General features: G+C 57.1%; 205 protein-coding genes, 3 tRNA genes and 6 pseudogenes (2 of these 214 only partly in view). 114 read left to right on the top strand and 100 right to left on the bottom strand.

Annotated elements, in window-relative coordinates:
- On the bottom strand, positions 1-352 hold the start of the coding sequence (locus tag HDF12_RS07010) for a PIN domain-containing protein (RefSeq protein ID WP_179581834.1). Its footprint begins 659 nt before the window's first position; 352 of the gene's 1,011 nt are visible here — the first part of the coding sequence; the start codon lies at positions 350-352; the stop codon falls past the left edge of the window.
- Positions 353-1,293: 941 nt separating this feature from the next.
- On the opposite strand from HDF12_RS07010, the gene HDF12_RS07015 reads away from it, so the two are divergent.
- On the top strand, positions 1,294-1,938 hold the full coding sequence (locus tag HDF12_RS07015) for a hypothetical protein (protein WP_218892318.1): 645 nt from the start codon (positions 1,294-1,296) through the stop codon (positions 1,936-1,938).
- 239 nt (positions 1,939-2,177) lie between these two features.
- Here HDF12_RS07015 and HDF12_RS07020 read toward each other — a convergent pair whose 3' ends face one another.
- The 4 genes from HDF12_RS07020 to HDF12_RS07035 all read right to left on the bottom strand — a co-directional run bounded on the left by HDF12_RS07020 (position 2,178) and on the right by HDF12_RS07035 (position 8,170).
- Positions 2,178-5,411 carry a DNA polymerase III subunit alpha gene (locus HDF12_RS07020; RefSeq protein ID WP_179581836.1) on the bottom strand — a complete coding sequence of 1,078 codons (3,234 nt, stop codon included), beginning with the start codon at positions 5,409-5,411 and terminating at the stop codon, positions 2,178-2,180.
- The gene (locus HDF12_RS07025) at positions 5,404-6,891 is read right to left on the bottom strand and encodes a DNA polymerase Y family protein (protein ID WP_179581837.1); all 1,488 of its coding nucleotides are present in this window, start codon (positions 6,889-6,891) and stop codon (positions 5,404-5,406) included. Before HDF12_RS07025 ends, HDF12_RS07020 begins: the two co-directional genes overlap by 8 nt.
- The gene (locus HDF12_RS07030; protein WP_179581838.1) at positions 6,891-7,664 is read right to left on the bottom strand and encodes a P-loop NTPase family protein; all 774 of its coding nucleotides are present in this window, start codon (positions 7,662-7,664) and stop codon (positions 6,891-6,893) included. Before HDF12_RS07030 ends, HDF12_RS07025 begins: the two co-directional genes overlap by 1 nt.
- A 221-nt stretch (positions 7,665-7,885) precedes the next feature.
- A complete protein-coding gene (locus tag HDF12_RS07035) occupies positions 7,886-8,170 on the bottom strand; it encodes a helix-turn-helix domain-containing protein (RefSeq protein WP_373563857.1) in 285 nt (94 codons plus the stop codon).
- A gap of 195 nt (positions 8,171-8,365) precedes the next feature.
- On the opposite strand from HDF12_RS07035, the gene HDF12_RS07040 reads away from it, so the two are divergent.
- Positions 8,366-8,584, top strand: coding sequence for a hypothetical protein (locus tag HDF12_RS07040; RefSeq protein WP_179581840.1), 219 nt, complete (start codon positions 8,366-8,368; stop codon positions 8,582-8,584).
- A gap of 367 nt (positions 8,585-8,951) precedes the next feature.
- Positions 8,952-9,713, top strand: coding sequence for an ArdC family protein (locus tag HDF12_RS07045; RefSeq protein WP_257025395.1), 762 nt, complete (start codon positions 8,952-8,954; stop codon positions 9,711-9,713).
- 25 nt (positions 9,714-9,738) lie between these two features.
- Here HDF12_RS07045 and HDF12_RS07050 read toward each other — a convergent pair.
- From HDF12_RS07050 to HDF12_RS07060, 3 genes and pseudogenes are all read right to left on the bottom strand, one after another.
- Positions 9,739-10,458 (bottom strand): annotated as a pseudogene (locus HDF12_RS07050) (LLM class flavin-dependent oxidoreductase); the annotation flags it as partial.
- Between the two features lie 24 nt (positions 10,459-10,482).
- Positions 10,483-10,965, bottom strand: a complete 483-nt coding sequence (locus HDF12_RS07055; RefSeq protein ID WP_179581841.1) for a MarR family winged helix-turn-helix transcriptional regulator — start codon at positions 10,963-10,965, stop codon at positions 10,483-10,485.
- 106 nt (positions 10,966-11,071) lie between these two features.
- Positions 11,072-11,695 carry an NAD(P)-dependent oxidoreductase gene (locus HDF12_RS07060; RefSeq protein ID WP_179581842.1) on the bottom strand — a complete coding sequence of 208 codons (624 nt, stop codon included), beginning with the start codon at positions 11,693-11,695 and terminating at the stop codon, positions 11,072-11,074.
- A 175-nt stretch (positions 11,696-11,870) separates the two neighbouring features.
- Here HDF12_RS07060 and HDF12_RS07065 point away from each other — a divergent pair, with 175 nt between their 5' ends.
- From HDF12_RS07065 to HDF12_RS07085, 5 genes are all read left to right on the top strand, one after another.
- Positions 11,871-12,320 (top strand): Rrf2 family transcriptional regulator, encoded by a 450-nt coding sequence (locus HDF12_RS07065; RefSeq protein ID WP_179581843.1) that lies wholly within the window; start codon positions 11,871-11,873, stop codon positions 12,318-12,320.
- Positions 12,321-12,385: 65 nt separating this feature from the next.
- Positions 12,386-13,003: an FMN-dependent NADH-azoreductase gene (locus tag HDF12_RS07070; protein WP_179581844.1), complete on the top strand. Its 618-nt coding sequence runs from the start codon at positions 12,386-12,388 to the stop codon at positions 13,001-13,003.
- Positions 13,004-13,316: 313 nt separating this feature from the next.
- Positions 13,317-14,162 carry a helix-turn-helix domain-containing protein gene (locus tag HDF12_RS07075; protein ID WP_179581845.1) on the top strand — a complete coding sequence of 282 codons (846 nt, stop codon included), beginning with the start codon at positions 13,317-13,319 and terminating at the stop codon, positions 14,160-14,162.
- 443 nt (positions 14,163-14,605) lie between these two features.
- Entirely contained in the window at positions 14,606-14,893 is a 288-nt protein-coding gene (locus HDF12_RS07080; protein ID WP_179581846.1) for a hypothetical protein, read from the top strand.
- Entirely contained in the window at positions 14,893-16,146 is a 1,254-nt protein-coding gene (locus HDF12_RS07085; RefSeq protein ID WP_179581847.1) for a hypothetical protein, read from the top strand. The genes HDF12_RS07080 and HDF12_RS07085 overlap by 1 nt, the downstream gene beginning before the upstream one ends.
- A gap of 140 nt (positions 16,147-16,286) precedes the next feature.
- Here the strand turns inward: HDF12_RS07085 and HDF12_RS07090 are convergent, their stop codons facing one another.
- The 10 genes and pseudogenes from HDF12_RS07090 to HDF12_RS07130 all read right to left on the bottom strand — a co-directional run bounded on the left by HDF12_RS07090 (position 16,287) and on the right by HDF12_RS07130 (position 27,278).
- Positions 16,287-17,915 (bottom strand): hypothetical protein, encoded by a 1,629-nt coding sequence (locus tag HDF12_RS07090; protein ID WP_179581848.1) that lies wholly within the window; start codon positions 17,913-17,915, stop codon positions 16,287-16,289.
- 333 nt (positions 17,916-18,248) lie between these two features.
- Entirely contained in the window at positions 18,249-19,307 is a 1,059-nt protein-coding gene (locus HDF12_RS07095) for a cellulase family glycosylhydrolase (protein ID WP_179581849.1), read from the bottom strand.
- Between the two features lie 11 nt (positions 19,308-19,318).
- A complete protein-coding gene (locus HDF12_RS07100; protein WP_179581850.1) occupies positions 19,319-20,404 on the bottom strand; it encodes a cellulase family glycosylhydrolase in 1,086 nt (361 codons plus the stop codon).
- Positions 20,405-20,961: 557 nt separating this feature from the next.
- Positions 20,962-22,434: a hypothetical protein gene (locus tag HDF12_RS07105; protein WP_179581851.1), complete on the bottom strand. Its 1,473-nt coding sequence runs from the start codon at positions 22,432-22,434 to the stop codon at positions 20,962-20,964.
- A 213-nt stretch (positions 22,435-22,647) separates the two neighbouring features.
- Positions 22,648-23,220: a DUF1016 domain-containing protein gene (locus HDF12_RS23045; RefSeq protein WP_257025592.1), complete on the bottom strand. Its 573-nt coding sequence runs from the start codon at positions 23,218-23,220 to the stop codon at positions 22,648-22,650.
- A gap of 39 nt (positions 23,221-23,259) precedes the next feature.
- Positions 23,260-23,730, bottom strand: a pseudogene (locus HDF12_RS23050) (DUF1016 N-terminal domain-containing protein); the annotation flags it as partial.
- A gap of 342 nt (positions 23,731-24,072) precedes the next feature.
- Positions 24,073-24,657 carry a tyrosine-type recombinase/integrase gene (locus HDF12_RS07115; RefSeq protein ID WP_373563858.1) on the bottom strand — a complete coding sequence of 195 codons (585 nt, stop codon included), beginning with the start codon at positions 24,655-24,657 and terminating at the stop codon, positions 24,073-24,075.
- 22 nt (positions 24,658-24,679) lie between these two features.
- Positions 24,680-25,291, bottom strand: a complete 612-nt coding sequence (locus HDF12_RS07120; protein ID WP_179580181.1) for a hypothetical protein — start codon at positions 25,289-25,291, stop codon at positions 24,680-24,682.
- A gap of 449 nt (positions 25,292-25,740) precedes the next feature.
- The gene (gene arsB / locus HDF12_RS07125) at positions 25,741-26,859 is read right to left on the bottom strand and encodes an ACR3 family arsenite efflux transporter (protein WP_179581853.1); all 1,119 of its coding nucleotides are present in this window, start codon (positions 26,857-26,859) and stop codon (positions 25,741-25,743) included.
- Positions 26,860-26,861: 2 nt separating this feature from the next.
- Entirely contained in the window at positions 26,862-27,278 is a 417-nt protein-coding gene (locus tag HDF12_RS07130) for an ArsR/SmtB family transcription factor (protein ID WP_179581854.1), read from the bottom strand.
- Between the two features lie 78 nt (positions 27,279-27,356).
- On the opposite strand from HDF12_RS07130, the gene arsM reads away from it, so the two are divergent.
- The 4 genes from arsM to HDF12_RS07150 are packed head-to-tail and all read left to right on the top strand — an operon-like array spanning position 27,357 to position 29,857.
- The gene (arsM, locus tag HDF12_RS07135; protein ID WP_179581855.1) at positions 27,357-28,253 is read left to right on the top strand and encodes an arsenite methyltransferase; all 897 of its coding nucleotides are present in this window, start codon (positions 27,357-27,359) and stop codon (positions 28,251-28,253) included.
- 6 nt (positions 28,254-28,259) lie between these two features.
- The gene (locus HDF12_RS07140; RefSeq protein ID WP_179581856.1) at positions 28,260-28,751 is read left to right on the top strand and encodes an arsenate reductase ArsC; all 492 of its coding nucleotides are present in this window, start codon (positions 28,260-28,262) and stop codon (positions 28,749-28,751) included.
- Between the two features lie 30 nt (positions 28,752-28,781).
- A complete protein-coding gene (locus tag HDF12_RS07145; protein WP_179581857.1) occupies positions 28,782-29,192 on the top strand; it encodes an arsenate-mycothiol transferase ArsC in 411 nt (136 codons plus the stop codon).
- 2 nt (positions 29,193-29,194) lie between these two features.
- Positions 29,195-29,857: a cation diffusion facilitator family transporter gene (locus tag HDF12_RS07150; RefSeq protein ID WP_257025396.1), complete on the top strand. Its 663-nt coding sequence runs from the start codon at positions 29,195-29,197 to the stop codon at positions 29,855-29,857.
- Positions 29,858-29,880: 23 nt separating this feature from the next.
- On the opposite strand, the gene HDF12_RS07155 is transcribed toward HDF12_RS07150, so the two are convergent.
- The 5 genes from HDF12_RS07155 to HDF12_RS07175 form a co-directional block, all read right to left on the bottom strand.
- Entirely contained in the window at positions 29,881-33,048 is a 3,168-nt protein-coding gene (locus HDF12_RS07155; RefSeq protein ID WP_179581858.1) for an efflux RND transporter permease subunit, read from the bottom strand.
- The gene (locus HDF12_RS07160) at positions 33,048-34,370 is read right to left on the bottom strand and encodes an efflux RND transporter periplasmic adaptor subunit (RefSeq protein ID WP_257025397.1); all 1,323 of its coding nucleotides are present in this window, start codon (positions 34,368-34,370) and stop codon (positions 33,048-33,050) included. Before HDF12_RS07160 ends, HDF12_RS07155 begins: the two co-directional genes overlap by 1 nt.
- Positions 34,371-34,642: 272 nt before the next feature.
- Positions 34,643-35,902: a TolC family protein gene (locus HDF12_RS07165; RefSeq protein ID WP_179581860.1), complete on the bottom strand. Its 1,260-nt coding sequence runs from the start codon at positions 35,900-35,902 to the stop codon at positions 34,643-34,645.
- A gap of 99 nt (positions 35,903-36,001) precedes the next feature.
- Entirely contained in the window at positions 36,002-36,382 is a 381-nt protein-coding gene (locus tag HDF12_RS07170; RefSeq protein ID WP_179581861.1) for a hypothetical protein, read from the bottom strand.
- Positions 36,383-36,721: 339 nt separating this feature from the next.
- On the bottom strand, positions 36,722-37,402 hold the full coding sequence (locus HDF12_RS07175) for a TetR family transcriptional regulator (protein ID WP_179581862.1): 681 nt from the start codon (positions 37,400-37,402) through the stop codon (positions 36,722-36,724).
- A 165-nt stretch (positions 37,403-37,567) separates the two neighbouring features.
- Between HDF12_RS07175 and HDF12_RS07180 the strand changes: the two genes are divergently transcribed.
- The 6 genes from HDF12_RS07180 to HDF12_RS07200 all read left to right on the top strand — a co-directional run bounded on the left by HDF12_RS07180 (position 37,568) and on the right by HDF12_RS07200 (position 40,481).
- Positions 37,568-37,966, top strand: a complete 399-nt coding sequence (locus tag HDF12_RS07180; protein ID WP_179581863.1) for an NAD(P)H-binding protein — start codon at positions 37,568-37,570, stop codon at positions 37,964-37,966.
- An 11-nt stretch (positions 37,967-37,977) separates the two neighbouring features.
- Complete coding sequence (locus tag HDF12_RS07185; RefSeq protein ID WP_179580183.1) at positions 37,978-38,175, top strand: NAD(P)-dependent oxidoreductase; 198 nt, start codon at positions 37,978-37,980, stop codon at positions 38,173-38,175.
- Between the two features lie 198 nt (positions 38,176-38,373).
- Entirely contained in the window at positions 38,374-38,895 is a 522-nt protein-coding gene (locus HDF12_RS07190) for a cupin domain-containing protein (protein ID WP_179581864.1), read from the top strand.
- 112 nt (positions 38,896-39,007) lie between these two features.
- Entirely contained in the window at positions 39,008-39,319 is a 312-nt protein-coding gene (locus HDF12_RS21970) for an NmrA family NAD(P)-binding protein (RefSeq protein ID WP_218892319.1), read from the top strand.
- 206 nt (positions 39,320-39,525) lie between these two features.
- The gene (locus HDF12_RS21975) at positions 39,526-39,879 is read left to right on the top strand and encodes a Rossmann-fold NAD(P)-binding domain-containing protein (RefSeq protein WP_218892320.1); all 354 of its coding nucleotides are present in this window, start codon (positions 39,526-39,528) and stop codon (positions 39,877-39,879) included.
- 182 nt (positions 39,880-40,061) lie between these two features.
- The gene (locus HDF12_RS07200; RefSeq protein ID WP_179581865.1) at positions 40,062-40,481 is read left to right on the top strand and encodes a DoxX family protein; all 420 of its coding nucleotides are present in this window, start codon (positions 40,062-40,064) and stop codon (positions 40,479-40,481) included.
- Positions 40,482-40,662: 181 nt separating this feature from the next.
- On the opposite strand, the gene HDF12_RS07205 is transcribed toward HDF12_RS07200, so the two are convergent.
- On the bottom strand, positions 40,663-42,051 hold the full coding sequence (locus HDF12_RS07205) for an MFS transporter (RefSeq protein ID WP_218892321.1): 1,389 nt from the start codon (positions 42,049-42,051) through the stop codon (positions 40,663-40,665).
- A gap of 522 nt (positions 42,052-42,573) precedes the next feature.
- Here HDF12_RS07205 and HDF12_RS22255 point away from each other — a divergent pair.
- The gene (locus HDF12_RS22255; RefSeq protein ID WP_257025398.1) at positions 42,574-42,702 is read left to right on the top strand and encodes a hypothetical protein; all 129 of its coding nucleotides are present in this window, start codon (positions 42,574-42,576) and stop codon (positions 42,700-42,702) included.
- A gap of 239 nt (positions 42,703-42,941) precedes the next feature.
- Here HDF12_RS22255 and HDF12_RS07210 read toward each other — a convergent pair whose 3' ends face one another.
- The 4 genes and pseudogenes from HDF12_RS07210 to HDF12_RS07225 all read right to left on the bottom strand — a co-directional run bounded on the left by HDF12_RS07210 (position 42,942) and on the right by HDF12_RS07225 (position 45,817).
- Complete coding sequence (locus HDF12_RS07210; protein WP_179581866.1) at positions 42,942-43,343, bottom strand: nuclear transport factor 2 family protein; 402 nt, start codon at positions 43,341-43,343, stop codon at positions 42,942-42,944.
- Positions 43,344-43,439: 96 nt separating this feature from the next.
- Positions 43,440-44,042 carry an NADPH-dependent F420 reductase gene (locus tag HDF12_RS07215; protein WP_179581867.1) on the bottom strand — a complete coding sequence of 201 codons (603 nt, stop codon included), beginning with the start codon at positions 44,040-44,042 and terminating at the stop codon, positions 43,440-43,442.
- 149 nt (positions 44,043-44,191) lie between these two features.
- Positions 44,192-44,925: pseudogene (locus tag HDF12_RS07220) on the bottom strand (SDR family NAD(P)-dependent oxidoreductase).
- 160 nt (positions 44,926-45,085) lie between these two features.
- A complete protein-coding gene (locus HDF12_RS07225; RefSeq protein WP_179581868.1) occupies positions 45,086-45,817 on the bottom strand; it encodes an SDR family NAD(P)-dependent oxidoreductase in 732 nt (243 codons plus the stop codon).
- A 325-nt stretch (positions 45,818-46,142) separates the two neighbouring features.
- Between HDF12_RS07225 and HDF12_RS07230 the strand changes: the two genes are divergently transcribed.
- Positions 46,143-47,138 carry an AraC family transcriptional regulator gene (locus HDF12_RS07230; protein ID WP_218892411.1) on the top strand — a complete coding sequence of 332 codons (996 nt, stop codon included), beginning with the start codon at positions 46,143-46,145 and terminating at the stop codon, positions 47,136-47,138.
- Between the two features lie 391 nt (positions 47,139-47,529).
- Here the strand turns inward: HDF12_RS07230 and HDF12_RS07235 are convergent, their stop codons facing one another.
- A complete protein-coding gene (locus HDF12_RS07235; RefSeq protein ID WP_179581869.1) occupies positions 47,530-47,829 on the bottom strand; it encodes a hypothetical protein in 300 nt (99 codons plus the stop codon).
- A 335-nt stretch (positions 47,830-48,164) separates the two neighbouring features.
- Between HDF12_RS07235 and HDF12_RS07240 the strand changes: the two genes are divergently transcribed.
- The 3 genes from HDF12_RS07240 to HDF12_RS07250 all read left to right on the top strand — a co-directional run bounded on the left by HDF12_RS07240 (position 48,165) and on the right by HDF12_RS07250 (position 50,819).
- The gene (locus HDF12_RS07240) at positions 48,165-48,518 is read left to right on the top strand and encodes a helix-turn-helix domain-containing protein (RefSeq protein WP_218892322.1); all 354 of its coding nucleotides are present in this window, start codon (positions 48,165-48,167) and stop codon (positions 48,516-48,518) included.
- Positions 48,515-49,768, top strand: coding sequence for a type II toxin-antitoxin system HipA family toxin (locus HDF12_RS07245; protein ID WP_179581871.1), 1,254 nt, complete (start codon positions 48,515-48,517; stop codon positions 49,766-49,768). The genes HDF12_RS07240 and HDF12_RS07245 overlap by 4 nt, the downstream gene beginning before the upstream one ends.
- Before the next feature lie 448 nt (positions 49,769-50,216).
- Positions 50,217-50,819 (top strand): hypothetical protein, encoded by a 603-nt coding sequence (locus HDF12_RS07250; protein WP_179581872.1) that lies wholly within the window; start codon positions 50,217-50,219, stop codon positions 50,817-50,819.
- A gap of 941 nt (positions 50,820-51,760) precedes the next feature.
- Here the strand turns inward: HDF12_RS07250 and HDF12_RS07255 are convergent.
- The 6 genes from HDF12_RS07255 to HDF12_RS07275 are packed head-to-tail and all read right to left on the bottom strand — an operon-like array spanning position 51,761 to position 55,337.
- A complete protein-coding gene (locus tag HDF12_RS07255; protein WP_179581873.1) occupies positions 51,761-52,759 on the bottom strand; it encodes an aldo/keto reductase in 999 nt (332 codons plus the stop codon).
- Complete coding sequence (locus tag HDF12_RS07260) at positions 52,741-53,133, bottom strand: DUF2255 family protein (RefSeq protein WP_179581874.1); 393 nt, start codon at positions 53,131-53,133, stop codon at positions 52,741-52,743. Before HDF12_RS07260 ends, HDF12_RS07255 begins: the two co-directional genes overlap by 19 nt.
- Before the next feature lie 51 nt (positions 53,134-53,184).
- Complete coding sequence (locus HDF12_RS21980; protein ID WP_373563859.1) at positions 53,185-53,493, bottom strand: carboxymuconolactone decarboxylase family protein; 309 nt, start codon at positions 53,491-53,493, stop codon at positions 53,185-53,187.
- Positions 53,393-54,052 (bottom strand): carboxymuconolactone decarboxylase family protein, encoded by a 660-nt coding sequence (locus tag HDF12_RS07265; RefSeq protein WP_218892324.1) that lies wholly within the window; start codon positions 54,050-54,052, stop codon positions 53,393-53,395. The genes HDF12_RS21980 and HDF12_RS07265 overlap by 101 nt, the downstream gene beginning before the upstream one ends.
- An 8-nt stretch (positions 54,053-54,060) precedes the next feature.
- The gene (locus HDF12_RS07270; RefSeq protein ID WP_179581875.1) at positions 54,061-54,828 is read right to left on the bottom strand and encodes an SDR family NAD(P)-dependent oxidoreductase; all 768 of its coding nucleotides are present in this window, start codon (positions 54,826-54,828) and stop codon (positions 54,061-54,063) included.
- 23 nt (positions 54,829-54,851) lie between these two features.
- A complete protein-coding gene (locus HDF12_RS07275; protein ID WP_179581876.1) occupies positions 54,852-55,337 on the bottom strand; it encodes a (R)-mandelonitrile lyase in 486 nt (161 codons plus the stop codon).
- 151 nt (positions 55,338-55,488) lie between these two features.
- Between HDF12_RS07275 and HDF12_RS07280 the strand changes: the two genes are divergently transcribed.
- Positions 55,489-56,439 carry an AraC family transcriptional regulator gene (locus HDF12_RS07280; protein ID WP_179581877.1) on the top strand — a complete coding sequence of 317 codons (951 nt, stop codon included), beginning with the start codon at positions 55,489-55,491 and terminating at the stop codon, positions 56,437-56,439.
- A gap of 92 nt (positions 56,440-56,531) precedes the next feature.
- The gene (locus HDF12_RS07285; RefSeq protein WP_179581878.1) at positions 56,532-56,936 is read left to right on the top strand and encodes a putative quinol monooxygenase; all 405 of its coding nucleotides are present in this window, start codon (positions 56,532-56,534) and stop codon (positions 56,934-56,936) included.
- A gap of 480 nt (positions 56,937-57,416) precedes the next feature.
- Here the strand turns inward: HDF12_RS07285 and HDF12_RS07290 are convergent, their stop codons facing one another.
- The gene (locus HDF12_RS07290) at positions 57,417-57,971 is read right to left on the bottom strand and encodes a TetR/AcrR family transcriptional regulator (RefSeq protein WP_179581879.1); all 555 of its coding nucleotides are present in this window, start codon (positions 57,969-57,971) and stop codon (positions 57,417-57,419) included.
- A gap of 169 nt (positions 57,972-58,140) precedes the next feature.
- Between HDF12_RS07290 and HDF12_RS07295 the strand changes: the two genes are divergently transcribed.
- The 6 genes and pseudogenes from HDF12_RS07295 (at position 58,141) to HDF12_RS07320 (ending at position 62,151) form a co-directional block, all read left to right on the top strand.
- Positions 58,141-58,881, top strand: a complete 741-nt coding sequence (locus HDF12_RS07295; protein WP_179581880.1) for an SDR family NAD(P)-dependent oxidoreductase — start codon at positions 58,141-58,143, stop codon at positions 58,879-58,881.
- A 136-nt stretch (positions 58,882-59,017) separates the two neighbouring features.
- A pseudogene (locus tag HDF12_RS07300) lies at positions 59,018-59,625 on the top strand (SDR family NAD(P)-dependent oxidoreductase).
- A 349-nt stretch (positions 59,626-59,974) separates the two neighbouring features.
- Entirely contained in the window at positions 59,975-60,640 is a 666-nt protein-coding gene (locus HDF12_RS07305; RefSeq protein WP_179581881.1) for an NmrA family NAD(P)-binding protein, read from the top strand.
- On the top strand, positions 60,637-60,903 hold the full coding sequence (locus HDF12_RS07310; RefSeq protein WP_179581882.1) for a hypothetical protein: 267 nt from the start codon (positions 60,637-60,639) through the stop codon (positions 60,901-60,903). The genes HDF12_RS07305 and HDF12_RS07310 overlap by 4 nt, the downstream gene beginning before the upstream one ends.
- Positions 60,904-60,915: 12 nt before the next feature.
- Positions 60,916-61,653, top strand: a complete 738-nt coding sequence (locus tag HDF12_RS07315) for an SDR family oxidoreductase (RefSeq protein WP_179581883.1) — start codon at positions 60,916-60,918, stop codon at positions 61,651-61,653.
- A 96-nt stretch (positions 61,654-61,749) separates the two neighbouring features.
- The gene (locus tag HDF12_RS07320) at positions 61,750-62,151 is read left to right on the top strand and encodes a nuclear transport factor 2 family protein (RefSeq protein ID WP_179581884.1); all 402 of its coding nucleotides are present in this window, start codon (positions 61,750-61,752) and stop codon (positions 62,149-62,151) included.
- A gap of 473 nt (positions 62,152-62,624) precedes the next feature.
- Here the strand turns inward: HDF12_RS07320 and HDF12_RS07325 are convergent, their stop codons facing one another.
- Both HDF12_RS07325 and HDF12_RS07330 read right to left on the bottom strand, forming a co-directional pair.
- Complete coding sequence (locus HDF12_RS07325; RefSeq protein WP_348641578.1) at positions 62,625-63,818, bottom strand: hypothetical protein; 1,194 nt, start codon at positions 63,816-63,818, stop codon at positions 62,625-62,627.
- Between the two features lie 558 nt (positions 63,819-64,376).
- A complete protein-coding gene (locus tag HDF12_RS07330; protein WP_179581886.1) occupies positions 64,377-64,784 on the bottom strand; it encodes an MFS transporter in 408 nt (135 codons plus the stop codon).
- A gap of 181 nt (positions 64,785-64,965) precedes the next feature.
- On the opposite strand from HDF12_RS07330, the gene HDF12_RS22830 reads away from it, so the two are divergent.
- Complete coding sequence (locus HDF12_RS22830) at positions 64,966-65,286, top strand: PDDEXK nuclease domain-containing protein (RefSeq protein WP_218892326.1); 321 nt, start codon at positions 64,966-64,968, stop codon at positions 65,284-65,286.
- Here HDF12_RS22830 and HDF12_RS07340 read toward each other — a convergent pair.
- The 3 genes from HDF12_RS07340 to HDF12_RS22265 all read right to left on the bottom strand — a co-directional run bounded on the left by HDF12_RS07340 (position 65,214) and on the right by HDF12_RS22265 (position 69,260).
- Complete coding sequence (locus HDF12_RS07340; RefSeq protein ID WP_257025400.1) at positions 65,214-68,024, bottom strand: MGH1-like glycoside hydrolase domain-containing protein; 2,811 nt, start codon at positions 68,022-68,024, stop codon at positions 65,214-65,216. The genes HDF12_RS22830 and HDF12_RS07340 overlap by 73 nt on opposite strands.
- A 391-nt stretch (positions 68,025-68,415) precedes the next feature.
- On the bottom strand, positions 68,416-68,868 hold the full coding sequence (locus HDF12_RS22260; protein ID WP_257025401.1) for an MFS transporter: 453 nt from the start codon (positions 68,866-68,868) through the stop codon (positions 68,416-68,418).
- A 44-nt stretch (positions 68,869-68,912) separates the two neighbouring features.
- The gene (locus HDF12_RS22265) at positions 68,913-69,260 is read right to left on the bottom strand and encodes an MFS transporter (RefSeq protein WP_257025402.1); all 348 of its coding nucleotides are present in this window, start codon (positions 69,258-69,260) and stop codon (positions 68,913-68,915) included.
- Here HDF12_RS22265 and HDF12_RS07350 point away from each other — a divergent pair.
- From HDF12_RS07350 to HDF12_RS23060, 3 genes and pseudogenes are all read left to right on the top strand, one after another.
- A complete protein-coding gene (locus HDF12_RS07350; RefSeq protein WP_179581887.1) occupies positions 69,253-69,741 on the top strand; it encodes a transporter in 489 nt (162 codons plus the stop codon). The two genes, HDF12_RS22265 and HDF12_RS07350, sit on opposite strands and share 8 nt — an antisense overlap.
- Before the next feature lie 404 nt (positions 69,742-70,145).
- Positions 70,146-70,358 (top strand): annotated as a pseudogene (locus HDF12_RS23055) (uroporphyrinogen-III synthase); the annotation flags it as partial.
- 29 nt (positions 70,359-70,387) lie between these two features.
- Positions 70,388-70,750 (top strand): outer membrane beta-barrel protein, encoded by a 363-nt coding sequence (locus HDF12_RS23060; RefSeq protein ID WP_479729375.1) that lies wholly within the window; start codon positions 70,388-70,390, stop codon positions 70,748-70,750.
- Positions 70,751-70,873: 123 nt separating this feature from the next.
- On the opposite strand, the gene HDF12_RS07360 is transcribed toward HDF12_RS23060, so the two are convergent.
- Positions 70,874-70,949, bottom strand: a tRNA-Cys gene (locus HDF12_RS07360).
- A gap of 47 nt (positions 70,950-70,996) precedes the next feature.
- On the bottom strand, positions 70,997-71,653 hold the full coding sequence (locus HDF12_RS07365) for a peroxiredoxin (RefSeq protein ID WP_179583452.1): 657 nt from the start codon (positions 71,651-71,653) through the stop codon (positions 70,997-70,999).
- A 326-nt stretch (positions 71,654-71,979) separates the two neighbouring features.
- On the opposite strand from HDF12_RS07365, the gene HDF12_RS07370 reads away from it, so the two are divergent.
- Positions 71,980-72,954, top strand: coding sequence for a PhzF family phenazine biosynthesis protein (locus tag HDF12_RS07370; protein WP_179581888.1), 975 nt, complete (start codon positions 71,980-71,982; stop codon positions 72,952-72,954).
- Positions 72,955-73,614: 660 nt separating this feature from the next.
- Entirely contained in the window at positions 73,615-74,064 is a 450-nt protein-coding gene (locus HDF12_RS07375) for a response regulator (protein ID WP_179581889.1), read from the top strand.
- A 51-nt stretch (positions 74,065-74,115) separates the two neighbouring features.
- Here the strand turns inward: HDF12_RS07375 and recG are convergent, their stop codons facing one another.
- Positions 74,116-76,521 carry an ATP-dependent DNA helicase RecG gene (recG, locus tag HDF12_RS07380; RefSeq protein ID WP_179581890.1) on the bottom strand — a complete coding sequence of 802 codons (2,406 nt, stop codon included), beginning with the start codon at positions 76,519-76,521 and terminating at the stop codon, positions 74,116-74,118.
- A 91-nt stretch (positions 76,522-76,612) separates the two neighbouring features.
- Between recG and HDF12_RS07385 the strand changes: the two genes are divergently transcribed.
- The 3 genes from HDF12_RS07385 (at position 76,613) to HDF12_RS07395 (ending at position 80,076) form a co-directional block, all read left to right on the top strand.
- Positions 76,613-77,845 (top strand): MFS transporter, encoded by a 1,233-nt coding sequence (locus HDF12_RS07385; RefSeq protein ID WP_257025404.1) that lies wholly within the window; start codon positions 76,613-76,615, stop codon positions 77,843-77,845.
- A gap of 61 nt (positions 77,846-77,906) precedes the next feature.
- Positions 77,907-78,839 carry an ABC transporter ATP-binding protein gene (locus HDF12_RS07390; RefSeq protein WP_179581891.1) on the top strand — a complete coding sequence of 311 codons (933 nt, stop codon included), beginning with the start codon at positions 77,907-77,909 and terminating at the stop codon, positions 78,837-78,839.
- Complete coding sequence (locus HDF12_RS07395) at positions 78,832-80,076, top strand: ABC transporter permease (protein WP_179581892.1); 1,245 nt, start codon at positions 78,832-78,834, stop codon at positions 80,074-80,076. The genes HDF12_RS07390 and HDF12_RS07395 overlap by 8 nt, the downstream gene beginning before the upstream one ends.
- A gap of 8 nt (positions 80,077-80,084) precedes the next feature.
- Here the strand turns inward: HDF12_RS07395 and HDF12_RS07400 are convergent, their stop codons facing one another.
- Positions 80,085-80,450: a VOC family protein gene (locus HDF12_RS07400; RefSeq protein ID WP_179581893.1), complete on the bottom strand. Its 366-nt coding sequence runs from the start codon at positions 80,448-80,450 to the stop codon at positions 80,085-80,087.
- 87 nt (positions 80,451-80,537) lie between these two features.
- Here HDF12_RS07400 and HDF12_RS07405 point away from each other — a divergent pair, with 87 nt between their 5' ends.
- Entirely contained in the window at positions 80,538-80,837 is a 300-nt protein-coding gene (locus HDF12_RS07405; RefSeq protein WP_179583456.1) for a helix-turn-helix domain-containing protein, read from the top strand.
- A 23-nt stretch (positions 80,838-80,860) separates the two neighbouring features.
- Here HDF12_RS07405 and HDF12_RS07410 read toward each other — a convergent pair whose 3' ends face one another.
- Positions 80,861-82,276, bottom strand: coding sequence for an outer membrane beta-barrel protein (locus HDF12_RS07410; RefSeq protein ID WP_179581894.1), 1,416 nt, complete (start codon positions 82,274-82,276; stop codon positions 80,861-80,863).
- Positions 82,277-82,670: 394 nt separating this feature from the next.
- On the opposite strand from HDF12_RS07410, the gene HDF12_RS07415 reads away from it, so the two are divergent.
- From HDF12_RS07415 to polA, 3 genes are all read left to right on the top strand, one after another.
- Positions 82,671-83,321, top strand: coding sequence for a lysophospholipid acyltransferase family protein (locus HDF12_RS07415; RefSeq protein ID WP_373563860.1), 651 nt, complete (start codon positions 82,671-82,673; stop codon positions 83,319-83,321).
- Between the two features lie 108 nt (positions 83,322-83,429).
- Positions 83,430-84,524, top strand: coding sequence for a tRNA preQ1(34) S-adenosylmethionine ribosyltransferase-isomerase QueA (queA, locus tag HDF12_RS07420; RefSeq protein WP_179581895.1), 1,095 nt, complete (start codon positions 83,430-83,432; stop codon positions 84,522-84,524).
- Positions 84,525-84,600: 76 nt separating this feature from the next.
- Entirely contained in the window at positions 84,601-87,447 is a 2,847-nt protein-coding gene (gene polA / locus HDF12_RS07425; protein ID WP_179581896.1) for a DNA polymerase I, read from the top strand.
- 61 nt (positions 87,448-87,508) lie between these two features.
- Here polA and HDF12_RS07430 read toward each other — a convergent pair whose 3' ends face one another.
- Positions 87,509-88,591 carry an AI-2E family transporter gene (locus HDF12_RS07430; protein WP_179581897.1) on the bottom strand — a complete coding sequence of 361 codons (1,083 nt, stop codon included), beginning with the start codon at positions 88,589-88,591 and terminating at the stop codon, positions 87,509-87,511.
- 108 nt (positions 88,592-88,699) lie between these two features.
- Here HDF12_RS07430 and HDF12_RS07435 point away from each other — a divergent pair, with 108 nt between their 5' ends.
- On the top strand, positions 88,700-88,987 hold the full coding sequence (locus HDF12_RS07435; protein WP_179581898.1) for a hypothetical protein: 288 nt from the start codon (positions 88,700-88,702) through the stop codon (positions 88,985-88,987).
- A gap of 78 nt (positions 88,988-89,065) precedes the next feature.
- Here the strand turns inward: HDF12_RS07435 and HDF12_RS07440 are convergent, their stop codons facing one another.
- Positions 89,066-89,965 (bottom strand): Fpg/Nei family DNA glycosylase, encoded by a 900-nt coding sequence (locus tag HDF12_RS07440; protein ID WP_179581899.1) that lies wholly within the window; start codon positions 89,963-89,965, stop codon positions 89,066-89,068.
- Positions 89,966-89,979: 14 nt separating this feature from the next.
- Positions 89,980-90,819 carry a 3-mercaptopyruvate sulfurtransferase gene (sseA, locus tag HDF12_RS07445; RefSeq protein ID WP_179581900.1) on the bottom strand — a complete coding sequence of 280 codons (840 nt, stop codon included), beginning with the start codon at positions 90,817-90,819 and terminating at the stop codon, positions 89,980-89,982.
- Between the two features lie 155 nt (positions 90,820-90,974).
- Here sseA and HDF12_RS07450 point away from each other — a divergent pair, with 155 nt between their 5' ends.
- The gene (locus tag HDF12_RS07450; RefSeq protein WP_179581901.1) at positions 90,975-91,433 is read left to right on the top strand and encodes a DsrE family protein; all 459 of its coding nucleotides are present in this window, start codon (positions 90,975-90,977) and stop codon (positions 91,431-91,433) included.
- Between the two features lie 90 nt (positions 91,434-91,523).
- On the opposite strand, the gene holA is transcribed toward HDF12_RS07450, so the two are convergent.
- The 5 genes from holA to tilS all read right to left on the bottom strand — a co-directional run bounded on the left by holA (position 91,524) and on the right by tilS (position 97,926).
- Positions 91,524-92,780, bottom strand: a complete 1,257-nt coding sequence (gene holA / locus HDF12_RS07455) for a DNA polymerase III subunit delta (protein ID WP_179581902.1) — start codon at positions 92,778-92,780, stop codon at positions 91,524-91,526.
- Positions 92,780-93,289: an LPS assembly lipoprotein LptE gene (lptE, locus tag HDF12_RS07460; RefSeq protein WP_179581903.1), complete on the bottom strand. Its 510-nt coding sequence runs from the start codon at positions 93,287-93,289 to the stop codon at positions 92,780-92,782. Before lptE ends, holA begins: the two co-directional genes overlap by 1 nt.
- Before the next feature lie 221 nt (positions 93,290-93,510).
- Positions 93,511-93,870 (bottom strand): DUF4260 domain-containing protein, encoded by a 360-nt coding sequence (locus tag HDF12_RS07465; protein WP_179581904.1) that lies wholly within the window; start codon positions 93,868-93,870, stop codon positions 93,511-93,513.
- A gap of 455 nt (positions 93,871-94,325) precedes the next feature.
- Positions 94,326-96,245 (bottom strand): ATP-dependent zinc metalloprotease FtsH, encoded by a 1,920-nt coding sequence (ftsH, locus tag HDF12_RS07470; RefSeq protein ID WP_179581905.1) that lies wholly within the window; start codon positions 96,243-96,245, stop codon positions 94,326-94,328.
- A gap of 607 nt (positions 96,246-96,852) precedes the next feature.
- The gene (gene tilS, locus HDF12_RS07475; RefSeq protein ID WP_179581906.1) at positions 96,853-97,926 is read right to left on the bottom strand and encodes a tRNA lysidine(34) synthetase TilS; all 1,074 of its coding nucleotides are present in this window, start codon (positions 97,924-97,926) and stop codon (positions 96,853-96,855) included.
- A gap of 223 nt (positions 97,927-98,149) precedes the next feature.
- On the opposite strand from tilS, the gene HDF12_RS07480 reads away from it, so the two are divergent.
- From HDF12_RS07480 to ispF, 3 genes are all read left to right on the top strand, one after another.
- Positions 98,150-98,593, top strand: coding sequence for a GNAT family N-acetyltransferase (locus HDF12_RS07480; protein ID WP_257025407.1), 444 nt, complete (start codon positions 98,150-98,152; stop codon positions 98,591-98,593).
- Positions 98,594-98,622: 29 nt separating this feature from the next.
- Positions 98,623-99,339 carry a 2-C-methyl-D-erythritol 4-phosphate cytidylyltransferase gene (gene ispD / locus HDF12_RS07485; RefSeq protein ID WP_179583475.1) on the top strand — a complete coding sequence of 239 codons (717 nt, stop codon included), beginning with the start codon at positions 98,623-98,625 and terminating at the stop codon, positions 99,337-99,339.
- Positions 99,340-99,400: 61 nt separating this feature from the next.
- Entirely contained in the window at positions 99,401-100,018 is a 618-nt protein-coding gene (ispF, locus tag HDF12_RS07490) for a 2-C-methyl-D-erythritol 2,4-cyclodiphosphate synthase (RefSeq protein ID WP_179581908.1), read from the top strand.
- Between the two features lie 150 nt (positions 100,019-100,168).
- Here the strand turns inward: ispF and HDF12_RS07495 are convergent, their stop codons facing one another.
- The gene (locus HDF12_RS07495; RefSeq protein ID WP_179581909.1) at positions 100,169-100,837 is read right to left on the bottom strand and encodes an O-methyltransferase; all 669 of its coding nucleotides are present in this window, start codon (positions 100,835-100,837) and stop codon (positions 100,169-100,171) included.
- Between the two features lie 114 nt (positions 100,838-100,951).
- On the opposite strand from HDF12_RS07495, the gene HDF12_RS07500 reads away from it, so the two are divergent.
- From HDF12_RS07500 to HDF12_RS07510, 3 genes are all read left to right on the top strand, one after another.
- The gene (locus HDF12_RS07500) at positions 100,952-102,850 is read left to right on the top strand and encodes a M14 family metallopeptidase (RefSeq protein WP_179581910.1); all 1,899 of its coding nucleotides are present in this window, start codon (positions 100,952-100,954) and stop codon (positions 102,848-102,850) included.
- Between the two features lie 45 nt (positions 102,851-102,895).
- Positions 102,896-103,327 (top strand): hypothetical protein, encoded by a 432-nt coding sequence (locus HDF12_RS07505; protein ID WP_179581911.1) that lies wholly within the window; start codon positions 102,896-102,898, stop codon positions 103,325-103,327.
- A 126-nt stretch (positions 103,328-103,453) separates the two neighbouring features.
- A complete protein-coding gene (locus HDF12_RS07510) occupies positions 103,454-105,367 on the top strand; it encodes a CocE/NonD family hydrolase (protein WP_179581912.1) in 1,914 nt (637 codons plus the stop codon).
- Positions 105,368-105,428: 61 nt separating this feature from the next.
- On the opposite strand, the gene HDF12_RS07515 is transcribed toward HDF12_RS07510, so the two are convergent.
- The gene (locus HDF12_RS07515) at positions 105,429-106,202 is read right to left on the bottom strand and encodes an SDR family NAD(P)-dependent oxidoreductase (protein WP_179581913.1); all 774 of its coding nucleotides are present in this window, start codon (positions 106,200-106,202) and stop codon (positions 105,429-105,431) included.
- A 154-nt stretch (positions 106,203-106,356) separates the two neighbouring features.
- On the opposite strand from HDF12_RS07515, the gene HDF12_RS07520 reads away from it, so the two are divergent.
- On the top strand, positions 106,357-106,911 hold the full coding sequence (locus tag HDF12_RS07520) for a TetR/AcrR family transcriptional regulator (protein WP_179581914.1): 555 nt from the start codon (positions 106,357-106,359) through the stop codon (positions 106,909-106,911).
- A 200-nt stretch (positions 106,912-107,111) separates the two neighbouring features.
- On the opposite strand, the gene HDF12_RS07525 is transcribed toward HDF12_RS07520, so the two are convergent.
- Positions 107,112-108,440, bottom strand: coding sequence for a M24 family metallopeptidase (locus tag HDF12_RS07525; RefSeq protein WP_179581915.1), 1,329 nt, complete (start codon positions 108,438-108,440; stop codon positions 107,112-107,114).
- Between the two features lie 132 nt (positions 108,441-108,572).
- A complete protein-coding gene (locus tag HDF12_RS07530) occupies positions 108,573-110,183 on the bottom strand; it encodes a hypothetical protein (protein ID WP_179581916.1) in 1,611 nt (536 codons plus the stop codon).
- 254 nt (positions 110,184-110,437) lie between these two features.
- Here HDF12_RS07530 and fbp point away from each other — a divergent pair, with 254 nt between their 5' ends.
- The 4 genes from fbp to HDF12_RS07550 all read left to right on the top strand — a co-directional run bounded on the left by fbp (position 110,438) and on the right by HDF12_RS07550 (position 113,258).
- Positions 110,438-111,466: a class 1 fructose-bisphosphatase gene (gene fbp / locus HDF12_RS07535; RefSeq protein ID WP_179581917.1), complete on the top strand. Its 1,029-nt coding sequence runs from the start codon at positions 110,438-110,440 to the stop codon at positions 111,464-111,466.
- Positions 111,463-111,723 carry an alanyl-tRNA editing protein gene (locus HDF12_RS07540; RefSeq protein WP_179581918.1) on the top strand — a complete coding sequence of 87 codons (261 nt, stop codon included), beginning with the start codon at positions 111,463-111,465 and terminating at the stop codon, positions 111,721-111,723. Before fbp ends, HDF12_RS07540 begins: the two co-directional genes overlap by 4 nt.
- Positions 111,724-112,234: 511 nt before the next feature.
- Positions 112,235-112,471: a hypothetical protein gene (locus HDF12_RS07545; RefSeq protein WP_179581919.1), complete on the top strand. Its 237-nt coding sequence runs from the start codon at positions 112,235-112,237 to the stop codon at positions 112,469-112,471.
- Between the two features lie 4 nt (positions 112,472-112,475).
- The gene (locus tag HDF12_RS07550; RefSeq protein ID WP_179581920.1) at positions 112,476-113,258 is read left to right on the top strand and encodes a hypothetical protein; all 783 of its coding nucleotides are present in this window, start codon (positions 112,476-112,478) and stop codon (positions 113,256-113,258) included.
- Positions 113,259-114,036: 778 nt separating this feature from the next.
- Here HDF12_RS07550 and HDF12_RS07555 read toward each other — a convergent pair.
- From HDF12_RS07555 to HDF12_RS07570, 4 genes are all read right to left on the bottom strand, one after another.
- On the bottom strand, positions 114,037-115,029 hold the full coding sequence (locus HDF12_RS07555; protein WP_179581921.1) for a hypothetical protein: 993 nt from the start codon (positions 115,027-115,029) through the stop codon (positions 114,037-114,039).
- Positions 115,030-115,041: 12 nt separating this feature from the next.
- Complete coding sequence (locus tag HDF12_RS07560; protein ID WP_179581922.1) at positions 115,042-115,782, bottom strand: hypothetical protein; 741 nt, start codon at positions 115,780-115,782, stop codon at positions 115,042-115,044.
- A 157-nt stretch (positions 115,783-115,939) separates the two neighbouring features.
- Positions 115,940-117,517 (bottom strand): CRISPR-associated endonuclease Cas1, encoded by a 1,578-nt coding sequence (gene cas1 / locus HDF12_RS07565; protein ID WP_179581923.1) that lies wholly within the window; start codon positions 117,515-117,517, stop codon positions 115,940-115,942.
- Between the two features lie 80 nt (positions 117,518-117,597).
- Positions 117,598-118,164 (bottom strand): hypothetical protein, encoded by a 567-nt coding sequence (locus tag HDF12_RS07570; protein WP_179581924.1) that lies wholly within the window; start codon positions 118,162-118,164, stop codon positions 117,598-117,600.
- A gap of 219 nt (positions 118,165-118,383) precedes the next feature.
- On the opposite strand from HDF12_RS07570, the gene HDF12_RS07575 reads away from it, so the two are divergent.
- The 7 genes from HDF12_RS07575 to HDF12_RS07605 all read left to right on the top strand — a co-directional run bounded on the left by HDF12_RS07575 (position 118,384) and on the right by HDF12_RS07605 (position 128,595).
- Complete coding sequence (locus HDF12_RS07575) at positions 118,384-118,992, top strand: hypothetical protein (RefSeq protein ID WP_179581925.1); 609 nt, start codon at positions 118,384-118,386, stop codon at positions 118,990-118,992.
- 617 nt (positions 118,993-119,609) lie between these two features.
- Entirely contained in the window at positions 119,610-122,543 is a 2,934-nt protein-coding gene (locus HDF12_RS07580) for a DNA polymerase type-B family protein (RefSeq protein ID WP_179581926.1), read from the top strand.
- Positions 122,544-122,716: 173 nt separating this feature from the next.
- Positions 122,717-124,975, top strand: coding sequence for a sensor histidine kinase (locus HDF12_RS07585; protein ID WP_179581927.1), 2,259 nt, complete (start codon positions 122,717-122,719; stop codon positions 124,973-124,975).
- A 4-nt stretch (positions 124,976-124,979) separates the two neighbouring features.
- Entirely contained in the window at positions 124,980-126,122 is a 1,143-nt protein-coding gene (locus HDF12_RS07590; protein WP_179581928.1) for a response regulator, read from the top strand.
- On the top strand, positions 126,115-126,864 hold the full coding sequence (locus HDF12_RS07595; protein ID WP_179581929.1) for a hypothetical protein: 750 nt from the start codon (positions 126,115-126,117) through the stop codon (positions 126,862-126,864). Before HDF12_RS07590 ends, HDF12_RS07595 begins: the two co-directional genes overlap by 8 nt.
- Positions 126,865-126,914: 50 nt before the next feature.
- Entirely contained in the window at positions 126,915-128,318 is a 1,404-nt protein-coding gene (locus tag HDF12_RS07600) for an Eco57I restriction-modification methylase domain-containing protein (RefSeq protein ID WP_179581930.1), read from the top strand.
- Positions 128,319-128,519: 201 nt separating this feature from the next.
- Positions 128,520-128,595: transfer RNA gene (locus HDF12_RS07605), tRNA-Ala, on the top strand.
- A gap of 154 nt (positions 128,596-128,749) precedes the next feature.
- Here the strand turns inward: HDF12_RS07605 and HDF12_RS07610 are convergent.
- The 9 genes and pseudogenes from HDF12_RS07610 to dinB form a co-directional block, all read right to left on the bottom strand.
- A complete protein-coding gene (locus tag HDF12_RS07610; RefSeq protein WP_179581931.1) occupies positions 128,750-129,580 on the bottom strand; it encodes a cytochrome c oxidase assembly protein in 831 nt (276 codons plus the stop codon).
- A 305-nt stretch (positions 129,581-129,885) separates the two neighbouring features.
- A complete protein-coding gene (locus tag HDF12_RS07615) occupies positions 129,886-131,382 on the bottom strand; it encodes a cytochrome b N-terminal domain-containing protein (RefSeq protein WP_179581932.1) in 1,497 nt (498 codons plus the stop codon).
- Positions 131,370-132,071 (bottom strand): QcrA and Rieske domain-containing protein, encoded by a 702-nt coding sequence (locus HDF12_RS07620; protein ID WP_179581933.1) that lies wholly within the window; start codon positions 132,069-132,071, stop codon positions 131,370-131,372. Before HDF12_RS07620 ends, HDF12_RS07615 begins: the two co-directional genes overlap by 13 nt.
- 64 nt (positions 132,072-132,135) lie before the next feature.
- A complete protein-coding gene (locus tag HDF12_RS07625; protein WP_179581934.1) occupies positions 132,136-132,900 on the bottom strand; it encodes a c-type cytochrome in 765 nt (254 codons plus the stop codon).
- Positions 132,901-132,925: 25 nt separating this feature from the next.
- A pseudogene (locus HDF12_RS07630) lies at positions 132,926-133,789 on the bottom strand (hypothetical protein); the annotation flags it as partial.
- An 18-nt stretch (positions 133,790-133,807) separates the two neighbouring features.
- The gene (locus HDF12_RS07635; protein ID WP_179581936.1) at positions 133,808-134,422 is read right to left on the bottom strand and encodes a cytochrome c oxidase subunit 3; all 615 of its coding nucleotides are present in this window, start codon (positions 134,420-134,422) and stop codon (positions 133,808-133,810) included.
- The gene (gene ctaD / locus HDF12_RS07640; RefSeq protein WP_179581937.1) at positions 134,419-136,101 is read right to left on the bottom strand and encodes a cytochrome c oxidase subunit I; all 1,683 of its coding nucleotides are present in this window, start codon (positions 136,099-136,101) and stop codon (positions 134,419-134,421) included. The genes HDF12_RS07635 and ctaD overlap by 4 nt, the downstream gene beginning before the upstream one ends.
- A 24-nt stretch (positions 136,102-136,125) precedes the next feature.
- Complete coding sequence (gene coxB, locus HDF12_RS07645) at positions 136,126-137,118, bottom strand: cytochrome c oxidase subunit II (protein ID WP_373563862.1); 993 nt, start codon at positions 137,116-137,118, stop codon at positions 136,126-136,128.
- A 374-nt stretch (positions 137,119-137,492) separates the two neighbouring features.
- Positions 137,493-138,551, bottom strand: a complete 1,059-nt coding sequence (gene dinB / locus HDF12_RS07650; protein ID WP_179581939.1) for a DNA polymerase IV — start codon at positions 138,549-138,551, stop codon at positions 137,493-137,495.
- A gap of 144 nt (positions 138,552-138,695) precedes the next feature.
- On the opposite strand from dinB, the gene HDF12_RS07655 reads away from it, so the two are divergent.
- Positions 138,696-138,770: transfer RNA gene (locus tag HDF12_RS07655), tRNA-Gly, on the top strand.
- A 75-nt stretch (positions 138,771-138,845) separates the two neighbouring features.
- Here the strand turns inward: HDF12_RS07655 and HDF12_RS07660 are convergent.
- On the bottom strand, positions 138,846-140,459 hold the full coding sequence (locus HDF12_RS07660) for a S41 family peptidase (protein WP_179581940.1): 1,614 nt from the start codon (positions 140,457-140,459) through the stop codon (positions 138,846-138,848).
- Positions 140,460-140,735: 276 nt separating this feature from the next.
- Between HDF12_RS07660 and HDF12_RS07665 the strand changes: the two genes are divergently transcribed.
- Both HDF12_RS07665 and HDF12_RS07670 read left to right on the top strand, forming a co-directional pair.
- Positions 140,736-142,703: a peptidylprolyl isomerase gene (locus HDF12_RS07665; protein ID WP_257025413.1), complete on the top strand. Its 1,968-nt coding sequence runs from the start codon at positions 140,736-140,738 to the stop codon at positions 142,701-142,703.
- Positions 142,704-142,767: 64 nt separating this feature from the next.
- The gene (locus HDF12_RS07670; protein ID WP_373563863.1) at positions 142,768-143,772 is read left to right on the top strand and encodes a 3'-5' exoribonuclease YhaM family protein; all 1,005 of its coding nucleotides are present in this window, start codon (positions 142,768-142,770) and stop codon (positions 143,770-143,772) included.
- 511 nt (positions 143,773-144,283) lie between these two features.
- Here HDF12_RS07670 and HDF12_RS07675 read toward each other — a convergent pair.
- Entirely contained in the window at positions 144,284-145,624 is a 1,341-nt protein-coding gene (locus HDF12_RS07675; RefSeq protein WP_179581942.1) for an amidohydrolase family protein, read from the bottom strand.
- Between the two features lie 79 nt (positions 145,625-145,703).
- Here HDF12_RS07675 and HDF12_RS07680 point away from each other — a divergent pair, with 79 nt between their 5' ends.
- Positions 145,704-146,438, top strand: coding sequence for a HEAT repeat domain-containing protein (locus HDF12_RS07680; RefSeq protein ID WP_218892327.1), 735 nt, complete (start codon positions 145,704-145,706; stop codon positions 146,436-146,438).
- 31 nt (positions 146,439-146,469) lie between these two features.
- On the opposite strand, the gene HDF12_RS07685 is transcribed toward HDF12_RS07680, so the two are convergent.
- Together HDF12_RS07685 and HDF12_RS07690 are read right to left on the bottom strand one after the other, a co-directional pair.
- Positions 146,470-147,402 (bottom strand): hypothetical protein, encoded by a 933-nt coding sequence (locus HDF12_RS07685; protein ID WP_179581944.1) that lies wholly within the window; start codon positions 147,400-147,402, stop codon positions 146,470-146,472.
- A gap of 173 nt (positions 147,403-147,575) precedes the next feature.
- On the bottom strand, positions 147,576-148,049 hold the full coding sequence (locus tag HDF12_RS07690) for a hypothetical protein (RefSeq protein ID WP_179581945.1): 474 nt from the start codon (positions 148,047-148,049) through the stop codon (positions 147,576-147,578).
- Positions 148,050-148,266: 217 nt separating this feature from the next.
- Here HDF12_RS07690 and aroC point away from each other — a divergent pair, with 217 nt between their 5' ends.
- From aroC to HDF12_RS07715, 5 genes are all read left to right on the top strand, one after another.
- Positions 148,267-149,451, top strand: coding sequence for a chorismate synthase (gene aroC / locus HDF12_RS07695; protein ID WP_179581946.1), 1,185 nt, complete (start codon positions 148,267-148,269; stop codon positions 149,449-149,451).
- Positions 149,452-149,991, top strand: a complete 540-nt coding sequence (def, locus tag HDF12_RS07700) for a peptide deformylase (RefSeq protein ID WP_373563865.1) — start codon at positions 149,452-149,454, stop codon at positions 149,989-149,991. It begins immediately after the preceding gene.
- A gap of 214 nt (positions 149,992-150,205) precedes the next feature.
- A complete protein-coding gene (gene fmt, locus HDF12_RS07705) occupies positions 150,206-151,138 on the top strand; it encodes a methionyl-tRNA formyltransferase (RefSeq protein ID WP_179581947.1) in 933 nt (310 codons plus the stop codon).
- The gene (locus HDF12_RS07710; protein ID WP_179581948.1) at positions 151,135-152,520 is read left to right on the top strand and encodes a transcription antitermination factor NusB; all 1,386 of its coding nucleotides are present in this window, start codon (positions 151,135-151,137) and stop codon (positions 152,518-152,520) included. The genes fmt and HDF12_RS07710 overlap by 4 nt, the downstream gene beginning before the upstream one ends.
- Before the next feature lie 366 nt (positions 152,521-152,886).
- Positions 152,887-153,234 (top strand): hypothetical protein, encoded by a 348-nt coding sequence (locus tag HDF12_RS07715; RefSeq protein WP_179581949.1) that lies wholly within the window; start codon positions 152,887-152,889, stop codon positions 153,232-153,234.
- Here HDF12_RS07715 and HDF12_RS07720 read toward each other — a convergent pair.
- The 6 genes from HDF12_RS07720 to HDF12_RS07745 all read right to left on the bottom strand — a co-directional run bounded on the left by HDF12_RS07720 (position 153,145) and on the right by HDF12_RS07745 (position 161,808).
- On the bottom strand, positions 153,145-153,981 hold the full coding sequence (locus HDF12_RS07720; protein ID WP_179581950.1) for a PASTA domain-containing protein: 837 nt from the start codon (positions 153,979-153,981) through the stop codon (positions 153,145-153,147). The genes HDF12_RS07715 and HDF12_RS07720 overlap by 90 nt on opposite strands.
- 210 nt (positions 153,982-154,191) lie before the next feature.
- Positions 154,192-156,513 (bottom strand): TonB-dependent receptor, encoded by a 2,322-nt coding sequence (locus tag HDF12_RS07725; RefSeq protein ID WP_179581951.1) that lies wholly within the window; start codon positions 156,511-156,513, stop codon positions 154,192-154,194.
- Positions 156,514-156,629: 116 nt separating this feature from the next.
- A complete protein-coding gene (locus HDF12_RS07730; RefSeq protein ID WP_179581952.1) occupies positions 156,630-157,019 on the bottom strand; it encodes a hypothetical protein in 390 nt (129 codons plus the stop codon).
- Positions 157,020-157,192: 173 nt separating this feature from the next.
- A complete protein-coding gene (locus HDF12_RS07735; RefSeq protein WP_179581953.1) occupies positions 157,193-158,806 on the bottom strand; it encodes a Na+/H+ antiporter in 1,614 nt (537 codons plus the stop codon).
- A gap of 165 nt (positions 158,807-158,971) precedes the next feature.
- Complete coding sequence (locus HDF12_RS07740; RefSeq protein WP_179581954.1) at positions 158,972-160,426, bottom strand: cation diffusion facilitator family transporter; 1,455 nt, start codon at positions 160,424-160,426, stop codon at positions 158,972-158,974.
- Positions 160,426-161,808, bottom strand: coding sequence for an MFS transporter (locus HDF12_RS07745; protein WP_179581955.1), 1,383 nt, complete (start codon positions 161,806-161,808; stop codon positions 160,426-160,428). Before HDF12_RS07745 ends, HDF12_RS07740 begins: the two co-directional genes overlap by 1 nt.
- Before the next feature lie 226 nt (positions 161,809-162,034).
- On the opposite strand from HDF12_RS07745, the gene HDF12_RS07750 reads away from it, so the two are divergent.
- The gene (locus HDF12_RS07750) at positions 162,035-162,319 is read left to right on the top strand and encodes a hypothetical protein (protein WP_179581956.1); all 285 of its coding nucleotides are present in this window, start codon (positions 162,035-162,037) and stop codon (positions 162,317-162,319) included.
- Here HDF12_RS07750 and ubiE read toward each other — a convergent pair.
- Entirely contained in the window at positions 162,298-163,077 is a 780-nt protein-coding gene (gene ubiE / locus HDF12_RS07755) for a bifunctional demethylmenaquinone methyltransferase/2-methoxy-6-polyprenyl-1,4-benzoquinol methylase UbiE (protein WP_373563866.1), read from the bottom strand. The genes HDF12_RS07750 and ubiE overlap by 22 nt on opposite strands.
- Positions 163,078-163,139: 62 nt before the next feature.
- On the opposite strand from ubiE, the gene HDF12_RS07760 reads away from it, so the two are divergent.
- Positions 163,140-163,676 carry a barstar family protein gene (locus HDF12_RS07760; protein WP_179581957.1) on the top strand — a complete coding sequence of 179 codons (537 nt, stop codon included), beginning with the start codon at positions 163,140-163,142 and terminating at the stop codon, positions 163,674-163,676.
- Here HDF12_RS07760 and aroB read toward each other — a convergent pair.
- Positions 163,673-164,821, bottom strand: coding sequence for a 3-dehydroquinate synthase (gene aroB / locus HDF12_RS07765; RefSeq protein ID WP_179581958.1), 1,149 nt, complete (start codon positions 164,819-164,821; stop codon positions 163,673-163,675). The two genes, HDF12_RS07760 and aroB, sit on opposite strands and share 4 nt — an antisense overlap.
- A gap of 207 nt (positions 164,822-165,028) precedes the next feature.
- Between aroB and nadB the strand changes: the two genes are divergently transcribed.
- A complete protein-coding gene (nadB, locus tag HDF12_RS07770) occupies positions 165,029-166,615 on the top strand; it encodes an L-aspartate oxidase (RefSeq protein WP_179581959.1) in 1,587 nt (528 codons plus the stop codon).
- A 346-nt stretch (positions 166,616-166,961) separates the two neighbouring features.
- Here nadB and HDF12_RS07775 read toward each other — a convergent pair whose 3' ends face one another.
- From HDF12_RS07775 to HDF12_RS07785, 3 genes are all read right to left on the bottom strand, one after another.
- The gene (locus tag HDF12_RS07775) at positions 166,962-167,498 is read right to left on the bottom strand and encodes a PepSY domain-containing protein (RefSeq protein ID WP_179581960.1); all 537 of its coding nucleotides are present in this window, start codon (positions 167,496-167,498) and stop codon (positions 166,962-166,964) included.
- A gap of 338 nt (positions 167,499-167,836) precedes the next feature.
- Positions 167,837-168,760 (bottom strand): TerC/Alx family metal homeostasis membrane protein, encoded by a 924-nt coding sequence (locus HDF12_RS07780; protein ID WP_179581961.1) that lies wholly within the window; start codon positions 168,758-168,760, stop codon positions 167,837-167,839.
- 125 nt (positions 168,761-168,885) lie between these two features.
- The gene (locus HDF12_RS07785) at positions 168,886-169,089 is read right to left on the bottom strand and encodes a hypothetical protein (protein ID WP_179581962.1); all 204 of its coding nucleotides are present in this window, start codon (positions 169,087-169,089) and stop codon (positions 168,886-168,888) included.
- 206 nt (positions 169,090-169,295) lie between these two features.
- Between HDF12_RS07785 and HDF12_RS07790 the strand changes: the two genes are divergently transcribed.
- The gene (locus HDF12_RS07790; RefSeq protein ID WP_179581963.1) at positions 169,296-169,832 is read left to right on the top strand and encodes a DUF3761 domain-containing protein; all 537 of its coding nucleotides are present in this window, start codon (positions 169,296-169,298) and stop codon (positions 169,830-169,832) included.
- Between the two features lie 224 nt (positions 169,833-170,056).
- Here HDF12_RS07790 and HDF12_RS07795 read toward each other — a convergent pair whose 3' ends face one another.
- The 3 genes from HDF12_RS07795 to HDF12_RS07805 form a co-directional block, all read right to left on the bottom strand.
- Positions 170,057-170,965: a M28 family peptidase gene (locus HDF12_RS07795; RefSeq protein ID WP_218892328.1), complete on the bottom strand. Its 909-nt coding sequence runs from the start codon at positions 170,963-170,965 to the stop codon at positions 170,057-170,059.
- Between the two features lie 119 nt (positions 170,966-171,084).
- The gene (gene tatC / locus HDF12_RS07800; RefSeq protein ID WP_179581964.1) at positions 171,085-171,873 is read right to left on the bottom strand and encodes a twin-arginine translocase subunit TatC; all 789 of its coding nucleotides are present in this window, start codon (positions 171,871-171,873) and stop codon (positions 171,085-171,087) included.
- Entirely contained in the window at positions 171,866-172,396 is a 531-nt protein-coding gene (locus tag HDF12_RS07805) for a twin-arginine translocase TatA/TatE family subunit (RefSeq protein WP_179581965.1), read from the bottom strand. The genes tatC and HDF12_RS07805 overlap by 8 nt, the downstream gene beginning before the upstream one ends.
- A gap of 347 nt (positions 172,397-172,743) precedes the next feature.
- Here HDF12_RS07805 and nadA point away from each other — a divergent pair, with 347 nt between their 5' ends.
- From nadA to HDF12_RS07825, 4 genes are all read left to right on the top strand, one after another.
- Positions 172,744-173,898 carry a quinolinate synthase NadA gene (gene nadA / locus HDF12_RS07810; protein ID WP_257025414.1) on the top strand — a complete coding sequence of 385 codons (1,155 nt, stop codon included), beginning with the start codon at positions 172,744-172,746 and terminating at the stop codon, positions 173,896-173,898.
- Entirely contained in the window at positions 173,895-174,326 is a 432-nt protein-coding gene (locus HDF12_RS07815) for a DUF2203 domain-containing protein (RefSeq protein ID WP_179581966.1), read from the top strand. Before nadA ends, HDF12_RS07815 begins: the two co-directional genes overlap by 4 nt.
- A 73-nt stretch (positions 174,327-174,399) precedes the next feature.
- On the top strand, positions 174,400-174,828 hold the full coding sequence (locus HDF12_RS07820; protein WP_179581967.1) for a Fur family transcriptional regulator: 429 nt from the start codon (positions 174,400-174,402) through the stop codon (positions 174,826-174,828).
- A gap of 32 nt (positions 174,829-174,860) precedes the next feature.
- On the top strand, positions 174,861-176,354 hold the full coding sequence (locus HDF12_RS07825; protein WP_179581968.1) for a catalase: 1,494 nt from the start codon (positions 174,861-174,863) through the stop codon (positions 176,352-176,354).
- Positions 176,355-176,631: 277 nt separating this feature from the next.
- Here the strand turns inward: HDF12_RS07825 and HDF12_RS07830 are convergent, their stop codons facing one another.
- A complete protein-coding gene (locus HDF12_RS07830) occupies positions 176,632-177,546 on the bottom strand; it encodes a M28 family peptidase (RefSeq protein WP_179581969.1) in 915 nt (304 codons plus the stop codon).
- Positions 177,547-177,791: 245 nt separating this feature from the next.
- Between HDF12_RS07830 and HDF12_RS07835 the strand changes: the two genes are divergently transcribed.
- Both HDF12_RS07835 and HDF12_RS07840 read left to right on the top strand, forming a co-directional pair.
- The gene (locus HDF12_RS07835; RefSeq protein WP_179581970.1) at positions 177,792-178,952 is read left to right on the top strand and encodes a lactonase family protein; all 1,161 of its coding nucleotides are present in this window, start codon (positions 177,792-177,794) and stop codon (positions 178,950-178,952) included.
- A 174-nt stretch (positions 178,953-179,126) separates the two neighbouring features.
- Positions 179,127-180,311 (top strand): SH3 domain-containing protein, encoded by a 1,185-nt coding sequence (locus tag HDF12_RS07840; RefSeq protein WP_353073727.1) that lies wholly within the window; start codon positions 179,127-179,129, stop codon positions 180,309-180,311.
- A gap of 422 nt (positions 180,312-180,733) precedes the next feature.
- Here HDF12_RS07840 and HDF12_RS07845 read toward each other — a convergent pair whose 3' ends face one another.
- Positions 180,734-181,900, bottom strand: coding sequence for a DegT/DnrJ/EryC1/StrS family aminotransferase (locus tag HDF12_RS07845; RefSeq protein ID WP_257025415.1), 1,167 nt, complete (start codon positions 181,898-181,900; stop codon positions 180,734-180,736).
- Positions 181,901-182,149: 249 nt separating this feature from the next.
- Here HDF12_RS07845 and hfq point away from each other — a divergent pair, with 249 nt between their 5' ends.
- The 9 genes from hfq (at position 182,150) to atpC (ending at position 190,655) form a co-directional block, all read left to right on the top strand.
- Complete coding sequence (hfq, locus tag HDF12_RS07850) at positions 182,150-182,473, top strand: RNA chaperone Hfq (RefSeq protein ID WP_179581971.1); 324 nt, start codon at positions 182,150-182,152, stop codon at positions 182,471-182,473.
- Positions 182,474-182,551: 78 nt separating this feature from the next.
- Positions 182,552-183,931, top strand: a complete 1,380-nt coding sequence (gene hflX / locus HDF12_RS07855; protein ID WP_179583506.1) for a GTPase HflX — start codon at positions 182,552-182,554, stop codon at positions 183,929-183,931.
- Positions 183,932-184,300: 369 nt separating this feature from the next.
- Positions 184,301-184,768, top strand: coding sequence for a F0F1 ATP synthase subunit B family protein (locus tag HDF12_RS07860; RefSeq protein WP_179581972.1), 468 nt, complete (start codon positions 184,301-184,303; stop codon positions 184,766-184,768).
- Positions 184,765-185,487 carry a F0F1 ATP synthase subunit B family protein gene (locus HDF12_RS07865; RefSeq protein ID WP_179581973.1) on the top strand — a complete coding sequence of 241 codons (723 nt, stop codon included), beginning with the start codon at positions 184,765-184,767 and terminating at the stop codon, positions 185,485-185,487. The genes HDF12_RS07860 and HDF12_RS07865 overlap by 4 nt, the downstream gene beginning before the upstream one ends.
- Positions 185,487-186,026, top strand: coding sequence for an ATP synthase F1 subunit delta (gene atpH, locus HDF12_RS07870; RefSeq protein ID WP_179581974.1), 540 nt, complete (start codon positions 185,487-185,489; stop codon positions 186,024-186,026). The genes HDF12_RS07865 and atpH overlap by 1 nt, the downstream gene beginning before the upstream one ends.
- Positions 186,027-186,089: 63 nt before the next feature.
- Entirely contained in the window at positions 186,090-187,649 is a 1,560-nt protein-coding gene (gene atpA / locus HDF12_RS07875) for a F0F1 ATP synthase subunit alpha (RefSeq protein WP_179581975.1), read from the top strand.
- Positions 187,650-187,652: 3 nt separating this feature from the next.
- A complete protein-coding gene (locus HDF12_RS07880) occupies positions 187,653-188,744 on the top strand; it encodes a F0F1 ATP synthase subunit gamma (protein ID WP_179581976.1) in 1,092 nt (363 codons plus the stop codon).
- A gap of 30 nt (positions 188,745-188,774) precedes the next feature.
- The gene (gene atpD / locus HDF12_RS07885) at positions 188,775-190,217 is read left to right on the top strand and encodes a F0F1 ATP synthase subunit beta (protein ID WP_179581977.1); all 1,443 of its coding nucleotides are present in this window, start codon (positions 188,775-188,777) and stop codon (positions 190,215-190,217) included.
- A gap of 3 nt (positions 190,218-190,220) precedes the next feature.
- Positions 190,221-190,655, top strand: a complete 435-nt coding sequence (gene atpC, locus HDF12_RS07890) for an ATP synthase F1 subunit epsilon (RefSeq protein WP_179581978.1) — start codon at positions 190,221-190,223, stop codon at positions 190,653-190,655.
- A 535-nt stretch (positions 190,656-191,190) separates the two neighbouring features.
- Here atpC and aroE read toward each other — a convergent pair.
- Positions 191,191-192,771: a shikimate dehydrogenase gene (gene aroE, locus HDF12_RS07895; RefSeq protein ID WP_373563868.1), complete on the bottom strand. Its 1,581-nt coding sequence runs from the start codon at positions 192,769-192,771 to the stop codon at positions 191,191-191,193.
- 318 nt (positions 192,772-193,089) lie between these two features.
- On the opposite strand from aroE, the gene pgeF reads away from it, so the two are divergent.
- Complete coding sequence (gene pgeF, locus HDF12_RS07900; RefSeq protein ID WP_373563869.1) at positions 193,090-193,941, top strand: peptidoglycan editing factor PgeF; 852 nt, start codon at positions 193,090-193,092, stop codon at positions 193,939-193,941.
- A gap of 25 nt (positions 193,942-193,966) precedes the next feature.
- On the opposite strand, the gene HDF12_RS22275 is transcribed toward pgeF, so the two are convergent.
- The 4 genes from HDF12_RS22275 to HDF12_RS07915 form a co-directional block, all read right to left on the bottom strand.
- Complete coding sequence (locus HDF12_RS22275; RefSeq protein ID WP_257025416.1) at positions 193,967-194,095, bottom strand: hypothetical protein; 129 nt, start codon at positions 194,093-194,095, stop codon at positions 193,967-193,969.
- 139 nt (positions 194,096-194,234) lie between these two features.
- Complete coding sequence (locus HDF12_RS07905; protein WP_179581980.1) at positions 194,235-196,364, bottom strand: prolyl oligopeptidase family serine peptidase; 2,130 nt, start codon at positions 196,362-196,364, stop codon at positions 194,235-194,237.
- Between the two features lie 355 nt (positions 196,365-196,719).
- On the bottom strand, positions 196,720-198,435 hold the full coding sequence (locus HDF12_RS07910; RefSeq protein WP_179581981.1) for a hypothetical protein: 1,716 nt from the start codon (positions 198,433-198,435) through the stop codon (positions 196,720-196,722).
- Positions 198,423-199,226: an ABC transporter ATP-binding protein gene (locus HDF12_RS07915; protein ID WP_179581982.1), complete on the bottom strand. Its 804-nt coding sequence runs from the start codon at positions 199,224-199,226 to the stop codon at positions 198,423-198,425. The genes HDF12_RS07910 and HDF12_RS07915 overlap by 13 nt, the downstream gene beginning before the upstream one ends.
- A gap of 269 nt (positions 199,227-199,495) precedes the next feature.
- Between HDF12_RS07915 and dxs the strand changes: the two genes are divergently transcribed.
- The gene (gene dxs, locus HDF12_RS07920; RefSeq protein ID WP_179581983.1) at positions 199,496-201,385 is read left to right on the top strand and encodes a 1-deoxy-D-xylulose-5-phosphate synthase; all 1,890 of its coding nucleotides are present in this window, start codon (positions 199,496-199,498) and stop codon (positions 201,383-201,385) included.
- Positions 201,386-201,394: 9 nt separating this feature from the next.
- Here dxs and HDF12_RS07925 read toward each other — a convergent pair whose 3' ends face one another.
- Together HDF12_RS07925 and HDF12_RS07930 are read right to left on the bottom strand one after the other, a co-directional pair.
- A complete protein-coding gene (locus tag HDF12_RS07925) occupies positions 201,395-201,937 on the bottom strand; it encodes an SRPBCC family protein (RefSeq protein WP_179581984.1) in 543 nt (180 codons plus the stop codon).
- 135 nt (positions 201,938-202,072) lie between these two features.
- Positions 202,073-202,627, bottom strand: a complete 555-nt coding sequence (locus tag HDF12_RS07930) for a fasciclin domain-containing protein (RefSeq protein WP_179581985.1) — start codon at positions 202,625-202,627, stop codon at positions 202,073-202,075.
- Positions 202,628-202,884: 257 nt separating this feature from the next.
- Here HDF12_RS07930 and HDF12_RS07935 point away from each other — a divergent pair, with 257 nt between their 5' ends.
- From HDF12_RS07935 to murG, 13 genes are all read left to right on the top strand, one after another.
- Positions 202,885-203,415, top strand: a complete 531-nt coding sequence (locus HDF12_RS07935; RefSeq protein WP_257025417.1) for a DUF2127 domain-containing protein — start codon at positions 202,885-202,887, stop codon at positions 203,413-203,415.
- A 257-nt stretch (positions 203,416-203,672) separates the two neighbouring features.
- A complete protein-coding gene (locus HDF12_RS07940; RefSeq protein ID WP_179581986.1) occupies positions 203,673-204,224 on the top strand; it encodes a hypothetical protein in 552 nt (183 codons plus the stop codon).
- Positions 204,225-204,562: 338 nt separating this feature from the next.
- Entirely contained in the window at positions 204,563-205,024 is a 462-nt protein-coding gene (locus HDF12_RS07945; protein ID WP_179581987.1) for a division/cell wall cluster transcriptional repressor MraZ, read from the top strand.
- A gap of 46 nt (positions 205,025-205,070) precedes the next feature.
- Entirely contained in the window at positions 205,071-205,964 is an 894-nt protein-coding gene (rsmH, locus tag HDF12_RS07950) for a 16S rRNA (cytosine(1402)-N(4))-methyltransferase RsmH (protein WP_179581988.1), read from the top strand.
- Between the two features lie 214 nt (positions 205,965-206,178).
- On the top strand, positions 206,179-206,703 hold the full coding sequence (ftsL, locus tag HDF12_RS07955; protein ID WP_179581989.1) for a cell division protein FtsL: 525 nt from the start codon (positions 206,179-206,181) through the stop codon (positions 206,701-206,703).
- An 84-nt stretch (positions 206,704-206,787) separates the two neighbouring features.
- On the top strand, positions 206,788-209,130 hold the full coding sequence (locus HDF12_RS07960; protein ID WP_179581990.1) for a penicillin-binding protein: 2,343 nt from the start codon (positions 206,788-206,790) through the stop codon (positions 209,128-209,130).
- Between the two features lie 46 nt (positions 209,131-209,176).
- Positions 209,177-210,670, top strand: a complete 1,494-nt coding sequence (locus HDF12_RS07965) for a UDP-N-acetylmuramoyl-L-alanyl-D-glutamate--2,6-diaminopimelate ligase (RefSeq protein WP_179581991.1) — start codon at positions 209,177-209,179, stop codon at positions 210,668-210,670.
- Entirely contained in the window at positions 210,667-212,079 is a 1,413-nt protein-coding gene (locus HDF12_RS07970) for a UDP-N-acetylmuramoyl-tripeptide--D-alanyl-D-alanine ligase (RefSeq protein ID WP_179581992.1), read from the top strand. Before HDF12_RS07965 ends, HDF12_RS07970 begins: the two co-directional genes overlap by 4 nt.
- 44 nt (positions 212,080-212,123) lie before the next feature.
- Complete coding sequence (locus HDF12_RS07975) at positions 212,124-212,786, top strand: hypothetical protein (RefSeq protein WP_179581993.1); 663 nt, start codon at positions 212,124-212,126, stop codon at positions 212,784-212,786.
- A gap of 140 nt (positions 212,787-212,926) precedes the next feature.
- Positions 212,927-214,063 carry a phospho-N-acetylmuramoyl-pentapeptide-transferase gene (gene mraY / locus HDF12_RS07980; RefSeq protein ID WP_179581994.1) on the top strand — a complete coding sequence of 379 codons (1,137 nt, stop codon included), beginning with the start codon at positions 212,927-212,929 and terminating at the stop codon, positions 214,061-214,063.
- 15 nt (positions 214,064-214,078) lie between these two features.
- Entirely contained in the window at positions 214,079-215,434 is a 1,356-nt protein-coding gene (gene murD, locus HDF12_RS07985; RefSeq protein WP_179583512.1) for a UDP-N-acetylmuramoyl-L-alanine--D-glutamate ligase, read from the top strand.
- A gap of 20 nt (positions 215,435-215,454) precedes the next feature.
- On the top strand, positions 215,455-216,549 hold the full coding sequence (gene ftsW / locus HDF12_RS07990) for a putative lipid II flippase FtsW (RefSeq protein WP_179581995.1): 1,095 nt from the start codon (positions 215,455-215,457) through the stop codon (positions 216,547-216,549).
- Between the two features lie 183 nt (positions 216,550-216,732).
- Positions 216,733-217,875 (top strand): undecaprenyldiphospho-muramoylpentapeptide beta-N-acetylglucosaminyltransferase, encoded by a 1,143-nt coding sequence (gene murG, locus HDF12_RS07995; protein ID WP_257025603.1) that lies wholly within the window; start codon positions 216,733-216,735, stop codon positions 217,873-217,875.
- A gap of 693 nt (positions 217,876-218,568) precedes the next feature.
- On the opposite strand, the gene HDF12_RS22650 is transcribed toward murG, so the two are convergent.
- Together HDF12_RS22650 and HDF12_RS08005 are read right to left on the bottom strand one after the other, a co-directional pair.
- Positions 218,569-219,834, bottom strand: coding sequence for a YXWGXW repeat-containing protein (locus HDF12_RS22650; protein ID WP_306457999.1), 1,266 nt, complete (start codon positions 219,832-219,834; stop codon positions 218,569-218,571).
- Positions 219,835-220,051: 217 nt separating this feature from the next.
- Entirely contained in the window at positions 220,052-221,122 is a 1,071-nt protein-coding gene (locus tag HDF12_RS08005) for an acetamidase/formamidase family protein (RefSeq protein WP_179581996.1), read from the bottom strand.
- Between the two features lie 263 nt (positions 221,123-221,385).
- On the opposite strand from HDF12_RS08005, the gene murC reads away from it, so the two are divergent.
- From murC to HDF12_RS08040, 7 genes are all read left to right on the top strand, one after another.
- Entirely contained in the window at positions 221,386-222,798 is a 1,413-nt protein-coding gene (murC, locus tag HDF12_RS08010) for a UDP-N-acetylmuramate--L-alanine ligase (RefSeq protein WP_179581997.1), read from the top strand.
- 132 nt (positions 222,799-222,930) lie between these two features.
- Positions 222,931-224,220 (top strand): cell division protein FtsQ/DivIB, encoded by a 1,290-nt coding sequence (locus HDF12_RS08015; protein WP_373563870.1) that lies wholly within the window; start codon positions 222,931-222,933, stop codon positions 224,218-224,220.
- Positions 224,217-225,446, top strand: coding sequence for a cell division protein FtsA (gene ftsA, locus HDF12_RS08020; RefSeq protein WP_179581998.1), 1,230 nt, complete (start codon positions 224,217-224,219; stop codon positions 225,444-225,446). Before HDF12_RS08015 ends, ftsA begins: the two co-directional genes overlap by 4 nt.
- Before the next feature lie 927 nt (positions 225,447-226,373).
- Positions 226,374-227,429 (top strand): hypothetical protein, encoded by a 1,056-nt coding sequence (locus HDF12_RS08025; protein ID WP_179581999.1) that lies wholly within the window; start codon positions 226,374-226,376, stop codon positions 227,427-227,429.
- A gap of 132 nt (positions 227,430-227,561) precedes the next feature.
- Positions 227,562-227,933, top strand: coding sequence for an ArsR/SmtB family transcription factor (locus HDF12_RS08030; protein ID WP_179582000.1), 372 nt, complete (start codon positions 227,562-227,564; stop codon positions 227,931-227,933).
- Positions 227,893-228,402 (top strand): SRPBCC family protein, encoded by a 510-nt coding sequence (locus HDF12_RS08035; protein ID WP_179582001.1) that lies wholly within the window; start codon positions 227,893-227,895, stop codon positions 228,400-228,402. Before HDF12_RS08030 ends, HDF12_RS08035 begins: the two co-directional genes overlap by 41 nt.
- A gap of 32 nt (positions 228,403-228,434) precedes the next feature.
- Positions 228,435-228,653 carry the 5' portion of an SRPBCC domain-containing protein gene (locus tag HDF12_RS08040; protein ID WP_179582002.1) on the top strand. The gene runs 291 nt beyond the window's last position, so the window shows 219 of its 510 coding nt (coding positions 1-219); the start codon lies at positions 228,435-228,437; the stop codon falls past the right edge of the window.

The following is a 228,653-nucleotide window of genomic DNA, read 5'->3' on the forward strand; positions in this document are numbered from 1 at the left end:
GAACAAGTTCCTTCAAGTCTGCCGGCTGATTCTCGACCGTGGATACCTTGTCAGTCAGAGTCTTTAGATCAGCTTCGAGTGCGTCAGCGGCAGTTTCGGGATCGATGCGGTTCAGGTGTTTCACTACGGGCCGATAACCAGGAACGGATGCCGCCAACTCTTTGTCGGCTTCCAGACCTTTTCGGACTGACTTGCTGACAGCCGATCTGCGCTGTGCACGGAGTTCCTCCAGCACAACCTCAGGCAGCAAGAGGCGCGATTTCGTCTTCCGGAGATAGTCACGGAGAGAGCCAAACGCCGGGTTTGTGAGCCCAAGCGAGACTATAGCGTTGGTGTCTAGAACGACATTCATGAATGTAAGAGTAGCGGGTTAGCCAACTGCATAATGATCTAAAATTTACACATTTTCTTACACAGAGCTTCGTTGCTTCTCGGTAACTATCAGAATATAAATGGCTTGCTGTTTTACCCGAAGGACTCAAAATCCGCCGACCGCAAGGTCATGGGGGTTCGATTCCCCCTCCCGGCACCATAAATACAACAACTTACATAATCGTCGGTTCCAAGCCTGGATCCGACTTTGTCCATTCTTTGTCCAAACGTTAGAAACAAACCGAACGACCGGCAGAGCCGCACATCGTTCGCCCCTTCTCCCTCTCAAGAAAATCCATCATCTTCGCCCTCGCTCCCATTGGGAGAAAGAGAGCCGACTGAGAACCCTGCAAACTCAGCAGCTCAGCGTCTCCTGAGGGGACGAGTCGACGACTGCCTAGACATCGGCGGAGCGGGGCCTTCCTCCGGCTCACGCGGAGTGGTCCTGCGCACTCCCTCGCCCCAAGGGCAGGATCCCTACGCCAGACATTTGACCGAAATCCGGAACAGCCCCATGATCCCCACTCGACCGGCTTGCTGGTCGAGGCTGACATGTGGGTGCGGAACTGCCCGCATGCGAGAGGACCCCGCTATGACCGTTATTCCCATGGTGACCAGACGGCTCTTGCGCACCAAGCAGGCCGCTGGCCAACTTCATATGCACAGCGCCGAGATCGGAAACAGCATCGATCTGAGCGGCGCGACGCTGACCGAGGCGGTGAGCGCCATTTTCTCCAGGAAGCCACGATCCGTGGGACGGTTTCCATCTGCGACAGGTTCTCGAGCTTCGGACGAGTGGAAGTGCAGAGCGCGCAGTTCGAAGGCAATCTCGTTTGCGATAGTTGCAAGTTGGCCGCGCTGTATTGCGCAAACCTGAACCTCAAGGGTGACCTTCAGTGGACTGGTATTCAGGATGCGAAGTTGACCTCGCTTTGGTTGAACGGCGCGACGATCAAGAACCTGCGCGATGAGCGTGAAAGCTGGCCGAGTGCGGGTGGATTGCATCTGGACGGCCTCCAGTACGAAGAGTTAACCCTGCATTCTGTCCGAACCGATGCGGATCGGGGGAATAACAGTCTAGGTCGGGAACATCCCTTGAAGATTGAGGACCGGGTCGAGTGGCTCCAGCTTCAGCCGTCTTCTGATCAAGTCGAGCCGCAACCATGGATGCAGCTTGCCGCTCTGTTGAGAGCGAAGGGAGATGAGGATGGCGCAAAACGCATCCTCTTCGAACTTCGACGTGCCCAAGCAAAATCCGCCAACCAGACTGTGCGCGTTTGGAAGATCGGCTTTGCCCGGCTACAACAACAGCCGTTGTGGGTATTGCTTCCCATTGCTCTGACCACGCTGCTAGCAAGCTGCCTTTTCTGGTGTGCGAGCGCCCGAGGCGCGATGGCTCCCACGAACAAAGAAGCCTACTTGGCGTGGTCGACCGGCGCTCCGCTAAACACCGTCTATCCGCGATTCAACCCCTTTTTCTACTCTCTCGAAAACGATCTGCCTCTCGTGAAGTTTGGCCTCGACGACAAGTGGGCACCTGACCAGACATACAAACCCAAAGATTGAGTCGTGTCCTATACCACCCTTCGGTGGGCGAGGGTGTTTCTCATCCTCTTCGGCTGGTTGCAGGCTACCGTACTTGCCGCTGCTATCGGCAGTCGGTTCAAGAACTGACCTGCTCACATGAAAGCGCGTGGCGCGGCACAGCGCTTGAGTTGGAGCCGTTGCCCCAAGAATCCTCCTGCGCAGAAGTAGGAGGGCTGAGTCCAAATGGTTAGATTACTGCCTGTGTAAGGCGATCAGCTTCAATGGAAGTCATGCGACTGCATGTCCACATTGCTAAGAGACAGTACATGCACGGCTGACGCCCTGACGTTGATAACACCGTCTTGATTTTGGAGCGTTCCATCGACACGTAGAAACTTTCCCCGCGTCACTGTGATGCGGTTCCGTTCGTAGAGCTGCGGGTTGATGATTGCGTTCGAAATGCCCGTTTCATCTTCGAGGCTAAGGAAGATAAAGCCTTCGGCTGTGCCCGGACGTTGCCGAGCAATCACCGCTCCTGCGATGCGGGCATATGTTCCATCCTGCATCCCGCGCAGACTTGCGGCCGGCAACACACCAGCGGCATTCATCTCTGCCCGGTGATACGCCATCGGGTGAGGGCCTAGGCTCACTCCCGTACTGTCAAAATCAGCAACCAACCGCTCTTCCGTTGTCATTGGCCTTAGCGGAGCGGCAACTTGCAGTTCATATTCGTCCCGAACATGCTCGAAGAGAGGTCCTGCCGATTGTCCAGCACGCTCCGCAATCCATAAAGCGGTGCGCCGATGATGCTTCTCTCCCGTCCAGTTGAAGGCTCCGGCTTTTGCCAAAAGCGTTAGCTCAGGCTTCTTGATCGACCAAACACGGCGTCGCAAATCGTACTCAGAGGCGTATGGTCCGTCTAACAATCGGCTCTCAGTGATGGCGTCCGCGACTCTCTGTCGTAGCCCCTTCACATACTTCATCCCCATGCGAACTGCGTAGCGACCGGCATATCTGACGCGATCATCCTCGCTCAGTTGTTCGAGTGTGCAGAACCAATCAGACCGTTGTACGTCGATAGGTACGATCTTGATGCCATGCCGCTTTGCATCGTTCGCTATCGTAGCTGGCGAGTAGAAACCCATTGGCTGATTGTTGAAGAGGGCACAGGTATACGCCGCTGGGTAGTAAAGGCGCGTGTAGGCGCTGGAGTATGCGATGGAGGCGAAGCTGTGCGCGTGGGATTCGGGAAACATAAACTCCTTCACGGTCGCGAGTACGCGCATCACCTCCTCCTGCGCAGCAGCATCAAATCCGTTTGCCGTCATGCCCTCATGCAGCCGTGTCTTCAGCCCGGCAATGATGGACTCCGAGCGTTTACCACCCATCGCCTTGCGCAGCTCCTCGGCTTCACCGCCTGTGAGATTCGCTGCGACCATACCAATCTTCATCACCTGTTCCTGAAACAGAGGCACGCCAAGCGTCCGTTCCAGAAACGGCTTGAACGATGGATGGAGATAGCTAACTGGCTCTCTGCCGAGCCTGCGCGCGATGTAGGGATTGACGAACTTTCCTGTCACCGGGCCAGGGCGGATGATGGCAACCTGCATGGATAGATCAGCAAAGCACTTTGGCTTGGTGCGGGGCAGCGCAGACATCTGAGCCCGGCTCTCAATCTGAAACAAGCCAACGGTATCGGCCTGCTGAATACTGTCGTATACAGCGTCATCCTGCGGAAGCTGCGCGTAGTCGAGTTGTTCGCCGTAATACTGCGGGACGAGGTAAGCCGCATCCTTGAGTACGGCGAGCATCCCAAGCCCGAGAAGATCGACCTTGATGATGCCCATGTCCGAGCAGTCGTCCTTATCCCACTGCACCACCGTCCGGCCAGGCATCGTAGCGCGTTCGATCGGCACGACCGAATCGAGATGCCCCTGGCAGATGACCATTCCCCCGGAATGCTGACCGAGGTTGCGGGGCAGACGCAGTACATCGCCGCACTTCTGGAGGTAGTGAGCGATTCGCCGGTGCTTCATATCGAGACCAGCTGCTTTGAAGCTATTTGCGAGCGTATCGCTTGGAGCCTTCCACTCCCATGCGCTCATAAGGCCGGCGAGCTTCGCCGCCGTCTCCTGATCGAAGCCAAAAGCTTTGCCGACTTCCCGCGAAGCGGACCGACTGCGGAAGGTGATGACGTTCGCGGTCATCGCGGCTCCCAACTCGCCGTAACGCTGGTACACATACTGAATCGCACGCTCACGGTCGGTATCGCTGGGTAGGTCGAGGTCAATATCCGGCCACTCGCCACGCTCTTCCGAAAGGAACCGCTCAAAGAGTAGGTCCAGTCCGACCGAATCGACGATGGTGATTTCGAGCGCGTAGCAGACAACACTATTCGCCGCCGAACCACGACCTTGAATGAGAATCCCGTTGTCCTTGCAGAAGCAGACCACGTCCCACACGATGAGAAAGTACCCAGCCAACCCCAGCTTTTCGACAAGCCGCAACTCGCGTTCCGCTTGCAGCTTGGCTTTCTCGTAAAGTGCCGGATCGTTCTTGGGAAGATAACGGCGGCGCACCCCTTCATCCACGCGCTTGCGGAGAAACGAATCCATCGTCTCTCCGTCAGGCACGGGATACGCTGGGAACTCGTATCCGAGTCCCGTCATCTGAAATTGCAGGCGGTCCGACAGTTCGCGGGTATTGGCAACAGCCTCGGGATAGTCGTAGAAAAGCCGGTGCATCTCGCCTGCTGTGTGTAAGTGCCGCTCTGCGTTGCGGCTCAGAAGACGCCCAGCCGTATCGAGAGTCTTGCGATGGCGGATGCAAGTGAAGATGTCGAGCACTTCGCGTTCATACGGAGTGCCATAACTGACGCCGCCCGTCGCCAGCAGCGGCAGGTTTAGCGAACGCGCAATACGGATCGCCGCACGGTTACGGTGCTCTTCTTCGCGGTCGAAATGGCGCTGCAACTCGACATAGACATTACCAGAACCGAAAAGATGTTCCAATTTCTCTACGGCCTTGTATGCGGCGTCGTAACCGCCGCGAGTCAATGCCGCAGCCAGCGGGCCTTCGATACCACCCGTCAGGCAGACCAGACCCTTGCTGTACTCTTCCACGTCCGCAACCGCCGCCGCGCCTTCGGCCTTAGTTGTCTCGCGTAGTTTGAACTGCGTAAGCAGTCGCGAAAGATTCTGGTACCCAAGGCGTGACTCAGCCAACAGCGGCAAGCGTACAGGCTCAGCAGGAAGCTGATGGGGCAGATACGCAGCAGGTTGAAGGCGTTGGCCCAGATCGCTCACCGCAATCTCAGCACCGATATGCGCGCGCACCCCGCGACGTTGCCCTTCCATGTGAAAGCGCGCTGCGCCATAGAGACCGTTGCGGTCAAGGAGCGCCATCGCCGGCATCTCCAGATGCGCGGCCTGCTGCATCAGGAACTCCGGCATAGTGGCACCTTCGAGGAAACTGAAAGCCGACCGCGCATGCAGTTCCACGTAGTCAGTCATAGGTTCCCTGCACATACCAACAGCGGGAGCGTGGATCGAAGGCAATGCGACAGAGCCGTTCCACCGTCCCATTCTCCAACCGGACATCCCACTCTTCGCGGCACCAGTTGGCCTCGGACCACCACTGCCCGCTCACGCGGACCGGCCCAGCCGCATCGCGGACGGCATAGGCCGCTCCGTCCCATAAGACCCGCACAGGTGCATGGTTCGCAAGTGAAACGCCGACCATGTGCAGTGGACGCGAGACGCGCAGAGCTAAAGGCGTCGGGAGCGACTGCCTCTCTCTCTGACATGGCGGCGGCGGCTCGAATGAGACCATGCGAAAAGCGTTCGGTCGATGATCGTCGGTCAACTCCGGTGAGCCGACACGTTGCTCTCCCAAGAGCTTCCGCATTCGAGCCAACATCACTTCGAGCTGTCCCGACTCTGGCGCTTGCGGGAGGAAGAGACCATGCTGCGCTCGATACGGCGCGGCTGACTGCGCGTGAAGTTCTAAACCTACAATCCCCGTACTCGGAGGATGCGTCTCCAGATCGAGTTGAATGAGCTTGAGCAGTGTCGCCGTATCCTGCAACGGCAGCGCAGGACGAACGGTGCGCTCATGCTGAGCGCCGCCGTCGAGCCGGAGCACAACCCGGAGCGCGGCGATGGCCCGTGCTTTCCCGCGAACCCGCTCCAGCAACATCGTTGTCATGCGGGAGAGCAGAAACAGCAGACGCTCCAGCTCCTCTACTGGAAAGTCCAGCTCCATGCGCTCCACTAGACCGGCCTCAAAGCTCGGTTCTATCGGGAACATCAGGTGAGGCCACGCGCCACGCGCGAGCGAATGCAGCTTCTTTCCGACCTGTCCGAGACGTGCAATGACATCGGTCTCAGCCAAGGCGGCCAGTTCCGCACAGGTGCGAATACCCCAGGCTGCAAAGGTCGCCTCATACTCCGGCGCAAGATGCAACGCCGTGACCGGAAGCTGACCGATCGCGTGCGCCTCGCAACCGAACGGCACAACAGAGACGCCAGTCCTGCCACACGCAAGCGATACCGCAGCGTGGAAATTTTCGGCGACGGCGATGTTGGCGAGGAAGCCCGCCGCCATCACACTCCGTCGTAATTTGTTCGCGAGTTGTCCGGCGTCGCCGTACAGAAGATCCATGCCGCGAATGTCCAGAGCATATGTGCCGGGCCGTTCTTCCACCGACTCGATACGGGGTGAGAACATGCACGCGACATCGTGAAGTGTGGCATGGGCTGTACGCTCATGCTCGACAACACGACAGAGCGCGACGACGTTCGAGAATGTTTCGACCTGTAGCCGAGTCATGCCAATTTCGACGCCCTGAGAATGAGCTGCATGGTTCGCCGCAAAAACCATCTCGGTTGGCGGCTCTCCATCCAGCACTACAAACGGTCTCTTCCGCAACTCCGGGCGCTGATGCGCCGCGGCCTGTGCGAAGAAGTTCGATGGATGGAGAACGGCGTACATTACCGCACCCTCGACCAAAGCGTCTCCGCCGACCAGCTCACGCGTTGCGCCGGCTTGCGTTGCAGGAACGGAGAGCCTTCGTTGCGATTGCGTTCCCGCGCGAACTGGTACTGCTGTCGCTCGAACAACGGAGTCTCACCCTGGCTACTGAATGGCACAATCGAGGCCGGGTCACAGCGCAGAGACAGCGTCGCGCAACTGCTGGCGCAGGGCGATTGCGTGAGGAAGACCAACGCGGTGCGTGCATGTTCAGCCGCCAATCGAAAGCGATACCACGTCCCCAGCGGGATGCGTTGCGTGTGTTGCGGCAATACATCGCTCATATCGAGCACGACCGCTGCAAAGCCTCCGGTCTGCAAGATGAGGTCGGTCGCCTTCAGAGCTTGTTCCAGTCGTGACCACGGCTTATCCGCCAGCTTCGTCCGGCGTTCCGCAGACATGCGAAGCCATAGAAGCCGCCGCAGCTCCACACCGGAAGCCGCGGCTGTCTCCGGCGACAGGGCATCGCTCACATCGACCCAGGCGCACGCATTGCCAAGCTGTGTGATCGAGGCGAGAGTACAAAGAGCAAACGAGGTCTTGCCCGTGGAGGACGGGCCGCTGACTTCAGTGATGGTTCCGCGAGGGATACCACCGCCAAGCATGGCGTCCACCTCCGCCATGCCACTCGCAAAAACCTCCGGCGCCTGTTTGATCTTGAGCGTAAGCGCGGCAGGCACACGCTGCGCTAACTTAGTTTCGATCTGGACCCGGATTGCGGAGGCGGAAGGCATAAGCGTATTCGTCTTATCTTCGCCTGTCCAGCAGCTGGTCCGCTAACCATCTTTGCTCCACAAAGAGTGCATTTGCTTGTAAGTCATTGGAGAATAAGGGAAGAATAATTACGGCGACACTGGTTGTGCAGGCGTTTTGCGATGTGTGGACGCTTCAAACGCAAGTCGGACAAGCCAAAAGTGGCACGCGTCTAGGGGCAAGGGTGCTGCGAAACGCAGGATTATGCTGGCAGCTCAAAATTGGCCAGTTTCTCTACTTGACGGAGAAAGACTGATGGACGGATATCCAGAGCCGTACAGATATCGAAGATAGAGCGCAGGGAGGGGTTGGTCTTGCCGCGTTCGATCAGGCTGATGAAAGCTCTTTCATATCCAGCCTTCGCCGCGAGCGCATCTTGACTCATCTTCAGTCGCGTCCGTCGCGTGCGCAACAGCTCACCAAAGGCGACAGAAGGATCAGTCCTCGAATTGGTTGTCCTTGAAGCCGCCACACCCCACTGTGGCACCGCAAGTATATTACGCGCTGCGTATAATACTCTCGGAGACCGATGAGGGATAACGCTCGGTTTTCACCACATGCCAAAATCCGGGCAGTAGGTTGGCAAGGGACAGTCCGAAACTAGCCGATTGCATTGAGAATCACGGCTATTGATTTCGATAGTCCAGTGACTGCGGCCTACATCCCGTTGAGAGGATGTCCCATGATCGAATGCAACGAACTCGTTGGGAAAGTCATTCGCGCCTGCAATCTCTTTGAAGATGGTAGTGGTGGACCTGAATTGCAGATCGATTTCACCGATGGCACCAGTTTCGTTGCTGGTCTAAAGGTTGAGATTTCTCTCGAAGCGAAGTATCTGCGAAGCGACGGCGGAGGGTCGAGAATCCTCAAGGAATATACGCCGCCCGTACTCCCCCGTTAGCTGTTCCAAAAGGCTTGATGGCTAAGGGATGAAGTTTCCTCCCTGGCTTTGGACGCTCTGCGTCCTGCGCCACCCACCTCAGCGGGGAGGTCCACGCTCCCCGCAACGCCCCTCCGCGAAAAACAAAGACGACCGCAAAAGCCGCTAAGGGGAGCTCCGCCCCTCGCGCCCGCAAGCCACTCCCCAATCTTCCGCGCTTCGCTTGTGCAGACCTCCGCTGCGCTCCACCCTTCCACTGCGTTTCAGGGTGGGGATACCCCTCGGCTTGCAGTTGCTACCCCCCGCCTTCGCCAGGAGGCGTTCGGCATGTAGGTACATGCCACGCATGGCATGAAAAGCAACGGCCAAGGCCAAGGAGGAAGCACCCATGAACAGCGCAGCCACCACCAACACCGTCACCACCATCGACAGCAAGAAGCCCAACACGAAACAAGAACTCATTGCCGCCAATATCAAACTCCTCATCGAGCAGTTGGAGGCGGGACACTCTGACACCCTTACCAACTACCTCACGGCCATGAGCCGTTTTCACAACTACAGCTTTGGGAATGTGCTGGAGATTGCGCGGCAGATGCCAACGGCAACCCGCGTTGCCGGGTTCTGGACGTGGAAGAACCTTGGCCGCTCCGTCAATGCGGGAGCCAAGGGAATCCGCATCCTTGCCCCGATTGTGGGAGTGAAGCGCAAGAAGGACAGCGAAGCCGAGAAGGACATCACTAAACAGAACACCCGCGTCCTTCTGGGCTTCCGAAATGCTTATGTCTTCGATATTTCACAGACGAACGGAGTAGACCTTCCCGAGATGCGCGAGATTTCCGGCGACCCCGGCGAGAGCATCGACCGTCTAGCCGCCTTCCTCAAAGGGCAGGGCATCCAGCTTGTTTACAACCCCAGGATTGCCCCCGCGCTTGGCATGAGCTACGGAGGACGCATCGCCATCCTGCCCGGACAGTCCAAGGCTGAGGAGTTTTCAACGCTCGTCCATGAGACGGCGAATGAACTCCTGCACAAAGCCGAACGCCGCACGGCAACCACCAAGACGGTACGCGAGACAGAGGCCGAGGCCGTGGCCTTCGTGGTCGGCAAGGCCGTTGGTCTGCGTCTACGAGAGCAAAGATGCTGCGGCTGACGGAGACGCGCGGAGTCCGAGTGTGACCGGCCTCTTTCCAGGCTGCGCTAAAAGCGCGGATCTGATTGGCTTGCTGAACGTGAAACGGCTCACCGGTCTCGTCGAATTTGAGTGTTGACGATTGAAGGTTCATTCCGAGCTTCGCGGCCCAGACAGCCGTCGCATTTGTCCCCGCACCCCACCAGATGCGGTCCCGCAGGCCTTCAGAGTACGGTTCAAGCCGCAGCAGACCCGGCGGGTTCGAAAACATCGGGCGAGGGTTAGGTTGAGCGAAGCCTTTGCCGCTGAGCAGTTCGAGAAAAGTCTCAGCATGACGCCGAGCCAAGTCTGCGTCGGTCTCGCCTTCGGCCGGGTGGTGGCCAAAATGACGCCATCCCTCGATCACCTGCTCAGGTGAGCCGCGGCTGATTCCCAGCTGCAGGCGTCCACCCGCAATGAGATCTGCGGAGCCTGCGTCCTCCGCCATGTAATGAGGGTTCTCATACCGCATATCGATCACGCCGGTGCCAATCTCAATCTTTTTCGTTCTAGCACCGACCGCCGCAAGTAATGGAAACGGTGACGCAAGTTGCCGAGCGAAGTGGTGAACGCGAAAATATGCTCCGTCCACCCCTAAACGCTCGGCCTCCACAGCCAGATCAATCGACTGCAACAGCACGTCGGCCGCAGACTGCGCCTGTGACTGTGACTGTGACTGTGGTGAAGGTGTCCAGTGGCCAAATGAAAGGAAGCCGATCTTTTTCATACGAGATAAAGCCTTTCGCTGCTCTTAAGATAGTTTTGTTCTGATTTGATCGTTGACCTTGAGAACAGTCTTTAGGTCGCTGATCGTAGCTCCAGTAAAGAGCGGCGTCACAAAATCGCGTGTCGGCGTTTCCAGTCTTGCCAATAATTCCATACCAGACTTCGTAATGTGAGTGGACACCTGGCGTCGATCTTCTTCCGCCCGTTCTCGCGTCACCCATCCTGCCTTCTCCATGCGATCCAGCAAGCGCGTCATATCGGGAGTCGCCGTCACCATTCGTTCTGATATTTCATTTCGGCAAAGTCCGTCCGCCCCAGCTCCCCGGAGTATCCGCAAGACGTTGTACTGTGACGGTGTGATGTCGAAGGGGCGAAAGAATTGATCGACGGCATAGGACAGCTCAGAGGCCGTGCGAAGAATACTCAAGTACACTTCCTGCTCTAACGATACAAACGGTCGATTTTGCTTCAGAGTCGTCGCTAGAGAAGATTTCTGCGTGCGCGCCATGGTCTATTCCTTTATTTCCGCTCAAGCGGCCAATTAAGGCTGGCAATCCACCAGAACTTCATCCGGGGACGGGCCAGCCTCTTTCAGCTTACGGGTGAGAGTCGGATTAGTAGCCGATGGACAACTGACCGCGCTCGTGAGCAGGCTTTTCGATCTCGTCGGCCAAGGCAAGAGCATAATCTTCAAACGAAATCCGGCTATCGCCCTTCTCATTGGCAATCAGGTTCGTCGTTCCGAGACGGTACTTGCCGGTCCGCTCACCAGGCTCGAAGAATCCGGCTGGACTGAAGTAGGTCCAGTTGATATCCGATCCCTTGAGAATGCCCAGCGCTTTTTCGTGCGACGTGGCAATCGGAAGGAATGCTTCGGGCAGATAGCCGGAGGCGATCAGAGTCACGCCCGGTGCGACTTCGAGGAGCCCAGCGCCGCCCACCACGATCAGACGGGACACGCCCGTCTTCTTGACTGCTGCAATCTGGCGCTCTGTTACTCCGACGAGTGCATCGGTGTTGTCCTGCGGAGGAGCGTAGGCGCTTACGACGACGTCTGCGCCGGAAATGACCGATGCGATCGCATCGACGTTGCTCAGGTCATCCTTTACCGCCTTTACCGCCGAGGGCACCTTTGACGTGTTGCGGGCTACCGCCGTCACTTCGTGGCCGCGATTGGTGAGTTCCTGCAGAATCCGTTGACCCGAGTTTCCTGTTGCTCCATACAGTACGACTTTCATTTTGATTCTCCCTTTTCCTTTTGGCTTGCATCCCGTAGGCCGGAGGCAATGCGTGTGACAACACGTATATGAGTGTTGCAACATGCATCTGGATTCAGAAAGAAATATCTCGAACGTTTTTTTGAATCGCAATCTTTTCGTGTGTATCATATACATGTACACACCGGGAGGGCACATGGCTACGAGTACGCGATTCGTTTTAGCGATTCATGTGCTCACCTCACTTGCAATTACTGACGGCAAACCAATGAGATCAGAAGATCTGGCTTTTAGCGTTCAAACGAATGCGACATTTATCCGGTCTCTCCTGTCACGATTGCAGGAAGCAGGCCTGACGACCTCGCAACTTGGGACTGGGGGCGGTGCGCTGCTGGCGAAACCTTCCGCGAAAATTCGCCTTCTTGATGTTTATCGTGCAGTGGAGGATCGCGAGGTCTTTGCATATCATCGTCAAGGTCCGAACGAGTCCTGTGTCGTCGGGAAGAACATTCAGCAGGCGATTCGCCCTTCGCTCGATCAGGCGACGCAGGCACTCGAACGCAAGCTGGGTGGAGTGACGATCGCAGACATCGCTCAGGAAGTAGCCCGTCTCGGGAAGTTCACAATTCCATGGAGCGGATGCTAAATATTTTTCAAGTTTAATGTACTTCTGTACCACACACACAAACACTAACTAAAAGGAGAATTACCATGCCAACTCTGCTCGCTATTGAAGTAAGCCCACGTTTCGACTATTCGGTCTCGCGCAAACTTACAAGTAAGTTTATTGAGGACTGGAAGACTGTTCATCCGGATGGCAAAGTCATCGTGCGCGATTTGATGAAGACGGAGCTTCCCTGGGTCGATCTACCGTGGATTGGCGGCTCCTTTACTCCTGTTGAGCAACATTCGGAGGAGATGAAAAAGGCGATTCGGGTTTCGGATGACCTGATCGCGGAACTTAAGGCGGCAGATGACATCGTTATTGGCACGCCGATGTACAACTTTCTAATCCCCGCGATCTTGAAGGCTTACATCGACCACGTCGTCCGCGTCGGCATCACGTTCACAATGAACTATGAAGGATTGCTAACTGGCAAAAAGGCCACCGTCATCATCGCATCTGGCAGCGATTTTGGACCTGGAACGAAATACGAATCCGCGAATGTGGCTAGCAGTTACATGCGGCAAATTCTCGGCTTCATCGGCATCGTGGACGTGAAAATTGTGCTTGCTGGCGGCACACTGGCTGTTGATATGGGACAGAAGTCGTTGGACGACTTCATCGCTCCTATCGAATCAGGACTATCGGCCAGCGCGAGAGCCTAGTCAACGTCTAACTGTGGTTTCACGGGAATTGCAGCCCAGATCTGCGTTCCCTCTCAAATCGTCGCGGACGACATGGATTCCGCGCCCGCGACGATTTTTCTTCTCGCTGGAGATATGTGATCGAAGAGAGGTTTGAAGTGCCGCTGAGGATAGAGTATGAAATCGCGAACCTTGGGTTTGGATTGCTAGAGCCGATGCAGCACCTCGTGAATTGGATTGGGGGCCACTGGCCTTCGATCAAAAGGGCGCGAGAAAAATTCGACGCTGGTACGGCACATGAGGCTGCTGCGCGCAAAATCAAGCGAGTTGCGCTATGAAATCATCAGAAAACTCTCCTAAGCACGCTAGTGCAAAATTGGATTCGGCGGGACAGGTTCCCAAGGCAAAAGTCTGGATCGTGCTTCGACGTGCTTATCACTCGCTCGTAGGCTTCCTTGAAAGCGGAATCACTTCAAGAGGGGTTGCCCTCAGCGACTTTGTTGTTCTTGAAGTCCTTTTGCACAAGGGTGAATTGACTGCTGCGGAGATCGCGAAAAAGACTCATTTGGCCGCCGCTTCAGTCGAAATCACAATTGTCAGTCTTAGAGAGCAGAAACTGATCAGGCTTCGATCTCACGCGGGAAAACAGCAGAGCAAACCTTCTTTCAGACTAACCGAGCGGGGACGTGAGTTGATCGAGTGGTTGTATGAAGGACATGAAAAGGACATTGCGAGCCTGTTCGATGTTCTCTCCAACCAGCAACAATTCGATCTGTATCAGTCGTTACGGAGGGTGGGCCATCACGCTGCAGGGCGCCGGGCGGTGCCCACAACGAGTCAGAAGGGTGGTCTGACGCCATGGCAATTAAGCCGGGCGGTCGAGTACATCCGAAGACAAGCCGCCCGTCCAATAACGATCAGCGAGGTCGCTGCTTCCATCGATTTGTCGGACTCTCATTTCCGGAGAGCATTCAAGATTGCCACGGGCCTCCCTCCACACAGATGGTTGCCGAGCGTGCGCATCTGCGAAGCACAGAGACTCCTTAAAGAGGGCGTCACGTCACTGTCGGAGATTGCCATTGAGACCGGGTTTGTCGATCAAAGCCATTTTTCGAGGGCATTTCAAAAGATTGTCGGCGTTTCCCCACGAGTGTGGCAGCGGGATCACAATCTGCAATAGATTGTGATCTCGCAGGGCCCGACTGCCGCTCAACTGAACGCGAAAGTTGGACCGGACAGCGATACGATTGTCGCGATCACATTGGCGCCGGCGATTTCTACATCCTCGATTCAGGGTTGGGCACCGCGAGTAGCTTCAGTACATCCGTTAACACCCCGTCTCCCTATCTCACGGAACCATCCACCCTGCACATGACGCAGAGTCTTTTGCTGCACCCGAACAAATGGTTCGGGTTTTCATCTTTGGACACCTATCAACGTCGGCAGGATGAGAGTTCTGGGGGATGGAGTTGATCAGTGGTTATCGTTCGCAGCGAAGCCGACCTTCTTTCACTAAACATTCATATCTCTTGCGCTGGAAGACGATCAGTTCTCACCGAAGAAAGCGGCTTTGTACAAGACGCTTTCTCGAAGGCCGTTGATCCTTGGAGTGCGGAGCCGACGTTGAACACCCTCAGCTATGGGGAGAACATCAATGACTCCCTGGTCAATCCGCTGGAGGCCGGCAAAAGCGAAGAGGACCTCACGCGCCAGGTCTCAGGCATCCTGCATGCAGTCAGGATGGATGGCGGTAGTACCGTTCGCTGGTTCGTAACGGCAGCGTGGCCGCAATACCGTTGTAGCCGGGATCCGGAAGACCAGGCGACCGGAGAACTGGATCCTGCATGGTATCTCATCAGCAAGACGTTATTGGAGCAGGCTCAGCGAGAGGCATATCCGTTGTTGTCGTGATGGCCGATACCGCCAACGATACGTTCGCTGGCCTGCCCGCAGACGAGAAGAAGCGCGAGGCCACGATCTCCCAGTGGTATAGCTACGAGAAGACCCAGCAGGGCCGCGACCGCTATCCGGCATCGGGGACCCCGTGCGACCGGAGTTTCCAGAATGGCTACCTCGGTCGCCTCTACGCGAACGAGATCTTCGAGGACACGGCATTGGTGCCGCATTTCACCAATCGTTTTCTGAAGATGGCGCAATACCTCAAGTCGTTTCCCGCGCTCGGCGCGCTTGAGATGTTCAATGAGCCAAACTTCGTGGAAACTCACAAGCCGGGGTTTGCCCGAACCATCGCGCAGATCCGCAAATCTCTCTATGAACGTGATCCCTCCCTGCGCGCGATACCGTTGTATTCCGGGGTGGCAGCTTGGGACGAAGCGATTGCAAAGAATCTCGAAGCCGTTGGCGATCTGGCCTTGGAACCCTACATCAATGTCCACAGTTACGCCAAAGCTGAAGCCGACCCGCAGGTAGTCCAGCAAGGTATCGAGAAGACTGTTGCGTATCTCCGGCGGGTCGCTCCGAACAAGCAAGTTGTCATCGCTGAGGCCGGCGTGTCAGACGCCATTTACGATCTAAACAGACATGAGGAGTTTTTCAATGCGTTCCTCAATGGCAAAGTAGCAGCGCATGCCGGCATTTGGATGTGGGGAACCTTTGCAGACGATGCGATACCGCAGCCCAATTTCAAGTGGGAGTACAACTCCACAGCGTTATCGGGGGGAGCGTATCGCAATCTGCTGATCGCCACGCAGGTCGAAGATACTTACCGTCGCGGCAAGCCAGCCGAATTTACGGGCGCGGTGTTGCACAAGGCACACACCGAACCTGTAACCATCAACCAAATTGGGGAGCAGGACGCCAATCCTCTGTGGCGCTTGCGCTGGCAGATTACTGTAGGCCCTGAACACTTCGTCAGTATCTCTCGCGCGGGCATCCTGACACGAGTCGCTGCGGCCATGCGAGGCGTGCTGAGCGATCCAGGCTCGATCGTCGCAATCGATGCGGCCGCAAACAAAAGTGCATGGGCAGAGATAGTCGCGCACGGCAATGGTTGGGAGATGAACATCTACCAGTGCGCGACCGCAGGATCGAACGCCCCTACTGCACCCACTCCACCGTATGTGATCGAGTACGCCGGCAGGCTCGGACGCGCAGATTTCAAGACTTGCAGTCAGTCGTCCTTGGTAGATCGCGGCCTGCTGTGAACCTACTACGGCGCGGCCAAGGCGTTCCGAAAGCTGGCGTGGACTATGACGCGGCAATGTGTGGAGACCTGCTAACTATCCTTCAAGCACTGGAGCCTCAGCAAGGTACCGACGTTTCTCGGAACGGACAGAGAATTCGTTCATCGGCCTTGTCTCTTCATTAACCAGTTCAACTTAATCTTTTGCCGAAACAAAACACGTTGGTAGGGACCGTGGTTGACGTCACTTCGGACGTAATAAAGGTAAGGAGTGTCCGTGATCGTCATAAAGTTCGAATCTGTCGATCTCGGATCAATCAGAGAAAAGTACGCATAAGACCAATTGCCTTCAGGCTCCCGCCGGAGCATCTGGTTCATAGTCAGAGCGAGTGCGGGCTTGCTCCAGTGCACAAAGTCCGGCGATGTCGTGAAGTACACCCCCGGGGGACCATACGCGGTCTCTACTGGCGTGAACTGTGTCCCAATAAACAGATGCGTTGCCGGGTAGTAGTTGAATCCTGTTAAGAACTCGATATTCGGCGCTTGGGGGCAGAGATGCGCTGAGGAATTCGCTATCGGGCCGCGATACGGATCTGCGAAGGCTACATTGAATCCTTTGCCATCCCAACCCCGCCACGAGGATGGATCGAGAATATTCGCCGTGCGAACCGGGCAGGTGCCTCCGGGATTCAGACACGGCTTCTGCCCTTTTCCGCTACCGCAGTTGGGCGGCCACGGCCAGCCACTCATCGCGGTATAGTACCAGTTGCCAACCTTGACGATGTTGGCGTCGACGCTGACACCTTCCGGCCCCTGGTTGACCTGGTACTTGTAGGGAAGGCTCAGGAAATAGTTCTCCGGCGGCTTGGGACGAGTAAAGTGATAGCCGCCGTCTTCCGACAGATTGAATGTCTGCACGTTATACCAGCAGGTAATGGTGTCGGTCTTACCGGCGCACTGACCATGCTCCCAGCCGTGGTATTCCATATGCCCCAGTGCCACAATCTGCTTACCATCCACGTTGTAGAAAGAATTCAACCATGTGTAATCGTTGAAGTCTGCGATATTTCCGTCCTTCGGGGATTGATAGACAATCTGACAGTTGTGCTTCACGGTCTCAAGCGTTGGCCCAAGCCCCGCTCGCGTCACATAGTGTGACGCGATCAGATGGATCGTTCCTCTGTAGTCGCGGAAGGCTCTGGCCGCGGCATCCGGAATATCGATTTGCTCGCAAGAGTCCTTCCTGGTGTCGAAAGCCGCGACGGAAGGGCCATCGAGAAAGTCTGGCGTAGGCGGATCGGGTGGCCATCTGGGAGCAGGTAGCTTGAAATTTCCCGACCCGGCAAGCAGGGTGTTCTCCACGTTGCCCGCGATAGCGATTCCATGTGCAAAGAGCGCTTTGCTCTGAAAGCTCCTAAGGAGTTGGTTGGGCAACGCGATTCGAAACCTGTGTCGGCCCCCATCTGCGTCGTGGCACTCATGGTCTACGGCCGGTTCGTTTGGCAGGTTTGCTGCGTCTGCGGTGACAAATGTTCCCGGTGGCTTGTCGTTTGCGCCGTGTTCAGCATAGATATGAACCTCGATGGAGTTCCGCTGTCCCTCTTGGCACGCCCATCCGTGAACGTAATACTGGTCTCCCTCAAACCCAACCCCATCGATAACTCCAATCACGGGGCCTGCATGGGCGTTCTGAGCCTGCATCGCGGGAGAGTTGAACGCAAAATGAATCCCTACGATCGCAACAGCAATAAACAGCCGATACAGCTTCAACTTGCGTGCAGCAACATGCATAGCAGCGCCTCGGTTTCTACGAACGGCATGAATCGAAATCGGCCCATCGCACCCTTCAATCATCACAGGCTTGCGAAAAGCTCAGTAATGAAGACCCTAAAAGCACACCAGAGTTTCCAGCCAAATGCTGCAACTCGGGCAGAGTGTGCTCGAACGGCTTCTTGGCGTCGCAATCCTCACCTGACGATAGATCGCCGATCCACTCATCAAAGTAGGCTTCATCTTTGCGAGCATGTTGATGGAATTGAGGAAGACCGCTGCTCGTGCACGGCATAGGTTCTGTCTGAGAATCACTGCTATCTTTCAAGATAGTGAGGCAGAAGGCTGATCCTTTTAGTCGTTTGGGAACCTGGCCAACAGGCTGCCACCGCCGGATTCCGATCCGTCCTTGCAATCCTGGAAGGATGTATAGTCTGTCGGCTGATAACTGGTATGGTCTTTGACCAGCTTTGCGGATGTATCGATGGACCAGCCAAGCACGCTCACATGCAGCGATGCCAGCAACCGCATGAGCGCAAGCGATAGCTCTGGTGTGCTGGGGCCAGCGCAGCCGCCGTTGGGCGTTGCGTTCCACTCCGTCGTGATCATGGGAACCTGCGCGGCGCTCAGGCTGAAGTGTTTGCGCCAGTATTCCTGCGGGTCGAGATGAGCTTCGTTGCGCATGGGGTCGAGGTAGGGATGGACGGCCATTGCCATGCGATTGGGCAGGCGATCATGGACCAGAGGAAAGAGATCGTTGGTCCACTGCGCATAGCCCAGGCCATCCAGAAGCAGGATGTTCGTCGCGCCCAGCGAACGCACTTCATCGATGAGCGCTTGCATATCCTGCGCCCAGATCTGGTGGCTGCCTGCCTTGTTCCAATCCAGCTTAGGCTCGTTGAATAGCTCGAACATAACTCCCGGATCATGGACAAATCCAGGCGCCAGCGACTGCCACGCGCGCGTTGTGCCATCGTCCGGCATGCCCGCCATGTTCTGCAGTCCGCCACTATCTCCCCAACTCATCGAGCAGATGACGACAAAACCGGCTGCGCGCGCCTGCTTGATGGCTCCAGTCAGCTCGGTCAAATATGCGCGGTCGTAGATGGAGGAGTGGGGATCAAGCGCGGCCTGACTGATCTGGAAGCGAATCACGCTGCCTCCCAGAACGCTCTTGATCGCGGCAAACTCAGCAGGGCCCCACCATTCCCGCCCCGGATTGTTGCTCTCATCATTCATCCACTTGGGGGCGGACGGAATAAACTTCGGCCGAACAAAAGCGGCGACGTTAACACCCTTGGGCAGCCAGGGCTTGCCATCCAGATAGAAGTCCTTGCCTTTGATCGTGACGTCTTGGACAGCCACGGCAGGAAGAGAAAATAGTAAGGACACAAGGAGCGCAACATATCTCATCACGTTTTTCCTCAGTTGTTTGGGAAGTTGGCGAGCAGCTTGCCGGCACCGGAGAAGACCGGAGGCGTCGGCTGACCTTTGGGCGTGTGCGGGCACCCATGCCAGTTCTGGTAATCGGTTGGCTCAAAGTGCAAATGATCCTTCACCAGCTTTCCATGATCGGAATCGATGGCCCAGCCAACCAGTCCGATATGTAGCCGTTGCAGATAGCGCACTAACGCTAGAGCAATCTCCGGCGTTCGATCATCCACGCAACCATTGGTGTCGGTGGCGTTCCACTCGGTGGCGAGGATCGGATACCTGCCAGCATCCTTGCCAAAATGATTTTCAAAGTACGTCTCGGGTGGCGTGGATGGCTCCTTGCTCAAGCCGTTGAAATAGGGATGGACGGCCATCGCAAGACGGTTGGGGATGGAATCGTGCAAGAGAGGAAACAGCCCGTTGGTCGATTGACTGAAACTCAGGCCGTCCGCCAACAGGATATTCCTGGCTCCCATACTCCGGAACATGTCGATCAGGGTCTGCATCTCGCCTGCCCACTCCTTGCGTCCCTGATCCCAGTTGTCCCGGCAGGGCTCGTTGAACAGTTCGAAGATCACCCCCGGATCGTTGATGAGCGAAGGTGCAAGCGCCTTCCAGGCCCGCGCCGTACTGTCGCTCGGCATGCAAGGCAGATTGGGGATGCCGTTCTCGGCCTGCGCGTCCATAGACACAACGAGGACGAAACCGGCATCTCTCGCCTCCTTGAACCCCGCAAGCACTTCGTCACGGTAGGCCGCCGAATAGATCGGCGATTGCGGATCCAGCCCCGGCTGACTGACAGTAAAACGGATCATCTTGCTGCCAAAGACCGTCTTGATTGCACTCATTTCGGCAGGTCCCCAATCACTGCGCACTTGCTTCGCCAGCTGTTGCAACGAGGCAGACTCATAATTTCCAATGGGGCGATTGAACGCCTCAACGTCGATGCCCTTCGGCAACCACGGCTTGCCGTCCAGATAAAACTCTCTGCCCTTAAGAGTGACATCCTCGGATGCAAGGACGGTTGGCGGAACCAGAAATGCTAGGACTGCAACCAAGCGTCTGCGCTTCTTCATGAACCCAAAATCTCCTCTGAACTTCGATGAGCCGAAGATTGCCTTTTACAACCCTTATAGCAAAGAAGAAGTTGCGGTCATCTCGTCCATGCCATCAGGGAGTGTACCCGACGCACAATCTCCCTGAATCATCTCCAGAAGCGTTTACGCACCTCATCGACTACTACTTTCAAGGGCTGTACGGTATCCACTAGGCGGGTTCTCTACACTGAAGTGAACTTAAATCAGTGTCAAGTCGCCGATGCTTGGTTCCAAGCTGTTCGGTCATGGAAACGTGGTGCGCCCTGTTTGCGGCATTGTAGAATCGACTCAGTATTCGCCGCCCCGGGACGTTCATCATACACAGTGAGCATTATGGAGTTCCGTAACGGCAAGGTCGTGCATGAGGCACAGTATTTCGCGGATAGATCTCTTCAAGGCGCCGCCTTGGCGGAGCCAATGGGTTCAGAGGATCGTGTGACGAGGAATTCAGGCGGGTCTGCCTCAGTTGGTGATAAACCACCAGCAACGAGTGTGCAAAGCCGTTTGCGCGGGGAAGTGTCACATCGCAATGCCAGTCACTGTTTGAGGTCGTAGCCGAGGAGTGCCTCGCGTTTGCCCATGCCGTTGCAGTTCTCGTCATTTGCTGCAAAGTGGGCGTGCTCGGCGTCGGAGTAGCAGCGATAAAGCGGCTGCGTGTCGGGCTGAGCTGTGGAATAGACGAATCCTGCGCTGCGCAGTCGCTGGTAGTCCTGCGTTTCGCAAACGCCCTTTTGAATGAGAATGCGGTCGGGATGACCGAGCGACCTACTGAGACATTCTTCGAGCTCAACGGTGGGTTTGGCAGGATCTGCCGCAGTCATCATGTAGCCAAGCTGGGCGACAAGGCGGTAAGAAGTGTAGTTGCCAGGCACGGGAGCAATGGTGGTCCAATGGTCATGGTGGGTCGCGTCGTACCAGTGCGTGAGCATTTCAGCCACTACGGGTTCGCTCGGTGAGCGGGACCAGGAGATATCGACCGGACGGAAAATCAGATAGCGCTTGTCGAAGCCCTCGCCAGGGTTAAGGTACATGTAAGCGAGTAGCCAATGGTCACCGAGCTGATTAAGACCAGTTTGTGCGTCGATGACAACAGGATAAGAGACAAGTTCCAGGCCGTCTTTGCGCCCCCAGTCGCCACCCGCAGTTAACATGAGAGGTTGAGAAAAAGCTGGCTTGAAGTGCAGGCGATCCGCGGACACCTGAAGCCCCATGCCTCCGTGGGCCCAGTTGAGACTGATGGTCTGATGCGTTGTGGTCCAATAAGCGACGCCCAGCCCATCGACGGGGCTTGATTTGCCACCAACTCCCGGCTCGGACCAGGCGCCGTTGAAAAACTTCTTCCACTGGCCGGGGCCGGGGTTGGTGGAAGGCGCACGCGCAATGAACGTGTAACCGCCATTCCAGGATTGCCCGCCGTTGCGAAGGCAATACGCATAGTCATAACCGTCCTGCCCCTTCACTGTGGCAGGACAACTATCACCTGTACTTTTACCGGCGGCGGGCGGGTCAGTACCAGCGATGACCGGTCCTTCAATCTTCCAGGTAAGCCCATAGTCGGCGGAGGTAGCAATGGTCATGGAGGAATGTGTCTGGCCCTTTGCGTAGTTGCAGGCGGTTTCATTGTGAACCCAGCCGTACAGTGTCTTGCCTTCGAGTTCGACGTGCTGGATCCATTGACCGCAAGAGGATGGGCTGCCCGGTAGCCCCGGTTTCAGGACTTTGACCCCTGGGCTGCTCATTTCGTAGGGATGATGGCCGTCAACCGCCCATGTATCTCCAGTTCCTGTAAAGCCGCGAAAGCGCCCATCGGGAAGTCGGGTTTCCGTAAACCAATTGTCAGCGACATCGCCAGAGGGCCCACGAGCAACCAGAGGCGTTCCCACGCGGACCCGAATCTTGTCATTCACACCTGCGACAATCTCCTGCGCGCGCACCGGTACGGGCAGGAGTGCGAGAACCGCCAAGGTTCCAAGAAGAGCGTGAATCGCATTTTGCTCTTTCTTCTTCATGAGCTTGCTTAGACCCGATGGAGTGAAGTAAGTTTTTGCGCCGTATGTAAAGCCTAGGTGAAAGGAGATGTGATGTATACGCAGGCCGACCGGCGCAACTTGGATGTAAGCGGGCCGTCACTCTCAAATGACGCATCATCGCCAATGCACTCACCAAAGAGCTGAATGGTACCAAGATGTCGTAAACATCGGTTAGGATAGTGCCCACAATTCTCAGGTGCTATCAGATTGGATACGACTCATACGCCGCTCTTCCAACTGCACCCGAGATTTCTTCAATTCGTTGGCAATCACCTTTTCATCAGGGAGCACCATCTGGTATTCGGCGGCGAGAACTTTATTGGGTAGACTGTCGAGAGCATAATGAGCCTCCGCTGTGCCCTTTTCTGCACAAAGAATCAATCCCACCGGAGGGTTCTCTCCCTCTTTCATCCAGTGCTCGCGTGCGTAGTTCAAGTAGAGGTGCATCTGTCCGGCATCCGCGTAGCTGAACCTGCCCACTTTGAGATCGATGACAACCAAGCAACGGAGCCGACGATGGAAGAAAAGGAGATCTATTCGGAACCAGGTGTCGTCAATGCGAAGCCTCTTCTGCCTGCCCAGAAACGCGAAGTCGTCTCCTAGTTCTAGCAGGAAATCGGTGAGGTGTTGGATGAGCGCCGCTTCAAGGTCCGTCTCAGAATACTCGTCCTTGAGGCCAAGGAATTCGAGCACGAACGGATCTTTGATGGCTTGCTCAGGTGTAACGGTATCGCCGGATTCGGCGGTCTCCGCCTTTTGAAGCATGGCGGCCTTGTTTTTAGAAAGTGCGATGCGTTCGTAAAACTGGCTGCCAATCTGCCGGTCGAGCTGACGAATTGACCAGCCGGAACGAAGAGCTTCGGTCTCGTAGAACGCACGAGTCTCCAGATTCCGCACCGAGAGCAGCCGGACGTATGCCGACCAGGGTAAAGGGAACTTTTGAGCCAGTTCAGGAAGAGGGACAGATTTTGCAGACGGTGTCTGCAAAATCTTCGAGGCGGGTCAAGCGAGGAAGAACGCCCGCATTTGTGTGAGGTTGCGCCACCCAAAGCCCCGCCCGAAACGTGGCTCCAGATCTTCGGCGAGTTGCTTGATAAGGGCCTCGCCGTATTCCGCCCGCTCCTGCCCCTGTTGTTCGGATTCCACGATGCGGCGTCCGATCTCCCAATAGGCGGCAGTCATCAGTGCATTCACGCTTCGAGCGGAAGCGGTTCTGGCAGCCTGGAGCAGTGCGACAATATCGTTACGGATTTCGCCGTATTGGAGGGTGTCCATGTCGTCTCTAAGGTTACGTTCTGTCCATCGGTGAATGGAAATGATGGTGAGCTGCTCCCGCCACAAGCGCAGCCCACGGCCCGAAAAGTTTGTGTCAAAGTTTGTGTCAAAGGCCGCCCAGAAGGCCGGTTTTGCCGGTTTATAACTGCTTTACCGTCAATAACTTATGGTTTTGCCATTTCCATGGCATGGAAGAGGAACCAAGCAAAACCAGTTGGGAAAATCAATGATTTAGCGGCCGTTCCCTTTCGCACTTGCAACCAATGCAACCAGTGCTGGGCGACTAAAGAAGGTTGCCCTCCGTGTGTGGAAGAGGTCAAACGACACGATTTCCTACCCTCGTTACATATTCATTGCCACCTCAAATTCTAGAGAAGACTCTATGGGTTGGCAGCAGCTTCCATTTGGCTCCAAACTGGATGAAGAGGGAATTGCCCTCAGTTCATTGCTGATGGATAACAAAGTCATCTGCACACGCTCGGAAATTTCCTGCATGTAGACATCTGCAGTTGTTGACGCAGACGAGTGCCGAAGTATGCCCTGGATGTCTCTAACCGAGCCCATCGTTTGAGCGAGTGTTGCAATCGAACGACGAATGACCTGGAACGTCAGCTTAGGCAATTTCAATTCGGCAGCCAGTTTGTGTAATACCTGTTTGCGGAATCTGTCTGCATCAATAAAGTTTTCCCTGCTATTCGAGAAAATAAACGTATCAGGAGTAGGTGTTGGACATTGCTGTTTCCAAAACAGTAGTGCCTTGGCTAACTCCTGAGTGATATGGATCACTCCCATGCTCTTTGGCGTTTTACCCCATGGACGAATTTTCCCTTTATATACTGTCTCACTCAACGTTATGGTCAGCTTTTCATAGTTGAAACTTTGCCACTTGAGAGCAAACATTTCACTGGGCCGCAATGCATTCGTCATACCAAGCTCTAATAGCAGACGATCACGGGGACCCAAGCGAGAGAGAACTTCTCTGAGCTGTTCCCAGGTCAAAAGTTGTTTTATCAACCCCGCGTAGCTGTGTCGGAACTCGGAGCCTTCGCGCTGGATCCTTCGCAAGAAATCCCTGCTCCTCTGCCTCTGCAAAAATATCGCGCAGATATGCGTGAATTTGAAGGACACGATCTCTGGATCTTTCTTTGGCCAAATTATGCAGATGAATCTGCAGGCGAAATTTATCGAAGCTCTTCAACGAGATAGCGTCAAAGCTATCGATTAGGTCACGCTCGATGAGAAGTTTCTTGACCTTGGCGGTCTCAACCCTCCACATTCCTTCTTTCAGAGGAAGAAAGCGATTGCGAACAAACCATCCGAAAGTTACCGAACTGTCGATCCAAACTCCTTCCTCATAGCGTGCTCCTGTTTGTTTGAAGAGGTGGAAATCCAGGATCTCTCGTGCTTCTGCCTTGTTCATGTGAGCCTGGAATCCCAGGATCACCGTGGCGGTCATGCGTCTTTGTTCGTTTGTTGTCGGATCAATCACTGTCTTGCGGAAATATCCATACCACTTCTTCCCGCGGAGCTCGATCCAGCCTCTTTGGCGTGACTTTCTCATTTGTCCCTCGATTGTTTAGTGGGGGGACGCTGATTGGGTCAGCAATCATTCTATTGAGCGGCGAGCCTCTGACTCTGACCTCTGCTGTGACAGTTACGCTAACTGGTTGTATCTAAATAATTTAATGGGCGTTGATGGCTAACTACGGCACCCAAAGACATTCAAAAACACGGGGAAAAACGCGAATCCCAAATTTCAGCACCCTCGCCAGCACCCTCGCAAATTGAACGTGCCGAGATTCAGACCTCTGCCGTGCAGCGACAGAGCTCTGGACTACGGCAGAGGTCCAGTCCAAATCGATCTTTTTCAAATTTTTAGGGTGCGGAAGGGTGCTCAAGCACCCTCGCGACGTTCCAAGTTTCAGCGAATCTGATGCCTACGGCGTCTGTTCCTGCCTATCGAGCCTATCTCGCACCGCTGGCAAATCGTCTCAGCGTTGCCGAGACATTTTATTGGGCGTCTTCGACCGGGCGTGCATGAAAGCCTGTGGCCCCCTGCCCAAAATACCGGTGTCTAAGCCAGAAGGCCACGTTGACCAAGCCGATCAACGCTGGCACCTCTATGAGTGGGCCCACGACACCGACGAACGCCTCTCCAGAGTTCAACCCAAAGACTGCCACCGCTACCGCAATAGCCAGCTCAAAGTTGTTACCGGCAGCCGTGAAGGAGAGGGTAGCCGATTGTGCATAATCCGCGCCAAGCCGCTTGCCCATCCAAAAGCTGACCAGAAACATAATGAGGAAATAGACGACCAGAGGAACAGCAATCTTCACTACATCAAGAGGCAGTCTCACAATGAGATCGCCTTTCAGCGAGAACATGACCAGAATTGTGAAGAGCAGCGCGACTAGCGTGAGCGGAGTCACCCGAGGAAGGAAGCGCGCCCGATACCATTCCTCCCCTTTGAGGCGAATGAGAAAGAACCGTGTCAGGAATCCGGCGACAAATGGAACACCGAGATAAAGGCCGACGCTCTTCGCAATCTGGTCGATTCCGATTTTGACAATGCTCCCCTCAAGGCCAAACCACTTCGGGAGCACCGTAAGGAAAGCCCAGGCGTAGATACTGTAAAAAAGCACCTGAAAGACGCTGTTGATAGCGACCAGTCCGGCGACGTAATCCGTATCGCCTTCTGCAAGCTCATTCCAGACGAGGACCATCGCAATACAACGTGCAATGCCGATCAGGATGAGGCCGCGCATGTATGCCGGTTCATTGTGCAGGAAGACAACTGCCAGGAAGAACATGAGTGCCGGTCCGATGAACCAGTTTTGTATCAGCGACAGACCAAGTACGCGCTTGTTGCGGAAGACCTCGCCCAACTTCTCATATCGAACCTTCGCGAGTGGCGGGAACATCATGATGATGAGTCCGATGGCGATCGGAATATTGGTCGTGCCGGTCTGAAATCGATTGACGAAGGCCGCCGAATTGGGGATGAAGTGGCCGATGCTCACACCGACGGCCATTGCGAGGAATATCCAGAGCGTAAGAAAGCGATCCAGAAAAGATAGCTTCTTTCGTTGCGCGGGAGCGCATACACGTCCTTGCGTTATGGCTGTGGTCATATCTAGCAAGCCTCGCAGCACGGTTCCGTAATAGCCGTGGGGAGTGGAGCACCTTCGAGCGCGGGGTATTTCGACGGAGAGCAGCAAGCCTTGGTGAGACGCGCCTTATCTGCCTGCATAGACTTGTCTTCCTTCAACCAATCGAGGGTCTGTCGAAGGATTTGCGTTGCCCCGATGTGGGGCGGCATAACGATGCGGTAGTGCATCCACTTGCCTTCTCGGCGCACCGAGACGATGCCAGCCTTCCGCAGATACGCCAAATGCCTAGAGATTTTCGGCTGCGGGCCACCCAGGATTTCCACGAAGTAGCAGACGCAAACTTCCTGATCTCCCATGAGGTTGAGGAGCCGGATGCGGGTATTGTCTCCCAAAGCCTGAAAGAACTGCTGCATGTCGAATAGTTGCGCTCGCCTTGCCATAGAGAATGTATACGCCTTGACGAATACGAAAGCAAGAGATACATTCACATTGGCGAATATGTCCTCGGAGGTGGTTGCATGGCAGAACAGATTCTTGATTCCATTCGATCGAAGTACGGTGCAGTTGCACAGAGCACGCTATCGAGCGACGATGACGGTGTAAGGGCCGTTGCAGAAGCCTTTGGCTATTCGACAGAGGAACTAACCTCGATCCCAGCCGAGGCAAACATGGGCCTGTCTTGCGGCAATCCCGCGGCGACCGCGCACATTCGGCCCGGTGAGGTGGTAGTGGATCTCGGTTCCGGGGGCGGCCTCGATGTCTTTCTGGCGTCAAAGATGGTGGGGGCGCAGGGACGTGCAATCGGCATTGATATGACTCCGGCCATGATTGAGCGGGCCAGAGCGAACGCAATGGCGGGCGGCTATACCAATGTGGAGTTTTACCAGTCCACTATCGACCACATCCCGCTTCCCGATGCTTCTGTGGATTGCGTCATGTCGAATTGCGTCCTGAACCTCGCACCGGATAAGTCCGCTGTCTTCCGCGAGATTGCCCGTGTGCTCAAGCCTGGAGGCCGTGTTACCGTGAGTGACATAGCCTTGAAGGGCGAGCTACCGGAGGCCGTCGCTCGCAGCATGGCCGCCTATGTGGGCTGCATCGCTGGCGCGATCAAGATCGACGAATACCGTGCCGGTCTTCTCGCAGCAGGATTCGAGCATGTTGAGATCTTGGACAGTGGAGCGGACCTGAACGCTTACACCAAAGTGGAGAATCAGTCGGGTTGCTGTTCCCCCGCGATGGATGGAGAGTCCTGCTGTGCGCCCGCGCCAAATATAGCATCACTCCACACGGAACTGAATGATTTGCTGAAGAACCATGACATCAATGCCGCGGCCGCAAGTGTAAAGGTCTACGCCGTCAAGCCAAAAGCCACAGCGTCATCCCCTTGCTGTGGCCCGTCTTGCTGTGCGTAGGAGAGCATGATGCCACACTACAACGTATTGTTCTTATGCACCGGTAATTCTGCACGCTCGATCATAGCCGAGGCGATCATGAACCGCAAAGGCAGAGCCAACTTCACAGCTTATAGTGCAGGCAGCCACCCAGCAGGCATTGTTCGCCCCGAAGCGCTCAAGCAGATCGCGACTGCTGGACTCAGTACGGACGGGTTCTCCAGCAAGTCATGGGATGAATTTGCGAAACCCGATGCTCCCCAACTTCATTTCGTCTTCACTGTCTGCGACAACGCTGCCAAAGAAATATGCCCGGTTTGGCCGGGGCAGCCAATGACGGCCCACTGGGGAGTGCCCGATCCCGCTACAGCCGTGGGCAGGCCGGAAGAGATTGACCGCGCATTTCGTGACACCTTCTCCATCCTTGATCGGAGAATTGCTCTGTTTCTCTCTTTGCCGCTCTCGACACTTGACCAGCTTGCCTTGCAAAAGGAAATTGACAATATAGGACATCAGTAGAACCGTTCAACCGAAGGAGCTTGACCAGGGATGCGTACTTTCATTTTTGCCTGTATTCATAACGCTGGTCGTTCACAGATGTCGGCTGCCTTCTTCAACCAACTCGTCGATCCTGATTTGGCGCATGGTATTTCTGCTGGGACTCATCCCGCCGAACATGTTCATCCAGTAGTCGTGGACGCAATGCGCGAGGTGGGAATCGACCTCAGCAACGCGAAGCCTCAGAAGCTTACGGCAGAGTTGGCGAAAAATGCCGAAATGCTGGTCACGATGGGTTGCGGAGATGAGTGCCCCTACGTCCCTAGCCTCAGGCGTGACGATTGGCCGTTGCCCGATCCCAAGGGACAGGGAATAGAAATCGTGCGCCAAACTCGTGATGAGATCAAGCAGCGTGTTTTGAAGTTGCTGGCGCGGGAGCAGTTGAACACGATTCCAGCGTAGGTATGGCGATAGACTTAGTTGTGGCACAGTTCATCCAGACCGAAGCTCATTTCAATAACAGGACAGCCTGCTCCCCTCCTGCGACGATGACGGGTACGATTGCCTGGCTTCAGGGAATCACCTTGGTATGGATGTTGGTAGAGTGCGGAGTATCTCTCTACGGAGCTGTGACGGCGCACAGTTCGGCGCTGCTGGCATTTGGCGCTGACAGCTTTGTGGAACTGCTATCGGCGACGGTGGTTCTCTTAGCGCTTGTCCCATCATTTCCACTCACGAAAGACCGTGCCGCACGGTTGGCTGGAGTCCTGCTCTTTGTCCTTGCAGGAATAGTCGCACTCGTGACTGTCCTTTCACTCCTATACCGTGTCAAGCCGGAGACGAGTTGCAATGGTATTGCTATCACGTTTGCTGCCCTTATCGTGATGCCGATTCTGGCCTGGGCAAAGCGTAGAACCGCGCAACGGACAAACAACCGAGCCTTGGCTGCGGATGCGGTACAGTCCGCCACCTGTGCTTATCTAGCGCTGATAACTTTGGCGGGACTGGCTATCAATGCTGTCTGGCACATTAGTTGGGTGGATTCAGCAGCAGCCCTCCTGGCGTTGCCCATCTTGATAGTCGAGGGACGACGTGCTCTCCACGGCGAGAGTTGTGGCTGCTGCTGAACCTAGAACGGGCCAAATACCTCTCAATCCGTGACGCCAGAACCCTGATTCCGCGCTTGTAAATGTCCTTTACGCAATGCCCGTTCCTTCATCATGACGAAGAAGACGGGAACCAGAATCAGGACGTGGATGGTGGACGTAATCATGCCGCCTACGATAGGCGCGGCAATCGGCTTCATCACATCGGAGCCGATGCCGGATTCCCAGAGAATCGGAACAAGACTGGCAAGCACAGCGCAGACGGTCATAAGCTTTGGCCGCAGACGATGAACAGCACCTTCAATGGCTGCGTCTTCAACGTCAGCATTCGTCAGCGTCTTACCAGATTGCAGTTTGTGTTCGAGAGCTTCATGAAGATAGACGACCATCACGACACCTGCTTCTACCGCAATTCCGAAGAGTGCGATGTAACCGACCGCCACGGCGACGCTGAAGTTGTAGTGAAGAAGCCATTGCAAGAGCAACCCTCCACTCATCGCATAGATGGTTGGAAAGATGAGAACAAGCGCTTCGGCAACAGAGTGAAAGACCAGATACAACAATAGGAAAATCACGAAGAATACCACCGGGAGGATCAGCTGTAGGCGTTTTTTTGCGCGTAGTTCGAGTTCATATTCTCCCGACCATTGGAAAGTGTAATTTGCGGGCAAGGCTAGTTTGTTGTGAATGAGTTTGTCTGCCTGTGCAACGAAGCCACCGTAATCGGAGTTCTTGAGATCGATGTAGATGTATCCCGTCAGCGCACCGTCTTCATCCCGGATCATGGCAGGGCCATGCGAGAAGGAGACCTTCGCTACCTGTCCAAGCGGAATCTGAGCGCCGGGTGGGGTGCCGATCAGTACCCCACGCATCTTGTCGATATTGTCGCGAAAGTCGCGCTGATAGCGGACATTGATGGGGTAGCGTTCTCGGCCCTCGATGTTCTCTGCAATATTCTGTCCGCCGATGCCAGATGAAACCGCTGTCTGAACGTCCGCAATCGTTAGACCGTAACGCGCTGCCTCTTCCCGTTTGACTTCGACATTGACGTAGAAACCCTGCGCGACCTTTTCAGCAAAGACAGATCGCACCTGGGGCAGCCCTGAAAGAACAGTCTGAAGCTGCGAGGCAAGTTGCTGAATGCCATCCACATTTGGCCCCTGCACCTTCATGCCAAGTGGTGTCTTGATGCCGGTCAATTCCATGTCGAGGCGGTTTTCGACCGGGCTTGTCCAGGTATTGGAAAGCCCCGGAAACTGGAGCTTCTCATCCATCTGCTGAATGAGCTTTTCGTAGGTCATCCCAGCGGGCCATTGCTCCCGTGGTTTGAGCATTAGCGTGGTGTCATACATGTCCAGAGGTGCATTGTCGGTTGCGCTGTCTGATCGCCCAACCGCTCCGAATACGCTGGCCACCTCCGGAAAACTGCGAAGAATGCGGTCCTGCTGCTGCAGGAGCACCTTCGCTTGTTCGATGGAGATGCCTGGAAGAGCGGTCGGCATGTAGAGAGTGGAGCCTTCAAAGAGAGCTGGCATGAACTGACTGCCCAAACGTGTTGCTAGTGGAAACGTGACCAGCAGAAAGATCAGGTTAACCACGATGGTGAGCCAGCGGTGTCGCAGGCAGAATTTCAGGATGGGCAGGTAAATCGCCTGCGTGACTCGTGAGATAGGATTCGCATTCTCCGGCTTGAGCCGCCCTCGAATCAGCATCACCATTAGGACCGGCACGAGCGTGATGGCAAGGATGGAGGAGGAGCCGACCGCCAGGGTCTTGGTCCATGCCAGCGGCCGGAACATGCGTCCTTCCTGCGCTTCGAGCAGGAAGACCGGCAAGAAGGAAACGACGATGATAATCAGTGAAAAGAAGAGTGCAGGACCAACCTGCTTGGCCGAGTTGATAAGAATGCTTTGCCGCTCTAACTCAGATACCGGGTTGGCATCGTTTTCCTGCCGTTCCGACAGATGGCGATAGCCATTTTCGACCATCACAATGGAAGCATCGACAAGCACACCAACCGCTAAGGCGATGCCGCCCAGGGACATGATGTTCGAACTCACCCCCAGCCAGTACATCGGGATAAAAGACATCAGCACCGCGATAGGCAAGGCGACGATGGCAATGAGCGCAGAACGGAAATGAAACAGGAAGACGATGATGACGAGGCTGACGATAATGGCTTCTTCGGTCAAATCACGCTGCAGCGTTTTGATAGACGCCTCGATCAAGTCGGATCGATCATAACCCGTCATGATCTGGACGCCGGGTGGAAATGAGGGCGCTATCTCACGGAGCTTCTGCTTTACTCCATTGATGACGTTCAATGCGTTCATGCCCTGGCGCATGACGATGATTCCGCCGACCGTCTCCCCGTCTCCATGCCACTCCGCGACCCCCTCGCGTATATCCGGGCCAAAGCTCACCGTTCCGAGATCGCGCAACAGAACAGGGGTCCCATTCTTGCTGCCGACGGCAACTGTAGCGAGATCGTCCAGTGAGCGCAGATATCCGAGACCACGGATCATGTAGTCCGCGCCGCTCAAGTTAAGGACGCGACCGCCGACTTCATTCGTGCTCATCTTTACTTTGTCGATGACGGTAGAAAGCGGAATGCCGTAGGCAAGTAGCTTGTTGGGGTCGAGCTGTAGCTGATATTGCTTGACGAAGCCACCGATGCTGGCTACCTCGGCAACTCCGGGCACAGTCTCCAGCCCATAGCGCAGATGCCAGTCCTGCAAACTGCGCAGGTCGGCAAGACTGTGTTTGCCGCTCTTATCGACGATGGCATACTCATAGACCCAGCCTGCGCCCGTCGCATCAGGGCCGATCGAAGGATGAACGTTCTCCGGCAAGCGTCCGCTTATTTGTTGCAGGTATTCGATGACCCGCGAGCGCGCCCAGTAGAGATCCGTGCCGTCCTCGAACACGACATAGACGTAGGAGTCGCCAAGCATGGTCTGCGCGCGAACGGCTTTGACATGCGGGGCAGCCAGCAAACTCGTGACGATGGGATAGGTCACCTGGTCTTCGATGACATCGGGCGGCTCGCCTGCCCAACCCGTATGAACGATCACTTGTACGTCCGAAATGTCCGGTAGTGCGTCCAGCGGCACATGTTGCAATGACCAGATACCGGCAAGTGTGAGCAGCAATACTCCGGTGAACACGATAAAGCGATTGCGGGCGCAAACGTCAATAATTCTGGAAAGCATTACATGCCTCCTGTCGCGTTCACGCGCAATTGCTTGGTTGCGATCACCTGGCCGTTTTTCCGAGCGGAGACGGTCACCTGATATGTGCCGCCCGAGCTTAGCGAACCGCTTCCTTCATACATGCCGTTGCCTTTATCGATGAGCTTGGTGCTTGTGTTCATTGCAGCCATTCCCATCGCCGGCATCGCTGCCATATAGAACGTGACCGTAATATCAGCTCCCGTGGTGGGAGTTCCGTCTGCGCCTGTGAGCTTCACCCGAAAGATGTTGTTGCCCTTTTGCGGTGGGTTCGGATCGGTGGCGAAATCGACGTTCGTCTGTACAGCAGCAGGCACTTTCGCTGTTGAAGCCGTACCCCCGGCACCCTGCGGTGGTGGCACGAAGGAACCCGCCGCGGCCTGTAGCTGACTTTCCGAGTCGATAAGGAAGCTGGCTGATGTCACGATGGATTCATGTGGTTTCAGTCCCTTGAGCACGACAAAGTCATCGCCAACGCGAGGACCGATTGTGATCTCCTTTGGTTCAAGACTGCCGTTGCCATGATTGAGGAACACGAGTTGCCGCGCGCCGGATTGAAAAACAGCAGACGCCGGAACAACCAGCTGACGCCCCAGGTTTGTTTTTAGATCAACGTTCACAAACATACCCGGCTTCAGTTTGAGTCCCGGATTCGCCATTGCCAGTCGCACACGGACCGTGCGCGTCGTCATATCCACCTGCGGCAGGATCTCTTCGATCTGCCCGGAGAAGACGCGGCCTGGATACGAATCGACGATAATCTGCGCGGCATCGCCGGGTCTTATGCGACCTATGTCGTTCTGGAATACCTGTGCATAGACCCATACGCGCGACAGATCGGCGACGGTGTAGAGTTTGGTCGAAGGCTCGGCATACATATTTGGCAGAGCATTTCGCTCGGTAATGTATCCCTCAACCGGCGAGTTGATGGTGAGGTCCGTAACTGGTTTGCCGCTTTCTTTCAGCTTTGCGATCTCACTTTCGGGTATATCCCACTGCTGGAGTCGCTGTTCTGCTGCGGTCGAAAGAGTGGCCGCACCGTCCGCGACACCATCGATAGTGCTTGCGCTCATGGCCTTCTGATTCTGCCGTGCCAGCAGATACTCTTGCTGGGTCGCCACGAGGTCAGGACTGTAGATCGTAAAAAGCGGTTCTCCCTTGTGCACATACTGATAGGTGGCATTGGCGAACACCTTGCGGATGTAGCCGGGGAAGCGCACCTGCACATAGGAGAGCAGGCGCTCGTTGATGTCTACCGTGCCGGTCGCGCGGATATCGTCGCTCAGTTGTTTGTATTCGACCATGCCAGTCTGAACACCGATGCTCTGCATCCTCTCGGGCGTGAGCTGCACTGGAACGAGCGAAGCATCCATCTTCATATTTCGCATATCCGACATGGATGGCTTTGGCTCGTTCGCAGTATCGGGAGGACCAGAGGCAACAGGCTGCATGTCCCCGGACATCGACGACTTCTGTGACATTGGCAGCTTGATTGAATGAGAGCGGTATGCCCAGATCCCTGCGATAGCTGCTAGGACAATGATCCAAACGAGTGAGGTTCTCAAGACATATTTGTTCATCGCAGTGTCGCTCCTGTCAGAGATTCGAGGTGGGCCAAAGCAGCTTCGTGATCCATGAGGGTCTGCGCGTATTCGAGCCTCAGACTCAGAATGTCGGTGAAGTACGAGAGAACATGAATGAATTGCTCACGATTGGACGCATAAGCGTTTAGTGTTGCCCGGTACGCGGCATCCGATTGTGGGATGAGACCTTCCCGATATTCCTTTAGCAGCTCCGCATCGCTCGTCGCTTTGACATATCCTTCCTTCACCTCAGCGAGTTGCTGTTGCAGATGCGCATTGAGGGTTTGTCGTGATTCGGAGCGCTTCTCCGTGGCCTCTGCGATCTCCGCATTCACCCGTGCCCTGCGCGGGAAGCGCACATCAAAGGTGAACATGTAGTAATCCCGGTACTTACGATCGGTATTCTGATAGATATAGCCAACTTCAAAATCCGGTTTCCCCTCACGCTTCGCAGACACCAACTGCGCGTCCTGCTTCCGGATGGAACTTGCATCGACTTGAATCTGTGGGTTGGCCTGGCGGACCACTGCAAGCAACTCATCAGACGTGCGCGTGAGCGGTGTTTCCATCATGTCTTCCGTAACAATGTCTGGAGATCCCTGATCCCGACTGAGCAGGCCCTTGAGATGGGCTTGTGTCTGTCCCATTAGTTGATGGTGCATCGTGATCTCCTTCACGATCTTGGTTCGGTTCACTTGCGCCTGTAGGACATCCTGCTGCATCCCCTGACCGACCTGATAGTGCGCCGTTGCATCCTGAATGAGTTGGTCAAGCACGGTTTCGTTTTGCCGGAGGATGCCGAGCGTCTGTTGCAGATATGCCAGTTGCAGATAGTCAGCCTTGATCGAGTCGGCGATACTCGTTTTCGTGACTTCAACTTCAGCCAGCTTTGTGTCGGCGTCGCGTTCGGCGACTTCTCCGCGCGCCCGTAATTTCCTTGGATAAGGCAATTCCTGCGACGCTCCGACGCCGATGTAGGCAAAGTCGCTGTTGGTATAGCCAGCAAACGGCTTCGGACTGCCCACACTCAACTGCTGGTAGGTGAATTTCGGGTCAGGCAACGTAGTGACCTGCGGCGCCATTTGCCTGGCAGCTTGTGCGCCGTGATCGGCCGCGGAGATCTGTGGGTTGTTCGCCCCGGCCTCAGCTAAAAGCTGGGACAAGGGCGTGGGCGGGCTCGCCACCGGCGTCTGCCCGAAGGCAGAAAATGCGGTGGCTAGCGCGAGCGTGGCGGTCAAAGAGACCACGTTCATACGGAAGCTCCAATCTCAAGTGCAGTTCAAGACATTTGGCGAAACACACGCGTATAGGCGTGCGTGCTCGGCAAAGGTAGAGTGCGAGAGAGGAGCTGACTAGATTCTTAGGATGGAAATGGTTGTAGGTGGAGACTCTGGAGGAGAGTAGTCGGGGCGCTCGACCCACCCAGTGACAGTGGAGGCCGGATTCACCAGTTCAAAGGCAGCCAACCAGATGACAGGGGCTACAACCGGGTGAAATGTCACCGCCTTCGTATCCAGCGCGTTATCGTGGACGCTCGGCGGGGTCTTTTGGCAGCAGCCATGCGACCCAGGCATATTGTCCATCTGCCCGCATTGATTCTTCATCATGCGGCAGCAGGCACGTTCTTCGGGGTTCATTTCCGTACTGGAAACCACGCAGGCCATCGCCGGAGCCAGGCACGACACCAGCAGTAAGACCAGCACGCCGAATTGCCGGAAAATACGCATCGCCATAATTAGACTACGTCTACCCAGACGTATTGAGCAAATGGCGATTCCGCACCCTCCAGGTTTCCGGGTCAGAGGGAATGTCTTGTCAAATGAGTCGCTTGTTTCAGCAGGCGGAACAGACCTCTGCCGTGGATAGGTAACGATCGGCCGCCATCACTTCCCATAAGCCGACTTAGCATTACCAATCGAATGCCAGTGTGCTTAAGCGATCAAGGCCTATGTATCTCGCACGCACAGGCTCTGATTGCGTTTCATCTCGTCGACCTGTCTCAATACTTCATAGCGTTCAGATCTACGCACTCTCACGGTTACCTCCAACAGCTCCTAAGTAGACAGAAGCTGTTATTGCTTTGAGGCACTGGATCGGCCGGATCGCTTAGAGATTGCACTCTTCGGCAATCGCGGAACAGCCTGAACGCCCGCCCAAAGCGTTGCGATCGTTTGCTCTACCACGAGAGTCTGGTCAGGCAAGTCAGGCACAACCCCTTGAATGACCATGAGTGTGGCGAGACCAAAGATCGAAAACCACCAAGTGTGAGCTACCACTATGTCATCTCTGTTTGGCAATCCTTCCTCCTTGGCAACATCGAAAAAGAGCTGCACGAAACGTCCGAACAACGGCGCGCCAATGTCGTTGATATATTGTCCAGCGCGGACGCCATTGCGGTTCTCAGGTCCGAAGAAGACGTTACGGAACTGTTGCGGATGGGCAATGCAGAATTGAATCAAGCCGCGTGAAGTCGCAAAAAGACGATCTTTCGGTGCAAGATGTTTAGCGGCAATCGCGTCGAAGTTCTGAACCATCAGCCCGATCGTCTCGCTGCTCAACTCAACAAGAATGTGCCACTTGTCGGGGAAATGCTGATAGATCACGGCGTGCGTATAGCCGATCTCTTTAGCGATCTCGCGAAGCGTCACGGCTTCGTAACCGCGATCGGCAAACATTTTGCTTGCAGCCGCAAGGATTTCGCCCCGCAACCTCTCCTTGCGCTCTACCCGACGACTTGGTGATGTGGATGTCACTTCAGTAGCTTAGTCTCCTTTGGCGATTTTTGCGACCAAATGTTGCTTTGCGACCATTGGTAAATAAAACCAACGATTATTTTACAACCAATGGTTGGAATAGATATCTAATTGTCAGGTCGCGTATTTGGATGGGCGGCCATGTACGAGGCAAAGGAGGATGCGATGAAAGTTCTAGTGATTGGAGCAGCGGGCAAGAGCGGAGAGGCGCTGGTAAACGAGGCGTTGGCTGCTGGGCATAAGGTGACGGCTTTCGTGCGCGGTGCCGCGCAGTACAAGAAGGCGAATGTCAGAGTTGTTGCAGGAGACGTGCTAGACGCGGCTGCGGTCGACGTTGCGGTAGCCGGGCAGGATGCGGTCATCGACGCGCTGGGCGGCAAGACGCCGTGGAAAGTGACGACGATGGAAACGAGCGCGGCACACAATATTGTCGACGCGATGCAGCGCCATGGCGTGCGGAGACTGCTGAAGATTTCAGTAGTGGGTGCGGGCGAGAGCGTCAAGAACGCTGGCTTCTTCAACGAGCACGTACTCATGCGGACGTTTCTGAGGGTCTGCTGGTAGACAAGGCGGGCATGGAGGCCGAGATCGAACGCAGCAACTTGGTCTGGACGCTCGTGCGGCCGCCGATGTTGACCGACCGCGAGAAGACCGGCGTTGCCAGGGTGCTGAGCACGGAGGGCGGCGAGAAGGCTGCAAGATCGGGCGGGCCGATCTGGCAGCCTTCATGGTGCAGCAACTTGAAAGTGGCCTGTATGTGCGTCAGGCAGTGACGGTGACGACCACATAGCAAGACCTCGGCGAGGATCAACCACCTCTCATCGAGGCGATCCAATCGACCCTGTAAAGGCCTGTAGCGATGCGACAGATAACTGTGAAAACCCACGGGACTAGCGGAGTGCTAGCTGCGCAACTCACAAGCTCTGGGATTCACGTCAGAGCACCAACTTCGTTCACGAAAGGATTGTTTTATGTCGAATTTCCCCACACCGCTTGAAGAAGTCATTCATCACAACGTTATTAAGAACAACAAAACAGGCGGCCCGGCGCTTGATATCGGGCCTATGCAGTTGCTGTGGAGGGCACTGGGAGAAAACACGGGCTACACGTTCTCCATTTTTGAAACCACGGTCGTGCCGGGCATGGGGATTCCCCTCCATAAGCATCCCTTTGCAGAGTTTTTCTATGTGCTGGAAGGCACGCTATCAATTGGACACTGGAACAGTCAGGGCGCCGCTGAGTGGAACGTGTATGAAGTCGGCGAGAGCTTGGTGGTGCAACCCAATGCACCTCACTCGTTCTTCAATAAGAGTGAGCGTCCGTGCCGCGTGCTGAGTGTGTCAACGTATCACCACGAGCGAATGATGAAGGATGCGGTGCATCCGGATGGCAGGACAGACTTCTTGCCCGCCCAACTCACTCAGGCCGACTTTGAGAAGTTGACCAAGTCCATGGAAAAAAACCAGACATTTCTCGTCACCAACCATGCTTAGCGTGGGGCATCTCTTGAGTTCACCTTTGAACTAAAGAGATGCGTCGCGACGCAAAAACGGGGCTGCAAATACGGTCCCATATCGCTGCAAGAACAACAAGGAGAAAACGAGCATGTATTTAGTCATGGGCATTACTGGAAAAGTTGGGGGCGCCACCGCGCGGCATCTGCTGAAGCAAAGCAAAGAGGTGCGGGCGCTTGTGCGCGATCGCGAGAGGGCGGCGAAGTGGGCAGACCAAGGTGTGGAGTTGGTCGAGGGAGACTGGAACGATTCGACGGCCATAGCGGCGGCGCTCAAAGGTGTTGAGGGCGCGTTTGTTATGTTGCCGGCTGTATGGGCACCCTCTCCTGATTACAGAGAAGCAAAGGGCGTGATTGCGAACTATGTCGAGGCGCTGACCAAGGCAGTGCCCCGCGGGTGGTAGCGCTCTCGTCGATGGGCGCGAATAGAACAAGCGGGGTGGGGAATGTCACGGCCTTATCACTCTTGGAGCAAGGTTTTCGCAGCTTGCCATCTCCAGTTGCATTTGTGCGCGCAGGCGGCTTTTTCGAAAACTTTCTTTTCGGCTCACAGGCCGCCCAAGGCGGAACACTACCGGTCTTCTACAATCCTACAAACCGGAAATCGACAATGGTCGCGTCAGACGACATCGGCGCGGAAGTGGCAACGCTTCTGACCGGGCCGGCGTGGTCAGGGCCTCGCGTCATCGAGTTGGGTTCGATTGTAAGCGCGGACGAAGTGGCCGGACAATTGGGTGAAGTCCTGACACTCGACGTAAAAGCCTTTGCAGTCCCGCGTGCAGGGTGGGCGGAAGCGTTCGAACAGTTCGGCATACCGAAGGGCCACACTGGGCCTGCCGAAGAAATGTATGAGAGCGTTAACGCCGGATGGATGGACCTCGGAGTCACGGGTACGGAGCACATAGCGGGTACGACGTCCGCACGCGATGTATTTGCGGCTGCACAGAACGCCGTCAAGGCGTAAGTCCGGGGCAGGCTTAACCACGCCGGTTCCTTGGAAACTGCGGCGCTAACGTCAAAAAAGATTGAGCTCAAACATGAAAGTTCTTGTTTGGGTGCAACGGGCGGAACCGGACGGCTGATCGTCTGGTTCCGCGCTGGCGAAAGGCCATCCCATCGTAACCGCAAGAAGAGGATCCTTTTACTATGAAAGCTGAACAAACAATAGATAAATCCGTGCAGGCAGGTCGAGCAACTCAAATAGCCGCGATGGTAACAACCGGCCTTGTCGCCTTCATGTGGGTGTACTTCGGAAGGCTATATTTAATTCACGATCCTGGCGAATGGAGGATCGCCAATCAGCAGCTCGGATACCCGCTCTATATCATCCCTCTGATTGGCGTAACCCACATCCTTGGTGGAGTGGGCCTTCTGATTCCCAATGTACCTCGATTGACTGAGTGGGTTTATGCTGGTTTCGCGATCACTCTTTTACTCGCGTTCTATTCACAACTGAATGGCGGTGGCAGTACTTGGGATAAATATGATCCGATTCTCGTCATGGCGTTCGTCTTCGCTTCGTATGTGTTGAGGCGCTGCATGCGCGCAAACAGGTGGTCGATTTGAAGAAAACGCTCGGTGCAGTTTGCTTTTTCCAGACACGCCGCCGGCGGCACTATCAGTCATGCTAAACGCGCTTCTCTTTACCAAACCGCTAAGTTCCGAGTTGCGGACTACCCGGGACTTACCAGTCTCTGTCGAAGAGGCTCTCAAACTCTGCTGAACACATCCTAGCCCTTTGCGGATGTCAGGCAGCCGCCCTTTCCAGCGGAGTCGCTGGCTCTTCCGAGAGCTCTTCGAGGCTCTTACCCTTGGTTTCGGGCAGGAGGAAGATTGTGACGATCAGACCCAGGGCGCTGACGATAGCGGCCGCACCCTCTGCGGCAGGCAAGCCGTGCCAGTGCATAAAGAACGGGAAAGTGAAGACGCCGAAGAAGCCACCGATCTTGCCCATGGCAGCAGCGATACCATGACCAGTAGTTCGAACCTTGACTGGAAAGATCTCCGAAGGGTAAACGAAGGTGGTGGCATTCGGGCCGAACTCGGTAAAGAAGTAACTGAAGCCGTAAATAATTAGGAATGGGTACATCAGCTTCTCGACATTGGGAATGAGGGCGAGCAGGCCAAAGCTCAGCGCCATCATGCCGAAGCCGAGGCCCTGTATCGTCTTGCGGCCAAGCTTATCCATCGTCAGCGCCGCGATCGCATAGCCGGGCGCCGCGAACACAGTGAAGATGCAAAGTTGGGTCAGTGTCTTCTGCAGGACCGAGTGGTCGCTGCTTAGGGCCGAAAGCACGAGCGGGCTGGAGACGGTATTGCCGTAGTAGGCAAAGTCCATCAGAAACCATGCGGCACTTGCACCGATAAGACGGATCACAATCATCTTGCTGTCGACGAGACGGGTAAAGCCGTCCCAAAAGGAGATCGAGTGCGTCTTTTTATCAAAATGTTTTGCCTTCTTGAGATTACCGGAGTCGTCCTCTTCATGGCCTGCAGCTTTGAGAAAACGCGGTGACTCTTTCAGGTGGCGACGTGCACCATAGACGGCGAGGGCGGGCAATGCACCAAAAGAGACCAGAATGCGCCAGATGATGTCATGCGAGAGATGAGTCGAGAGTAGAACAGCAGCGAGAAGAGGACCGACGATGAGTCCGGCAGCCTGCATCGCGAAGACCAGGGTGACGAGCATCCCGCGGTGTGCCTTGCCGGCGTACTCGCTCATGATGGTGGCGGAAACTGGATAGTCACCGCCAATTCCAATGCCGAGAATGAAACGAAATCCGATAAGCCACCAGATATTGGGAGAGAAGGCGCAGGCGATTGCGCCTGCGGCGAGAACCAGGACTTCGACGCCGTAGATCCGCTTGCGGCCGACCATGTCCGCGACTCGACCAAAGAGGAGCGCGCCAATAGCTGCGGCAAGCAAAGCGGTTGACTCGACCAGGCCCTCTTCCACTTTTCCCACATGCCACATGGGTTTTAGGAGCGCCATCACAACGCCGATGACGAAGAGATCGTAGGCGTCGGTGAAGAAACCCATGCCCGAGATCAGCATGATCTTCCAGTGCTCTTTAGAAATCCCCGCATTATCCATCTCGGAGAAGTCGGTCTGCCTGGTGTCGATCGACGTTGCCATGAACGTTACCTCGCCCTTAGTCTGATGCCTGCGCGCATTTGCGCCGTATGAATGGGGCATGAATATGCAGGAGGAAACAGCGTCCGCAGTTTGGAGGCCCATGGTCCGTGAGATAGACGGGCTATTCGAGATGATCTACACACCGTCTGATTCGGGACATGGCTCGGCGCTACTACACAATGGGCCTATGAGGGATTCAGATGACTCCCGGTTGACGGGCTATCTGGACGTGATTCCGTGGTCGCCGCAAAGTCGAATTTTTCGGTACTTTCACCCAGCGACGCGATTCGGGAAGCCGTAGTTTCCGATAACCCCCGCGGTCTCAACTGGTCGATGCAACGCCAATTTCGGAGCCTGCGATCAGGCACACAGAAGGGAGGCACTGCGGGAAAAACAACGAAAGGGAGCCCATGTACAATTTCCAATTGCGAGACAAGGTCTCGTCCGAGGGTTCCCACGATGGCGAATATCAAGGCCAAAAGAAGGCAACAAAGAAAGTAGAAAAAGCGGTCAGGAAAAGCCGTGAAGAAGGGCGTAACCGAGGACGCGGTCGAGAAGGCCGTATCGCAGGGTATGGCTAACAGCGCCAAGAAGAAGTCGGTTGGCAAAGCTGCGGCGGCGGCGGATGCTCAAGAAGCAGAGACGGCTTGAGGTTCTTGGACCGCCTTCGCCCCTGACCTAACCTTGTCCAAGCACATCGTAGGTCGGCATAACGGAAGGAATCTGCGCTGGCTCACACAGAGTTTCTCTGGATAGCTCCCGGATCTCGGACTATCGAAGGTTAACTGACGAGAAGCCGACTTCTTGGTAGTTATCGTGTCTCAGTGAGTGCATTGGCGAAAATGCACTCACCGAGATCCGCCAATTTCAGATGGGTTAAAGCCGGGGGCTCACGCCATCTCGGAGGCCCGCGCCAGTGCTTGCGTGTCGATATACTCCCGGATGTTCGTCAATTTGCCATTTCGAACGCTAATGGCGAAGACCCAATGGTCCTCGAACTTCCTATTCGTGGCCTTGATTCTCCCCGTAGCGAAGCCGACGACTAGAACCCGGTCTCCCTGCGCTATGAACTCGGGGGGCTCTGGGTACGAAGTTTCCACCGTTTCGTTAGCCTTCTGAAGTAAATTCTCCAATCCCGCGTGCCCGCGGTGCGTGCCGGCCAGCGGCCAGTCCTCGCCCGGAACGATCCACTCAATATCTTCGGCAGACAACGCCAGCAGACCTTGCTTATCGCGGCGGCCGAGTGCCGCAAGAAAATTCTTCACAATATGGACATTCTTTTCGATGCTCATCGAAATCTCTCCTTTTCCCTTACATCAAGTGTGTCCGATCTAATCGGACGTTTTGGGACCATCCGTCTCGAGCCAAATCACACGGTCGTAGATCGATTACTGCTCCTTCTTGAATAAATCCTGGAAGATGAGCCGACCCCAAGTTTGGCCGCGTGCGTGCACCAGCGCGCCACCCTCGTTGAACTTTCCCAGCTTGACGGGTGCGAACCCAAGTTTTTTGGCCAAATCCGCCACGGGAGCGATAGCGTCCTCGTCATCGCTCGACAGAAAGACGACCCGGTGGCCGCCCTCGACGATCGGGTCGGTAGCCAGTGTGGCCGCAACCAAGTGGTTAAAACCTTTCACCAACTTAGCGCCGGTGAACGACTTCGCAACGAATGCGGAGGACGGAAGACCGTCCAGCTCCTCAGGTGGGACTGGAAACGAGTTCATCGCGTCGATGACCGTCTTGCCTTTCCAACTCGGCAGGGCCTTCGCAATCTCGCGATGTTCCCCGAACGGAACCGCCAAGATGATTGTGTCAGCCTCGAGTGCATCCCGCAACGACTTGGCGACGACCGTGGATCCAATCGCCCGAGCCTGCGGTGCCAACGCCTCGGGGGGCCGGCGACTCGCAACGGTCACGTTGATGTTCTTACGGGCGAAGGCGTGGGCGAGTGCCTGACCTATCTTTCCGAATCCTACAATTGCATAGCTCATAATGTTTCTCCGATCCTTGTTGATATTGATTCCCAGCCTTCGACGGCGCGGGACATCAATTCCGTTTGTGGCGACCTTCCGTAAACGTCTCGCAGTAAATCACTTTGCGGGCGGCCGGAAGGTCAGTCACTAGCTGAGGTCTGCAGACGTTAGATGGCCGTCATGCCGCCGTCGACGAACAACTCCGCCCCGTTCACGAAGCTCGAGTCGTCTGAAGCAAGAAACAGCGCGACCGTCGCGACTTCCTCAGATTGACCCATCTTTCCCCGCGGGATCAGGGATTCGAACATCGCCTTCGCCTCCTTGGTGAGAACTTCTTCCTGCATCGGTGTCGCGATCGCCCCCGGGACCAGCAGGTTCACCCGGATTTTCCGGCCCTTCAGTTCGTTGAGCCACGTGCGTGCGAAGGAGCGCAATGCTGCCTTGCTCGCCGCATACACGCCCCAACCAGGAAAACCCTTCACCGAAGCATTTGATCCGGTCATGATGACCGATGCGCCATCGTTCAACAGCGGCAACGCCTTCTGGACTGTAAACAGCGTTCCGCGCGCATTCACGTTGAAGGCCGCATCGAAGTGCTGCTCGGTAATCTCGCCCAGTGGGGCGGCCTCGCCCTGGCCAGCGTCGCGAACAGGACGTCGATCTTGCCCTTTTCTCGCTTAACCGTATCGAACAGACGGTCGAGATCGTCGAGATTTGCCGCGTCACCGCGCACGCCGGTCACGTTCCGGCCAATCAATTTGACGGCCTCATCGAGCTGCTCTTGCTTCCTACCCGTGATGAAAACGTAGGCGCCCTCTTCAACGAAGAGCATGGCGCTCGCCAGCGCCATGCCGCTCGATCCACCCGTGATGACTGCAACTTTTCCTTCAAGCTTTCCCATAATTACTCCCTTCGGTAGATGTCTAGCATTCAGTCGTCCAAGCAAGTTCTTTCATCGTGCGTCAACTGGATAGCGCGGGCCGACCGTTCAGCGCGGAAGTCGTTCCACCATGAACACGCTAGTCCCGCGGATCAGCGACTTCCGGCGATCGGGCGCGATTTCAGATGGCCGAGAAGCCGCCGTCGACAGCCAAATCCACCCCATTCACGAAGCTCGAATCGTCTGAAGCAAGAAACAGCGCGACCGCCGCAATTTCCTCAGGACGACCCATCTTTCCCCGCGGGATCAGGGATTCGAACATCTCCCTCGTCTCCTTGTCGAGTCGCTGGGAATCCGCTGTGTCGACCTGCCCCGGGCTCAGCACGTTCACCCGGATCTTCCTGCCCTTCAGTTCGTTGAGCCACGTGCGTGCGAATGAGCGCAATGCCGCCTTGCTCGCCGCATACACGCCGAAACCAGGAAAACCTTTCACCGAAGCAACTGACCCGATCATGATGATCGATCCGCCATCGTTGAACAGCGGCAACGCCTTCTGAACCGTAAACAGCGTTCCGCGCACGATCAGGTCGAAGCCCGCATCGAAGTGCTGCTCGGTAATCTCGCCCAGTTTGGCGGCTTCGCCCTTGCCCGCGCTCGCGAACAGGACGTCGATCTTGCCCTTTTCCCGCTTGACTGTGTCGAACAGACGGTCGAGGTCATCGAGATTGGACGCGTCGCCGCGCACGCCGGTCACGTTCCGGCCAATCAGCTTGACGGCCTCATCGAGCGCCTCCTGCCTCCGGCCCGTGATGAAAACGTAGGCGCCTTCTTCAACGAAGCGCTTGGCGCTCTCCAGCGCCAAGCCGCTCGATCCACCCGTGATGACTGCAACTTTTCCTTCAAGCTTTCCCATAATTACTCCCTTCGGTAGATGTCTAGCATTCAGTACAGTAGAGTAGAGTTCTTTGGCGGTGGACGAGAACTGCTCGGGGGTCCTAATCTTTTGTCTATTCGTCCAAAAAGAGGGCCGACCCGAGCTGTGTTGCACCTTTAATTGAGCTGGGACGCGCGGCTCGAGGAAAAGGAGTGTAGGAGTTGTGACGCTGGAAGGAAGGAGCATGTCCGTCATGGTTGAGGCCTCTTCTACCTGATGCTGCGCTTGTCCGACAAGCGAAGCTGTGCAGTTTCGTACAGTTCTCGCAGAACACTATGGCTTTCAAGAGCAGATGGAGTCTAAGTTGGATCCGATAACAGATATCTTCAGAACGATGCACGTAACCGCCTTCGGTCTGCACAGGCTCGAAGCCACAGCCCCATGGGGCGTAAAACAGGAAAATCAGACCGAAGAAAAAGTCACGCCTTCCGACAAAAAGATGTCACCCACAGATTTGGCGCACTTCGCGATGCTTTCGCGCGGCAACTGCTGGCTGAGTGTGGAAGGGATTCCGGACCCGATTCCGCTCACCGGTGGTGATTGCTTTTTGGTGGCTAAGGGGACTTCGATTGTTCTGCGCGACAGCCCGCGAACACGTCCGAGGTGGAGTTTCCGCGAGATTGGGGCCAAGGCCAACAGCAATGTCGCTCATTGTGGAGGAGGTGGCGCACCGACGACAATCGTCTGTGGGTCCTTCAGTTTCGATCGCGCCAGCCTGAGGCCGATCACTCAGTTATTGCCGAGCTTCATTCTGATTAAGGCCGATCAGAAAAGCACGCTTGCTCTTCACAACGCAATGCAGGCGCTGGCATCAGAAATGGCAGAACAGGCGCCTGGCTCTGAAGTAGTCGCGAGTCGGCTGGCCGAGGTTCTGTTTATCCAGGTACTCCGGACGCATATCGCGTCGGGACCGGAACGCAACAAAGGATGGCTTCGTGCTGTTTTCGATCCTCAAATGGGCACTGCCCTGAGTGCCATTCACGACAGAGTGAATTCGCCCTGGACGGTCGAATCCCTGGCCGAAGCGGCGGGCATGTCTCGCTCCGCATTCGCAGCGCGTTTTAAAGAGTTACTCGGACAAACACCACTGGAATATGTAACCGAGTGGCGGATGCAGAAGGCGATGCAGTTACTCCAACAGCGTGACAAAAAGCTCATAGACGTCGCTCGGTTGGTCGGTTACGAGTCCGACGCTGCGTTCAGTAAGGCATTCAAGCGAGTTGTCGGGGCCAACCCTGGTGAATACCTCAAGCGTGGTTTTGAAGGCCACGGTAATGCCGGAACGGCGGAAGATTTTTGAAGCGGAGGATTCTGACTTTGGCGGCGGGGCCTAGGTACCCAGGTGCCTCGCATTCGCGAACAGAACATCGCGGGTCCAAAACCGACCGAAGCAGACCACGATCAGTCCCGATAAACGCCGCAGTGTCTCGTTATCCCGGCGTTGACGCCCCATCAGAATTCCTGAACACTGGCTGACTCCGCAGCACTGGTCTCAGTAGAACAAGATGAAGGGTGCTACATTCGCAGCAGGTGCGAGACGATGGGACCACGAAGCATCGCGGGAAATCGCATGGGTTTGATAGTCCGCGGCCCTGCTCCTTGTAGGCCTCTCTACCTACTTAATCTCCCCGGATGATGTTGTGTGGCGTTTCATAAGAACTGCTCCGCACGCTCGCGCGTTGGAACATGCCCTATTCGGGATTGCAGCTGCCATCCTCGGCATTGCCTTGCTCCTCAAATCTGCATCCATCCAATCGAGGAGAATTTCCGGCAGGCGCGGCGGCTCGACCGATCTTGAGTAGCTGCCAACCTGAGGCTGTGTCGCTTGAAACTGGGGGAGTGAACTGGATGGCTTCATGCTGCGGTATCTCGCCGAGATACTGGGACCAGGGTTGCTGCACAATATTCCGCGCATACGGTGATTTGATCTGTGTATAAGCGATGACGTAATCGAACAGACTGCGAACGAGTTCCTGTCCGGTTGATGGCATGCTCGTCCTCTGCGCGTTTCCACATTATTGAACGTTGCGACGGGTAAGTCGACAAGGAAATACGCGAATGAGCCCACTCAGAAACGCTTTCGATCTGTACGTTGGCCCTAGATCGAATCACCTTTCTTTGGATAGTAGGCCTCACACTGGTTGATTGAGAATGTGGCATGGGAGTAGCGAGTTTTAGAATGCACCAGACCTTTCTGGGACATTGTTTTGACTCTCTATCATAGGGATTACGATGGAATGTGGAATTGGCCATTTCACGCAACAGGAAATAAAATGCGCATATATTTGTTATTTTGTGTATAATAATTCTCATTATGGGGAAGACGATGCCAGCCATACTCCCTCGTATGGCGCGCCTGCTTGAAGGCTTCGGTGCGAACCTCAAGCTTGCCCGGCTGCGGCGAAAGTATTCGTCGGAGACCGTTGCGCAGCGCGCCGGCATTACGAGGCGAACACTCTCGAAGGTGGAACAAGGCGATCCAGGTGTCGCGTTGGGTGTCTACGCACGAGTGATGCAGGTTCTACGACTGGAGAACGATCTCGCGCAGTTGGCTGTCGACGATGTTCTGGGCCGGAAGTTGCAGGATGCGGGGCTCACTCCAAAACGCCGCGCACCAAAACGGACATCCAGTAAATTAGCCAAGGAAAGACCTGCCGAGAACGAACCGAGGGATGCATGACTCGTTTCGATACCGTTCAAGTCTATGTCGATCTCGAACGTTTTGCGCAACCGGCCCTGATGGGAGAGCTTCACTGCCAGCAAAGCCGGTCAGGGGAAATCTTCTCCTTCAACTATGATGAGGCATGGCTTGTAGGGCCGGAGACCTATGCGTTTGATCCGGATCTTGCCCTTGTGGCAGGCCATCAATACCCAGCGTCCGACAGAGCAAACTTCGGCATTTTTCTCGATTCGTCTCCCGATCGATGGGGACGCGTGCTGATGCAGCGCCGTGAAAATTCACGCGCACGGCAAGAGCAGCGAAGGGCCCGCACCTTAACAGAATGGGACTTTCTGTTGGGTGTGCATGATGAGACCCGGCTTGGAGCGTTACGCTTCCGTGTGCCACCTGAGGGTGCGTTCATCGATAGCGATGAACACCTGGCTGCTCCTCCGATCACTTCGCTTCAGGAACTGCAAGCTGCCAGCCTCCAATTTGAGCAGCACATCAACGAGGAAGAACATCCAGAGTATGAAAGATGGCTCACTCAGCTATTTGCTCCCGGAACTTCGCTGGGTGGGGCGCGGCCTAAGGCCTCGGTGCGAGATGAAGAGGGAACGCTATGTATCGCTAAATTTCCAAGCCGGCAGGACACGCGCGACATCGGAGGCTGGGAGTTGGTGGCACACCGACTCGCTTTGAAGGCGGGTATTGTTGTTCCGGAAGCTCGTCCGCTCCGGCTTCAGGAAAGCACCTATACAACTTTTCTTGTGAAGCGATTTGATCGCACCCCGCATGGGAGGCGGCTCGCCTTCGTCTCTGCTATGACGCTCACGCAGCATAAAGACGGAGAGCCTGGGGCGAGTTATTTGGAGCTTGTCGATCTCCTGCAGTCAAGAGGCGCCGACACAGCTGCCGATTGTGAGCAGCTCTTTCGCCGAGTTCTCTTCAATATTCTGGTTCACAATACAGACGATCACCTGCGCAATCATGGCTTTTTCATCGGTGAGCAGGGTATCCGGCTTTCCCCTGCCTACGACATGAACCCGTCGATCGACCGCACGGAATTGACTTTGGCAATCAACGAAGTTGACACAACTTGTGATGTTGCGATTGCAATGGATGCCTATAGAGATTACAGCCTGACGACCCAACAGGCTGATCGTGTGCTACAGCATGTTCAGACGGCGATCCATAGCTGGCGCAGTGAAGCTAGCCGATTGCATATCCCACGTGCGGAGCAAGATCTGATGGCGTCAGCTTTTGAATAGCGAATCAATGGTTTATGGCCGATTTTCGCGATCAAGACCTATGTCGATGCAACTAATGGATTTCGACGATCGAGTGAGCTTCAATTGCGTCGTTACCATCTATTAGATGTCGTATCAATTTGCAATCTGCTATAGAGTCTTCGAGCAGAGCTAGTCACATTTTGTAGCACAAAAATTAACATTAGAGATCGCGTTGGCACAATGACAGGATTCGAGAATTTGAACGTGGGCGACGTGGTGACCAGGATGCTGGGCGGCACTATTCCGATGAAGCTGCCGGTATCTGCAATCACTGATCGAATCATCACATGTAGTGCTTGGCAATTTGACAGGGTGACTGGCGCTGAGATCGACGAGGTCCTGGGCTGGGGACCGCCCCCGCTCATGACCGGGAGCTACCTTGATCCGTCAAAGACTGAGTGTGCCACTTCGTGCGTCCGAGCAGACGATGCTGAAATCAGAACTCAAGGCAGGTAATGAGTATGCATTTCGTGAGAAGCGAATCGCTGGCGACCCGCTTGCGCGGATACGCCTGATCGAACATATCAGGGGAAACAAATGGAAGGCTCAGTGGATCGATACCCATCCAGGCTTGGTGGACTATGTGACAACGGCACAAATCCTCGTCCCCTGGAAAGAACATAAGCTATTCCTGCAAGAGGAGACAGATTTCGCCCGTCTTCGCGAGTACAACTCTATCCATGGTTATGAGGGGAGTTCACCTGTCTCTGAAGCTCTTCAACAGGTTTTCGAAAGCGTTGGCGAAGGAATCAGCTACGACCGCGGAATTCTACGAACAACTCGGGACTGGCTGAATCGACTGCGAACGCGCTGCCAGCTTCCTGAGTACACGCTCAAATGGCCGGCGTTTGCAGGTCGAGATGGCGTTCTACATCTACCGCATGACCAAGCTGCCGAGCTGGCACGCAGCTTTTGCATGGTGGAACCCGCGCCAGTCTTGATTGCGATAGAGGCCACGGAACGAAACTGGTCTATGGATGTTGCCCGCCCGGGTCATGAATATCTCATTCCTTTGTTGAATCAATATTGAGCGTCATGGGCAATCATTCGTCAATGGTGTGGCTCAGATGCGGCTGTAGCGGAGCGGGACAAGCGCATCGAGATTCTTGAGCGCCTGGTATGGGATGCAATTTATGCCTTACAAAAGGCTGGGTTGGATAGCGAAGCGGCTAGGTTACGTCGAACGATTGAGAGCCGTTGATCCATCTCCCACAAAACCATGCAATCCTTCCACACAAATGGCAGGATTGCATGGTTCAGTACATATGTTTAAATGAAGGGGTTATTCCTGCCGCGCATGGGTTTGGGGAAAGAAAAGTGAGCGCTCTTTTGAATGGGAAGCAATTTTTCCCATATTTGCGCGGCTTACGCTCATCGTCTTACGAGAAAGAGAACCGGCGTTAGAACCAATTTCTCTGCTGTAGTTTGGCTTGTTTGATATGCTAATTTAGCACTTGAGGGAAGGGCTCGATGGACTTTGTCCAAACTTTGTCCCAACCGAACTCACAGACCCTCAAATAACCTTACGGAACCGAACGATGACGTTTCGTAAGTTGCTGTATCCATATGATTCTGGGCGGTGAACCTGAGGCTCCTACGGTCTCAAAATCCGCCGAGGGCAACCGTCTCGCCGGCGGATGATCTCCGTCCTGTACAAATACGGTACAATGCGCATCTCTTTTATTTTTATATACTTAGATGATTAGCGCGTCTTCGGCGGCTCCGCTCGACTGTCCCTCGCTAACCTCATATACTACAGAATGCGTGGCGGAAAATCGGTCCGCGTGAATCCCATTTTCCTGGGACTATGGAGTGCGATTATTCAGATCGTTGGCGCGCCGGGGCGACGGTTGCGTAGACAAGGCGAGTCGACCTTCAATGAGTCCTACGCCCTGAAGTCACCAGTTGATACTGAGCTGCCTTCCGATTGCGAGACACTAACCCAAAGACTTACCTGGAGCAATTACGTCGCTATCGATAGGTCATGCGCTCAAGGTCCGGGGGATACCGGTCGCCCTCGACAGGAATTTCGGCAGTCGCTCTGTCCAGCTCCTGAAGATCATCCGCTGTGAGTTCGACGCAAGTCGACCCGATGTTCTCCTCCAGTCGCTGTAGTCTTGTAGTACCAGGAATCGGAACGATCCAGGGCTTCTGCGCAAGCAACCACGCGAGCGCTACCTGGGCCGGTGTCGCATGCTTCCGCTCTGCGAACGCTTGAATGACATCGATCAAACCACGATTCGCCTTTAGAGCCTGAGGTGAGAACCGCGGGAAGGTACCCCGGTTATCATTTGGATCAAACTTCGTATCTTCCGTGATCGTTCCGGTGAGATACCCCTTTCCCAGAGGGCTGTAAGGAACGAGACCGATGCCCAGTTCCTCAAGCGTCGGGATTATCTCTTCCTCGGGACGCTTCCACCACAGTGAGTATTCACTTTGCAGCGCCGTAACAGGTTGGACGGCGTGGGCACGCCGGATCGTCTGTGCTCCCGCTTCCGAGAGCCCGAAGTGTTTGACCTTGCCCTGCTGGATCAGATCTCGAACCGCGCCTGCAACCTCTTCAATCGGCACGTCGGGGTCAACGCGATGCTGATAGAGAAGGTCGATCGCTTCAACGCGGAGCCTCTTCAGCGAGTCCTCCACGGTCTGTCGGATGTACTCGGGACGGCTGCAAAGACCCTGTGGCTTAGAGTCTGCCCTAGGCCCAAAGTCGAAGCCAAATTTGGTCGCGATGACCACCTGATCCCGTAACGGCGCGAGCGCCTCTCCGACGAGTTCTTCGTTTAAAAATGGACCATAGACCTGAGCCGTATCGAAGAAGGTGATACCCCGTTCGACTGCGCCTCGGAGCAGGGCAATCATCTCCTCTTCGGTCCCGCTCACTTCTCCGTGGCCAGCGCTCATGCGCATGCATCCCAGCCCGATGGCAGAGAGCTCGAGCCCACTGGTTCCTAGCATCTTCTTTTGCATCGTATCCTCATCTCCCTGCGTTTATGTCTTGCTGGTTCGATTTTCACCGTTGCCGAACAGCTACGCCTACTGATCATTGGTTGAAGGTAAGGGCTGGCCTTGTACTTTGCTCGATAGGCATCGTCAATCCGATCGTTGATCGTTCCGTCTAATGCCTCGAATGTGACGTCCTTTGTTATCGCCGCTGCGGTGATCCGCCAACGCTTCTGTTGCATCGCGGCTTTGTACCAACGCGAAGCCGTGCCGTGATAAGCGCGCACATAAAGCGAGTCGTCTACAACGACCGACCAGATCCAAGTGGGCGTGCCGTACGTCATCCCATCCTCTCGGAACGGCGAGATGTGCAGATCGTCGGTGTCGGCGATCTTTCTCAATTCGTCTTTTCGGCCAGAAACTCATTCGTTCGATCCTCCTGCTTCGATGTGCTAGTGTTTCTGTCGTTTTTCGAAGACATCCTTGACAACGGGCAGAGCGGAAAAGGCATTGGGCCAACCAGCATAGAAGGCAATGTGCGTCAGCACTTCAGAGGCTTGTCCCTGGGTCAGTCCGTTATCCATCGCTCGACTGAGGTGATAGGTGATCTGCGCGACCTGCCCGGAGGCAATCAACGCGCTCACGGTAACCAGGCTTCGATCACGAGGCGCGAGAGCGGAGCGAAGCCAAAGATCGCGGAACAGAAGATCGGTCGTATTCTGCACGAGCCCCGGAGAGGTGGCGCCAAAGTTGGCGCTCACTTGCGTTGCCCTCTGCCCTCTGTCTCTCTGCTTCTTCATTCAGTGTAAGTAGTTTGTCTTTCGCTGGAGGTAACTGGTCGATGCCGATTCCACGTTGATGAAAGATGTCCTTCGCCACGGCAACCGCAGACATGGCATTCGCCCAGCCGGAATAAAACGCCAGGTGCGTGATGATCTCTGACAGTTCGCTGGGTTTTACATCGTTGTTTATAGCCAACGCGAAGTGATACGGCATCTCGATGGTCTGTATGCGAGCAATCAAAGCCGCCACCGTGACGATACTGCGGTCACGCGGGGAAAGCTCGGGCCGTTGCCAAAGACCATCGAGCAGTGCGACCTTCGTATAGTGCTCCAACGCCGGCGAGACCGCTCGGACGTCGTCATAGGTCAACACGGACGGTAGTGCATAGGATTTCGTTGTAGTCGTCATTCTCTCCTCCTCGGCGTAAGCCGGGCTACCTCCCCAAAGCGTGGCAATCATGCCGTCCATGGCTGCCTTCAACACGTCACGCCGTGTTGGTGTATTGATTCTTTGGACGCTGCCCGGCTGGACGCTCATCACTTTCTCTAACGCATCACATAACCGCCGTCGACCGAGATCGACTGGCCGGTGACATAGCTGGCGGCTGAACTGCAAAGCCATAGAACGGCATCCGCTATCTCTTCGGGTTCGCCCATGCGTCCCATCGGCACCAGGGTCCTGAGCATCTTGTCGAGCTCCTCCCCCTGACCTTCCTCGACCATCTTGTCTAACATCGGGGTCCGAATCATGCCTGGACACACGTCGTTCACACGAATGCCGCGTGTTGCGTATTCAAGGGCGGCGCTCTTGGTCAAGCCGATCACACCGTGTTTGGCAGCGTGATATGTTGCACGCTGAGCTCCGCCAATGAGACCTCCCAACGAGGAGCAGTTCACTATAGCGCCACTGCCTTGCGTCCGCATCTGCTGCAGCTCGAACTTCATGCAGCTCCATACGCCACGCAGATTGACCGCCATGACGCGATCATAATCATCGCGCGGGTAGTCGGCAGTTTCGACGAGCACGTTTTGAATGCCCGCGTTGTTGTAGGCCGCATCGAGCTGACCAAAGGCCGCGACGGTCTCTTTCACCATCGCTTCTACTTGCGTATCATCCGATACGTCACAGCGGAGAGCCAACGTCTTGTGTCCCTTATCTGCAAGGCTCTTTGCCGCGGACTGCACTTCCTTTTCGTTCCAGTCAGCCAACACTACAGACGCACCGGATTCAGCAAACGCCTTGGCTGTAGCGAGTCCCAGTCCGGACGCGGCTCCTGTCACAAGTGCAACTTTGTTCTCAAACGAGATGTTCATCTGCATTCCTCCAAATTCTTGTCTTATTTGTTGAGTTGGTACTGCTCATTCGTGACATGTTCGAGCCAGTTCACCGCGACACCATTGATGCTCTCCTGCACTGCGATATGGGTCATCGCGGTGGTCGGCGTGGCTCCGTGCCAGTGCTTGATTCCCGGCGGAATCCAGACGACATCGCCCTTGCGAATGACCTGAACAGGACCACCCCATTGCCGTATCCAGCCAACACCATCCGTCACGATCAGGATCTGGCCGAGCGGATGGGTGTGCCATGCCGAGCGTGCACCTGGCTGGAAAGTCACTGCGCCACCGCTGGTGCGGCTTGGCTCAGTCGGATCGAAGAGCGATTGCACACGAACGGAACCAGTAAATCGCTTGGGGGAGCCCGTAATAACGTTTTGCGCAGTGGCCGGCGTGATCGTGATCTGCGGAGTGCTCGTCTGGGCAGCAGCAACGTCGTTCATCACTATAGAAGCCAGCAAGAGTGTTACGGCAACCGGGTTTCTCATTTTCAACCCTTCCTCCTACCCAAAGGTTAGTGAACTGAGCGGTGTCGACGCCTTCCCGATCCTGCCAATTCTTTGCACGATCCTGTCTGCTCGTTGGATTTCATGCACATGCTTGGTTGCCTGGAGTTACGCTATTTTGGGGAGGCGAAGGATGCTGAAGCCCAAAAGAACTGCGGGATCGCGAGATTTGGCCGCGATCGAAATGAGGCGCTCTCTTGCGCAAAGAATTAAAGAGCTGGCAGAGGAGCCTGGAGAACATCTGACGCCGATTCCTGGACTGTCGCTCTATCACCGGACGAGTCCAACTCCTTGTTTCCGGGCTTCTTACGAACCGGGCCTAAGCATCTTTGTCCAGGGACGAAAGCGCATCCTGCTCGGCGGAACGGAGTATCTGTGTGATGGTTGGTCGTTCCTGCTCTCATCAATCGATGTGCCCGCTCAGAGCCAGATCATCGAAGCCTCGGAGAAGACGCCGCTACTGTCAATTTTCCTGCGCCTCGACATGCCGATGGTCCGGGAAGTTCTGAGCCGAGATGACATTCCAGAGGGGCCACCCTCTGCGCATCGTCAAGGCCTCGTTGTTGGTGAGACCACCGTTGGGTTGCTCAGGGCCGCGATGCGTATGCTTGAGCTTCTCGACACGCCAGAGGATATACCGTTTCTTAGTCCGTTGGCTCACCGCGAGATCCTGTATCGTATTCTTCGGACACCGCAGGCAGGTAGACTCCGCGCCATCGCAACGAGTGGCGATCTGGTTCAACGAACAGGACGAGCAATCTCGTGGCTGAGAGAAAACTATGCGAAGCCTCTGCACATGGAAGCACTCGCTTCTACAGCGAGGATGGGCGTTTCAACCCTTCATCATCAATTCCGGGCTCTCACAGGGATGAGTCCGTTGCAGTATCAAAAGCAATTGCGCCTACAAACCGCGCGCCAGCGGATGCTGATGGACGGATTCAACGCTACGACTGCTGCATATGAAGTGGGTTATGAGAGCGTTAGCCAGTTCAGCCGTGAGTACAGCAGATTCTTCGGGTTACCACCAATCCGAGATGTTAAGGCGTTGAAGAACGTCAACACAGCTTTGGAAAGTGTCGTCTGAAGTTTCTGGCGTTCTGAGCCGCGAGGCGAAGGAACCTCAGAAAAACTTGCTGAGCTGGTACAGGCAGCCGAGCGGGCCGTCAGGAGGTGAGTATGAAAATGAAACAAGCCTTAGTTCTTGGGCTACCGCTGATCGCCTCTTGTCTCTTCCTGGCAGTCAGGCGTGGATACACCGAACCGGTGGATAACCGCATTGTGAGACTCGCAGAACTGGAAATTTATCCTGACCAATTGAACGCCTACAAAGCGGCGCTGAAAGAAGAAATAGAGGCTTCTATCCGAACGGAACCGGGCGTGTTGACCTTGTATGCCGTCTCCGTAAAAGCTCATCCCGAACAGATTCGTCTTTTCGAGACCTATCGCGATGCTGCTTCATATCAAGCGCATCTGCAATCTCCCCATTTCAAGAAATACAAAGAACAGACACTGCAAATGGTGAAGTCACTCACGCTTCTCGATACTGACCCGATTCTGCTCGGCACGAAAGCTCAAAAATGAGCCCTGAGCGGGTAGTTCGGCAATTGATATCTTTGGAATCGGTAACAGCAAACGTGCTTCTCAGAAGTAATCCAATGCCTTAGCTTTCATGGTTCGATGAGTGAGTTGGCCTGATAGCGCCAATTGAGAAAAGCGATGCTTCACTGGCTCAATGTATAACCGAGACCAAGTATGCTTCCCTCTGGAGTGAACGGGGCTGTTGCATCCTTATCGAAGCAGAGGTCCTATTTGTGAAGCAGAGTTTCGCGGCAATTATCCTTGGTGGTACCGGACAAGTCGGCGGTGCAGCCGTCGCGGAACTGCTAGCAACTTCGGAATGCCGGCAATCTGAAACTAAACCATATGACCATTCATGTTAGTGAGCGCCATCTCGCTCACTAACGGACCGTTTGCATTCGACGTAGATCGATATCTTCTAACGCTGCCCGATAAGGCAGAAGATGGTAGCCGCGGTCCGAAGCGCAGCGGCGTCGGCTCAGATTAGAGATTGCGAAGGGCTGTCATAAAGTTTTCGATCTTGCGGGTCGACGAGGTTTTTCCGGATTTGAGGTTGCGTTCAATGCACAATCCGGAGAAGAAGGACAGCACCATCTCCGCAATTTCTGAAGGAGCCATCCTGGGTTTTTCGGCTTCGATGTTCATGGCGAGAAGGCGCTGCAATAGCGCTCGATTGTCCGTCACGACCCCGTAAGCCTCATCCGGAAGAATAGCGAACTCCCGCATAGAATTGACGGAAAAACACCCCTGCTGTTCCCCCTTGTTAAGAGGACCATTCTTGAGAAAATTCTCGACGTTCTTCCAGCCAAGAGGCTCTCTGGTAAGAAATCCTCTCTTCTCCTGGCTCTCAAGATAGTGGCGAAGGCAAGCAACAAAAAGATCTTCCTTGTCTCGGAACTCGCTATACAGCCCTGACTTGTTCACGCCTGTGGCTCGTTCCAGTTCCTGAAGACTGGTATCTGCGAACCCATGTTTCCAGAAGACAGGCATCGCCTTCTCCAGCACTTCCTCACGACTAAAGTTCTTCGGGCGCCCCATAGACACACATTATCCGATAAAGAACTAAATAGTTCAATATTTCTGCATCCTCGCCCCGCCTTCATCATCGTATAGAACTGAATGGTTCATAACGGGTCCGACACGATCGGGCAAGATCGCTACCGAACCGACTTCGTGAATTGTTCCGAGAAATACCAAAGGAGATTCTATGTCTAAGTTAGCGAAGAGAGTGGCATTGGTTACTGGCGGTTCGCGGGGCATTGGCGCAGCTATTGCGAAGCGTCTGGCTGCCGATGGAGCAAGCGTAGCCATCACATATGCAAAGGACGCCAGCGCGGCCTCGGCCGTAGTCAGAGCGATTGAACTCGGTGGCGGAAAGGCCATCGCGATCCAGGCGGACGCTGCTAACGTTGAAGCAGTCAAGGGTGCAGTCGAAAAGGCCGTCTCGACCTTCGGTCGACTTGATGTGCTTGTGAACAATGCCGGCACCGCCATTCCGAAACCGTTCGAGGAGGCGACGCAGGAGGAGATGGATCGTGTGATCGACATCAACGTCCGCGGTGTATTCGCTACCACGCAGGCGGCGCTGAAGCACATGAAGGATGGTGGTCGTATCATCATGGTCGGTTCGGCTGTGGGTGAGCGTGCTGTCGCTCCCGGGCTTGTGCCCTACGCGGCCACGAAAGGAGCCGTCAAGATGTTTACCCAGGCACTATCCAGAGAGGTGGGGAGCCGGGGCATTACGGTCAACAACGTCCAGCCGGGTCCGATCGACACGGATTTGAATCCCGCCTCGGGTGCTTGGGCGATACCACAGAAGGCCGCAACAGCGCTCGACCGTTATGGACGCGTAGATGAGATCGCCGCGATGGTGGCTTTTGTCGCCGGTGCGGAGTCCTCGTACATCACCGGGGCGAATCTTACCGTGGATGGCGGAATGAACGCTTGAACCAACGCGCACTCAGTCAATGGGCCTTACGACAGAGGTATCCGTGCTGACCTGGTTGAGATCCGACGACCTAAAGGAGTCGGCTCTCCTTCGACTTCAGGTGCGCACTCGTAACTGACATCTGAGAGAGGGGATTATGGCTATATTGCAAAACAAAACCGCGCTGGTAACGGGGGCCTCAAAAGGGATCGGACGCGCAACTGCGGCTGCGCTTGCCAGGGCCGGGGCCCACGTCCTGGTTCACTATGGCCGCTCCACGCAGGAAGCGGAATCTCTCGTCGCCGAAATCCAAACGAAGGTGGACGCGCGACTGCAATCTCGGTAGACCTAAAAACTCCAGAGGGCACTTCGCTGCTTGCCAAGAAGGTTCGCTCCATCGTCGGCGATCGATTGGATGTGCTTGTGCTCAACGCCGGAATCAGCAAGGCGGCACGCATTGCGGATTACACGGTAGAGGATTTTGACAGCCTCTTTGCGACAAACGTCCGAGGCCCGTTCTTCCTGGTACAGCAACTGTTGCCGGTTCTTGGCGACGGTTCAAGCATCGTTGCTGTCTCATCTGCTGTTGCCCGTACCGTGGTTGGCAAGCCCGACGTGGAAAATCCCTCGATTCTTGCCTACGCCTCTACCAAAGGGGCAATTGAGACTTTGGTCGATCGTTCTCGAAGTCTTCGACACTCTCTTCAACAAACGCGACTACGCGGCAGCAGAACAATTCTGGTCGCCGAAGTACATCCAGCATAGTGCGCACATCGCGCGGGGACGCGAAGGGTTGTTCGCTCTGGTCCGTCGTCGCCAGAAACGTTGCGCTACGAAAACCAACTCATTGTCGCAGAAGGCGATTACGTCATCGCGCACGGCCGTTTCTCGGGAAACGGAAGGCCCGCAGCTTGGATTGCGGCCGACGTCGTCCGATTCGAAACGGTCTTCTTAGAGAACATTGGGATGTTCTGCAGGACGAGGCGACCAAGGCCGAATCCGTCAGCTGCCTTCCCATGTTTGGCGACACATTCACGAAGTGACAGTCGAAAAACAACGCGCTTATCCTGAAGACGTCCGACACCCTTTTTAAGAGATTAAGGAGGTACTAGCTATGATTTCACCCGTTGCTTTGAATGGCATGTATGTGATTTTGGGGGCAAGCGGGAACACCGGCTCGATCATCGCCAATTCCCTGCTATTGAAGGGCGAGAAGGTGCGCGTCGGGGGACGCGACGCGGGGCGACTACAGCGCTTTGTGGACAAAGGCGCGGAAGCGTTCACGGCCGACATGAGCGATGCGGCTGCGCTCACCAATGCCTTCACAGGTGCGCGCGCGGCATACTTGCTGTTGCCGCCAGCGAAATCCCGGGAGGACCAGGAGCGAGAGAGTAGCGCGATCGCGAAAGCTGTGAAGGAATCCGGCCTTCGATACGCGGTGCACTTGAGCAGCTATGGTGCGCAAGTTCCGGAAGGTACGGGGCCAGTCGCGGGACTGCATTCTTCGGAACAAAAACTGAACGCGATCAGCGGTTTGAACGTTCTGCACCTGCGCGCCGCCTATTTCATGGAGAACAATCTGGCGGCGATCGGCACAATTCATGGGATGGGAGTGTTCGGAAATGCGTTGCTACCCGACGTGAAGCTGCCCATGATCGCGACGCGCGACGTCGGCGACTACGCAGTCGAACGCCTCCTGCACCTGGATTTTTCCAGCAAACAAACCCGCGAACTGCTTGGCGCGAGCGCGACCTGTCGATCACGGAAGCTATCGCTGTGATTGCGCGCGACATTGGCAAACCGGATTTGCGTTACCAGCAGTTCCCGTATAACCAGGTGCAGCAGGCCTTGATGCAAATGGGTGTTCCGCCGAAGGGAGCCGCTTTGTACATCGAGATGTACAAGGCCATCAACGCAGGAGTCCTCGTTGCGTTAGAGCCGCGTTCACCGGAAAACAGCACACCGACTTCGTTTGAAAAATTCGTGCAGGATGTTTTTGCGGCTGCGTATCAAGACAAGCCCCAGCTGAATAAGGGACAGTGAGGAAGACTACCGATGGCCGCAACTAAAAAGCTGCAAGGAAAAGTAGCAGTGATAACTGGTGGCACAACCGGGATAGGGTTCGCTGCAGCAAAGCTCTTCGTGAACGAGGGTGCCTACGTATTCATCACTGGCCGTCGTCAAAAGGAACTCGACGAGGCCGTGAAAGCAATCGGTAACAACGTTACTGGCGTTCAGGGTGACATCGCCAAACTGACCGACATTGATCGTCTTTACGAGGCCGTCAAGTCGAAGGGGAGAATCGATGTCGTTTTCGCCAACGCCGGCGTCGCTGAATTTGCTCCCTTGGGAAAGATCACGGAAGAGCATTTCGACAGACTCTTCGATATCAACGTCAAGGGAACGCTGTTCACGGTACAAAAGGCCCTTCCTCTCATGAATGACGGTGGATCTATCATTCTCAATGGCTCGGTCGCAAGCGTGAAAGGTACGCCGGCCTTCGGTGTCTACGGCGCGACGAAGGCCGCTCTCCGTTCCTTTGTGCGGACCTGGACCTCGGATCTCAAGGATCGTCATATTCGCTCAAATGTCGTTAGCCCCGGTCCGACCGATACGCCAGCTATCGATGGACAACCTGAAGATGCCATCGTACGGATCGTGTCCACCATCCCGATGGGACGGATGGGGGAGCCCGATGAAATTGCCAAAGCGGCGCTGTTTCTAGCTTCAGATGACTCCAGTTTCGTCACGGGTATCGAACTGTTCGTTGATGGCGGCAGAGGGCAAATCTGATCGAGGGCTACTGCGCTGCCTCGTTACTTTGAGCGAGCTTCATAAACCCGCTCATAACAAGAACGTCCAATATTGATTCGTAAGAAAGGAAGAACAATGAGCAATTCAAATGCGGAGAAGAATAAGGCGGTCGTACTGGAAGCATTCGATATCCTGTTCAATAAACGCGATTACGTGACGGCGGAGTCGTACTGGTCTCCCAACTACATTCAACACAGCGCCCATATCGAGCCGGGACGAGACGGGCTCTTCAACCTCATCAAGGCTGCTCCGCCGTCGCTAAAGTATGAGCCCGGGGTGATTCTTGCAGAAGGTGACTACGTCATCGTTCACGGCCGATTCTCCAACATCGGACTGCCGGCGAACTGGATCGCCGCGGACGTCGTTCGCTTGAAGGATGGAATTCTCGTCGAACACTGGGATGTCATTCAGGACGAGGCTACGGAGCAACAGTCTAAGAGCGGGAATCCGATGTTCGGCGACTCATTCCCGAAGTAAACACGAGCGGCACGTCACTCAACAACCCTCCTCTCTGCACAGCCAAGGTTCTATGGACGACCTACTCAAACTCGCAAACGAAGCTCATGGCGGGCTCGAACGTTGGCGTCGGCTCAACTTGGTAAGAGCCGGCGCCTCGATCACGGGCGCGCTCTGGCACCTCACGGGACAACCGGATGTGCTCAAAAATGTTCAGGTAGTTGCTCAACTCCATCGCCAACATTTGGTCACTCACCTCATCGGGAAAGATCGGCGAACGATATTCACTCCGAGCCACGTCTCAATCGAGTCAGAATCCGGGGTTGTCGAAGAAACCCGCGTAGATCCGGCTACCTCGTTTCGAGGGGAGAGCCTCGATAGCCCATGGGACATGCTGCATGTCGAGTGTCGAACGGGGATGTCTATCGCTGGCGGCAACTTTGGAACGAATCGGCAGACATCCGCGTCCACGTGTAGGTACCGACCTTAGTCTCTCATCCCTCCATAGGAAGTCGCATAGGGACAAGAAAGTTGCTGGCGAGAAGATAGGCGAATAGATGTCCGAGAGGTGGCGCGCGACGCAGCTCGTTTGCCGAAACCAATCCATTGGTCTCATTCCACTCCCAACCGTTGACGGAAGCACTCTTCAGCCATTCCCGCAGATCCGCGGCGGTCATCGGATAAACGTAGATGCGAACATTCTGGGCGAAGAGACGGGCGAGGGCTTCGAGAAGTCTGCCTTCGAGATTGCCGTAAATGTCTTCAAACGCTCGAATCACCATGGAAAGGCCTCCGACGACGCGTACAGGCGCCTTTGTATGGCGGTTTACGAGAGCTGTCATTTGGTAGAGTTCGGGTTTACGAAAAAGCAGCACGTCGCCTGCGGCGAGAAGCGAATCGATGCGACGAAGCACGTCGGGAGTTTCAGGGGCTGGTTCTTCCGGCACGAGCGGAGCAACGGTGAGGCAAAAAAAGCCAGCGGGTGTCGATTTTGTTTCGCCGAGGTCTCCCTGGAGCTCTTGAATCGCCGAAGCCAATAATCGCAAATGAACGTGCGTGTGAACTGAATCGGTGTGGCCGAAGTATCCCGGTGCAAGGACGACGGCTTTGTTGTGGAGAACCTCGGTAGGGGGAAGAGCTGAGCCCTTGGTGGAAAAAAATACTGACTCTGCGAATCCCGCACGAACCAGGTCGACCAGCAGGGCCCGGCGATCCCAAGTCTCGAATGCTGGCCCGTGAAGATCCATGTAATCGATCTCGATCCGCTCCGCGACGACGTCTTGTGCCAGACCTTCCAGAAATAAGTCTTTGATCTGCACATCATAGAATGCGGCATAGATGAGGTTGACGCCCAGAATACCGATGGCTTCCTGTTGGAGTGCATTCGAAGGATCGCGCATATTGATGTGCAGCAGGACATCGTTGGGAGTGCCACCGGGCTGCAACTGGAATCGCAGACCAATCCAACCATGTTGGTCGTTGGTTCCGGCGAAGTTACGGGCGGAGACGGTATCAACAAAGCAGAAGAACCGAGTCTGCGGCCCACGAGTCTCGTTTAATTGCGTGAGAAGTTGGCCCCATTCGTTGTCCAGCATCGCCTCGAGTCGCTGTTTGGATACATAGCGCGACCCGGAGCCGTAAAGATCATCGCTGACTTCCTTATCGTACGCGGAAATGGTTTTAGCCACAGTGCCGGAAGCCCCTCCCACGAGAAGAAACCAACGTGCGACTTCCTGTCCGGCGCCGATTTCGGCGAAAGACCCAAAGGTTGATGTATCAAGATTAATAGTGAGCGCTTTGTGGTGAGTGTCGAGTTTTTGAGCAGAAGGCATAGCCATCACCTCGTTGAATTGCGGTTTACCGAGTGGGTTGTTGCACATCAATGTCCACCGCCCGCACCCAAGATACGTGCTTTTTTCATAAAGAACAAAGCAATTGCGCTTGAGAGTAGCACGCAGCCCATCGCGAGGAAACAATCGCTGTATGCGAGCAGGAATGCTTGGCGGCGGACCGCGCCACCTATAGCACCAATTACGCGCACGTGAGCCGAAGACGGGGCGCTGCCCTGAGACATGAGCCAACTGCAGCAGGCGTTCCTGCACAGCACCTGAGTAAATCGTCACGGACTCTCCGATGCGGGCCGAGTGGAAGCGTTCTCTCACGGAAAGCAATGTCGAAAGTCCGGCGATGCCGATCGAGCCTCCAATGTTTCTCATCGTGTTGAAAATTGCACAGGCTGAACCGGGTTAGCGTCCCTTAGCCATTCCAGCCGTGGAGACGGCAGAGAGTGGAACCATGATAAGAGGCTGACCCAGCGCGCGGATAGCGAGTGGGATATAGAACTGTGGTCCCGCAAAATTCGAATCGAGATGAGAAGTGAAAAACGAGCTACCGCCAAATAAGAGTATTCCGATGCCAATAAGAATTCGCGCGTCGAAGCGTTGCATCAACCTCGGCACCAAGGGAATGACGAGGAGTTGCGGAAGGCCCAGCCAGATAATGACCTTGCCGATCTGTACTTGATGAACGCGGTGGTATCGCAGGACCGCGATCTTCAAATTCTGACGCAGAAACGTAATGAAGTGCAGTCCGTTACGAGCTGGACTATCAACAGACGAAGACCGCGGCGGTGCCGGGTGAGGGCTTACGCGCATGGCTGAATGGGCTTCAGTTTGCAAGCCTGTTCCTGCTCGGTATGCGTCACATCGCCGACGGCACCGACCACCGTCTGCCGCCGGTTCACGAGAAATGGCCTGATTAACACTGGCAATAGCCAGTAGGTTGTCTTGTGAGAAGAGAATGGTATGCGTAGCAGATCGTGGCTGAAACTTCGCGTTGGACCTGATGTTCTTCCATTGCGGCCCCAACTGCTTGGTTGCCATCGAATTGAAGGCGGGACGGTTTGAGCCAGAATATCTCGGCAAACTGGCCTTCTATCTTGCAGCCTTGGACCGCGACCTCGCAAGGCGAACGAGCAATCCGTTCAGCTTCGGTCGGTGCTCACTGCGCGCTGTCTGGTGCTCATCGGTTTGGTTCACACAACAGGTCGTGGATATGAAGACAACAGGCAGTCCGCATTTATTTCAGCGCACAGTTTCTTTGAGACGATGCATCTTCTCCATGCACGTGGCTGCCAATGCCGTCCAGCCAGTCTGATGACTCGCTCCGGTGCCCCGACCGGTGTCGCCACAGAAATATTCGCTGAAGAGCACCAGGTTTTTCCAGTGTGGGTCATCAATGTAACGTTGCTCGTTGCCATGGGATGGACGACGTCCGTCGGCATCACGCAAAAATAGGCCGACCAGCCTTCGCGCTATCTCTTCCTGGACTTCCTGCAGTGTGAGCATCTTCCCGCTTCCAGTGGGACACTCGACCGTGAACGTGTCTCCGTAGACAGCGTGATAAGTCGCCAAGGAGTTCAAAAGCAAGATATTCATCGGGAACCAGACGGGCCCGCGCCAGTTACTATTTCCGCCGAACATGCCACTGTCTCCTTCACCCGGAACGTACTTTACTACAAGAGTCTTTCCGGCTAATTCGACCTGATATGGATTGCCGTCGTGGTATTTGGAAAGACCGCGGACGCCATGATCCGAGAGAAATGCAGTTTCATCGAGAAGCCGCGTGAAGATCCGCAAAAGACGTTCCTTGGGCACAAGAGCAATAAATTTAGAGCCAGAGAGTAATGGATCTGAGGTCTCTACGTCGGAAACATGTCTCGCCAGCTCAGGCTTGTTTGCAAGAAACCACTGCATCCGCTTGCGAAACCCCGGCAGACGATCAACATCTTCTTTGTGAAGGATACAGATCGCATACAGAGGAACGATGCCAACGATCGAATGGACCTTAAGCGCCCTTGGCGGCTGATTCGCCGTAGTCAATTGGTCGAAGTAGAAGCCATCCTCTTCGTTCCACAGGCCGGTTCCGCCAAGTCCATTGATGGCATCGATGATGGCAATATAGTGCTCGAAAAATTTGCTGGCGATGTCTTCGTAAGCAGGTCGAGTCTGTGCAAGTTCGAGAGCGATCAGCAGCATGGAAGAGCAGTAAAGTCCCATCCATGCGGTACCATCTGCCTGATCGAGGCTTGTTCCATCGGGCATTTTGATCGAACGATCGAAGACCCCGATGTTATCTAATCCGAGGAATCCGCCGCCAAAGAGATTGTGCCCCTTCTGATCGTTACGATTGACCCACCAGGTAAAGTTCAGCAGCAACTTCTGGAAAGCACGTTCTAGAAACTCAATGTCCCTCACGCCTTCATTTCGCCGCGCGTCTATCAGATAAACGTGCATCACCGCCCATGCATGTACAGGCGGATTGACATCCCCAAAAGAGAACTCGTAAGCGGGCATCTGGCCGTTCGGATGCATATACCACTCGCGCAAAAGAACAAGAAGCTGGTTTTTCGCGAAAACTGGATCAATTTCGGCCATGGGAATCATGTGAAACGCAGTGTCCCAGGCAGCGAACCATGGATACTCCCACTTGTCTGGCATGGAGAGAATGTCGCGGCAGTAAAGATGTCGCCAATCGGCATTCTTGCCCACTAGTCGTTCTTTTGGCGGAGCTGGTTGAGCAGGGTCTCCTTCAAGCCAGCGCTCTGAGATGTAGTAATAAAACTGCTTCGTCCAGAGCAGTCCCGCGTAGGCCTGGCGCGAGACGTTCCGTTCATCATCGTTAAAGCTATCTGGAATACGTTCTGCGTAAAACGCATCCGCTTCTCTCTGGCGCGCTGTTAAAATTTCATCGAACGCTTTCTGATTGATGTAGGGTGGCTCACCGTTGTCTTCGCGAACTAGCCGTAGCCGCAGCACAGACGAGTCCCCCGCACCCAGCCTCAGACGATATACGAATGCAGACTTTGTGCCTTGTAACTCTTTATTGACGGCCTCCAACTCTCCTCGAACCAAATACCGGTCGAAGCCGTCTTTCGAATATCGGACTGAGCCCTGATAATTCGAAACGAGTCGATGAAAGTTCGTGTCATTCTCTGTAAAGATGACTTCTTCCATCTTTGGTCCAGATTCATCAATCGCGCAAAAGCGAAAACGACCAAGTATCTTGTGATTCGCAATCACAATACGGTCGCTACTCTCCTGCATGCGCATCCAAGGGCGTGTCTCTTCACCCGGTTCCAAGTTGCGCCATGACCAGTTATTTCGAAAGGTAAGGGTGGGTGCAACGGTAAGGTCAGAAGCAGCGGGGCCGCGGTTCGAAATTGTAAGCTTGATCAGCGTGTCTTCGGGGCCGGCTTTTGCATACTCCACTTGCACGTCGAAGTAGCGTTCCTCATCAAAGATTCCCGTATCCAGAAGCTCGTACTCCGGTTGATCGTATCCGCGCTTGCGATTGGTCTCGACGAGATCATTGTAAGGAAAGGCCCTTTGAGGATACTTATATAAACCTTTGCAGTAAGAGTGCGTTGGTGTGGCGTCGAGATAGTAGTATTGCTCCTTGACGTCCTCGCCGTGGTTTCCCTCTGGATTCCCCAGTCCGAAGAGACGTTCCTTTAAGATAGGGTCGTTTCCGTTCCATAGCGAGGGGGCGAAGCATAGCCGACACTCACGATCGGTCCAACCGAGGATTCCATCTTCGCCCCACCTATAGGCACGATATCTCGCCATGTCATGAGTAAAGTTCCATGCATTTCCATCAGCCGAATAATCCTCCCGCACAGTGCCCCACTGCCGCTCTGGAAGATAGGTTCCCCATCGCTGCCAATTCTCCTCGCGAGAATTGGATTTCGCAAGCCTGGTATCTTCTGCCGTACTCGGTAATTGACTGAATGCTCCCTGCCGTTTTGACGTCGCATTATCAATCATGATTCTTATACCGTCCGCTTGGAGTTTGAATGCCGGGAAATACACGATTCTGATCTTGCGGTACTTCATCAACGCAGACTATTCACCCGTCCAACGGCTGTTCCCAGCTACTCCTAATTTAGCGCGCAACGCGAATTACTCAAATGGTTACTCCCTGTATCAACGGAAGTACATCGGCTCGACGATCTCGGCTGCCTTACATGCTGGCGTTGTCGTTTTTCAGGTCGCTACAGCCACTTCAATCTGACGCAGCAAGTTCACTGCCTGCTCAGGTTAATACCGTTCGTCTCGAGCCACACCAAGCTTCTCGTGCCAGCTGCTTATCTTACTCCTGATGCAAAATTGCGAGCACTCTAACGCGGTCGCCTAGGAGTCGTGAAATGCGGTGGGTCGGATAGAAGACTGACGATGTCCATGTAGCGGCCGCGACCCAGGTTGGTGTAGTTGCTGGCGTTGCCACTCAGACCGGAATTTCTTCAATGCGTCCTGATCCAACGATCGCAGCGCTATCGGCAGGCGCAGCATCGATGGCGCGACCACCGGGAGCTATCCAGGAACGGGTCCAGGAGCGGGCGACGGTCCGTATGATGAGAAGCACCCCAACTGCGAGGACGGCATAGAGCAGGAAGCTTGCGTGGTAGGAGCCAGTGTGTTGTTTGGATTGTCCGAGCAAGTTGGGGAGGATACCACCGCCCAGAGCCCCTATCTCGCCGATCATGCCACCGGCGACCGCGGTGGTAAGTGGCCAGCGAAGGGGGACAAGTTGGAAGGTTGCCCCGATACACGCTCCGAGCGCGGCAAAGCAGAGCATGAAGAGCAAGGTGGTGGCGATGAGTGGTGGTGTGGTCATCAAACCGAAAAGTCCAGCGATGGCTATGAGGAAGACGACGGAGAGCGTAGTGATTCCGCCCACGCGATCGGCGAACCAGCCTCCGAGAACGCGGGTGAGTGAGCCGGTTAGAGTTGCAAGTACGGTGAGGCTGCCGCCTGGGCTTTCGTGACGTGGAACTGCGAGTAGTAGAAGGAGGGCAGGAAGGTGGCGAGTCCGAGGAATCCCCCGAAGGTGATGTAGATGAGGTTGAAGGTCCAGCCATCGGATTCGAAGAGGCAGGAGAGATGCTGGCGTAACGGCTGGCGCTCGATGTCGGGCGGCTCTTTGGCGAAGATGACCATGACGAGCAGCGGCAGAAGCATCATGGCTGCTGCAAATCCGTAGACGTGCTGCCAACCGAAGTGCATGGCGAGGCGAGGCGCAAAGAGAGCGGCTAGAGCGGTGCCGCTGTTGCCAGCTCCAGCGATGCCCATGTGGAACTACGACAACGGCGAGGGTGTAAACCTCATTCCGTTTGCCCGGACGGAGTTCGACATCAACCTGCCGCCGTACATCCAGCACAATACGCCGAAGGCGGCGGATGGCGCTGGAGACTTCTCGGTGATTGCGAAATATAGGCCGTTTGCGGCAAATGCGAAACAGGGAAACTACTCGACGCTCGTGCAGGTAGCGTTCTCGGTGCCTACGAGGAGCTACAAAAACGGGACCGCGGTGTCGACGATAACTCCCACGGTGGTACTCGGCGAAGGCTTTGGCAATTTCGACGTACAGTCAGCCCTGGGTGCAGTGTTACCAACGAGTTCTGTGCAACAGATTGACAGAACGATGCAGTTGAATACAACTGCTGAGTGCAAGATGGGAAAGTATTTCTGGCCGGAGGTTGAAGTGAATGCAAGCTATTATCACGGCAGCACCAATGATGATAAGAGTCAGGTGTTATTACTCCTTGATTGATGGTAAGCAAGATCAATTTCGCAAAGACCGAAGGACAGATTGGGGATAGTGTTGGGGACGGGGATGCAGATTGCGACATCCAGCTTCCACGCCGATAACCACGGGCTGGTTTTGACTGGACGTATTGTGTTTGAGGCAGTCGACTAGGCTCATCTTGACAGCCGCCTCTATTATCAGAAGATGGTCTTTCTCTCAAAATAGATGTATTTGAACGGACATCGCTTCTGCAGGCGGTGTCCCGATGCGGGATGAAAGTCCACGATCTTGATAAGGCTGGAGATGGAGGAAGCGTGGCGCATGCGAGCTTCAACGGACTTCGCGTACTTTCGCTCGAATCTCGCCGAGCGAAAGAGGTCGAAAAGCTGATCCGCACGTACGGCGGCGAGCCGATTGTTGTGCCGTCGATGCGTGAGGTAGGGTTGGAATCGAACGAGCATGTGTTGGAGTTTGCCGCGAAGCTGCTTGCGGGCAACTACGACCTGATCCTCTTCATGACAGGCGTGGGTGTGCGTGCGATGCTGGAGATCGTTCAGACTCGCTATGACCGGGATGAGTTTCTTGCGGCGCTCCGGAAGGTGAAGATCGCCGCGCGTAGTGCGAAGCCAAGTTCGGTGCTTCGTGACCTGAAGATTGCGGTGGATGTCACATCGGAAGAGCCTTCAACACTGCACTCTTTCCAGAAGAAAATCTCGGCGAACTCGGAAACGCCAAGCACCGAATCTTCTACGGCCCCGGCATCAACAACTTCGACATGGCCCTCCAGAAAAACCTTCGCTTCGCAGACGCAAAATCTCTGGAGTTTCACCTGGAATCCTTCAACACCTTCAACCACAGTCAGTTCTACGGCCCCGCCTCAGTCGATGGACAAGTCGAAGACACACAAAACTTCGGCAAAATCGTCAGCGCCGCAGCCCTCGTCTCGTCCAGCTTGCAGCTAAGTTCTCGTTTTGAAGTAAGCGCGCGCAGAAAACTCTTTTATGGACGGGCCGGAAAATGTTCATCTGTCTGAGGACTACCTATTCAACCCGCATGCGTCGTATCAAGCTCACAGGAGCGGTCAAGAGTATCCTCGAACGGCGCATGAAGGAGACGGCAAGCTGATGTGTCGACTGAGCTGAATACCGTTTTTTATTGGAGCACCGAATGGGATTTGAACCCATGAATACTGGTTTTGCAGACCAGCGCGTTAGCCACTTCGCCATCGGTGCCCTTGTTCGCCGCGAAACAAACTTATAGCGGCAACCCTGGTCTCACTCTACTCCGGTTGTGCCACCGTACGCAGATAAGGCTTCACCGTTTTGTAACCGGGAAAGATCTTATCGGCGTCTTCATTGGAGACCGCTCCCGTAATGATGACATCATCGCCCTGCTTCCAGTTGGCTGGTGTCGCCACCTTATGCTTGGTCGTTAATTGCATCGAGTCAAGCACGCGAATGATCTCATCGAAGTTGCGTCCTGTCGTCATCGGATACGCAAGCGTCAGTTTGATCCTCTTATCCGGTCCAATCACAAACACAGTCCGCACCGGCGCGTTGTTCGCCGGCGTCCGCCCCTCTGAAGTCTCGCCCGCATCGGCCGCAAGCATGTCATACAGCTTTGCAATCTTCAACTCCGGATCGCCGATCATTGGATAGGTCACCTTCGCGCCTCCGACCTCTTCAATATCCACGGCCCACTTCTGGTGGTTGACGACCGGGTCCACGCTGAGCCCAATCACCTTGGCACCGCGCTTTGCGAAGTCGCTCTCCAGGTTCGCTACCGCACCGAGTTCGGTTGTACACACCGGCGTAAAATCCTTCGGGTGCGAGAAGAGAACAGCCCAGTTATCACCAATCCACTCATGGAAATGAATCGTGCCCTGGGTAGTTTCAGCGGTGAAATCGGGAGCAATATCATTAATGCGGAGTGACATAGTCGATTCGCCTTCTTTGGGGTTCACCCAATCTTCCTTTGCTAAAAATAAACGCGTCCAACGATGGCTCGAGTTGCCCGGCTCAACGTAGAAAACCCACCCGGCTCGTTCGCTCTGGGTGGGTCTCTGTGCTGCTCGAAGATGTCTGCTTCGATTAGCTCATCCACACACCCACACTGGGCTACAGCAACAGCAGCAGCAGAGAGTGGGCATCGTGTTTGGCATTATCGTCATAGTCAAATGTTTTATACCGCAGCCAGCTAAGCTAGCATGAGGCCGGTTTGCCCCATCGCGGTCTTTTCAAACCATACTTCCGAGGAGACTCTATGTCAACTGACGATCCCGCGGCTGCCCCTGCAGCTTTCGCCGCAAACCACTCCGCGTCCTCTCGCATCTACGACTTCGCCCAGGTGGACGTCTTCGCCGAACGCCCTCTTGAAGGCAACGCCCTCGCCATCTTTACGGACGCTCGTGGCCTTTCCACCGACGAGATGCAAGCCCTTGCGCGCGAGACGAACCTGAGTGAAACCACCTTCATCCTTCCCCGAGATCCGGAGATCGAGCGCGAACGCGGCATTCAGGTCCGCATCTTCCTCACCACCGAAGAGGTCCCCTTCGCCGGCCACCCAACCCTCGGAACCGCCAGCTGGCTCTACTTCAATCATCCAACCTTCCGTGGCGCGGAGCAGATCACTCTCGATCTTGGTATCGGTCCAATCCGGATTCGCTTCCAGACGCCTCTACCTCGAGAGATCGGAGTCTTCGGCACCATGCAGCAGAACGATCCCACCTTTGGCGAAGTTCTCAGCAGCCTCGACGACCGTGCAGCTGTCGCCAACGCGCTCAGCCTCGCCATCGACGACCTCGATCCGCATCTATCCGCGCAGGTCATCTCCACCGGCATGGCGTTCTGCATAGTGCCCTTGCGATCGCTCGAGGTCGCGAGCCGGCTTCGCATTACCACGCAAAACTCCCGTCCATTTCTCGACCGAGTCGGTGCAAAATTCTTTCACTGTATTACTCCCGCTAATGAGAACTCAACAGCACAATGGCACGCACGCATGCAGTTCGATTCAGGCGAAGATCCTGCAACCGGCTCTGCCTCTGGATGCACGATCGCTTACCTCGTCCGTCATGGCCTCGTTGCGAGTGGTCAACAGATCGTCATTGAACAGGGAATCGAGATGCTTCGTCCCAGCCGCATTCATATCAGCGCAGTGATCGAAGATGGAGTCGTCACAAAAGTGTTCGTCGGTGGCCGCACCATTCCTGTTGCAATGGGACGCTTTTTCCTGCCGTGATGCACTCGATTTCAACAGGCGACCATCGTGAATCGTCAATGAATACGGTGGCTTCCGCGCATCGGTGGATGTGCAAGCTCTAATATTGTCAGTCTTCGCTCAAACTTCGCCGCTTGCCAAGTGACCGGCTCATTCGTACTGTTGGAAAGCGTTGACGGCGACCTTGCATGCAATATGTAGCGTCGTTGGAGATGAGTGCTTTCGCCTGTTATCTGACAATTTGAGTTGAGAGAAGCTCGACTGCCTCGCAGTCGCGACTCCCCAGCGCAGTCTCGCTGCCTGCAAACGCAGTGAGGTCGATGTGGACATTCCCATCATCGGCACTCACCGTATCCGCAGCAGAAGGATCTCTTGCGCTCCTGGAGCCGCGTGGCAACCTGCGCCGGCCTACAGCCTCTCTCGCACCCCGCGGTTCGGCAGCTTAGCTCGCTGGACAGTTGGCCCTGATCCCTTGTGGAGCAGATAGGAGAGCTTTGCTCGTTCCGTCTTCTCTGCTCGGGAGCAGCGGACCCACTACGCACCGAAGAGCCGCATCCGGCTGAGCCACGGGGAAGTTTTGAACAACACCAGACCGGCGTGCCTGCAAACCAGCAGACACGTCGGACTGGCCCCATCGGCCGCGAGCCACCAGAAGGTGGTGTCCGGCAGAAGCGAGACTGCATGCGACCCAAGAAGACGATTCTCTGCGTAGATGACAACGAACAAATTCTCTCCGTCCGCACCTTCCTGCTCGAAACCCGTGGCTATCGTGTCGTCGCTGCCCGCAGCGCACAGGAAGCGCTGACCATCCTCGATCAATATCTCCCAGGCACGCTGGATCTCATCCTTTGCGATCTCATCATGCCGCAGATGGACGGCAACGAGTTGGTTCGTCGAGCCAAACAACTCCATCCCGGCTTGCCCGCGATGATTGTCTCCGGCACCGTCAATGCCTTCGACCGCGCAGTCCATGCCGACGTCTTCCTCCCCAAGGGAGCCTCGTCCCCAGCGGAGATGATCGAACGTATTCGAGTCCTCGTAGCGCGCAAGCGTGGCCCGAAGAAGGCCATCGTTGCGTCGCCATCGCAATCTCCGCAGCTTGGTTCTTTTACTCACGCCACGGCAAGTTGACGTCGTTGGCAAGGGAGAGCGGTCTCTAGGTTGGCAGTGCAGTTGGGAAAATCACGCCTCGACCAAACCATACTTTCTTTGCCACTGCATCTTCAGCCGCGCCCACACCGCTTGCTTCTCTTCACTCGAAACGGCTGGATCGGGCTCTGATGCAAATCGGGTTGCCTCTGTCTTCGCCAACTCCAACAGCGCACGATCGCGTATCAGATTCGCAACACGAAACTCCGGCATTCCGGCCTGGCGTGTCCCGAAGAACTCTCCTGGTCCGCGCTGCTGAAGATCAAGCTCGGCCAGCTCAAACCCATTCTGAGTACGAACCATCGCATCCAGCCGAGCCTCAGCCTGCTCACTCACCGTTCCGCCTGTCATCAACACGCAAAAACTCTTCGCCGCGCCGCGTCCAACACGTCCGCGCAGCTGATGCATCTGCGCCAACCCAAACCGCTCCGCATGCTCGATCACCATCACCGAAGCATTCGGTACATCGACGCCGACTTCAATAACGGTAGTAGCGATCAATACATCAAGGTCGCCTCGCTGAAACCGCCGCATGGTTACGTCCTTGTCGTCGGCGCTCAAGCGTCCATGCAGCAATCCAAGGCGAAGTCCGCTCAGCGGACCCATCCGCAGCTCCTCATACATATCCGTCGCAGCTCGGAGCGCCCTCTTCGGCTCAAACAGCTTCTCCGTCTTTATAGAAGACTTCGTGCCCCTGGCCTTCACACTGCCGCCCTTCGCACTCCCGGCTTTCGAAACTCTCGTCTTCTTTCCCGCCGCCGTTTTTTTGTTGTCATTCCGCAGCGTAGCGGAGGAATCTGCTTGTGCCTTCAGGCTTGCCTCGCCCGCGTCCGGTTCAACATCCTGCGGAAAATCCAACTCTGGCTGATCGTGCTTCGGCCCTTCAATCACCGGGTAGACGATGTAAGCCTGGCGTCCCGCCTCAACCTGCTTACGGACAAAACCCCATACATCCTCCGCTCGTTCCTCCGTCGTTCGTCTGGTCACAATCGGAGTTCGTCCCGGCGGCAACTCATCAATCACGCTCGCATCGAGATCGCCATACAGAGTCAGAGCAAGCGTTCGCGGAATCGGCGTAGCCGTCATCACCAGCACATCCGGATCGAGCGCTCCCGGCTTCTTCATCAATCGAAATCGTTGCTGCACGCCGAACCTGTGCTGCTCATCAACGATCACGAGACCAAGGTTCTCAAAGTCGACTTTATCCTCAATCAACGCATGAGTCCCAATCGCAAGATCAGTCTCGCCGCGAAAGATTCTCCCGCGTGCCTCGCGTTTCGTTGCCTCATCCAGCGATCCGGTCAGAAGCGTCACCCGGTAAGGCCTTCCGGTTCGCTGCGACAGTACATCGCCCAGCAGCTTCCGAGCAGATAGGTAATGTTGCGTTGCTAGAATCTCCGTTGGCGCCATCAGAGCCGTCTGGTAACCATTCTCAATCGCCACCAGCGCAGCCTGCATCGCGACGATCGTCTTGCCCGATCCCACGTCGCCCTGCAGCAATCGCCGCATTGGCTGTGGCCTGCGCATATCGCTCGCAATCTCGCCCAGCACGCGCTTCTGCGCCGCAGTCGGATGGAAGGGAAGCACCTGCTTGATCGCCTCCCGAACCTTCACATTCGTCACGAACGCCGTGCCCTCCCGCTCCCGCATCCGGCGTCTCTTCAACTCCAGCCCAAGCTCAAGATAAAAAAACTCTTCAAAGATCAGTCGTCGATGTCCAGGCGTCGTCGCTGACACCAGCTCTGCCATAGGCGTTCCGGCTTCAGGAAAATGCACAGCCTTCAACGCCTTCAACCGCTCCGGAAACGAAAGCCTGGCTCGCATGGCGCCAGGCAAGGTCTCAGCCTGACTTGCTGACTCGCTGACTTGCTGCTTTTCCAGTTCTTCAAACAGAGCCCAGATCACCCGCCTGAGCCACTTCGAACCCAGCTTCGCCCCCCACGCAGTCGTTCCCCCCAGCGACTCGTATACGGGCACGATCCGCCCGACCTCGAGCATGGAAAACTCAGCTTCCGCGCCACCGCCGGAAGGCAGCACTTCAAACTGCGGCTGAATCATCTTGAACTTTCCTGCGCTGCTCCGCGAAGGTTCCAGCTTTCCATACAGCGCAACCATCTGTCCCACGTGAAACTTATCCCTCAAATAGGTCCCGCGAAACCACATGCACTTCACCGTGCTAAGTCCCTGTCCCACCGTCATCTCAAACAGCGGCATACTCCGCGTCTGTAGCAGCACCGTTCCCCGCACCTCGCCGATCACCGACGCCATCGTTCCCGCCCTCAGTTCACTCATCGGCACCGGATTCAGGCGATCCTCGTACCGAAACGGCAGGTGATACAGCAGATCCTCCACGGTTTCGACGCCGCGCTTCGAAAGCTCGACCGCAATCCGCTCCCCCACGAGCTTCACAAACTTGATAGGTGTAGAAAGTTCCAGCACAGACCGATGCTACCAAGAACCCGCCGTCTCCAATTGCCGCACTTCCACAACAGCCTTTCAGTATTGACAGAAGATATGTTGCAATAAAAGAATGCCTCCCCCTGAAGAGAGCTCAGAACTAATCGCCGAGCGTAAGAACATCCTGCTGCACACGCCGCTGATGGCGCTTGCGGTAGCCGCCTTCGGCATCGGTACCTCCGAGTTCATCATCATGGGTCTGCTGCCCAACCTCGCCGACGACTTCCACGTCAGTATTCCCAAGGCCGGCGTCCTCGTCACCGGCTACGCGCTCTCTGTCACCATCGGCGCTCCTATCGTGGCCATCGCCACCGCCCGCCTCGAGCGCAAACTCGCCCTTCTTCTCCTCATGGGCGTCTTCACCCTCGGCAACCTGGCCTGCGCCATAGCTCCGACCTATAACCTCCTCTTTGCCGCCCGCGTTCTCACCGCCCTCTGTCACGGAGCCTTCTTCGGCATCGGCAGTGTCGTCGCTGCAAATCTCGTCCCGCGCAATCAGCGCGCCCAGGCGATCGCGCTCATGTTCTCCGGCCTCACGCTGGCCAACGTCCTGGGAGTTCCAGCCGGCACCGCACTTGGCCAGGCCTACGGCTGGAGAGTCGCCTTTTGGGCCATCGTCCCCATCGGCCTCCTCGCCGCAACTGCAGTCTTCTTCCTTGTCCCCCGACAAGCTCCAGGCTCAGGCGGTCTCCTCCACGAGTTCCGCGTCCTCCGCAAGCCGCAGGTCCTGCTCGTCCTCGCCATGAGCGTCCTCACCTCAGCCTCGCTCTTCTGCGTCTTCACCTACATCGCCCCCACTCTCGAAGCCGTCACTCTGGTCTCTCCTCACGCCGTCACTCTCACCCTTCTGCTCTTCGGAGTCGGCATCACCGTCGGCAACTTCCTCGGCGGCACCCTCAGCGACTGGCGCCCCATGGCCTTCCTCATCGGCGCACTCCTCACCCTCCTGGCCTCTCTGGCAGCTCTCTACTACGCCGAACCCCACGTCGTCCCCGCCATCGCGATGATCCTCATTTGGGGAGCGATCCAGTTCGCCGCCGGGGCCCCGCTCCAATCCCGCATCGTCGACCAGGCCGCCGCCGCTCCCAACCTCGCCTCAACGCTCAATCAGGGAGCCTTCAACTTCGGCAACGCCACCGGAGCCTCTCTCGGCGGCATGATGCTTACCGCCGGCTACACCTACCGCCAACTCCCTCTGGCCAGCATCATCGTCACCCTCGTCACCTTGATTCTCGCCATCCTCTCCGCCCGGCTCGATCGCAAACACCGCGACGCCCGCATCGCCGAGCAGCTATCCGTACTTTGACGACACACAAAGATCCCTGAACCCCCTGCTAAACTTGCATTAACTGAATACAAGAGAACCCATGTCCATCGTAGAACTGCAACACGTCCGCAAGGCCTACGACACCAAGATCGCCGTAGCAGACCTCAGCTTCACCATCGAGCCTGGCAGCATGTTCGGCCTCCTCGGCCCCAACGGCTCCGGCAAGACCTCCTCCATCCGCATGATGATCGGCATCACGGTCCCCGACTCCGGCACCGTCAGCCTCTTCGGCAAGCCCTTCAACCGCGACCTCCTCAAGCGCGTCGGTTATCTCCCCGAGGAGCGCGGCCTCTACAAAAAGATGAAGGTCATGGACCAACTCATCTTCCTCGGCCAGCTCCGCGGTCTCACCGCCGCCACCGCCTCAAAGCGCGCACACGACTGGTGCGACCGCCTCGGAATCACCCCCTCCATCGACAAGAAGACCGAAGAGCTCTCCAAGGGCATGCAGCAGAAGATCCAGTTCATCTCCACGCTCCTCCACGAGCCCGAGCTCATCATCATGGACGAGCCCTTCAGCGGCCTCGATCCCGTCAACGCCGTCCTCCTCATGGACACCCTCGTCGACCTCCGCAAACAAGGCCGCACCATCCTCTTCTCGACCCATCGCATGGATCAGGTCGAAAAGATCTGCGACAACATCTGCCTCATCCACAACAGCCACCTCGTCCTCTCCGGCTCCATGCGCGAGATCAAATCTCGCTACCCCGTCAACCGCGTCCTCATCAACTTCACCGGAGACGACTCCTTCCTCAACCACCCCACCATCCACTCCGCGAAGAACTACGGAGGCCACGCCGAGATCCGCCTCAACGAAGGAGCCGATGCTCAGGCCCTCCTCGCCGACGCCATCCGCACCGGCGCCCGCATCACCCGCTTCGAAGTCATGGAGCCGACACTCGAAGAGATCTTCATCGAGAAGGTCACTGAAGAATCTACCGGCGTCCCGGCTGGAGAAAAAGTTCATGCATAACATCTGGCTCATCGCCAAACGCGAGTACCTCGAACGCATTCGCACCAAAGCTTTCCTTATCGCCACCATCCTCATTCCGCTCTTCATGGGAGCCTTCGTCTTCGGCAGCGGCTATCTCGCCTCTCGCACAAAGTCCTCCGCCCACATCGCCATCGTCTCGCCCGACAAGTCCTTCTCCGCCGACCTCAAGCAGGAGCTCCAAACCGGGAAAAACAGTGGCATGACGATCGAAGTTCTAGCTCCAACCTCCCCATCCAACAGCAACGAAATCCGCGCCAACCTCGACCGCAATCTCCAAAGCAAATCAGGAGACCTCACCGGCTATCTCGTCGTTACGCCTGCCCCACAGCCGAACGCACGTCCCACCTTCACCTACGTTCCGCGCTCAGCCGGTGACATCACCACCGAAGACACACTCTCCACCGCAATTCAAAATGTTCTCACCCGCGAAGGCCTTACCCACCAGGGGATGGGCCCGTCCGACATCGCCGCCCTCATGGCTCCCGTCGCCATCGACACCAGCAAAACAGGCGACAGCCGCGCCGCCTTCGGTGCCGCCTATCTCCTCTTCTTCCTCATGTACATGGTCATCATGCTCTACGGCATGAACACCGCGCGCTCCATCATTGAAGAAAAGACCAGCCGCGTCTTTGAGGTCATGCTCTCCACCATCAAGCCCGACGAGATGCTTGCCGGCAAGATTCTCGGCGTCGGTGCAGTCGGTATCACTCAGGTGGGTGTATGGATGCTGGCCGCCGCAGCCCTAGGCTCAACCTCGCTCGCAACGGGCGTTATCGGCAGCGGCCACGCTCTCATCAGTGCCACACAGATCTTCTTCTTCGTCGCCTACTTCATCTTTGGCTTCCTGGTCTACTCCAGCATCGCCGCCGCTCTAGGGGCCATGACGAACTCCGAGCAGGAACTCCAGCAGCTCAACATGTTCCTCGTCATCCCGCTCGCCTTCTGCTTTCTCATGATCTTCGTCATCGTGCGCGCACCCAACTCCACCCTCGCGCAGATCGTCTCCCTCATCCCCTTCTGCAGCCCCCTGCTGATGAACTTCCGCATCTCCCTCACCACGGTCCCACCCTGGCAGATCGGTCTCTCGTTCGTGCTCATGAGCCTCACCATCCTCGCCATCCTCTGGGTTGCGAGCCGGATCTACCGCGTCGGCATTCTCATGTACGGTAAGAAGCCCAACCTCCCCGAGATCCTCCGCTGGCTCAAATACAGCTAGCTGCTCAGCTATCGGCTGGACAGAACAAACTGATTTCCATCGGCGTCAGCAAAGATCGCCGACGTTCCCCAATCTTCCTTTCGAGGAGCCTGCACAAAGGCCACACCGCGCGACTCCAGGCTCTTGGCGGTTGCGAAGACATCATCGCACCAGAAGCTGATGGACTGGAACGTTCCGACGCGGTCTTCATGTCCCTCTGGGGTAAATAACGCAATACCGGTCTCCGTTCCAGGGAAGGCAAGCTCAATCCATCGCTGCCCTGGACCCATCTCCTGGTCCGTCGAAATCTTGCATCCCACCTTCTCTGTCCAGAACCGTAACGCCTCATCCTGATTGCGAACTGGAACTCCAACAAATTTAATGCCTCGAATCATCGCCGTTCTCCTTGTCCTGCAGACTAAAGCGACGTGAAGTGTCAGTGCAATTGCCTCCGTAAAACTATAGTATTGGCTGGTACAGCCATGACCGAGATCGATCCTTACATCATCGACGTCCTGATGCGCGACCTCGTCGGACACGATCGCCGCCCTGCCAGTTTCCTGGTCTATCTCTGGCTCGCAGCCGAAGCCGAACAGCGAGGATCCGAGGTGCAGATCGGGTATCGAGAGTTGGCCGAAAACATCGGCATCAGCAAAAGTGCGGCACAGAGCGCAGTTCGCTGGCTGATCAAGCGCCGTCTTCTCTCCGCAAAAAAATCCAACGCAACGGCTCTACCCAGTTACAAGACACTCTCTCCGTGGAAGGGGCGAGCGCAACGCTGATCCGCTATCCCGAACGATCGCAGCTACCAGGCCCCCTGTTTCCCACCCACCCACCACACCATCCCCACGGTTAGCGTAGGCTGATCCGGCGACAGCACTACAGGCTTATTCGTCAAAAAGAACGGAACGTTGCTCCAGTCTCTTCGATACTCCACACGCGTCAGGAAACCCTCGCCAAATTTGTACTCATAGGTCCCGGTGAACTCCTTCAAAGCCTGCGTGGTCCCGGTGAAAAGCCCTCCGCGATCCGATAGATACTCGAAGCGGCCGCCTAGCGCCGTCTTCGGCGTCAGCTGATACCGCGCGTAGGCCGCCCCGCCATCAACGTGCGAAGGCGCTGAAGATTCGCCAGGTGCCGCACTGGCCCACTCCCGCGAGATCAAATAATCACCCTCAAGCGAAAACGCCAGCTTCGGGGTCGCATTCCAGGTCACGTAGCTGTCGAAGATATGCTGCTTGCCATCCGGTGCAGGGGTAATCGCCTGAAGGCACAGCCCAGGCTGCACCGGAGCAGTGCAGTTCGTAGCCGGGGCAGCATCGGGATGGTCCTGCCCCAGGTAGTAGTTGAAGTTCCAAAGGACGCTCTTTGCGGGCTGCGCCGTAAATCCAAACAGCTCGTCCTTGAACGAGTTCGTAGGCTCCGACTGATCGGTCCCATTCACCAGCCAGTAGTTCACCGCCAGCTTATCGTTCACCTTGTAACTCGCTCGAACGCCCGCATGGTAGAACGGCAGATAATCGAAGAAGAACGACCGCGAATAGTTCACCTGGTCCTTCGTATAGTTGCCTTCGATCCCTAGCGAGCTCGCCCACTTGCCGACGTCCACGGTCAGGCCTTTACCAAGGGGCACGACGTACGTTCCATAAACCTGAAAGATATTCCTGTAGATATCCGGCCGTGGCTCATTCTGCGGGTTACCCTGCAACGTCTCCGTCGCCTGCCCAAACTGCAGATCCAGTCGAACCCCATACCGCCTGCCCGCCGCCACATCCGGATCGAGCGCAAGCACCACATCAGCCTGGTTGATGCTGAACGCGTTGCTGAGCACATCGTAAGCTCGCAGATACTGCACACGCCCAATCGGGTGATTGAAGTCGTAGTCGTAGTAACCGTCAAAGGTGTAGTTCAGCGTAGCGCCGCCGGGCAGTTGTGTCGGAAGGACCGATGCCAAAGGCGAAGTCGGTGTTGAAGCGGTCTGCGGATTCACTGCTGCAGACGACGGAACAGACGCGACGCTGCTGCTCGACACACCTTCCACGCTGCTCCGAACATCCGCAGCTGGGCCAACCAGCACCGCCGGCCGCAGCGTAGCCATCTCCGTCGTCGCAACTGGCCGCTCCTTGTGCAGCTCTGCCTCCAGCGCGCTTACCCGCAGTGCAAGATCGCGCACCGTCTGCCTCAGCTCCTGAACGTCGGCATTCGTGGGCGCAGTCGCCACTGTCTGCGCGGCGGCTTCAAACCGGGAGAACACAACAAGAAAAAAAGAGAAAAGGAGTAGTCGATTGAAGCAACGCATAGGCACGCCTCTCGCAAACGCATTAAGCAAATCACGTTCGCAGTAAATTCATCGTAAAGGGCATAACTTCTTCTTCATTCTTTTTCTGGAGACCATGTCCTGCCGGACGGGCCCCCTGCGCGTGGGGCGGTCACTTCGTGACGGGTATCCCGCTTTGCTCGGCGCTCCCGCTGGTCGCGGGTCAGGATCTCGTGCCGACCGACGGGAGGACCAGGCGAAGCTCTAAAAAGGCGTGCGAGCGCCCGCGCTCCGCGCAGGAGGCCCGTCCGGCAGGACAAGATGTCTGCCATCGCGCTTCATAGGTAAACTGAACGAAGTGTCCTCCACCTACACCCTCAAGCAACGCCTCGCCCTCGCCCTCGCCCCCCGCCTCGCGAGTGCGGTCATCCGCGTCCTCGGCATGACCCTTCGTTTTGAAGACGTCCGCGACCCCGGCGCACCCCTTGGCTTCGACGCGCCGCCCCCAGCCGTCTACGCCTTCTGGCACCGCTGCCTGCTCACCAGCGCCTGGCACTTCCGCAACCACGACATCGCCATCCTCATCAGCCCCAGCTTCGACGGCGAACTGATCGCCCGCACCGTAGAGCGCCTCGGCTACATGGCCGTACGAGGCTCCAGCTCGCGGTCAGGCTCCCTCGGCCTGCGCAACATGCACCGCGCCTACCTGGACGGACACTACTGTGCCATCACAGCCGACGGCCCCCGTGGCCCCGCCATGGTCGCTAAACCCGGCGTCACCCAGCTGGCCCAATTGGTAGATAGCCCCGTCGGAACCTTCTACGTCCTCCCCGAGCGAGCCTGGAAATTGCGCTCCTGGGATCGCTTCCTGATCCCCAAGCCCTTCTCAAGAGTCTTCATAGGCTGGCCCCTCCTGACGACCGCCAACGAGGAAGCCGTTCAGGCCTCCCTTGATCGCGCCGTCGAATTGGCCGAATCCAGAATCAGCAATCCTCAAAAAAAAAGTTGAAAAGGTTGGCGTATTTTTCGTCGTCAAAATCCACCACGCAAAACACCACATCGTCACCACGTTCCACCACACAACTCACCACGATTTCACCACTAAAATTGACATAGATTGCTCGTATCCGACTTCAATTTCGACCTCCCAGAAGAGCTGATAGCCCAGTCCCCACCGGCGATTCGTGGCTCCAGCCGCATGCTGGTCCTCGACCGCGCCACCGGCCTGTACCACGACAATTTTTTTCGCAACATCCCCCAAATCCTCGAACCCGGCGACCTCCTTATCCTCAATGACAGCCGTGTCTTACCGGCCCGACTCTACGCCACCCGCGCCCGCAGCCACCAAACCCAGCAAAGTTCTCCCAATCCAACCGGCCGTATCGAAGTCCTTCTAACCCAGCAACTTGCCGTGAACGATTGGACCGCACTCGTCCGCCCCAGCCGCAAAATTCAACCCGGCGAACGCCTCCTCTTCCACGCCCCCAACGAAGCAAACCCCTTACTGGAAGCCGAAATTCTCTCTGCCTCCGAATTCGGCGAACGCACCCTCCGCTTCTCTCCCGCCCCAGACTTCAGCGCCATCCTCAACAAAATAGGCCACATGCCGCTTCCTCCCTACATCCACCGCGAGGACAGCGATGCCGATCGCGACCGCTACCAGACCGTCTTTTCGCAAGAATCCGGCAGCGCCGCCGCCCCGACCGCAGGCCTTCACTTCACCCCCGAGATCCTGGCCCAGCTCAAGCAAAACGGCATCCAGATTGAGACCATCACCCTCCACGTGGGGCTCGGCACCTTCCAGCCAGTAAGAGCGGAAAAGCTTAGTGACATCCGCCTCCACGCAGAACATTACACGCTTCCTCCCGCAACCGCTGAAGCCATCAACGCCGCGCTCAATGATGGCCGCAGGATCATTGCAGCCGGCACCACCACAACCCGAACGCTGGAACACTGCGCCCAAACGTCTGGGGGAGATCGTCTTACGCCCCACACCGGCCAAACCAGCATCTTCATTCAACCTGGCCATAGGTTCATGATCGTGAAGGGTCTCCTCACAAACTTCCATCTTCCACAATCCACGTTGCTTATGCTAGTCAGCGCCTTCGCAGGAAGTCAGACCGGAAAAGAATTAGTACTGTCTGCCTATGCACACGCCATTCGGGAAAAATACCGATTCTTCAGTTATGGTGACTGCATGCTTCTTCTCTAGAAACGGAGTTCCGTGGTTACGGCATCTCCGTGTTTGAAGTCCTACCACTCGCGCACGCGCTACCATCTAACAAGCCATGTCGAACTCAGCAAATCGAGAAAAATCAGCCACTTCGTCCGAAAACAAACCTCCTGTTTACCTACTTGATAGCATGGCGTTCATCTTTCGCGCATACCACGCAATGCAGCGCCAGCGTCCAATGTCCACGAGGACTGGCATCCCTACTGCGGCGACCTATGTGTTCGTCAACATGATCAACAAGCTTCGCAAAGACTTTTCCCCTCACTACCTCGCAGCGATCTACGACCTCTCTGGCCCGGTCTTCCGCGATGAGCGTGCTCGCGAAATGAAGTCGGTCAAGAAGTTCAACATTAAGACTCAGCAGTTCGAAGAGATTGATTATCTCGGCTACAAAGCCAACCGAACTGAGATGCCGGCCGACCTTACACAACAGCTCCCCTTCATTCGCCGCGCCCTTGAGGCCTTTCGCATTCCGATTCTTAGTTACGAGGGATTCGAAGCGGACGACGTAATCGGAACGCTGTCTTGTAAGCTCTCAGCTCTTGGCCACAAGGTCTACGTTGTATCTTCCGACAAGGATATGATGCAGCTCGTCAACGAAGATGTGTTCATTCTCAATCCAACGAAAGACAACCTGATTCTTGACAGTGCCGGAGTAGAAACTGCGCTCGGAGTCCCACCCGAACTTGTGGTTGACGTGATGGCCCTCCGCGGCGATTCCATCGATAACATTCCCGGTGCTCCAGGCATAGGCGATAAGGGATCCGTCGAGCTCATTCAGCAGTTCGGTACGGTCGAGGCCGCGCTCGACCGCGCCGATGAGGTAAAACGTAAAACGTATCGCGAATCGTTGCAAAACAATCGCGACAATATTCTCCTTTCAAAAGAACTCGTCACGATCCACACCGGCGTGCCTATCGACTTCGAGCTAGACGATATGCTTACCCAGCCCTCCGATAATGCTGCGTGTCGTGAACTCTTCTCGGAGCTCGAATTTACAACTTTGCTGAAGGAACTTGCTCCTTCTACCGCCAACACTCCGATCACATACAATCTGATACCGACATCAGCGCAAATAAGTGAATTGCTGGCAGACGCCCGCTCGGCCGGTCTTTCCGGAGAGATTAAGGGATTAACATTAGCTGTCTTTGAAGACGCCCGTGCTCTCGCGGAAGAGGTCTGCGCGGACGTATCCACGGAAGAAGACGCTGAGCCCGAGCCATCGCCATCCAAGTCCATGTCCCTCTTCGCAACCCAAGAACCGGAACCACTGGACCAGCGAAGGCCAGCTCCCTCGACCGTCCTTCAGATTGGCCTAACCACGTCTGCTGCCTCTGCGACGGTCGTATCCCTTCAGGCGCCCGGCCTAAGAGAGGCGCTTGAAGACGCAACACTTCCCAAGCACGTTCATGATCTCAAGGCCGTTCTCCGTGCGCTCGAGCCTCATCAGATCACATTGGCTGGAGTCCGCGACGATGTCATGCTCTACAGCTATCTCATCAACCCGACGCATGGCTCTCACATTCTTCCTGACGTGACAGCCCGCTTCACCGACCGCGCCCTCCCCCATGCTTCGAAGACGCCTAGTGATGCCGAGATTTCCAATCTCCTGCCTGAAGCCGCCAACGCTGTCCATCGCCTCTCCGGCATCCTTCGTAGCCAGATCGAATCCGCTCACCTCACACATATTTACGAGACGATGGATCTCCCGCTGGTTCCTGTTCTCTTGCGGATGGAGCAGGCTGGTGTTCGGATCGACTCCGCTGTTCTGGGTGAGATGTCCACTCGACTCGCCGTTGATATGGATAATCTCGCCGATCGAATCTATGCAGATTCGGGCCATCGGTTCAACATCAACTCGCCTAAACAACTCGGCGATATTCTCTTCAACAAGATGCTCCTTCCCAAGCCGATGAAGTATGGCAAAGGCAAAGTCGTTTCTACGGCTCAGGATGTGCTTGAGGAGCTTGCTGAACATCATGCCGTTCCAGCACTGGTGCTCGAGTACCGCCAGCTCGCGAAGCTGAAATCCACCTATATCGACTCCCTTCCGCAACTTACCGACGCTATGGGCCGTGTTCACACCACCTTCAACCAAGTCGGCACGGCAACCGGTCGCCTTTCCAGCACTAATCCAAATCTGCAAAACATTCCTGTTCGCACTGCACTTGGCCGCGAGATTCGTGCCGCATTTATTCCTGCTCCGGGTAATGTTCTGATGTCGGCGGACTACTCGCAGATCGAACTGCGCCTGATGGCCCATTTCTCGCAGGATCCTTTGTTACTCGATGCCTATCGAACAGGCAAAGACATTCACACGTTGACTGCGAGTGAGGTGTTCGGCGTCGACGCTGCCACCATGGATAAAGAAACCCGTGCCCGCGCCAAGGCTGTTAATTTCGGGATCGTATATGGCATCAGTCCGTTCGGACTCGCTGCGCAGCTGAACATCGATCAAAGAACCGCCAAAACCTATATTGAGACCTATTTTGACCGCTACAAAGGGGTCCAGCGCTTCATTGAGGAGACCCTCGAGACAGTGCGTCGCGATCAGGCCGTAAAAACGCATTTTGGTCGCATCCGGCCAATCCCGGATATTCAATCCCGCAATCCCAATATGCGCGGTTTCGCGGAGCGGACTGCGATCAATACTCCTTTACAAGGTACTGCTGCCGACCTCATCAAACTGGCTATGCTTAGAATCGACCAACTTATCCGTGATCGTAGACTGAAATCGCAGATGACTCTGCAGGTCCACGATGAGCTGCTGTTTGACGTAGTGCCGGACGAGGTTGAAGAGCTTCAGGAACTTGTGAAACAAGAGATGGAGCAGGTTGCCGAGTTCTCCATTCCAATAGTCGCTGAGGTGGGCGTCGGTCAAAACTGGCGCGACATGAAATAATAGTCTCCTCCATTTTCGACACGCTGACGAATCGTTCTACGGGTGATTATGGTCTCCGCTTCTAAAGAGAGTGGATACTCGATAGCGGATCAGGTTGCGTGGCGATTTGGCTGACGCGCGCGTGCCAGATGTCGAGCAGGGTGGAGGCGATGGTGAAGATGACGGGGCCGAGGATGATGCCGAGGGGACCGAAAACTGCGATGCCTCCGAGAATGGTGATGAGGATGATGGCGGTGTGGGCGCGCAGGTGGCCGCCGATGAGGATGGGGTAGAGGATGTTGTCGATGGTGCTGACGATGAGTCCGCCCCAGATGGCGAGGAGCGCGGCCTTTCCCCAATGGCCGTTGAGACCGAGATATATGGCGATGGGGCCCCATACGAGGAAGGCACCGAAGGCTGGGATCATGGCGAAGGCGGTGAGCGTGATGGACCAGAGGATGACGCCGGGGACGCCGAGGGTCCAGAAGGCGAGGCCGGCGAGGACTCCCTGAACAAGGGCTATGGCGAGCCTTCCGAGGAAGGTGGCGTAGATGGTGTCGTCGATGCGTTCGAGGAGTTCGTTGGTCTCGTCTTCGCGCAGCGGGATGATGGAGCGGAGCGCCGCGAGGGCCAGATGGCGGTCGCGAAAGAGGAAGAATAGGAGGAAGAGCATAACGACCATCTCGGTGATGAGATGGACGGAGTTGCCGAGGATCATTGCGGCTTTGCTGCCTACGTAGGCGGCGGTGGTGCGGGCGGCGTTGTTGATGTCAATGGAGGCGGAGAAGGCTTCGATGCGATTGGCGAGGGCGGGGTGGTTGCCGATGTAGTCGGTAATCGTGTTCTGCGCGTTGGGATTGCGGAGGGAGACGATGGCCTTGAGTGCTTGCTCGCCGAGTTCCTGCGCCAAGAAGAAGCCGGGAACGATGACGGCGAGGATTACGAGAATGAGGGCTACAGTGGCGCAGGTGGTGCGGTGGAGGATGCGGGTGGAGAGCCAGTTATACGGGATCTCGGTGACGACCGCTAGTACGATGGCACCGACGATAGCAGAGAAGAAGGGCTGGAGGATCAAGGCGCAGAGGATGAGGATGGCGAGGGTGAGAAGGTAGAGGGTGATCTGTCTCCAGGGCGGGAGTTCTCGGTCGTCTCGGCCTTCTTGCATGAGGTAAACGCTCCGGTGGTTGGGTTAGATGCGAATGTATCTGGTATTGGCTGAGATTAGAATACGTGGTCGATTGAGGAATCGATTAATGTCCGAGGAGGTTCGCTGATGGCGCATCTTGAACCCTGGCTTGCAGTTGGGGTGTTGTTGTCCACCGCTGCTACGGATGCTGTATACGTGATGTTCAACGCGGCGGTCTCTTCGCAACGGCGCGTGCCGGCGGCTACGTGGAGCAGCATCTGGTATCTGCTGTCGGCGTTTGCCGTGATCAGTTATACGAAGAACTGGGTTTATGTCTGCTTTGCGGCGGTGGGGTCGTGGATTGGGGCTTATGTATCGATGACGGTTTTGCGGCGCGCGAAGGGGCCGCGGGGGCCGGAGGCGGCTTCGTCGTGAGTGGAAGGGTAGATGCAGATCCCCTTCGAGGATGACAACAAGAAAGGCAACGGCAAAGACGCTTCAACTAGCTACGGGTCAGCGTTTTTTGAGGGCTTCGAGTTCGTCGAGGGTGCGGGGCCAGTCTTTGCCGAGGAGGCGGGAGAGGCTGCGGTCGGCGAGGACTTTGCCTCCTGTCTGACACTGGGCGCAGTAGTTGGTCTCGTTGTCGGCGTAGCGGATGCGCTGTATGGGCTGACCGCAGGTGGGGCAGGGTTGGCCGAAGCGTCCGTGTACGGTCATATCTTTGCGGAAGGCTGTGACCTTTTCAGGAAAGGCTTGTGCGGCTTCTCCGTTGAGGCGGTCGATCCAGAGCTGCATAGTGTCGCGAGTTGCGTTGTAGAGGCGCTTCCACCGCTCGGGGGTGAGCTTATGGGTTTGGAGGATGGGGGAGAGCTGGGCGGCGTGGAGGATCTCGTCGGAGTAGGCGTTGCCGATGCCGGAGAGGATGCGCGGGTCGGTGAGGGCTCGCTTGAGGGTGCGGTTCTCTGCGGTAAGGGCGGTGCGGAAGGCTTCGAGGCTGGCAGTGAAGATGTCGATTCCGCCGGGGTCGATCACCTGCGCGGCGGCTTCGTTTGTGAAGAGGTGCAGTGAGGCGCGACGCTTGGAGCCTGCTTCGGTGAGGACGAGGGAGCCGTTGGGGAAGTCGAAGGCGGCGAGGTTGTTGCGGCCTCCGAGTTTTGCGCCGAGGGGACGCCAGTGGAGGCGGCCAGCGATCATGAGGTGCAGGACTAGCCAGATACCGTTGTCGAATTCGAAGGCGATGCGTTTGCCGATGCGGTGCACGGCGCGAACTGTCTGGCCTTCGATCTCTTCGATGGTGGGTCGGACCGTCCGCAGGAGGAATGGACTGGCTATGCGGAGGCGCGTTAAGGGCTCGCCCAGGATACGTGGCTCGAGTGCGGTGAGGTAGGCCGTGATGTCGGGTAGCTCTGGCATGGTTGGAGGGGTTGTTAGATGGTTTTTTCTATGAAGGATTCGGGCCGTTGGGCGTACTCAGCCCAGGATCCGTCGTAGAGGCTTACGTCTTTTGCGCCGGCAAGTTCGAGGCCGAGAGCGATGACGGCAGCGGTTACTCCAGAGCCGCAGGTGGTGGTGATGGGCTGGTGCAGGTCTATCTTTTTTGCGGCGAAGAGTTGCTGAAGTTTGTCTGCGGGTTTGAGGCGGCCGTCTTCTACGAGTTCGGTGAAGGGGACGCTGATGGCTCCGGGCATGTGGCCGGAGCTTAGACCGGGACGTGGCTCGGGTGCGGTGCCGTTGAAGCGGCCTGCGGAGCGGGCGTCCAGGATTTGTTGGCGGGCGGTGATCTTTTCTTTGAGTTGGGTGAGGTCTTTTACGGCTTCATGGTGGCGGTTCGCGCGGAAGGTGGATTGTACGCGGAGGACGGGGCCAGATTCTGTTGGCAGGTTGGCTTCGGTCCAGGCGCGGAGGCCGCCGTCGAGGAGGTAGACCTTTTGTGCGCCGAGGGTGCGGAGCATCCACCAGGCTCGTGGGGCGGAGAAGACGCCTTCTTGTTCGTAGACGACGATGGTCGCGTTATCGGCGACACCGAGGGTGGACATGCTGCGGGAGAAGGCTTCGGCTGTGGGCAGCATGTGGGGGAGCGGGGTGGAGTGGTCGGAGAGCTCTTCGATGTCGAAGAAGATGGCGCCCGGGATGTGGTTGGCAAGATAGCGGGCGTGGGTGTCGATGGCTGGCGTTACGCCTACGTTAGGGAGGGTGGCGTCGAGGATGATGGTGTTGGGGTTTTCGAGGCGGGCGGCCAGCCATGCTGGGGTGACTAGGGGGTCCATGTGACTAGATTACTGCGTGCGTGGCTGAGAGAGGCTGGAGGGGGAGTGCGGTCGTCCTTTGGACAATGTACCCATCTGGAGAATCGAGATATGGGCACCTGGCTAATGCTGTCGACGAGGATTAGGCATAAGATTCTCCGTCAAAGGAGAAACTCATGGTGCGTCGACTCTTCCTGTCACGATTTGCGCAATTGGCGGCTCTGCCTCTTGCTTTGGGTGGTGGTTCTCTTAGGGGACAAGCTTCGCATAAGACGCTGAAGATCATGATGAAGAGCGCGTGGGGTTCCGACGATCCCACCAAAGCGGCGTTTCCCTTTCTGCATGGGCTGGCGCTTGCGGAGGCTGGACACGAGGTGCAGTTTTTCCTGCTAGGGGAGGCAGTTGGATTGATGCGAAGGACGCTTGCCAACGCCGTTACGCCAGTCGGATGGCCGCCAGTGGGTGAGACGCTGGATAAGCTTGCTGCGAAGCATATTCCGATCTACGCTTGCGGGACGTGCTCCCGTGCAAGAGGAGTGACTGAGGCGGATCTGAATAACTATGGGGCGAAGTTTGGTAACCCAACGATCTTTGTGTCGCTGGTTGAGTGGGCGGATCGGGTGATCACGGAGTAGTGTGTCGGAGTTGGAATGCGGTCGTCCTTGGTCGGATGCCCACATCTCAGAATCGAGATGTGGGCATCTGACACTGTGGGGCACTAGAGCCTAGAGTTCCATGGCGAATTGGTGGGTGGGGTCGTAGGGAGTGGGTTTGGGTTCGGTGGAGAGGTCAAGGATGAGGCGCTCGAGGACGAGGAGTTTGTTGGCGGGGGAGCTGCGGAGTTCGAGGTCGGCGCGGGCGACGAGGCGGATGGCGCGGGTGAGTTCGCGGCGGGATTTGTAGCGGCGGGCTTGCTTGATGAGGTCTTCGGCGGCGAAGGGGGGCATGCGAAAGCCCTGCCATAAGACTTGCCAGATGGCGCGGGGGTCGACGTTTTTTTCGGAGATGATGAGCATCTGGCGGAAGGTGCGGGCGAGCATATAGAGGTGGCCGATGGCGGCGTCTTCGCCACCGTCGGAGGCGTTGAGGAGGCCGTGGAGGAGGAGGAGGGCGCGGGGGCGGTCCTTGGCGGAGATGGCGTCGGTGAGCTCGTAGAGGGAGCGCTGCTTGGCGGCGAGGACCATGGTTTCGACGTCGCCGAGGGTGACGCGGTTTTTGGTGATCTGCGTCGCTTCCTGGGAGATGGGGTGCCCTTCGGACGAGATGCGGGGGGCCCTCCACTGCGCGCTGCGCGCTTCGGTCGGGATGACGCTTTCCAGTGGCTGGGCGGCGGGGGCGGAGACGTAGAGGAGGAGCTTTTCGAACTCGCTGGCGATGAGCATCATGTCGGCGCCGAGGGAGTCGACTAGCTCGCGGGCGGCGTCGGGGTCGAACTTTATGTTGCGGGATTCGGCGGTGGTGGTGACCCACTTGATGGCGTCGTTTTCGTCTACGCGGGCTAGTTCTACGAAGCCGCACCAGTCGCCGAGGGTCTCGCGGATCTTCTCGAAGCGCTCCTTGTCCTGGTAGTCCATCTTGCGGAGGTCGGTGGGAATGCGGAGGTGGTCGGCTACGAAGAGGATGAGGGCTGAGGGGTTGGGCGAGCGGAAATAGGTGTCGATGGCGGCGAACTCTTCTTTTTTGCTGCCGCGGCTGTAGAGGGTTTTGAGGTTGCGGACGAAGAGGACCTGGAAGGGCGCCATGAGGGAGGGGGTCTGGGCGCGGTCGAGAATTTCGAAGATGCTGGTTTCGGCGAGGTCGAGATCGTGGAGGCAGAAGTCGCGGGTGTCTTCGGGGGCGAGGGTGGCGAGGACGGCTTTGCGGCAGCGGTCGTAGAGGAAGACCTCGTCGCCGAGGAGGACGTAGGCGGGACGGAGGGTAGCTGGGGAGGCGATCTCTGCGATGAATCGGTCGACGGAGGCGAAGGACTTGAGAGAGGCCATTAGAACGACTCCAGCATATCGCTTACTACGGCCTGGGCGAAGTCTTTTGCGACGCGGTTGACGGCGTGGTTATCTTCCTGGATGAAGCCAGAGAGGTCCTGGGTGGATTGGTACTGCTCGCGGTAGACGAAGGCGTCGTTGCGGTATAGGGTGTGGCCGTCGTGGGCGGTGAGGAGGACTTTGGCGGTGATGGTGATGAGGTAGCTGGAGGATTGGCCGGTGGCGCCGTCGTAGGTGAGGGGGGCGACGGTCTGGGTGAGGATGGTGCCGTGGAGGGTGGCGTCGGCGGAGTCTGAGTCGGAGGTGAGGATGTGGTATTTGGTGCGGGTGTTGAGCTCGCGGATGGTGGCCTGGGTAAAGGCCATCTCGGTGTGGAAGGCCTGGGCGTTGGTGGCGAAGACGGGGACGGAGAGGGTGCGGACGCTGGCGGGGATGTTGGTCGCGGAGCCGGCCTGGTGGTAGCCGCAGCCGGTGAGCGTGAGGAGGAGGATAGGAGTGAAGAGTCGCATGCGTCTGTTTCTATTGTCGCATTGGCGGATGGACGGGGGTTTTCTGAGAGAAAAAAGTGGTGTGGTGGGAAAAGCCTGTTTTTATTGGGGGTTTTTGAAAAAAGCGGCGTTTGGACGTGGTGTTTTGGTGGTGAGAACGTGGTGGATTGCGTGGTAAACGTGGTGTTGGGGATGGTGAGTTTTGAGGGGTAAAAAATGTGACACGATTTTGAACTTTATTTTCAGGGGATGTGCTGGAGGTGGGTGTCTTTGAAGAAGGTGGGATATTTGAGGCCGAAGCCGAGAAGGCGGTCGAGGGCGATGTGGGCGATCCAGATGAGGGCTATAGCAGGGGCCGAGGGCCAGTGCAGGAGATAGCCTGCGAAGAGAAGGGCGATGGGGAGCCAGAGGGTGTGGACGAGGTTGTAGGTTGTTGCGCCTATGCGGGGGGTGAGGAGGTAGCCGAGCATGAAGAGATCGGGAGCGAGGAAAAGGATGGCGAACAGGAGCCAGCTGTAGTGCAGGTGTTGGTAGAGGAAGAGGACGGCGGCTAGAAGGAAGGCTTCTTCGATGCGGAGAAGGATGGATGGGCGGCTCAGCATGTGATGTTTATACGTTGTTCTTAGGGATGGCCAGGGGTATTGGAAGTAAGGCGGAATACAAAAGCAACAGCAGATCCCCTTCGGGGATGACAACAAGAAAGGCAACAGCAACGGCGCCTCTCCTACGGGATGACAACAAGACGGCAAAGACTAAGCGTATTGGTTGGAAGATCCGCAAGGTTGTTGTTGGTGGGCTTCTTCGGGATCCTTCACTGCGCTCAGGATGACGGCAAGAACTTGCAACGGCAAGGGACAACGACAACGGCAACGGCACAGACAACGGCAACGGCAACGGCACAGGCAAAGGCACAGGCAAAGGCAACGGCAAAGGCAACGGCAAAGGCACAGGCAAAGGCAACGGCACAGGCAACGGCACTGCGATTGTGGCTGTTGCGGATGCAAAGAGAAGAGGCAGCCGCTTTGGCTGCCTCTTCTCTTTGATGCTGGGGTAGATGTTACGCGGGGGAAGGTTGGCCTTCGCCGAAGCCGGGCTTGCGTCCGCCTTCTGGTTTGAGGATCTTCTGGGTCTCGCCGCCGTTGCCTGGGTCTACGCCGGAGAGCGCGGACTTAGCGGCGGGAAGCTCCTTGCCTTCGATGATCAGCTTGATCTCGGCGGCGTCCAGGGTCTCGCGCTCCAGCAGGGCGGCTGCCATGCGGTGCATGATGTCCTGGTTGGACTCGAGGATGGTGTAGGCAGACTTGTAGCCGGCGTCGACGAAGAAGCGGACTTCGGCGTCGATCTGCTTGGCGGTGTCGTCGGAGAAGTCGCGGTGCTGGGCGATCTCGCGGCCGAGGAAGATCTGCTCTTCCTTCTTGCCGAAGGTCATGGGACCCATCTTGGACATACCGAACTCGCAGACCATCTTGCGGGCGAGTTCTGTGGCGCGCTCGATGTCGTTGCCTGCTCCTGTGGTCATCTGCTTGAGGAAGATCTCTTCGGCGCAGCGTCCGCCCATGAGGGTGGCCATGCGGGTTTCGAGATAGTCCTTGGTGACGGTGTGCTGGTCTTCCTCGGGGAGGTAGACGGTGACGCCGAGAGCCATGCCGCGGGGGATGATGGTGACCTTGTGGAGCGGATCAGAGTGCTCGCGCAGGGCGGAGACGAGGGTGTGACCGGCCTCGTGATAGGCGGTAACGCGCTTCTCTTCATCCGTCAAGAGCATTGATTTGCGCTCGGCGCCCATCATGACCTTGTCCTTGGCAACTTCGAAGTCATACATGTGGACTGACTTTCGGTTGTAGCGGGCGGCGGTGAGGGCGGCCTCGTTCACCATGTTGGCGAGGTCGGCGCCGGAGAAGCCCGGAGTTCCGCGAGCGAGGATGTTGAGGTTCACATCTTCGGCCATGGGGACCTTCTTGGAGTGGACCTTGAGAACTTCTTCGCGGCCACGGATGTCGGGACGGTCGACGATGACGCGACGATCAAAGCGGCCTGGACGGAGAAGAGCAGGATCGAGAACGTCGGGGCGGTTGGTCGCTGCGACGAGAATGACGCCGTCGTTGGACTCGAAGCCGTCCATCTCAACGAGGAGCTGGTTGAGGGTCTGCTCACGCTCATCGTGTCCGCCGCCGAGGCCTGCGCCGCGGTGACGACCGACTGCGTCGATCTCGTCGATGAAGATGATGCAGGGGGCGTTCTTCTTGCCCTGCTCGAAGAGGTCGCGGACGCGGGATGCGCCGACGCCTACGAACATCTCAACGAAGTCCGAACCGGAGATAGAGAAGAAGGGAACGTTGGCTTCGCCCGCTACTGCGCGGGCGAGGAGGGTCTTGCCGGTTCCCGGAGGCCCGACGAGGAGAACGCCCTTGGGGATGCGACCACCGAGACGCTGGAACTTCTGCGCTTCGCGGAGGAACTCGATGATCTCTTTGAGTTCTTCCTTGGCTTCATCGACGCCGGCGACGTCCTTGAAGGTGATCTTCTTCTGCTGCATGGAAAGCAGACGGGCGCGTGACTTGCCGAAGCTCATGGCCTTGTTTCCGCCGGACTGCATCTGGCGGAGGAGGAAGAACCAGAGGCCGAGGAGCAGGGCGAACGGCGCGATCGAGATCAACAGGCTGAGCCACTGGTTGGGGCTCTGGTCCTTGATGGTGATGTTGACGCCGTGATCGCGGAGCGTCTTGTACATGTCGGGGTAGTTGCCCGGGATGGTGGTGTGGAACTGATTCTTGTCGTCGCGGTAGTGGCCGGTGACTTCAGCGCCGTTGACTACGACGTCCTGGATCTTGCCTTGGTCGGCGTCGTTGAGCAACTGGGTCAGGCTGATGTTCTTCTCCTGAGTTCCGCCAGTCGTTTTTACGACGACCTGCCAGAGGAAGACCAAGCAGGTGATCATGAAGACCCAGATCAGAATTTGTTTGACGGTCGAGTTCAATCGAATTTCCTCATTTTTCTAGTCTGCAGCGGCCTCGAAATCGACTGGCGCTAGTCAGATCCAGTCTTCGCAAGCGAAGACGTACTACGGTTAGACGACGGCGGTGAGGGAAGGTTCTGTGCTGTTGGTGACCCTGATTGTCAGCAAAAAGCCCTGCCTCGGTCAAGTAGTTAGATTCTACTCTTGGTGGAAGGATTCGTGGGTTTGGAGCGGGAAATATTGATGTGACTTTAGGGGGATGGGGGTTGAAGGGGTTTGGGGGTGTTCGTGCCTGAAATGGCTTGTTTGGGCGAAGGCGGAGGTGGGGGCAACTGCTTGGCGGGTTTGGGGATAGGGTTTTGTTTGTCCTTTATGGGTGATGGAAATGTTAGACGAGCAACTACGAAATACAGGACCATCCCCCTTCGACTTCGCTCAGGGTCAGGATGACGACGTAAAAGAAACAGCGGCGAAGATGTAAGGCGGGCAACGGCAAAGGCGAAATGCGGGGGTCTCTCCACTACGCCGTGCGATAGAACCGCACGGCTCCGGTCGAGATGACGCATTTTATGGGTGGAGATGATGCGTTGTTCGGGGTGGAGATGAGGCGTTGTTCGGGGTGAGATGACTACACCTCGCGATAGAGGCGCAGTTCGCGGGGGGAGCGGTCGGCGCGGAGGCCGCTGGGCAGGTGGAGGGTTGAGCCGGTGCGGGCGGCTACGGTGGGTGCTCCGATGGCCGGGTAGGGGCGAAAGCCGCAGAGGGCGAGGAGGCGGGATGTTTCGTCGAAGCTGAGGCGGGCTCCTAGCTGGCGAGCGGCGGCGCGGAGGACTCGGCGGCGGAGGGCGGGGTCCATGGCGCGAAGGCGATCGAGTTCGATGGAGACGGCGGAATGGGATTGGCCGGGGGTGGTGCTGACGGCGCGGCCTCCGCCTCGGACTGGTTTGCCGGGGAGGAGGAGTTGGGGGAGGAGACGGTTGAGCTCGGTCTGCCAGCGGGTCTCTTCTTCGCGGGCCAGCTCGGCCATGTTGGCAAGGGTCTGGTCGAGATTTGGGTTGTAGGTGCGAAGCTGCGGGAGGAGCTCGCGGCGGATGCGGTTGCGGGTGTAGGCGGTGTCGGTGTTGGTGGAGTCGTTGCGCCAGGGTTGGTTGAGTTGGGTGAGATAGGCTTCGATTTCGGAGCGGCGGGTTTGCAGGAAGGGGCGGAGGATCTTTCCTTTTGCGAGGGTGATGGTGGGGTGGATGGCGCTGAGGCCTTCGGTCCAGGCACCGCGGAGAAGCTTCATGAGGACGGTCTCGGCCTGGTCGTCGAGGGTGTGGGCGGTGAGGACGGTGTCGGCGTGGCCGGAGGTGAGGAGGTTAGTGAAGATTTCGTAGCGGAGGTTGCGGGCGGCCTCTTCGATGGTCTCGGCGTTGCCGGAGGCTCGGGTTTCGGAGACGCGTTGTGGCACGCTGGCTTGGTGGAGGTGGAGGGGGATGTCGTGGGCGATGCAGAGGTCTTCGACGAAGCGCTGGTCGGCGTCGGCCTCTTCGCCGCGAAGGCCGTGGTGGACGTGGACGGCGGAGAGACCGATGCCGAGGGACTCGCGTTGTGCGTGGAACGTCAGGAGGAGGGCTACGGAGTCTGCTCCGCCGGAGAGGGCTACGCAGAGACGATCGCCGGGTTGGAATTGTGTGCGGTCGAAGGGGAGGGTGGGGGACATTTGTGTCTATGTTAGTTGCCTGGAAGAATCGTGTCCTGCCGGACGGGCCCACTGCGCGTGGCGCGGCCACTTCGTGGCGGGTGTACCGGTCTGGGTTGGGCCAACTGCATGGGCCTCCCGCTGGTCGGCTTGATATTCTCTATTACTTGCCCACAATGAGGGACACGAGCTGCGAAGTGGCTGCTCCGCGTCTTTATATACTGCTTTGATGTTCGAGACGAGATTGGCTACGGTTGAGGATGCGGAGTTGATTGCGCGGCAGCGGCGGCAGATGTTTGTGGATGCGGGGCAGGCGGAGGACGCGGGGCTGCAGGAGATGATGGAGAACTTTGTGGCCTGGGTTCGGCCGCGGTTGAACGATGGCAGCTATGTTGGGTGGATGGTGGAGGAAGAGGGCTGCGTGGTGGCTGGGGCGGGTATGTGGATGATGGAGTTTCCTCCGCACTGGATGGATGCGCAGCCGATGCGGGCTTATCTGCTGAACTTCTATGTCGATCCGAAGTTTCGCGGGCATGGGCTGGCTTATCGACTGCTGAAGATTTCGGTGGAGGCGGCGCGGGGGCGGGGAGTGAAGGTGGTTTCGCTGCACGCTTCGAAGTTTGGCAGGCCTATTTATGAGCGGAATGGGTTTGAACAATCGACCGAGATGATGCTGCGTCTGGAGTAGGTGCGCGCATCTTGTATACTTCGCAGGTTATGAGAGTCTTTGTGATTCTTCCAGCAGCAGGTATCGGGACGCGGATGGCCGCGGGGGGTGCGTCGCCGGCGGCGCCGAAGCAGTTTCTGTCGGTTGGCGGGGTGCCGGTGCTGATTCGGTCGGTGAGGGCGTTTCTTGCGGTGCCGCGGGTGGATGCGGTTTGCGTGGCCGTGCGGGCGCATGAGCGAGAGCGGATGGAGGCCCAGATGGTGGAGTACAAGCTGGGGCCGCGGGTGCATATGGTGGAGGGTGGAGACGATCGGCAGCACTCGGTGGGGAATGCGCTGGCCGCGCTGGAGTGCGATGCGGACGATGTGGTGTTGGTGCATGATGCGGTAAGGCCGCTGATTGATCCGGCGACGATTGAGCGGACGATCGATGCGGTGGTGAAGCATGGCGCGGCGATTGTGGGGTTGCCGGCGGTGGATACGATCAAGCAGGTGGAGCGGACGGCGGATGGGGCGATTGTGACGGCGACGATTCCGAGAGAGAGGATTGTGCAGGCGCAGACGCCGCAGGGTGCGCGCTTTGGGTTGCTGAGGGCGGCGTTTGTCGAGGCTGAGGCGGATGGGTTTTCGGGGACCGATGAGGCTAGTCTGTTGGAGCGGGCCGGGGTGGAGGTGGCTGTGGTGCAGGGGTTGGCGAGGAACTTCAAGATTACGCAGCCGGGGGATATTGAGCTGGCGGAGTTTTATCTGGGGCAGGGAAAGGTTTGAGGGATTTTTGTACGGTGGTCGTGGTCGCTCCGCGATTTATCGAAGCATGGGAAGATAGCTTATGGGTATGAGGATTGGTTACGGATTTGACTCGCATGCCTTCACGGCAGGTGTGCCGCTGGTGATTGGCGGACTTGCGATTGAGCATCCTGAGGGGCTGGCTGGGCACTCGGATGGCGATGTGCTGCTGCATGCGATTACGGATGCGCTGCTGGGTGCGGTGAGCGCGGGGGATATCGGGACGTTCTTTCCGCCGAGCGATCCTCGGTGGAAGGGTGCGGCTTCGAGCGTGTTTCTGCAGACGGCGTTGGAAGAGGTGGCGACGGCTGGGTACAAGATCGTGAATATCGATACGGTGCTGGTGATGGCGAAGCCGAAGATTGTGCCGATTGCGGGGGAGTTGCGGGAGAGCGTAGCGGCGCTGCTGGGCGTGAAGCCTGGTGAGGTGGGGATCAAGGCGAAGACGCCGGAGGGTTTGAATCAGGACAACGTTGCAGTGGCGCATGTGACGGTGCTACTGGAGAGCCTGGGGATTCCGGAGCCGGTGGGCGCGATGGTTGCCTCGGCTGAGGTTGATGATGAGATTGATGTAGTGGTGAAGACGCTGGTGGGGGATTCGCGCGACGTATCGGCGTTGGGACGAAAGGTGACTCCGTTCGATACGGATGATCTTACTTAGCTGATTGATCGAGAGGAGAAAGCGTCCTGCCGGACGGGCCCACTGCGCGTGGCGCGGTCACTTCGTGACTTGTATACCTTGTGTAGGTGAATGGAACTGTAGCGGTCCTCCCGTTGGTCGGTTTAATCTCTCTCTAAACTAGCAGACGGGCTATTCGCTGACTATTGCGATGGCGAATCCGTCGTAGCCTTTGCTGCCGACGGTCTGGAGTGCGGTCGCATCGAGCCGGGGATGGTTGCCGAGGCGCTCGAGGAAGGTGCGTGTACCTGAGACGCCGGGGTCGGAGCTGTTCGGATCGAGGATGGCGCCGTCGCGGATGACGTTGTCTCCGATGATGACCGTGCCGGGGCGCGAGAGTTTGATCGCCCACTCCAGGTAGGAAGGGTTGTTTGGTTTGTCCGCGTCGAGGAAGATGAGGTCGAAGGGCGCGACTTTTTGGGCGTGCAGGTTGGCTAGAGATTCAAGCGCATTGCCGACTCTGAGGTCGACCAGAGAGGACAGTCCCGCGCGTTTGATGTTTGCCGCGGCTACTTCGGCGTGGGTGGGGTTGAGTTCGAGGGTGACCAGTGTGCCGTCCGGCGGGAGAGCACGTGCCAGCCAGATGGTGCTGTATCCGCCGAGGGTTCCGACTTCCAGAATGCGCTTGGCTTTATGGATGCGGGCGAGCAGATGCAGAAACTTGCCCTGGTTGGGAGCTACGTCGATGGCGGGAAGTCCTGCGTCTGCGTTGACGCGAACGGCTTCGTCGAGTGCTTGATCGGGATGAACGAGAGTGTCGGTGAGGAAGCGGTCGACTGAGGTCCAGAGATCTTGATTCATATAGTGACGAGGATAACGGTGCTTGACTGGCGGGGCAAATTGCGCGCCGGGGTCGCTTGCATTCGTAGGAATGTTAGCGTGTTCGTAGAGAGTTGATCGTGCGAGGAGTTTGAGATGCGAATTGGTTCCGGCGTTGGCGTGGTTTTTGTGGCGGCTTTGGTTTTGGGTGGAGTGGCGCGGGGGCAGACGGTGGCTGATATAAGTTTGCAGCCGCATGCAGCGGGTAGTGTGGCTTGCACCCCTAGTGGTGATGCGGCGTGGATGACTCCGGCGGAGAAGAGTTGCTATGCGACGACTCCGGATTATGCGGAGACGATGGCCTATCTGAATCGCGTGCAGGGTGCGGCGCCGGGGCAGGTGAAGATTGAGGCGTTTGGGAAGACAGGCGAAGGGCGCGAGTTGGATGTGGTGGTGGTTTCGCGGGATGGAGTATTTGATCCTTCTGAGTTACATAAAGCGAAACGGCCGATTGTGCTGGTGCAGAACTCGATTCATGCGGGGGAGATGGATGGGAAGGACGCCTGCCTTGCGTTGCTGCGGGATATGGTGATCTCGAAGACGAAGGCGAACTTGCTGGAGCGGGCGGTGTTTGTGTTTATTCCGATCTACAATGCGGATGGGCATGAGCGGAGGAGCGCTTATAGCCGCATCAATCAGGCTGGTCCTGCGGAGATGGGTTGGCGGGGCAATGGGACGAACCTGAATTTGAATCGTGACTATCTGAAGCTGGATACTCCCGAAGCGCGTGCGTTCATGACGATGTTCCATCACTGGCTGCCGGACTTTTTTGTAGATGATCATGTGACCGATGGCGCGGACTATCAGTATGACGTGACGTTCACGATTGATGACGGGCCTAATGTGCCGAGGGGAACGGCGAAGTGGGTGGATGAGGTGGCGACGCCGACGCTTGAGAAGTATGTAGACTCGCATGGGCATCTGGCTTCGCCTACCTATATCAATTTTGTGAACGACAATGATCCGGCGGATGGGCTTGGGTTCAATGATGATCCGCCACGATTTTCGACGGGGTATGTGATTCTTGAGGGCCGGCCGGGGATGCTGGTTGAGCTGCATATGTTGAAGGACTACAAGACGCGGGTTACGGGGAACTACGAGATTCTGGCTGGATTGATGGAGTTGATGAATCGCGATGCGGACAAGGTGGTTGCGCTGAATGAGGCGGCCGACAAGGAGGCAGAGGCGCTGGGCGCGCACCCGCTCGGGAATGTCGTGTATCCGCTGGGGCTGGAATGGAGTGGGGATACGACGCCGTTTCTGTTTCGCGGGTACAAGTACACGCGGGAGTTGAGTGCAGTTTCGGGGGCGATGCGTGTGGAGTATTCGCATGAGCCGTGGAATGTTTCGCTGCCGTTTCAGACTGGGTTCAAAGTGAAGGCGGAGACGAGGGTGCCGGCTGCTTATATTATTCCGGCGCAGTGGGTGAAGGTGATTGATGTGCTGGCGGCGCATCAGGTGGAGATGGAGCGGACGACGGCGGTGTGGACGGGTGATGTGGAGACGTATCAGTGCGCTGGGATGGCGTGGCAGGAGCCTCCGTTTGAAGGACGGCATCCGACGTTCAACGGCGAGGCGATGCATGATCCGGGGAAGTATGGGAGCTGCGTGCTGGTGCGGGAGAAGAGGACGTTTCCGGCGGGGTCGGCGGTGGTGCGGCTGAATCAGCGGCTGTCGAAGGTTGCGCTGGAGTGGCTGGAGCCGGCGGGGCCTGACTCGGCGTTGCAGTGGGGGTTCTTCGATTCGATCTTTGAGCAGAAGGAGTATGGCGAGGCCTATGTGCTGGAGTCGCTGGCGCGCGAGATGATGGCGAAGGACCCGAAGCTGAAGACGGAGTTCGAGAAGAAGGTAGCGAGTGATCCAGTGTTTGTGGGGAACCCATATGCCCGACTGGAGTTTTTCTATGAGCGGACTCCATGGTTTGCGGCTAACCAGGTGGGACAGTATCCGGTGGGGCGTTTGCTGAGTGTTGAAGGAGTGCCGGTGGGGCGGTAGTCGGTCGATGTTCTATGATGGTGAGCTTCCGAAGAGAGGTGAGCTATGCACGATCTTGTTGTAGATCTTATGGCGGTCGCTGTGTGCGGAGCGCTGGGCGGCTTCGTCAATGTGTTCATCGGGGACTCAGGACTTCACCTGCCGGTGATAGAGGAAGGTGTCTTTCGTCCGGGCTACATCGGCGTGGTGATAGTGGGCATCGTTGCGGCGGTTGGGGCGTGGCTTGCGACGCAGACCTCGGCGCTTACGGGGAATTTCGCGCCGTCTCCTGCGGTTACGTTGAGGTTGTCTGAGTTGAGTACGGCGATTCTTGTGGGTTTCGGCGGGGCGCGGTGGTTCAAGTCGGAGGCCGAGACGACGATCTTTCGCAAAACTGCGGCTGTTGCGGCGAGCAAGTCGGCGGATAGTGAGGCCGCGGCGACGATCGCTGCGGGAACTCCTATTCAGGCGTTGACCGCGGCGAACAGGATGCGGTGAATTGTGGCGTTTTTGAACATTATGAGAAGAAGATAAGGACGTTCGCGTATAGATGTGAAATATCGTATGTCAGCAAACGTTTAGTCGCGATAGACTTCCACTATTCTGTTTTTCCCTCGAGGGTTGATGAAAAGTAAGATCGCGCTTGTGCTGTGTTTGCTGACGATGGTTGCTGGTAGAGTGCTGGCGCAGGCTCCAGCGGCGAGCCAGGAAGAGTTCATCAAGACCCACTATGCGAAGTTTGAATATCGCATTCCGATGCGGGATGGGGTGAAGCTGTTTGTGTCGGTATATACGCCACAGGCAGGGGCTTTCAAGGACGCGGGGCCGTATCCGTTTCTGCTGACGCGGACGCCGTATAGCTGCGCCCCTTATGGTGAGGACAAGATGCCGACGCGGCTGGGGGTGAGCCAGGAGCTGTTGGAGTCGGGCTACATCTTTGTGTGTGGCGACGCTCGTGGGCGCTATCAGAGCGAGGGGGTGTTTCAGGAGATGAATCCGCATATCGATGATAAGAAGTCAAATAAAGATGTGGATGAGTCGACGGATACGTATGACACGGTGGAGTTTCTGCTGAAGCATGTGGAGAACAACAACGGCAAGGTGGGGATTACGGGAATTTCGTATCCGGGATTTTATACGTCGGCCAGCATTATTGACTCGCATCCAGCGATCAAGGCGGCTAGTCCGCAGGCTCCGATGACGAATCTATTTTTCAATGATGATGCGTACCATGGCGGCGCGTTTATGTTGTCGGCAAACTATGGGTTTTACATCTTTTTCAAGCCACAGAAAACGCCCGTTCTGCCTGAGAAGCGGGCCTCGTACGACTTAGGTGTTCCAGATAGTTACAAATTTTATTTGAAAGCCGGACCGACAGGAAGTTTGGATAAGGCGTTCGACGGATCGAACTTCTTGTTTCACGATCAGTTGGTGCATACAACGTACGACGAGTATTGGAAGAAACGTGATCTTTCGCTGCATATGAAGAATGTGCATGCGGCGGTGATGACGGTCGGTGGATGGTTCGATGCGGAGGATCTGTCGGGGCCGTTCAAGACGTTTCATGCGATCGATGAGTTCAATCCTGGAGCGGTGAATACGCTGGTGGTGGGACCCTGGACGCATGGCGGATGGTCGCGCAACGACGGCGATCGTCTTGGCGATGTGACGTTCAATTCGAAGACTTCACTGTTCTATCGAGAGAACATCGAGTATCCGTTTTTTGAGCATTATTTGAAGGGGCGTGATGGCGGAGTGCTGCCAAAGGCCTATGTGTTTGAGACGGGAAGCAATGTTTGGAAGAAGTATGATGCGTGGCCTCCAAAGTCTGCGGCGGCGAAGATGCTCTATTTTCACACGGACGGCAGGCTCAGCTTCGATGCTCCTAACGAGAAGGCCGGTGTGGATGAGTATGTGAGTGATCCGGCACATCCTGTGCCGTTTGTGGATTACACAACGGACACGGTGCCGCAACGGTATATGGATGACGATCAGCGGTTTGCCTCGCGGCGACCTGATGTATTGACGTATGAGACTGAACCGTTGACGGAGGATGTGACGGTTGCAGGGCCGGTGCGGCCGAAGCTAAAGGTGTCGTCCAGCGGGACAGACGCGGATTTTGTGGTGAAGCTGATTGATGTCTATCCGGATGACTATCCTGATCCTTCGAGCGACGCTGTGGGTAAGCGAGTGGTTGGTGCTGCGCCGGTTCTGATGGGCGGGTATGAACAACTGGTGCGGGGCGAGCCGATGCGGGCGAAGTTTCGGGATAGCTGGGAGAAGCCGACTGCGCTGACGCCAGGAAAGATGGTGGAGGTGGATGCAGAGATGCCGGATGTCAATCATACGTTCCGCACGGGGCATCGGATTATGGTGCAGGTACAGAGCTCGTGGTTTCCGTTGGTGGACAGGAATCCGCAGACGTTTGTGGATATTCCGTTTGCGAAGCCTGACCAGTTCGTGAAGGCGACGGAGAGTGTTTACCGGAATGCGGGCGCGGCTAGTGGAGTTGAGGTGCTGGTGGTGCCGCAGCGCTAATACCTGCGATTACAAGGAAGGTGCGGTCGATCGTCGGCGTGTTTCACGATCGCCCGTTGTTTTAGCCGCGGAAGGCTGGTCCGCCAAAGGGAGTGCCTACGACGCCGCCGTCGACGAAGAACTCGACTGCGTTGACGTAGGAGGAGTCGTCGGAGGCGAGGAAGAGGACTGCTTTTGCGAGCTCCTCTGCTTCGCCTAAGCGGGCTAGCGGAATCGTAGAGGCGATGCGCGTTGCTAGAACATCGTTCTCTTCGCTGGTGCGGGTGTTGCGGGTCCAGATGGGTGTCTTGATTGGTCCGGGAGCGACGACGTTGACCCGGATGCCGCGAGGAGCGAGATCGGCGGCCATGGAGCGGGAGAGACCGCGGAGGCCGGCCTTGCTTGCGGCGTATGCGGCGTAGCCTGGCTGGCCAAGCGATCCGATGACGGAGCCATTGAAGATGACGGAAGAACCGTCTTTGAGGATGGGGAGAGCCTCTTGGACGGTGAAGAACGCGCCGGTGAGGTTGATGCGGATGATGTTTTCGAAGGTCGCTTCGTCGGTGTTGCCGGTGGCGGTTTGTCCGGCGATGCCGGCGTTGGCGAAGACAATGTCGAGGTGGCCGAAGTCTTTCTTAATTTTGGCGAAGAGATCTTTGCGCGCTTCGAAGTCGACGACGTCGGCGCGGTAGGCTGTGGCCTTGGGGCCGAGGAGTTTGGCGGCTTCGTCGAGGGTCTTCTGGTCGCGGCCGGTGATGGCGACTTGTGCGCCTTCCTGGATGAAGAGTTGAGCGGTGGCGAGGCCGATGCCGCTATTGCCGCCTGTGATGAGTGCTTTCTTTCCTTGGAGTTTCATGGTGTTTTCCTCTTGTCAGGTTCGATGTCTTTGATTGCAGACTGCCAACGTTTGGGTGCAGTTGCATTTTATTTAATCAATGCATGATGTTTGTCATGTTTCATCTTAATTAAGCATGACGTGTATCATGTATAAAGTCAAGCGGGAGGTTGGGATGAGATATCCAGCAGCAGAGACGGCGGAGAAACATGCGCGGATTCTGGAAGAGGCGTCGCGGTTATTTCGCGAGAGGGGATTTTCCGGTGTGAGCGTCAGCGAGATTATGAAGGCGACGGGTTTGACGCATGGCCCTTTTTATAATCACTTCGACTCGAAGGAAGAGTTGATGGCGGAGAGCGTGTTGCTTGGATTCGAGAACACGTTAGACGGATTGAATGCGACCGAAGGCACGGCCAAGGGGAGAGCGGAGTATGTGAAGAGGTATTTGAGTGCGGCTCATCGTGATGCTCCCGGTACGGGATGCACGATGGCGAGTCTTTCGGCGGAGATTAGGCACGAGCCGCAGGTGAGGGGTGTGTTCACGGACCGGCTGAAGGCCTTGATTCAGGCTGTGACGGCTCACTTTCCCTGGCGTTCCAGGAGGTCGGCGCGGGGAGATGCAATTCGGATGACGGCTTCGATGGTGGGGGCGATGATACTGGCCCGTGCGGTGGAGGACGAGAGATTCTCGGACGAAATTCTGAGTGAGGTGCGGAAGGGTCTGGTATGACAGCTTCCATGGCTTCGAAGATCTCAGGATTTTTCCCAAATTAGATGCGTAAGGGAGTTGCATTGAGGGATGGGTTGAAGAACAGGCAACACCAAGTGCAAAGGCAAAATACAGGGATCCTTCACTTCGTTCAGGATGACGACACAAACGAACAACAGCAAACAAAGCTTCAGTTGCAGTTTTTAGACAGGTTTTGAGGCTTATGCGAAGGGGTGTTCGAGCGAGGGGCTTTGCGGGGTGAACATTTTGCCGCCGTCTTCGGTGACGTGCCAGTCGTCTTCGAGGCGGACGCCGAACTCGCCGGGGAGGTAGATGCCGGGTTCGTCGGAGAAACACATGCCTGTGGCGAGGGGTGTGGTGTTGCCGCGGACGAGGTAGGGCCACTCGTGTCCGTCCATGCCGATGCCGTGGCCTACGCGATGAGTGAAGTACTTGTAGTCGGGGCCGTAGCCGGCGGCGGCGATGAGGTCGCGTGCGGCGGCGTCGATGGTGTGGCAGGGTGCGCCGGGATGGGCGGCGGCGAGGGCTGCGGATTGCGCCTTCAAGACGATGTCGAAGACCTTGCGGGCTTTGTCGAGCTTGGGGATGGTGGGGTCTCCGAGGACGAAGGTACGGGAGATATCAGATTGATAGCCTTCGACGGTGCAGCCGTCGTCGATGAGGATGATCTCTTCCTCGCGGATTACTTGCGGTTGTAACGACCCGTGGGGAAGCGCGGAGTACTCGCCTACCTGGCAGCTAGCGTCGCCGGTGACACCGCAACGGGTGTAGGCGAGGTCCACCATCTGGCTGAACTGGCGGTTAGTCATGCCGGGCTGCGCCGACTCATAGCAGGCTTTGTAGACGGATAGGGTGATGTTGTTGGCTAGCCGCATGAGGGCTAGTTCGGCTGGAGACTTGATGCCGCGACAGCCGAAGGTGATGGGGGTAGCGCTGGTGGTGGTAAGTGCGGGGCTGGCGTGACTGATGCCGTCGGCGAAGACGAACTGGGTGCGTTCTTCGATTCCGATCTTTCCGGTAGCGAGGCCTGACTCTTTAAGTGCTTTGGCGAGGAGTTGGTAGGGGTCTTCGTCTTCGTTCCAGGTGTAGACGCGGGTGGTGGAGGCGGAGGGCAGAGCTGCGGGTTTGGCTTCCATACGTTCGCGAACGCGGCCTTCTTCAAAGACGGGGCAGACGATGAAGGGAGCGCCGGTGGCGGGGAGGGACCAGGCGAAGAAGCGCTCGGACTGGCCCCAGCGGAGGCCGGTGAAGTAGGTGAGCGAGGTGCCGGTGGTGATGACGATGGCGTCGATGCTGTGCTGGTGCATGAGGGCGCGGGCGCGTTCGAGGCGGTGTTCGCGCTCGGCGAGGGTGATGGGGACGGCTTCGGCGCGTCGGTTAGTGAGAGCGGAGATAGCGGGTGGAAGCGAGGCTTCTGAGGTTGATGGGGCCGAGAGGCGTTGCGCTAGGAGAGGAGGCGCTGGGACAGAAAGAGACGAGGTGGCTGCTGCTGCTGTAGCGGACAGAAGGAAGCTTCGTCTGGAGGGCATGCGCGATTATAGCGGGTGATCATGCAAGGGAATTGATTCGCATGCAGACCTGCCAGTGCGGATGTGGGGTTGTGACGGTATGTGTGTCGAGGAAGGGATTCAGGCGGTCCCATCCTCGACAGGCGCACTGATCTACCCTATGACGGGGCCGCCCGCCTCCGGGGGTGAAGCGGCGAGAGGTACGCTGAGGATTGACTGCGGGATCTGGAGCTTTTGCGAAAGGTATTTGGTGGTTGTAGCGGCGAGCTTGCTGTTTTCGCCTCGAAGCAGCTGGAGTTCCTGGATGATCTCGACCAGAATGCGGATGCCGTCGCCGAGCTCGGGAGGAGGATCGGGCAAGTTGAAGATGAGGGGGATGCGGTTGACGAGTTTGTATTTGCCTAGCTCGTGGACGAAGTTGTGGAGGCATTGTTGGCGGTCGGTGTAGAAGCTGGGCTCGTAGACGATTTTTTTGGTGTCGAGGGTGCCGCTCCCTATCTGGGAGACCGAGTCGGTTGAGCCGAAGGCCTCGGTTACATCGACCTGGATGGTGAGGTGCTCGTGCCCGGGGTGGGGGGAGCCGGTGTTGGTGAGGTCGAGCTCGCCAGCCGGTCCGGTGTAGGTGGAGGAGTTTGTCGGGATGCTCCAGTAGAGGTTGTCCTGACCGGTGGTGCTCTGTGGGGCTTCGGGATGGGCGGCGAGGTCTACGGTGACGGGGGTCGTGATATTGATGGAGCCGCCGTTGTCGGCCTGCAGGCTGTTGACGTGCCAGGAGAATTTGGGTTGGGCAAAGCCGGTGACCGAGGCGACGCAATGCAGCTTGCAGGTGAGATCGAGGACGGAGTAGCGGTAGTCTTTTGCGGGACAGGTGAGGAAAGGACTGACGGTGACCCTTGGATCGACCAGCGGCTCGGCTACGGATTTGATCAGGTCTTCGGAGAAGCTTAAGAAGATGCTCCTGTTGTTGCCTTGCAGGATCGGGAAAGGGTTGTCGGAGAGGAGGCTGGTGTAATGCTGGGCTGTGTTGTAGGGCAGGTAGGTGTCGAGGAGCTGCTTAAAGGGGGTGAAGCCTCCGTTCTGGCCGGTGAGATTCTGATAGGTCAGCTCAGGGGTTGCCCCGCCTTTCTGAATAATGTTGGGAATGGTGAGGTCGAGTTGATCGTATAGGTAGTAGAGGAAGAGGAGGGAGCAACCTAAGCTGGGCAGATCCGTGTCGGAAGCTCCGAGTTTGGTGACCCAGTCCGGGCGGGTGCTTTGCAGCCAGGTGTTGACGAAGGGAGCGCCGAGAATGTTGTAGTAGCCGACGGGATGGAGGAGTGCAGCAGCAAAGCGGGAGAGGGCCTCTCCGTCGCTCTGGGAAGGATGCCAGGTTATATTACCCGGGCCTGCTTTGATGTTGCGGTAGTTCATCAGGACCTCGATGATCTCAGCCACAAAAAGAGCCTGGACAGCGTCGTTGGCCTGATCTTGATTGGTGGAGGAGTCGAAGGGGTTCATGCGGACGAAGGTGGTGCCGTCAGACTTGTAGCCGAAGTTGTGCGCGTAGGAGTCAGGTTCAATCTGGAGGGTGACGAGATTAGTTGGTCCGAAGCCGTCGTGGATGGCGAACCAGCTTCTCAGCTGGGTGAAGTCGGCCTCACAGGTTGCTTTGAGCTGTTGGGCGCGCTGCAGGACGTTGACGAAAGGGGTTGGGGGATTGGTGGTGTAGTTGGTGTCCTGGTAGTTGATGGTGAAGTTGGTGGTGTTGCCAAGGGTCTGGATCATGGGAGGGCTCCTGGGGTGCAGGATTTGAGAAGCGTGGCCCAAGAAGGTGGCGACGACGAGGGAAGGCCGGAAGTCCCGGGGGAGGTACTGTTACCCGATGAGGGGGAAAAGATAACACTCCAGGGATGGCGTGTAAAGTGTGGTGTTCCCAGCTAGCGGCGCGATAATCGGCTTACTGTACTGAATATTGCACGGATGATAGGCTTCGATTCTGGGATCCGAGCAGACCAAAATTTCAAATGCGAGACGTGAGCATGGCGATGATTACGACGGTGCAGCAGCATATTTTGCAGCAGCAACAGGAGATGTTGAAGTCTACGGGGCGTGAGCCTACGGGGACATTCAGCTGGTTGCTGAGCGGGATTACGCTGGCCGCGAAGATGATTGAGGCAAAGATTCGGTCGGCGGGATTGAGCGATGTGTATGGCGCGTTTGGCGCGGAGAATGTGCAGGGGGAGCAGCAGCAGAAGCTGGATGTTTATGCGAATCAGGCTCTGCTGCATTGCCTGGGGCTGCGGGACAGCGTTGCGGCGCTGGTGAGCGAAGAGGATGAGGAGCCGGTGACGTTCAACCGGGATGCGGAGACGGGGAAGTACATTATCGTGTTCGATCCGCTGGATGGGTCGAGCAATATTGACGTGAACGTAAATGTGGGGACGATCTTCAGCGTACTGCGGAGGATGCCTGCGGAGCTGGGGACGCTGGAGGAGTCGATTCTGCAGCCGGGGTTTCGACAGGTTGCTGCGGGTTATGTGGTGTATGGGCCTTCGACGGTGCTGGTGTATACGACGGGGAATGGTGTGCACGGATTTACGCTCGATCCCACGATTGGGGCGTTTGTGCTGAGCAACGAGAAGATGAGGATGCCGGAGCAGGGAAGTTACTACTCGGTGAATGAGGCGAATGCTGCGGGGTGGCCGGAGGAGTATCGCGGGTATGTGGAGATGTTGCGGACGGGTGGGTTGAAGAAGGAGTATAGCTCGCGGTATATCGGGAGTCTGGTGGCGGACTTTCATCGGACGCTGTTGAAGGGGGGGGTGTTTTTGTATCCGCCGACTTTGAAGCAGCCGAAGGGAAAGTTGCGGCTGTTGTATGAGGCGAATCCGCTGGCATTTATTGCAGAGCAGGCGGGTGGGATGGCGACATATGGTGCGGGGCGGATTCTGGATATCAAGCCGGAGGGGATTCATCAGCGGACGCCGTTTTGTGTGGGGAGCAGGCGGGAGATGGAGGCTTTGGTGGCGGCGGTTAGTCCGGCGGCTACTTCGGCGAGTGCACGGTGAGTTCCTTTGCGGCTGAGGTGATTGATATTCGTGAGGAGTCTCGCGTGGCGGGGCGTCAGCGGTGGCAGATGGCGCTGGATCGGACAGAGTTTGTTGCGGGCGATGTTGGGGTGCTGGAGGCTGTGGCGCGGAGTGGGGCTCGGCTGGTGGTTCCGGTGCTTGGGGTGGTGATGGATGCGGGTGAGGTGTGGCATGTGGTGGAGAAACCGCTGGCTGCTGGGACTGCTGTGATGGGGCGGGTGGGTGTTTTGCCGTGAGTGGGTTTGGCGTGAGGCGGAAAAGATATAGCCTTTTATCAGTCCTAGGCAGATGCCGGAGGGATTTGCGATGAAGAGATCATGGGAAACGGAGAGTGGGCATCTCGCCTGCAGTTGGTCTGAGGAAGGGCAGCAAGTCTGGTACGACCTGCGTTGGATGCAGGAGACTTCAAGTATTCAGGGCGGGTACCTGTTGCCCGTTCCGGATTTTGCGAGTAAGAGTCCATTTGGGGGAGGCTCCTGGTTCCAACCTCGTACCGCCTACGGCGATTCCGAATAGGTCTGGAGATTCAAACTGACCCTTTACTGTAAGGTCTCCTCGGTTTGAGGGGATAGGAGATAGGGGTCTGTAAAACTGCCCTTTCGCCGCCCTGGGTGACGATTTGCCGCGAACAAATGAGAGGCCGAAGTGCGACTAGCTATCAGAATGCCCGCTGTCACCATCCCCGATGGCTGAGCGCCTATCAAATTCAAAATGCTTTATAGTGTCGTCATGCCTCGCGGACTGAATATGACTTTTAAAGCAGAGCTCTTGCATGAGGGGCAAAACTTTCTTCTCGAATTCATTCAATTGTTGGGGTTTTTGTTGATTTTGAAGGTTGGTGAATTTTTGGTCGGACTTCTTTTCCATAGCGCGTTTGTTTTCGGGCGCTTTCCTAAAGAGTGGCTGTTTGATGCAGGGGACATAGGTTTAGTAGCTTGTTTTAGCCTACGAGCCTGTCTGCGCCTTTTAGGCTTACGAGCTTGAATATATGAGGCGAATCCAGATTATTTTTCAACGACTTGTCGACCGTTTGACGGTTACAGGCTTCTTAGGCGCGACCTACGTATATGCATCATTCGTTTTCGGTTCAATACTCCTCGCAGTTGCTATATTGGGTGCTTACGCCTTCATCTATCCTGCTGATGGCGTCAGGCGAAACGATGTTCCAGTTGGGGATCGCCCCGCCCCACCGGTTCGTACCCAACCCGTAGAGCAACCATCAGAACAAAAGAACGCGCCTCACTCTAAGGTAGAAGCTAACATGTCGGAACGGGAGCGCCCACAAGCCACGGATCAAAAAAATCCATCTACGGCCGAATCGCTCGGCACTTCAAGGACGACACGGCACTTGTGGTGGGAACTCATCGCCGTGGCAATCTGCGGAGCCCTTGGTGGCTTTGTGAATGTATTTATTGGAGACTCTGGTCTCCACTTGCCTACAATAGATCAGGGCGTCTTTCGCCCAGGATATATCGGGGTCGTGTTTGTGGGATCGATGGCTGCTGTGGTCGCTTGGCTAGCGACACAAACTTCTGTACTTGTGGGAGAATTAGCATTGTCGCCAAAAGCTTCGCTGCGACTTTCTGAGTTGAGCACTGCGATCATCGTGGGCTTTGGTGGTGCACGATGGTTCAAGTCCGAAACTGAGACGACGATTTTTCGCAAGATTGCTGTGGTTGCTGCGAGCAAAGAGGCCAATACCGAGGCGGCGGCGGCAATCGCGTCAGGAACTCCCCTTGAGGCTCTCACAGCTGCTAACCGAATGCACTGACGCTGGTGGACTCCACCCGTTTTCCATGGTGTCGTAAGAGATCAATTTGGATTGACCCTAGCCAGGTCCCAAATCCGCGCACCGCGAGTGACGCGGACCGCTGGCCGAGAGAGAGCCCCAAAACTGCCCCTCCTCAAGATTCTCCATAGCAACAGGAAGTCTTACCCTACCCTCAAAAATAACCGAGTAACAACGCTTACTTCACCGATGGGGGTCTAAATGTTCCGGACTGCTAGTGTCAGATGAACGATGACATCGTTGATTTTTGCATTTTGCCCGTAAACAATTTTAGGACTTTGTATTGGCGGTGGATTTGCTGAAAACGACAGCGGCTGGGAACTGGATGCCACTGCCACCATCCATTCTCCAATCGGACTGACGTTGTGAAGAGAAAGTGTACCCACTAAATCTGGTACACGCTGGCTATCTAAGCGTTGTACGCGTCCAACTCTGACAGGAGGCGTTGTACTTTGATCGATCGTCCTCGATGTCCCGTCTAGGTGCACAACGGTTCCCTTTATCGGAGCCATGAGTAATGATTGAAATATTGCGTTGGAGCTTTCTGATTCAACTGTTACGCTAATACCCCTTAGTCGAACATGGGCTTGGGATGGAAATAGGGATAGAGGGATCGTAATCTTCCATTTTCCCCCCTGCTTATCTGGGTCTAAACCAGCACTCCAACCTGCGCCTATCAAACTTCGTACGGATACGGGAAAGATGTAATTTTGCTCTTGAGCACTGAATCGTAAGAGCCATTCCATTCCTGCGCGTATAGCTAACAGGGAATTATCGAAAATGCAGTCTGCATCGTCCAAAGCGAGTTTGTACCCATATATATCCCTAACTTGATCGACGGGATGCGAGCTAATGCAGTTTCGAAATCCTGTTTGAACCTTTTTTGCAAAATTGTACGTCGCTCTTCAAAGTTAATAATTCCACCGTTATCAGTAAAAGCTTGCAACTTCAGCGCATTGATTCTTCTTGCAGCCTCGGTTCTACGTCGGCGGTACGTGATGTCAACATTATCGTAGCTTGCCTTGGACACTGCTGCAGTGGCTCGATCCCAAGACCCCCACTGTGTCCCCTCGGTACTGGTAGCTTGTAGGAAGGCTTCAGTACCCGGTATATCTGTGGGCAAAGCAGGATAGCCCTGTCCGTTCGTCGCAAGACTTGCAAGCTTATCGATGATTCGATTACTCGGATCTGGATCACTGTCGCTTTGAGCAATAAAATCCCCGAGAGATTGAATGAGTGGAAATGCATAGTATCCGCTCGCAACTTCATCTCCATGAACATCATCTAGATCTGAGAATTCCAAAAGCTGAAGTTGAGTAGCTAAGCTTCTTTCTCCTAGTCCTTGCCATTCCGCTCTAGTAGCAATACCTCTTTCAAGGAGGGATGCCATCTGCCCTAGAAGCTGTTCGACTTGGTGATAGCGAAAATCGGTGTTTGGCACCTGAGGCAGCCTGATACCACTATCTATTCTTCCGGTCTTGAGGCCTATCCCTCTGACCGTTTCTTTCCTCTTTTTCAATACATCACCTTGGTTTAGGTCTTCAAGTGGCGCAAAAGGATCTACCGCTGGCCCAACCGGCACAAGGGAAGCTTCACCCTGCCAGTCGCGTTGGGTAAAGGGAATAAAATTCGGTCCCGGAGGTGCGTCAGCTGTAATTTTTATTGCCTTGCCAGGCTTCTTCTTGTGAGTCAGTGTCGATTGTCCGGCTGTCATCAGAGCTATAAATCCTCTTCGCGATATGTTATTTGTCATGGATTTCCTCGGTCATTTCAATCTCGACAGCTGTTGACGATCTTCGTCCCAAAGGTTTGGGGACGGTGTGGGGAAACCAGTCGGCACAGGCCGCGAATCCTCAGCATCGGTCTCGTGTTCGATACCCATGACGGCGGCTGAACGTGTGAGCACGTCATCAATTCCCTCTTGAACAGTTACGCCAATCTCGAAACCAGGTTCAAGTAGGGCGTCAGCACCCGCAACACCACCGGGTAGGCCCCCGATCATGGTGCCCGCTGCGAATCCTATGAGCGCGCCAACTGCGGCACCAAGCGCACCTGCCGCAAGGGTATTGGTATCGGGTAAGTACAAACCTGACAGATCGGTATGACCGGTGGAAAGGCCTCCAATCGAGACGCCGAGAGAATAGAAATCCAGGGCGTCACGCGCAAACTCCTTATCGAAATCTCCAAAGGCGCTAGCGAACTGAAAGTCCTGGGGGTTTCCCAAACGAAAATCTAAGCTTCCAGCGGGATTTGCGAAATCGTTTCCGATTTCTGGGAGCACCAGCCCTGTACCGTTTGGATTATCTATTCCAGAACTCTGCTGATTGAGCAAATTCGGCGCTTGGTCCGAGCCTGGAACGGCAGATCCTTCGCCTGCAGCCGGAGACGTCGAATCGTTGGGCTGGGGCGTGGGTTGCGGGGAAGGAATATCGTCATCGTCATCATCGTCATCACCTGCTAGGAAAAAGCTGACCAGCCGTGAGCCCAATCTCCATGAGGCTAGCATCCGATCCTAATCTCCACGCAATGGGGCTCTGACAATAGACGTAATCTTCCGATTAAACTGGCTGGTCGTCAACGCATTTAACCATAGTTATGCCGGGAAGTGTTGTGCACGTCGTAAGTAGCTTGGTGTCGCTGAGCACTAGCGGAGGTCTACGGACTTAGGCATCTATACGGACAACCCCTAGCAGGCTTGCTAAGGTACGCCAATGTCGTGGATGCGGCACTCGGCCATGTCGAATTTCAATCGCGTAGCCATGTGAAACCTTGAGATGACGAGCGAGTGCTCGGCCTGAGAGCGAAGAAACGATCGGTTGAATCCTATCTGAGTAGAATTCAGCTGTGAGCCAAGTAGGTTGGTCGGAAGCTGACCACGCTCGTTGACTTGCTCGATTGGCAAGCTGCGTCTGGGACCTCTTGGACTCGGCTTGTGCCGTGTGGGATACGATACGGCCTTGAGATGCGGCTCTGATTAAGTTCAGAGTCGTCACTTCTAGGGCGCAAGATTTACATTTCTCGCTTCCTCTTACGATCTCATTGTCGCAGTTGCCACACACATTTGGGAGTTTCAGTGATGGCTTGGGAATAATTTGAGGCTTCCCGCCTCTAACCTCACGTTTGCGATTCTGGGTCAACCGTGTTGCGGGACTTGTTCTCCTGGTTTTTGTCGTTGAAGCAATCTGCTGCATTACCCATTCTGCGACTGGAGCGACGAGGCGTGCCCATGTAGACGTCGTTTCTGCGAGCCGTTCCGTCAAGTCAGCCATCAGACGGCAGTTCCCATTACGTTCGTCGAAGAACCAGCGCCGCTTGAGGGGTCGGTTTATGATCCGATTGAGCACATACGCATCGACATCCGGGCGGATGGGTTCCATCAGGTCGCAAGCCAAGCTATCTCGATTAGCCGTATCCATATGCAGGACACCCATTCCGGGATCGAGACCAAGTGCAGCAACAGCAAGACGACACTCGGCCTCCAGCAACGCATAAAGATAATTCAGAATTGCATTAACAGGATTAGTGGCGAGTCGAGGTGATCCCCCTGACAACGGAGAGACGCGGGACCCAAAGTTGCGCCAATGCTCAGGGACGCGGATCAGCTCCTTTTCTGGAAAAGTTATAGAGTGCGTTCGCCATGCATTCCAATAAACTTTGGCCGCACGCGCTTCTGTAAATCGGATAGCTTCGATGGAATCGACTTCAGCCAATTCGGACCGAATTTCGGTGATGCGTCTTGCGGTCTGTTCATCGTGTAATGATTCTCGTGCCACACGCTCTTGCCCCGCGAGCTTACGATCAATCAGCTCTCGGCTGATCCGGAATGACACACCGGTGTGATGGGCTAGTGCCTGCGCTCGACGTAATCGAATGTCCGACGGTCGTACAGGACCGGTTGTCGCTAGAACTCTACCATTCCGCTCCAGCATGACGAACGATGCGTTTTGATCGGCAAGCCAACGCAGGGCAGCGAGTGACACTACTCCATCTGCACCAATCACGACCAGACGCTCGAGTCCATTTCCGACTCGTGGGAAGCGACCGATGTAACGATCAGAGCCCACTCCATCTTCGATAACTAGGTGACCTCGATCTACGCGAACGCTAGTCCCATAACCATAGAGGACTATGACACCCTTGCGGGGTCGCATCGAAACTGGGTTGATATCGCTCGGTTGTGGACTAAATTCAACAGATTTGCGCAAGGCTGACGCTTGCGCTAGGGTCTGAGTAGCTGCCATTGGAGTTCGTGCTCCTGTGTCGGTCAGGGCTTGGCGCCTGCTCTAACAGGTAACAAGCCCGCTCTTCTTCTATCAAAAGTTTAATCGTTTTCCGAGGTTCCCTTCTTAAGAATTCTCTGAATAGTTGACACACTCGTACCTCGGTTGCGTGCCACCTTTTCCTTAGCTTTCGGCAGAGAATAACCATCTTTGAAATATCGCGCTACTTCTTCGCGGACTTTAGGCTCTTCCTCCAGTGGAATTTTTCGAGGGGGGCCACCCGGAGGGGGAGGCAATTGTTTTGCAAAGGGAACCAGAATTTGGCGAACCGAAGGCAGAAATAAATCCACTTCCCGGAGGACTTTTTCGAGATTTCTTGGGTCCGGATCTGGGAAGCTGGCCAGGAGATCCTCAGCCCTTTGCCAGGTATCCATGGCATCGAGAAAATTAGGAATCGATTCGGAAGTCAGAGTTTGTTCCTGACCAACCACCGGCAGCATTCTTTTAATAATCACCAGCAATAGATCGAAAAGCGTTCTGTTGCCATACTCACGGATAAAGCGAATTCCTTCTTCATAGCTGCAAGGCTCGCCGTCCATAGCGCTTGATACGGCCCTGAACAATCGTGAGGTAGCCTCCAGAATCTTCCTTTGGTTCTCTGCCGTCAATGAATTCTCCAGTGATCCAGTGCCATGTAAGGGTACCAAACCGCTCTGGGCCGCTAGTCCTTTGCGTCACAACCGGTGGCACCCCTTATGACTCAAGGAAGCCAGATGTGTTCGACCCCTTCTGCCGTACAGAAAGCACTCGTTATCCAATTGTTGTGACTCAGTAAACCATTCATACTCGCGATCGTTGACCAGTGTTGAGATCGAGAGGACAGTGAATTGGAAACGAAGAATCATAAGCGCAAGAAGCCTGAAAAAGCTGACGCACGAGAAGTATCAAAAAAGCAGAAAGCGAAGCTTGCGATGCGCAAAAAGCGATCCAAAGCGAAGCTTGCTGCTCCTCGCACAGAAGCCGAATACTCGGCGAAGCCCGAAAGATTCAAGGATACCTGGGACCGAGTTCTCGGCGTGGTCTCGAAGATGCGCCGCGAAAAGGTCTCACTCACCCAGGCTTCGCGCAATGCAGGCATCAGCCCACGCACCGTAACCAGGTGGGGTAAAGCAGCGCTGCAAAAACAAATGAATGGCAAATACGTGGCTAAGAAGTCCGACAATTTGCTCCGACTAGTCATGATTCCGACACCAGACGGACCGCGCGACATTGCAGTGAAGGGTTCCAAACAAGTGACGCTGCTTGCCGAATATTGGAACTCTCTCCACCGCTATTTGCAAACTGGCGACTCATCCTCGCTCAAGAAGTTTCAGGGCAAGCACATCAGAGATGCAAATGGCGTTGATATACCGTTGTCGGTTGATCTCAGCGCTTTGAACCGTTTGGGATCTGCTGGTGTTTTGTCGTTTGAATCCCTGTACGCGAGGACTACATGAAGAATATGCCACCACCACCGTCAGATCCCATAAAGGCCTACCAACGCAAGTCGTCTGCTGCACGCCGCGTTGGAAACAACAACCGCTGCACGTGTGGCGAGACACGAATTGAAGCACTTGCAGGAAACAAGGGTATCTGCGCCGCGTGCCAACGAAAGAAGATGGGACGTCCCATCACGGACAAGCATCACGTTGGGGGAAGAGCGAACAGCCCCGTCACTCTAGAGATGTGGATCAACGATCACTGGGCTGTGTTAAGCGTCGCTCAGCATGAATGGCCAAAAGAAACACTCGAAAACCCTATGGGCTGTCCGCTGCTGTCTGCGGCAGGATGCATTCGAGGATTCATCGACACGATCTGTCACCTCATTAAGAGGTTATTGAGTTGGATCGCCGAGATGCTGGAGTTATTGAGCACACTTTTGATCGAGCGACTAGGGCCAGACTGGTGGTCCGGTACGCCTATAGCTCAGTTTGCAAGGAAAGGGTAAGAACAAATGTCACGAATTACATCGCTTCCAATAGCAGTTCGCGTATATCCAGAGATAGCAAGCCCAGCAGCGGAGAATCCACGATCAGGCTCTCAACGTCCCAAGAAGTGGAGACGGCCTGATGCCATGCTGGTGTTCGATACAGAAACGCGGATTGATGCAACTCAGCGGCTCACGTTCGGGAGCTATCGGTTTTTGATCAAAGGAGAGTGCCATGAAGAAGGATTATTCTTCGCCAACGATCTGCCAGAGCAAGAGCGTAAGGTTCTTGAGCGTTACGCTGCGGAGCATCCAGCAGAAGCTAACAACACAAAATTAAAGCTCCTCACATTGCATCAATTTCTTTCGAAGTTTTATTCGGCAGTGTATAAGGGCCGCTGCCTACTGGTTGGCTTTAATCTCCCATTTGACTTGTCACGAATCTCTCGCGATGCGACCTCAGCGCGCGGAAGGTTCGCTGGTGGATTCTCCTTCAGTCTTTGGCCATATATTGACAAGTTAGGCAATCAACTCGAAAACCGGTTTAGGCCGAGAGTGGGTATAAAACACATTGATGGAAAACGAGCCCTTAAGGGATTTACGGGTCGTAACGGATGTGACCCATCAGACCTCATTCCTGATGGATCGCCAACCGGTGAGCCAGAGGAAGGATATAAATTCCGTGGGCATTTTCTTGATTTGCGAACGTTGGCCTTCGCGCTAACGGATCGGGGATATTCTCTGGCCGATGCGTGCAAAGCATTCGAAGTGGAACACGGAAAACAACATGCCGAACACAATGGCGGAATTACAAGCGAATACATTGATTACAACCGCCGAGATGTTTTGGCCACGGCGGAATTAGCGGAAAAGCTGCTTGCAGAATTTGATAAACATCCGATAGATCTGCAGCCAACAAAAGCATATTCACCAGCTTCGATTGGTAAAGCTCACCTGCAAGCAATGGGAATTAGGCCAATTCTTGAGCGACAGCCCGATTTTCCGAAGAAATATCTTGGATACGCTCAATCGGCATTTTTCGGTGGACGCACAAGCGCGCATATCAGAAAAGTTCCAATTCCGGTGGTTTACACGGATTTTCTTTCGATGTATCCAACCGTGAACATTAACATGGGTCTTTGGGAATTCGTAACTGCTCGGGAAATCACAATTGATGAACACTGCGAAAAAGAAATAACAGATTTCCTTAATTGCGTTTCGGCTGATCATTTATTTAATCCGGATACCTGGAAAAATCTCGCGGCGTTTGTCCAAATAATCCCCGACGGCGATATTCTGCCTTCCAGGAGCAAATACGCCACTGCAAGCAATGATTGGCAGGTCGGCGCAAATCACATTTACAGCGAAGTAGAGAACTCGACTGCGCTCTGGTTTGCATTACCTGATGTCGTTGCGTCCATGATTTTAACTGGTCGCGTTCCGAAGATCGTCGATGCCTTCCGGTTGAAGGCAAAAGGCAAATCTAAGGGACTAAAACCAATTAGTCTCCGTAAGGCGATCAAGGTTGACACTCGCAACCAAGATCTCTTCAAGGTCGTCATTGAGGAGCGCAAAAGATTAGATTTTGGTACAGACATGCCAAAGTCTGAAAAGAGTCGGCTGGACAAAGCACTCAAAGTGCTCGCGAATTCCACAAGCTACGGCATTTACGCGGAGATGAACCGCCAGGAATCGGATGAGAAGGTTGATGTTCTTTGTCATGGCATCGATCCTGATCCGTTTGCCTGCAAGGTCAAACATCCAGAGATTCCGGGCAAATATTGTTTCCCACCCCTTGCTGCTCTGATTACAAGCGGTGCACGACTCATGCTGTCGCTGCTGGAGCATTGCGTGTCCGAGAAAGGAGAAACGTATGCGATGGAAGATACCGACTCGATGGCAATCGTGGCAACAGAGCGCGGCGGACTCATTCCGTGTCCAGGCGGATCGCATCTAAAAGATGGCCAGCCCGCGATCAAAGCCCTCTCGTGGAAAGAGGTTGATAAAATTGCTAAGCGGTTTGAGGCTCTCAATCCCTATGATCGTCATGCTATACCTGGATCAGTTCTGAAAATCGAAGGAGATAATTTCGACCCGAAAACCAGAAAGCAGCGGCAACTTTACTGCTATGCAATCTCCGCCAAGCGGTATGCTCTGTTCCTCAAAGACAAACATGGCAATCCTGAACTGCTCAGAAAGGGTGTCAACAACGATGAGGATCGATGGTCTGAGCATGGCCTTGGGCATCTACTAAATCCAACCGATCCCGAAAGTGACGACCGGAAGTGGGTCGGACAGGTATGGCTCAATATGGTGCGCAACGCACTCGGTTTACCGGCGATGGCTGTCGGATTTGAAGATTTGCCTGCTGTTGGCCGACTTACTATAAGCAGCCCCGCTGTCATCCGGCCATTGGCGAAACTGAACGAGGGTATACCCTATTCGGAACAGGTCAAACCTTTCAATTTCCTATTATCCTTCCACGTAAAGCCGTTTGGTCATCCCAAAGGAGCGGACCCCGAACAGTTCCACCTCATCGCGTCGTACAACAATAAGCCTTCTCAGTGGCTCAAACTGGAACCGATTGATCAGTACACGGGGAACAGTTATAGGATTACGACCTCCGGGCACACAGGAAGCGCGCGAACGGCTCTGGTCAAAACTTACGAGGACGTTCTTCGTGAATATGAATTTCACCCTGAATCGAAATGCTCAGATGCAACGGGAAATCCCTGTGACAAGCAGACGGTCGGATTGCTTCAACGTCGACACGTTCGCGTCGATCAAATCAAATACATTGGCAAAGAATCTAATCATCTGGAAGATGTCGATGCGGGACTCGTTCATTCCCATGGAAGCGTCTATACGGAATATGTCGACCCGAGCCGTGATGAATGGCAAACGAAGATTTTGCCCGCGTTGAAACAAATGCCGCTGCCATTCTTGGTCAGTGAGAGCGGACTTTCTCGACGCGCATTGATGGACATCAGAGCTGGTCGATCCCGGCCTCATCTTAACAATCAAAGATGCCTTACCGACATAGCTCGTAATGCGACAAGCAGAACTGAAAATGGGTTATAAAGTCAACTTCCTGGTCGGTTGTTGCTCCAAGTCCGGATTGGTGGCCACAGCGTAGATTCTCTAGTCTGTCAGCACCTTACGGTGGTGCGATTCTCGGCTACCGAACGAAATTCTTCAGTGCAATGGTGTTGCTTGCCCCGATAATGATGTTAGGTGCATTTGAGGAGCTCCATTTGGGCGTCAGCTTTACGGTGGATACGCATGTTTTTCGAGAGCTAGGAGAACTGCTCGTCGCACGCGACTCAACTGCTCTTATTGAGTTGATAAAAAATTCGTACGATGCTGATGCCACGGAAGTGATCGTGTATGGTCACTCTCTGAGCAATAAAAAAGTCTCTTTCATTCAGATTTCGGACAACGGAACGGGGATGACCGAATCAGCGTTTTCTCAGGGTTTTCTGAGGATCGCATCGCGCTCTAAGGAACAAGGTGACCGCCGATCGCTCCGCTTCAAACGGCGCTTTACAGGGGCTAAAGGAATAGGAAGACTGGCAGCGCACAAACTGGCTGAAGTGCTCAAAGTGGAGTCCATTCCGGGTTCTGAAATTGGTTCCACAATTGGCGTAAAAGCCAAGATCGATTGGGCTTTGGTGGAACAGTACCTAACGTTGGAAGATCTGGCGTCCGAGGACAAGAGCCTTGCGGTGATTGTGGAGCCGAAGCCAAAAAGAGAAAAATCGAAAGAAGGTACAGAGATCCGGCTTGAGCGTCTTCGTCGCTCATGGAGCGATAGAGAGTTGCTTCGCTTCGTGTCAGAGGTACAAAGCTTTTCCCCTTCGGAATTCTTAATAAATCCGACCAAGGAGAGCATCAAGCCCTACAGTTTTCTTCTCCAATCGCCGAAAATCTCCGACGTAAAAAGGACGGCTCCTTTTGTCTCAAAATTACAAGGAGACTTTGCAACGGGAGAAAATTATTGGCCTACCTTCGCTGCAAGCGCCGACTGGTTCATCGAGATTGATGCCGCGAGCTTCCCGAACTCGATAGATTATCATCTAATTCCCACGGTTCAATTCCGCAAAGCCTATCCGACAGCGAAAATTCAGAAGCATTCAATTAGACGAGATAAGGGCAAAAGCGCTCCTAGTTTTCAAGCGCGGATCATAGTTAAGGAGGGACAGCAGGGCGGCGGTCCTCTCAAGGAATGGGCTGCAGCAAACTCCGGTATTCGCGTATTCATGGAGGGCTTTAGAGTCCTACCTTACGGCGAAAGATCGAACGACTGGCTTCAACTTGACCGCAGCTATGCGGAACGTGGACGGACATCGCCTTACCTCACGGAATTCGGCTTCGCGACTTCAGAGGAGCCTGACGATAGGGACGCGCTGCTTTCAATTCTCCCGAATCGCAGTTATTACGGCTGTATCTTTCTTACTCAAGAGGGAGCGCCCGAATTGGAAATGCTTGTCAATAGAGAGGGTTTTATTCCGAACGACAGTTTCGAGTCTCTCGTGAGTCTGATTCGGTTGGGGATCGACTTGAGCGTCCGCGCCCGTGCCGCCGCAAAAGCGCCTAAATCTGACCGGGCGATGCTCATCCCGCCGCCACTTCCAGAACTACCAGCAGAGATCATCGAACCCGAGACTCTCGAAGTTGCTGTGAAGTCCTTGTCCGGTGTCCGAGAGCTGATCGCGAAAGGACAGGTGGAACTTGCGAGGACCGCATTAGAAGCGAGTGAAACTCGTTTGCAGTCGATTTCAAAAAACATCGACACAGAGTCTGCCATGTTGCGAGTTCTAGCTTCGGTCGGATCTCAAATGTCCGCATTCGTGCATGAGATCAACGCGGCACTGGGGATGGCGCAGGGAGTCGAAAAATCGATCGAACGTCTCCTCGAGCAGGAGTTTTCCGCCGTCACCAGACGGGAACTCAACCGTGCTCTTAAATCGATTGCAGATTTACGCCGCCAACTGGAGCGACAGGCCTCCTATCTAATCGATGTAAACAGTCCAGACGCGCGCAGGCGTCGGGGAAGGGTCTCAATTTCTTCACGTTTCGATTCGGCAGAACGACTCCTCCAGCGAGTCGCAGAACAGAAGGGTGTAGAGATCGTTAGTAGCATTCCGGAAGGCCTTAAATCCCCTCCGATGTTTCCCGCAGAACTAACCAGTGTTTTTACCAACCTTCTGACGAATGCTATCAAAGCAGCTAATCGCGGCGGTAAGGTAAGTGCTTCCGGTCGCGCTATTGAGAGCGGGGGAGCATCGGTTCGTATCGAGAACACTGGCATCCGAGTTGATCTAAAAGATTCCGAAAGATGGTTTGCCCCATTTGAATCGACGACTACGAGCGTAGACAGCGTTCTAGGGCAGGGTATGGGACTGGGGTTGACGATTACGCGGAACATTCTCGAGCAGTATGATTGTTCCATCTCCTTCGTAAAGCCATCGCCACCCTATACCACTGCCGTTGAGATCCAATTTGCGAAGTGATTCTATGCCAAAAAATCCACTACCGACGATTCTCTTTGTAGATGACGTCATTGAACAAATTGACGGAATAGCCCGTCTTTGTGAATTGCAGGCTCACATACTGAAGCGCTCCTTCGACGATGTCGACGAGGCGGATCTCGATTCTGCAGACTTGATACTTGTGGATTTCAATCTAGAAGATTGGGAGAAGCGGGAACATGTCACTCAAGTGACATTAAAGCCAGGGGACGGTCTAGCAGTAGCTGAAACTTTACGTTCGTATTACAGGTCGAAAAAATCGGATAGACCCGTCGCGATCGCGGTCCTTAGCGCAGACCTTCAGAGTCTTACCGAACCATTCCCTCCGACGCGCCGCGAGCATATGGTAGCCAGCGTGGCTAAAATTGAATGGGCCTTTCAGAAGACCAGCTCATTTTCGGATACCTCACGGCAGTTGCTAAGTCTTGCAAATGGGGTGCGGCAGCTGCCTGCTATGTGGCCTCACGACTCAACTGCGCGGAAGGACCAGACCCTTCATGAATTGTTGGCTCTACCAGAATCAACAATCTGGGCTTCCGCAGCGGTTTTAGACCTAGCACGATGCCACCCTCCCGTTCAGGAACTCTCGACATGGAGTCACGGTCTAGCGTTTATACGATGGATGTTGCAGCGTATTCTGCCTTATCCGACCTTTCTCCTTGACGGGGCCCAAGTGGCAATCCGATTAGGTATAGAACCGGACAGCTTCCAGGCGGGGCAGAGGGATAATCCGGACTTTGGTGATTGGTTAGCTCCTACGGTCTTCAAAGGGCTACTCCACGATTTCCATGAGACAAGATTTTGGAAGGCCGGAGTAGATTTGCTGATTTGGGAGCTTACTCGAGAAAATCCTTTCGATAGATCAGCGCTGGCTGCGTCTTTAGTGTCCAAGCTACCTAATGCGCGCTTCATCAATGCGAAAAATCCAGTCGCAAGCGTCGGGAAGGACTATGAATTTGTAGGCGTGGCTGATGCTTCTGAGTGTCTTCGACTTCGTCCGGATGACTGGCCTCCCTACGCAGACTCCGCCTGGGCCAAGAAGACACTCGTCAGAGAGAGTGAAGCCTTGCAGATAGCGCTGGAAGACGACTCGGACCGTGAAGAGCTGGGGGCGGAAGTTAGTGAGTGAAATTGCTTTCAAGTTCTCCGACATGATTCGAGAAATCCAAACGTTCGAGGCCGTTGCGAGGGGGTTCCTCGATGAATCTGCGCCCGGTGTGTTAGCGAATTACTCGCGGCAGCTGCAATTCATAGAACGCGAGAAGCCGCAGGGCGTCTCCCACTGGATCATTTCAAAAGATCGGCCGCTGAAGACTGCCGTCAGCAGGGGACATTACGACCGTCACGGCCAATTGGATGTATTCGCGACGATTTCCACAAAATGGGAGATCAGATGTCCGGCGGAAAAATCAAAGAAGAAACTACCACAAAAGATTTTCCATCTTACAGGATTGGCATCAACTACAGTAAAGGTCTTCTCGAAACGCGACGACGATACTGAGGAACTGTTGACTGCTTGGCAATCTGATATAGGTGATGCAGATTCTCCCGGTTGCCATTTTCATATCCAAGTGCAACACGAAGATGAACAACCCCCTTATCCGAAAACATTTCCAGTACCCCGTTTCCCAAGTCTTCTAACATCGCCGTTAGCAGCCGCCGAATTCGTCATCTCAGAGCTCTTTCAATCTGAGTGGATCAAATCTGCGCGCCCAACCTCGTCAGATCATATTAAATGGTCAGCAATTCAACAAAATCGCATGAGGAATCTTCTTGAATGGCAAAGAGACATCGTGGCGGATTCCATATGGTCCCCTTGGACCTTTCTAAAGAGGGCAAAGCCTCATTCTGACATCTTTGGGCTAAATTGAAGTTTATGAACTCATGTCGCGTCTATACACCTGCGCCATTAGCCTCGGCCATGACACGCGCTCTTGGACATCAAAGGGGAGCCTTGTGGCTGGAGCCCAGCTTTGGACGCGGTGCGTTCGTCGATGAAATTTCAGCACTTGGAGTTGAAAGAGAGACAGTATTCGGTATCGATCTCGATCGACGAAAGTCCAAGAGCGATCAAAAGTGTATTCCAGTTCGAGGAGTCGATTTCTTGTCTTGGTCTTCAGAGGAGCCAGCTCGCTTCGACCGAATCATCGGCAATCCGCCTTTTATCGCAATCGAGAGACTGCGGGGAGCGCTTCGAACCAGAGCTTCAGAGATTGAATGGCGTTCACTGAAACCTCTAGGTTCAAACGGCAATCTTTGGGCCTCTTTTCTGATTGCAAGTCTCAAAGTTCTCAATGCGGGCGGTCATCTTAGTTTTGTACTGCCGGCTGCGTGGGGATATGCGGACTACGCCGCCGATCTTAGACACAAATTACCGTCCTTGTTCAAAGAGTTTGTTTGTCATAGAAGCAAGCAACCGCTTTTTGACTCTGTTCTAGACGGGAGCTACGTAATCCAGTGTTTTGGTTTCGGACTTAAAAACCGAATTAACAGCTTTCACACTTACGAACGAAAAGAGGATTTGGTCAGAGGTTTGAGGCCACCGGTTCGGCCTTCTGCTCCCGCAATTCGTACTAATATTCAAGCGCCGTCAAGAGAGGTCCGTAGAGCAGGTGACTTGCTCCAAGTTCGATTGGGAGCGGTAACCGGTGATGCCAAATATTTTCTCCTCTCGGAATCAAGACGTCAGGAACTACGGTTACCAGAAAGCTGCCTGATTCCCGTTGTTACGCGAGCTCGGCATTTGACGGCTCCTTCAATACGCACCAGCGTCTGGAGGCAAATTAGAGATTCAGGAGATCGCTCCTATCTATTCAATCCTCAGGCGGGAGACCTTTTGAATGAGGCCGTGAAAGCATACCTCCGTCTGCCTCATAAAAGAGGCGGATGTGACCGGACATCTGGTTGGGTCAGTAAACGCACGCCTTGGTATTCGGTAGGTCTTCCATCTGATTTCCATGGATTTATGAGCGGTGTAAGTACAGATGGACCCTGCATCGCCTTGAATGAAATGGACAGACTTGCAGCTACCAACACGCTTTATGTGATTCGTTTCAATAAAAACCTTAAGAGTCGAGATGCAAAAGCCGCATGTTCATTTTCTCTACTGACAACCTATAGTCGGGCTCAGCTTGCAGCGCGGACTCGAAATTACGCTGATGGGCTGAGAAAGCTCGAGCCATCGGACATTGCCGGTATAACGCTTCCGGTGAGAACTGAAGTGCATGGCGCTTTTGACGCCTATCGATCCGCTGCTCAATTATTTATTGACGGTGATACTAAGTTGGCGATCGAAATGGCCGATGAATGGTTTGCGAAACACTAGAAGAAATGCTGTAAGGCAGGAACGGTCAAATCCGCTTGACCGCTAACCGGACAAAGGCAAGACCCTTAGAGGGCAGTTTTAACGCCCTCTATCTCCTATCCCCTCCTCGGTTTGAGTGTGAGGTTGGTTGCTGATACACTCGGAGATGTTGTTTCGGCTGTCTCGGGCCTGCGAAAGTGGTGCGTGAGGCGAGTTTGGTGGGGGGCTGTAGCTCAGTTGGGAGAGCGCCTCGTTCGCAACGAGGAGGTCAGCGGTTCGATCCCGCTCAGCTCCACCATAGAAATAACTTCATAGATAATTTTTTTTGAGGCAAATGTCCTGCCGGACGGGGTCCGCTGCGCGCGGCGGTCACTTCGTGACTCGTCTACCTTGTCTCGGCACGATGAGTGCCTGGTCCTCCCGTTGGTCGGAGGTAGAGGTTGGGTGCGCCTCTAAGAGAGGCGGGTCTTCTCTTGGTGCAGGAGGCGGAAGGTTACGAAGATGGCTGGGATGAGGAAGATGAGCGAGCCCAGGACCCACATGATGACGGCTCCGGCGCGCTGGTCGGCGATGGGGTCGATGTGGAAGGGGTTTGGACGCTCGAGGTAGTAGGTGTAGACGGGGCGGTCGCAAAAGGCGAGGAAGGCGGAGAGCGCGGTATTGACGATGTCTGCTACGACCAGATACGGCAGCATGATCCAGCCTGGATAGCGCGAGGTCGTAGGCCAGGGGCGGATGAGCGGCCACCAGAAGAGGATCGATGTGGAGAGGAAACAGATGTGCTCGAACTCATGCCAGTGTTCGTGCTCGAGGGCGAAGTCGTAGCCGGCGGGGATGTGCCAGAGGAGGAAGGTGAGATTCATCGCGAGCCATGCTACGAGAGGTCGAGTGAGAAAGTGGCCGAGGGTGCGGAGCCACTTCATGCGCAGGAAGGGGGCGAGCAGATGGACAGTCACGTCGTGGGGAAGGCCGCGGAGGAGTGGGACCTGTGGGTAGCCAAGGAGAAGAAGCGGTGGGACGAAGGACATCAGGAGGAGGTGCTCGACCATGTGGGCGCTGAGGAGTGCGTCGGCGAAGCCGTCCATGGGTGAGGCGATGGAGACCCAGATGGTCGCGATGCCGAGGTTGAAGCAGACGAGGCGCCAGGTGGGGAAGAGTGCGGGCCTCGTCTTGCGGATGGCGTACCAGCCGCGTGTGTAAAGGACGACGCTGAGGAGCAGCGCCGTGGTGAGGAAGAGCGGAGGGGACCATTCGTCGAAGATCGCCCTGTATTCAGGAGGCATTTGAGTAGGTTATATGCGGGGTTGATTCGTGTTTGGCGATTGTTGCGGAACGGAGACTTCGGCTGGGATGGGAATGCATACCCCAGGGGCTAAAGCCCCACGTCAATCGCTGATGGAGAAACCCAAGGCTAAAGCCTTGGGGTACCTAGATGCAATGTGCCGGCGTAGCTGGATGCGACGCCACGACGTACTTGGATGAGAAGCCCTGGCGTGCTGGATGCGAAGTCGTGGCGTACTGGATCAAACCTCGACGTACCTGGATCAAAGCCACGACGGAATGGATGCAAGCTCTTTTCTCGTGCGGTCTAAGGGGCACTGGAGGGCGGTGTGTGTTCCGTGGTGAGGGCCAGGTGGCGTGAGGCGTCGATGGCGGGTTGCAGATCATTGCCGCGCAGGGTGGTGAGAAATTTGACGAGTGCGGTGGTCTCGGAGGGGTTAAGGGCGTTGCCGTAGGCGGGCATGTTGCCGCCGCCCTGCAGGACCTGGCGGATGATCTGGTCTTCGGTCATGTGGGAGGCTACGGCGTCGAGTGCGGGGCCGCGAAGACCGCCTTCGCCGCCGATCGAATGGCAGTTGCGGCATTGCTTGTTCTGGAGGACGAGCGCGCCTTCGCGTTCGAGTGGGGTGCGGTTGTGCAGGTAGGACACGGGGATGGGATCGCTGGTCCACGCGTTCATGATGGGACTCCACGGCGTGTAGGTGCCTAGGTGGGTGAAGACGCCGAGCGAGACTGCGAGGACAGATACGATCAAGACGGCTGCGGGTCGGCGGGACACATGCTTTTCGCCTTCTCCCGAGAGAAGCGGGAGAAGGATGAGAGCGGCGATGCCGACGACCGGCATGATGAAGAGGACGGGAGTTTCGAGGGCGGGCGGGAGGTAGGCGAGGACGGCGTAGAGCCAGAGGAAGAAGTAGTCGGGCTTGGGCGCGGTCTCAATGATGGTGGGGTCGGGCTGGCCGCTGGGACCGAAGGGGCCGAACCAGAGCGCGCAGGCGATGACGGCCAGCATGATGGCGGCGGCGAAGGCGGCGTCCTTCCATGCGGCGTCGGGGACGAAGGGGATACCGGTCTTCTTCTCGAGCTCGTGGTACTCGCGCTGGTAGGTGGATTTTTTGACGAGGCGACCGGGCATGGGCCAGTCGTTGATGCCGAGACGAAGGACCATCCAGACGTGCATGCCGACCAGCGCAAGCAGGATGCCGGGGATGACGAAGACGTGGAGGGCGAAGAAGCGGGAGAGGGTATTCCCCGCGATAATGGGGCCGCCGAGCATGAGTCCGACGAGTGGGCCGCCGATGAGCGGGACGCGGCTGAGGATGGAGGCGCCGATGCCGAGGCCCCAGTAGGCATCCTGATCGAAGCGCAGAACCTGTCCGGTGAAGGCCATGCCGAGGGTTAGCAGGAGGAGGAAGACGCCGATGATCCAGGTGAGTTCACGCGGGAACTTGTAGGCTCCGAAGAGGAAGACCTGCACCATGTGGATGAGGACGATGGCGACCATGAAGTCGGAGCCCCAGCCGTGCATGGCGCGAAGGAACCAGCCGAGCTTGACGTTGTGGTCGAGGAACTGGAGGCTGTTCCAGGCGTTGCTGGCGGTGGGGGCGTAGACGAGCGCGAGCAGGACGCCGGTCATGATCTGCAGGACGAGGATGACGGTGGCGGCGCTGCCGAAGACGTACCACCAACTGGCGGTGTTGGCGGGGACTTCGTGCTCGGCTGTTTCGATGAGAGGGGTGCCGAGTCCGAGCCGGGCTTCGAACCAGTTGTAGACCTCGAGGCTGCGTTGCTTTAGGTCTGGCATGAGCTGCACCTCGGCTGGGGTTGGTCGATGGTGTTGAGGCGAGCGGCGATCGGGGCTGCGGGGCTGCCTTTGATCTTTGTGTCGATCTGGGTTAAGGGACTAACGTTCTTTGCCTCGTTGGCGAGGGTTGGCATTCTTCCGGCGCTGATCATGAGGGTGCCGTTCGAAACTTTGTGTTGGTACTCGAAGAGGCCGCGTTCGGGTGGTCCGGAGGCGCGGGCGCCGTCGGCGTAGTAGGCACCGCCGTGGCAGGGGCAAAGGAAGAGTTTGGACTGGGCGAACCAGCGGACTGGGCAGCCGAGGTGGGCGCAGTTGATGGCGAAGACCTGGAAAGTGTCGCCGGAGACGCGGCGGACCCAGCAGGGGATGTCGCCTGTCTGGCCGTCCCATTTGTTGGTGATGGGGTTGCGGTAGTTGACGAGGCGCGTTTCGCCTTCGGGGAAGTCCGAGAGCGGGCCGAGGTTGATCCAGGAGTTGTCGGAGGAGGTTTTCTTGAGTGCGGGTCCGAGGAGGTAGCCGACGATGGGGATGGCAAGGACGAAGCCTACCAGCCCGTTGACCGCGAGAGCCAGCTTGAAGAGAAAGACGCGGCGGGAGTGGCCTGCGGCGATGCTCGGGTCTTTGACGGAGTCGGGGTGTGGCTCGGTCAAGGTTTGATCGGTTGGTGGGAGCTGTTCACTCGGTATCATTGCTTGCTGCTCCTGCGTTGCTTCGTTTTCAATTCTTCTGATCGTCCGAATCTAGAGTGAGTGCTTAGTGGGAGTGATAGGGCTGGCCGGGCTCGGCAACGCGTTTGGAGGCTAGCCAGGCGATGATGTCGGTGATTTGCTGGTCGTTGAGGGGCTGGGCGGAGTCAGAGCGCCAGTCGGGCATGCCCTCGTCGGGACGGCCTGCGATGACGATGCTGCGCAGGTCCTGATCGCTGATGAGGGCGAGATAGGATGGGTTGACGATGGAGCCAAGTTTGCCTGCGGTGGCTTTGGGATCGCTGGTTTTAGAATCGGCGGAGGTGCCTTCGCCGTCTGCGCCGTGGCATCGGGCACAGGCTGCGGAGTAGGCTTGCTGTCCGCGGTTGGCATCGCCCTGCAGCGTGGCGGCATAGGGTGGAAGGGTCGTGCCTGCGAGTTGATCGGAGGCGCTCCACTGCTGCATGGCGCCTTGCGCCAAGATGGTGACCTGTTGATCGGTGAGCGATCCGCCGGAGGCTTTGGCGAAGGCAGGCATCAGGCCGCCGGGGACGCCTTGGGCGATGGTCTGGTGTATGGTCTGCTCTCCGGCTACTGCGAGGTAGACGGGGTTTGCGAGCGATATCGCTGCGCCGTTCTTGCCCTTGTTCCCGTGGCAGGCCGCGCAGTTTTGTTTGTAGAGGGTTGCGAAGTCCAGGACCTCATCGGGGCGTACGACTTCAGGACCTGGTCCGGGGCGGCCGGGGATGCGACTGCAACCAGTGGTGGTGATGCAGACAGCCGACAGCATGAGGGTGCCGAACACTGCGAGTCTGTGAGGGGCGGATCTCATTGTTGTTTGCTCATTGTTTCTTTGCTCATTGTTCGTCGTCTTTCGTAAGAGGTACATCGCTGTGGATACCGGCGCGAACGGCGAAGGGTAGGGATCGAAACTGCGGAGTGCGCACCTTGACCTGAAGGTTAACGACGAAGCCGCAGACGAGGCCGAAGGCGATCTGTGAGATGACAAACCACAGCCAGTTGATGCGGGCGTTGAGGACAGGGCTGATGATTCCGAGCGCCGAATAGAGAAGGCCGGTCCAGAGTAAGGGAGCGACGAAGCCGGCGGTGAGGATCGGTTTCCTGGGGAACATCGGCAGCATGGCTCCGTAGAGTAGGCCGATCAGGACGGAGGTGAAGGCGTGGATGCCGGTGGCGGCTAGAAGCCCTTCGAGGTGAAACTGACAGAGAAAGGCGGTGGTGGCGCTCGCCCAGCTGACGAAGCCGCCCGCGGCGAGTAGATTCACGGCGTACCAGATGCTGTGATATTTGAGCAGGCCGAAGAGAGCTGCGGGAACGATCATCGCGATGCCGCCTACGATGCCGCCCTTGATGCCGGAGGTGATGCTGAAGGTTTCGACCGGCAATAGCTGGCGGTGGGTGGCGCCGACGGGAAGCTGCTCGCGTGTGGTGCGGGTGCTCGAGATCTCCATGACGCCGGTTTGTACGGGGACAGCGACGTGAAGTTCGTGCGGGAAGATATCGAAGAACCATCCGACCATGGAGCGGAGCGTGAGGATAAGACCTAACAGGCTGATGACCCAGTGCGTGACCATTCCGGCGATCATGAGCGAGAGACCGAGCGCGAGGACCATGGGCCAGGGTGTCGACGCCGGGAGGATGACGGTGTCGGATCGGTGCTCGTGTTGGTGGCCTTGGGTGGACTGTTCTTCCTGCATCGTGTTCCTCCTTCCCTGAAGCTATCTGCCTATAACGTAGACGACGAGAAATACGACGACCCAGACGGCGTCGACGAAGTGCCAGTAGAGCGAGAGGACTTCGAGCTTCTCGGAGTGCTCTTCCTTGACGCGGCCTGCTAGAGAGAACGCAAGGACGAGAGAGAGCATGATGAGGCCGACAACTACGTGGGTCGCGTGCAGGCCGACCAGCGAATAGTAGGTGGTGCCGAAGAGGTTGGTCTTGATGGTGAGACCTTCGTCGTGGATGAGGTGGTACCACTCGCGGGCTGTGGTGAGGAGAAAGATGCCTCCTAGCAGCACAGTGCCTGCCATGTTGAGCGTGAAGGCGCGGAGGTTCTCTTTGCGCAGAGCGCTGACAGCGAAGTGAACGGTGATGCTGCTGGAGAGCAGACAGATGGTGCCGAAGATGGGGAGTTCGAGCACCTGCGCGGGGGTTGGCCCGCTGAGGCTCTTGCCGATGTAGTAGATGTAGGCGACGACGAAGATGATGAAGATCGCAGACTCGGCGATGATGAGACACGCCATGCCGACGGTGCCGCGGTAAGGCAGCTTCCATGGGGTTTCGATCGGCCCATCGATTGGGATTCGGCTTGCAGTTGTAACGGTTGTAATCATTCGTAGTCCGAGTCTGGATCTTCAGGGTGTTTCAGATCCCATAGTGGCCTGCGGCTGTTGACGGTCGGCTCGATGGCAAAGTTATAGGACGGCGGCGGCGAAGGGACGGACCATTCGAGGGTCCAGGCGTCCCATGGATCGTGGCCAGCCTCTTTGCCTTTGAAGTAGGAGTGGATCATGTTGTAGACCAGGACGATGGTGCCTGCTGCCTGAAAGATAGCTCCGATGCCGACTATGAGATTCAGAGTGTCCCAGCCGCGGCCCGCTTCGTAGGTGTAGATACGTCGCGGCATGCCGAGGATGCCGGGGACGTGCATGAAGTCGAAGGTGAGATGGAAGCCGATGAGGAAGAGCCAGAAGTGCCACTTGCCAAGCGTCTCGCTCATCATCCTGCCGGTGACTTTGGGGTACCAGAAGTAGAAGGCGCCGAAGAGCGAGAAGACGATTGCTCCGACGAGTACGTAATGGAAGTGAGCGACGACAAAGTAGGAGGCGCTGAGCTGCCAGTTGAACGGAGCGGCGGCGAGCATGATGCCGGTAAGGCCCGCGATGAGGAACTGAAAGAGAAAACCGATCATGAACATCATGGGGATAGCAAAGATGATCTTGCCGCCCCATATGGTCGCGAGCCAGTTGAAGATCTTGATTCCGGTCGGAACCGAGATGACCATGGTGGCGAAGACGAAGAAGGTGTTGCCCGCAGGGCCGAGGCCAGCGGTGAACATGTGGTGCGCCCAGACGCTGAGGCTGATGAAGCCGATGGAGACTGAGGCCGCCACCATCGCGGGGTAGCCGAACATGGCCTTGCGGGAGAAGACGGGGATGATCTCGTTGGCGAAGGCGAAGGCGGGGAGCACGAGGACGTAGACCTCGGGGTGGCCGAAGATCCAGAAGAAGTGCATCCACAGGATGGCGGAGCCGCCGGCCTGCGTGTCGAAGAAGTGAGCGCCGAGGTAGCGGTCGAGCGTGAGCATGATCTGCGCTGCGGTGAGCGGACTGACGGCAACGAAGACGATGCCGGACATGACGAGGTAGAGCCACGGGAGCAGCGGCATGCGGCTCATCTTCATGCCTTTGCAACGCATGCAGAGGATGGTGGTGACGATGTTGAGTGCAGTGCCGATGCTTCCTACACCACTGAGAAAGACGGCGAGCGTCCAGTAGTCGGTGCTGTGACCGGGCGAGAAGACCTTTGAGGTGAGAGGGGCGTAAGCGAACCATCCGACGTCGGGCGCAGAGCCTGCGGCGTAGAGGCCGCTGCCGCCGATGTAACTGAAGTAGAGCAGGAGGCCGGCGAAGGCGGAGATCCAGAAGCTGAAGGCGTTCAGCCGCGGGAAGGCCATGTCGCGCGCGCCAATCATGAGGGGGACAAGATAGTTCCCCATGCCGAAGAGGATGGGCATTCCCATGAAGAAGACCATGGTGGTGCCGTGCATGGTGAAGAGCTGGTTGAAGACCTGAGGCGAGACAAAGTGGTTGTTGGGAATTGCGAGCTGAATTCGCATCAGGATCGCTTCGAAGCCAGCGATGACGAGAAAGATCAGGGCGTACACGATGTACATCAGCCCGATTTTTTTATGATCGACTGTCGTTAGCCACTCGTAGATGACGTTGAGCGGTGGTCGACTCTGAGTCTCCAGTGTCTCGTCGACTGCTTCCAATACAGGAGTTGTGGTCATGCTTCGCTTCTTTCCGGTAAAGGGTTAGTGAAGCTGAGAGAGATAAGCGGTGATGACGTCGAGATCGTGATCGTTCAAATGCATCGCCGGCATTAAGGAACCGGGCTTCATGGAGTTCGGGTCATCGACCCACCGCCTCAGATTTGCCGGCGTGTTTTGAATCGGCCCGGAGGCGATGGTGTCGCGGCTAGCGAGGTGGGTCAGGTCGGGGCCGAAGCGGCCGGTGGCGACGGTTCCTTTGATGGCGTGGCAGTTGATGCAGGCGTTTTTCATGAAGACGGCCTGACCGTCGGTTGCGGCGGCGTTGCCGGGGAAGTCCTTCTGTGCGGGCCTATTTTGCTGGTCGAGCCAGGCGGCAAAGTCTTGCGGGGTCTGCGCGTAGACGCGGAGGAGCATCTTTGCGTGTTGGGTTCCGCAGTATTGGGCGCACTGGCCGAGATAGAGGCCCGTCGCTTCAGGGTCGATCCACATTGTGTTGACGCGGTTTGGAATCAGGTCCATCTTGCCGGCGAGACGAGGTATCCAGAAGCTGTGGGAGACGTCGGCCGAGGACATCGTCAGATAGGTCGGGGTTGGCGATGCTGGGTCGCTGATGGGAACGTGGAGCTCGTTGGCTGTAACGACGCCGGACTTGGGATAGCGGTACTCCCACCAGAACTGGTGGCCGATGATCGTTACGTCGAGTGCACTCGCGGGCTTGGGAATCGCCTCGGTTCCGAGGATGACGCGCGTGGTCGTGAGGAAGAGCGTTACGACGATCAGGATCGGGATGACGGTCCAGGAGAGTTCGATCTGGTTGCTGCCGTAGATCTGGGCGGGCTCGCGATTGGAGTCTGTGGGGCGGTGCCGGAAGCGGATGAGGGCATAGAGCAAGAGTCCGGCGACGATGAGAAATATGACCAGCGTGATGGAAAGAACTAACATCGACAGGCCGAAGGCAGAGCGCGCCGGCGTGCCGGCAGGATCGAAGATGTTGGTGGGAGATTGGGCGTAGGCTGTGCCGGTAAGCAAAGACACGCCGCACACCGCTCTCCGTAAGATCCATGCAGGCATGGTCTTGGTTTTAGGGATATCTGCCGGCGAGGGTTTGGCGAAAGGAGACAAGGCGGTATGACCTCGATACGCAACAGGTTGAAGGAGCATCACTAAAGCCAAGGGTCTGAGTAGGATGTTAAACCAATCCAGCCATTGTTGATTGACGTTGCGAAACATTTTGTTTCGTTTATGACATTCACCGCGTTAGATGGGGATGACGTTCAAATGGCGGCAGGTTTGTCAGGAGAAATTTTTGGGGTGTAACGCTGGTGGTTGCGAGGAGCTTTACAGCGGCTAACTCAAGCCAGGTGGAGAGAACGCTGCTGCCACAGCCATGCCACCTTCTTGTGGTGGTTCTATTCGAACAGGGGAGATTGCAGACCTTCAGCGTCTCGAAAGTTACTCAGGCCGACGCCCACCAAACGAAAACGTTGAGCTGGTTCGAGATTTATACGCTCTCGGAGGAAGAGAGCGATTGCTGTGAGTTCCTCGCAGGATTCCGGAGGAATAGGCGGAGTGTGGCTGCGCGTGAGGATGTTAAACTCGCTGGTCTTCAGTTTCAAAACCACAGTGCGAGCCACTCGGCCATCCTGGCGGGAAGCGGTCCAGACTTTTTCTGCGAGCCGTCGGATCAAGTCCTCGGTTTCGGACAGCCGGATGTCGCGTTCGAAGGTGTCTTCGGCAGAGATGGATTTTGTTGGTCTATCTGGGATGACCTTACTGTGATCGATCCCACGGGCGAGCTCGTAGAGCCGTATTCCGTAGCGTCCGAAGTGTGCTTCCAGTTGGCTCGGCTCCAGAGCCCGCAGGTCGGCGATGGTCATAATGCCGATCTGCTTCAGCCGGGTTTCGGTGACCTTTCCGACGCCTGGAATACGTGCGACGGGAAGTGGAGGGAGGAAGGTCTGAACCTCTTCGGGTTGAATGACGAAGAGACCGTTTGGTTTGCGCCAGTCGGAGGCGATCTTGGCGAGGAACTTATTCTGCGCCACGCCTGCGGATGCGGTCAGGTGCAACTCGTCGTGAATCTGTTGCCGGATGGTGATGGCTACTCGCGTTGCAGTGGGGAGGCCTGTCTTGTTTTCGGTGACGTCGAGATAGGCTTCGTCGAGTGAGAGAGGCTCGATCAAATCGGTGTGTCGCTGGAAGATCTCTCGCACTGCGCGGGAGACGGCGCGGTAGCGAATGAAGTCGGGAGGAACGAAGATCGCGTCCGGGCATAGTCGTTCGGCGCGGGTGGCGGGCATTGCAGAATGAACCCCGAAGCGTCGCGCCTCGTAGGAGGCGGCACACACAACCGACCGGTTGCCGCGCCATGCTACGACGACGGGTCTTCCGCGCAGCCCCGGATCATCACGCTGCTCGACCGAGGCATAGAACGCGTCCATATCTACGTGAACGATCTTGCGAATCATGATTCAGGTCCATGATAGGCCTCGGAGTTTGAGATGGAGATATGCAGCCTCTATGCCAGGTGCATTTCTGTTTGAGGGAAGCTCCGTGAAGCGGGGAGGCGTTCGAGTCTTACCTGAATCTTTTTGCGTATAATGGGATTCGATGCGGGAGTAGTTCAGTGGCAGAACGTCAGCTTCCCAAGCTGAATGTCGCCGGTTCGATCCCGGTCTCCCGCTCCAGATTTGCGAAGCATAGAAAAAGGCGCTCAAGCTGATGCTTGAACGCCTTTTTCTATTTTTGCGATGAGTTGAAGTTTAGCGGCTGGCGGTGTTCTTCTGAGCCAGCTTGGAGTGATCTTCGAGGGTCTGGGCTTCGGGCAGGAAGGTAACTGCCTTGGCGATCTGCGGATCCCATTCGGCGCGGACCTTGAGCCCTTCGAGTTGACCGAACTGCGAGGTGAAGAGCTCGCTCTTGATGCTCTCCTTAACCCAGTCGCTGACTCCTGCGATGTCGGAGTCGGTGTAGTCGATTTGATTGTCCTTGAGGAAGGCCTTGAACTGCTGAAAGACTGCGTCGTCGACCGCGAAGTCTTTGGTGACGGTGTGGCTGGCGAGGTAGTGCTTGCTGAAGTTGAAGAAGGCGTAGTGGATGAGGAGATTGTCCTGGAAGTGGTTCAACTTCTGGTTGTCGATCTTCTCATCGGGGGTGATGCCGCCGCCGCCGTAAACGGTACGTCCGGAGTCGGTGAGTTTGACCTCCAGGTTGTTCTTGTTCTTCGCTTTGTCGGAGTCGTCGCGCACGTAGTAGTAGTCATAGAGCGAGACATGGTCGTAGTTGCGCTGGATGAGACGGCCCGACGGCGTGTAGTAGTGATAGGTGGTGAGGGCGAGGCCAGTGTTCTCGGTGATCTGGAAGACAGTCTGCACGAGGCCCTTGCCGAAGGTGGTTTCACCGACGATCAGGGCGCGGTCGTGATCCTGGAGGGCGCCGGAGACGATCTCAGCGGCTGAGGCGGTGTTGCGGTTGACCAAGACGACGATGGGGAACTTGGGACCCTCTTCGCCACGGGTGGCGCGATAGACCTGATCAGGGAAGGCGCGGCCGCGTTGGGAGACTACGATCTGTCCCTTTTGCAGGAATTTGTCGGACATATTAACGGCTTCGTTGAGCAGGCCGCCGGGGTTGCCGCGGAGGTCGAGAACGAGGCCATGGATGTCGCCGAACTTGTCGAGTGCGTCGCCGACCTCGTGGCTGGTGGTTTCGATAAAGCTGGAGACGTGGATATAGCCGACGCCGGGGCTCAGCAAGAAGGCGAGATCGACTGAGGGGCGCGGGATTTCATCGCGGACGAGATCGAAGACCAGGGGACGGGCGGCGCCCTCGCGGATCATGGTGACTGAGACGTGGGTGCCGCGTGCACCTTTGAGAAGAGTGGCGACTGCGGCGGAGTCCATGCCTTCGGTGGATTTGCCGTCGACGGTGAGGATCTCGTCACCAGGGCGGATGCCGGCTTTATACGAGGGAGTTCCTTCGAAGGGGTAGAGGACGACGATCTTGGTCTTGCCGCTGGCAGTTGGCTGAGGCTGGATGGTCATGCCAACGCCGTAGTACTTGCCGTGCTGGTCCTCCCGCATCTGGGCGAAGGCCTTGGGGTCGTAAAAATTCGAGTGAGGATCGAGGACGTGGAGCATGCCTGGGATCGCACCGTCGTAGATGGCCTTGTCGGTCTTGTCGGTGTTGAGGGGCTCGGCGTAGTTCTGCTCGACCAGGGAATACACGTTGGTGAAGGAGTGAAGCGAGTCGCGCAGGGTGGACTCATCGCTGGCGGACTGGGCGGCTACCTTCTGGTTGATGAAGGAGCCGATGACGGCGCAGGTGGCCAGAAAGACGGTAGCAGAGAAGAGTGCGCGGCGAGTACGGGGAGCCATGGGCTTGGGTTACCTCAAAGGGTGGAGACGGCGCTTAAGGATGCGCTGGGACAGACGTCCTATCTTGGACGGAGTATAGCATCCTGGGGTGAGCCGGGGCTGCGCTCGAAAGAGGGATTCGCTTGTTCGGGGCATGGCAGTTAGAATTGGGTACGGATACCGTCCAATCCTGGGTTGAGTCTAAAAAACCGGGGGGACGTGTTGGGCGATAAGGGTTCGGACCCGGTATATGGCTGGGATTTTGATGTTGGGATGTTGATAAAGATACGAGTGACGATGACCTTGAGAATTTCGCAGTTTGCGGTGGTGTGCGGGCTAGGTTTGCTGACACTGCCGGGAGTGGTGCAAGCACAAGCGCCGCGGTACCAGAGCCCTTTGAGCGTTCCGAACGCGCCGCAACCTGTGCTGACGCTGCCAGTTACCCAGCCGATTACGCCGAATGGAACCGTGGTGGAGGATGTGGTCGTGCATGTGAACGACCAGATCATCAGCCGGAGCGACGTGGAGCGGGCAGAACAGCAGCTTGCCGAAGAGACCCGGCAGACCGGAGTGAGTGCTGCTGACGTAAACGAGAGGCAGAAGAACCTGCTGCGCGACATGATCGATAAGCAGCTGCTGCTCTCGCGTGGCAAGGAACTGGGAATCAACGCGGACGCCGATGTGATTCGGCGTTTGGACGAGATTCGCAAGCAAAACCACTTGGACACGATGGAGGACCTGGAGAAGGCGGCGCGGCAGCAGGGCGTCTCGTTCGAGGACTTCAAGGCGGGGATTCGCGATAGCGTGATTACCCAGCAGGTGGTGCGGGATGAGGTAGGCCGCCGTCTGCAGATTACGCAGGGTCAGGAACAGGCTTACTACGACGCGCACAAGCAGGAGTTTACTCAGCCGGAGCAGATCAAGCTGAGCGAGATCTTGATTCCTACAGCTGCCGATGCCGATGATGCTGCGGTCGCGCAGGCGAAGGCGAAGGCGGAGTCGATTGAGGCAAAGCTGAAGGCGGGCAGTAAGTTCGAGGATTTGGCTGAGGCGTTTTCGGGTGGGCCCACGGCGGATAAGGGTGGGGATCTGGGACTTTACAAGCGCGGAGCGCTGGCGAAGGTGCTCGAGGACCAGACGTTCGATCTGAAGGCGGGGGAGTGGACGGCACCGATTCGGACGCGGCAGGGATTTGTGATTTTGAAGGTCACCGACCATGTATCTCCCGGTGTGCCACCGCTGAAGGAGGTAGAGCCGCAGATTCAAGAGGCGATGTACTCGGAGCAGATGCAACCTGCGTTGCGCGCGTACCTGACGAAGCTGAGGGAAGAGGCTTATATCGACATTCGCGCTGGGTATGTGGATTCGGGCGCAAGCGCGAAGCAGACCAAGCCGGTGTTTACCGCGTACGCTCCGCCAGTCGCGAAGAAGAAGACGGTTCAGCAGAAGAAGAGATTTGACCGAGGTACGAAGTTCTCCACTGCCGCGAAGACGACGGCGGCGCCTGTGGCTACGCCGGCTGTCGCGGTGACGTCTCCGACGACGACTACCACAACGAAGAACGGCAAGGCTGCTAAACCGGCGAAGGTGAAGCGGGAGAAGGTCCGGTTTGGGCAGGCTCCGCGCAACTCTTTGCCGGCGGGGCCTGAGGAGACGGCTTCGGGAAGCGATGTAGGTGCTGGCGCGGCGTCGGCTTCTGCTGCCCCTTCGCAGGCCGCTGCTCCCGGGACGGCGATTGCACCTCTGGAAACGGGTGCGCAGGAGTCGAGCTCCGATGTGGGACCGAATCCCCTAGTAGCGACTGCGCCTGTAGTTGGTAAGACCCGCATGAGTGACCGCGCGAAGGTTGATGCGGCGGCGAAGAAGACGGCAAAGGTGAAGAAGGTGAAGGAGAAGGCGGCAGCTGCGCCTGCCCCTGCGAGTGCCGAAGAGAAGGCGACCCAGCAGACCCAGGCTGCACCGCTGGGACTGAACGGAGATACAGCCAAGAAGAAGAAAAAGAAGAAGGTGAAGGGCGCGAAGAAGGAGCGGCTTCAGGATAAGCCTCCTGCACCGAAGGCTGCCGCGCCAGAGGAGACGCCGTCGAAGGCTCCTGACCGCGGTACTCCACTCGAAGGAGTTCACGGGACGGGTACTCCTGCGCCGAAGCCGAGTGATAAGACGACGCTGCCTCCGGCGACTGCGCCTCCGGCTAGTAATCCTCCAGATGGGGGGCAGCCTCCAGCTACGCCGGGGTCACCGATACCGACTCCTCCACCACAGTAAATAGACGGTTTGGTATACAGCGCGAGGGCTTCGGCTCTCGCGTTTCTGTTTGTGGTGATGCGACGTGGTGCGCGGTATTCTGGTTGAGATGAAAGACTTTTTTATTGAAGATGCGGCGCGGTTCGATAACGCGACAGTGACGACCTATTTTGTTTTGACGTCGATGCAGGTGAGAGACAAGAAGCAGGGTGGACAGTACCTAGCGTTGACGGTGAGTGACAAGACGGGCTCGCTCGAGGCACGTATGTGGGATGACGTGACGGAGGCGATAGCGACCTGCGATGAAGGTTGCTATGTAAAGGTGCAGGGGGATATCTCCAAGTATCAAGGGAAGTTTCAGATCACGTTGAAGAAGCTGAGGCTGGCGGCTGAGTCGGAGATCGATCCGAAGGATTTTCAACCTTCGACGAAGTTCGATGTGGAGGAGATGTGGGGGGAGTTGCGGGGGTATGTCTCTGCTTTCAAGAACTTGGAGTTGCGGCGGCTGGTGTTTGCGTTTCTTGATGATGAGCAGATAGGGCCTGCGTTCAAGGCGGCTCCTGCGGCGAAGCGATTGCATCATGCGTGGCTTGGGGGGCTGTTGGAGCATGTGTTGACGCTGGTGCGCGTGTGTCTGGGGGCGGCTCCGTTTTATCCGGAGGTGGATGCGGATCTGCTGGTTACGGGCGCAATTTTGCACGATATTGGGAAGGTTCGTGAGTTGGAGTGGAAGTCAAGCTTCAGCTATACGCTGGAGGGCCAGATGATTGGCCATATCAGCATTGCGCAGGGGATGCTGCGGGAGAAGGTGCAGCAGTTGGCGCCGTTTCCGGAGAAGCTGCGGGTGCTGGTGGAGCATATGATTCTGAGCCACCATGGGAAGTATGAGTTTGGTTCGCCGAAGCTGCCGATGACGCCGGAGGCTATTCTTTTGAGTGCTTTGGATGATCTTGAGGCGAAGATGCAGGCGATGCGGAATGAGTTTGCGGCGGCGGTGGCGAGTGGGAAGAGCAGCGGTGAGGTGACTGATTGGGTGAGGAGTATGGATCGGCCACTGCTGAATACCCAGGGGTATTTGAAGGACGAGTAGGTGGTTTTTTCGATTTGAATCGGGAAAAAATATGGAACGTGGTGGAGTGGCGTTTTTGCGGGGGTTTTTGCGAAAAATAGGTGTTTTTGTGGCGGTAAATCATGGTGTGGTTGTGGTGGATTGCTGGTGAGAACGTGGTGTTTCGCCGCCATATTTCCGGCCGCTAGAAATGTGACACGGTTTTGAACTTTATTTTGGGTGGATTTGGAAAAGCAGCGGCAACGGCAAAGGCCGTGAATTAGTCGCTCTGCCCTTCGGGCTTCGCGCCGGCGTGCGGCAGAGTGGTGGCCGCTGCGCGGCTGGCTTAGACGCGGGACTGAAGCCCCACTGTACCTAAAAGCAGAAGCGGATCTCAGGAACAGGCAAGAGCAAGTGCAACAGCAGATTCCTCCGCTGCGCTGCGGAATGACAACAAAAGGACAGGCAACGGCAAAAGCATAGGGGAATACGGGGGTTCTTCCCTTCGACAAGCTCAGGGTCAGAATGACAATTGAAATAAACAACCGATGTCCTAGAACTTGTAGAGGGATTCGGCGTTTTGGTGGAGGAGCATGTTGGCTAATTCTGTGGCGCGGGTGTCTGTGATCTCGTTGTCGCGGAGCATGCCGGTGAGGGCTATGCCGAGGGACTCGCGGAGGTTGCGGTTGGCGATCCAGGCGGCCTCTTCCCAGCCCATGGAGGAGGAGTAGGGGTAGGCGTCGGTGGCGTAGAGGATTTTTTCCGGGTAGAGCTCGAGCCACTCGCGCAGCCAGGCGGACATGGTGCGGGGGCTGATCATGAGGGACTGCTGGGAGAGATCGAGGTAGACGTTGGGTTTCTGGAGGAGCGCTCCTATCTCGTGGACGAAGGGCCAGCCGCCGTGGAGGAGGACGAAGTTGGTGTGACGCAGACGCGGGTCGTTGAAGAGAGGTTCGAGGAGGAGTGGGTTGTCGCCGGCGATGGAGAAGTAGCCGCCCCCGCCTGCGGTGGTGTGGAGGTGGACGGGAAGGTTGAGGCGGCCGCACTCGGCGGCGATGTAGCGGAAGAGGAAGTCCTGGAGGCGCTTGTACTGGGCCTCGTTGGGGTGGGGACGGTGGAGGAGCGTGGCGTAGATGCGGGCTGCTTCGGGCTGGGGGACGTCGTCGAAGCCGAAGGAGCGGAGGTAGGCGATCTCGAACTTTTCGGCGACTGCGCCGTTGGCCTTTTGTTGTTCGAGTAACGGGATGACGAGTTGTTTGAGGTAGGCGTCGAGGGTGGGTGGGAGAGCTTTGAGGCCGACTTGTTGGAGATACTTTTTGCGTAGCGCGTCTTCGAGGGGGAAGAACTGTTTGCGGTCGGGGGTTGCGGCAGCGAGGGCGGAGTTGTCGAGAGGGAAGAGAAGGGTGTCGACGTAAGGGACCCAGCGGAAGCGGGGTGACTGAACTCCGACGCCCATGGCGACGCGGTTGGCGAGCATGGTGGCGATGTTGGACTTGTCGAGGATGTAGGCGGAGTAGTTGGTGCCTTGTTTTGTGCGGATGCTTTCGCGGGCTGCTTCAAGCTGAGTGAGACCGGCGGCGTCGAGTGGAGGCTGGCCGTTGAAGTGGAAGAGGGTCTGCCATGCGTCGTGGAGCTTTGCTAGATCGGGACGCATGCCGACGGGGTCCGTGTACGGTTCCATATTGTCGACGGGGAGGGCGTCGAAGTTGCGGTCGGTGGCGTAGGCGGGCGGAGACAGCGTGGGGTGGGCGTGATTGTCGATGGCAGGGATTGTGGCTATTTGCGCGGCGAGGGTGGGGTCGATGGAGAGATCGCCGGATTGTGCGGGGGCCTGTGCGAAGGTGGCGAGGAGGAGGGTGAGGGTTGCGATGATGGGATGGCGCGAGGGGCTCATAGATTGTGGTCTTGATTTTACGGGGTGGCCGAAATCCGGGTGCTTGGTGTCTATTGCTATAGCAAACGGGGTGAATGGAATGGTCCGCGCTGACGATGTCGCTTCTCGTGTCAGGCTTGTGGTCGGAGTGTTGTTCGTTCTCGCTTCGGTTGGGAGCGGATTGTGTCAGGCTCCGGAGACATTCTCTCAGGCTCTAAGTCGTCATGGCATAGTTCTTACGAAGCCGTCTCTGATTGAGGCACTGAGGAATCCTGATAAGGAGGTGCGTGGGCTGGCTGCTGCGGAGTTAGCTGAGTGGAAGGCGACGGATAGTCTTCCAGAGATCCTGCGAGCCGGCGCGGCTGAGCGGAACGAGCCGACGAAGGTGAATATCGCTGCCGCCGCAACGTGGTTGGGCTCCTCGGAGGGGCTGGGATTACTCAAAGAGATGTGTCTGGATCAGACATTAGATTTTTACGTGCGCCAGAACGCAGCACGGAACGTGTTCGACAAGCGGGATCACGCCTGCTTCAGGGCAGTCGCCGATATGATGCTTCCATCGGCAAGTCCAGACAGTCGGATTGGAGCTCTGTATCTTCTCTCGCAACTCAATGACAGAACGGAAGAGGAGACGGGGGTTGTGCTTAACCTTCTGGTGGGAATGCTGACCGATGCCGATCTCCGGGTGAGACTGGAGAGTTGTGAAGGACTTCGTTGGCTCAAGAGGCCAGAGGCGATCGCACCCTTGCGCAATGCTCTCGCGAATGAACGAGAAGATATTGTTCGGCAGCGGATGGAGTCGACGCTGGATTTTCTTGGTAAACCACGGACGTGAGTTTGATATTGAAATGGAAAGTTGTCACGAGTCACGACTGAGTTGCGTTGTCGTACCAGCGTAGAACCCGGAGAGCGCGCAGGGTGTTCCAGCGGCTTGCCCTGGCGATGCTGATCTCCATCTCCAATGGAATATGTTCGGGATGAAGGAGGTTGAGGGGCCAGCGTCCATTCTGGTGGCGGCGCTCCGTCACGACTTCGATGGCTTCGCTGACGCGGCCGTCTGGTTTGATTCCCGCATCTCGCAGATAATCGAGTCCGCGCAAGACGTCGTAGTGCCAGAACGTCGGGAACGAGAAGCGCAGCCAGCGTTTGTTGATGACTTTGCCAGTTCGAAGTGAGCGGAACATGTGGCGCTCGAGCAGATAGTTTTCTGCACGCTTGCGGGCCCTGGTGATGGCCGCTGATTTGTTTCCTGCTCGTTCGTGTTCCAGCAGACCTTCGAGCACGCAGATGGTGGTGTGGAACGAAGAGCGCTGGCTTTTAGGCGCTTCGCAGTTCCAGCCGCCGTCTTCGAGCTGCTCGCGCAGGAGTTGATTGGCGAGTGCGTCGTTCGGTTCTTTGAAATAGGCGTTGATGCCGAGGATTCTGCCGTTGATGCACGGCTCGGTTTCGCCGTGAAGGAAGGGCCGATTGTTGAGCGGCTTGAACACGAGCCCCTTGTCGACGCGATCGATCATTTTGCGGGCTTGCTTGCTGGCGGGGTCGAGACCGAGGTCCTTGAGGACGACGAGACTCCAGAGAGTGATGAGATCCCACTTTGTCCCGCCGCCCCAGTCGCCGGTGGGAGATTGGCGTGCGAGAAGCTGGGCTCCCCAGCCTTCAGTTGCGACGCGCGACCGTTCGGCTGCGACAGCGTTGGGAGCTTCGCCGGTGAGGTCCCGCATGACTTGCCAACGGATGGCCGGGTCAGAGTCGAGGAGCCATCTGATGTGCGCGGCGCTGGGAGCATAACCCTTACGCATTGGTTTGTTATAGCAGGTGGTATGGAAGTTTTGACTGTGGCGAGCTGAGTTCAGACGGCTTCCTTGTCCGGCCGAATTTGGAGCAGGGAGCTGCGCGATTTGGGAGTGTTGCGTCGCGAAAAAGAAGTGGCCCGCTTGTGGAAGCGGGCCACGATTGCCTGGTTGGCTGGGGCTTAGTGATGGCCGCCGCCGCCGTGATCTCCGCCGCCGTGGCTGCTACCGCCGCCGGGGTGACCGCCGCCCTGATATCCGGCGCTATGTTCGTTGGTAGGTTCGTGGCCGGCGTTGCCGACGTGGCCTTGTGGGTCGCGGGCTTCGTTCGCCTGGAAGTGGTTGAAGGGCTGGGCGCCGCGCTCCGGCATTGGACCTGCATATCCGTGATGAGGATCGTAGCGGTTGTCGACGTGGCCGTAGAAGTTGCCGTGACCGTGATACCAGGGGCCGGCGCCGATGAAGACTCCTCCGGTGAACCAGTCGGGTCCGTAGTAGCCGTACGGAGCACAGGGGTATGGAGCGTAGTCAAAGTATCCGTAAGGGCATATCGGAGCGGCTCCGATGCTGATGGAGACCTGGGCGGGTGCTACGGAAACGCTGCTCACCAGCGCAACGGCGAGAGCAGAGAGGGCGAACGACTTGCTTAGGGACATGTGTTTCTCCTGGATCACTTTATTTCGATTCCGGAGGAGAGGGGCGAGTTGTGTTTGCGGGACCGATTGTTCGTGAGATGGGATATCAGATGGAAGGAGCTGCTCGTGGCAGGGGTAGCCGGTGTAGCGCGTGAGGTTACGAATGCAATCGCGGAGTGGGTGGAATGGGTTGTTACAATTTAGGTTTGGGTGTTTGTTTCCTGAGGGATTGATACAGATGTTGCGATTTTCTACGGCGGGAGAGAGCCACGGGGAGAGCCTGGTGGCGACGGTGAGTGGGATGCCCGCGGGTGTGACCGTGGATCAGGAGTTTGTCGATCGCGAGCTGTGGCGGAGGCAGAAGGGTTATGGCCGTGGTGGAAGGATGCGGATTGAAAAGGATACGGCGCATATTCTGAGCGGGGTGAGGCATGGGAAGACGATCGGGTCGCCGATTGCGATGGTGCTGGCGAATAACGATTGGAAGAACTGGGTCGACATACTGCCTGTAGAAGTTGGGGACGCCACAAAGCATAAGGCTGTCGCTTCGCCGCGGCCGGGGCATGCGGATCTGGCGGGGAGTTTGAAGTACGACTTTCCGGATGCGCGGTATGTGCTGGAGCGGGCGAGTGCTCGGGAGAGCGCGGCCCGGGTGGCGGCGGGTGCGGTGGCGAAGCTTTTGCTTAGGGCCGTGGGCGTCGAGGTGGCGAGCCATGTGATTCGCGTGGGGAAGGCGGAGCTTGGAAGGGCGGCGACCTGGGAGGAGATTGCGGCGTTGCAGTTGAAGGATGAGGTTTTGTTGAACTGCGTGGATTCTGAGGCTGAGGCTGCAATGAAGGCTGAGGTGGATGCGGTGTTGCGGACGGGCGATACGGTGGGTGGGGTGTTTGAGGTGGTGGTGCATGGTTTGCCTCCTGGTGTGGGGACGCATGCCAATTGGGATGAGCGGATGGATGGGTTGTTGGCTCAGGCGGTGATGAGTCTGCAGGCGGTGAAGGCGGTGGAGCTGGGGCGTGGGGTGACGGCGGCGGAGTCGGTGGGGTCGGCGGTGCATGATGCGATTGGGTATGAGGGTGCTCCTGAGGAGGGGCGCGGGTTTACGAAGTTTTCGCGGGAGCAGAATAATGCTGGGGGGATTGAGGGCGGGATCTCGAATGGCGAGGATGTGGTGGTGCGGGGGTATTTGAAGCCGATTTCGACGTTGCGGCGGCCGCTGGGTTCGGTGAGTTTTGAGACGCGTGAGCCGGTGAAGGCTGCGTATGAGCGGAGCGATGTTTGTGTTGTGCCTGCGGCTGGTGTTGCGGCGGAGGCGATGGTTGCGCTGACGGTGGCGCGACTGGTGGTGGAGAAGTTTGGTGGGGACTCGCTGCGTGAGATGCAGCGAAATTTCAATGGCTATTGTGAGCAGATTCGAGCGTATTGAGTGACTGGAAAAGTGAGCGAGAAGAAGACGAAGATTCATGAGGTAGTGAAGTGGCCGGATCCGGTGCTGGCGAAGCCGGGTGCGACGGTGACGGTGTTCGACGCGAAGCTGAAGAAGCTGGTCGACGAGATGTTCGAGAGTATGTATGCGGCGCAGGGGATTGGGCTGGCCGCGCCGCAGATTGCGATCTCGCAGCGGATTACGGTGATCGATGTGAGCTTCAGGAAGAATCCGGAGGAGAAGATTGTGCTGATCAATCCGGAGATTGTGGAGCGCGAGGGCAAGCAGGTGGAGGAGGAGGGGTGCCTGAGTTTGCCGGAGATTCGTGAGAAGGTTTCGCGCGCGGAGTGGGTGAAGGTGAAGGCGCAGGATGTGACGGGGAAGTGGTTTGAGATTGAGGGGACGGAGTTGCTGGCGCGAGCGATGCAGCATGAGATCGATCATCTGGAGGGGGTGCTGTTTATTGATCGGTTGAGTCGTTTGAAGCGGGATCTGGTGATTCGGAAGATAAAGAAGCTCATCAAAAACGGAGAATGGTGATGGTGTCCTGCCGGACGGGCCCGCTACGCGCGGCGCGCCCACTTCGTGGGGGGTATACCTTGTCTTGGTGGGATGAGCGGCTTGGGTCCTCGCGATGCTCGGGCCGACCAGCGGGAGGATCTACGCGGATGATGGTGCCTTGACCGGTATACGCGTCACGAAGTGACCGCCCTCCGCGCAGGAGGCCCGTCCGGCAGGACAGAGGATTATCAAAATGAAATTAGTTTTTTGTGGCACGCCGGAGTTTGCAGTACCTACGCTTCAAGCCGTGATTGCAGCAGGGCATGAGGTTGCGCTGGTGGTGACGCAGCCGGATCGTGCGGCGGGGCGCGGGCTGGAGGTGCATGTTCCTCCGGTGAAGCAAGCGGCCGTGACACACGGTTTGCCTGTGGTGCAGCCGGAGAAGATCAAGAACAATCTGGAGTTGCGCGCGCGTTTGGAGGAGATTGCGCCGGATGCGATTCTTGTTGTTGCGTATGGGCGGATCATTCCGCAGTGGATGCTGGAACTGCCGCGGTTTGGGAATATCAATCTGCATGGGTCGCTGCTGCCGAAGTATCGCGGGGCTGCTCCGATTCAGTGGGCGGTGGCTTGCGGCGAGGTGGTGACGGGTGTGACGACGATGCGGCTGGATGCGGGTCTTGATACGGGCGATATGCTGCTGGCGGCGGTGTGCCCGGTGGGGTTGGAGGAGACGGCGGTGGATGTGTATGGGTGTCTGGCTCCGCTGGGCGCGGAGCTGATGGTGGAGACACTGAGGCGGCTGGAGGCGGGGACAATCTGTCCGGAGGAGCAGAACCACTCGCTGGCTACGCTGGCTCCGATTCTGAAGCGGGAAGATGGGCTGGTGGATTTTTCCCGGTCGGCGAAACAGATTTATGACAGGTGGAGAGGGTTTCAGCCGTGGCCGGGCGCACATACGACGCTGCGGGGGAAGAAGCTGATCGTGTCGAAGATGGGGATTTGTAGTGGGCGCTCGGTTGCTGCGGGGGAGTTGCTGGTGGACGGAGAACAGATGCTGGTTGGTTGCGGTAGTGGGACGGTGGCGGAGTTGCTTGAGCTGCAGATGGAGGGGAAGAAGCGGATGAGTGCTGCTGAGTTTTTGCGTGGGTATCAGGTGAAGAGCGGCGAACGGTTGGGGCTATGAAGGACGAGTCGACGTCTGGAGGAGGAAAACGGAAGCGGGGTGCTGGTGCGGGAAAGCCTGGTGCGGTGAAGGCGGTTTCGGGTAAGGCGGTGGTGGCGCGGAAGAGGCCTGTGTCGGCTGGGCCTACGGCTTCGGTGGAGGCTGCGGTTGCGAAGATAACGCCGGCTCGGCTGGCTGCGTTTGAGATTTTGAAGCTGGTGGGGGAGAACAAGGGTCATAGCGACGAGTTGCTGCATTCGCCGCGGGTGGATGGCTTGTCGCCGGAGGATCGGAACCTGACGACTGCGCTGGTGATGGGGGTGCTGCGATGGCAGATTGCGCTGGATGCGCGGGTGAGGGGGTTGCTGCAGAGGCCGGAGCAGAGGCTGGCGGAGCCGGTGGCGATTGCGCTGCGGATGGGGGCGTTTCAGTTGCTGCATCTGGAGAGGATTCCGGCGCATGCGGCGTTGAGTGAGAGCGTGGAGTTGTGCAGGGCAGCGGGGGAGCCACATGCGACGGGGATGGTGAATGCGGTGCTTCGGAAGCTGGCGGGGACGCAGAAGCCGGGAGTGCGGATGCATGAATCGGTAGCGGCGTTTGCGGAGAGGCTGGGGCATCCGCGATGGCTGGTGGAGCGATGGGTGGCGGCTTATGGGCGCGAGGCGGCGTTGAAGATCTGTGAGGCGGATCAGCAGGAGCCGGCGGAGGGTGGGATGTTTGTGGAGCGCGGTGGGGATTGGCCGGTGATGGATGATGGGTCGCGGCTGGTGGGGGAGATTGCTGCGGCAGCTATGCCTGAGGCGAAGAGAGTTTGGGATTGCTGCGCTGCCCCTGGGGGGAAGACTTTGATTTTGGCGAAGCGGTTGGGTGGTGCGGAGATTGTGGCGAGTGATGTGAGTGTGAAGCGACTGGCTCAGGCGCAGGCGAGGCTGCGGCGGTATGCGTATGCGGAGCGAGTTAGGTTTTCCGTGGCCGATGCGTCGGATGCTAAGAGTGTTGCGGGGGAGTTTGATCTGATTTTGTGCGATGTGCCCTGCTCGGGGACGGGAACGATGGCGGGGAATCCGGAGATTCGGCATCGGCTGAAGGTGGAGGAGTTTGTGCGGCAAGCGGAGAGGCAGAGGACGATTTTGAAGGGGGCGTTGAAGCGGCTGGCTCGGGGTGGGCGGCTGGTCTATTCGACTTGCTCGCTGGAGGCGGAGGAGTGTGAGGGTGTGGTGGATGCGGTTGTTGGGGCGGGTGGGGTGGTGAGGGTGCCGGTGGATGGGGTGATGGCGGAGCTTGCGGAGCGTGGGGTTTTGAGTGGGGAGATGGGTTCGGCGGTGCGGGATGGGGCGCTTCGAACGCTGCCTGGTGTGCACGGGGGCGATGGGTTTTATGCGGTGATGTTGGAGCGGAAGTAGGCGGTTGAATAGGTAAGGCGGTTTGCGCGGTGCGCGAAGGCCCACATCTCAAAATCGAGATATGGGCACCCGGCACCCAGAGGAGTTGAGTTCAGCGGTGAGAGATGGGGCGCTTCGGACGCTGCCTGGAGTGCATGGGGACGATGGGTTTTATGCGGTGATGTTGGAGCGGGCTTAAGAAGACGGTTCGCACTGCGGCGCCAGTGCCCTATTGCGATGAGACCGCGAAAGGATGGGGCACCCCGGGAATCGCTTCAGCCTAAGGAGTACAGGCAACGTCGGACATAGCTGGGGAATAACCAAAAGCAAATACAGGGATCCTTCGACTGCGTGGCTCACAAAATGCCGTGAGCCACTTCGCTCAGGATGACATGGTTTTTGTGTGGGGTGGGAGAAACCAGCCGCGGCAACGACAACAACAACAAAGACAACAACAAAGACAACAACGACGACAACAACAACAACAACGACAACAACGACAACAACGACAACAACGACAACAACGACAACACAAAGGATTGCTGGGAAGAGGAATACATTCCCATCCATCGCGATGAGACTGCGATGGATGGGGCACCCGATGGCTTGGGGCTGGTTGGGATTTCAAGAATAGGGAACAGACAATTAATCGGTGAGGGTGATGTGGACTGGGTCGCCTTTGACGACGCGGTGGCCGGCGGGTGGGGTTTGCGCGATGACGGTGCCGATGGATGAGACGGTGTGGGCGATGGGTTCGGTGAAAGACGGTGTGGTGGCGCTGGGTGGGGATTGAGATGTGAGTGGGGCGGAGTCTGAGGTGGAGTTGAGGTTGAGGTCTTCGGCGCTGGCGATGTGGAGGCCGGCGGATGCGGCTCTTGCGGCGGCAGCGGTGAGGGTGAGGCCGGCGAGGGAGGGCATGACGAAGGCTTCGGCGGAGTTGGTGGATTCGGGGTCGCTGAGGAGGAGGCTGACGCGGGGACGGTCCACACCGATGGCGTTGGGGGTGGGGGTTTGGGCGATGATGACGCCGGGTTCGCCGGGGGCGGCGATGTGGGAGACGGCACCGAGTTCGAGGCCGAGACGGCGGATGTTGATGGTGGCGGTGCGCTCGGTCTGGCCGAGGAGGTCAGGGATGGCGACTTGTTGCGCGCCGAGACTTTCGGTGACGCGGACGGGCCACTCGCGGCGGACGGTGAGCCCCGGGGCGGGGGATTGTGCGAGGACACGGCCGGGTGGGGTGTTGGGAGAGTAAAAGCGGTTTTCGAGGCTGAGGACGAGGCCCAGGGAGCTGGTCTGCTTGCTGGCTTCGGAGAGGGTGAGCCTGGTGAGGTCGGGGACCTTGACCTCGTGGCCGTGGATGGCGAGGCGCATGGTGATAAAGGCGGAGACGAGCGCGACAGTGAGCATCGCGAGGGCGCCCAGAACGATGTTGAAGAAGCGATTGATGCTTCGGGTGACTTTTCTGGGGATTCGGAGCTTCATGCGTTTTCAGAGTATATCTTTGTCCTGCCGGACGGGCTCCCTGCGCGGGAGGCGGTCACTTCGTGACTTGTGTACCTTGTCTTGGTAGGATGAGCGGCTTGGGTCCTCGCGATGCTCGGGCCGACCAGCGGGAGGACCTTGGTTGATGACGGTGCCACGACCGGTATACGCGTCACGAAGTGACCGCCCCGCGCGTAGCGGGCCTTTCTCTCAGTATTTGAAGCGGTAGCGTAGTTCGGCGAAGATCTCGCGGGGGTCGTTGAAGTGGAAGCCGCCGAAGGTGAGGCTGTTGTCAAGCAGCACGCGGCGGTTGGCTACGTTGGTGGCGGTGATGGAGGCGGTTAGTTTTTCGGTGAAGGTTTTGCCGATAGAAAGGTCGAAGGTGGTGTGCTGTGGCAGGTAGGGGTTGGGATAGCGTGGGTCGGCTGGCGGGCCGGTGGGGTCGAAGCCGCCGTTGGTGAAGCCAGAGCCGTAGTAGACGTTGGTGGAGGCGGTGGTGCGCCAGGGGAGGGTGGCGTTGAAGCCTACGTTTAGGGTGTTGCGCTGGTCGTGGTCGACGGGGTGGTAGCCGGGGGCGGCATCGCACTCGGCTGAGGTGGGAGGAGAGCAGATGAGGCCGCCAGTGATGGCACCGCGCTGCTCGGCGATCTGGTTGGAGTAGGCGAGGTGGGCCTGTCCGAAGTTCCAGAGACGCGGGCTGCGGAGGGTGAGCTCCCAGGCGCGGACTAGAGCGCCGTCGACGGTGACCGGGAAGTAGATGCTGGAGTCGCCGATGTTGGAGTGGTCGAGGAAGTTGTTGATGCGGGTTTTGAAGGTGTCGGCGTCGAGGAGCCAGCCACGGTAGGGGATTTGGACGCCAAACTGATGCTCTTCGTCGCGCTCGCCATGGAGTGGGGCGAAGCTGGTGCCGGAGCTGAGGGCGAAGTTTTGCAGGTTGCAGGTTCCGTCAGCGATGGAGGCAGCAGTGCAGCCGAAGGTGAGCAGAGGCGGGGGTTGGTAGAAGCGGCCGTAGAAGCCGCGGAAGACCCAGTTGAGTTTGGGAATGCGGAGAGCTACGCCGAAGCGTGGGGCGGTGTAGTTCTCGGTGAACTCGGCTTGAAAGTGGGTTTGGCGCAGGCCGGCGATGAGGGTGAGCCAGGAGGTGGGTTTGTAGTTGTCGGAGATGTACTCCTCGATGACGCCGCCGGAGGCTGAGTCTGGTGTGGAGAAGGCGGGCGTGTTGGTGCCGTCGTTGAAGATGGCGCCGAAGAGGTAGCTGTCGTGCTGGCCGAAGGAGTAGAAGCCTGCCTGGATGGTGTTGCGGGCGATCTCGGTGGTGATGTTGGCTTGTGCTCCGGCGTAGGTGGAGCTGCGGTCGGAGGTGGTGGCTACGGGAATGTCGTTGGGGTGGGATTCGTAGTCGGCGCGGTTGTAGTGGAAGAAGGGTGAGACTTGCAGGACCGTCGCGGGGTTGAAGGTGTGAAGCCAGGAGAAGGCTAGGGTGCCGTCGAGTTCGTGTTGGCCGTCGCGGAGGCCGCTGGATTGAAACTGCTGGTTGCCGGGGCTGTTGGGGTCGGGGTCGTAGGGGATCTGGAAGTAGTCGGCGCGGAGTTGGGTGATGAGGCGGAGCTGGTCTTTTGGAGTGGCGTTGTAGAGGAGAGAGGCGAAGCCGCCGTAGCCGTTGGTGGCGTCGTGGATGACAACTCCGGTGGGTGGGGAGAGGCCGTAGTCGCTGCGGTTGCCGGTGAGGCTGGCGTAGTAGGCGAACTTTTCGGTGTGGTCGCCGAAGTTGAGCTGGTCGTTGGTTTGGAGGAAGCTGCCGGCGCTGAGGATGAGTTCGGCCTGTCGGTTGCGCTCGAAGCCGGTGCGGGGGACTACGTTGAAGACGCCGTAGGTGCGGTCGCCTACGTCGGAGGTGTAACTGCCGCGTTGAATTTCGATGTAGTCGATGTCTTTGGGGTCGATCTGCGCGCCGAGGTTGCTGGCGATGTTGGTGTTGGGGATCTGGACGCCGTCGAGGAGCCACGAGACCTGGTGGCCGCCGCGCATGTGGAGCATGTCGTGGGTGATGTAGGCGCCGGGGACATAGTCGGTGATCATGGCGAGGGAGTTGGTGCGGTCGGCGCCGGGGGTTTGGGTGATGTCGTCGCGGCTGATGAGGGTGGTGGGGGTGACGGTGTTGATGTTGGCGGTGTTGGCGTCGGTGGTGACTGAGGTGGTTTGCTCGACGGTGCCGAGGTGGAGCTCGATGTGGAGGATGGGTGCGGTGTCGGAGGCTAACGTAAGGGATTGTTTTGCTGTATCGAAGCCTGGTTGCGAGATGGTGATGGTGTAGTCGCCGAGGGGGAGGGATGGAATGGTGAAGGAGCCGTCCTGCGCGGTGGTGGTGGATTTGGTGAAGGCTGAGTTTGCTGCGTGGAGTTCGATGTATGCGTTGGCGATGGGGCGGTGTTGCGGGTCGTGGACGACTCCGTGGAGCTGGCTGAAGATGGTGGCTCGAGCGGTGATGGCGGCGAGAGATGAGAAAAGACAGAGTAGAGCGAGCTTGCGCATGGGGCTTCGGACTTCCCTCGTCAGAGAGGCTGACGGAGTTGGAGCTGCGGAACGGGACGGCAGGGCGATGGCTCCCGTTTTGTTGCGGGAGGTGTGTCGGCTGCTGGTCGGGTCGCTTAGAGGGAGTAGGAGGGAGGGCCGCGCTTTTGGCGGGAGCGATCGAAAGCTACGCGGGCGCGGGCTTCGGTCTGGGTGGTGACGGAGGGGTGGCTTACGATCTCTGCAAAGATGAGGGAGGCAGTGTGGGACGAGAGATCTCCGTGCTGGATCGGAGTGACGGCCGCTGGGTATGCGGGGCACTTTTGCGGGATCGTCGAGACGTTGATGCTCGAGCTGGAGGACTCTGTTTGCTGCGTGTTCATCGTGCAGTGATGCGCGCCGTTCCGTCTGCAACAGGCCGGAAGATTCGCAGCAGTGCTGGCGGTGAGAGCCAACAGAGGCGAGATCAGCGGTGAGCTGAAGAGGAGAAGTAACGTGATGGCGATGAGGCGTCGCACGGCTTTCATTGTAGCGAACCTTTGTCAACGGATTGTCACGGATGGCTCAGACGACTAAGCGGATTTGCTGTTGGTGCGGAAGGCAACAGCAGATTCCCTTCGGGAATGACAACAAAAGGGCACGGCAGACTCTACGCCAACCGCTACTTTGCTCTAGGTTCAAAGATCGGCTGCTGCCGGAATCAGCGGATGGTTGATCCGGTGTGCACACGGCTTTCCGCCAAATCGAGCTCTCTCTGCAAGGTACGCAGGACTTCATCGTCGATCTGCTCCTCATCTCGCAGTCTGATCAGCGCTTCGCGTTCGGCCTGCAGTGCGGTCAGAATTGCATCGTTTCGTCGAGCCTGGTTGATAAGTCCCGTCGTGGTCCGATCGCGTTCCAACGGCATCGCATCCAGTCGCTTCTGGTAACCGTCAATCAACTCCTGGAAGACTGAAGACTGGTCGCGATTTTTCGAGCGGGTGCGGTGCAGATGGATGATGGCCTCGGTAGCCAGGACACGTCGCGCCTCTTGTTCCTCGCGGTCTGCGTGTCCCGACTCGGAGAGGCCCATGATTCGAATCAGCCAGGGCAGCGTCAGGCCCTGCACGACCAGCGTTGCTACGATCAGGCAGAACGCCAGATAGATGATCATGCTGCGCTGCGAGAAGGTTCTGCCGCCTGGAAGAGCGTACGGGAGCGAGATGGCCGCTGCGAGCGATAGCACACCGCGCATGCCACCCCACCCAATGACAAACATCTGTCGCGGCCGGGGTGGCTGTACGTCCAACTTCCGGACCCATCGCCGGAGCGCGTAGGCGACGTAGGTTTCTGCGAAGACCCACGCCATGCGCAGACAGATCATCAGCGCGGAGAAGCCGATTCCGTATTCAAGGAGAACCGGGCGGCTCATGCCGACGATCTGCCCGATGACATAGGGAAGCTGGAGTCCGATTAGAACGAAGACGATGCCGTTGAGGATGAAGGTCAGTGCATCCCAGACAGCGGTCGCCTGCAGGCGGACCTGGGGCGACATGTACTCGGGACTTTTGCGGCTCATGTACATACTGCAGGCGATGACTGCCATTACACCGGAGACATGCATGCGGGCGCCTAAGAGGTAAGCCCCGTAGGGCACCAGGATGCTGATTACGATCTCGATTGGCCCATCGTCCACCCATTTTTCAAACCACGCGACGACAGCTCCGATGGCCAGCCCCACGGCTACTCCACCGCAGGTCAGGAAGACGAGTTGACCGAGTCCTTCGATGAGTGATGGCGTTCGGCCTGTGACCAGCAGAGTGAGGCCGAATTGCAGAGCGAGGAGGCCGGTGCCATCGTTGACGAGGCTTTCGGCTTCCAGTATGTCGACGATTCGTTGTGGAAGGCCCACTCTTCGCGCGATCGATGTGGCTGCGATGGCGTCAGTGGCTGCGACTACCGCACCAAGTAGCACGGCGGACTTCCAGTCGAATCCAGGAAGGAGAGACCCCGCGACCATCGCGAGCCCTAGGATGGTGAACAGCACCAGGCCGACGGCAAGCATGGCTATGCTGACAAAGTTGCGCTGAAACTCTCTCCATGACAGGGTCCACGCGGCGGAGTAAAGCAGAGGAGGAAGGAAGACCAGAAAGACCAAGTCGGGATCGAGGCCGATGCGCGGCATGCCTGGCAGAAAACTCAAGAGAAGGCCGGCAATTACGAGCAGGATCGGATACGGTACTTTGAGTCGTCGGGCCAACCCGGCAAAGACCGCCACGAAGAATAGAAGAAGAAGGAAGACCGCTTGTACGGCCTGCACTCCGGCACCCGTCATCGGGCCAGCCTTCGGATGCGAGGTGCGGGCGATCTTCTAATCCAGAGGGGGAAGGACGAGGGCATGGGTCATTATCTCGCGCTTAAATGGGTAGAGAGTTGAAACGAAAGTGCGATAACGTCACTCACTCGGTTGACCTGATCGGAAGAAGATCGAAGAGTCGGATCAGCGGCGGTTGTCGGTGGCGGGCTCGGGGTGGATGAGGAGGCGGGAGACTTCGGGGCAGTCGAGTTTGAAGGCGTTTTCGAGGGCGGTGATGATCTCGTGGACCTTCGACATGGGGAGGTCGTCGGGGAGGGTGCAGTGGCAGTTGACCTGGATGCGATCGGCTCCGTTGTTGTGGGCGCGGGTGACGAAGACCTCGTGAATGTCGAGGATCTCGGGGAAGGCTTGAGCGGCGCGGCGGAGACGGACTTCGAGCTGGCGATCGCGCTCGAGGGAGGCGGGACGCTCGATGGTGGCGGGTTCGCTTTCGATGTGAGTGAGGATGGTGGAGATCTCGGGGATCTCGCGGCGGATGTCGGACTCGAGTTGGGTGACGAGGGCGTGTGCGGCGCTGAGGGACATGTTCTCGTAGACTTCGAGGTGCTGCTCGACGTGGAGCTCGTGGTTGTACTCCTGCACGGCTACGTCGTGGATTGCCAGATTTGAGCGGGCGGCTACTGCGCGGATGCGGTCGTGGAGGCTTTCGGCGATGGAGGCGGTGGGGATGGAGTGGACGACGACGTCGGCTCCGGGGAGATGGCGGCGGACGGCGGCGGTGGCGGCCATGGTGATCTGCTCGGAGCGCTGGAAGGTGAGGTTGCGTGGGAGGCCGAGGGTGAGGTCGGCGAAGTAGTTGGGGCCGGCGCGGCGGGTGCGGATGCGGTCGACGGAGAGGACGCCGTCGATGGCGGCGATGTCGCGGGCGATGTCGCGGGTCTGCGAGCGGGTTTCGATGGGGGTGGCGTCGGTGAGGGCGTCGATGGTGCGGCGGGCGAGGTTCCAGGTGACGTGCAGGATGATGCCGGAGACGATGATGGCGGCGATGGGGTCGGCTAGTTCGAGTTGGGGAATTTGGAAGCGCTCGCCTATGTAGCTGGCGGCGAGGCCGAGGAGGACGGCGATGGAAGACCAGATGTCGGTGCGGAAGTGGATGGCGTCGGCTTCGAGGGCTTCGCTCCTGGTTTCGGCGGCGATGCGGTGGAGCTTGCGGGAGCGGGTGTAGTCGACGGTGATGGAGAGCAGGAGGACGAGGAAGGGCCAGAGGGAAAAGTTGAGTGCGAGATGCTGGCGGTGGGCGATGCGGCGGATGGCTTCGGTGAGGATCCAAACGCAGGAGCCGAGCATGAGGACGGATTCGATGGCAGCGGAGAGGCTTTCGATCTTGCCGTGGCCGTAGGTGTGGTCGGCGTCGGCGGGGCGGTCGGAGACCTGAACGGAGAAGAGGGTGATGGCGGCGGCGATGAGGTCGATGCCGGAGTGGGCGGCCTCGGAGAGCATGCCGAGAGAGCCGGTAAGGAGGCCGGTGAGGAGTTTGAGGAGGGTGACGGCGAAGGCGGCGAGGACGGAGAAGAGCGCGGCGGAACGCTTGGCGCTATGAGGGGTCGCGGCTTGTTCGGGCTGGGCCGTAGTGCTCATCAGGACGATGGTACAGGGTTTTCCGTACGGAGTGCTGTGCTTCGGAGGCGTGTTTCGGCACGGAGATAGAACATGATGGCTGCACCGAGGAGCATGGGGAGGCTCATGAAGAGGAGACCTCGTTGATAGTCGCCGGTGAGGTCTTTGGCGAAGCCGACGAAGTAGGGGCCGAGAAAGCCGCCGATCATGCCGATCATGTTGAGGGTGGCGATGCCGGCGGCTGCGGATCGTCCTTGAAAGAAGCTTCCGGGCAGAGACCAGAGGGGACCCTGCATGGCGTTGTAGGCGATGATGATCGCGCCGATGGCGGTGACGACATTGATTGGATTTGTTGAGAGGCCACAGGCGAAGAATCCGGCGGAGATAAGGAAGGCCCAGGGGATGATGTGCATGTAGCGGGGATAGTTGCTGTGTGGCGTGCGGCGCTGGATGCGGTCGGAGTAGATGCCGTTGATCAGCATAGCGGCTGCTCCGAGGAGACTGAGGGTTGCGATGAGGTAGCCGACCTTTGATGTGCTGAGATGGGTTGCTCGCTGGATGACGTCGGGAGCGACAAAGGTGTAGGCGTAGGAGGAGGCCAGCATCAGCAACATGAAGAGGCCGAGCTGCCAGACGCGTGGATCGAGGAGGGCGGCGCTAAGATCGTGGCTGCGCTGGCCGCTTAGAGAAGGATCGTTGTGGACGTGGTGGATGATCCATGCGCGTTCGTCTTCGGTGAGCCACTTGGCCTGCTGGGGGCAGTCGGGGAGCAGGTAGAGGAAGGCGATGCCTAGCAGGATGGGAGGGATGCCTTCGACGAGGAAGAGCCATTGCCAGCCGCGGAGGCCGAGGTGGCCGTCGAGGTTGAGGAGTGGGCCTGCGATGAGGCCTGTGACGACGGAGCTGAGCGGCAGTGAGATGTAGAAGCGGCTGATGGCGCGGGCGCGGAGCTCCTGCGGGAACCATTGCGTGAGATAAAAGATGACGCCGGGGAAGAATCCGGCCTCGGCTAATCCGAGAAAAAAGCGTGCGGTGTAGAACTGCCATGGAGTGCGGACGAGCAACATGGCTATGGCAAGAATTCCCCAGGTGACCATGATGCGAGAGAGCCAGCGGCGGGCTCCGAAGCGATAGAGGAGGAGGTTCGAGGGGATCTCACAGGCGGCGTAGCTGAGAAAGAAGAGACCTGCACCGAAGCCGTAGACTGTGGCGCTGAAGTGAAGGTCGCGGTTCATTTGGAGGGAGGCGAAGCTGATGTTGACGCGGTCCATGTAGGCTGCGCCGTAGCCGAGGGCTATGAGAGGGATCAGGCGGCGGGTCGCTTTGCGCATGGCGGATGCGCCGACGGCTGCGTCAGCTGAGATCGGTGGCCTGTCGAGGATCGGCTGCGGAGTGGAGGCCATTGGGGTCCATCTCATCGGGCGGGTGAACGTGCGATTAGGGGGTGGGGAACTGAGGGAAATATATCACTGGAGGTGGATTGAGGGGTGCGTGTCTTGTTGTATGGTCGCTTGATTGGGTGAAGGCTCTGGAGGTTTCAATGTCGCTGAAGGTTCGAATAGTTTTGGCTGCGACTTTGCTGTCGCTTATGTTTTCGTCGCGGGGGCGCGATTTGATGGGGACGCGATTATGACCTTGGTCAAGGCAGAACATGCGAAGGGGAGACGGTATGAGTGGAATGTTAGGGAGCCCGATGTACATGTCATCGGCGACACGGCGTGGATTGCTTATGTGAATAAAGGCGCCGTGACGGATGAGTCAGGGACTAGAGCGCAGAGCTGGCTTGAGTCGGCGTTCCTTGAGAGACGCGGTGGGGCTGGAAGATTGTGTTCATGCATAGACCCGCGTGCCTGTGGCTCCGCCGGCTTCGACTGTGTCGAAGCGGTAGGTGGTCAGGGTTTGGTGGCGTGGTAGAGGCCGGCGGTGCCGAAGGTGTAGCTGGTCCAGGTGGCATTGGTGAAGCCGGCGGCTTTGATGAGTTGGAGCATGCGTTGGGGGCGGGGGAAGCGTTCGACCGACGCGGGGAGGTAGCTGTAGGCGGCGGGTTTGCCGGAGATGAGGCCGCCTAGCCGGGGGAGTATGGATTTGAAGTAGAGATTGTAGAGTGCGCCGGTGAGGCCTTCGGGCTGGTTGGCTTCGAGGATTCCGAGCTGGCCACCGGAGCGGAGGATGCGGTGGAGTTCGGCGAGTCCTTCTTCGTAGTTGGCTAGATTGCGGAAGCCGAAGGCGGAGGTGACGAGGTCGATGGACGCGTCGGCGATGGGTAGATGGAGAGCGTCGGCTTCGATGGGGACTATGTTGTGGGGGGCGAATTTTTCTGCGCCGCGGGAGAGCATCTGGTGGGAGAAGTCTACGGCGAGGATGGGGGCGGCTTCGGGGGTGTGAGGGCGATGCTGGTAGAGCGCCATGGTCATGTCGCCGGTGCCGCAGCAGAGGTCAAGGATGACGGCTTCGGGGTGCTGGAGGATGGGGCGGAAGAGTTTGGCGGTGCGGTTCCACCAGTAGCGGTCGATGCCGACGGAGAGGACGTGGTTGGCGTGGTCGTAGGTGGGGGCGATGGTGTCGAACATCTGCTGGACGGAGGTGGCGGCGGCCTGCTCGGTGGTGATGCCGGCGGGGCGGGCTCCGGTGGAGCATTCGTGTTCGTGTTCGGGTTTGATTGGGATTGTCACAACGCTAATGTTAATCGCGAATGCTGATTAGGTTGGTTTCCAGGGCAAGTAGACTGATTGCTATGGCTGCCTTCACGGAAAACGAAGTAGACAAGACTCTGGATTGGGAGATTCTCCTCTATGGAGGTATCTCCATGTATCGAAATCGTAAATACCTAAATGATGACCTGCAATGGCTGCGACTTCGCGGCTATCGCGTTTATAGGATCGATTGCAAAGCGTGGACGTCTGAAGCCATGATGCTCGAGAGTTTTGGAGAGGTTCTTTCCTTTCCCGCTTATTACGGGCGGAATTTCAACGCCCTTAGAGACTGTCTTTGGGATGTTGAAGTTCCTAATGACAGTGGCTTAGCAATCATCCTCGATTCTTATGACTTGTACGCGCGCAACGCGGGATTAGCATTAAAGAACCTTGAGACTCGAGCCGCTGAGACTGTCCTCGACATTCTCGCTGAATGTTCACGCTACTTTCTCCTGCGTGGCCGGCGGTTCATCACACTTGTTCAATCGGACGATCCATTGATGGCTTTTGAAGGGCTAGCAGGTGTTTCGACGCATTGGAACAGGCGCGAATGGCTCAACAAAGATCGTGGGCTCTAGCCAAATTCTTGGTCTCTGTCGGCTCTACGCATGAAGGTAAGCATGGATTCGGTGGCGGCCAGGAGTTCGGGTTCGGTGACGTTGCGGACGATTTCGGTGTGGCCGATGGCGGTGGGGAGGATGAAGGAGCGGATGCCGCTGCGGTTCTTCTTGTCGCGGCTGGTGAGGGATACTAGGTTTTCGGCGGTTGCTTTGAAGGTGGGAAGCGGGCCGTAGCAGAGGATGAGTTTTGTGATGCGCTCGGCTTCTTTGGACTTGATGGCTTTGCGGGCTATGGCTACGTTGAGGGCGGCGATCGAGCCCCAGGCTACGGCTTCGCCGTGGAGGAGCTGCTTGTAGTTGGTGGCGGCTTCGATGGCGTGGCCGATGGTGTGGCCGAAGTTGAGGATCATGCGGAGGCCGGATTCTTTTTCGTCTTTGCTGACTACGTCGGCTTTGACTCGCACTGAGGCGGCTACTACTTTCGCTAATGCTGTCGGGTCTGCGTTCTTTTTTGTGTTCAGGATGGCTTCGGCGTTTTGTTCCATGTAGCGGAAGAGCTTCGCGTCGTAGATAACTCCGGCTTTGATGGACTCCTGGAGGCCGGCGCGAAGTTCCGCGGGGGGGAGGGTGCGGAGGAGGTTGGTGTCGGCGAAGACGGCTTGTGGATGGTGGAAGCTGCCGATGAGGTTTTTGCCTGCCGCGAGGTTGACGCCGGTTTTGCCGCCAATGGAGGAGTCGACCTGGGCGAGGAGCGTGGTGGGGATTTGCACGTAGCGGATGCCGCGCATGTAGATGGCGGCGAGGAAGCCAGTGATGTCTCCGATGACGCCGCCACCGAAGGCGAGGAGGAGGGCGTCCCGGTCGGCTCCGGCGATGGCTAGTTGCTGTGCGAGGGATTCGACGCTGGCGAGGCGCTTGTAGCGCTCGCCTGCGGGATGGAAGAGGACGGTTGGGGGTTCTTTGAAGCTGGAGAGGAAGGGCTTTGACCAGAGGGCCCAGATGTTGGGCGAGGTGACGACGAATGGCCGGAAGGGTTTGCCGGGATTCAGTTTGCGGAGGCGAGGGTGGAGGGTGCGGAGGAGGTCTGGGGCTATCGTGACGTCGTAGGTTGCGGAGGGCGTGTTGACAGGGATGACAGGCACGGTGTCTTCATCGTATCGCATGGATTGAGTCCTGCCGGACGGGCCTCCTACGCGGAGGGCGGTCACTTCGTGACTTGTGTACCTTTTCTCTGTAAGTGAGTTGCTTTGGTCCTCCCGTTGGTCGGAAGGACGAGGTGTGATTTGATTGGACACGATAAAACGTCCGCGTCGTTGGCGCTGTGTCCGTTCGGCGGGACATCCTCTTCTAAACTCCGGTAGCATCGACTTATGGAACGGGTTGACTTTTTGGTTATTGGGGCAGGGATTGCGGGGCTTAGCGCGGCGATTCGGTTGGCGGAGACGGGCACGGTGCTGGTGGTGACGAAGGAAGAGCTGGCTGAGTCGAATACGGCTTATGCGCAGGGCGGGATTGCAGTGGCGATGGGGGGCGACGAGGATGTCGCGCTGCATTTGGAAGACACGATGGCGGCCGGTGATGGGCTGGTGAATCGTGAGGCCGCGGCGGTGCTGGTGACCGAGGGGCCGAAGCGTGTGGAGGAGCTGCTGGAGTGGGGGACAGCGTTCGATCGGTATCCGGAGGGCGAGAAGGAACATAGCGGGGAGCTGATGCGGACGCGTGAGGGAGCACATAGCCTGTCGCGGATTCTGCATGCGAATGGGGACGCGACGGGGAAGGAGATTGCTGTGTCGCTGCTGCGGCATGTGCGGGAGGCTGGCAACGACGGGAGGTCGATAGAGTTGATGGAGTGGACTACGAGTGTGGATCTGATGGTTGAGGGTGGGCGCGTAGTGGGGGCTACGCTGCTGGATGGAGAGGGTGGGCTGAGGGTGGTTCGGGCCGGGGCTGTGTTGCTGGCCAGCGGTGGGGCGGGACAGGTCTATAGCGATACGACGAACCCGGCGGTGGCTACGGGGGATGGGATCGCAATGGCTTATCGGGCTGGAGCAGCGGTGAGTGATATGGAGTTTTATCAGTTTCATCCGACTGCTTTCAGCGAGCCGGGGGCGCCGCGATTTTTGCTGAGTGAGGCGCTGCGGGGTGAGGGCGCTTACCTGGTGAATGCGAAGGGGGAGCGGTTCATGGAGCGGTATCATCCGCTGCTGGAACTGGCTCCGCGAGATGTGGTGGCGAGGGCGATTACACGGGAGGGGATGGACGGGCCGGTGTATCTGGATATGCGGCATGTGGCTTCGAGTCCGACTGCAAGAGATTTGCAGACGCGGTTTCCGGGGATCTCGAAGTTTTTGGCGAGGTATCGGCTGGAGTTGGGGCGGGATCTGATTCCGGTGCGGCCGGCGGCACACTATCTGATGGGTGGGGTAAGGACGGATGTGCAGGGGAGGACCACGCTGCGGGGGTTGTATGCGGCGGGTGAGGCGGCGTGCACGGGGGTGCATGGAGCGAATCGGCTGGCGAGCAACTCGCTGCTGGAGGGGCTGGTGTTTGGTGCGCTGGCGGCAGAGACGATGGTTGCGGAGACGTCGTTGACCGAGCTTGATGCTAGCGCTTCGGTGGTGGCTGCGAGTGGGGGTGTGACGCCTGAGGCGGCGACAGAGAGATGGATCAAGGAGCTGCGCGATCTGATGTGGAAGGATGCCGGGCTGCTGCGGGATAAGGGTGGTTTGGAGCAGGCTAAGCGCGGGCTGGTTGCGTTGGCGGCGGCTATGCCTAAGGGGTTGACCCGGCGGGCGGTGGAGGCGAGGAATCTGCATGTCGTGGCGGAGTTGATCGTGGCTTCGGCGCTGGGGCGGGAGGAGAGCCGGGGAGCGCATTTCCGAAATGATTTTCCTCTGCGGGAGGAGGTTGCGAAGCACTCGGTGATGCAGGAGGGGAGGCTAGAGTTTGTTGCTTGAGATGGGGATGGTTGTTGTGGGTACAGATTGGGAGTGAAAGGAGGTTTGGGCTTGAGTCGGGGACGGGGTCTTCAGCAACTGGTTGCATCGCTTGTCGGGGCGATGTTGAGTTTTTGCGTGGTTGCGGTGCCGATCTACTGCAAGATTGCGGATGTCAGGGTGAACGGATTCTTCCATGGTGGCCCTGTGGCGCTGGCGGCGGCTATGGCCGGACTATTTGGGGGCGGCATCGTTGCGGTGATGGTGCTGGTGTTTCTTTTGCGATGGGCGAGTGGCCGTGAACAACGGGAGCTGGAGCCCAGAGCTGCTCCGACTCTGGAGCTTTTCGGTAAAGCACGGATCGTGACTAAAAAACGGTTAGAAGTACGGGAAGAACGACACCGGCGATCAGGAGGATCGTGATCAGACCTCTGCGGCGGATGTATTTGTAGGACATGTAGATGCCTGAGATGGTCGAGATGAACAGACCTATGGAGACGAGAAGGAAGAAGATCTTGAGGGGCAGCGCGTTGTGCGGCTTTGGCGCGGGTGTGTCCGATGATTGGGGCGACAGGCTTTGCGCCGGCTCTGTGGCGGCAGATGGGGATTTTTCAGGCTGAGTGTCGCCGCTTTTGTTTGAAGGCCTGTCTGGTGATCTGTCTGGAGACCTGTCCGGCGGCGGGAATTTTCTTGCTGGAGCGATTGTGGTCTGCTTCTTGTGGACCTGGCCCAGCGTGACGGCCCAGGCGGGTGGCTTGTAGCTGCTGCCGCGAGCGGTTTCGTGGAGGCTGAAGGTCTGGAGCGCTCCGGTGAAGGCGAAGAAGAGCAGGGCAGGTGCAATGAAGACACCGAGATAGAGGTGAACGAGCTTGGTGTACTTCAAAAGGGTATGGGAAGAGGACATTAAGTCTTTTTTACACAATAAATTGATATCCGACAACTTCAGTCCTAGTTAGGCTTTCGTGCGCTTCGTATATTGCTCAGCACTTTGTAGAAGAATTTGAGAGGTGGGACTCTTCCGGCATTTTTTAGGGGGAGTTTCCGGATCCCCGATAAGGAGTTCGCATTGAAGATGGATTCAAAGTTTATGAATTAACTCGAGGTTTCGACCTTCTGCTCCAAAGGAGAGGAAACTCTTTTTCCATACGAGATAGGCAAATGTTGCCTCATTTGTAGGCTTCTCCTGCGATCGATACCGTTTGAGTTCCTAGGATGGATTTGCGGCAGATTAAAGCGAACGGTTCAGGATTGCTGGTTGGTCGCTTTCGAGAGAAGCGACAGAACGATGGTGATTCCCAGGATGGTAACGATCGTGGCAAGCGAGAGCAGAGGGCCGATCTCAATCCAGTGGACGGCGAGCATCTTGAAGGCGGCGAAGGCAAGGACTCCGGCGAGGCCGAAGTGGAGAAAACGCAGCTTGGCGAGCAGGTGAGCGAGAAGGAAGTAGAGCGATCGGAGACCCATGACGGCCATGATGTTCGAGGTGTAAGCGAGGAACGGGTGGCGAGTGATGGAGAGGACGGCGGGAATGGAGTCGAGGGCGAAGACGACGTCGGTGAGTTCGATGGCGATCAAGGCCAGAAAGAGGACTGTGATCATGCGTTGGCCGCTCTCGAAGACGAAGAACTTGTCCTGACGAAGGCTTACGGGGTGGAGGCGGGAGAGCCAGGCGATCCAGCGGGGCGTTTCGGTTTTTGGCTTTTCGGCGCCCGGGAGAACGAGACGGATGGCGGCGATGAGCAGGATAGCGGCGAAGACGTAGCTGACCCACTCGAAGCGGGCCAGGAGGCCGAGGCCGGCGGCGATGAAGGCTCCGCGCATGAGGATGGCGCCGAGGACGCCCCAGAAGAGGGCTTTGGGCTGATTGGCGGGCTCGATCTTGAAGACACGGAAGAGGAGGAGAAAGAGGAAGAGATTGTCGACGGAGAGCGACTCTTCGATGGCGTAGCCGGCGAGGTATTGCGTGGCGGATTGGCCGCCCATGGAGCGGAAGAGGAAGAGGGCGAAGGCGAGGGCGGCGGCGATCCAGAGGATGGTGGCGGCGACCGAGGTGGATTGAGTTTTGGAGGGGCCCCGGTGGCGCACGTAGAGTAGTTCGGCCCCGAGGAGGATGAGGATGAAGAGGTGAAAACCTATCCAGTGGCTGATGGGGGTCGCGTCGAGCATCTCTTTTGGATGCTACAGTGCGGGGCTGATCGGGGGGTCGTCGGTGTTGCCGGGGCTCGTCTGGGGAGGGTTTGACGGAGCTTTCGGCAGCCGCAGCTTACGGCCTTGCCATGATGGACGACTGGCTAGCGTGCGCCAGCGACCATCGAATAGACCGTGTAGACGATAATTGCGAGCGCCATCCACAGGAGGGAGGACAGGAACAGGCTGCGCGCGATATCGACTATGTGATGGGTCTCGAGGAAGCCGTCTGCATTGTTCTGACGAGCGGTGCGGGTGGTTAGTTCTCTGTATCGGTTGTGTATGTCTGCGTACGATGGTGTCTGCATGGTCCCTCCTATCGGCCAAGACTAGGGGGAGCATTAGCCAGGTGCCATCCCTCGAATGCAGTAGTTTGTAACTCGTTTGGGTCACAATTGGGCCTGTTTTTGGGGGGGTGATACCGTTTTTCGGGGTTTTTGATGACAGGGTAGGCCGGATGGGGTAGGATTTGGCGATATTCGGGCCACCTAAATTTAAATCATCGGGAGTATTTATGAAGATTGCAATCTGTTTGATGGCGGTTGCGGCAGGGCTGGTCGGTACACAGTTGGCTGTGGCCCAGGCAGCGCCACCGGCGGGATCTACGGGGATGTGCAAGGACGGAACCTATTCGACGGCCGCGAGTAAACAGGGGGCATGTCGAGGCCACCAAGGAGTGAAGGAGTGGTATGCGGCTACGGCACCGGCTACTGCGGCTGCTACGGCACCCGCTGCTGCGGCTAAGACAGCTCCAGCTACTGCGGCTTCTGCACCTGCTGCTGCGGCGTCGTCCGCACCGGCTGCGGCGGCTTCTGCTCCGGCTTCGTCGGGCGGGACATCAGGGAAGATGTCTCCATCGCAGAAGGCGGCGGCTCGTACGCAGGCTGCGGGCGGTGGTCCCGGCCTGGTGTGGGTGAATACGTCGAGCAACGTCTACCACTGCTACGGGACGGATTTTTACGGGAAGACGAAGGAAGGGGCTTACATGTCCGAGGCCGATGCGAAGGCTAAAGGCGCGCACGGGGACCACGGAAAGAGCTGCACCAAGTAAAGACGGTCCTGCCGGACGGGCCCGCTTCGCGCGGAGCGGTCACTTCGTGACGCGTATATCTTTGCTTGCCGAGTAGGGCTGCATGGGTTCTCCCGCTGGTCGGGGGAAAAATTCTCATTCGACCAGCGTGAGAACGCATGCCTTCCGATTTAGCGACGCAAGGTATACAAGTCACGAAGTGACCGCGCTTCCGCGCAGGAGGCCGTCCGGCAGGACATTATCGTTTACGGGCGCTGGTTGATTAAGCGGATCATCTCGAGGAAGATGTCGCCGGAGATCTGGAGGGAGTGGGCACTGATCTTGTCGAGGGTGTCCTTGTCGGTGTGGTGGTAGCCGTCGGGCATGGCGTCGGTGACGGGGCCGTAGTGGGCGTCGATCAGATCGAGGACGGGGATGCCGCGCGCTGCAAAAGGTAGATGATCGTCTTCTTCGGCTTCGCGATACTTGAAGATGTAGGCGGAGTGGCCGGTGTTTTTGGCGGCGACTTTTAGCAGGTCGAGCAGCCATGGGGTGGAGTTTTCTACGTAGTCGATGTTGAGGTCCTTGTCGGCGATCATGTCGGCGACGAGGAAGGCCTTGATTTTGGCGAGGGTGCCGTCCTGCGACCACTTTGCGGCGAGGTGGCGGGTGCCGTAGAGAGAGTCGGAGTTGGACCAGGTTTTGACCGCCTCTTCGCCGTCGTCGAAGACGAGCCAGACGGAGTAGCCTTCGGGGGGATGGGCGCGGAGGATGGTGCCGATCTCGATGAGCAGGGCGGAGGTGGCGGCGCCATCGTTGGCTCCGTAGAAGTTGATATCGCGGAGGGGGTAGTTCGTCTCGTAGTGAGAGGCCAGGACGATGATGCCGTCTTTTTTGCCAGGATATTTGACGATGTAGTTGGTCATCGTCTGGAGACCGGCGGGGGTTGTGGCAGTGAAGGTGTCGGCGACGAAGTTGCCTTTGGCGGTTTCGGGGGCGAAGTGCTGTTTGAGGAATTCTTCGGCTTTGGCGTGGCCGGGGGAGCCGTTGAAGCGCTTGGGGGCTACGTCGAGGAGTTGCTTGGTGAGGGTGTAGGCGGCTTGTCCGCTGAACTGCGTGGTGGCGGTTTTCTGGGCGTGGGCGATTGGCCCGAGAAGGACGAAAAATATCGCCAAGACGAGGGATCGATGGCGCGGATGCTGTGATGAGAGAACCCCGGTCCTAGAGTTCAGACCTGGGGAACTCGGTTTTGTGGCGCAGCAATGATGTTGAGAGCGCAGATTCGGGAGAAGGGTCATGCGGCTTTATTGGCCTCTTTGGCTTTGCGACGCGAGGGGTGAACGAAATAGGCGACACCCACGCCGAGGAAGTAGAGCACGAGCATGGGACTGGCGAAGAGGATCATGCTGAAGGGATCGGGCAGCGGGCAGATGATGGCCGAGATGAGGAAGATGACGAGGATCGCGTAGCGGATGTGTTTGAGCAGGAATTTGGCGTCGACGATGCCGAAGAGGGAGAGAAAAAATATGAGGATCGGCAGTTCGAAGCAGATGCCCAGGCCGAGGATTACGGCAAGAAAGAACTGGGTGTAGTCCTCGATGGTGAGGATAGGGTTGAATTTTTTGCCGAAGTCGAGGACGAGGACTTTGATGGCGCCGGGAAGGACCCAGTGGTAGCCGAACCATGCTCCAGCGAGGAAGAGCCCGATGGTTGCAGCCATGAACGGGACAACGTAACGCTTCTCGTTGGCATACATGCCGGGCGAGATGAATAGCCACAGCTGGTAGAGGATGAAGGGAGATGCGAGGATCGCGCCACCGAGCAGGGCGGTCTTGAGGTAGAGGTTGAGGCCATCGGTGGGATGGGTGAAGTTGAGGGCGATATGGAGGTCGTCGAGGGGTTTCTGGACGAAGCCATAGAGGCGCTCGTGAAAGGCGTAGGCGACGGCAAATCCGATGAGCAGATAAATGGTGGAGTGGATGAGGCGCTTGCGGAGCTCGGTGAGATGCTCCATCAGGCTCATGCCGGGGAGCTCGGCGCGGTCGGTGACGGCGGCGCGGACGCTGTCGACGAGATCAGCCATGTTGGGTGGCCTCGCTGGCGGTTACTTCGGCCGTCGATTCAGATTCAGGCGTGTGGGGGATGGCGTCGAGGACGGGCGAGAGGGCCGAGTTGCTAATAGGAAGACCGGTGGATGGGGGCATGAGATTGAGGTCACCGGAGGTTGCGATAGGAAGAGGCGTGGAGGGCGGGGGTGGCATGTGGGGGTGGTCTTCTACCAGTTCCTGAGTCAGCTGGGCGATGCGCTCGGGGGTGACGTCTGAGCTGGAGGCTTCGGGCAGGGAGGGTGGTGCGATGGTGTCTTCGCCGGCGGTGATGGCTGGTGTGACTGGTGCGGCGGCTTCCATTGCTGCGATCTTTTTGCGTTGTTCCTCCTGGTCGGCGACGCGGAGCTCGTCCTCCATCTGCATGCGGAACTCGTTGGAGGCGCGGCGGAACTCGGCCATGAGCTTGCCGAGTTGGCGGGCGAGTTCGGGCAGCTTCTTCGGGCCGAAGAGAAGCAGGGCGAGGAAGAAGATGACGGCGCTGTCCTGAAAGCTAGGCATAAGTCAGTCCCATGATACGGCTTACGAGTTGACGGAACAAATGGATGGAGGGCATTGATACTGTTGTAAAATTTCTGGTGTAGGGCAGCAGGATCGTTTGAAGAAAGGCGCATCGTCTGATTACAGATTGCGTCTAATTGTGAACGAGCGATCTAACGGGTCGCGAGTAGAGAAGTGGTAGGAGTTGCAACACCCCCGTGGGTTGGGTGTCGGCTTGCAAGAGTCGACACAGTGAATCCACTGCAACTCAAGCAGTGCATGCTTTCAACATCCCCGTCTCAGAGGCGAAAAGACGGTATCGGCTAAGCCGCTGCCAGACGACCTTGCGAGACTGAAGGCGGAGTACTTTGAACGGACTATTGGATATCGCACCGGCTGAGGCCGTGGCGGAGAATGTTGCAGACTCGTGTTCCTTAGACAACTACCTTGCGCAACCCGACCATACGATGGATGCGCGGATCGCTGCTGCGCGGGAGAAGCTTGGCACCGACGTTGTTTTGTTGGGGCATCATTATCAGCGGGATGAGGTGATTCGATTTGCTGACTTTACCGGCGACAGCTACAAGCTTTCGAAGGTGGCGGCAGAGACGGATGCAAAGTACATGCTGTTTTGCGGCGTGCACTTTATGGCGGAGACGGCGGATGTGCTGGGGCGTCCGTGGCAGCAGGTAATTCTGCCCGATTTGAACGCAGGCTGTTCGATGGCCGATATGGCGGAGATCGGGCAGGTGGAAGACTGCTGGGATTCGCTGGAGCGCGCGGGGATTACTGATGAGGCTTCGGGTGGATTGATTCCCCTGACCTATATGAACTCGGCTGCTGCGATCAAGGCTTTCTGCGGCGAGAGGGGCGGCTTGGTGTGTACGTCTTCGAACGCTCGTGGGGCCTTTGAGTGGGCGTTTGCGCGTGCCGGGAAGATTCTTTTTCTGCCGGATCAACACTTGGGACGGAATACAGCGTTTGCGATGGGGATACCGCTGAACGAGATGGTGGTCTGGGATCCTTATCAGATCAATGGCGGCCTGAGTCCGGATCGGTTGAAGGCGGCTAAGGTGATTTTGTGGAAGGGACACTGCTCGGTGCATCAGCGGTTTCTGCCGGAGCATGTCGATCGCGTGCGCCGGGAGGAGCCTGGGATGCAGGTGATTGTGCACCCCGAGTGCCGCTGGGAGGTTTGCCAGAAGGCGGATGATGTGGGTTCGACCGAACACATTATTCAGGCGATTGAGCGGGCGCCGGAAGGTTCGAGCTTTGCGGTTGGAACTGAGATTCACCTGGTGAACCGGCTGGGGAAGCGGTTTGCTCCATTAGGCAAGCGGGTGATTACGCTCGATGACTCGGGCTGCTTGTGCACAACGATGTACCGGATCTCTCCGCAGCATCTGGCGTGGGCTCTGGAGAATCTTGTTGAGGGACGGGTTGTGAATCGCATCAAGGTGGACGATGATGTGAAGCAATGGGCGCGCGTTGCGCTGGACAGGATGCTGGAGATCAGGATTTGAGTAAGACGTTTACGTTGGGCGAGGCACAGACACTGTTGCCAGTGGTAGAGGCTCTGCTAAGAAAGGCTCGGGAGGGACAGGCTCGGGCCGCGGAGTTTGAGTACGAGATGCAGCAGTTGAGTCACAGGATCTTTCTGTCTGGTGGGATGCATGTGGATGTGAGTGTTGCTGCTCGGCGCCGGGCGGAACGGGACAAGGCCGTTCAGGGGGCCAGGGATACATTGGCTGAGATCGACGCGATCGGGGTGCAGGTGAAAGACCTCGAGGAGGGGCTGCTGGACTTTCCTTACGTGATGGATGGGAGAACGGTGCTGCTTTGCTGGAAGCTGGGTGAACCGGCGATTACTCACTGGCATACCGAGGAAGAAGGCTTCGACGGCAGAAAGCCTTTGGACTCGCGGTTTGGCAAGACAGAACGATTGAATTAGGTCGCGGTGGCCGATTTCTGCTGTGGATAACTAAATTTATTGAACGATAATCTTTATCGTTTATACTCAGTCCATGTTGGTGAATGAGGCCAAGTCGTTTCGTGAGCTTTGCCGGGAGAACGGCATCGCGGTGACGCACCAACGGCAGGTCTTGTACGAAGTGATGAAGACGATGCATGGCCATCCGAGTCCGGAAGAGGTCTATGCGCAGGTGAAGAAGAAGGTGCCGGCGATCTCGCTGGCTACCGTTTACAAAAACATACATCTGTTTGTGGAGAGCGGCGTCTTCCGCGAGGTGAGCATGCATCACGGCTCGCTGCGCGTGGAGATGAACGATGAATCGCATCACCACATGGTGTGCTCGAAGTGTAAGGCGATTACCGACATCGGAGAAAAAGAGCCTGGGCTGGTGTCGAAGCAGGACAGACTGCCGGGCGGATTTCTGGTGGAGCGGTATGCAGTGGATGTGATTGGCATTTGTGCGAAGTGCCAGCAGGCTTAGGGCGATTTCCTAACGAGTGTAAGAGGTGACTTATGGCAGAAGACTTGAAGAGCAAGCAAATGACTACCGATGCCGGGCGACCGGTTGGCGATAACCAAAACTCCATCACGGTAGGGAATCGTGGGCCGATCGTGTTTGAAGACTATCTTCTGTTTGAGAAGATGGCGCACTTCAACCGTGAGCGCGTACCTGAGCGTGTGGTTCACGCGAAGGGTTCGGCCGCGCATGGCACGTTTACCTGTACCCACCCTGATATGGCGAAGTACACGACCGCGAAGGTGTTTGAGAAGGGTAAGAAGACACCGACTTTCCTGCGCATGTCTACCGTTGGCGGTGAAAAAGGTTCGGCTGACTCTGAGCGCGATCCGCGTGGGTTCGCGTTGAAGTTCTATACGGAAGAGGGCAACTGGGATCTGGTGGGCAACAATACGCCAGTGTTCTTCATTCGTGATCCTTTGAAGTTTTCGGACTTTATCCATACTCAGAAGCGTGATCCGGAGACGAACCTGAAGTCGCCGAAGATGATGTGGGATTTCTGGTCGCTTTCGCCGGAGAGCCTGCATCAGGTGACGATTCTGTTCTCGGACCGCGGCACTCCCGATGGCTATCGCCACATGAACGGATACGGCAGCCATACTTTCTCGCTGATCAATGCGAAGAACGAACTGTTCTATGTGAAGTATCATTTCAAGACGAAGCAGGGAATCAAGAACTTCAATCGCGAAGAGGCCGACCACATGAAGTCTGTGGACATGGATCACTCGCAGAGCGATCTCTTCAGAGCAATTGAGAAGGGTGACTTTCCCAAGTGGACGGTACAAATCCAGGTTATGCCGGAGGCTGAGGCGGAGACGTATCACATCAATCCGTTCGATCTGACGAAGGTCTGGCCTCACTCGGACTATCCTGTGATCGAGATCGGCGAGTTGGAGTTGAACCGAAATCCGGTGAACTACTTTGCTGAGGTTGAGCAGGCTGCGTTCGATCCGAAGAACGTTGCTCCGGGCATGGGCTTTTCGCCGGACAAGATGCTGCAGGGTCGTTTGATCAGCTATCCGGATGCACACCGGTATCGCATCGGGGTGAACTACAACCTGCTTCCAATCAACGAGCCGAAGTGCCCATACAGTACGTACAACCGCGATGGCAGCATGCGTTACGGCGAGAACGGCGGCAGTGGTCCGAACTATGAGCCGAACAGCTTTGGTGGACCTACTCAGGACAAGAAGTATCTTGAGCGTCCGGTGACGTACAACACGGCGACCGTGGGACGTTACGACCATCGCGAGCATGATGGCGACTACTACACGCAGCCGGGGAACCTGTTCCGTCTGATGACGCCGGATGCGCAGGAGCGGCTGTGCGGGAATATCGCGGCCGGTCTGGGGCAGGTCGAGACGCGGATTCAGGACCTGCAGATCAATCACTTCTACAAGTGCGATCCGAAGTACGGCGAAGGCGTTGCCAAGGCTATCGGACGCAAGATCGAAGAGATTGTGAAGAAGGAAGAGCTGGTTGGTGCATAAGTAACTGATTGAGTCACATAAAAGCGGCCCCTTTGCGGGCCGCTTTTCTCTTTTTTAGAGGATATGTCCTGCCGGACGGGCTCGCTGCGCGCGAGGCGGTCACTTCGTGACTCGTGTACCTTTTTTCGGCGGGATGATCTGCATTAGGGCCTCCCGTTGGTCGGCATCACCTCTCTTTCCGACCAACGGGAGGACGACTGTCCTTCACTCGCCATCACAGGGTATACGCGCCACGAAGTGGCCGCCCTCCGCGCAGGAGGCCCGTCCGGCAGGACTTTTAAGGTGTTGGGCCCGTGGGATTGGCTTCGGGTCTGCGGCCTGGGTTCCATTCGGGTCTCCAGGTGGAGTCGGCCAGCCAGCGGATGGGATTGACCATGGAGGCGATGGCGTTGGTCATGTGGGTGAAGTCGATGGTGCAGATCTCGTCGCTGGGCTGGTGGTAGTCCTTGTGCAGGCCGTAACTGGAGACGGTTTGGGCGATGATGCCTTGCTGGGCGAGCGCGTAGTTATCGGAACGGCGGAAGAAGTTTTCTTTGGGGTGAGGGTCGTTGACCAGATGGGCACCGTGTTTTGCAAGCTCGGGGCCAAGGTTGGAGCGGTCGAAGCCGGTGAGCCAGAGGGTTCCAGCGGGTACTGCCGGGTCGGGTCGACCGATCATCTCGAACTCGAGGTTGGCGACGATGCTGGTGAGCGGTACCGGCGGATGGGCAAGGAACGCGCGGTTGCCGAAGCCGCCGAGTTCCTCGGAGCCGAAGAGTGCGAAGACGATAGTGCGCTTCGGGCGTGGACCTGTGGCGAGAATGTGGGCCAGGGTCAGCACGGCGGTGGTGCCGGATGCGTCGTCATCGGCTCCGTTGTAGTTGGTGTCGCCGGAGCTGTTGGCGGGACCTATGCCCAGATGGTCGAGATGCGCTGTGAGAAGGATGACCTCGTTGGGTGAGGTAGTGCCGCGAAGGACGGCGACGGCGTTCCAAGTCTCTTTGCGTGGGACGTCCTGAAATTTTGCTATACGTTGCTGGGTTCTTGCGGGCAGAGGATCGGGAAGGGCGGATTTCTGGAGGAAGGTTCCATTATCTCCGCCGGGTTCGAGGCCGAGGGATTGAAGCTGTGAGGCGACGAAGAGGGCGGCGATGTGCTCGTCGCGCGTGGCTGAGCCGCGGCCGTGAAGTTCATCGTCGGCGAGAAAGTTCATATCTGCGTGAACTTCCTGTTGCAGCGTGGTAGAGAGCGATACTGTTTGCCGGGCTGCTGCGTCGAAGGAGTGAGACTGCTGTGCTTGTGATGTGGAGGGAAGAGTTTGTGTCAACAGAATCGCGGCCCAGGGCAGAAAATATAAGAGCTTCGAGGAATACATTGAGAAAATTATAGAGGAACGCCAATTGAGTTATTCTGCGTTGGCTTTGGCTGCTGCAAGATAGAGAAGAGGCTTTGGTGACGATGGAACGACGGGGAAGCTTGCGGCGATGGACGATGGCGGGCGCTGCGATGATGTTGCTGGGCTTTACGGGGTGTTCGGGATTCTTTCCTCCGATCAATAACTCTGGTGGCGGTACCGGAGCGACCGGAAACCAGGTGTATGTGCTGAATCAGACGACGAAGTCTGTAAGTGGCTTCGTGGTGGGTACGGGGACCTTGACTGCGGTGAATAGCTCGCCGGTGGCGCTTGCGATATCGCCATTTGCGGAGGTTGTATCCCCAAACGATGCGTTTCTTTATATTGCAGGGCAAGGGTCAATCAGCTTGTACCTGATCAATGCCAACGGATCGTTGAGCGCTCCGAGCGGCGGCGCTGTGCAGGTTGCGGTGACTGCGAATTCACTGGCTGTTTCACCGGACGGCCAATGGTTAATTGCGCTGGACAGTTTTACGCAGCAGCTTGATCTCTTCGAGATCAACGCCACGACGGGTGCGCTGACGGCTGCGGCTGAGTCGCCTGCGGCTTATTCGCTTCATTCGGGAGCGGGAACGTGGCAGCCATCGATGGTGCGGGTGTCGCCGGATGGGACGCTGATCTTTGCTGCGCTTGGAACTGCGGGAGATGTCGTGTTTACGTTTAACACAACGACCGGCGCGGCTGTTCAGAGCCAGAGTCTAGCCAACGTGAATGCGAGCACTGGTGATTATGGGCTGGCGGTGGACCCGAAGACTGCCTATCTCTATATCGCGCGGAGTGGGACCAGCGGGGGAGTCGGAGTGTACTCCATTGGATCGGGAGGGGCCCTGAATGCGGTCACGGGGTCGCCGTTCGCAGCGGGGAGCGGAACCTTTTCGGTGGTGCTCGACAGTACCGGGACCTATGTCTATGCGGCAAACCGTACCGATGGCACGATCTCTGGATATACGATTGCAGCGGGGACTACGCCGGCGGCTTTGTCGTTGACACCGCTGAGCGGATCGCCCTATAAGAGCGGGACGTCGGTGCAGTCGCTGGGGATTGATCGAACCGGGAAGTATCTGCTGGGGGCGTCGCAAGGGGGCGGTCCGGATCTAACGATGTACAGCTTCGACATTACGACTCCGGGCAAACTCGATCCGGCAACCAGTATTGCTACAGATGCTGATCCTGCTGGGGCTATCGCGATCGCGCTGACTCACTAGTTCGTTTCCTGACCTGGGTAGAGGTGTTCGAGTTGATGCCGACACGTTATGGATTTGGCGAGGCCGCCGTTAGTATGGAGTAAGTGGTGTGCTGTGACGCGGAGTTTCAAGGCTATCGTTTCTTCATCTGGACAATTCGGTTTTGTGCGGCGCTTTTCGCGGATTTGCAGCGTAGTGGCGGTTTCGGTGCTTTTGGTGGCTGGGGTGAGCGGGTGCTCGCGGCTGCGGCCTAAGCCCGCGGCACAGTATGTGTATGTGACGGCGAAGCAGACGTTTCTGCGTGACCGCGTGGCGGCAGTGTCGAACCGCACAGCTACGGTGGAGAATGGGGATCGGCTCGAGGTACTGGACCGCGGGCGGCGGTTTGTGAAGGTACAAACAGCCAAGGGGGAGCAGGGTTGGATCGATGAGAAAGTCGTTGCGACCCAGGATATTTTCGACCAGTTTGAAAAGCTGAAGCAGGATCACAAGGCTGATCCAGTGGTTGCGTCTGCGGTGGTGCGGGACGAGGTTTATATGCATGCGAAGCCTGGCCGCGACACGGAGAGATTCTTCCGGCTGGCGGAAGGCGAAAAGCTGAAACTGCTGGCTCGAGCTACGTTGGCCAAGCCTTTGCCGCCGGGAACGCGGGTGGCGAAGGCTGCACCTGTTCCAAGTCCAGTTGCCACGACGACCGGTTCTGGGGAAAAGGCTCTTGCGACTGCTGCTCCGACCATTCCGGAAGAACCTGCGCCACCGGCGATGGAAGATTGGTGGCTGGTTCGTGACTCGAAGGGCGACACGGGTTGGCTCTTTAGCAGGATGATGGATGTGGATGCTCCCGATGCAATCACGCGGTACTCCGAAGGGCAGCGGATCGTCGGTTCGTATGTTCTGACTAAAGTTAATGACCCGGAGGCGGAGCAGGATGACAAGAACATTCCGATCTATGTGACGGTGTTGAGCCCATATAAAGCAGGGCTAACCTATGACTTCGATCAGGTTCGAGTCTTTACTTGGAATATAAAGAAGCATCGCTACGAGACTGGCTTTCGCGACAGAAATATCGAGGGGTATCTGCCGGTTACTGTGACGATGGCGACAGATCCTTATGGGAAGTCGCCTACGGCTACTACGCCGGCGCCCACCTTCTCGTATCGAGTGCTGTCGGATGAGGCGGGGCCGGTCGTTCCGGATCCTGTGACCGGAGCGATTGTGCCGGGGAAGACCGTGGTGAAGACTTATCGGCTGGAGGGCAACCTGGTGCGGCGGGTCATTCAGCCGGGGACGACTGCGGCGGGAGAGGCCCATCCACAGCCGGTGTCGGACAAAAAGAAGGCTGCCGCTGCGAAGGGTGGCAAAGGAAAGAAGAAGCGGTAGGGCGGCCTGATACGGATTCCGCGCGTGAGTCAAAGTGACAATGAGCGATTGAGCAACGGCTTTACGGTGGCAATGTAGCGGCTTCGGTAGTCCGTGGCGGGCCGACGGTTCGCAAGCCTGTGACTTCGGTGACTCGCAGCGTCGGATCGCTTCTGGAACCTCTCTTTGGAATCTGGTGCGCGGCGGAGATCGTGAATCTTCATCGACTGGGATAGGAGTGGGCCAAGATCCGTTCTGTGGGACGTGGCTTATGCGGCGCAGACCTTTGGTGGAGAACCTGCTACGGACGGATTGCGACTACGCCGCTTTGTGATGGATATGGGCTTGATCGATCGCAGCGTGAGAGGTTGACAACCAAAAAGACAGACAGGTCACGACGACCCAGGAGCCGCGATATATGGAAAGGAACCAGTGCGGGTTGCTCAGGCGTAGAAGGCGGCGATGGCGTCGACTACGGTTTGTTGCTCGTCTTCGCGTAGCTCGGGGTACATGGGAAGGGCGAGGACTTCGTGGGCGGCGGCTTCACTGATGGGGAAGTCGCCCTGCTTGTAGCCGAGGTGAGAGAGGCTGGTTTGCAGGTGGAGCGGGACAGGGTAGTAGATCTCGCTGCCGATCTTACGCTCTGCGAGATACTGGCGGAGTTCGTCGCGACGGGAGGTGCGGATGACGTACTGGTGGAAGACGTGACCTGCGCGCGAGTCGGTGATGGGTAGGACGACGCCTTCGTTTACGTTGGATGCAGTCAGGTTCGCTACATTGAAAAGCTGGTCGTACCGGGCGGCGTGGTCGCGGCGCTGCTGGTTCCACTTGGGCAGGTAGCGGAGTTTGACCTCAAGGACGGCGGCCTGGATGGAGTCAAGACGGGAGTTCCAGCCGATCTCCTCGTGATAGTAGCGGTGGCGCATGCCGTGGGCGCGAAGGATGCGGGCGTGGTCATCGATCGCGGCGGAGGTGGTGGTGACCAGGCCGGCGTCTCCCATGGCGCTTAGATTTTTTGTGGGATAAAAGCTGAAGGCGGCTGCGTCTCCTAGTGCTCCAGCTGGGACGCTGTTCCATGTGGCTCCGAAGGCCTGGGCGGCGTCTTCGATGAGCAGGAGGTTGTGGTTTCGTTTCAGTGCGGCGAACGCGTCCCAGTCGGCGCACTGGCCGTAGAGGTGAACAGGGAGGACAGCTTTGACGTTTTTGCCCGCGGTGGAGCGGAGCACCTCTTCGACCGAGGCGGCAGAGAGATTGAAGGTGGCGGGGTCGATGTCGGCCAGCAGAGGTGTGGCGCCGCAGCGGAGGATCGCGCTGACCGTGGCGAAGAAGCTGAAGGGGGTTGTGATGACTGCGTCGCCGGGGCCGATGTTCGCGGCTGCGAGGGCGAGCCAGATGGCGTCGGTACCGCTCGCGCAGCCAATGGTGTGAGGGACAGCGCAGGCGAGGGCGGCGGCGTGCTCGAAGCTGGTGACCTGGGGTCCGAGGATAAAGTGTTGCGAGGCACAGACTGCTTCGATGGAGTCGAGGATCTCCTGTCGGAGGATGGCAAACTGGCGGGAGAAGTCAAGCATTGGAACGGGTTGCGGATCGCGGATGGTCACATCTGCCATGGTATATCGCTGGTATATAGCTGTGGAGACTGCGGTAGACTCTCGTTCTGTCTTGCAATGCGTCTAACGAAGTATTGCGTTCGTCGTTACAATGTGAGGGCGCAGGTTGATTATTGCCGTGGATGCTCGTATTGTTGACAGTCTTGGCTTCAGACTTAGCCGTTGAACACGCTGAGTTTTGTTCTGAAGCCGATGGGTCACGGCAAAACCTCATCGAAGTATGAACACTTGACAAAGGAGATCGGCCCCATGGAATCAAAGCCGGCACAGAACATTCAGGATACTTTTCTCAATACAGTGCGAAAAGACAAGAGTCCGATCACGATTTACCTGGTAAGCGGCGTGAAGCTGACAGGAAAGATTCGGTCGTTCGATAAGTACTCGGTGTTGCTGGAGAACAATAGCCAGGAGCAACTGATCTTCAAACATGCGATCTCGACTGTGGTAAGTGGGCGAGCGGGTGCGCATGGTGATGTGCGGAGTGATGCGAAGCCAGAGGTGCGGGCGGCGGTCGGTTCGGCGCCTGCTACGGGTGCACCGGTACAAGAGGCGACAGGGACGCAAGGCCGTTAACCGTTGACAACCGAAGGTGTGAAGATCGATAGAGTGAAGCCTGCGAGGCGCAGCCTGGTTGAAGCGCAAGAGACGGCGATGCACCATGGGCGGGTAGGCCTGTCCCAGGCGGAACGCGCGGTTCTGGTTGCCGTGCAATTTACTGGTGAGCGGCGCAAGCTGACTGCGGCGGCGAGGCTAGCAAGGACCGCGGCTGCGGTTTCGGCTGGTACTGCGCTGGAGGCCGTTGATCTTTCCGCGACACCAAAGGCGACAGTTGACCTTGATTTCGATTCTTCTTTGGCTGAGTTTGAAGAGCTTGCGAGGAGTGCGGGGGCTGAAGTGGCTGCAACCCTGATTCAGCGGCGGCCAAGGCCGGATCCGGCGACACTCGTGGGACAGGGAAAGCTGGAGGAGATCGAAGGGGTGATTGCCTCGACGGGAGCGGATCTGGTGCTGTTTGATCATGATCTTTCTCCGTCGCAGTTGCGGAATCTGGAGGCGAAGCTGCCTTGCCGGGTCATCGATCGAACGCAGTTGATTCTGGATATCTTCGCGAGACATGCGCGGACGCGGGAAGGTCAGCTACAGGTGGAGCTGGCACAACTGGAGTATCAGCTGCCCCGGTTGGCTGGACGCGGGAAGTCGATGTCTCAACTGGGCGGCGGTATCGGGACCCGTGGACCGGGTGAGACACAACTGGAGACGGATCGAAGGAAGATCAATCTGCGAATCGATCATGTGAAAGAGCAGCTCGAGTCAGTGCGGCGAATTCGCCGGCAACAGAGGCAGAGGAGAGAGGCGGTTCCGGTGCCGGTGGTGGCGCTGGTCGGCTATACCAACGCAGGGAAGAGCACACTCTTCAACGCACTGACAGAGGCGGGAGTGCTGGAGTCTTCGCGTATGTTCGCTACGCTCGATCCCAAGCTAAGGCAGTTGACGCTGCCTTCGCGGAGGAAGATTTTGCTGTCAGATACGGTAGGGTTTATCCGCAATCTACCCCACACGCTGGTTACGAGTTTTCGGGCCACGCTGGAAGAAGTAGAGCGAGCGGAGCTGCTGCTGCATATTCGCGATGCGTCGAGTCCAATGGTGGATGAGCAGAAGATGCAGGTTGAGAAGGTGTTGGCCGAGCTGGATGTTTCGAAGAAGCCTGTGATCGAAGTGTTGAACAAGATTGACCTGGTCGGGAGCGACGATGGTATGCCTATGGGAGCGCCGGGAAGCATCGCAGTCTCCGGCTTAAAAAAGCTCGGGCTAGACCATTTGCTGGGTGCGATCGATGCTGCATTAGTTGTGGATCCACTGATTGAGATGCAGTTTCGTCTGCCGCAGTCGGAGGGAGCGGTGATGGCCGCTCTGGAGGCGGGGGCCGTCGTGGAGGGAAAGCGGTTCGAGGGAAATCTGGCGTACGTTACGGCGCGAGGGCCAGCTTCTCTGCTGAACCGGTTCAGAAGATTCCACGAGCGGGTGGGCTGATTATCTAAAAGGCTCTTTAACTAGCATAGGCCGCCTGACGAGGAGCGGAGGTGGTGTCCTCAATCACGCGACCTATGTGACCCAGAGCTTAGGGTCCAGGTGGTAGCTTTAAGTCTAGTCCTTTGTCTCAGGAAGTCAAAGGAAAGGTGGAAATAATTCCTCGATATAACTGGCAGAGGCGGTCGTGCGAATATCGTTCAATGTGGCCGATATTCATCGACGGGTTGGTTGACACCCTTGTAATCGCTTTGCTAAAACTAGGTGTACCTCGAACTATCATGCAGCTTCTGCGCCAGTGTTTCTGGAACAGAGTAGCGGTGTGAGACCGCTCACGACAGGACATCCAAGCGGCCCCGGCCGACCCCATTCATGGATCAGATACTGAATCAACTCGGTGGACTTGTGCTCGGCTCTGTGCCGACGATTGTCCTATTTATTTTGTTAGTGGCAACTTATGGGCTCCTTGTCCGGCGCCCGTTGGATCGAGTGCTGGCTGAGCGGCGCGCACGGACCTCAGGCGCAATCGAGCAGGCTCGACGGTCGATTGCCGCTGCTGAGGCGGAGACCGCGGCCTACGAAGAAAGGCTGCGCAACGCCAGGGTCGAGATCTTTCAGATGCGCGATAAGAAACTGAAGCAGTGGAATGCGGAGCGTGAGGCGGCACTTGCGCAGGTTCGTCAGCATACACAGGATCGAGTTCATGGAGCTAAGCAGGAGATTGCGCAGAGCGCCCATGAGGCGCGGCTCCAGATTGCAGAAATGAGCGAAGAGTTAAGCTCGCGCATTCTCAATGCGGTGCTTCCGGCTGGCGTTCATGCGACGGAGGTTGCACAGTGAAGACTTCCTTTGTAAAGAGGTTTTTGCCCGTTGTTATTTTGATTGGTTTTCTATTTGCGCCGACCTGCCAGGTGAAGGCGCAGGATGCAAGTGTTTCGAGCGCAAACGCCGGACAGCAGGCACCTGAGGCGCAGTCGCCGGAGAAGAGTCAGCAGGAAGAAGATGAGAACGACAAGTATCTCCATTCGCCCATGGTGCGTGCTCTTGGGGCGAAGGTTGGCTTGAACGCTGAGCAGGCGGCCACGGCGTTTACGGTTGCCAACTTTGTGGTCCTCGCTGGGCTCGTGGGGTGGTTCCTGGCAAAGACCTTGCCAAAGACGTTTCGCGATCGGAACACGTCGATTCAGAAGCAGCTTGTTGACGCGCGTTCGGCGACTGAAGATGCCAATGCCCGGCTGAGCTGTGTCGAAAGTCGTTTGAGCAGGCTGGACGGTGAAATCGCTGCGATGTGCGCCCAGGCAGAGAAGGATTCAGCGCTTGATGAGCGGCGCATCGCTGCGAGCGTGGAAGAGGAGAAGCAGAAGATTTTAGCGGCTGCGGAGCAGGAGATCACAGCCGCGACGGCTCTTGCGCAGCGACAGATTCAGCAGTATGCGGCAGAACTTGCTATCGAACAGGCAGCACGCAAACTGGTAGTAACGGCGGAGACTGACCGTCTGCTGGTGCAGAGTTTTGCGCAGCGGCTGACAGGCGACGATTCAAAGAAAGGGCAAAACTAATGTCTGTCCTTTCGTTGCGATATGCACACGCGTTTGCGTCGGTTGCCGCTTCTGCTCACCTTAACGCAGCTGCGGCTCAACAGCAGCTAGGTGATTTCAGTGGAACGCTTGCCGGGAGCCATGATCTGCGCGAGGTATTGATGAATCCTTCGATCGCGAATGAGCAAAAGTTGAAGGTGCTCGATGCGATTGCCAGCCGTATTGGGATGTTCCCGCAGGTGCGGAACTTTATTGCCGTGATCATGGATCATCAGCGCCTGGATGAGTTGGACGGGATTCTCAATGAGTACCATGTTCTTGCCGACGAGCAATCCAACGTGGCGGAGGCGGAGATTACGAGTGCACGACCTCTGAACGACCAGGATCGTGCGGAGCTCGAGGCTCAGGTTGCGAAGCTTGCAGGGGGACGCGTTCGGGCTACCTATCACCAGGATGCAACCTTGTTGGGTGGGGCTGTGGTGCGACTTGGTTCCACCGTCTATGACGGGTCGATCCGGGGACAGTTGCAGCAGTTGAAGCAGAAGCTTGTGAACGCGTAGAGTCTTGCCGGTGACGGCGCTAAGTTTTTTCAAGATTTGACACGAATCGAGTAGAAGGAAGACATGGCACAGATCAAGGCGGATGAGATAACGGAGCTGCTTCGCCAGCAGATTGAGAACTTCGAGCAGCGCATCCAGGTGGATGAAGTTGGAACGGTCATCTCGTTGGGGGACGGCATCGCGCGTGTACATGGCCTGGATAAAGTTATGGCCGGCGAGTTGATTGCGTTTCCGCACGGCGTTGCCGGACTCGCAATGAACCTCGATGAAGACCAGGTCGGCGCGGTGCTGCTGGGCGACTACACGGAGATCAGCGAAGGCGATCAGGTAAAGCGGACCGGGAAGATTATGTCGGTACCAGTGGGCGAGGCTTTGATCGGCCGCGTCGTGAATGCGCTGGGTCAGCCCATCGACGATAAAGGTCCGATCAACACGGACAAGTATCTGCCGGTAGAGCGGCTTGCTCCTGGTGTCATTGATCGTCAGTCGGTGCGTGAGCCGATGGCGACTGGTATCAAGGCGATCGATACGATGATTCCGATTGGCCGCGGCCAGCGCGAACTGTTGATCGGCGACCGGCAAACTGGCAAAACCGCGATTGCGCTCGACACGATCATCAATTCTGCCAAGAACAACCTGATCTGCATCTACTGTGCGGTTGGACAGAAGCGTTCTTCGGTAGCGCAAGTGGTACAGACGCTTGAAGAACATGGTGCGATGGCTTATACCATCGTCGTTGCTGCAACTGCCTCAGAGCCAGCGCCGATGCAGTATCTTGCTCCTTTTGCGGCGACCGCAATGGGCGAGTACTTCCGAGATAGCGGCAAGCATGCGCTGGTGATCTACGACGATCTTTCTAAGCATGCGGCAAGCTATCGCGAGATTTCTCTGTTGCTTCGTCGTCCTCCTGGACGTGAGGCGTACCCGGGCGACGTGTTCTATCTCCACTCACGTCTTCTGGAGCGCTCGTCGAAGGTTTCGGACAAGTTGGGTGGTGGTTCGCTGACAGCACTTCCGATTATCGAGACACAGGCTGGCGACGTTTCGGCTTACATTCCGACCAACGTGATCTCGATCACGGATGGACAGATCTTCCTTGAGACAGACTTGTTCAACTCGGGCGTGCGTCCTGCCGTCAACGTTGGTCTGTCTGTGTCGCGCGTGGGTTTCTCGGCGGCAATCAAGGCGACCAAGCAGGTGGGTGCAACGTTAAAGCTTGATCTGGCGCAGTATCGCGAGCTGGCTGCGTTCTCGCAGTTCGGTTCGGATCTGGATAAAGTAACGCAGCAGCAGCTCAACCGTGGACAACGTCTGACGGAGTTGCTAAAGCAGCCTCAGTTCCAGCCATTGACTGCGGAGAAGCAGGTTGCGATTCTTTTTGCTGGTGTGAACGGACTTCTGGACGATGTGGAAGTGAGCGATCTGCGTGCGTTCGAGGACGGATTCTATCCATACCTCGAGTCCGCGCAGGCTTCAATTCTTACAGACATCGCTACGAAGAAGGCTCTGGACGACGATTTGAAGGCTCGTTTGACCGCGGCGATCAAAGAGTACAAGGGCAACTTCCTGGCGGATCGCGCCGACAAGAACCAGCAACAGAAAGAGACGGCTGCGGCCAAGTAAACCATGGCAAACGTACTCGATTTACGGCGTCGCATCCGCAGTGTGAAGAACACGCGGCAGATCACGAAAGCCATGAAGATGGTTTCGGCGGCTAAGCTGCGCCGCGCGCAGGAGCGTGCCATGCAGGCTCGGCCCTACGCGCAGATGCTGATCAACGTGCTGGAGTCCCTGGTACGCCGCACCGATATCTACAACGAGCAGACCGGCGAGATTCTTCATCCTTTGTTGATTGAGCGTGAAGAGAAGAACGTACTTGTCGTTGTGATTGCCGGTGACAAGGGATTTGCAGGCGGTTTCAACTCCAATGTGGGGAAGGCAGCGCAGAAGTTCATCGATACTCGCGTAGCGAGAGGACAGAACATCGATCTTGAGCCCATTGGCAAGAAGGCGATTGGCTTCTACAAGAGAAAGTTTCCAGCGGCGAACTACGAGAAGACCGAAGAGCACTACGACAACGATCTCGCAATCCACTACGATACGATCCGTCATCGTGCAGCACAGATCGAAGTTGCGGCGGAGCATCCGGACCTGCTGGTTAAAACCGAATTTGAGGCTGTCTCCAAGCTGGCGCACTCGATCATCGAACGTTACGAACGGTCGGAGATTGACTCTGTTTATCTCGTCTACAACGAGTTCAAGTCGGTGCTGCAGCAGAGGATCGTCGTAGAAAAGCTGCTGCCGATTGTCGAGCTTGGAGCTCACAACGTTGAGTCTTCCCTGGAGCCTACCCAGGAGGAGCGCGATGCTGCTGTTCGGGCGGCGCAATCGGAAGGCATCAGCGTTCACGTGCCCGAAGCCAGCGAGATGGAAGAAGAAGCCAAGAAATTTGGCACCGCCGATGTCGACTACATCTTCGACCAGTCGCCGGAGAGACTCTTCCGGCATCTGATGCCTCGTTATGTGACGACGGTGATCTTTCATGCTTTGCTGGAGTCTACTGCTGCGGAACACGCAGCGCGCATGACGGCAACCGATGCTGCGACGAAGAATGCGGGCGATCTGATTGACAGCTTGAGCCTCACCATGAACCGCGTAAGGCAGGCAGCAATTACCAAAGAAATTATCGAGATTGTGAGTGGTGCGGCTGCCCTGTAAGTGAGAGAGCCGCAATAACGAAAGAGACCTATGGCAGAGAATATTGGAAGAGTAATTTCGATCAGCGGACCGGCCGTTGACATTCAATTCGAAGAGTCGCATATGCCGGCTATTTTTCAGGCGATTCGCATCGTCAGCGAAGGATTCGACGTTCCCACCCCGCTCGATGTCATCGTCGAGGTGCAGCAGCATCTTGGCGAGGGCCGTGTGCGCTGCATCGCGATGGTTGCGACGGAGGGCATGGTTCGCGGGATGAAGGCGATCGATACGGGCGCGGGCATTATGGTGCCGGTGGGTCGCGAGACGCTGGGTCGCGTGCTTAACGTGTTGGGTGAGCCAGTAGATGAACTTGGGCCTGTCAATGCAAAGGTTCACATGCCTATACACCGGCAGGCGCCTGCGTTTGACGAGCAGTCCACCAGCGAAGAGATGTTCGAGACCGGCATCAAGGTCATCGACCTTATCCAGCCGTTTATGAAGGGCGGTAAGGTGGGTCTCTTCGGCGGCGCCGGTGTGGGCAAGACGGTCATCATCCAGGAGCTGATCAACAACGTTGCGAGTCATCATGGCGGCTTCTCCGTGTTTGCTGGAGTTGGTGAGCGTACTCGTGAAGGCAACGACCTCTGGATGGAGTTTCAGGAGTCCGGCGTTATTGATTTGAAAGACCTGCCGAAGAGCAAAGCCGCGCTGGTGTATGGACAGATGACGGAACCGCCAGGGGCGCGTCTTCGCGTGGCGCTGACCGGCCTGACGGTTGCGGAGCACTTCCGTGATGAAGAGGGAGCGGACACGCTGCTGTTCATCGACAACATCTTCCGGTTTACGCAGGCGGGCTCTGAGGTTTCGACGCTGCTTGGCCGTATGCCTTCGGCCGTAGGCTATCAGCCGAACCTTGCGACCGAGATGGGTGAGTTGCAGGAGCGGATTACTTCGACGAAGAAGGGCTCGATCACTTCGGTGCAGGCTGTGTACGTGCCGGCTGACGACTTGACTGACCCCGCACCGGCGACGACCTTTGCTCACCTTGATGCGACCACCGTACTTTCGCGTCCGCTGTCGGAGCTTGGTATCTATCCCGCGGTCGATCCGCTGGCTTCGACCTCGCGCATTCTGTCTCCGCGTATTGTGGGCCAGGATCACTACGATGTAGCGCAGGGTGTGAAGAAGATTCTGCAGCGCTACAAGGACCTGCAGGACATCATTGCGATTCTCGGTATCGACGAGCTCTCGGAGGAGGACAAGATCACCGTGGCGCGTGCGCGTAAGGTGCAGCGGTTCCTGTCGCAGCCTTTCCATGTGGCGGAGATCTTTACCGGTATCCCCGGCGCTTATGTCAAAGTTGCTGATACTGTTCGGAGTTTCAAGGAGATCATCGAAGGTAAGCATGATGATATTCCGGAGCAGGCTTTCTATCTGAAGGGTGGCATTGAAGACGTGAAGGCTGCCGCAGAGAAGATGAAGCAGACGGCATAACCAATGGCAGAGACGACGAGCAATTCGGGTTTGTTAGCGGTTCGGCTGGTTACGCCGGACCGTGTTCTGCTGGATGCGACGGCGGAGGCGGTGGAGTTGCCGTCGATGTCGGGGTATCTCGAAGCGCTGTATGGCGCGGCGCCGCTGCTTGCGGAGCTTGGTGCTGGTGAGGTCCGGTTGCATGGTGGAAGCTCTGGCGATCAGAAGTTCTTTGTTGCCTGGGGCTTCGTGGAGGTTCTGCCGGAGCGTGTCACGATTCTGGCGGAGACCGCGCTGCATCCGAACGAGATTGACACCGCCGAGGCTCAGAAGGAGCTTCAAGAGGGGCAGAAGCTCTGGAACGAGGCTGGCGACGACGGTGAGAAGTACGACGAAGCTAACGCGATTACTCGGAAGGCTGAAGAGAAGATCGCTTCGGCTCAGGGTAAGAGCAGCTAGCACACGAGAACTTCAAAAGCCGCCTGCGGGCGGCTTTTTTCTTTTTAGAGATTCCCTTTCCGGGGGTACCCCCTGGGGGGTATCTGCGTGCAAGCTCCCTTAAATGAATGAGTTAAGAATTTACGTTTTTGCAAAATAGTCTAAACAAAAGGGTTGCGGGTAAATTCGTCTTTCTAAAAGCGTTATGAGTTTTCGGCCTGATTAGATGTTTTTATTTCCTCTACTTCATAAGCATAGCTGATTCGGCATAACTCATACGCCATGCGTAAGTGCATTGTGATGAATGAGATATGTGATGTAGGGGCTTGACAACGACTTTTGTCCCTGCCGGACGGGCGCCCTGCGCGGGCGGCGGTCACTTCGTGACTTGTGTACCTTGTTGTGTCGCGTTAAAAAGCTTTGGTCCTCCCGCTGGTCGGAGAGGATGGTGCCGACCCAGCGCGAGGACCTGTGGTGCTGGTGTTGCCAAGACCGGTAGACGAGTCACGAAGTGACCGCCCCACGCGTAGTGGGCCCGTCTGGCAGGACACTTTCTTCAGGAAGCTTTTTTCGTCTTGGCTGTGGGTGCAGGAGTCTCCGCGGCAGATTCGGCCTGCTGGCGTAGAGCGTGGATGACGACGCGCAGCATCTCCTCTTCTGGAGCAGGTTTTCCGGTGAAGATCTCGAACTGGCGCGCTCCCTGTTGTACGAACATCTCGATGCCCGTGATGATGGGGATGCTGTGCTGGCGTGCGAGGCGCAGGAGTGGGGTTTCGAGTGGGTTGTAGACGAGATCAAAGACCAGCTTGGTGTTGAGATCTGCAGCTTCGAGGATTTGCGCGCCCTTGATGCCGGTCATGCCGATGGGAGTCGCATTGACGATTACGTCGAAGGTGGTCTTGGAGAGGGCGTCCTTCTTGATGGTCTTTGAACCGGACTGCTTCGCCAGCTTTTGCGCTGTTTCGGCGGTGCGATTCAGAATGAAGACCTCGGCTCCCTTGTCACGCATACCGAAGACAGCAGCGCGAGCGGCTCCGCCAGCCCCGAGGACGAGGGCCTTTGCTCCGCGAAGAGACAGGCGCTTCTCAATAGGTCCTGTAATGCCGGCGACGTCGGTGTTGAACCCGTAGAGCTTGCCGTCCTGGCGGAGGACCGTGTTACAGGCGCCGATTTTGGCGGAGAGGGGATCGGTCTTTTCGAGGTGCGCCATGATCTCCTGCTTGAGCGGCATGGTGACGCTGAGGCCCTGGATGGGAATCTCGTGGACGAGCTTGAGGAGGTCGGAGAGTTTGTTGGCCTGAAGCGCGAGATAGACAGCGTTGACGGTCTCGCGGCGGAATGCTGTGTTCATCATGATGGGCGAGAGCGAGCTTCGGATGGGATTGCCGGCGACGCCGTAGACCTTGGTGGCTGCGTCGACCTGATCGATGCGATAGGTTTCGATGAGTGTGCGGGCGGCGATCTGGCCTGGTCCGGTCTCTTCGCCGGTGGTTGCGGCGGCGAAGGTAAAGGCGCTGCCGGCGCGGACGCCGAGGACACGCGAGATGATGCCGGCATCGCCCATACAGATGCCGATGATGTTGGAGTGATCGTCCATGCGTTCGATGAAGCGCATGAGGGTTACGTTGTCGGTGAGCGTCTTGGCAGTTGGGACTATTTTGATGAAGTCAGGTTGGAAGGGCTCAATGCGTTTGAAGATGTTTTCAAGATCCTTGGTGGCGGTAAAGTCGTGGTGGCTGACGATCAGCGCGACGCCTGTTTCACGAAGCTTTTGAAGCTCGCCTTTTTTCAGACTCTCAGCGGATTCGAGCTCAAGATCGACGAGGTGGAAGCCGGAGGTTCCTGCCTTGGAAAGAATCTCCATCTGGGCGGCGAGGTTGCCGGCAAACTTACCGCCGTTGGCTGCGCGGCGGCAGGTGGCGATGGCGGTAACGGCGGTGTTTTCGCTAAGGAAGTGTTTCAGTTTAGGCAAGGCGAGGAGAGGCTTTTCCAGATAGTCGAGGCGAAACTCGAGGAAAGGGGTCTCTTTGACAACGGCGCTGGCTTTTTCAAGCATCTCGACGGGCGTGCCGCCGATGATGGCCACGCAGACTTTGCCGATGCGGGAACGAAGAAATTGGGGGGCTACGGTGGGCACATTCACTCTCATGTCTACAATCGCGGTATATTACAGACCCGCGGGGAAGGATGCAAATTTTTGTTGAAATATAAGGGGGTTAGTTCATGCCCCTGCATCGTCAATTGTTTCCGTCTCTTTGGATGCGCGAAGCCTTGTTGCGGTACCTATAAAAAGTAGACTCTGCATCTTGAAGAATGTTACTGGGTACTGTTCCACTGGAAGAATGCGCGATGACATGACTGAGCGGACCCGGATTCCGGAATCGTTTGGTGAATCTCCTGGTAGGGAGAGACACTACGATCCAAGCTAAGGTACGTTCGAAGTAAAGGAGTTAGCGTGAGCGATGGGATTGAAACTATACGGGTTGGGGCCTGGCGGAGGTTTGGGTGGCTGAGACATGGGTTTAGTACCCGAGGCGGGGGTATTTCCACGATTTATGGGGGAAAGTCGCTGAATCTAGGGTGGACCAAGGAGGATGAAACAACGCTGGTGGCGGAGAATCGGCGTAATTTTTTGCGGTATGTCGATGGTGATTTGGGGGATAAACGTGGTTCCGTGCTGGTGGGAGTGCGGCAGATTCACTCCGATGTCGTGCACATCGTTCGCGAAGCGGATGGGGCGCTCGATGGGAAGTTGCAGACGGCGGATGGGAGGGCTGTGCTGGAGGGCGACGGGTTGATTACTAACGTGCCGGGAGTGCTGGTAGGGGTGGGGACTGCGGATTGCGTTCCGGTGCTGGTGGTGGATCGGGAGAAGATGGCGGTTGGAGCGTTTCATGCCGGATGGCGGGGGACGGTGGCGCAGATCGTGCAGCGTGGGGTGGCGATGATGATGACTGAATACGGGTCACGGGTGGAGGACCTGGAGGCGGCGGTGGGGCCTAGCATCGGGGCTTGCTGCTACTCGGTGGGCCGGGAGGTTCACAGGGAGTTTAGGGAGCGATTTGCGTATGGTGAGGAGCTCTTCCGGGTTGGCGTGGGTGAGGAGGAGGAGAAGTTGTACCTGGATCTTTGGGAGGCAAATCGGAGGCAGTTGCTGGAGGCCGGAGTGGGCGAGGATCGCATCACTGTGGTTGGGGAGTGTTCCGCTTGCAAGGTGGATGCGGTGGGGGAGCTGAAGTACTTTTCGCATCGTGGGGAGAAGGGTGTTGCTGGGAGGATGTTGAGCGTGGTGGGTGTGGTTGGGTAGTTCTGAAAGTCAACGGTTCGATTGCTTAGGTCGAGACTTTTGGGTTGGCGAAGAAGGCGACGGCTGGAGTGTTTGGGCTGGAGGGTTCGAACGGTATGGGGAGGTGGAATGTGTTGGGATCCTTCACTACGTTCAGGATGACAGCTAAACTCAAATGGCGACTTCGGTTCAGGGTGACGACTTCGGTTGTTGCACGACTTCGCTCAAGGTTGGGATGACGGTTTCAGTTGTCGTGATCGTTCACTGTTCGACTTCGCTGATGCTCGGGAGTGTTACGCCGCCTCGTGGCTGCTTTAGTCCATCAACTTTCGGGTTAGGTAGGTGTATTGTTCGGCGCGGGTATTTGCCTGCTCTTTGAGGTTGGCTCCGGCGGCGTGGCCGCCTTCGACGATCTCGTCGTAGAAGAAGGGCTTGTGAAGCTCTTCGAGGCGTGCGGCGAATTTGCGTGCGTGGACGGGGCCGACGCGGTCATCTTTGGTGGTGGTGAAGATGAGCGGCTCGGGGTAGTTGGTGTTGGGGTTCAGCTGGTTGTAGGGGGAGATGGATGCGAGGAACTTTCGCTCGGCGGGGATGGTGACGGTACCGTACTCGCCGACCCAGGAGGCTCCGGCGGCGATGTGCTCGTAGCGGAGCATGTCGAGGAGGGGGACCTGGATGACGACGGCATTCCACATCTCGGGGTGCTGGGTGAACTCGACGCCCATGAGGAGGCCGCCGTTGGAGCCGCCTACGATACCGAGGCGGCGAGGCGAGGTGATCTTGCGGGTGAAGAGATCCTGGCCTACTGCGGCGAAGTCGTCGTAGATGCGCTGGCGGTGGATCTTGAGGCCGGCGTCGTGCCAGGCGGGGCCGAACTCGCCGCCTCCACGTATGTTGGCGAGGACGAAGGTGCCGCCGCGCTCAAGCCAGAGCTTGCCGAGGATGGGATTGTAGAGAGGCGTCATGGAGACTTGAAAGCCGCCGTAGGCATTCATGATAGTGGGGTTTGAGCTGTCGTACTTAATGTCTTTGTGGCGGACGAGGAAGTAGGGGATTTTGGTCCCGTCTTTGGAGGTGGCCTGGAGCTGTTCGACGATGAGATTGGAGGCGTCGAACTGGGCCGGGAGAGTTTTGGCGGATTTCAGATTCGTTGATGCGGCGTCGCCCAGGAGGAGAGAGGAGGGCGTCAGGAAGCCGGTGGTTTCGAGGAAGAACTTATTGTCGGAGGTGTTGGTGGTGGCGATACTGACGCTGAAGTTGTCGGGGATGTCGAGCTTCTTGCGTGTCCACGTGTTGTTGGCTTCGTGGGTGTAGATGTAGGCGCGGCCCTGGACGTGGTCGAGCGTGGTGAGGAGGAGGTGGTCTTTGGTGGTGGCCGACTCCTGGAAAAACTCTTCGGAGGTGGGAGTGAATACGACGCTGGGCTTGAGGTGGACGGGGTCCTTCTTCACGGCTTCGAGGTCGAGCGCGACGACTGAGCCTTGGGGGAATTTTCGGGAGAGGCCTTCGGGCTTCCAGTCCTGGTTGAGTTCGACGATCAGCATACCGTCGAGCATGCCGTGGAGTTGGGACTTGCCGGGCACAAAGATTTTTTTGGGGCCGCTGTCGGTGTAGAGGTAGGTTTCGCGCTCAAAAAAATTAACTCCGCGATCAATCACCACGGCAACGTGGCCATGGCTATCGTGAATTGCTGTTGCGCCGACTTCTACGTCAGCGGGGGTGCCACGGTATACCTCTTTGGCTTCAGCCAGCGATTGGCCGCGCTTCCAAAGCTTGACGACGAAGGGATAGCCGGATTGAGTCATGGTGCCCTCGCCCCAGTCGCGGGCGACGAGGAGGGTGTCTTTGTCGACCCAGGTCACGTCCTGCTTGGACTTTGGAAGGACGAAGCCTCCTTCGACGAAGTTGCCAGTCTTGAGATCGAACTCTCGGAGAGTGTCGGCGTCTTCGCCGCCTGCGGAGAGAGAGACCAGACAGAGGCCGTCTCCGGGGTAGAGGCAGTTGAGGCCCTTCTCGACCCATTTCTCGTTGTCTTTTGCGGCGAGGGCGTCGTAGTCGATGACGGTTTGCCATTGGGGCTGGCCGGTGAGGTAGCTGTCGAGGGAGGTTTTGCGAAGAATGCCGCGGACGTGCTGGGCGTCCTGCCATGTGTTGTATATCTCGCCGACGCGGAAGTCCGGGGAGGGCAGCCGAGTGGGCGATTCAAGCACTTTGAGCGCTGTTTCGGCGAGTACGGGGTATCGCGGGTCTGCCTGGAGGACTTTGGCCGAGCGGGCATTTTCTTCGTTGACCCAGGCCATGGCTTTGTCGCCAGAGACGTCCTCGAGCCACTGGTATTTGTCTGGCTGCTCTGGGGGCGTCTGGGCGGTGACGTGGAGGCAGGCAAAGGTGGTTGCTATTGCGAATGCGATAAGGACTACGGTTTTGCGGCACCTAATCTGCATCTCGTTGTCTTTCCTTTTCGATACTTCGTGTGGTCTTACCGTTTTTGACGCATTGTTCGCCTGGACGTCGGTGGGTGACCTGGTGTGCGAAGAAAGCCAGTGTAGCGCAGGTGTTGTCTGGGATTTGTCATGAACTGTTTCGTGGATCGTTGGGGAAGACAGCAGATCCGTGAAGTGGGTGGGTGGGAAGGGACGGAGCGGCTTGGGCGGGCGGAGTTATTCGGGATCCTTCGCTGCGCTCAGGATGACAGCCAAGGCTCAACACGGGACTCACAGCGGAGGCTTAATGCGGAATGACAGCATCCGCTTAATGCGGGCTTCGTTAGATGACACGGCTTCGCGTGAAACCAGGGCCCTAGGTTTTGCACAGTTCTTCAGCGATTGCTTCTCGATGGTTCAGCGCTATTGCGTCAAGACGGTTCAGAACACGGATGTAAAAGATGAGGGCGGCTATGGCGAAGGCCAGGAGAATGGGGATCATAAGCCAAGGTTGGCCGAGGTGCTGGCAGAAGAGGACAGTTGCAAAGCCGATAGCGAAACAGGCCAGAACCACGCCTAAGGCGATTATGGCGCTCAGTTGCGAAGTCTGTGCGCGGTTGATCTTCGACAGGTTGATTTTTTTTGGTGCGCTGAGGGATCGGAGATTACCAATGGCTCCGTTGGTGAAGGTGGTGAAGAGGAGCCAGCAGAAGGTCGCGACGGCGATGAGCGGAGGCGGAGTACGGGCGCCGAAAGCGAGAACTCCGAAGATGAGGATGAATTCGATAAGGCTGAGGAGAAAGCCAATCAGGTTCTTTGCTAGGAAGACGTCGCGAATGCGCGTGGGGCTGATGAAATAGAACTGGACGCCTGGGCCGTCCATGCCGAGGCCGTTATAGGAGAGGATGGAGACGCCGAGCAGAGAGTAGGCGACGGAGGCAGGAAAGATGAGGCTACCGCCGACACCGCTGGCTCCGATGCGGTTGGCGAAGAGGAAGACCATGAATACGGGAGCGATGAAGCCGTAAAGCTGATTGGTGTTGCGGCGGAGGTAGATGAGCTCTTTGTGGAGGCATGCGGAGAGGGTGGGGCTTAAGCTGAGGGGGCCGCGGGTGGACTGAGTCGTTGCTGATTGCAGGCCGGAGATACGTTGTGACGGTGGGATGCGGGTTGCGGCGGGTTGGTGGGAGACCTGGCTTAGACTTTCGCCGCGGAACTCGCGATGCATCCGCCAGGCATAAATGGCCAGGAAGAGGCACCCGAAGGCGGCCAGGCCCAGCAACGAGGCGATGGCGTCGAAAGGGCGTGCTTGCGCAGAGCTGACGATCGATGTTGCGGCCAGGCCCGGGGGAAGGAGTTCGGCGACTGGGCGAAGACGGTTAAAGATTTTGATGAGGATGGGAGATTTGTGGACGTGACCATTTTGGAAGGCTGGGTTGAAGTTCAGGTTGATGTATTGGAAACCGAGGGAGCCGAAGATGATGAGCGCGGTGAAGATTTCGCTGGCGCGGCGGGTGGAGAGCCAGCGCTCGACCCAGGTGATGGCCATTCGTGTGAAGAAGATGTTTGCCAGGGAGAAGACAAAGAGGGTGAGAGTGGCCCAGGGGACGAGCGAAGGTTTGGCTACACCGATGCCGATGTCGGCGGCGATGAGGGCCAGGGTGCCGATGACATTGGCGGCGGAGAGCAGGCCGAAGAAGAGGCGGGCTGTGAGGTAGCGGGGGAAGCTGAGGGGGAAGCGGATGATAGTGTTGATGTCGAAGCTGAGGCCGGGCGCTGAGATGTTGAGGACGACGAGTTGCCAGAGCAAGAAGACTCCCCAGGTGATTGAGGAGAGCATGGCGAGACGATCCGTGGAGACGAAGAGGTAGGCTCCGAAGCCTGCGCCGAGAATGGGAAAGATGGCGATGAGGGCGAGGACGGGGAAGATCAGGATGCGGGCGATGAGTTCGCCGACCCCACCTTTGCGGCGAAAGGCATTGCGAAAGATGCACCAGCGAAGTTGAGCGAGGGCGGCGAACTGGGCTCGGCTTTGGGCTGAGGTCCAGGGTGGGTTTGGAGGTTGGCCCGGTGTGTCGGTTAGCCCAGCCATGAGAGTTCCTGCTCGGGATGGGTAGTGGCGGGATCGCCGCCTACGATGCTGAGAAAGATCTGCTCGAGCGTGAGGATCTGGTTGCCGCCGTTGTCTTCGGGATTGCGGGCCTGGACACCTGCGCGGAGCTCTTCGAGCGAGCCGTTGGCGATGAGGTGGCCGCGATCGATGATGGCGATGTGGGTGCAGAGGCGCTCGACGATCTCGAGAACGTGGGAGGTGAGAAAGATGGTTGCGCCGCGAGCGATCATGCCCTGAAGCATGGCTTTGAGTGTGCCGGAGGCGATGGCGTCGACGCCTTCGAAGGGCTCGTCGAGGAAGAGGATGCGGGGACCGTGGATGACGGCGGCGGCGAGGGCGAGCTTTTTTTGCATGCCGTGGGAGAAGTCGGTGATGAGTTTTTTTGTTTCGCCGGCAAGACTCATGAACTCGAGAAGTTCGGTGGTGCGGGCGGCGGTGGTGGCGGCGTCGAGGCCATACATACGGCCGACGAATCGGAGGTACTCGGAGGCGGTGAGGCGACCGAAGAGGGCGAGGCCTTCGGGGACTACGCCGATCTGGCGCTTGACCTCCAGAGGATTTGAAATAGCGTCGAGGCCGAGGATCTGGATGGAGCCGGAGGTCGGTGCGAGGAGGCCGGTGAGCATCTTGATGGTGGTGGATTTGCCTGCACCGTTGGGACCGAGGAAACCGAAGAACTGGCCCGGGGCGACTGTAAGGTTGACGTCCTGAACTGCGGTGAATTCGCCGAAGCGGCGGGTGAGGCCTGTGGTGGTGACGGCGGGGACCATGTGAGGGAAAGCATATCGCAGTGGCTGAGCTGGTTGGAGCAAATTCAGGTTCGCTTTGGCTTGCCGGCGCTGGCATTCTGCTGACTCGCGATGCGGAAAAGACATCGAATGACGGAAACGAACGTCTAAGAATCGGGTTTGAAAAATGCAACACGCGAAGTTGTGGGTTGATATACTTAAAAGTCACCTCATTTCGCCGGGTTGAGGGTATAGCTGTGTTTTGGGCAGGACGCGACGCTCGGTTAGCGAGACTGCAGAACAGGTTTTGAATGAGCAATATTCTCGAGACAATCAACTCTCCCGCTGACGTCAAGAAGCTTTCGATTGCGGAGCTGACCCAGTTGGCAGAGGAGATCCGGGCGCGTCTGATTGTGGGGGTTGCAAAGACGGGTGGGCATATTGGTCCGAATCTCGGCGTGGTTGAACTGACGCTTGCGATGCACTATGTGTTCGACACACCGACTGATAGCTTCGTCTTCGACGTGAGCCATCAGGCCTATGTACACAAGCTGCTGACGGGGCGAGAGAAGCTGTTTCATACGATTCGGCAGCCGGGTGGATTGAATGGGTTTATGCTGCGCACCGAGAGCGAGCATGACAGTTATGGTGCGGGACACGCAGGAACGGCGCTGAGCGCGGCTCTGGGCATGGCTGTTGCCCGCGACATGTCGGGCGGCAAAGAACATATCGTCGCGCTGGCGGGGGACGCGGCGTTTACGAATGGTATCTCGTTTGAAGCGCTGAACAATATCGCGGCTCAGACCAAGCGGTTGATCGTGGTGTTGAACGATAATGCGTGGTCAATTGATAAGAACGTTGGGGCGATCGCTGAGTACTTTCATAAGATCGTGACGAATCCTACGATCTCGAGCCTGCATGATCGGGCGGCCGATCTGCTGGAGCGCTTTGGTGGGAAGACGGTGCGGCATGTTGCTCGCAAGGCGGAAGAGGCGGCGAAGGGTTTGATTGGGCCGGGCACGCTCTTCGAAGAGTTTGGGCTGAGCTACTTTGGACCGCTCGATGGACATAATCTGCCGCTACTGATTGAGACATTCAACTTTTTGAAGCAGCAGAATAAGCCGGTGGTGCTGCATGCGATCACTCAAAAAGGAAAGGGTTTTCAGCCTGCGATAGAAAAGCAGAAGAAGTTTCATGGGCTGGGGCCTTACGATGCGCAGACCGGTGAGACCAAGCCTGCGGGGCAGAAGACTTATTCCGAGATATTTGCGGAATCGTTGACGAAGCTAGCTACGATGAACGATAAGGTTGTCGCGATTACGGCTGCGATGCCGAATGGGACCGCGTTGGATCTCTTCAGGCCGCATCATCCGAAGAGGTACTTTGACGTGGGGATTGCTGAGGAGCACGCGGTCATCTTTGCCGCTGGAATGGCGACGAAGGGATATAAGCCGTTTTGTGCGATCTATTCGACGTTTCTGCAGCGTGCCTTCGATCAGATTGTGCATGATGTCTGTCTGCAGAATCTGCCGGTGGTGTTCTGCATGGATCGCGGCGGGTTGAGCGGTGATGATGGGCCGACGCATCATGGGCTGTTCGATATCAGCTATCTGCGCAGCGTGCCGAACCTGGTGCATATGGTGCCGAAGAATGAGGATGAACTGGCCGACATGATGTATACGGCGATGCTGCACGAGGGGCCAAGCGCGATTCGATATCCGCGGGGCACCGGACCGGGGATTGCTGTGAAAGAGCAGCCGGTAGCGCTTGAGATCGGCAAGGCTGAGGTGATTCGCGACGGAGCGGATGTTGCCATCTTCGGTTTAGGAGCGATGCTGCCGGAGGCGGTCCGTCTGGCAGAGATGTTGAAGCTGGAAGGGTTTTCTGCAGCGGTGATTAATCCGCGTTTTGCGAAGCCGGTAGATCGTGATTGCGTCGGAGAGTTCGGTGGCCGCTGTGGGTTGGTGATTACGTTGGAAGATCATGTTCTTGCGGGTGGTTTTGGTTCTGCCGTGATGGAGACGTTGAACGAACTTGAGCTGCAGGTTCCGGTGGTGAGGGTGGGCTGGCCGGATGCGTTCATCGAGCATGGGAAGGTGGAGTCGCTGCGAGAGAAGTACGGCCTTACGGCTGAGGCGGCGCTTGAGAGGTCGAGACCTTATCTCAGCAAGCTGATGGAGCAGGTTCTCGCCAAGCATTAGGTGATGGGATTATTGAATGCGGGCTCCAAGCAACTGGGTGGTGCGTGCGTGACGATAGGCAAAGGTGCTGCGAAGCTGAGAAGCGACGAAGAGGCTGTTGGCGATATTTCCAAATACTCCCAGCGGTAGTTCGTAGTCGACTTTGTCTTCGAGCAGAGTGCCGGGGACAGGGCCTCGGGAGTTTTCTGTTCGCGTTTCTGACTTTACATGGTGGCAATGGTGCCAGTAGGCGAAGGGACCTCGGAGTTGCCGGTCACAGAAGTGATCGTTCCAGAGGAAGTCGGAGATCTCTGCGTCCCAGCGGAGTCTGATGGGGGAATATGGAAATGGGCGAAAGCTGATTGTGAGCTTCGTTCCGGCACCTGCGGCGATGCTGCCGGGTCTGGAGGATGTGACAGGGTGGGGAGGCGGGGGTGCGATGGAGATCTCTTCGATGCGGGCTTTCTGCCACGCGGGCATGAGGCGTGGGAGGTTGTCGGGATTTGAGAAGAAGGCGAAGACTACTTCAACAGGGTAGGGGAGCCACTGTTGGGATTGGAAGGTGTGGCGCATCGTTGAGTTGGTTTATAGCGTGTTTCAGCAGAAAGTGCGAGTGGTGTAGGGGCTGCCAATCATAGTGTGTTTTGTGGGATAAGAAAAAAAGGCGCCTCGTGATGAGGCGCCTCAAGGGATTACCGGAGGAAACACTTAGTTGGGCATGAGGACGGTGTCGATGACGTGGATGACGCCGTTCGACTGGAAGACATCGGCTGTGGTGATGGTGGCCATGCCGCCCTTGGCATCGGTCAGCATGATGTTGCCGCCGGACATGGTGGCTGTGAGATCTTCGCCCTGAACGGTCTTAAGAGTAGCTTTGCCGCCGCCCTTCTGGATCATCTTTGCGAGTTCCTTCGAGGAGATCTTGCCGGCTACTACGTGGTAGGTGAGGATTTTGTCCAGAGTGTCTTTGCTCTCGGGCTTGACGAGGGTGTCGACGGTGCCTGCGGGAAGTTTTGCGAAGGCATCATCGGTTGGTGCGAAGACGGTGAAGGGCCCGGGGCTGTTGAGCGTATCGACCAGGCCGCCGGCCTTGACGGCAGCGACGAGGGTCTTGTGGATGGGTGAGTTGACGGCGTTCTCGACGATGGTCTTGGTGGGGTACATCGCAGCTCCGCCGACTTCAGGGTCCTTCTGGGCGTGTGCGGTAACTGAGGTGATGGCCAGAGCGGCGACTGCAACGGTTGCGAGGAAGGTCTTCTTCATTGTCGTTATCCTTTATCGTTCCAGATCATTTAGAAGTTGGTTCCCTGCAGGGGCACTCATAAGCATCTACGTCTGCTTGCGGGGACTGGATTGGTCTAATTTCCATCATGCTCGTGATATGCCGTCTGAAGAGAGAGCGTTGCGACGTCGGTTGTGTGCGCCTAACGGTTAGCGAGAAGATGTTGATGCGGTGAAGATGTGCATCACACGAAGGGGGCGTTGACAATTCCATTGAGTCCTCGTCAACTGAAGGTCTGATGATGCTGAAAGAACCGATAAGTAGCCGCGAGTTGATACAGGCACCGGAGCAGGGGGATCACCCGGCCGGTGCTCACGATCGCGGTTTGTTGCTGATCGGGCTTTTCAAGCTGGCCAAGGCGATCTTCTTCTTCTGTATCGGTGCGGGTGCGGTTCACCTGCTGCATAAAGATGTTGGTGATGAGGTGACGCGGCTGGCTCTGAAGTTGAGGTTTGACCCTGAAAGCCGGCTGGTTGCTTTGTTGCTGCACAAGGCTGACCTGATCGATGCTCATCGGTTGAGACAGATCAGTGTGGGGACGTTCGGATATTCCGCGTTGGCTTTGACGGAGGGGATCGGACTGCTTCTCGAAAAGGTTTGGGCTGAGTATCTGACGCTGATTCTGACGGTGTCTTTTCTGCCGTGGGAGCTGTATGAGCTGATCCGGAAGCCGGACTGGTCTCGTTTGAGCCTGCTGGTCATCAATCTGGCAGTGCTTGCGTACCTGATCTGGCTATTGCGCCGGAAGAACTTATTGGGAAAGCGTTAGCTCCCACCCCCGTCGATCGCCAAACTCCAACGGCTCTGAATTGCCGCCGAATACGGAAAGAGGATGCGCGCGAACAAACGGAGGTACCCTGGGCGAAGTGCTCAGGCCCTGTCCTCGCTATGGGATGGAGTTGGGGCGAGAGATCTGCGCATACACTCGCCTACCTGTAAACCATCGTAAATACAGCGTGTTAGGCTTCTGAAATGCCGAGTGGTTCTGCACGCGATCGACGTAAATATAAGAGACTCCGCAAACAGTTGGGCATAGACGTCGCTGCTGACATAAAAAAGACGACTGCGCCCGTTCAGCTTGTCGAGAAGAAAAAGTGGAATCTGTGGGCGATCTTTTTGGGTGTGATCGCTGTGATCGGGTTCATCGCAGAGATTCCATCCATTCGATATAACTTGCAGCCGCATTTTCAGCTGGAAACGTTACAGCCTGTGGACAAAGACAATATGTACAACTTCGACCACTTACTACTCAAAAACACTGGAATTCTAGACATTTCCAACGCCGAGGTAAAGTGTGAACCGCTCATCAATGACACTGCAAGTCATATTTTTATAAGCGATCTCGTTGTCGGATCGCCTCCCATTCCGCTATTGGAAGCTGGCGGGGCAGGAGCGACTATTCCTTGTTTTTTTCTACAGGATCGACATCCCTTTCCCCAGGATTCTCAGATGAAGATCACAGTGCACATGAAGGGTACTTATGGGTTCAGCGTGTTCAGAAAACACTTCGATAAAGATTTCCATTATCTTTCGACTGCAAACTCTGAGGGCCGTTTGATCTATCACGAACAACCGTAGATGGCGGCTGAGGCTATTTTCGCTTTTATTTCGCTTATCAGATCGATTCACGCTCTGCAAGTAACGGAGATGGCATGAATCACCAGAGCCAACACTACAGCTAGCGGTTACCTCTTCGGTACACACAAGTAGCTGAGTTTTCCACATTCCAATATGGGAAATGCACAGAAGTTGTACAAATTAGTCCTTTACAGGGCTGGGTAGCTCGGCGATGCTGGTGGAGCGAAGTAGAAGATTTTGGAGTTTGGTGGACCAAACTAGGTTCCCTGGCAACAAAATTCTACGATGCGGAGCAGGTTTTGAACCAAAGATGAGGCGAGAGAGGTATCGAGGTCGTTATGTTTCGGGGAAATCACCCAACACGCGTTGATGAGAAAGGGAGACTTAAACTCCCTGCCGAGTTCAAGCGCCGTGTGGATGAGCTGTACGGACCCGAGTTCTACATAACGAGCATGGATGGGAAGCGGGCGCAGGTTTATCCGCTGAAGGAGTGGGAGCAGATCGAGGCGTCGCTGTCGAAGATGTCCCCGATGGATCCGGTACGAAAGAAGTTTCAGGATGTGACGAACTTCTATGGGCAGATGGCCGAGATGGATGCACAGGGCCGGGTGCTGATTCCGCAGAAGCTGCGGGAGTTGGCGAAGGTGACGGGCGAGGTGAATGTTCTGGGGTCGCAGACGTTGTTGGAAGTTGTAAATGCAGAGATGTTCGACGCCGAGATGAAGAAGGCCAGTGGAGCTGTTGAGCTGACAGATGTGGATCTGATGGCGTTCGCAGAGAAGACCAAGGTTGTTGCTTAGTAGTAGCAGGTTGGCCCCCAGGGGCAGCACAGAAGGCGGGTGACAGATGAAGAGTCCGCAACATGTGCCGGTTCTTTTAGAAGAAGTTTTGGAGTATTTGAATGTGCGGCCGGGCGGCGTGGTGGTTGACGCGACGTTGGGTCTGGCGGGGCACTCTTCGGAGATTGCGAAGAGGCTGGGCGGCAAGGGCAAGTTGATTGGCTTTGACCGTGACCCGGAGGCGATGGAGATGGCTAAGGCAAGGCTTGAGGTTTTACGGGCTGAGCTTGGTGAGGAGATGCCGGAGGTGGTGTTCGAGCCGAGGGCGTTTTCGGAGGCTTCGAGCCTGATTGAAGCGGGGAGCCTGGATGGATTGCTCGCTGACTTTGGCGTGAGCAGCCTGCAGCTGGACGAGGCGCACAGAGGATTTAGTTTTCGGACCGACGGACCACTAGACATGCGGATGGATACGCGCAGTGGGGAGACGGCCGAGCAAGTGGTAAATCAGGAAGACGAAAACGAACTCGCCGACCTGATTTACGAATTCGGAGAGGAAAGGAGGTCGCGGAGAATCGCCAGAGCCATTGTTAGGGCCCGGCCGATTACGACTACAGCAGAATTGGCTCGAATCGTATCGGCCGAGGCCCCACCAATGAAAGGCGAGAAGATTCATCCGGCTACCAGGACCTTTCAAGCACTCCGGATTCGAGTGAATAACGAGTTGGGAGAGATTCAATCGCTGCTGAAGAGCGCGGGGTCTCTGTTGAAGCCGGGCGGAAGGCTGGTGTTGATCAGCTTCCACTCTTTGGAGGACCGGCTGGTGAAGGATGCGTTCAAGGCTGCGAAGGACGCGAAGATATTTGAGGTTTTGACGAAGAAGCCGGTTGTGGCGGCTGAGCAGGAACAGATGAGGAATCCGCGGTCGCGTAGTGCGAAGTTGAGGGCCGCAGAAAAAATTTAGGTACAAGATTCTCTATTGCACAAAAAATGGTGCAGTCTATAGATAGAGAAAACATGTGATCGGGCCGGGGTTGTCCCACCTTCTTTCAGGCGAAAGACAACTCTGCAACAAAAAGTCCCTTCCTCCATAGCGATCCCGGCCCGGTTCGTACGTTGAGGAGAGTGGCAAAAGATTTTGGGCTCAGGATTTAGCGGCGGGTTGAGAGAGGTGCAGGATGGCAGCTTCGGCGATGGCGGGACAACAGTTAGAGATGCTAGGGTCGCGGGCGCAGAGCCGTGCGGAGTCGCTGACGGCGCGGAATCGTGAGCTGTATGAGACGCAACGGCGTGCTCGGCGTGGACCTACGCCCGAGGTCTTCTTTACGAAGCACATCGACAACAGCCGCATTGTGAAGGCGGACGATCCGGAGCGGCGGCGTGAGATGCGCACGTTTACTGCAGTGATGAGTGTGTTGTTTGTGCTGGTGATGGTTTATGTCTGGCAGCACTTTTCGGCGATTGAGATTGGTTATCACGTCGAGGCCCAGAAGGCACAGGTGGAGCAGTTGCGGGAGGAGAATAGGCAACTGCGGTTGAATGAGGCGCAGTTGACGGATCCTGGCCGGATCGACAGGATTGCCAAGCAGCTTGGTTTGGGCGAGCCTCAGCCCGGACAGGTGGTGCGGCCTGAGGGCGGCGGAGATCCGAATGCTCCAGTGCTGGCGCAGGCTAGTGCTCCGGCGATGCAGATTGCGCAGTAGCGGATTGTCGGCAGTGTGTTCGAGTTTGTAGAACGTCTGACGGTGAGGGATCGGGAAGTACATTAACGATAAAGCAGGGATGAGATGAACAAAGCGCCACGGCAGACGTTGACCGCTCCAATACGGAGGATCCGTTTCGCTTATGTGGCGCTGTTTTTTTGCGCCTGGACGTCGCTGATCGCGGTACGGCTGGGATGGCTTCAGGTGGTGCGGCACTCGGACTTTGTGCATCGGGCGGCGCTGCAGCAACAGAGGACGTTCGAGGTGGCTCCGCGGCGGGGGATGCTGTATGACCGCAATCTGCGGGAGCTTGCCGTGACGGTGCAGGTGGATAGTGTGTATGCGGTGCCGTCGGAGCTTGGGGATAATCGTGCGAGCGCGGCGGAGATACTGGCAGAGATTGTGCACGCGGATCCGAGAGACAACTTTACATCGCAGCAGCAGATGCTGGCGCGATTCAATGCTTCGAAGAACTTTGCGTGGGTGGCGAGGAAGGTCGATCCCGGTATTGTCGACCGCTTGCGCGAGTTGAATTTGAAGGGCGTGTACTTTCAGAAGGAGTTCAAACGGTTCTATCCGAATAATGACCTGGCTGCACAGGTGTTGGGATATGTGGGTACCGACGATATTGGACTGGGTGGTTTGGAGCGGCAGTTCGACGAGGATATGCACGGGGAGCCTGGGCATATGCTGACTGCGCTTGATGCGAAGCGACATGTGTTGGGCAGTGAAGAGAACCAGCCGATGCCGGGTGAGAATCTTGTGCTGTCGATCGACGCGAATATTCAGTACATGGCGGAGCGGGCGCTCGATGCACAGGTGGAGAAGGTGAAGGCTTTGCATGGGACGGTGGTGGTGCAGGACCCGCACACGGGGCAGGTTCTGGCGTTGGCGGTGTCTCCGCGGTTCAATCCGAACGACCAGAAACACATGGACTCAAGCGTGTTGACGAACCTGGCGGTGAGCGATGTGTATGAGCCGGGATCGACGTTCAAGCTGGTGACTTACTCGGCTGCGATCGATGCGGCGGGGGTGCAGCCTACGGACATTGTGGATTGTCAGGGTGGCGCGATGACGATGTACGGTCGCACGCTGCATGACGACAGGAGCGATCACTTTGGGCGGGTGACGGTGCAATATGCGCTGGAGCACTCGAGCGACGTCGGCGCGGCGAAGATGGCGTTGAAGCTGGGGAATCAGAAGTTTTATGACTATATGAGGGCCTTTGGATTTGGGGATCGCTCGGGGATCGAACTGCCGAGTGAGACACGTGGCCTGCTGCGGAATCCGAGGAAGTGGGGAGCGACGAGCATCCTGTCGATTGCGATTGGGCAGGAGGTGGGCGTGACGCCGGTGCAGCTTGTAACGATGGTGAGCACAATTGCAAATGGCGGAGTTTATATGCCTCCGCATGTGCTGCTGCAGTCGACCGATGAGATGAAGGGCGATCCGCGGTTGAAGCCTGCGGCGTTCCGGCCTTCGAATGGACTGCCCTCGACGCTGCCCGATGGCGCGCATCGGGTGATTACAGAGATGACCTCGGCGAAGATGCGGATGATGATGCAGGGCATTGTGACCGAGGGCACGGGGCGGCAGGCGGCGCTGAACGGTTATAGCTCGGGTGGTAAGACGGGCACAGCGCAGAAGATTGATCCGGCGACGCACACCTACTCGCATACGAAGTTGGTGGCGAGTTTTGCGGGCTTCGCGCCGGTGAGCAATCCTGCGATCTCGGTTGCGGTCGTAATCGACACTCCGACGGCGGGTAGCGAGGTGCAGCACTACGGCGGTGCGGCGAGTGCGCCGGTGTTTGCTGAGGTGGCGCAACAGGTATTGGAGTATCTGGGTGTTCCGCATGATCAGCCGTTGAAGACGAAGAAAGAGTTGACGGTGGCGGCGAAGACGGAGGAGGCCGGGGATGCGCCAAGCGAAAACACGGCCGATCTGAATGCGATGTTCGATGATGTGAATAGCTTGCCAGCGGATGATCCGCTGCGCGCGCCGCAGTCGAACGCTGCGCCTGCTGAGGTTGCGGCGATCGAGAAACCGGTTGCAGTTACGCAGAAGGCGCCTGCTAACGGGAAGACTTCAGGGATTTTGGATATGTTGCCGGCGAAGGTTGTGGCGGCGTTTCATGGGGGCGATGGTACTGGCTCGGCGGCACCTGATGCGTCTGCGCAAACGATGCCGCAGAAGGCTGCGCCTGCCGTTGAGGCAAAAGAGAAGGGCGCGGTGGTTGTGGATGCGGGGCTGCGTGTGCCAGTGCCTTCGTTCGAGGGATCGGGGCTGCGGGGTGTAGTGGAGCGGGCGGATTCGGCGGGTTTGCGGGTACAGGCTGTCGGGAGCGGTTTGGCTAGAGAGCAGGTGCCGGCGGCGGGCACGATGGTGCCGGCTGGGACTGAGATCGTGGTGCGGTTCAGTCGATGATGGTTTTGTGCTGTGACAGATGCGGGTTCTCGGCTAGCATCCCTCTATGAATTGGAAGACTGTTTGCGACGGCCTTAGTGCCGTGGAACGCTTTTGTGCTGCGGTAGAGGTTTCGGGGGTGGAGTATGACTCTCGACGGATGGGGCGCGGTGATGTGTTTGTCGCGATGCGGGGTGAGGCGACGGATGGAAATCGTTATATAGAGGCCGCTATCGCGAAGGGGGCGATGGCCGTGGTTACGGACTCTCGCGAGGCTTACGAAAAGCTGCGTCGAGAGCATGCAGGCGTTGGGGCGGCTTTGGTGGAGCGAGGACGGCGGGCGCTGGCAGAGGTCAGTGCTGCGGTGATGGGACATCCGGAGCGTGGTCTTGCGTTGAGTGGGGTGACCGGAACGAATGGGAAGACAACGACGGCATTTTTACTGGAGGCGATGCTTCGGAGTGTGGGGCGGACGTGCGTGTTGATTGGGACAATTGAGACGCATGTTGGAGATGAGGTGCGGGTTTCGCCGCATACTACGCCGGAGTCACGGGATGTGCTGGAGATTTTTGCGGATGGGGTGAAGGCTGGTGCTACAGAAGCCGTGATGGAGATGTCGTCTCATGCGCTGGAGCAGGAGCGAGTCTGGGGGTTGCCGGTAGACGTCGCGATGTTTACCAATCTGACCCAGGACCATCTGGATTATCACGGGACGATGGAGAAGTACTTCGCAGCGAAGGCGCGATTGTTTGAGGGAGTTGGGTCGCCGGCGCCGCGAGTCGCTGTGATCAATGGCGATGATAGCTATGGGAGGCGCCTCATCGCGGCGAATCGGCAGTCTCAGATGATGGGATATGGGTTGGAGCCGTTGAGCGGAGACTATCGGGCGGAGGACATCAAGCTGCAAGCGGGCGAGACGCGATTTATCTTCAAGACGCCGAATGGGGATGCGCTGATGAGGTCTTCGCTGACGGGAAGGGTGAATGTATACAACCTGCTGGCTGCATCTTGTGCTGCGCTGGCCAGAGGAATGACTCTCGAAGAGGTCGTGGCAGGAGCGGCTTCGGGAGCGCAGGTGCCGGGCCGCTTTGAGGTGGTGCCTTCTTCCAATGACATGACGGTGGTGGTGGACTATGCGCATACCGATGATGCTCTGCGGAATTTGATCTCGCTGGCGCGGGAGTTAGTGAAGGAACGCAGTGGCAGGGTGATTACTCTGTTTGGTTGTGGCGGAGATCGAGATAAGACGAAACGCCCGCGGATGGGCCGGGCGGCGGGGAAGGGAAGCGACCTCGTTGTGCTTACGAGCGATAACCCACGTAGTGAAGATCCGATGGAGATTATCAACGAGGCTCTGGCTGGAGTTCGGGAGACAGCGACGAGGTGCATAGTAGAACAGGATCGAGCCGCGGCGATCGAGATTGCGATTCGTGCGGCGAAGGCTGGAGACATTGTTTTGATCGCGGGTAAGGGCCATGAGAAGGTGCAGATCCTGCGAGAGGGAACGGTGCCGTTCGATGATGTGGCTGTAGCTGCTGGAGTTTTGAGGGAGATCGCGTGAAGCTGACCTTGGGGAAGATTGCTGACTGGATTCATGCGGATGGCGAGTTCGATACATCGGCCGAAGCGGTGGGGTATGGGATAGACTCGCGCACGATTGGTGGCGGAGAGCTTTTTTTTGCAGTTCGCGGCGAGAGACTCGACGGGCATGAGTACGTGCATGCGGCGCTCGCGAATGGGGCCCTGGCTGCTGTGGTGAGTAATCGATGGGTTGTGCCGGCTGAAGTGGATGAGAGGCGATTGCTGCGCGTGGCAGAGTGCGACGATTGTGTGTTGCGGGCGCTGCAGCAATTGGCTCATGCGGTGCGACGCAAGTGGGGTGGGAGAGTGATCGGAGTGACCGGGTCGGCCGGGAAGACTACGACCAAGGAGGCTGTGGCACAGGTTCTGGGAGCGAAGTTCAAGGTGTTGAAGTCAGCCGGCAACCTGAACAACGCGTTTGGTCTGCCGTTGCAGCTTCTGAAGCTGGAGCGGGAGCATGAGGTCGCGGTGATCGAGATGGGTATGAACCATGCGGGTGAGATTGCTGCGCTGGCACAGATTGCCGAGCCGGATTGGGCCGTTGTGTCGAACGTGGGGCCGGTGCATCTCGAGTTCTTTCCGGAGGGGCTGATTGGAATTGCACGGGCGAAGTATGAGTTGATTGAGGCGCTGCCTGCAGATGGTATAGCGATTCTGAACTTCGACGACGCTTACGTAGCGGCGTTTGGCCGTGGGTTGGATAGACGCGCGGTGTTTTACGGGTTTGGTGAGGGAGCAGGGGTAAGAGCTGTCAACGTCGCTGAAGTAGGCGCGGAGGGCGTGGTATTTACGGTGGAGGCGAAGGGGCAGCGCGCGAGTGTGCAGTTGAAGATGTTGGGACGGCACAACATCCCTAATGCGTTGGCTGCGATTGCTGCAGGCCTGCAAAGCGGGATGGAGTTAGCGGAGTGCGCGGCGGTGGTCGGCGAACTGAGGGCAGGGGATAAGCGTGGGGAGGTTCTGGAGTGGCGCGGGGCGACGCTGATCAATGACTGCTATAACTCCAATCCGACGGCGCTTAACGCGATGATCGATGCGTTGGTGGCGATTCCGGCGGAGAGGCATATTGTGGTTGCGGGGGAGATGTTGGAACTTGGTCCGGATTCGGCTGCGCTACATGCTGCGTGCGGTGCGCGGATGAAGGAACGCGGGGTGGATTTTGTGCTCGGAGTGCGCGGTGCGGCCGAATCCATTGTGGGGGCGGCCAGGGCAGGCGGCGTGGAAACATTATTTGTAACAACTCCCGAGGAAGCGGGTGAGTGGCTGGTTGCGAATGTGCGCGCGGGCGACGTAGTGTTGTTGAAGGCTTCTCGGGGCGTGCGTTTGGAGAAGGCTTTGACAGTATTAGCGGGAAAGCCTAGTGACGCATCGAAATCAAACAGCATCTGATGATTTATTGATTGGCGAAACGAGATCATACGGAGCAGAGATATATGTCGAGCAACGGGAATGCACTGGTGAGGAAAAACTCCAGTTCGGCGATGAAGAAGCATGCGAAGAAGGCGATTAAACACGCCGCTAAAAAGCAAGCTACCAAAAAACACGCTGCGAAACACGCCAAGAAGATTGCTAAAAAAGCGGCGAAGAAAGCTGCAGAAAAGGTTTCTGGTTCCGGGGCTGTTTATGCCACTGATTATGGACTTATGACGGCGTTTCACCATATGCAGAGAGCTACGGTCGTGATTTCGCTTATGGAAAAAGGAACGGGGGAAGACCTGAGGGATCTGCTGGAGCGTGGAGTGAAGCTCTACCGCAAGGCAACAGAGGGCGAAGAAGGAAACAAGTTTGTGTTGCGGGCGATCGGGGTTTTGCGTGCAGCGGAGCATCTGTCGCTGGCAGGGCTCTATGCTGCCCGGGAAAAACATCGTCAGAAGGTCGCGTCGCCTTCACCGGCTTGGCTGGAAAAGTTTATTGGGGAGGCGGATCAAAGATTGGAAAAGATTGAGCACGCTGAGCGCGGTAAAGGGACGGATCTTTTTCCGGTGACTGTTGAGTTATTGCGGCAGGCAGAGGACTCGGATCACGATGCTCATCTTGCGTTCGAGCTTGCGATGGCTGCCGATGCGCTCTGCTTTGCGCTAGAGAACGGGCTCTGAGCGGAGAATTTCGAGATTCGGCGGCATTCGGATTGGTTCGCGGATGAGATAACCACAGGATCCGGGCGATGGTGCTGTTAAGATAGCCGTGACTCGCAACAGAAAACGGGCATAAGCTGCGAGTAAAAGGCGGAGGCGTTTTGCTCTATTGGTTGCTGTACCAGAAGCTGTTCCCTTACTTTCGGCTGTTTCGCATCTTCCGATATCTGACGTTTCGTACTGTGTTTGCGAGCCTTACGGCGCTACTGATCGGCTTGCTGATCGGCCCGTATGTGATCGAGAAGCTGCGCGAGTTTCAGATTGGGCAGTATATCCGGGAAGAGGGACCTCAGTCGCACCAAAAGAAGAGCGGGACGCCGACGATGGGCGGGGTGTTGATCTGTATCTCGATTTTGGTGCCGACGTTGATGTGGTCTGATCTTTCGAATCCTTATGTCTGGCTGGTGATGTTGTCCACGCTTGCGTTTGGGGCGATCGGATTTGCGGATGACTATATCAAGGTTGTGCATCGACAAAACCAGGGACTGACGGCGAGGGCGAAGCTCGGTCTGCAATTTGTGGTGAGCGCCGCAGTGGCGGCAACGCTGGTTGTGATGGAGATTCGCGGCGGCTACTCGACCCGGCTGATGGTGCCGTTTGCAAAACGATTCAGGCCGGATCTGGTGTGGGAGTGGATGGGGTACATTCCGCACATGCACTGGCTGGTTTTTTTGCCGTTCGTGGTCTTTGTGATGATCGTGATCGCGGGTGCAAGCAATTCGGTGAATCTGACCGACGGACTGGATGGGCTGGCGATCGGATGTACGATCATTGCGGCCGGGGCTCTCACGGTTCTGACCTACGTGAGTGGGCATGTGGTGTTTTCGGATTATCTGGAGCTGCAACGGATGCCGATGGTGAGCGAACTCACGGTATTTTGTGGGTCGATGGTGGGAGCAAGCATTGGGTTCCTTTGGTACAACGCTCATCCGGCTGAGATTTTCATGGGAGACGTTGGTAGTCTTGCGCTCGGTGGGGCAATTGGGACGGTGGCGGTTGTGATCAAGCAGGAGTTGTTGCTGCCGTTTATTGGCGGTGTTTTCATTCTTGAGGCGGTGAGCGTGATGCTGCAGGTGGGGAGCTACAAGCTGAGGAATGGAAAGCGCATCTTCAAGATGGCTCCGCTACATCATCATTTTGAGTTGATGGGCTGGTCGGAGTCGAAGGTGATTGCGCGGTTTTGGATTCTAGCGCTGGTGTTTGCGTTGTTCGCGTTGACTACGTTGAAGCTGCGATGAGAGTGTGAAGGCATGATGGATTTGAAGAATAAGCGGGTATTGGTTGTGGGGCTGGGGAAGTCCGGCTTGTCGGCGGCGATGTTTCTGCGTGGGCTGGGGGCCCGGGTGACGGTGAGCGATACGCGGAGTGCGGTGGCGCTGGCGCAGGAGATTCCTGCGTTGCTGGAGGCGGGGATCATGGTTGAGTCCGGCGGGCATGGGCTTCTGACGTTTCGGCGGCAGGATCTGATTGTGGTATCGCCGGGTGTGCCGATGGATACGCCTGAGGTGAAGCAGGTTGTTGCGTTTGGTCTGACGGTGATTGGGGAGCTGGAGCTGGCGAGTCGCTATCTGCAGGGGCAGGTGGTGGCGATTACCGGGTCGAATGGGAAGACAACGACTACGACGTTGGTGGGAAAGATCCTCAGCGATGCAGGTTTGCCGACGCAGGTGGGTGGGAATATTGGTCTGCCGGTTATTGATCTGGTGGCGAAGAGCACGCCGGAGACGGTGAATGTGCTGGAGGTGTCGAGCTTCCAACTGGAGACCATTGAGGAGTTTCATCCGCGGATTGCGGTGATCCTGAACATCACGCCAGACCATCTGGATCGACATGGCAGCTTCGAGAAGTATGTGGCGGCGAAGGAGCGAATCTTCGAGCGGCAGGGCGCTGGAGACGCGCTGGTGTTGAATGGGGATGATCGCGTGACGCAGATGTGTGCGGCGCGGGCGAAGAGCGAGGTGTTCTGGTTCAGTGGGACGAAGGCCGTTCGACGCGGCGCGTTTGTAAGGGATGGCGTGATTGTGTGGGTGGAGAAGGAAGGCGGAACAACGGAGCCGGTGATGCCGGTTTCGGAGGTGCATCTGAAGGGTGCGCACAACATCGAGAATGTGTTAGCGGCAGTTTGCGTGGCGCGGTTGGCGAAGGTTTCGGCGGAGAGTATTCGGGCTTCGGTGGCGAGCTTTAGGGCTGTGGAGCACAGGCTGGAAATGGTCAGGAAGCTGAATGGGGTCGAATTCTATAACGACTCGAAGGCGACGAATGTGGATGCGACGATGAAGGCTGTAGCTTCGTTCAGCAAAGGGATTCACCTGATTCTTGGGGGGAAAGATAAGGACTCGGACTATGGGTTGATGGCCGAGTTGCTGAAAGAGAGGGTTAAGGCTGTTTATACGATTGGTTCGGCAGCAGAAAAGGTTGAGCACCAGCTGCATGGAGTCGTGAAGATGGTGGCAGCGGGAACGTTGGAGATTGCGGTGGCCGAGGCGGCGAAGGCTGCGATGGCTGGTGATGTAGTGCTGCTGTCGCCTGCCTGTTCGAGCTTTGACCAGTTTGAGAACTATGAGCATCGCGGCCGCGTGTTCCGGCAGTTGGTGAACGAACTAATTTAGTGAAGAAGTGGAAGTGATGCATGGCGAAGAGAGTTGGGGTGGACAAGTGGCTCTTCGGAGTGGTGCTGCTGCTGGTGCTGTTTGGGCTGGTGATGGTGTTTTCTGCGTCGGCGGTGATGGCGCAGTCGAGTCTCGGGTCTCCGTATCCTTATGTGATGAAGCAGGCGATCTGGGCCGTGTTGGGGCTGATTGCGCTGGTTGCGTTGATGCAGGTGGACTATCGGACTTATAACAATCCCAAGGTGGTGTTTCCTGCGGTTGCGGTGACGATGCTGATGTTGATCGGCGTGTTTGCGATGAAGGACTCGCATGCGACGCATCGCTGGGTTCGGTTTGGGAACCTGTTTACGTTTCAACCTTCGGAGCTGGCTAAGCCTGTGCTGGTGTTGTTTCTTGCTTATTTTTTGCAGACTCGAATCCACCAGATGGACGACTGGAGGGGAACGATTCTGCGGGCGGTTGCGGTGCCGCTGGCGTTTACGGCTTTGATCTTGAAGGAGCCGGATCTGGGGACCGGCATGGTCTGCATGGCGGTTACGGCGTTGATGCTGTATCTGGCCGGAGCGAAGACGAAGTACTTTGCGGTCGGTGCGGCGTTTGCGGCTCCTGTTCTTTACTTCATGCTGTTTCATGTTGCGTTTCGACGGGCGCGGATGCTGGCGTTTGTGAATCCTGAGGCTGATCCCCGCGGGACCGGGTTTCACATTCTTCAGTCGTTGATTGCGGTTGGGACGGGTGGGATTCGCGGGCTCGGGTTGATGGAGGGGCGGCAGAAGCTGTTCTATCTGCCAGAGGTTCAGACGGACTTTATCTTTGCGAATATCTGCGAAGAGCTGGGACTGATCGGGGCGCTGCTGGTGGTTGGATTGTTTGTTGCGCTGGGGTATCGCGGGTTGCGGGCGGCGTTTCTTTCGACCGATCCGTTTGCGCGGTTTCTTGCGTTCGGGCTGACGACTGCGATTCTGATCCAGGCCTTCTTCAATATGAGCGTGGTGCTGGCGCTGCTGCCGACGAAGGGGATTCCGCTGCCGTTCATCTCTTCGGGGGGCACTTCGATCTTTATTACGCTGGCGAGCATGGGTGTGCTGCTGAATATCACGCGCGAGATCGATTGAGGTGGAAGAGAGGCAGATCGTGTGTCCTGCCGGACGGGCCCACTTCGCTCGGCCACCCCGCAAACGAAGACCTGTTTGCGGGGACCCCGGTTCGCGCGGTCACTTCGTGACGGGTATACCTTTTCTGCGTGGGTTGAGTGGCGTCGGTCCTCCCGTTGGTCGGAGTAGAGCTCGGTGAGCGAATTGGGACAGCCATTGCGGGTTTTGATTGCGGGTGGTGGGACCGGAGGGCATGTCATTCCGGCGCTGGCGATTGCGCGGGAGTTGCGCGATGAGCATGGGGCCGAGATGCGGTTTGTGGGGACGGCGCGGGGGCTTGAAACGCGGCTGGTGCCGGAGGCCGGGTTTCCGCTGGAGTTGATTCGGGTGGGGCAGTTGAAGAATGTAAGTTTAGCGACGCGGGTGCGGACGCTGGCGGATCTTCCGCTTGGTGTTGTCCGGTGCGTGGAGTTGGTTCGGAGCTTCAAACCGGATGTGGTGGTGGGAGTTGGCGGGTATGCATCGGGGCCCGCGATGATGGCGGCGATCCTGTTGCAGGTTCCTACGCTGGCGTTCGAGCCGAACGCTGCGCCGGGGTTGGCGAACAGGCTGGTAGGGCGATTTGTGTCGGCTGCCGCGGTGAACTTCGAGGAGACTCGGAGGTACTTTCGTGGTGCGACGGTGACCGGTATTCCGGTACGGCGGGAGTTTTTTGGGATAGCTCCGCTGCCCGAAGCGGAGAGGGCTCGTGCCTCTTCTGCAGGTAGCATCTCGAAGGATGGACTGACATCGACTCGGCGGCTGCTGGTGTTTGGCGGAAGCCAGGGGGCGCGTGTCTTCAATACGGTCATGCCGCGGATCGCAAAGGGGCTGCTCGAAGAGGTGCCCGGACTGAGGATTCTGCACCAGACAGGGAAGGGACAGGCGGAGTCGACGGAGGAGGCGTATGGGGCGAGTGGCGCGGACCCCTCTCGCTGGAAGGTGGCTGCGTATCTTGACGATATGCCGAGGAGATTCGCCGATGCGGATCTGATTCTTTGCCGCAGCGGTGCGAGTACGGTCGCGGAGCTTGCCGCGGCGGGAAGACCGGCGGTGCTGGTGCCGTTTCCGGGAGCAGCGGACGACCACCAGATGAAGAATGCAGAGGCCTTCGCACGTGTCGGCGCTGCGGAGTTGCGAGTACAGGCTGCGGACGACCTGATGGAAGCGTTTTTATTGAGCGATCTTTCGCGGCTTTTGCTGGATGCCGGGAGACTGGTGGAGATGGGCCGGAGAGTTCGGGGGCTGGCCCATCCGGATGCGGTGCGGGTGATTGGGCAGATGGTGGCGACACTTGCAGGGCGTTGATTCATCCATCTGATCTTCCTCACCCGACCTCTCCTTTTGGGGTACCCCCCTCCCCCTATCTCGTGGCGTAACCCTCTTTGAATGAAAGTTTTACAAAAAACGTCAAATCGCAAAATAGTCATTCTAAATGGGTTGCGGCCAAATACGTCCAACCAAAGGGGTTACGGGCTTTAATGCGGAAAAGCCCCGGTTTTGGCCGGGGCTTCCTTGATCTGTGTATCCAGTATAACGGTTGGGGTATAACTAATGCGCCACGTGAATGTGCTGGATTGGCGCGGGTTTTGGTGATTCAGGGGCTTGACAAGGTCTTTAGGGTGGTTCGGGCTAGTAATGCAAAAGCAGATCCCTACGGGATGACACCAAAAGACGCCGGCAGTGGCAAATGCAGGAGCAAGTGAAATTGCCAACCCAAATGCAAATGCGGGGGTTTCTCCACTGCGCGGACCACGATGAGACTGCGGTCCGCTTCGGTCGAAATGACGGTTATCTGGTGGGGGATGGAAATTAGATAGCCGCGGGATGACGAGCAAAACGAAGGAAGCGGACTACCGGGGATGACGAGCAAAAACAAAGCAGATCCCTACTGGATGACAACAAGAAGACACAGCGGGATGACGTGCAAACGGCAAATATTTCGAGCAAAAGAAGAGGGCTGAGGATTTGATGCCTCAGCCCTTGATTTGCCGGCATGGATTAGCGATGACCGCCGCCACCACCGCCGCCGTGTGAGCCACCGCCGCCACCGCCTCCGCCGTGGAAGCCTCCTCCTCCGCCGCCACCGCTATAGCCGCTGCCTCCGCCGTGGGAACCGCCACCATAGTTTCCTCCACCAGAGTATGAGGCGTGGGGAGCACTGGCGTAGTTGCTGTGGCTTTGAACGGCAGCCGGCTGCGAGTAGCTGCGGGATTCGCCGCTGTAGGCGCTTCCCGCGTAGGCATTGCCTCCGGTGTAGGAACGGCCTGCATTTGCGTTGTAGTTAGCGTTGCCTCCGGTGTAGGCGCGGCCTGCGTTTGCGTTGTAGTTGGTGTTGCCTCCGTTGTAGGCGCGACCCGCGTTTGCGTTGTAGTTGGTGTTGCCTCCGTTGTAGGCGCGGGCTCCGTTATAAGAGGTGTTGGCGCCACCGGGGGTGGAACGTATGCTGTGGTCGCCGAAGCCCTGGGCAGTGGTGCGGCCAGCGTTTGTCTGAGCGAAGGTGCGCCCGTTGATGCTGGAGCCACGGTAGGCGTTGGAAGCTCCGCCATGGTTGGCGACAGAGTTGACGTGGGTGAAGCTGGCGCCGCCGGGGTGGCCGGAGTATCCGTTATAGGAGTGGTTGTAGAAGTTGCCGCCGTGCCAGCCGCGGCCGACGTTGCAGTAGGCGCGGTTGTAGTAGAAGCGTCCGCCGCCCCAGTATCCGCCGTAGAAACCGATGCCGAAGTAGCCAAAGCCGTAGTTGATGCCGCCGTAGTAGCCGACGTAGGGGCCCCAGTAGCCGGCGTTCCAGAAGTAGCCGTCGTCAAAGCCCCAGTAGCCGGGGGTCCAGAGGGCTCCGGTGTAGGGAGCTGCTACCCAGGCGCCTTGAACCCATTGATAGCCGTCAGCGGTCCAGGCCCAGTAGCCGGGGGTCCAGATGTAGCCGTCGCCGGGGGCGGGGGGCTGTTCGTAGTCGGGGATTGGGGGTGGGGCCTGCTCGATGCCCTGAGGTTGGCCGGGCTGCGGTGCGCCGTATTGCTGGGGGGCGCCCTGGTTTGGGTCGCCGTATTGCTGCGGCGCACCGTACTGCTGGTCGTATTGCGAGGGTGCTGTATTGTTCTGCTCGGCTCCGTATTGGGGATCCTGCTGAGCCTGCTGAGCGGCGGGCGAGCCGTACTGGTCGTTGGGGTTGTACAGCTGAACCTGGGCCAGAAGAGGCATGGCCAGTGTGAAGCCGGCGAGTGTTGCTGCTCCAACGGAGTTTCTGAAGAGGCGGGTGAACGTCATAGCGCTACCTTCCTGCTCAGCCTTCGTTTATCCGGGTGTTGCGTCGTGCGGCGGACTTCGCGGAGAGCAAGGATGAGTTCCAGCCCGGCTGGTTGTTCCGGGTCAAGTGCTCAGTTGATTAGACACGATTCCAGGTGCTTTGTTGCGAAATATTGATAGTGTCGCTTTATGAGTCAGGGCGAAAAGGTTGTAGCGATTTGATCGATTTGGTGTGCAATTAGTGACGATTTGAACTGCGGACGAAGAGGTTTTTGGGGCAGAGGACGTGGACGCCGCTTTTGGTGTCGACGAGTTGGGTGATGTCGACATCGCAGGCGGTGGAGATGAGGGCGTAGGCGTCGTCGCGGGTGAGAGGGGGGTGGCCGGGGATCTGGTCTGGTATCTCCTCTGACAGGAAGGTGATCATGTTGCGGACGGCCATCTCGGTGGCGGTTTTGAGGTCTTCGTCGAAGCCCATGGCAATGTAGGCGGTGGGGGTTTCGCCGCGGGGCCACAACAGGTGTTGATCTTTATGGACGATGAACTGGAAGGTGCCGGTGAGCTGGGTTTCGAGGGCGGTGATGTCGACTTCGCCGTTGCCCTGGCCGGCATGACCGTCGCCTGCTTCGAAGAGGGCTCCCTTGGCGTTGACGGGGATGTAGAGGGTGGTGCCGGCGACCATCTCCTTGTTGTCGATGTTGCCGGCGTGCATCCAGGGTGGGGCCGAGTTGTACTTGCCGGTGGATTCAGGTGGAGCGATTCCCATGGAGCCGAAGAAGGGGTGGAGGGGGATGTCGATGCCGGGGGCGAAGTGGCCGATCATCTTTTCGCGGTCGAGGGGGATGATGCGGGTGCGGCTGTAGGGGAAGTCGTTGGGGAGGAAGCCGCGGCCGGGACCGAAGCCGTTGCAGGCCCAGGGTACGTCGATGTTGATTTTTTGGATGCGAACTTCGAGGACGTCGCCGGGTTCGGCGTCGGTGATGGCGATGGGGCCGGTAAGGATGTGGCCGCCGGGGCCTTTTTCGGAGGCGGGATAGTTTTTGTAGATGTCATCGACGTAGGGCGGAATGTCGGAGGGGGCGATGCCGAGGGATTTGAGGCGCTCGGGTGAGCCGCAGGTGGAGAGGGTCTGGATGGTGACGGTGTCGCCGGAGTGCACGGTGAGGACGGGGGTGGCTTTCGCGGAGTAGAAGCCCCAGGCTACGGTGGTGGGAGTGGCTAGGAGGGTTTGGGTTTGCTGTGCGGCGGCCGGGAGGGTGAGGAGGGCAGCGGTGGCCAGGGCGGCGAGGCGGGCGGGGTTGGCAGGCATGGATTTTATATATCACGAGTGCTTGCGGTAAGCTGTCCTGCCGGACGGGCCACCGCTGCGCGTGGTGCGGCCACTTCGTGGCGTGTGTGCCTAGTTTTCGTGATGTGTTCGGGTGTGGTCCTCGCGTTGGTCGGAAAGAAAGCCGGCCACGTTTCGCGGGAACGTATCGTTCTCTTGTTCACAACAGTTCTGCCTGGGAACGCTGATAGTCTGGAGGATCATTACTCGCGTTGATGATGTCTTGAAAGTAGAGATTACGAAGCATGTTTGTGCCTGGGCATTTTTTGTTTGCGCCGTCGCAGCGGATTCATTTTATTGGGATCGGCGGAATTGGGATGAGCGGGATCGCGGAGATTCTGCTGACGATGGGGTATTCGGTCTCGGGCAGCGACTTGCGGCGGAGTTCGGTGACGGATCGTCTGTTGGGGATGGGGGCGCGGATCTTTGAGGGGCATGTTGCGAGCAATGCGGCGGCTAGTGATGTGGTGGTGACCAGCTCGGCCGTGGCTAAGGACAATCCCGAGGTGGTGGAGGCGCGGGAGCGGAAGATTCCGGTGATTCAGCGGGCGGAGATGCTGGCGGAGTTGATGCGGCTGAAGTATGGGATTGCCGTGGCGGGGATGCATGGGAAGACTACGACGACCTCGATGGTGGCTGCGGTGTTGGCTGGGGGCGGGCTGGATCCTACGGTGGTGGTGGGTGGACGGGTGAATGCGCTGGGGTCGAATGCGCGGCTGGGGAACTCGCAGTACCTGGTGGCGGAGGCGGACGAGAGCGACCGGAGTTTTTTGAAGCTGTCGCCGGTGCTGGCGGTGGTGACGAATCTGGATCGCGAGCACATGGATTGTTATCGCGATATGGAGGATGTCGAGGGAGCGTTTGTGGAGTTTATGGACAAGCTGCCGTTCTATGGAGCGACTACGGCTTGTGTTGATAATGCACTGCTGCGAACGGTGCTGCCGAGGGTGAGGCGGAAGGTCTATACGTATGGCGAGAGTGTGGATGCGGATTTTCGCGTGGAGATGCTGCCGAAAGATGCTGAGTGTCACTCGTGTTTTGCGGTGAACTACAAGGGACTGGTGCTGGGAACGTTTCGGCTGCATGTTCCGGGACGGCACAATGTGCTGAACGCTGCGGCTGCGGTGGCGGTAGGGGTTCAGTTGGGAGTGGCTCCGGACCAGATTGCTGCGGGGCTGGAGACGTTTCGTGGGGTGGATCGGCGATTTCAGATCAAGGGTGAGGCGCGGGGTGTGACGGTGGTGGATGACTATGGGCATCATCCGACGGAGATTCTGGCTACGCTGCGGGCGGCGAAGGATTGTGGGTACTCGCGGGTGCATGTTTTATTTCAGCCGCATCGATTTACGCGCACGAGGGACTTAATGGCGGAGTTTGCGGGAGCTTTTGAAGACGCGGATACGGTTGAGGTTCTGGATATTTATGCCGCTAGTGAAACTCCCATTGCGGGTGTGGATGCGCATGCGCTGGTGAGGGCGATTCGGGCCACGGGTGGGGTGCGGGTGGAGTATGCGGCTTCGGTGGCTGAGGGTGTTGACGTGCTGGCGCGGGAGGCTAAGGCGGGAGAGGTGATTTTGACGCTGGGGGCGGGGAGCGTATCGCAGGCGGGAGCGGCGCTGCTGGAAGTTTTATCTGAAAATGGGGCGACGAACGGGTGAGTTCCTGAAAGGGTACATGCTGAAGATGTCTGAGAGTGGTGGGCACCGTGCGGGTTATGCTCAGGATGGCGATTCTCGCGGCCTTGCTCAGGCGTGCGACAAAGCGATGCGGTTTCGAGGGGTGGAATAACGGTGCTAGAGGCGCCTGAAAAGAACTACGTCTCGGAGTCTCGAGGTTCGAGATGGCCGCGGCGGGTGTCGGCTTCGCCGGAGCGGAGGCTGCGTCGCGATCTCAGCGAGGATTTTGCGGATGATCCGCACTGGGACGATGATGCTCCGGTGGGACGACGCAAGGCTGGGGTGCGGGTGCGGTTTCGCGGTGTGCCTGCCACGAAGTGGGGAAGGATCGCTGCGGGCTGTGGGGTGGTGGTTCTACTCGGGGTTTGCGCCGGGTTGTTTGAGATGGCGAGGAGTTTTTTGTTGCACGATGAGCGGTTTGTGATTCCGGCATCGTCATCGATTGAGTTTCAGGGGAATGCGCATGTGACGCGGGCGCAGCTGCTGAGCGTCTTTGGAGAAGATGTGGAGCGGAATATCTTTACCGTGTCGCTAGCGCAGAGGCGCGCGGAGCTGGAGCGGCTGCCCTGGGTGGCGCATGCGACGGTGATGCGGTTGCTGCCGAACCGGATGCGCGTGTCGATTGTGGAACGGACGCCGGTGGCGTTTGTGCGGCAGGGAAATCATATTGGTCTGGTGGATGGGAACGGCGTGCTGCTGGATATGCCGGTGGAGGCCAAGCCGGATGGGAAGTACTCGTTTCCGGTGGTGACGGGGATCTCGGCGGACGATCCCTTGTCGACGCGTTCGGCGCGGATGAAGATCTATGAGCGGTTTACGACGGAGCTGGATGGATCGGGAGAGAAGATCTCGCAGGGGTTGAGCGAGGTGGACCTTTCGAACCCCGAGGACGTGAAGGCGCTGATTCCGGATAAGTCGAGTGAGGTGCTGGTTCACTTTGGCGACGCGGATTTTCTGGATCGGTACAAGAGATTTGAAGAACATCTGCCGGAGTGGCGGACGGTTTATCCAAAACTTTCGTCGGTGGATATGCGGTATGAGCGGCAGGTGGTGCTGGAGATGCAGCCGGGCGCGGGTGTGCCTGTGGCGTCATCGCCGAACGGTGCGGCGGTGATGGCGGCTGATTCGAAGGCGGCTGCAGCGACGCCCCAGGATGCGGGGACCGCTGAGGCCAAGCAAGTGACGAAGCCCGTTGCGAAGGTGGCTGCAAAGCCTCGGCTTGCGGTACATCCTGCGCCGGTGAAACATGCGGGTGTAGGGGAGAGACCTGGGGCAAAGGCTCCGGCGAAGAAGGTTGATCCGAAGGCCAAGAAACATGTTGTCGTTGCGAAGCACCGTCCGGTTGTTGGTAAGCCATCGGCTGGTTCGACGCAGTATCATCCTCCCCAGGCGGTTCAACCATGAATCAGAAGCAGGACAATCTGATCACCGTGCTCGACGCGGGAAGCACGAAGAGTTGCGTGCTCGTGGCCGAGTTGCAGGACGGCGTGCTGCGGTATCGCGGCCATGGCGTGGAACCGTCGCGTGGAATGCGCAAGGGTTTGATTGCGGAGCTGGGGCCGGCAGCGGAGGCGATCAATCGTGCGGCGCTTACGGCAGAGCGCGTGGCGAAGGCTGGAATTGAGACGGCGATTGTGGGGATTGGCGGGACGCATGTGCGCGGGGTGAACTCACGCGGCGGCATCAGCATGGGTAGCCGCATGCGGGAGATTACGCGGGAGGAGGTTCGTGCTGCGGTGGATCGTGCGCGGTCGGTTGCGCTGCCCCCGGACCGCGAGGTGCTGCATCTGCTGCCGCAGGAGTTCATCCTGGATGACCAGCCAGGGATTCATGATCCGGTGGGGATGGTGGGGAACAGGCTTGAGGTGAATCTGCATCTGTCGACTTGCTCGGGTGGTGTGGCGCAGAGCGTGATTACGTGCGCGAACCGTGCCGGGCTCGAGGTGATGGATACGGTGTATGAAGGAATTGCTGCGGCTGAGGCGGTGCTGAGCGCAGATGAGCGAGAGCTGGGCGTTTGCATGGCGGATATCGGATCGAGCACGACGGAGCTTGCGGTGTTCTTTGAGGGCTCGATCGCGCATACGGCTGTGCTGCCGATTGGCGGGGATCATTTTACGAACGACCTGGCGGTGGGACTGCATGTGACCGTTGAGGAAGCCGAGTATCTGAAGAAGATGTATGGACACTGCGTGGTGACGGCGGTGCCGCAGTTGAACGAGATCGAAGTTGGCGGGAACCTTGCATTTTCTGGCGGGCAGCCGGCGCGGATGGTGCGGCAGAGATTTCTGGCGGAGATTCTGGAGCCGCGTGCGCGCGAGTTGTTTACGATGCTGCGGGATAATCTGCGGCAGGGTGGAGTGCTGGAGGCGTTGGGCGCGGGCTGCGTGGTGACTGGTGGCGGCGCGAATATGGCTGGATTGCTGGATAATGCGGAGAGTCTGCTGCGGGTGCCTGCTCGTATTGGATATCCGGTGCCGCTTTCGCGAATGCCTGCGGAGCTGGCTGTGCCGGAGTTTGCGGCGGCGATTGGGATGCTGTTATATACGCATCGGACGCAGGTGCGGCGCGCCAGTGAAGAGCAGGGGCTGAGGGCTAAGTTAAAGGCGATCTTTGCGGGAAGCTTCTAGACTCCTGAGTTGAAGGATCAAGACCTTTTGAGTGTGTCGATTAACTCCGCTTCACGCTTTTAAATGCCAGGGAAGTGCTTGCGCAAATAAGTGCATCTGGATTTCGAGCCAATCTCTTGTAATACTCCTTCGAAGCGAAGCCAGATTTCAGCTGAGATAGAGCTGCGATCGCGATCGACGGCCCCTGGCGGCGAATATGGCGCTTGAGCTTCAATCAGCAGCGACGAGCGAGAGATGAGGCTGGATGGTTCCATCCTTCGAGGGTGGTACATATGGTTGCGCCTTTTAGTGAGCATCGCGGTGCTGGTGGCGGGGGCAATCGAGGGTGGATACGGGAAGTCGGAGTTATATGGCGATGACATCTCCTATCTCGATGTAGCAAATATGATTCGTGAGGGAGATTGGCGAGCTGCACTTAATCCTCTTTGGAGTATCGGATACCCTTTATTGCTATTGGTTTTCCGGCGTTTGTTTTCGCCAACGCCGCATGGTGAGATGGCAGCTGTCTTCTGGCTGAATTTATCGATTTACTTCATCGCGTGGGTTGGGTTTTTATGGTTCCTGGGTCTGATGTCGCAAAGACTAAAGGGAGATTTATCAGGAGAGCGAGCGGCTGTATTGTCGCCATTTCTTCTGGTCTGCGCGGGTTGTATCTTTGTCACCGTCCAGACAGGAATAGGACGAGTATCTACCGTCGGCCCGGATCTATTGGTGACTTGTCTCTTTTTCTTTGCTTCCGGGCTTGCGCTGAAGGTCTTGTCGCGACCAACCGCGGGGCACGCGATCTTATGGGGGGTCGTGCTTGGTTTGGGGTTCCTGTGTAAGGCAATCTTTTTAACACTGGCCGCTACATTTTTTGCGATTGCCATCGTCTTGACCAGCAGGCGCAGAGTCTCGGCTTCGCTTCTTCGTGCGGTGGGAGTGTTTTTGCTCTTTGTCGTTTCATATAGCGTGGGCCTATCGTGGGCGCTTGGACGACCGACGCTGGGTGAGGCCGGAGCGTTGAACTATGCATTTCATGTGAATCATCTGAAGCATTGGATGGGGTGGCAGGGAGGTCCGAAGGAGTTAGGATCTCCGATTCATCCAGTGCGGCTGCTTCGCACCGATCCGCCGGTCTTTGCGTTCGGGGAGCCCTTTCATGTGACCTACCCGCCGCAGTTCAACATGGTGTATTGGTATCAGGGGTATCGCCAATTCTTTAGTTTCAGAAATGAAATTCGAGCTGTATTTGAAAATCTACGCGCCTTGAAGGATGTTCTTCGAGAGACTCTCGCAGTCACTCTTGCGGTCGCTCTCTGCTTCTGTCTGGTGTTGTGGGATGCCATATCTCATCGCGACTCGGGGACGCGATCTGTAAGTACGTGGGTCCTGTATTTGCCTTCCGTGCTTGGCGTTCTCTTCTTTTTGCTGGTCCACATGGAGGGGCGTTATGTGGCGGGATTTCTCTGTGTGTTGTTTCTGGCACCCTATCTTGCGCTGGATGGATGGAGTGGGTCTACGCGGTCAGCACTGCGTACAGCTGCGCTGGTCCTTCTGGTGGTGGCTACGGTCTACAATTCGTCGAAGCAACTCTCCGGGGCAGTTCAATCGGCTGTTGGTCGAGTAGATATGCAGAGCGGAGGGCAATGGGCGGTCGCAGAATACCTGCAGGAGATGGGTTTGAAGGCGGGAGATAAGGTCGCCTCCGTCTCGCCAGGAAACGACATACGATGCGCGTGGGCTTATGCGTCTCGGGTGCATGTTGTGGCTGCTATCGGCAACGACGCCTACGACCCGGAGCACCAGAGAGAGGATCTGCATCTTTTTTTTGACAATGCTTCAATTCAGGACGAGGTCTTAGAACTGTTCCGTGAGCAAGGAGCTGTTGCTGTAGTCGCAACAGGGATTCCGTTTGATGTTTCGTCGCCGGGGTGGAGGCGGGTTCCTGGAAGCAGGGCGTGGGTGTTCCGCTTAGGGCCGCAAATTTCCGCGGGTCGATAGAGGTGTGGAAAGTTCGAGCCTGAAGTTATTTGTTTGGAGGGGAGATCTCGTTTTTTTTGGTTTTATCGATTTTTTTGTTTACAGGTTTTGTATTTAACGATATGGTTATTTAACTTAGTTGTTAATAAAGATATGAGCGATCAGATTACCTCGACGTTTGCTGCATTGGCTGATCCAACCCGGCGGGCAATTCTTGCGCGGCTGGCGTTGGGAGAGACCTCAGTTACGGAGATTGCCGCGCCGTTCGAGATGAGTATGCCGGCGATCTCACGACACCTGAAGGTGCTGGAGAAGGCTGGGTTGATCTCGCGCGGGCGGGAGGCGCAGTGGCGGCCTTGCAAGCTGAAGGCAGAACCTCTGAAGCAGGCTGCCGACTGGCTGGATGAGTACCGCAGGTTCTGGGAGGAGAGTTTCGATCGATTGGACGAGTATCTGAAGACCCTACAGATAAAGGAGAAGAAAGATGCCCGAAACAAAAATGGAAGTGGTAGAAAGCGCCGCTGAGCGGGAGATTGTGTTGTCGCGAGTGTTCGATGCGCCGCGCCAGATGGTATGGGACGCCTGGACAGATCCGAAACAGGTTGCGCTGTGGTGGGGGCCGAAAGGCTTTACGACGACGATTGAAGAGATGGATGTGAGGCCAGGCGGCGTGTGGAAACAAGTGCTGCACGGGCCCGACGGCACCGATTATCTGAACGAGAGCGTGTTCCTCGAGGTGGTGCAAAATGAGCGGCTTGTGTACACGTTGACCGGTGGAAGGAAGGGCGGGCCCGTGGTGCAGTTTGAAAAAGCCACGACTTTTGAAGAGGAGGCGGGAGGGACGCGGGTCACGATGCGTCTAATCTTTGCCTCGGCTGAGGCTCGGGATCAGAATGTGCGCGATTACGGCTCGATTGAGGGCGCCAAGCAGGCGTTCCAGAGGCTAGAGGACTATCTGGCAGGCCAGTTTGTGGAGACGACAGCGAAGGCTTAGACACTGGGGTTGAAAAAACGAGGAGGAATGCGATGGGTACAGCGACGGTATCTCCGAAGGTGAGGACTCAACATGAGCTGCAGATTACTCGGGTCTTCGATGCGCCACGCGAGCTGGTTTGGAGGGCGTGGACTGATCCTGCACAGATGAAGCAGTGGTACGGGCCACGCCAGTTTGAGGCTCGAAACCTGACCGCAGATGTTCGACCGGGCGGCAAGTGGCGAGACTGTTTGCACAGCGATGGATTCACC

It is taken from the genome of Tunturiibacter gelidiferens (assembly GCF_013410115.1).
GTDB lineage: Bacteria > Acidobacteriota > Terriglobia > Terriglobales > Acidobacteriaceae > Edaphobacter > Edaphobacter gelidiferens.

Coding starts and splice junctions, on each gene's coding strand:
- HDF12_RS07760 (WP_179581957.1), top strand. CDS start 163,140: ATGGCTGCCTTCACGGAAAACGAAGTAGACAAGACTCTGGATTGGGAG.
- HDF12_RS23045 (WP_257025592.1), bottom strand. CDS start 23,220: ATGCTTCAAAAGGCGGAGACCGCCGAATCCGGCGATACCGTTACACCT.
- HDF12_RS07150 (WP_257025396.1), top strand. CDS start 29,195: ATGGCGATAGACTTAGTTGTGGCACAGTTCATCCAGACCGAAGCTCAT.
- atpC (WP_179581978.1), top strand. CDS start 190,221: ATGGCAGAGACGACGAGCAATTCGGGTTTGTTAGCGGTTCGGCTGGTT.
- HDF12_RS07545 (WP_179581919.1), top strand. CDS start 112,235: ATGACTTTTAAAGCAGAGCTCTTGCATGAGGGGCAAAACTTTCTTCTC.
- HDF12_RS07825 (WP_179581968.1), top strand. CDS start 174,861: ATGGCAGAAGACTTGAAGAGCAAGCAAATGACTACCGATGCCGGGCGA.
- aroB (WP_179581958.1), bottom strand. CDS start 164,821: ATGCGATACGATGAAGACACCGTGCCTGTCATCCCTGTCAACACGCCC.
- ctaD (WP_179581937.1), bottom strand. CDS start 136,101: ATGACCACAACTCCTGTATTGGAAGCAGTCGACGAGACACTGGAGACT.
- atpH (WP_179581974.1), top strand. CDS start 185,487: ATGTCTGTCCTTTCGTTGCGATATGCACACGCGTTTGCGTCGGTTGCC.
- HDF12_RS07530 (WP_179581916.1), bottom strand. CDS start 110,183: ATGATCCAGACCCTTGGCAACACCACCAACTTCACCATCAACTACCAG.
- HDF12_RS07375 (WP_179581889.1), top strand. CDS start 73,615: ATGCGACCCAAGAAGACGATTCTCTGCGTAGATGACAACGAACAAATT.
- HDF12_RS07385 (WP_257025404.1), top strand. CDS start 76,613: ATGCCTCCCCCTGAAGAGAGCTCAGAACTAATCGCCGAGCGTAAGAAC.
- lptE (WP_179581903.1), bottom strand. CDS start 93,289: ATGCGACTCTTCACTCCTATCCTCCTCCTCACGCTCACCGGCTGCGGC.
- HDF12_RS07635 (WP_179581936.1), bottom strand. CDS start 134,422: ATGATTACAACCGTTACAACTGCAAGCCGAATCCCAATCGATGGGCCG.
- HDF12_RS07095 (WP_179581849.1), bottom strand. CDS start 19,307: ATGAGATATGTTGCGCTCCTTGTGTCCTTACTATTTTCTCTTCCTGCC.
- HDF12_RS07660 (WP_179581940.1), bottom strand. CDS start 140,459: ATGGCTCCCCGTACTCGCCGCGCACTCTTCTCTGCTACCGTCTTTCTG.
- HDF12_RS07780 (WP_179581961.1), bottom strand. CDS start 168,760: ATGCTCGACGCGACCCCCATCAGCCACTGGATAGGTTTTCACCTCTTC.
- dxs (WP_179581983.1), top strand. CDS start 199,496: ATGAGCAATATTCTCGAGACAATCAACTCTCCCGCTGACGTCAAGAAG.
- HDF12_RS07710 (WP_179581948.1), top strand. CDS start 151,135: ATGAAGGACGAGTCGACGTCTGGAGGAGGAAAACGGAAGCGGGGTGCT.
- polA (WP_179581896.1), top strand. CDS start 84,601: ATGTCGAACTCAGCAAATCGAGAAAAATCAGCCACTTCGTCCGAAAAC.
- HDF12_RS07235 (WP_179581869.1), bottom strand. CDS start 47,829: ATGCCATCAACCGGACAGGAACTCGTTCGCAGTCTGTTCGATTACGTC.
- HDF12_RS07805 (WP_179581965.1), bottom strand. CDS start 172,396: ATGCCTAGCTTTCAGGACAGCGCCGTCATCTTCTTCCTCGCCCTGCTT.
- HDF12_RS07740 (WP_179581954.1), bottom strand. CDS start 160,426: ATGAGCACTACGGCCCAGCCCGAACAAGCCGCGACCCCTCATAGCGCC.
- HDF12_RS07830 (WP_179581969.1), bottom strand. CDS start 177,546: ATGAACTTTCTCGCCGACGATGAACTTCACGGCCGCGGCTCAGCCACG.
- HDF12_RS07510 (WP_179581912.1), top strand. CDS start 103,454: ATGAAAAGTAAGATCGCGCTTGTGCTGTGTTTGCTGACGATGGTTGCT.
- HDF12_RS07365 (WP_179583452.1), bottom strand. CDS start 71,653: ATGTCACTCCGCATTAATGATATTGCTCCCGATTTCACCGCTGAAACT.
- HDF12_RS07440 (WP_179581899.1), bottom strand. CDS start 89,965: ATGCCAGAGCTACCCGACATCACGGCCTACCTCACCGCACTCGAGCCA.
- hfq (WP_179581971.1), top strand. CDS start 182,150: ATGGAATCAAAGCCGGCACAGAACATTCAGGATACTTTTCTCAATACA.
- HDF12_RS07845 (WP_257025415.1), bottom strand. CDS start 181,900: ATGGCAGATGTGACCATCCGCGATCCGCAACCCGTTCCAATGCTTGAC.
- HDF12_RS07880 (WP_179581976.1), top strand. CDS start 187,653: ATGGCAAACGTACTCGATTTACGGCGTCGCATCCGCAGTGTGAAGAAC.
- HDF12_RS07685 (WP_179581944.1), bottom strand. CDS start 147,402: ATGCGTAAGGGTTATGCTCCCAGCGCCGCGCACATCAGATGGCTCCTC.
- HDF12_RS07315 (WP_179581883.1), top strand. CDS start 60,916: ATGGCCGCAACTAAAAAGCTGCAAGGAAAAGTAGCAGTGATAACTGGT.
- HDF12_RS07665 (WP_257025413.1), top strand. CDS start 140,736: ATGACCTTGAGAATTTCGCAGTTTGCGGTGGTGTGCGGGCTAGGTTTG.
- HDF12_RS07320 (WP_179581884.1), top strand. CDS start 61,750: ATGAGCAATTCAAATGCGGAGAAGAATAAGGCGGTCGTACTGGAAGCA.
- HDF12_RS07215 (WP_179581867.1), bottom strand. CDS start 44,042: ATGAGCTATGCAATTGTAGGATTCGGAAAGATAGGTCAGGCACTCGCC.
- HDF12_RS07025 (WP_179581837.1), bottom strand. CDS start 6,891: ATGTACGCCGTTCTCCATCCATCGAACTTCTTCGCACAGGCCGCGGCG.
- HDF12_RS07835 (WP_179581970.1), top strand. CDS start 177,792: ATGGAACGACGGGGAAGCTTGCGGCGATGGACGATGGCGGGCGCTGCG.
- HDF12_RS07915 (WP_179581982.1), bottom strand. CDS start 199,226: ATGGTCCCCGCCGTCACCACCACAGGCCTCACCCGCCGCTTCGGCGAA.
- HDF12_RS07350 (WP_179581887.1), top strand. CDS start 69,253: ATGCCCATGTGGAACTACGACAACGGCGAGGGTGTAAACCTCATTCCG.
- HDF12_RS07140 (WP_179581856.1), top strand. CDS start 28,260: ATGATGCCACACTACAACGTATTGTTCTTATGCACCGGTAATTCTGCA.
- aroC (WP_179581946.1), top strand. CDS start 148,267: ATGTTGCGATTTTCTACGGCGGGAGAGAGCCACGGGGAGAGCCTGGTG.
- HDF12_RS07395 (WP_179581892.1), top strand. CDS start 78,832: ATGCATAACATCTGGCTCATCGCCAAACGCGAGTACCTCGAACGCATT.
- ispF (WP_179581908.1), top strand. CDS start 99,401: ATGGGTATGAGGATTGGTTACGGATTTGACTCGCATGCCTTCACGGCA.
- HDF12_RS22650 (WP_306457999.1), bottom strand. CDS start 219,834: ATGACGTTCACCCGCCTCTTCAGAAACTCCGTTGGAGCAGCAACACTC.
- HDF12_RS07975 (WP_179581993.1), top strand. CDS start 212,124: ATGTCGAGCAACGGGAATGCACTGGTGAGGAAAAACTCCAGTTCGGCG.
- HDF12_RS07620 (WP_179581933.1), bottom strand. CDS start 132,071: ATGATACCGAGTGAACAGCTCCCACCAACCGATCAAACCTTGACCGAG.
- HDF12_RS07290 (WP_179581879.1), bottom strand. CDS start 57,971: ATGGGGCGCCCGAAGAACTTTAGTCGTGAGGAAGTGCTGGAGAAGGCG.
- HDF12_RS07400 (WP_179581893.1), bottom strand. CDS start 80,450: ATGATTCGAGGCATTAAATTTGTTGGAGTTCCAGTTCGCAATCAGGAT.
- sseA (WP_179581900.1), bottom strand. CDS start 90,819: ATGGACCCCCTAGTCACCCCAGCATGGCTGGCCGCCCGCCTCGAAAAC.
- HDF12_RS07515 (WP_179581913.1), bottom strand. CDS start 106,202: ATGAAACTCCAAGGAAAGAAAGCACTCATCACAGGCGGCAATAGCGGC.
- HDF12_RS07775 (WP_179581960.1), bottom strand. CDS start 167,498: ATGTCCTCTTCCCATACCCTTTTGAAGTACACCAAGCTCGTTCACCTC.
- HDF12_RS07945 (WP_179581987.1), top strand. CDS start 204,563: ATGTTTCGGGGAAATCACCCAACACGCGTTGATGAGAAAGGGAGACTT.
- HDF12_RS07330 (WP_179581886.1), bottom strand. CDS start 64,784: ATGCGCGTAAGCCCTCACCCGGCACCGCCGCGGTCTTCGTCTGTTGAT.
- HDF12_RS07340 (WP_257025400.1), bottom strand. CDS start 68,024: ATGAAGTACCGCAAGATCAGAATCGTGTATTTCCCGGCATTCAAACTC.
- HDF12_RS07690 (WP_179581945.1), bottom strand. CDS start 148,049: ATGTCCCTAAGCAAGTCGTTCGCCCTCTCTGCTCTCGCCGTTGCGCTG.
- HDF12_RS07450 (WP_179581901.1), top strand. CDS start 90,975: ATGGTGCGTCGACTCTTCCTGTCACGATTTGCGCAATTGGCGGCTCTG.
- rsmH (WP_179581988.1), top strand. CDS start 205,071: ATGAAGAGTCCGCAACATGTGCCGGTTCTTTTAGAAGAAGTTTTGGAG.
- HDF12_RS07305 (WP_179581881.1), top strand. CDS start 59,975: ATGATTTCACCCGTTGCTTTGAATGGCATGTATGTGATTTTGGGGGCA.
- HDF12_RS07820 (WP_179581967.1), top strand. CDS start 174,400: ATGTTGGTGAATGAGGCCAAGTCGTTTCGTGAGCTTTGCCGGGAGAAC.
- atpA (WP_179581975.1), top strand. CDS start 186,090: ATGGCACAGATCAAGGCGGATGAGATAACGGAGCTGCTTCGCCAGCAG.
- fmt (WP_179581947.1), top strand. CDS start 150,206: ATGAAATTAGTTTTTTGTGGCACGCCGGAGTTTGCAGTACCTACGCTT.
- HDF12_RS07285 (WP_179581878.1), top strand. CDS start 56,532: ATGAAAATGAAACAAGCCTTAGTTCTTGGGCTACCGCTGATCGCCTCT.
- dinB (WP_179581939.1), bottom strand. CDS start 138,551: ATGATTCGCAAGATCGTTCACGTAGATATGGACGCGTTCTATGCCTCG.
- HDF12_RS07935 (WP_257025417.1), top strand. CDS start 202,885: ATGATGCTGAAAGAACCGATAAGTAGCCGCGAGTTGATACAGGCACCG.
- HDF12_RS07925 (WP_179581984.1), bottom strand. CDS start 201,937: ATGCGCCACACCTTCCAATCCCAACAGTGGCTCCCCTACCCTGTTGAA.
- HDF12_RS08030 (WP_179582000.1), top strand. CDS start 227,562: ATGAGCGATCAGATTACCTCGACGTTTGCTGCATTGGCTGATCCAACC.
- HDF12_RS22265 (WP_257025402.1), bottom strand. CDS start 69,260: ATGGGCATCGCTGGAGCTGGCAACAGCGGCACCGCTCTAGCCGCTCTC.
- HDF12_RS07130 (WP_179581854.1), bottom strand. CDS start 27,278: ATGGCAAGGCGAGCGCAACTATTCGACATGCAGCAGTTCTTTCAGGCT.
- ftsA (WP_179581998.1), top strand. CDS start 224,217: ATGAATCAGAAGCAGGACAATCTGATCACCGTGCTCGACGCGGGAAGC.
- HDF12_RS07735 (WP_179581953.1), bottom strand. CDS start 158,806: ATGACGGGTGCCGGAGTGCAGGCCGTACAAGCGGTCTTCCTTCTTCTT.
- HDF12_RS07625 (WP_179581934.1), bottom strand. CDS start 132,900: ATGAGATCCGCCCCTCACAGACTCGCAGTGTTCGGCACCCTCATGCTG.
- HDF12_RS07200 (WP_179581865.1), top strand. CDS start 40,062: ATGAAAGCTGAACAAACAATAGATAAATCCGTGCAGGCAGGTCGAGCA.
- HDF12_RS07170 (WP_179581861.1), bottom strand. CDS start 36,382: ATGGCGATGCGTATTTTCCGGCAATTCGGCGTGCTGGTCTTACTGCTG.
- tatC (WP_179581964.1), bottom strand. CDS start 171,873: ATGGCTGATCTCGTCGACAGCGTCCGCGCCGCCGTCACCGACCGCGCC.
- HDF12_RS07750 (WP_179581956.1), top strand. CDS start 162,035: ATGACCTTGGTCAAGGCAGAACATGCGAAGGGGAGACGGTATGAGTGG.
- HDF12_RS07720 (WP_179581950.1), bottom strand. CDS start 153,981: ATGAAGCTCCGAATCCCCAGAAAAGTCACCCGAAGCATCAATCGCTTC.
- murC (WP_179581997.1), top strand. CDS start 221,386: ATGTTTGTGCCTGGGCATTTTTTGTTTGCGCCGTCGCAGCGGATTCAT.
- arsB (WP_179581853.1), bottom strand. CDS start 26,859: ATGACCACAGCCATAACGCAAGGACGTGTATGCGCTCCCGCGCAACGA.
- HDF12_RS07930 (WP_179581985.1), bottom strand. CDS start 202,627: ATGAAGAAGACCTTCCTCGCAACCGTTGCAGTCGCCGCTCTGGCCATC.
- HDF12_RS07675 (WP_179581942.1), bottom strand. CDS start 145,624: ATGAGCCCCTCGCGCCATCCCATCATCGCAACCCTCACCCTCCTCCTC.
- HDF12_RS07590 (WP_179581928.1), top strand. CDS start 124,980: ATGCCAAAAAATCCACTACCGACGATTCTCTTTGTAGATGACGTCATT.
- HDF12_RS07965 (WP_179581991.1), top strand. CDS start 209,177: ATGAATTGGAAGACTGTTTGCGACGGCCTTAGTGCCGTGGAACGCTTT.
- HDF12_RS07250 (WP_179581872.1), top strand. CDS start 50,217: ATGCTGAAATCAGAACTCAAGGCAGGTAATGAGTATGCATTTCGTGAG.
- HDF12_RS07745 (WP_179581955.1), bottom strand. CDS start 161,808: ATGGCCTCCACTCCGCAGCCGATCCTCGACAGGCCACCGATCTCAGCT.
- HDF12_RS07280 (WP_179581877.1), top strand. CDS start 55,489: ATGCTGAAGCCCAAAAGAACTGCGGGATCGCGAGATTTGGCCGCGATC.
- HDF12_RS07960 (WP_179581990.1), top strand. CDS start 206,788: ATGAACAAAGCGCCACGGCAGACGTTGACCGCTCCAATACGGAGGATC.
- HDF12_RS08035 (WP_179582001.1), top strand. CDS start 227,893: ATGCCCGAAACAAAAATGGAAGTGGTAGAAAGCGCCGCTGAGCGGGAG.
- HDF12_RS07165 (WP_179581860.1), bottom strand. CDS start 35,902: ATGAACGTGGTCTCTTTGACCGCCACGCTCGCGCTAGCCACCGCATTT.
- ftsL (WP_179581989.1), top strand. CDS start 206,179: ATGGCAGCTTCGGCGATGGCGGGACAACAGTTAGAGATGCTAGGGTCG.
- cas1 (WP_179581923.1), bottom strand. CDS start 117,517: ATGGCAGCTACTCAGACCCTAGCGCAAGCGTCAGCCTTGCGCAAATCT.
- HDF12_RS07265 (WP_218892324.1), bottom strand. CDS start 54,052: ATGAGCGTCCAGCCGGGCAGCGTCCAAAGAATCAATACACCAACACGG.
- HDF12_RS07225 (WP_179581868.1), bottom strand. CDS start 45,817: ATGGGAAAGCTTGAAGGAAAAGTTGCAGTCATCACGGGTGGATCGAGC.
- HDF12_RS07105 (WP_179581851.1), bottom strand. CDS start 22,434: ATGAAGAAGAAAGAGCAAAATGCGATTCACGCTCTTCTTGGAACCTTG.
- fbp (WP_179581917.1), top strand. CDS start 110,438: ATGGCGATGATTACGACGGTGCAGCAGCATATTTTGCAGCAGCAACAG.
- HDF12_RS07155 (WP_179581858.1), bottom strand. CDS start 33,048: ATGCTTTCCAGAATTATTGACGTTTGCGCCCGCAATCGCTTTATCGTG.
- murD (WP_179583512.1), top strand. CDS start 214,079: ATGGATTTGAAGAATAAGCGGGTATTGGTTGTGGGGCTGGGGAAGTCC.
- HDF12_RS07680 (WP_218892327.1), top strand. CDS start 145,704: ATGGTCCGCGCTGACGATGTCGCTTCTCGTGTCAGGCTTGTGGTCGGA.
- HDF12_RS07910 (WP_179581981.1), bottom strand. CDS start 198,435: ATGGCTGGGCTAACCGACACACCGGGCCAACCTCCAAACCCACCCTGG.
- HDF12_RS07205 (WP_218892321.1), bottom strand. CDS start 42,051: ATGGCAACGTCGATCGACACCAGGCAGACCGACTTCTCCGAGATGGAT.
- HDF12_RS07045 (WP_257025395.1), top strand. CDS start 8,952: ATGAACAGCGCAGCCACCACCAACACCGTCACCACCATCGACAGCAAG.
- HDF12_RS07615 (WP_179581932.1), bottom strand. CDS start 131,382: ATGCCAGACCTAAAGCAACGCAGCCTCGAGGTCTACAACTGGTTCGAA.
- hflX (WP_179583506.1), top strand. CDS start 182,552: ATGCACCATGGGCGGGTAGGCCTGTCCCAGGCGGAACGCGCGGTTCTG.
- HDF12_RS07560 (WP_179581922.1), bottom strand. CDS start 115,782: ATGCTAGCCTCATGGAGATTGGGCTCACGGCTGGTCAGCTTTTTCCTA.
- HDF12_RS07255 (WP_179581873.1), bottom strand. CDS start 52,759: ATGCAAAAGAAGATGCTAGGAACCAGTGGGCTCGAGCTCTCTGCCATC.
- HDF12_RS07070 (WP_179581844.1), top strand. CDS start 12,386: ATGCCAACTCTGCTCGCTATTGAAGTAAGCCCACGTTTCGACTATTCG.
- HDF12_RS21970 (WP_218892319.1), top strand. CDS start 39,008: ATGTATTTAGTCATGGGCATTACTGGAAAAGTTGGGGGCGCCACCGCG.
- HDF12_RS08005 (WP_179581996.1), bottom strand. CDS start 221,122: ATGCCTGCCAACCCCGCCCGCCTCGCCGCCCTGGCCACCGCTGCCCTC.
- HDF12_RS07785 (WP_179581962.1), bottom strand. CDS start 169,089: ATGCAGACACCATCGTACGCAGACATACACAACCGATACAGAGAACTA.
- tilS (WP_179581906.1), bottom strand. CDS start 97,926: ATGTCCCCCACCCTCCCCTTCGACCGCACACAATTCCAACCCGGCGAT.
- HDF12_RS07085 (WP_179581847.1), top strand. CDS start 14,893: ATGGCCGATACCGCCAACGATACGTTCGCTGGCCTGCCCGCAGACGAG.
- HDF12_RS07020 (WP_179581836.1), bottom strand. CDS start 5,411: ATGACTGACTACGTGGAACTGCATGCGCGGTCGGCTTTCAGTTTCCTC.
- HDF12_RS07185 (WP_179580183.1), top strand. CDS start 37,978: ATGGAGGCCGAGATCGAACGCAGCAACTTGGTCTGGACGCTCGTGCGG.
- HDF12_RS07295 (WP_179581880.1), top strand. CDS start 58,141: ATGTCTAAGTTAGCGAAGAGAGTGGCATTGGTTACTGGCGGTTCGCGG.
- HDF12_RS07030 (WP_179581838.1), bottom strand. CDS start 7,664: ATGCCTTCCGCCTCCGCAATCCGGGTCCAGATCGAAACTAAGTTAGCG.
- HDF12_RS07075 (WP_179581845.1), top strand. CDS start 13,317: ATGAAATCATCAGAAAACTCTCCTAAGCACGCTAGTGCAAAATTGGAT.
- HDF12_RS21975 (WP_218892320.1), top strand. CDS start 39,526: ATGGTCGCGTCAGACGACATCGGCGCGGAAGTGGCAACGCTTCTGACC.
- HDF12_RS07790 (WP_179581963.1), top strand. CDS start 169,296: ATGAAGATTGCAATCTGTTTGATGGCGGTTGCGGCAGGGCTGGTCGGT.
- HDF12_RS07240 (WP_218892322.1), top strand. CDS start 48,165: ATGCCAGCCATACTCCCTCGTATGGCGCGCCTGCTTGAAGGCTTCGGT.
- HDF12_RS07100 (WP_179581850.1), bottom strand. CDS start 20,404: ATGAAGAAGCGCAGACGCTTGGTTGCAGTCCTAGCATTTCTGGTTCCG.
- HDF12_RS07160 (WP_257025397.1), bottom strand. CDS start 34,370: ATGGTCGAATACAAACAACTGAGCGACGATATCCGCGCGACCGGCACG.
- HDF12_RS07120 (WP_179580181.1), bottom strand. CDS start 25,291: ATGAGAAAGTCACGCCAAAGAGGCTGGATCGAGCTCCGCGGGAAGAAG.
- HDF12_RS07600 (WP_179581930.1), top strand. CDS start 126,915: ATGACACGCGCTCTTGGACATCAAAGGGGAGCCTTGTGGCTGGAGCCC.
- HDF12_RS07505 (WP_179581911.1), top strand. CDS start 102,896: ATGCACGATCTTGTTGTAGATCTTATGGCGGTCGCTGTGTGCGGAGCG.
- HDF12_RS07145 (WP_179581857.1), top strand. CDS start 28,782: ATGCGTACTTTCATTTTTGCCTGTATTCATAACGCTGGTCGTTCACAG.
- HDF12_RS07370 (WP_179581888.1), top strand. CDS start 71,980: ATGTCAACTGACGATCCCGCGGCTGCCCCTGCAGCTTTCGCCGCAAAC.
- HDF12_RS07190 (WP_179581864.1), top strand. CDS start 38,374: ATGTCGAATTTCCCCACACCGCTTGAAGAAGTCATTCATCACAACGTT.
- HDF12_RS07495 (WP_179581909.1), bottom strand. CDS start 100,837: ATGAATCAAGATCTCTGGACCTCAGTCGACCGCTTCCTCACCGACACT.
- HDF12_RS07730 (WP_179581952.1), bottom strand. CDS start 157,019: ATGAAAGCCGTGCGACGCCTCATCGCCATCACGTTACTTCTCCTCTTC.
- holA (WP_179581902.1), bottom strand. CDS start 92,780: ATGGCCTCTCTCAAGTCCTTCGCCTCCGTCGACCGATTCATCGCAGAG.
- HDF12_RS07525 (WP_179581915.1), bottom strand. CDS start 108,440: ATGCCCTCCAGACGAAGCTTCCTTCTGTCCGCTACAGCAGCAGCAGCC.
- HDF12_RS07500 (WP_179581910.1), top strand. CDS start 100,952: ATGCGAATTGGTTCCGGCGTTGGCGTGGTTTTTGTGGCGGCTTTGGTT.
- HDF12_RS07210 (WP_179581866.1), bottom strand. CDS start 43,343: ATGAGCATCGAAAAGAATGTCCATATTGTGAAGAATTTTCTTGCGGCA.
- HDF12_RS07040 (WP_179581840.1), top strand. CDS start 8,366: ATGATCGAATGCAACGAACTCGTTGGGAAAGTCATTCGCGCCTGCAAT.
- HDF12_RS07270 (WP_179581875.1), bottom strand. CDS start 54,828: ATGAACATCTCGTTTGAGAACAAAGTTGCACTTGTGACAGGAGCCGCG.
- ftsW (WP_179581995.1), top strand. CDS start 215,455: ATGGCGAAGAGAGTTGGGGTGGACAAGTGGCTCTTCGGAGTGGTGCTG.
- HDF12_RS07610 (WP_179581931.1), bottom strand. CDS start 129,580: ATGCCTCCTGAATACAGGGCGATCTTCGACGAATGGTCCCCTCCGCTC.
- atpD (WP_179581977.1), top strand. CDS start 188,775: ATGGCAGAGAATATTGGAAGAGTAATTTCGATCAGCGGACCGGCCGTT.
- HDF12_RS07405 (WP_179583456.1), top strand. CDS start 80,538: ATGACCGAGATCGATCCTTACATCATCGACGTCCTGATGCGCGACCTC.
- HDF12_RS07555 (WP_179581921.1), bottom strand. CDS start 115,029: ATGACAAATAACATATCGCGAAGAGGATTTATAGCTCTGATGACAGCC.
- HDF12_RS07550 (WP_179581920.1), top strand. CDS start 112,476: ATGAGGCGAATCCAGATTATTTTTCAACGACTTGTCGACCGTTTGACG.
- HDF12_RS07430 (WP_179581897.1), bottom strand. CDS start 88,591: ATGCAAGAAGGCCGAGACGACCGAGAACTCCCGCCCTGGAGACAGATC.
- HDF12_RS07055 (WP_179581841.1), bottom strand. CDS start 10,965: ATGGCGCGCACGCAGAAATCTTCTCTAGCGACGACTCTGAAGCAAAAT.
- ispD (WP_179583475.1), top strand. CDS start 98,623: ATGAGAGTCTTTGTGATTCTTCCAGCAGCAGGTATCGGGACGCGGATG.
- HDF12_RS07065 (WP_179581843.1), top strand. CDS start 11,871: ATGGCTACGAGTACGCGATTCGTTTTAGCGATTCATGTGCTCACCTCA.
- HDF12_RS07245 (WP_179581871.1), top strand. CDS start 48,515: ATGACTCGTTTCGATACCGTTCAAGTCTATGTCGATCTCGAACGTTTT.
- HDF12_RS07275 (WP_179581876.1), bottom strand. CDS start 55,337: ATGAGAAACCCGGTTGCCGTAACACTCTTGCTGGCTTCTATAGTGATG.
- HDF12_RS07520 (WP_179581914.1), top strand. CDS start 106,357: ATGAGATATCCAGCAGCAGAGACGGCGGAGAAACATGCGCGGATTCTG.
- HDF12_RS07860 (WP_179581972.1), top strand. CDS start 184,301: ATGGATCAGATACTGAATCAACTCGGTGGACTTGTGCTCGGCTCTGTG.
- HDF12_RS07580 (WP_179581926.1), top strand. CDS start 119,610: ATGCTGGTGTTCGATACAGAAACGCGGATTGATGCAACTCAGCGGCTC.
- HDF12_RS07180 (WP_179581863.1), top strand. CDS start 37,568: ATGAAAGTTCTAGTGATTGGAGCAGCGGGCAAGAGCGGAGAGGCGCTG.
- HDF12_RS07115 (WP_373563858.1), bottom strand. CDS start 24,657: ATGACGAATGCATTGCGGCCCAGTGAAATGTTTGCTCTCAAGTGGCAA.
- HDF12_RS07390 (WP_179581891.1), top strand. CDS start 77,907: ATGTCCATCGTAGAACTGCAACACGTCCGCAAGGCCTACGACACCAAG.
- arsM (WP_179581855.1), top strand. CDS start 27,357: ATGGCAGAACAGATTCTTGATTCCATTCGATCGAAGTACGGTGCAGTT.
- HDF12_RS07465 (WP_179581904.1), bottom strand. CDS start 93,870: ATGCTGAGCCGCCCATCCATCCTTCTCCGCATCGAAGAAGCCTTCCTT.
- HDF12_RS07435 (WP_179581898.1), top strand. CDS start 88,700: ATGGCGCATCTTGAACCCTGGCTTGCAGTTGGGGTGTTGTTGTCCACC.
- HDF12_RS07725 (WP_179581951.1), bottom strand. CDS start 156,513: ATGCGCAAGCTCGCTCTACTCTGTCTTTTCTCATCTCTCGCCGCCATC.
- HDF12_RS07715 (WP_179581949.1), top strand. CDS start 152,887: ATGACATGGTTTTTGTGTGGGGTGGGAGAAACCAGCCGCGGCAACGAC.
- HDF12_RS07090 (WP_179581848.1), bottom strand. CDS start 17,915: ATGCATGTTGCTGCACGCAAGTTGAAGCTGTATCGGCTGTTTATTGCT.
- nadB (WP_179581959.1), top strand. CDS start 165,029: ATGGAACGGGTTGACTTTTTGGTTATTGGGGCAGGGATTGCGGGGCTT.
- HDF12_RS07060 (WP_179581842.1), bottom strand. CDS start 11,695: ATGAAAGTCGTACTGTATGGAGCAACAGGAAACTCGGGTCAACGGATT.
- HDF12_RS07905 (WP_179581980.1), bottom strand. CDS start 196,364: ATGCAGATTAGGTGCCGCAAAACCGTAGTCCTTATCGCATTCGCAATA.